Genomic DNA, 230,686 nt, shown 5'->3' with positions numbered 1-230,686 from the left:
CATCAAAAACACTACTAACCTCGATTTAAACCCATGTACCGGCATAGCCAATTAGCTGCCAGCTCATTTGCAAGAAGCAGGCATTTATACCTACTGATTGTTAAGGGAGAGATCAGTATTGGCGGCTACGAAAAAGGCAGAATTTACGGCTTGCTTACCTGCAAAAGCGGCATGCGTATGCTCACATTAAACCGGGTATTCTTTAAAGATGAAGAGGAAGCCCTGGCAATGGGCTACCGCCCTTGCGCAAACTGCTTTCCGGGTAAATATCAAGCTTGGAACGCCGCCTCGTTAAACACAAACTAAACCACAATGGATCTTTTTAATACCGAACATACAGCCAACCTGCTACCCTATGATGGCGAAGTAAATTACTATGGACCGGTACTTACTGTTGCCGAAGCCGATCATTACCTCAGCACCCTGCTTAATACCATTGCCTGGAAAAATGATGAAGCCATTATTTTTGGAAAGCATATCATTACCCAGCGCAAAGTGGCCTGGTATGCCGATCAAGAATTTGCTTACACCTACTCCAACACAACCAAACAGGCTTTGCGTTGGACGGACGAGTTAGTGGAATTAAAAACACTGGTTGAGAAACTTACGGCAACATCATTTAACTCCTGCCTGCTAAATTTATACTACAATGGCAACGAGGGTATGGGCTGGCACAGCGATGATGAAAAAGCCTTGGGTAAAAACACCTCCATTGCATCGCTAAGCTTAGGTGCCGAACGTAAGTTCGCACTGAAACACCGGGCAAGCAAACAGGGTACTTCGCTTATTTTACAGCATGGCAGCTTACTGGTGATGAAAGGAGCTACGCAAACCAACTGGTTGCATTCTTTGCCTAAATCTACCAAAATAACTACACCGCGCGTTAACCTGACTTTTCGTACCATGGTGATATGACACAGTTTGGTGCCAAGGCAAATTAAAAAAGCCGCCCAAAGGCAGCTCTTTTGTTGGTTGTTGTGTGTAACAGGTGCTTAGGTTTGAAAGGTCTTATTTTATAAATTCGGCATAGCTTTTTTTAATGTACATCACAAGTTCGTATTCCGTCATGTTTTTAGCCTCAGTTACAGATGGCCGATACTTAATAATGAAGTTCTGTAAAGAATCGCCTTTGAGCATAGTAACATTTTCTACTTTTTGCTTGCTGAATACCCGCTCTATATAGCTGCTTTCTTCATCTTTCAGCATCACTTTTTGCAGTTTATTAATGGAGTTTTTATTCTTGTTCAATAAGCCAATCAGCGAGAGCACATTAACCCCCATAAGTGATGTGGTGCTGTTTTGTACGTTTATTTGATTAGAAGGAATGTAAGCCAGTATAGCTTTTTGCGTTAACGCATCTTTGATGCCCGGAGCTTTGTAGTTATATACTGATGAGAACATGCGCCTGTTCCTGACCGAATCCTTTTTAAAATCGCGGCGGCTTGCCACTTTTACATCTTTCAGTAGTATGCTCACCTGCTGCAAGTAGATCTTTATGGTGTCGGCGCTTGCCTTAAACACCACATGATATGGCTTATAACCCATGTTGGTTACTAAAGCCGTGTCATTTACTGACCGTAAGTTAAAGCTGAACTTGCCGGCCATATCTGTGGCTATAACGTTATAGCCAGATTTTACAGTGGCTAAAGCGATAGGCTGGCTTGTTGAGCGGTCAAATACGATACCATTAACGCGCTGGGCAAACAGCGGCATCGATGCAAGCATCATCATTATCAGCATAGCAATTGGCCTCATTGGTAATAGCAATTGTTGTTGAGCTAATATAACGCTAAATTACAGCAGGTATAAATGTTTAACATAACTTAACACCTTATGCCCCATTATTTTGTATAATAAAGCAAATACTGTTTATTAACCATCTGAGTTTAAATACATGCCAAAGCAAAGTGCCGGAATATTACTTTACAGCATACAACAATCTATACTGGAAGTATTGTTGGTTCATCCCGGAGGGCCGTATTTCAAGAATAAGGATACAGGTGTTTGGAGTATCCCTAAAGGAGAATTCATGGAAGATGAAGATGGTATAATAGCTGCTCAGCGTGAATTTGAGGAAGAAACAGGACAACCTATTAGCGGCAAGTTTATACCACTGCAAAGCGTTAAGCAAAAAGGTGGGAAGGTAGTACACGCCTGGGCTGTAGAGGGTAATATTAATGCAAGCGCGATAGTAAGCAATACGTTCAAAATGGAATACCCTTATAAATCGGGAAAATGGATAGAGATACCCGAGATTGATGCAGCCGATTGGTTTGATGTAGCTACAGCCAAAATCAAGATCAACGCCGCACAAATAGCATTAGTTGAAGAGCTTGATCTGTTAATTTCCCAAAAAAGTAATTAATACTTCATTTTAATAATACAATTTATATTAAAACCCTTAACCAACTATCATAAAAACGGAGCTACCAACTGTTCGCTTATTTGCCACAGTTTATTACGCGCCGACACATTTTGAGCCGCTAAAGTTGGTTTAGCTACCTGTGAATTTTTAAAATATTGCCCGCTTAATTTGGGGTTAAGCTTTATTTCACCGGCCAAATAAATAGAAGTTTGAGCACCCTGGCGTGGTGTGATCATAAAGGGCGAAGCCAATATTTTCAGCACTTTTCCAAATCCACTCATACTGCCCCAAAAGTCAGACTGCACAATGCCGGGATGCAAGGCGTAAGCCGTTACACCCGTCTGTCCGTATTTTTCATTTAGTGCTTTGGCAAAGTATATATTACACAACTTAGCCAATCCATAAGCCTTCCATGCCGAATAATCCTGCTTATACTGAACATCCTTCAACAGTTCGGGCCGGGCCATTTTATGGGCTTCCGAACTTACGTTGATAACCCTGGCCTGGCCTTTTTGCAGTAGCGGCATCAAACTCATGGTCAGCAAAAAATGACCTAAATGGTTCATCGCAAACGTAAGTTCTATACCGTCTTTACTTTCCTCGCGTTTAAAATTGATACCACCGGCGTTGTTAATGAGTACGTTGATAGCAAACAACTTGCCCTTTAATTCATCAGCAGCCTGTTTAACGGTTTGCATATCGGCTAAATCGCAATGGATCACAAAAATGCTGCGGTTACCGGTTTGGCTAACTATCTCCTTTTTGAGTTCCTCGCCTTTTTGCACATTACGCACCAGCAAGTACAAAGCATGGTCTTTTTTAGCCAGCGCAAATGCGGTTTCTTTACCTATACCCGATGTAGCACCGGTAATAACTGTAGTTCTGAAAGGCATAATGAATAGTTAAGTTTGATTAGTTGATTGAGTTAAATAGTTAAGGCTGCTAAGTTAAAAGATAGCAACATTGTTTTGTTTGTAACAAGTCAACAAAAATTTAACAACTTAAACTAATCAACCACTCACCAATCAACTAAACTCTACTTCTGCATCACCATTACACCGTTCATTAAAAAGGTACTGCCGCCATCGGCTACCATGTTATACACTTTTTGAACGCCTCCGGCTTTTTCGGTTTTTAGCAGTACGGTAAAGGTCTCGTATTTACCTGTTTTTGCGTTCAGGCATAATACTTCCTGGCCTTCGGCCACCTCTCCTATTTTAAGGTTGCCCTGTTTGGTTAGCATAGGATGATTTGGTGTGGCTTGTAACAGCTTGCCGCTCAGTTTCACCTCGGTACCGGCTAACGTGTTCCAGGTTTGGGCCGATACTAAAGTAAGCTGGGTAATAGCATAATTTTTAGCCGCATGCACGGTCAGTTCTTTCACCTTAACTACAGCCGACTGGTGCGTGGCCGGATCAACCGTAACTACCTCATCGCCGCTTTTAATTTCCTTTAATAATTTTTTTGCACCATTCGCCATTTGCACTACCTCATCGCCCGGGAAGCAAATATCATTACCATAAGTAGCGCCTTCTTCTTTCATATCCTTACCGCCGTTCAGCACCTTGTACTGCTGAAAACTTAACTCTTTGGATAGGATGTATGATAATTTTAACACGAAGTTTTTCTCTTCCTTATTGATGTTATCTATATCCTGAAAATATTTTTCCCATACTTTACCATCGGCGGTAAAATCAGGTACTAATGCTTTGTAAACTTTACCTTTTTCGTTGGTATAAAAAACCATTGTACCAATTTCCTGCATACCTTCTTTGGCTATGAGCTTATAAAGGTCGATGCGTTTTTTGAGTCCGTCATCGCCGGTAATAAAGTAAGGCTTGCGGGCTTCATAGCGGTCTAATATGTAGGTGTTCTCAAATTTAATGTAGCTATCCTTATCCATATCGGCTATGGCAAAGGTTTTGGCTTTATCATACTCAGCCAGGGTAAGCGGCCTCGGGTTAACTTTAGTTTGCGCCTGTGCTAAATAGAACGACGAGGCAAACAGGAATATTAATGTTGTTTTACGCATTACAGATATTAAATGTAAAACTCGCCGTTGCACATTTTTCAGGCAACGACGAGTTGATCTATCGGGTCAGTTAATAGTTTTTAAGATAATTGTTTAAAGGCATCGGCAAAGGCCTGCATTTCATCCATGCGGCCAATGCTTACACGGCACCAGTCTTTATTATTAAATTTCCAAGTACGGATGCTCACGCCACGGTTGTTCATTTCCTGCGAAAATTTGGATCCTTCCATATTGATAGGGAACATTACAAAGTTGGCCGACGACGGGATATAAGTGTAGCCCTCCTTTTTGAGCAAGGCATATAAAAATTCTTTTGACGCCATGGTTTTCTTTAGGGCATCCTGTAAAAATTCTTTTTCCTGGTAAGCAACGGCGGCGGCGGCAACGGTGGTAGCTGCCAGACTCATCATACCGGTAGCATAACCCGATAAGTTTTTAACCGTATCGGGCAAGGCAATTATGTAACCGCAACGCAAACCGGCAAAGCCATAAAGCTTAGAAAAAGTACGCGCCACAATGATATTCTGACCAGCTTTTACTGAACTCATTACGCTGGAAGCCTGCGGATCGGGCATGTAATCAATATACGCTTCATCAACAAATACCACGGCTTTTTTACTTACACGTTCGCAAAATGCTTTAAGCTTAGCAGTATCAACCACGGTTGCGGTGGGGTTATTAGGGTTACAAATATAAACCAGGCCGGTGTTAGGGCCAACCTTAGCTTCCATGGCATCCAGGTCCAGTTTATAGTCGGCGGTTAAAGGCACTTTAATAATTTTACTGCCCAAATTAGCGGCAGAACTGGCAAGGTCATTGTAAGACGGATCGCCGGTAATGATCTCAGCACCGTTTTTACCATAAAACATAGCAGCGGCATGCAGTAACGGGCTCGAGCCGGCATCCATTAAAATGTTATTTTGCTTTACACCCTCAAACTCAGCAATCTTGCCCATCAGTTCACGAGTTTTCATGAACGGGTACTGGTAACAGGTTTCCATAGCTTCGGTCATGGCCTTTTTAGCCGCAGGTGAAGGGCCGAATGGGTTTTCGTTGGCCGAAAGACGGGCTTTCATTACCCCGGGTGCCTGCAAAATAACCTGCTCGTCGGTCACCAGATCGGTACTGGTGAACACGTTTTTAACTTTCATGGGCATAGCCGAAAGTTTGTTGAGCGCACCCGAAAAGAAGGTAACACTTCCGGCCATAAAGGCGCTTGTTTTGATCCAGTTTCTGCGGTTAATTGAGTTTGCCATGGTTTTGCTATTGTTGAGTGATTGCTGATCTATCCTTTAGTATGGGTATCGGGGTAAGCTATCCGGGCTTCGGTAACACGGCTATGCAGGGCAGCTACTACGCTCCTGGCCGATTCAAATGCCCCTGCCATCCAGGCATTTAAGTAGGTTAAATGCTCCCCGGCAAAATATACGTTCTTATCGGGTTTTAGTAATGCGGGGTAATAATCTTTACGAGTGGTATTGCTGTAAACGGCCCATCCGCCCATATTGTATTTAGTTTTATGCCAGCTCACCGAAAACGACTTTTCAAATTCCTGATCGTATTGCGGGTGAATGAGCCTGCCTTTTTGCAACGCCAGTTTTTCGCGGTCGGCATAACTTAATTCGCCTACATGCTTGGCTTTCTCGTTAAAGTTATAATAACCTATCAAAATACCTTTTTTGCTTTGATAATCGTACGATGGGTAAAATATCTGGGTAAGCTCGTTGTTGGTATGGGTAATACCGCCATAAATATTCTCGTCCTCTTCCCAAAAGCGGCGTTTAAACTGCAGTCCTATTTTACCAGTTTCGTTATAACTGATAAAATCAATTGCCCGGCTAACATCCGATGAAAAATTATTACTGATGTTGCTCAGCACCGGCAACGGAATAGTGCAAATGCACATATCTCCGGTAATGGCCTGCTCGCCTCTGGCATCTTTGTAAATGATCTTCACACCATCGGGCAGGTTGGTGATGTTTGTTACCTCTGCTCCCTTTTTAAGCATGGTGGCTACCTTTTTCTCTAATGCCTTGGCAATCTGGTCCATACCACCAACTGCCTGAAACATGGTCATTTGCAGCTCGTAAGTGTACTCGGCCACATTATAAAAGTCGGGGTCCATGAGGCCGGAGTGGATGAGGTCGGCCAATTTGTTGGGGTCAGCTATCTTGCCCGGGCGATCACCTGCGCCCGGTGATTCCAGGTAACCGCGCCGGGCTGAAGCTTTGTACAATTTATCTACATCAAGGCCCCCCTCGGCCATCAGGTATTCAATTACTTTTTGTGCATCTTCCTTGGTCAATGCCGCATCTAAACTACTGTGATCTATGCTTTTAGCTAACATTTCGGTCATGTAGCCGCGTATATCGTTATGTACCTCGCGGTTGCGGATCTTTTTATTAGATAAAGGACCTTTACCTTCAGCGTAATAATAAGTACTCTCGTTTACGTTATTATATACTTGCAACGGCACACCCAACTCCTTGCAATACTGCATAGTAAGCTGGTGATGGTGCGGTATGCGCGATGGCCCGGCATTAAAATATTGGCCCTCGTCGAAACTGGCGGTTGCCGTTGGTTTATCAACTTCCGTATTTTTACTTCCATTGCGGATGCTCCAGCAGCGCCCACCAGTACGCTCGCGGGCTTCAAGTATAGTACATTGATAGCCTAACTTGGTGAGTTCGTAAGCACAGGTCATTCCGGCTAAACCGGCACCTAAAATAATCACTTTTTTACTGTTTCCACTTCCTTCCAGGTTAAAAGCATGCGCCGGAGCCGATTTCAACAGGCCCAAAGCCATCATAGCAGGATAAGCAGCACCAGTTAGCATCGCTCCTCTACCTAAAAAGTTTCTTCTGGAAATATTTTTCAAATCAAAAATGATTATTTGCTTTAATATATGCTATAAAGATAAATTTTTATCTGTTTTATTTAAAAAAGTGTTAAAAATAATTAGATAATTAATAAATATTGAACTGTTTTTCTTGAATTTATGAAATTCAATTTCAATATAACCCTATTTTATCCGTTACCATTAAAGCAAGTTTCATATATACAAGCCGCAATAAATTTCATAAAATTTCATATTTACGCAAAATCACTTTAAAAAACCTCGTTGAACCGCATCTAAAAAAATAATAAAAAATAATTTTGTTTATTACGAAACATTCGTAGATTTACGAAGTTATCGTAGAAAATGGAAAAATTATCACAACAAGAAGAAGAAGCCATGCAAGCCATCTGGCAATTTGGCGAAGGTTTCATTAAAGATTTTCTAGACAGTATGGCCGAACCCAAACCACCCTACACTACCCTGGCATCAACCGTAAAAAATTTGGAGCGCAAGGGTTTTGTTAAAGGCGATAAACTGGGCAACAGTTATAAATACTCGGCCAGCATTAAAGAAGAAGATTACAAAAAGCGTTTTATGAACGGCTTTGTAAACAATTACTTTCAAAACTCTTATAAGGAGCTGGTCACCTTTTTTGCCCAAAATAAAAAGATAAGCACCGATGAGTTGCAAGAAATTATTAAAATGATTGAAAACCCTAAAAAATAATAGCCATGCCCGAAATACTGATATACCTGCTTAAAGTAAACATAGCCCTGCTGCTGTTTTGCCTGGGTTATTATTTAGTGCTGAAGCGTCTTACATTTTACACTCTTAACCGGGTGTATTTAATTACGGCAATCATATTCTCATCGGTGTACCCGGCTATTGATTTGACCGGCTTAATGCAGCGGCACGAAAAACTGGTAGAGCCCATACAGATTATAGTAATTAATTTAAACAACCAGGCAAGCCTGCTGGCAAAGCCTATAGCACAAACTAATTACTGGGAATGGCTGGTAGTTATATTTTGGATAGGCGTTACCTTAATGGCCATTAGGTTAGCCATACAGTTTATATCGTTGTTAAAAATTTACCGCCGCTCCAAACCGGCAAGCCTGCATAATTACAGCGTACGTGTTATTAACGAAGAAGCCAACCCGTTCTCGTTTTGGCAAAGCATTTACATTAATCCGCAGCAGCACGGCGCTGAAGAACTACGATCTATTATTGCGCACGAACAAGTACACGTAAGCCAGTGGCATACACTCGATATTTTATTAGCCGAACTAAGCCTTGTATTTTACTGGTTTAACCCGGGTGTTTGGCTCATGAAAAAAGCCGTTGCCGAAAACCTGGAATTTATTACCGACCGTAAAATACTGCAATTAGGCATAGATGCCAAAAGCTACCAGTATAGTTTATTATATGCCAGCTTTAATACCTCCCATAATGCCATGGTAAACCATTTCAATATTTCTACCATTAAAAAACGAATTATGATGATGAACTCCAAAAAATCTTCGGCTTACAGCCTTACCAGGTATAGCTTTATTGCACCGGCAGTGCTGGTGCTCCTGCTGGCTTTTGGCAGTTCAAGAGCGGCATTTATGAAAATACAAATCAAAAAAGTAAATGTAATAACCAACAAAGCAATGGCTACTATAGGGCTAACCATTTCGCCACAAAAAGCAGCTGATATATTGCCAACGAATATCGAAAACCGGCATGTTATTTTACAAAAACCAGCTATGCAGCTGCTGAATATGGCCTATAACGTTGATACTATAGCGCAAAGAATGCCGATAAATACCGATACTCCAAAAATACTCCTGTCTAAAACATTGGGGGGCGACTCGGCACTTTACTTAATAAATGGTAAACCGGTATCAAAAAATGAATTAGCTAAACTTAACACCAGTAACATTAGCAGTATTTATATACTAAAAGATGCATCTGCTGTAAATTTATTTGGAAAAACGGCAAGCAATGGTGCAGTACTTATTATCAACAAAAATGGTGAAAACATGGCTGAAGTAAAAGAGCTTTTACAAAAAGTTAAGCAATCTTATAATACAACCAATGGTGGGCAACAAATTAACAAAATCAGTATTAATGGTACAGCCAGGTTTGAAGCAGGCGGTGTTTCATCGGGTTACAACACACCTGCAAGTACAAATCAAAAACTTTCTGCTTACAGCATCCCCCAACAAATTATTGCAGTAGTTGGTTCAGCACACAAATTTAACAGTACAAAGGGTGATTCGATAAAGGAAATAAGAGTTAACGCTTATCCAGCTAAAGGTAAAATTAACGGTATAAATATTACACCAAGACCAGATAGTTTGCTAAAAGAAATTTCTGTTATTGGTTATGCAACCCGTAACGACACAACTAAAAAGGTAATATCTATCAGGTTGAACGGTTCGGTAAAACCCGGCATGGAAAAAATACTTTTTATTGTGGATGGCGAACCTGTTGAAACCAACGAAGTGCCTAATATTAACCCTAACAACATTGAAAGAATTGAAGTTTTAAAAGACAAATCGGCTACTACTTTATATGGCGAAAAGGCTAAAAATGGTGTGATACTAATTAAAACCAAACAAGGTATAAAGGCTAATAAAAAAGCCTATTAACTTATTAAAGCTCATTTTATAAGGGCGTTAAATATGTTGATTTCCAGGTAATACATGAAATTTTTCCATAATAAATATTAACGCAATATGCCATAAATGCAGTATGAAAGGTTCGCTTATTATCATTGGATATTAAACCTTTTTAAATGGAATTATATTATAAAACCTAAACCTTTCCGTTTAAGATCAGCTGGCTTCGGCCAGCTTTTCTTTGTCTAAAATTTCTAATAAGGCCCGCTCAGCCGTGCTTAGTTCTGATGCTTTAACATCCTTGTCCTCATCGAGCTGGGCTATGTATTTAAAAAGTGTACCTTCCTCGTAACTTTTTATTACGGTTGGGTGTACGTAGTATTTTTTACATACCGTACGGGTGTTACCAAGGGTTATGGCCACTTCATCGAGCACACTGATGATGTTCTTTTTGCATTGGGTTTGGTTTTCATACTCACCTGCTTCTTTAAAAGCATATAACGAACTTACACTGCCCGCCCAGGTGCGAAAATCTTTAGCGGTAAAATCCTCCCCTGTTATTTGCTTCAGGTAAGAATTCACATCGCCCGAATCTATCGTACAACGCTTGCCATCATCGTCATAATACTGAAAAAGTTCCTTGCCCGGTATGTCCCGGCATTGCTTAACCAATCGGGCCAGTCTCTTGCTTTGCAAGTCTATTTTATGGTAAACACCTTTTTTACCTTTAAATTCAAAGTTTATTTTAGAACCCTCTATGGTCACATGCTTATCCATCATGGTGGTTAAGCCGTATGAACCATATAATTTCTTGTACGATTCGTTGCCAATACGGATACTGGTCAACTCCATTAACCGTACTACCAGCGCTAATACCTTATCATGATCTAACCTGGAGCGCAGTAAATGCTCATCTACCTGTTTCCGTATAGCAGGCAGATGTGTAGCGAATGATTGCAGGCGATGGTATTTAGATTGGTTACGCAATTTATTCCAGTCGGCATGGTAGCGGTACTGCTTACGCCCGGCGGCATCGGTACCGGTAAATTGCAGGTGACTGTTTTCGTAAGGCGAGATCCATACGTTGGTGTAAGCCGGTGGAATAACCAGTTTAGTGAAGCGTTGCACCAGTTCTTTATCCTTAACCGGCTTTCCATCAGCATCTAAAAAAGCAAATCCCTTGCCCGATGTTTTGCGGGTATAACCGGGTGAAGCGTCGGTAACGTATCTTAATCCGGCAGCTTTGGCAGTGATCTTAGGGTCGCGGCCTATTTTTTCAAGTTTTTGGAGGAGGCGGTTCATTGTAATTTTTATTACAACATCAGCAAGATATATAAGTTTGTGAAACGCCCAGTTTAGTTTAGCTTTAGTGCAATGAAACTAACCGTTACTCTTTTAATACTGTTCATTAAAACTTTATGTATAGCTCAAACTATTGAAGATAAAAATTTGAGTGTCCAATACAAACACGCGCTTATGAAAGCGCCTCCTGTTGTTCAAAAGTTTATAGAGGAATCATATATGGGTTTAATTAGTCGTTACAAAATTGACACATTAAACAAAAAACAGTTTGATCCAAGCAAATATAATAGCATCCTAATTTTAGATGCAGATACTAATATTGAAACAAAATTCGAAAGTGACGCTATTGAATTACCTATGCCATGGAGTGCCCAAGGCTATATATCGGGTGATACATTGCTGATTAATACAGGAATATTAATGCCGGGCTCCACTACCAAAATTTACAAAGGAAAAACAGTAACTGTATGGCATGAGTATAGTAAGTACGACAAGTTTTTCCGTTTAAAGATAAATCACAAAAAAGTTAACGAAATTTTTGTACCCACACAAAAGTCTCGTCTTACATTAAGCAATTTGCACCCCAAAGTTGGACAAACCGTTTATGGAAAATTGGAACTTAAAACTGCTCCATATTTAATGGACGATTACTATTTCACCAATGGTTACATTCACCAACAAGTTGATATAACTTGTTATTTCCATTTTAAGCTTAGGAAGAAAGATTGGTAATTGACCCTTTATAAGGCAATTGATCAACTAACATTTTCCCATTCAACTTCCTATTCGGAGTTAGGTGCGGCTGGATGTGCTTTGGCAGGGAGCGGTTTAGCAAACCATATCGCTTGATAAACCCCTCCCTACCCTCCCCAGGGAGGGATTATAAAACACAACTCTTACACTCTTCTGAATCACGGACTAACGCACTTCCCCGACTTAAAGTCCCTTTAAAACCCCTACCGTGTACTCTACCTGATCGGGGTGTATATCTAAATGCGTTACAAAGCGGATGCGGTGTTTATCGGTAGCGCTGGCTTTAATGCCTTTTTCTAATAGCTTATTAACGATCACATCAGCCGGTTCAACGGTGTCAAACAATACGATATTGGTTTCAACCGCAACTACATCGGTTACCCAGCTGCAATGGGCCAGTTCATCGGCTAAAATACGGGCATGGCTATGGTCAATTTTTAAGCGTTGCACATGATGATCTAAAGCATAGATACCTGCCGCGGCTAAAAAGCCGGCCTGGCGCATACCGCCGCCAAAAACTTTGCGTAAACGGCGGGCATACTTTATGGTTTCTTTACTGCCCAGCAATACCGAACCCACCGGCGCGCCTAATCCTTTCGATAAGCAAACCGATATGCCGTCGAAATATCGGCCATAGTCGGCAGCATTATCGCCGGTGTACATCAGCGCGTTAAAAATACGGGCACCATCCAGGTGAAGTTTCAACTTGTACTTTTTACACAATTCCGCTATAGGCGCTATCTGCTCCAACGTATAACATTTACCACCACCTTTATTCACCGTATTTTCGAGCACTACTAAACTGGTATTGGGGTAATGTATGTTTTCGGCGTTAATTTCAGGCTCTATCATTTCGGGCGTAAGTATGCCACGCTCGCCGTTCAATAAACGCGTTGATACGGCCGAATTAAAAGCTATGCCACCACCTTCGTAACGGTAAACGTGGGCGGTTTGGTCGGCTATGAGTTCATCCAGTGGCTGGGTAAAGCATTTAATGGCAATTTGATTGGTCATGGTACCCGATGGGCAAAATATACCGGCCTCCGTTCCAAACATAACGGCGGCTTTGGCCTCCAGTTCATTTATGGTTTCATCTTCGCCAAAAACATCGTCGCCTACTTTGGCACTCCACATGGCTTCGAGCATGCCCGGGGTTGGTTTGGTTACGGTATCGCTGCGCAGATCAACAATCATCATATTTGTATTTATATTATATTAGCCCTCAAATATCTAAAATCTTATGCGTACAATTTTACTGGTTTTATGTATTTTGAGTGTTACACTCATTAATATTAGGCAGCATATAAGTAATTAAAGTTTGATACGTTTAACATCCACATGAAGCATCTAATTATATTAAGTTTTGTATTGGTAACGGCATCTGTAACCGCCTTTGCACAAAAATGGCAACCCGGCTACTTTTTAGATATTAAAGGAAACAAGGTACCCGGATTGATACAAACCGGCCAAACCGGCAAGGGGCCAATTAAGAATGAAGGCTTTATTATTTATAAGGACAACGCCAAATCGAACGAGATCAAACTAAGCGCCAGCGATATTAAATATTATGTGGCTGGTAAAGACAGCTTTATTATTGCCCACCCTCCCGCTTACGAAACCTGGCCCAAAGCCGAACTGGATTTTGTAAAGGTGGAACTGGATGAACCGCTTAAATTATACGTTTACAACGGAGGAAGTGGCAGCGGCGGAGGTGGCGGTTTCAGGGTTTCGCCCAGCTTTTCAGGCGGTATTGGCGGGGGCGGGTACGGCGGTGGCGGCGTAGGCATTAGTTTAGGTGGCGGAGGTGGTAACGGTGGTTATAATATACGCACCACTTATTATTTTGGTGCCGGTGTTGGCGAAATGAGCCAGGTAACCCCCATGAACTTTGCCGAAGTAATGAGCGATATAATGGCCGACGAACCACAGGCCGTAGAGGCGATACAAAAAGGCAAGTACAGCTTGAATAAGATGCAGAACCTCTTGACCTATTACCGTGAGCTTAAAGCCGCGCACACCAATTAACCGGCATGTTCTAAACCACTTTCTTCGGCTGGTATAAATACCAGCTCAAATACTTCGGTAGTTTTCGAGTTTTCGATACCGTAGTTGGTCAACAATAATTCATAAACCATTTTACCCCATAAAACAATATAAGGCCATACTTTCATAGCATAGCGGCTTAAATATGGTTTACGTATAAAGGCTGGTATAGCATCGGTAGATGCCAGGGCGGCAACCAGGCTAATCAATATTATAAAAGCAAGATTGCCCTGGCCGAAAGGCTTATCTTGCGATAGCAGGTAAATCATAGCACCTAAGGAAGCTATAATATAAGTTGGCGGCTCCGACCCGGTACTAAACAAAACCACAACCATTAACGATAACGCCAGTACATGAAGCCTGAATTTTAAGGATCGGTGCTGTTCTACACGAAATACGATAGCCCCAAGGGTTGCAGCACCCAAAGCTAAAAACGGAAGAGTGGGTACCGTGAGGTCGCTGGTGATACGGCGCATTACGCCCATCATAGAAAGATCCTGGGCCGAGTTAAGGCCTATATTGATCACATTCTTTTCGCTGAGAGAATGGTACCAATCTACATAGGATTGCATTATAAAATGCGGGCTGGAAATGAGCATGGGCAAGGTTATACCAACTACCGCCCATATTATACTCCATAAAACAAAAGCCCGTTTACGTTCGGAGAACAGGAAGAACACCAACCCAACTATAGGGTATAGCTTAATAAGCGTACCTATTACAATAAATAATGTGGCCCACTGCTCTTGCTTCCTTTCCACAAAGTAAAAGCTCAAAATTAACGAAGCGGCAATAACCGGGTTAAACTGTATAGAATGCTGTGTATTGGCAAATTCGATTGCACAAAATAGCAAGATCAGTATCTTCCGATTTTTAGCTAAAGGCAGCAGGGTAAGCGCCCATATCAGCACTCCGGCGTTCATCAGGTTCCATAATAAAAAACCAAAACCTGTAGGTAGCATAGCAAATGGTGCAACCACCAGGCTAAAAACCGGCCCGTAATGGTTGGTATCGAAATGCTCCGCAGGGTAATCCTTGTATAAATTAGTTTGCGCCAGCGTATGATGATACACTCCGGCAAAAATACTATAGTTATTATAGCGGTTATTAAAATATTTATACTGCCAGCAAAACATGCTTACAGCAATCCATAATAAACACACAGGCTTATAGATGGCAAAAAGGTTTAATCTCTTGGTCATTTGTAACAGGGGCGTTACAAATATATAGTTAAGAAAAGTATTTTACAAATATTAAAATACACTATATATTTTGTGCTATAACAAAACCACTGGCCCAGGCCCATTGAAAGTTATAACCACCCAGCCAGCCGGTAACATCTACACACTCACCGCCAAAAAACAACCCGGGTACTTTTTTAGCTTCCAGCGTTTTAGAGGATAGCTCCCCGGTATCTACCCCACCGCGCATCACTTCGGCTTTATCATACCCTTTATCGCCGGCAGGCTTTACTTTAAACTGATGAATAAGTGCATCTATCATTTCGAGCTCCGTTTTACTTAACGAAGCCAGGTTTTTTTGTACCGGCAGCTGACTGCTTAAAGCTTCGGCAAATTTGCGGGTATATAATCCGGCCAGTAGGTTAAGTAACATTTTTTTAGGATTAGTTAACCGCTCGGCCTCTATAACACCGGTAATATGCTGATGCGGCAGCATATTCATATAAAACTCCTCGCCTGCTTGCCAGTACGATGATAACTGCAATACGGCCGGCCCGCTTAAACCCCAATGTGTAAAGAGGATGTTCTCTTCGAAGCTTATCCTATCGTTCCAAACGCGGCAAAATATGCTATTGCCCGAAAGTTGCTGGTACCAGGGCTGATCTTTACCGGTTATGGTGAGCGGCACTAACGCGGGCATGGGTTTTATAATGTTTAAGCCAAATTGTTTAGCTACCCGTAAACCAAAATCGGTTGCGCCCAGTTTTTGCACGGGCAGGCCTCCGGTGGCCATTACCACATTTTGAGTAAAAATGCTGCTCGTTTTACCGTTGCGTTCGTAAATTACCGTAAAGCCACCATCGGTTTGCGTAACAGATTTCACATCGGTATTAAGCCAAATGGGCTGGTCCAAATCAAAACATAAACCGGTAAATACCTCTACCACATCCTTGGCCTTATTGGTAGTTGGAAAAAGCTGTCCCAAAGTTTTTTCCTGACCCGATATGCCGTAGGTTTCAAAAAACCCGATGGTATCATCAACCGTAAACTGGGCAAAGGCCGATTTACAAAAATGGGGGTTACCCGAAATAAACTGCTGGGCCGTGGTATGTAAATTAGTGTAATTGCAGCGCCCTCCCCCGCTTATCAATATCTTGGCACCTGCACGATCATTTTTTTCCATTACCAGCGTACGCTTACCCAAAAAGCCGGCCTGCACCGCACACATTAAGCCACAGGCACCGGCGCCAATTATTATGGCATCAAAATTTGTTTGTTTTGTTAGATTTGCACACATGAACGAGGTTTCACAAATATCGGAATTTGGCAAGATATTCATCTTTTTGATCGTGGGCTTTATTTCTGTTGGTATAACCTTGTTTTTGAGCAAGTTACTTTCCCCCAATAAGCCAAACCCCGAAAAACTCTCTTCGTACGAGTGTGGCGAAGAGCCCGTTGGCAGCGCATGGATGCCTTTTAATACCCGCTTTTATGTAATAGCACTTATTTTTTTGCTGTTTGATGTAGAGATGATATTTATATTTCCATGGGCTACCGTGTATGCCAATAAAGAGCTGATAGCGGCCGATAGCCGCTGGGGCGTATTTACGCTTATAGAAATGTTTATTTTTGCCGGGATTTTGATATTAGGGCTGGTGTATGTTTGGCGCAAAGGCGATTTAGAATGGATCAAACCTAAACCCATTACCCCGCAGGTAAATACATCCATACCTATGTTGCTTTACAACAAACTAAACGAGCAGCAGCAAGCGTTTAAAGTTAAAGGCTTTAGCTTACAAAACGAAGTGGCTGTAGTTAGCAAAACAGCAGTTACGCCCACTACAAATGTTATAGCAAAAAAGCCTATGTTTAAACCATCATTTAAAAAACCAGCGGCAGATGAATAAGGATATGAATGAAGAAGGTGGTGTGGTTATTACTAAATTAAACGACCTGATGAACTGGGCCCGTCTCTCATCAATATGGCCGTTAAGTTTCGGCATAGCCTGCTGCGCTATAGAAATGATGGGCATGTATGCATCAACCTATGATGTTGACCGATTGGGTGTATTTCCGCGCCCATCGGCTCGCCAGGCCGATGTTATAATTATTGCAGGCACCGTAACCTTTAAAATGGCCGAACGCATTAAACGCTTGTACGAGCAAATGCCCGAGCCGCGTTACGTAATTTCGATGGGATCGTGCTCTAACTGCGGCGGCCCTTACTGGCAGCACGGCTACCATGTAGTTAAGGGTGTAGACCGTATAATACCGGTAGATATATACGTACAAGGCTGCCCCCCACGCCCCGAAGCTCTCATTGGAGCCATATTAGAGTTGCAAAAGAAAATTGAAGGCGAAACCTTAATTAAAGTTTAACCCATATTAACCCATAATTAATTCAAAATTAAATTTGATAACTCTTAATATATGTTAAAAAAGTTTATATACCTTTATAAAACTAATTAATAATTTACGTAACTATTTGTAATCCAATTCCGTAAAAAGGTAAAAAAAACTACATATATGAAACTTAACTACAGAGGCCCCTTATTTTGCACAGTGTTGTTCGGCGCCATTACTTTATTCAATAGTGGCTGTAAAAGTTATGATGATGTTGCCTCACGCTACACATCAAAGCACATTAAGGCGAACACCAACCAGATCGCTGCTCAAATACCCGAAACAGGTGAGTTGGGCTACATTTTGTTAGCTTTAACCGATGTTGGTACTACCGATACCAGTTTAATTAATAAGGATACCCAATATTACAAAGAAGTAATTGCACATTTTAATGGTTTTAAAAATCATAAAATTGTTAAGCAACTTAATAAGGATCTTCAAGGTAATATTAACAATTTCACGCATTTCCGTAATGGTTTATATGCGTTTAAATTAAATGATCGTAACCGTATGGTATTAAAAACCGATTACCGTATCGATTTAAACCGGGTAGATTTCAGACGTTATACTACGGGCATGCAGGATTTTATTGCATCTACTAAATTCCGCGAGTTTTATGCCAAACACAAGGATCTTTATACTAAAATCATCCAAAATCAAAGTTCACAATTAACCATGAATGCTGCCTGGGCTACTATGGGTAAACAATATACCGAACCTTTCCAAAGCTATCAGGTAATTATGTCGCCTTTAATGCGTGGCAACTCAAGTACATTAGCTATTAGCGGCCGTGGTTTCCGTGAGTGTTTAATATTTGCCGAATCGGCTGATAAAGCTTTGTTATACACAGCGGCAAAACCTGCTGTTGGCAAAGGTTCTTTTAACGAATAAGTACAAATAATAAGTTATTAAATAATAGCCTTGCTTATACACCGGTATAAGCAAGGTTTTTTATTTTAAAACCCCATGACAGAGCCTATATATAGGCTCTGTCATGTAAAAATTGGTAACAAGCCTTATACTTTGCAATATCATGTATCTACCTTATCACAAAATGATGCATATCCTGTTACCCTACGGCTTGGCATCCACGGGTAGACTTCTTTTTCTGGCTGATTGCTGTCGAATTGCTAAAAGCAGTGAACTGGAGTTGTAACGTAGAGCTTTTTAAATTATGCGGCAAACCACATTGGTGATTACCGATTTGTCATCATTAACTCCTACCTCATATTTGATAATAAACTCCGTTTCTGGAAAGCATTGCTTATACAATTCTATTGTAATTTTAAAGATATAAGTATAACCGATGATGTGAATTACGGGCTTGACCGCAGCAATTTGATTACAGAAAAATACCCGTTGGTTTTCACCAACAGGCAGCCACTGAAATTGCATTGTGTTTAAAACATTTACTGTTCACCCTAAGCTTGGGCAACTTTAGGCCCGAAATGCAAGCAGCAACAAGCATCAGGAGGTTTGAGCTATTAGTTTGTTTCTTTTCTACTCATCTTCACCGGTATTAACCATTTTAGCAAGCACGAAGAAGGTTTTTTTAATTACGATTCTGGAGCCTGGTTTTAAACTCCGTACAGGGGTAATTTCGGTAAAACCAATATCGGTAACGCCTTTGGCTATAGGGATGCGCTCAAATAAGGTTTCTTTTTCGCCCTGTTTATTTACCACAAAAATGTAGTCCTTAACGCCGGTGCTCACAATGGCTTCGGTAGGTACAGCTGGCAAAACGGCATTGCCAATACTAATAATGGCCGTTACGTTCATCCCTTCTATCAATCCTGTTTTGTTACCCATTACAACAGCGTGTACCGGTATGGTTTTAGACTGGCTGGCAAAAGCTGTACCAATAGAATAGATCTGTGCATCATACTCTTTACCTGCACTGTTGGTGAGCGTAAAATGAATACGCTGTCCTGCTTCCACCTTCGGCAGATCTTTTTCAAACACAAACAGATCCAGGTGTAATTGCGAATTATTAACGATCTGCGCTATAGGGGTAGATGCGTCCACATTAGAGCCTATTTGTGCAGTAACTTCGCTCACCGTTCCACTGATGGGTGCCAGTACTGGTATGCTGGTGACTATGGTACCCGTACCGTATCTGATGCCTAACGCGGCTAACTGGAGGCGTTGCGATTGGGCTGTAGCTTTAATTGCCTTCAGTTCTGCTTCTGCGCGCTGCAGGTTTTTTAGCGGGGCCGCATTACCGGCAACCAATTCCTTTTGCCGCTCGTATTCCTGTTCGGCTAAAGTAAGCTGCGCTATAGTGGTTTGCGCCTGTTGCTGTAATTGTGCAATTTCGGGGTTGAGGATAGTTGCTATCAACTGCCCTTTTTTAACATAGTTACCCGGCTGCACGTTCAGCGTTTGGATAGTGCCGGTGGTAATGGAAGTAACCAATGCTTTATTTTGATTGGGTACGGATAACAAACCGTTAGCTTTAATAGCCGTAGCCAGGTTTTTCATTTCTATAGTTCCAATAACAATACCCGCGGTTTGTAGTTGATTGGCGGTAAGGCTTACCCTGTTAGGAGTTTCTGGAATTTGTTCTTCCTTGGCTTCTTCCCTTGGCTTTTCGGGCTGGTTACAGGCAACAAGGGCAACCGTGAATACGGCCAGCAGCGTATATGTATAATGTTTAAAATGCTTTTTCATGCTAAAGGTTATTTGCTGGTGTAATAATTTAGTTGAACGGCCGACTGGTTGTACTCATTAAGCACATCCAGGTAATTGCGTTTAATATCTATAGCCTGAGTAAAAAACTGCGACAGTTCTGCAAAGCTGATCTCGCCCGACTTATAGGCCAAATTAGCGGCTTTAATAATTGCATCCGCTTGTTTAAGGCCGGTTAATGTATAGTATTCCAACAGGTCATTGTTCTTCTGCAGGGTTTCCAGTTGCTGGTTGTAGGAAGTATAGAAAGCCAGTTGCTGATCGGTAAGTACCGATTGCTGATAAGTTTTTTCGAATTGTGCGGCTTTTACAGCATGTTTATACTGGCTTCTTCCAAATAAAGGAATACCTACCGTGACCGAAAACCCCGAAAACGGCGGGCTAACACCATACAGCCGCTGAGAGAAAAACCGCCCTTCAAACGATGGCATCTGACCCTGGCCCGCTACCTTTGCCTCGGCACCGGCAATGTTGATGTTTTGTTGTTGAAGTTTGAGCAGCGGATGTGCTGCGGTATCAATGGGTACACCTTCCAGTTTAATTTTTTCCAGACTGGAGCTGTCTGGCAGTAAAATAACATCGGTGTTTAAAAGCCGTTTAAGCGTTTGTTGCTGGCTGGCAATATCGTGCTTTACCAAACGCAACTGCAGTTTTGTTTCCTTAGCCTTAGCCTGTGCGGCAATACTGTCCAAGCCCGCGCTTTCCCCGGTTTTAACCCTTAATACCGCTGCTTTGGCCAAGGTAGAATATATGCTATCCAGCCGTTGCCATAACCGCTGCTTACTCTGGTAATACCACAGGTTATAATAAGTTACGGCAATATCCCTTTTAACCTCGGCTATTTGTGCCTGCCTGGCATATTCTGATGAAAGGGTTTGCTGGCTTAGCAGGTTTTTACGGGCCTGGTACAAACCGGGCCAATCCAAACTTTGAGAAAACCCTATTTTGAGAATGCCTTTTGCCGACTGCGGCAGGATGTCCTCATTTTCCGCAAAAATGCCGGTTTTGGGAATAGCAAATGCAGTTTTACCCAGTTCTTTGCGCTGTTCTGTTTTTAAACCGGCCGAACGCAGTTGCAGGTTATTTTGAAGGGCCAGCTCGTAAGCATCTTTTAAAGTGATCCTTTTAAGTACAGTACCGGTTTGTGCAAAAGATGGTATAGTAACGCCCACCACCAGCAGGGTGAGTATAGTTTTTTTTAATTTAACTGATGGTTGTTTACTGCTTTTGGTAAATAGGAGATACAACAAAGGCAGCACGATCAATGTAAGCAATGTTGCAGTAAGTAAACCGCCAATTACAACAGTTGCCAGTGGTTTTTGCACTTCGGCACCCGCGCTTGATGAAACCGCCATGGGCAGAAAACCCAGCGAGGCAACCGCGCCGGTCATTAACACCGGGCGCAAACGGTCTTTAGTGCCCTGCATAATGCGATCGAAAACATTCTCCATACCATCTTTTTCCAGTTGATTGAACGTGCCGATAAGCACAATACCGTTTAATACGGCTACACCAAACAAAGCGATAAAACCAACACCAGCCGATATGCTGAACGGCATGCCACGCGCAAGCAAAGCAAAAACGCCACCAATGGCCGACATGGGTATGGCAGTAAAAATGAGCGTTGCCTGTTTAAATGACCTGAAGGTAAAATATAGCAAAACAAATATGAGCAGCAATGCAGCCGGAACTGCGATCATGAGCCTGGCCGAAGCCTGGCGAAGGTTTTCAAAAGTTCCGCCGTAAGTGTAATAATATCCCGTAGGCAGCGGTACCCCGGCATTAAGCTTAGCCTCAACTTCCTTTACCACACTTTCCACATCGCGGCCGCTTACGTTAAAGCTCACTACTATACGCCGCCTTGCATTTTCTCGGCTTATTTGTGCGGGCCCTGTTTCATAGGTCACCGTGGCCACCTGCGATAAAGGGATTTGGTTTCCATCTGTTGTGGGGATGAACAGTTCGCTTACGTTTTCTATGGCGTTCCGGTGAGCCGAGTCTAATCTGACTACCAAATGAAACCGACGCTCATTTTCATAAATGTAGCCGGTGGTTTTACCGGCGAATGACGTACTTACCACCTGGTTTACATCTTCAATATTCAACCCGTAATTAGCCATACGCGCACGGTCATATTTAATAGTGATTTGAGGAAGGCCGCTTACCCGCTCTACCTGTGGTTGTGTAACGCCCGAAATTGGTTTAATGGCCTGTGCTACCTTCATAGCCAAGTTATTAAGTGTATCTAAATTTTCACCGAATATTTTAACGGCCACATCCTGCTTAACGCCGGTCATCAGTTCATTAAAACGCATTTGAATAGGCTGGCTGGGTTCTGCAATGGTACCCGGAATATTTGCCAGGGTGTTACGCATATCATCTGCCAGTTCATAAAACCCTTTACCCTCGGGCCAATCCGATTTATCTTTGAGGATTACAATCAGGTCGGAAGCTTCGGGTGGCATAGGGTCGGTAGCTACATCTGCACTGCCAGTTTTACCAACCACCATTTTAACCTCCGGGTATTTCCGCAGCATCCGTTCGGCCTGCATCATGGTTTCGGTAGTTTGTGAAAGGGAAGTTCCCTGCGGAAGAATAAACTCAATGGCATAATCCCCTTCTTCCAGTTGAGGGATAAACTCGCCCCCCATCCTGAAAAATATCACTCCGCTCACTATCAGCAAAGCGCCCGCTGCCCCAATAATTACGAATTTAAAACGGATAGCGCCTTTTAAAACCGGTTGGTACAGGCGTTGTAAATATGCGATCATCCGGTTTGAAAAGGTGTTTTGGGGTGCCGCGTTTTTAGATAAAAACAAAGCCGACATCATTGGAATGTAGGTTAGTGATAACAACAATGCACCCAGTATGGCAAAAGCTACCGTTTGCGCCATTGGCCGAAACATTTTTCCCTCGATGCCCACCAGGGTAAGGATGGGAATATACACCACTAATATAATGATTTCGCCAAATGCAGCGCTGTTACGGATACGAGAGGCAGATTCAAATACTTCTTCATCCATTTCGTGCTGAGTAAAGCGCCCGGTACTTTTGCGCATCAGCAAATGATGCATGGTAGCTTCTACAATAATTACCGCACCATCAACGATTAATCCAAAATCGATGGCACCTAAAGACATGAGGTTGGCGGATACCCCGAAAAGATTCATTAACGAGAGTGCGAACAATAATGCCAGTGGAATGGCGGAGGCCACAATAAGCCCGGCCCGCCAGTTACCCAAAAAAACAACCAGTACAAAGATCACAATCAAAGCTCCTTCAATAAGGTTTCGTTGTACGGTACCTATAGCGCGGTTAATGAGGTTGGTACGGTCAAGGAAAGGTTCGATGATCACATCATTAGGTAACGACTTTTGAACCAGTTTCATGCGCTCTTTCACCAGGCCAACCACTTCGGCGCTGTTGGCACCCTTAGTCATCAGTACAATACCGCCAACTACTTCTTTTTCACCATTGTAGGTTATAGCCCCGTAGCGGGGCGGCGATCCTAATTGTATTTTGGCAACGTTCTTCACCAGTATCGGCACACCGTTGGCCTGCCGTTTTATAATGGTGTTCTCTATATCGGGTATGCCCGACATTAAACCTACACCCCGTATAAAATAAGCGTTGGGTTTCCTGTCAATATAAGCACCACCTGTATTTTGGTTGTTCTTTTCAAGGGCGGTAAATATTTCGGGGATACTTACGTCCATGGCTTTAAGTTTGTAGGGGTTGAGCGCCACCTCATACTGCTTGGCTACCCCGCCAAAAGCCGTGACTTCGGCAACACCAGTAATGCCATAAAGCTGCCGTGTAACTATCCAGTCCTGCATCGTACGCAGGTCCATGGCAGAGTATTTATGTTCACTACCCTTTTTAGGGTGCAAAATGTATTGGTAAATTTCGCCTAAACCAGTGGTTACGGGTGCCATTTCAGGACGGCCAGTTCCGGCGGGTATCTGTTCCTGAACCTCGTTCAGCTTTTCGGCTATCAACTGTCGGGCAAAATAAACATCTACGGATTCCTTGAAAACAATTGTAATTACGCTCAATCCAAACCGCGACATCGAGCGCATTTCGGTAACATTGGGTAAGTTTGATAGTGAACGTTCTACCGGGTAAGTAATAAACTGTTCTACCTCCTGGGCAGCCAGCGTGGGTGCTTGGGTAATTACCTGCACCTGGTTGTTGGTAATATCGGGCAACGCATCAACGGGTATCTGCAATGTGCTCCAGATACCCCAGGCAATAAGCGCCAGGGTAAAAAAGCCAATTACCAGTTTATTGCGTATGCTGAACCGTATAATGGCATCTAACATAATATACGCTAAAATAAAAAACAGTAAAAATACAGCCCGCCGGGTTACGCAGGCATGTGAATTAGATCAAAGAGAAATAAATTAACCTAATTGAGGCGGCTGCCAAATATCCAGGCTCTGCTGTTGTGTAGCCGGAATTTTTTGTTCGGCAAAGCTTTGCGCACAAGGCTGTGTAAACAAAGTAAAAACCTGTTGTAACGGAATATGCCTTGGGGTAGAACAACAAGAGCAAATACAAAACGGTGCACATGCCTCCTGATGAGCATTATTTGCAGAAGACTGTTCTGTTTGAACGGAAGCCTGGTTTCTTAAAATAACCCCCATATCATCTTTATCCTGGCAAGGCATAACAGCCAGTAATATAAAGTAGAAACTAAATATGGCAGCAACGTATTTCATTATTTACAAAAATAGAAAATAAACAATGAACTTAAAGGATTTAATATTCAAGTGTAATTACAAGCCACCAAACTTTAACTTATTAAATATAGCTAAAGGAAGTAATAATAGCGCATGTGCTTTACTCCGCCGACGAATAGTGCGATAATTACACCAACTATAATCTGAATATTATAATTTTGTGGTTAGTATTCACCAGTTTACAAATAAGCATTATATTTCCCACTTTATAATAACTCCCTGATTTGAAATGCTTATAGTAATTGCTGCCCTGGTGTCGTTGAGCCTGATGATCCTATTTTTTCATGCCGTAATCCCTCAAAATATGCCTTTGGTTTTTTGGGGTAAAGTAGAATTATTTTGGGTGATGATTTCATTTTTGGGTGTGTTATACGGCACCATGGAGGTACTTAGCGTAGATAAGAGAATTGAGTACGAGGAGTTGCATAACGCTGCCAAAATTAACTTTGCGGAAGTACAGATATTAATTGGTGAACATTTGCCGGCACTTGACCTTAGTCATTCATCAGAAGGACAAAAGACAGGGTTGGAGTGGTTTCATACCATGGTTAATTTAATGGACGATGGTTATGATTCAAGAAAATGGGAGGGCTTTGTGAACTATACGGAAGGTTTTGTATTTAAAGCGAAGGAGTTCCCGGTAATGGGGTACGTACAGGCTTTAAAATATCATTGGCCAAAAGATCCGGGTATTAGCCTTGAAGATATTGAATTTAAACGCGAAATAAAATTAATTGCCGACAAGCTGGAAATTATTGAACAGGAAAAAGAGCGATTACTCAAGCTTGCACCAAGCAATAAACCTGTTACCTGGCCACGGTATCTTATTGCTTTTGTTTTTTTGATCGGTCTGTCTTTAAAGATCTTAAAAATCAGGCACGAATCATATCGTTAGTTTTTTAATTGACCTTTGCTAACTGTAGTTCTGCGTGGCTATAAACCAACAGCTTTTAAGCCTGTGGTTGGTAATACTAAAATAAATCAGAATGCGTACCAGCACGCACCAACTCTAAAAGACGTATTTGCTCATTCTCGTCCCAAATGAGTAATAAATTAGGTTTAACATGGCACTCCCAATACCCGTTGTATTTGCCACTAAGCTTATGAGCCTTATGTTTTTGGTCGAGTCCGTTGTGGCCCTTATTGGCAAGTATTGTAACTATCTCTTGCAACATCTGCAAATATTTTGCTGAACGTTTCTTAAGCAGTTTAAGATCTCTCAAGAATTTTGTAGAAGTAACAATTTCAAACATTGCTTAAATTCAGATAGCCTTAAAAAGTTCTTCCACATTTTTAAAATGCGTCCCTTTACCTGCTTTAAGTTCTTCCATAGCTGCTATAGTTTCTGCATTGGGCACATTGCTTTTCCTTTTTACCTTTATGGTTACACCCAACTCTTTTAAAAATTCTTTAACCAGTCGGGTTTTGTTGTCCGGTACAATAATTTCGAGTGTCTGCATATACAAAACTAAATATAAATTAGCGAAAAGAGTGTATTGGCAAGTGCAACGGTCGGATGCAATTTGCTACCGCTAAAATCTGTAATTGGGAATGTTATTAATAAAATATCGTCTTTAGTCATTATACGCTTACTTTATCTATATACAAATTAAAAAGACCTCCCGGGGAAGGTTTGAGAGTGGCTTACATATCCACCCCTAATTCGTTCTGAAATATCTTGCTGTATTTCCTGCGGTCGAACTTGTAAAGTTTTGCCGCCCTAAACGATACGTTTTTTTGCTTTTCGTCCAATTCCTTTAAAAAACCGTAGCTCAGCATTTTCTTTCTGAAATTGCGCTTGTCCAATTTCTTATTCAATATAGCTTCGTACAGTTGCTGTAACTGGGTAAGTGTAAATTTTTCGGGCAGCAGTTCGTAAGCTATAGGCTGATAGCTCAAGCGGCGGCGTAGTTTGTTAAAGCCGGTCCTGAAAATTTCGGAATGGTCAAATGCCAGTTTAGGTAAATCGGTTACGGTATGCCAGAAAGCCTTACGGGCCAGTTGACCGGGTATCAGTTCCTTTTGCGCGTCGATACGTATAAGGGCATAATAGGCCACGGTAATAATACGCCCACGCGGATGCCTGTTTACATCACCAAAAGTATGAAACTGCTCCATGTGCAAATCATCCAAACCAGTTAATTCGTGCAAAATACGCCCGGCTGCTTCTTCAATGCCTTCATCATTTTTAACCAGGTTACCCGGCAAAGCCAGCCAGCCTTCAAAGGGCTCATCGTTTCGTTCAATAAGCAACACTTTCAACTCACCGGCCTCAAACCCGAATATAACACAATCTATAGAAAATTCAGATTCAAACTTAACCAAACGTTCTTCCAAGGTTATTATAATTTAGTAAATGATGGCTTTAAATATAACGGTAATTTTTAAGCAGTTGAAATTTAATTCAAGTTTAGCAAATAACAAGCAAAGGTTATTTTTAAAATACCGTTATACAATTTTAATAAAATTGGGTTTACAAACAGGTATTAGTTACGTTAATAAAATCTTGGTGTAAATTTTACACATTACCCGTACAACTTTGAGCTAATTAGCCGTCAAAGTTATTATATTTGCCCGCCACATTGCTATACAAATACATGGTTGCAGTTATTTATAGCGGATCTAATTATGCAGACTGGCGTTTGGCCGATAAGGGCCGCACGGTAGCCTCGTTTAAAACCAGCAGTATAAATCCGTTTTTTAACGATGAAAAACATATACTGCAGTTATTAAATAAAAACATAAACCTGATCCATCATGCCGAAGAAATTAAACGGATCCACTTTTTTGGGGCCGGTGTACTAAACCAGGGATTGCAGGATGCGGTAAGTAATAGCTTTACATCGTTTTTTAAATACGCCCGTGTTACGGTTGACCATGATATGCTGGGTGCTGCCATTGCCTGTTGCAAAAACAAACCGGGCATAGTTTGCATTTGTGGCAGCGGCTCTAACGCGGCTTGGTTTGATGGTAAAAAAATTGAACCAAATAACTATGGCTTGGGTTATATTTTAGCCGATGAAGGATCGGGTAACTGGTTGGGCCGTCAGCTGATTAAGGCATACCTGAACGAAACACTGCCAAACAACCTGCGCAAAAAATTTATGAAGGAATATGATGCCGACAGAAAGATCTTGCTTGAAAAAATTTACCATCAACGGCAGCCGGTATTATTTCTGAGCCGTTTAGCCGAATTTTTTGTTGATAACCACGCCGACCCGTTTCTGCAAAGCATTATCATTAATGGGTTTAAGCTAATGATTAAAACCTACGTACTGCCTTTAAAAGCACAACACCCCGATGCCGAAGTACACTTTGCCGGATCGGTGGCTGCCGGTTTTAAACCATACCTGCAACAAGCGGCAAATGAAACAGGTGTACAAATAGCATACGTATTAAAAGAACCTATAAACAATCTATTAACATATTATTCTAATAAAAATTAAAAACAAAATGAAAATAGGAATTAACGGATTCGGCCGTATTGGTCGTTTAGCTTTCAGAGTAGCCATCACCCGTCCGGGTGTTGAAGTAGTGGGCATCAATGATTTAATTGAGCCAGACTATATGGCTTACATGTTAAAATACGATTCTACCCACGGCAAATTTGATGGCACCATTGAAGTTAAAGATGGCAACCTGGTTGTAAACGGTAAAACTATTCGTGTAACTGCCGAAAAAGATCCTGCCAACCTTAAATGGGGCGATGTAGGTGCCGAAGTTATTATTGAGTCTACCGGCTTATTTTTAACCCAGGAAACTGCTCAAAAACATATTGATGCTGGTGCAAAGAAAGTGGTAATGTCGGCCCCGGCCAAAGATGATACCCCTACCTTTGTAATGGGTGTAAACCACAAAAGCCTGACCGCCGAAAATACCATCGTGTCTAACGCGTCGTGTACAACCAACTGTTTGGCTCCGATTGCTAAAGTGCTGAACGATAAATTTGGCATTGAAGAAGGTTTAATGAGTACTGTACACGCGGTTACTGCTACCCAAAAAACAGTTGACGGCCCATCGGCTAAAGACTGGAGAGGCGGCCGTGGTGCTTACCAAAACATCATCCCTTCATCAACAGGTGCTGCTAAAGCAGTTACTTTGGTTATCCCTGAATTGAAAGGTAAATTAACCGGTATGGCTTTCCGCGTACCTGTTGCCGATGTATCGGTAGTTGACTTAACCGTAAAATTAAAAAACGGTGCCTCATACGAAACCATTAAAGCTGCTATGAAAGAAGCTTCTGAAGGCGAACTGAAAGGCATTTTAGGTTATACTGAAGATGAGGTTGTATCTGAAGACTTCAAAGGCGACGCACGTACTTCAATTTTTGATGCCAAAGCAGGTATAGCCTTGAATGACAACTTTGTTAAGGTTGTATCTTGGTACGATAACGAGTGGGGCTACTCCAACAAACTGATTGACCTGGTTGAAGAGTTAGGTAAATTTTAATTTTTTAAATTTATAATATGGAAGCCGGGCCTTGTGTCCGGCTTTTTTTATTGAGTCTAAATTTATGTCATCCCGTTATTATGGCTAAGCGGTATTCATAAGTTTCAGGTCTCTACACATGTATAAAAATCTGATCTATTGAATTTTTTACGAATTAGAATGAGGTTTTATACGCCGTAAAATACTTGGTTCTCTTTTTCTAACCGGCTCAAATCGGGCAACTTCTCAAATATCCCAAATACCGATGCCCCGCTCCCGCTCATGCTGGCATATAAAGCGCCGGCATTGTACAATTCGTCTTTAACTGCTGCAATTGCAGGATGCGCTTTAAATATGTGTCCCTCAAAATCATTATGAATATGAGCTTTCCATTCAGTTACCGGTAGCTTAATTAACCCCTTTAATGATGTTTGAGCTGGCACCGGCTTTATACCACCATAAGCTTCAGCAGTTGAAACATGTACCGGCGGCATAACTAACACCAATTTATAAGCCGAAAGATCTAAACTAACCGGCTCAAAATCATCGCCTTTTCCATAAGCATAAACAGGCTGGTTGTTAATAAAAAATGCACAATCGGCACCTAATTGCCGGGCATATTGCATCATGGCATCGGGTGTTAAACCTAAAGCGAACGTTTGATTGATCAGTTTAATAAAAAACGCAGCATCGGCCGAACCACCACCCAACCCTGCTCCAATGGGAATGTGCTTGTGCAAGTGTATATCAACAGGCTTTATATCAAAATCCTGTTTAAGCAAATAATAAGCTTTCAAACATAAATTTTGTTCACTACTGCCCGGAATAACTATGCCTGATGATTGAAAATTCAGCTCCTTACTTTCAATAACTTCCAGCGCATCTTTAATCATGAGCGGATAAAAAACGGTCTCCAGGTTATGGTAACCATCGGCGCGGCGTTCGGTAATATTTAAGCCGATATTAATTTTAGCGTTAGGAAAATCGATCATAAAAGCATTATATCCTTACCAACTTTTGCACATTAGTAGGAAAGCCAAAATAGATTAATTTTCTTTGTAACCGCAAGCGTTTAAACCGAGTTGTATAATTGCCTGCATAAAAACTATGAAACAATACCACCACCTGATGCGCCATGTACTGGAAAACGGCGCACAAAAGCATGACCGAACAGGAACCGGTACCATTAGCGTGTTTGGCTACCAAATGCGTTTTAACCTGCAGCATGGTTTCCCGCTGGTAACCACTAAAAAGCTACATTTAAAATCGATCATACACGAATTGATCTGGTTTTTAAGCGGTGATACCAATATTAAATATTTGAAAGAAAATGGTGTGCGTATATGGGATGAGTGGGCCGATGCCGATGGCAACCTGGGCCCTGTTTACGGCTACCAGTGGCGCTCGTGGCCTAAGCCCGATGGCGGACATATTGATCAGATTAGCCAGGTTATCAAACAGCTTAAAACTAACCCCGATTCGCGCCGCATCATGGTATCTGCCTGGAATGTGGCCGATGTAGAACAAATGGCTTTGCCACCTTGCCATAGCTTGTTCCAGTTTTATGTAGAACCCGCAAACCCGCAAAAGGGCGAAACTAAAGGTAAACTTTCCTGCCAGTTGTATCAGCGCAGTGCCGATATATTTTTAGGAGTACCATTCAATATAGCCTCATACGCCCTGCTTACCATGATGATGGCACAGGTATGCGATCTGGAATACGGCGATTTTATCCACACTTTTGGCGATGCACATATCTATAACAACCACATGGAGCAGGTTAATTTGCAATTAAGCCGCGAGCCACGGCCATTGCCAGTTATGAAGATCAACCCGGAAGTGAAAGATATTTTTGGCTTTAAATTTGAAGATTTCACACTGGAAAATTACGATCCCTGGCCGCATATTAAGGGCGCTGTGGCAGTGTAGGAATTGTTGATAATAATTAATTTAATTATATTTGTTTATGACTGCGGTTGAAATAAAGGCGGAGATACAAAAAGTATTAAATGACGTTCCGGATAGTGCTCTGAACGGTATATTGAATTATGTTAAACATTTACAGGTTCAATTTGAAGATGACGTTAGGGCAGATAAAAATATTCAGAAGATTTTAAAAGAAGATGCAGAACTTTTAAGAAGATTAGCACAATGATAACTGTTGCATTTGCAAAGCAGCTGCATAGTATATTAATTGATGAATATGGTGGTGCAAAAGGTTTAAGAGACATTGCAGCATTAGAAGCTGCCTTAGCCATACCCTTCGCAACTTTTGACCAGCAGGATCTTTATTTTACACCATTAGAGAAAGCTGCGGCTTTATTAGAGAGCCTTATCATTAATCATCCATTCATCGACGGTAACAAAAGAATCGCATATACATTAATGCGTTATTTACTTTTGGAAAATGGACAAGATATTAGTTCGGATGAACAAACTAAATATGATATGGTAATTGCCGCCAGTACCGGCGTTATGAGATACGATGATATTCTTAATTAGTTAAAACTAAATACTGTTCATACATAACCCATGAATATCAACATCGTTGTCGCCATAGCTTCAAACCACGCTATAGGCAAAAACAATAAACTACTTTGGCATTTGCCTAAAGACCTGAAACATTTTAAGAAATTAACTACCGGCCATACCGTAATTATGGGTCGTAAAACGTTCGATTCGGTGGGTAAGCCTTTACCTAATCGGCGTAATATTGTAGTAACCCGGCAAAATATCAAAATTGAAGGATGTGAAGTAGTTAATTCGTTACAGGCCGCGCTCGTATTAGCCGAAGGCGAGGCTGAAGTGGATATTGTAGGTGGTGCTGAAATTTATCATCGGGCTATGCCGCTTACCAATTACATTTACTTAACCATTGTACATCAAAGCTTTGAGGCCGATACCTTCTTTCCGGAAATCGATTATAACCAATGGGAGGAAATAAGCAGGGAAGACCATCAGCCCGACGAAATGAATGCATTACCCTTTTCTTTTATCACCCTAAAACGCCGCTAACACCCACCCAGTTTATTTTGTTTTAATTAAACTGTTTCGCTTACTAAATTTTATTAGATTTGCCGTCTTATTTTGAAAAGCTTATAAATTAATTTTACACATAGATTACACCATGCAAGGTAAAGGGGTTATTAAATTTTTTGCCGTTCTATTGGCGCTTGTTTGCTTATATCAGCTTTCATTTACTTGGGTTACCAAAAACGTGGAAGACGATGCCAGGGCATACGCTAAAGGCAGTCCTGAAAAAGAAAAATCTTACTTAGATTCTATTTCATCACAACCGGTTTATCCGTTGTTTAAACACAACTATCAATACTGTAAAGAAAGAGAACTGGCTTTAGGTCTCGATTTGAAAGGCGGCATGAACGTTACCATGCAAATTTCATTAAGTGAGCTTATCCGTACCCTGGCTAACAACAGCACCGATGTTACCTTTAACCAGGCTTTACGCAACGCCGATTTAGTAGCTCGTACCAGCCCGGACAACTATATTGACATTTTTATGCGCGAGTTTAAAAAAGTTAGCCCGAATGGTAAACTTGCCGCTATTTTCGCAAACCAGTCTAACCAAAAGAGCCTGAAATTTGATGCCAGTAACGGCGATGTAGAAAAATACCTGCGCGACCAGTCGAACATTGCGGTAACACAGTCTTTCAACATCTTGCGTAACCGTATAGATAAGTTTGGTGTTACCTCTCCAAACATTCAGCAGCAAGCCGGTAACCGTATCTTAATAGAGTTGCCTGGTGTATCTGAATCGAGCAAAGAGCGGGTACGTAAACTGTTACAAGGCTCTGCAAAATTAGAGTTCTATGCCACTTATGACAATGCCGAGGTTTATCCCATCTTAACCAACATCAACGGTATCCTGGCTGCAAAAAACAAATTAAACACCAAAAAAGATACTGCTTCTGCTTCTGCCACTACTGCTACCACCTCAGCCGATACTGCAAAAAAAGGTGGTTCGTTATTAAGTAAGGTTAAACAAAACGCTGCTAAAGATACTTCAGCGTCTGCCTTAAAGGGTAAAAATGCAATGGCCGAGAGCATGCCATTATTTTCTGTATTACCTCCGGCAATTGGCCAGGGCGCCAACGGTCAACAGCAGTTAGTACCAGGCCCTGTTGTAGGCTATGCCTTAATTAAAGATACTGCAAAAGTTAATTCTTATTTAAATAACGAAGATGTTAAGGCGGTGATGCCTAAAAACATGCGCCTTTTTTGGGGAGCTAAACCTGCTGATGGTAGCAAAGCCATTCAATTATATGCCATTAAACTAACTGGTGCCGAAAATAGCTCTGTTTTAAGTGGTGCTGTAATTACCGATGCCAAAAGCGATATTGACCAGGGCAGCGGTGGTTACGAAGTGACCATGGAAATGAATTCGGACGGTGCTAAAACCTGGAGACGCGCAACTGCAGAAGCTGCCGGTAACCCGGCCGATGAAAACGATAACCGTTGCATCGCCATTGTATTAGATGATAACGTAGTATCGGCTCCTCGTGTAAGTAACGAGATTACAGGTGGCCGATCATCTATCAGTGGTAGCTTTACCCAAGATGAAACTACCGATTTAGCCAATGTTTTAAAGGCTGGTCGTTTACCTGCCCCGGCACGTATCGTATCCGAAGATATTGTAGGCCCATCATTAGGTCAGGAAGCTATTACCAGTGGTTTAATATCATGCGGTGTAGGTTTAGTTGTGGTATTAATATTTATGGTATTTTATTATAACCGTGCCGGTACAGTTGCCGACGTTGCCGTGTTCATTAACGTGTTTTTCCTGATGGGTGTACTTACCAGTATTGGTGCGGTATTAACTCTTCCGGGTATAGCGGGTATCGTATTGATATTGGGTATATCGGTTGATGCCAACGTGCTCATCTATGAGCGTGTACGTGAAGAATTGGCTTTGGGCAAAACAAAACGTTTGGCAATAGCCGATGGTTTCAAACATGCATTGTCATCTATTCTCGATTCAAACATCAGTACTTTCTTAACCGGTTTAATATTATTTATTTTCGGTACAGGCCCTATCCAGGGTTTCGCTACTACTTTAATGATCGGTATTTTAACTTCCCTGTTTTGTTCCCTGTTAATTACCCGAGTAATATTCGAGTGGATGCTGGATAAGGAGATCGATATTAAGTTTTCAAATCCATGGAGCTCCAACCTGTTTAAAAATGCCAACTTCGCGTTCGTAAAAAACCGCTATAAATTCTATGCCTTCTCTGGTATATTCATACTTGCAGGTATCGTATCTATGGCTACCCGCGGCTTTAGTTATGGTGTGGATTTTCAAGGTGGCCGTAGTTATATCGTCCGTTTCGATAAGACCCTCACCACCCAAGACGTTCGCAGTTCAATTGATAACACATTGGGCAAAGGTAAATCTGAAGTGAAATCATTTGGTGGCGACAAGCAGGTGCGCATAACCACCAATTACTTAATTGAAGATAATACTACGGCTGCCGATAATAAAGTGGAGACTACTCTGCGTAAAGGTTTAAGCCAGGTATCGCCTACGTTTAAGATATTAAGTTCACAAAAAGTAGGCCCTACCATTGCCAACGATATTAAAACATCGGCCGTTTGGACGGTTATTTTTGCCATATTGGTTATATCGGGATATATCCTCATCCGTTTCCGCAGGTGGCAATTCAGTTTAGGTGCTATGGTGGCTACCGCGCATGACGCCTTGCTGGTTTTATCCTTTTTCTCGTTATTCAACGGTGTACTTCCATTCGCTTTAGATATCGATCAGGCTTTTATAGCAGCCATACTAACCGTTATTGGTTACTCTATTAATGACACCGTGGTAGTGTTTGACCGTATTCGCGAATTCCTTGGTTTGCACCATGCCAAAACCGATGATCCGGCGGTAGTTGTTAATCAGGCCATTAATAGTACGCTAAGTCGTACCATTATTACCGCATTAACTGTTATCTTTGTACTGATCGTATTATTCATATTCGGTGGTGATGTGATCCGCGGGTTCTCTTTTGCCCTTTTAGTGGGTGTGTGCTTCGGTACGTATTCATCCATTTGTGTGGCAACACCCGTTATGCTCGATTTTGGAGGTAAGAAGCTCAATTCTTAATAATTACATAATAATTTATTAAAAAGGCTTCAAAGAACATTTGAAGCCTTTTTTGTTAATACAACAAACTCAAAACCTTACACACAAACTTTTTGAACTAAATATGGATACTACACAAAATACAAAATTTCCACTCATAGTTATTGTAGGCGGAGGCTTTGGCGGTATAGAACTGGCAAAACAACTGGCTAAAGAACCAGTTGAAATTTTATTACTCGATAAACACAACTACCACTCATTTCCCCCTCTATTATACCAGGTTGCAACCGGTAGTTTAGAGTGTGAAGCCATAGCATTTTCGTTACGTAAAAATTTTGAAGGGCAAAAAAACCTTCGTTTCCGGGTTGCCGAGGTAACTGGTGTTAATACCCAAAACAATTACCTGGAAACTACTATTGGCGAAATAGCTTATGATTACCTGGTAATGGCCACCGGATCGACCACCAATTTTTTCGGTAACAAAGATATAGAGCATAATGCCATGCCTATGAAAACCATACCCGAGGCATTAAACCTGCGGTACATGTTTTTGCAAAACCTGGAACAAGCTGTTATAGCCCCTACCCGCGAAGAACGGGAACCATACCTTACGTTTGTAATGGTAGGTGCCGGCCCAACAGGCGTGGAACTGGCCGGATCATTTGCCGAGCTTAAGAACCATGTACTATCTAAAGACTATCCTGAACTAAAAAAAGAAGAAATGCAGGTTTACCTGGTAGATTTTTTACCAAAGGTATTAGGCCCTATGTCTGAAGATTCATCGGCCAAGGCTAAGGGTTACCTCGAAAAAATGGGTGTTAACCTCATGCTGGGTGTTAAAGTAGAAAGTTACGATGGTACCGAACTTAAATTTGAAGGAGGAAAAGTAATTCGTACCAAAAACGTAGTATGGTCTGCAGGCGTTATGGGTGTTGTGCCCGAGGGCATCTCTGAAGATCTGCTGGTTAAAGGTAATCGTATTAAAACAGACGAAATTTGCCGGGTAGTGGGCACCAGTAATATTTTTGCCATTGGCGATGTTGGGGCATCTGTTACGGAAGCTACACCTAATGGTCATCCGGGTGTGGCCCAGGTAGCCATACAGCAAGGTAAAAAGCTGGCCGAAAACCTGGTTCATTTAATTAAAGGTGAGCCAACCGAAGCCTTTAAATACAACGACCTTGGATCGATGGCAACTATTGGCCGTAACAAAGCCGTAGCCGATTTAGGGAAAATAAAACTCAGCGGTTTTATAGCATGGCTAACCTGGATGTTTATTCACTTAATCTCTTTATTAGGCTTTAAAAACAAGGTGATTACCTTTATTGCCTGGTTGGGTAGCTATATGACCTATAACGGTGGTACACGCTTAATTATACGCCGTTATGTACGTGAAGTTGCCCCAGAAGCTGCGGCCGCTGCACAGTTGCCGAAAACAGATTGATTTTTGAAGGTGAAAAGTTAAAGGTTAAGGGTGAACAGATTCTTTCCCGATTCCATTGCGGATAAAAAACAAAGGGTGAAAAGTTAAACTTTTCACCCTTTGTCTTTATCCTGATATAAGCGGTTCAATTCTAACTTTCAACATTATGCTTTAAACCTATATTCCTTCACTTCCTTTCAGCACCATTTTGTAATGCTGAATGCTGGCTTCTTCAAACTGAGGGCCTGTTTTTTCAAAATTAAATTTTTCGTACAAGGTTACAGCCTGTATTTGCGCATGCAGGTAAACGTAATTAGCATCAGCAGGTAAATCGTTCAGTACGGCTTGCACTAATGCCTGGCCTACGCCAAATCCTCTAAAAGATGTGAGCACTGCAAAACGCTCCAGCTTATATCCTTTATCGGTTTTACGCCAGCGGCAGGCTCCGGCAGGCACACCGTTAACCATGGCTATAAAGTGTGTCGATTCGTCTTCAAATTCCCATTCCAGTTCAGGAGGACAATTTTGTTCGTCTACAAAAACCTTGCGCCGTATGGCAAATACCTTGTCCAGGTCAGGCTGTTCCGTTACCTTGCTTATTTTTATTTTTTGATTCATTTACTTTTTGTGTAGTACTTAATGTTCTTTTTGCTTTTTCCTGATGATTGACATGGGCCGCATCATAAGTATGGGTGCAACCTAAGTTATCCTCGCTTTTAGCTAATTGAGATAGCTTTACATAAAACTTATGAATTTGCTCTAATTCCTGCTCGCTCAAATCTTCAATATTTACCATCCGGTTACTGGCACCTTCCATAGCAGCTATCAGTTCGTTCAGCTTTAAATGTACAGCCTTTGAATCCTTATTTTGCGCCTTTTGAATAAGGAACACCATTAAAAAAGTAATAATGGTAGTGCCGGTGTTAATAACCAGCTGCCAGGTTTCCGAGTAACGAAATACAGGGCCGCTGGCCGCCCATACCACTATTACCATAGCTGCTATGATAAACGCGCCCGAACTACCGGTAGCCATAGTTGCCCAATTGGCAAAACGTTCAAAAAAACCGGTATTCCTGCTCTTTGACATTGATGATCTGATTAAATATAATTAAGTATCCATAAAAAAAAGCGCCAATGCAAATGTGCATCGGCGCTTTCACAAAAATCTGATTAAAAAGTTACAATTTGCTATTCACATCCAAACAATTCAAATCGGCAAAGGCTTGGGTTAAACGCTTAACAAACGTTTCCTCACCTTTACGCAACCAAACGCGCGGATCATAGTATTTTTTATTAGGAGAGTCTTCACCATCAGGGCTACCAATTTGCGATTGCAGGTAACCTTCTTTCGATTTGTAAAAATCCTTAATACCTTCCCAGAACGCCCATTGCATATCCGTATCGATGTTCATTTTAATGGCACCGTAAGAAATGGCTTCACGAATCTCTTCCTGGCTCGAACCCGAACCACCATGAAACACGAAGTTGATCGGCTTTTCGGTAGTGATACCATGTTTGTTTTTAAGATACTCCTGTGAGTTATGCAAAATAACGGGTTGCAATTTTACATTACCCGGTTTGTAAACACCATGTACGTTACCAAAAGCAGCGGCAACAGTAAAACGCGGACTTACCGCCGATAAATGCTCATAAGCATACGCAACTTCTTCGGGCTGAGTATATAAACGTGAGCTATCTACATCACTGTTATCAACACCATCTTCTTCGCCACCGGTTACACCGAGCTCAATTTCAATGGTCATACCCATTTTAGCCATGCGTTGCAGGTATTTGGCCGATATTTCAATGTTCTCTTCAATAGGCTCTTCCGACAGATCGAGCATGTGCGAAGAGAACAGCGGTTTACCGGTTTCGGCAAAGTGCTTTTCGCCATGCTCTAATAAGCCGTCTATCCAGGGCAATAGTTTTTTAGCGGCATGGTCGGTATGCAAAATTACCGCAATACCATAATGTTCTGCTAATAAATGCACATGCTTAGCGGCCGATACCCCACCCAGAATACAAGCCTGAAGCGCGGAATTATCTAATGACTTACCCGCATAAAACTGCGCGCCACCGTTAGATAACTGAATGATTACCGGCGAATTAACCGCCTTGGCTGTTTCCATTACGGCATTAATGGAGTTGGTACCTATTACGTTAACGGCCGGTAAAGCAAACTGGTGCTTTTTGGCGGCTTCAAACATTTCCTGCACCTGATCGCCGTGCAAAACGCCTTTATAACTTTTTAAATCCATATACGAGATTAATTTATTGTACGAATGTATAATTTTTTATGTATTTCAAGTATAAAGTAATGCGGTAAATTATATCATCGACTATATATTTTAGTGCCGAACCTTTAAATCTATGCCTCCAGGCCAATAATTAAGTAAGATAATTTTTGTTTATTTGCAACTGATATTTATGAAAGAAATAGCAATGGCGTGGTTTAAGAGAGAATCAAAAGGTATCACTACCTCCACCGAAGATAAAAAGGAAGCCCCGGACGGTGTTTGGAACAAGTGCCCTAACTGTAAAAGACCCCTGCATTACTCCGAGCAGGTTGAAAATCAATATGTTTGTCATTATTGCGGTTTTCATTTACGCATTGGTTCTAAAGAATATTTTTCTGTATTATTTGATAAAAACGAATTTACCGAACTGTTTGCCAACTTGCGTTCGGGCGACCCGCTGGAGTTTGAAGACACTAAAAAATATAAAGACCGTTTAAAAGATACCATAGCCAAAACCGGCTTAAATGATGCAATACGTGCTGCCCATGGCCTGGTTGAAGGCCAGCCGTTAATGGTAGCTTGTATGGATTTTAGTTTTATAGGTGGCTCTATGGGCTCGGTAGTGGGCGAAAAAATAGCCCGTTCTATCGACTACAGTATTGAGCATAAGGTGCCTTTCCTGATGATTTCTAAATCGGGTGGTGCGCGTATGATGGAGGCCGCATTTTCGTTAATGCAAATGGCTAAAACATCGGCTAAACTGGCCTTACTGGCTAAGGCTAAAGTACCTTACATCTCTTTACTAACCGACCCAACCACAGGTGGCGTTACGGCATCGTACGCTATGCTGGGCGATATTAATATAGCCGAACCAGGTGCGCTGATAGGGTTTGCTGGTCCGCGGGTTATTAAGGAAACCATTAAAAAAGACTTGCCAAAAGGGTTTCAAACTTCAGAGTTTTTGCAGGAACACGGCTTTTTAGATTTTATAGTTGACCGCCGGGAAATGAAAGAAAAATTAGCATCGTTTTTAAAAATGATGGTAAACTAATACAGAGAGGCTCTTGATTACTCAAGAGCCTTATTGCTTCAAAAACATTACCGTCCGGTTATTCGTCAAACAATTTTCGGTACTATGAAATACAGGTGCTACCCGTAGTATATTAAGCAAAACCATTATACCATTACCAAGCTACCTAAAATGGCAAAAACATGACGTACTCTACCTGTTTGGTATATCTTTTAGTATAAAACTTTGCTTACATTTGTATTGTAATAAAACAGATATGAATCTTCCTATATATTTAGACAATAATGCCACCACTCCCATGGATCCACGGGTACTGGAAGCAATGATACCTTACTTCACTCAAAAATTTGGTAATGCGGCCAGCCGTAACCACCATTTTGGCTGGGTAGCCGAAGAGGGTGTTGATTATGCCCGCGAACAGGTAGCTAAATTGATCGGTTGCAGCGAAAAAGAGATCATCTTTACCTCGGGTGCTACCGAATCGGATAACCTGGCTATTAAGGGTGTGTTTGAAATGTATAAGGAAAAAGGCAATCATATTATTACTACCGTTACCGAACATAAAGCAGTTTTAGATGCCTGTAAACATGTTGAAAAATTAGGCGGTAGGGTTACTTACCTGCCCGTTAAAGAAGACGGACTGATTGACCTGGAGCAACTGGAAGCAGCCATGACCACCGAAACCATCCTGGTATCTATCATGTATGGTAATAATGAAATCGGTGTAATACAACCTGTTAGAGCCATTGCTGACATAGCCCATAAATACGGTGCTTTGTTTATGACCGATGCGGTTCAGGCTGTAGGCAAAATACCTGTTGACGTTAACCGTGATGGTATTGACCTGTTGGCATTTACCGCACATAAAATGTACGGTCCTAAAGGTGTTGGTGCTTTATACGTTCGCCGTAAAGGCCCAAGGGTTAAAGTTACCGCCCAAATGGATGGTGGCGGCCATGAACGCGGTATGCGTTCGGGCACGTTGAACGTACCTGGTATTGTAGGTTTTGGTAAAGCCTGTGAAATTGCCTATAACGAAATGGAGAGCGATGCTATCCGTTTATCTGCCCTGCGCGATAGGTTACAAGCTAAGTTAACCGTACTGGAAGAAAGTTATGTTAACGGCAATGTTAACCATCGCTTACCGCATGTAGCCAACATTTCCTTTAAATACGTAGAAGGCGAAGGTTTGATGATGGCTATGAAAGATTTGGCGGTATCGTCAGGTTCGGCCTGTACATCAGCTTCCTTAGAACCCTCTTACGTTTTGAAAAGCTTGGGTTTATCTGACGATCTGGCACACTCTTCTATCCGTTTCGGTTTGGGCCGTTTTACAACCGAAGAAGAAGTTGATTATGCCGTTGAGGTTACTTTAAAGGCCGTAACACACCTTCGCGAGCTTTCTCCGCTGTGGGAAATGTTTAAAGAAGGCATCGACCTTGACTCTATTGAGTGGGCAGAACATTAATTGATGGGCAAATAAGTGAATGTGCAGATATGCAGATTAACTTGGCACTAAATTAGAGATTATAATATATTAAGCGGAACATCAGGAAACTGACAACCGTCAACTAATAACTGACAACTAAATATAAAAAGCTATGGCTTATTCAGATAAAGTAATTGATCATTACACCAACCCACGCAACGTGGGTACATTAGATAAAAGTAGCCACAAAGTAGGTACCGGCTTAGTTGGTGCTCCTGAGTGCGGCGACGTGATGCGTTTACAAATTGAAGTAGACGAAAACAACATGATCACTGATGCTAAGTTTAAAACTTTCGGCTGTGGATCAGCTATAGCTTCGTCATCATTAGCCACCGAGTGGTTGAAAGGTAAAAGCATTGACGATGCTATGTCTATCGACAATATGGACATTGTGGAAGAACTGGCTTTACCACCGGTAAAAATCCACTGTTCAGTATTAGCCGAAGACGCCATCAAAGCTGCTATTAATGATTACCGCGTTAAAAACGGCATGGCTCCTATCGAGCTGGAAAAATCACACCATTAATAATTCAGAAACAAGATACAAGAAGTTAGAAACAAGTAAACAGGTTTCGTCTTGGCTCTTGGCTCTAATCTCTTGATTCTATTCTTATGGTTACCATAACAGATAAAGCAAAAAGTAAGATAGACCATCTGATGCAGGATGCCAGCCTGGATGCTTCGTATTTTTTACGGGTATCGGTACAAGGCGGCGGTTGCTCGGGCTTATCTTATAACATGGACTTTGACAACGAAGAAAAAAAGGGCGACCAGTTCTTTGAAGACAGAGGCATTCGTATTGCGCTGGATATGAAATCATTTTTATATCTGGCCGGTACCGAACTCGATTTTTCGGACGGGTTGAATGGTAAAGGTTTCAACTTTATTAACCCTAACGCCAGCCGTACCTGCGGTTGCGGCGAAAGTTTCTCGGTTTAAGGTTCAATTATTTAAATTATACAGGAGGCGCTTTACAGCGCCTTTTTTCATGGGTATAAATCTTTATCTATCGCAGGCAAACGCTTTCACCAAATGGAATGTTATATCCAACCTATCAGTTTAAATCTGTCCAAGAATTGTACGCTTTACCGAATTAACAAGCTCAAACTAACAGGTTGAAATGAGATTAATTAAGCCAAACACACAATTCCTACCCTCCCCTGTTATAGCACCTATGGATAACAGTACCATTGTTATATTAGCCAGCAACCGCAAAGAGTGCAACACCAAAAATTTTGTAGTTGATAGTTATGGTACTTTAACCGCTACCCTTATTTACCTCTTAAATTATACTATTACGTCTTAAAGCTATCAGGAAACTTAATCCCCCATTATGATAACTTTCAACATATCATTAACCAAATACTGGAGCATGATGTAATCGTATTGACAACAACAGTTTATTGGTTTATTACGAGCGGTTTGATGAAAACACTTTTTGATCGCCTTATCGATCTCGTCGTAGTAGATAAAGAAACCGGTCGTAAATTTAAAGGAAAAATTATTAAACTTTTAGTCACCAGTACGGGTGAACATTTACCCGTTGGTTATGAAGCTCCCTTCAGAAAAACTGCCGATTATTTTGACATAATCTATGACGGCTACCGGTATCAATTGTTTAGCGAATAGGCCTTTTTTTATATTGTATATACAAATAACTTAGCCTAAGTTTGTTTACTAATTATAAGCTAAATATTATAGATTCATGAACACGGTTAATAAGCCAAGCACTGTTCCTGCCCTCATACGCCATATTGTAGCCCATATTCACCCCGATACGCATACCTTTCTAACTCATAAAGTAAAGGATAAATGGGTTGATATATCGTACCGGGAAGCTATTGAAAAAATTGACGCCATATCGGCCTGGCTACTTAATATGGGCATTCAAAAAGGCGACCGCTTAGGCCTGGTGATCGAAAATAGTCCCGATTATATTTATTATGACCAGGCATTACAGCAAATCGGCGCCATTAACACCTCTATATACCCTACCCTTACCGAAGCCGAAACAGAATATATCCTGAACGATTCGGGATTGAAGATTTTGCTGGTAGGCAATCACTTTCTGCTAAAAAAAGTAATGAAGGTAGCCAACAACTGTCCTTCGCTATTACGTATGATCACCGCTTTTGATGATTTTGAAAAATATACCGAAAAGGTAAGCCTCAACGCCGGTGTAATTGGTTTTAATAAATTAATAAATGAAGGGCTGGGTTTGGTTAGCCAGTACGCAAGTGCCATTATTATAGCACGCGAAGCTATTCTGCCGTCCGATCTTTCCTGCCTCATCTATACATCGGGCACAACTGGTACGCCTAAAGGCGTAATGCTCATGCACAGCAATTTTGTTCAAACCGTTTGGGCTGGGTTAGAGCAAATTTCGGTAGTGGATAAAAATGATACTTTCCTGTCTTTTTTACCGCTATCTCATGTGTTTGAACGCGCTGCTACTTATTATATGTGCTTGGGTGGTGGTTGCCGTATTGCTTTTGCCCAAAGCCTTGAGCTGCTGGCCAAAAATATGATAGAGGTTAAACCAACCATCATGAACTGTGTGCCTCGCCTGCTCGAACGCATTCATGACAAGGCCATGAAAAATGGTGCCGATGCCGGCGGCATGAAAACCAGAATCTTCAATTGGGCTTTTAAAATTGGGAAGGAACGCCGTGAGGTTGTGGAAAGCGGTAAAAAGCCTGGCTTAATATTACGTAACCAACATGCGCTGGCCGAAAAATTAGTATTCAGCAAGATTAAGGAAAAAACCGGCGGACGGTTAAAGTTCCTAATTTCGGGTGGTGGTGCATTGCCCAAAAATGTGGGCGAATTTTTTGGTAACGTAGGCATACCGGTACTGGAAGGCTACGGTTTAACCGAAACCACGGGCCCGGTTTGTGTAACCGAATTTGACCGCCAGGTTTACGGTACAGCCGGCTTAGTACTGCCCAATTCGGAAATTGCCATTCAAAATATTGAAACGGGACAAATTTATACCGTGCAAACGCATACGTCGATGAACCCTAACCTGATTTCGGAAGAAGGCGAGATCATTATTAAAGGGATAGCCGTAATGAAAGGTTACTGGAACAAACCCGAGGAAACCAGCGTGGCTATTGATAAAGACGGCTGGTTCCACAGTGGCGATATTGGCCGTTTTTACAAGGGATATTTGCAAATAACCGACCGGTTAAAAAATATGTTGGTTAACGCCTACGGTAAAAACATATACCCAACCCCGGTAGAGAACACCTATTTAAAAAGTCCGAAAATTGAGCAGATATTTCTGATAGGTGATGCCCGCGAATACGTGACTGCCATTATAGTACCTCCAAAAGAGTTGTTACAGGAAACGTTTAGTTTAAATGAAGCCTGGTTTGAGCTGTCGGATAAATTTGTACATGACAAAGCAATAACTGATTGGCTAAATGAAGATATCCGTAAGTTAGGTAACGAGCTGGCTAAATTTGAACGCATCAAACACTTTCGTATTAAGCGCAATCCCTTTAGTATGGAAGAAGGTGAAATGACCGTTACACTGAAGGCTAAACGTAAGGTGATACAGCAAAAATACGCCGATGAAATTAACGAAATGTATTTGCAGAAGGCAGAGGATTAGCCCTCCGAACCCCCTGAAGAGAGAGCATGAACACAAAAATATTTTGTTTGTATGCTTGCGCTCATCTGCGATGAGTGCTTAACATGTGTGGACAATTGCATTACCCTAAAAAAAAATTCGCGTTAGCGAGTGCAGCGGATACCTGGCATTGTGGCCAAGGCATTGCGCAGTATGAGCGTAAGGCGCCGCCCGGAGGGAAACGCCATGATAATAAATAACAATGCAGCATAGATTTAATTATACATGCTTAGTAACGACGATATAAAATTTTACTTCAGCATATTTAAAGGCTTAAACTTAGCCGATATTACAGAGCTATTTAAGATGGCGCATACCCGTCATGTTCCGGCTAACGGTATTTATATCGAGGAAGGTTCATCGTCTAAAAAATTAGGACTGATACGCAAAGGCTTAATTAGGGCTTACAAAGTAAAAGAAAACGGTGACGATGTTACTTTAATTCTACGTTGGGAAAACCAATTTGTGGCATCGCATGATAGTGTGATCCTTGATCAACCGTCCCGCTTTATATACCAGGCCTTGGAAGACACCACGCTAATGGAACTGGATTATGGCAAAGTGGAGAACATTTTGGATAATAATCCTAAGCTTTCCTCTCATCGAAACATTTTCCTGTTACGTATGCTGGCCGAATCGCTGGAAAGAATGGAATCTTTTGTGCTGCTAACACCCGAAGAACGGTACCTGCAACTGATAAAAGATAAGCCTGATATTTTTAACCGTGTTCATAATAAATACCTGGCAACCCTACTGGGCATAACACCCGTTTCTTTAAGCCGTATTCGCAAAAGAATTTCCCAAGTGCCTAAACGATAATTATCCTTTGTTAATTTTTGGCTGATTGTACGAACATAGATTTGCATTAACAAATAGTAATGGTTATGCATTTTACATTCGAAACATTCATCAGGCTCTTTGGTGTATCGGCAATACGATATTTTGTAATAGCCGGTGTACCATTCATGCTGGTTTATAAAATACTAACTTCTTGGTTCAGCAAATCAAAAATTCAGAAAAAGGAAGCAAATATTAAAGACTTTGAACGCGAGATATTGCATTCCATGCAAACCACGGCTGTTTTGGTAATTGTAGGCTATATCGCGTTTTTCACTCCTTTCAAAAATCATAGTCAAATTTATACTAACATTAATGCCTATCCAATTTGGTGGATTGGCGTCAGCCTTATTTTAAGCCTTATTATACACGACACCTATTTCTATTGGATGCACCGCCTACTGCACCACAAAAAGCTCTTTAAGCTAACACACCTGGTGCACCATCAATCAACCAATCCTTCGCCCTGGGCATCTTATTCCTTTCATTTTATTGAGGCCTGGACCGAGGGCGCCGTTCTGTTTGTGATCGCACTGCTTATTCCGGTTCACCCGTTGACTATTATCGTGTTTACTATTATTGGTTTTATGATTAATGTGTACGGCCATTTAGGGTTCGAAGTAGCACCGCGGTGGTTCAGGCATACCGTTTTGTTCGAGTTTATAAACACTTCGGTACACCATAACATGCACCACAGTAAATTTAAAGGCAATTACGGCTTATACTTTAGAGTATGGGACCGTATGATGGCTACCGAGCATCCAGACTATGTACAGGATTATGACAGGGTGCAGCAAAATAGGTTTGATGATACTACAACACACAGCCACAAGCTTTACCAATTTAAACGAAATGTACGGCTTGGGGTAAAACACCATAATTAGTTGGTACTGTTAGTTAAAACCAACAACTTAATAATTCAATAACTCCCTAACATAACAACAAACCCCTATCTTTGCTCCCTTAAAAATACCGTTTTTTACTATGAGTATTGCAGATTTATCTGAACAGGAAATATTACGCCGCAAATCGTTACAGGAGTTACGAGCATTAGGGATAAACCCTTATCCAGCCGAAGCATATCCTGTAAATGCCTGGGCACAAGATATTACTATCAACTTTAACGCCAACCCCGATAATTATAAAGAGGTAAACGTAGCCGGCCGCATCATGTCGCGCCGTATTATGGGTAACGCCAGCTTTTTGGAATTGCAGGACGCCACAGGCCGCATTCAGGCCTACATTAAGCGCGATGAGATATGTACCGGCGAAGATAAAACACTGTATAATACTGTATTTAAAAAACTGTTGGACCTGGGCGATTATATAGGTGTAAAAGGCTATGTGTTTTTGACCCAAACCGGCGAAATTTCGATACATGTTAGCGAACTGGTTATTTTAGCGAAATCGTTAAAACCGCTACCGGTGGTTAAGCGCGACGATGATGGCAACATTTACGATGGTTTTACCGATCCCGAAATGCGTTACCGCCAGCGTTATGTGGATTTGACGGTTAACCCGGCTTACAAACAGATTTTCATTAACCGCTCGAAAGTGATTAGCACCATGCGTAATTACTTTAACGAGCAGGGCTGGATGGAAGTAGAAACCCCTATTTTACAAGCCGTACATGGCGGTGCAGCGGCTCGTCCGTTTAATACCCATCACAACACGCTGGATATGCCGCTTTACCTGCGTATAGCCAACGAATTGTATTTAAAGCGCCTTATAGTAGCTGGCTTCGACGGGGTATATGAGTTTGGTAAAATGTTCCGCAACGAAGGCATGGATCGCACGCACAACCCCGAGTTTACAGCTATGGAGATCTATGTAGCTTATAAGGACTACATTTGGATGATGGAAATGGTAGAGCATTGCCTGGAGAAAGTTGCCTTAGCTATTCATGGCCAGCCTTTGGTAAAAGTGGGTGAACAGGAAATAAATTTTGCCGGTCCGTACGAAAAACTATCGATGTACGATTCTATATTAAAGTACACCGATATTGATGTATCGGCCATGGATGAGGGGCAATTGCGCCAAACTTGCCGCAACCTGGCTATTGAAGTAGATGCCTCAATGGGCAAAGGAAAATTAATAGACGAGATTTTTAGTGCCAAGGTAGAAGCCAACCTAATACAGCCTACCTATATAACCGACTACCCTATTGAAATGACTCCATTAGCCAAAAAGCACCGTACAAAAGACGGATTGGTGGAACGTTTCGAGCTGTTTGTAAATGGTAAAGAGATAGCCAATGCCTATAGTGAGCTGAACGACCCGCTGGATCAACGGGAGCGTTTGGAAGATCAGCTATTACTGGCCGGTCGTGGTGATGAAGAAGCTATGGCTATGGACGAGGACTTTTTACGTGCCCTGGAATACGGTATGCCGCCAACATCGGGCTTAGGTATAGGTATTGATCGTTTGGTAATGCTGATGACTAACCAAAGCACCATACAGGAAGTACTGTTCTTCCCGCAAATGCGCCCCGAGAAAAAAGTTAAAGTAGTAACCGTACAAGATTTTGTAAACCTTGGCGTACCTGCCGGGTGGGTGCCGGTACTCAACAAAATGGGTTTTAATACGGTGGAAGAGTTAAAAGCCGCTAACCCAAATAAAGTTTATAACGATATGGGTGGCATGCGTAAAAAGTTAAAGCTCGATTTAGTTATGCCAACTAAGGAAGAAGTGATGGCTTGGTTTGCGTAAATTTTAAAGATTCAACTCATTTACGATGAACCCAAAAGTGTTCACAATGAAATAGTCCGTTATTATACATTAAACTTCAAAAAACTTCATTATTCTTCATTTAATTAGGTTTTTGAAATTAGTGAAATGCGATATTTTGTTTAAAAAGCGTTCAAAAGCGTTCACGTGTGAACGGTTTTTAAACGCTTTCATGAACACTTTTTCTACAATACTTAACCAAAACTTAAAACACAGCTAACTTTTGATTTATATTCCTATTCTACTTTTATAAAAATAGGATTTTATGAACTCAACGCTCGAAATTACAGATCGCGAATTTTTGATCAAGCTGGACCGCTCGAAGTTCAATGTATCTTTTGTACGGTCTTTATTAAAACTGGTAGAATTTTCTAACCCGTCTGAAGATGATTTTATTATCCCCGACCGTTATATTCAACCCAGTCAAAGCTATAATTCGGAACCAGATTACTTCGGTAATATTAGCGAAAAATAAAAGGCCTGGATGTTATCATCCAAGCCTTTTTATATTATTCTTTTACTATACCTGTGTCTGAGCTTGTCCAAGATTTGGCATGTAGTACAAGTCTTCGTCAAGCTCAAACTGAAACTACAATAGTTTATATCCGCTTTACAATCCCTAAAAGTTCCGGTACCCACCGCGCTGAACTTGTTGCTTGTCCATTTGCGCCATTTGCCCCTTCATCATTTTAATTTGCTCGGCCAGTAATTTGTTTTTATCTTCTTTAGCCGCTTCCGACAGATATTGCTGTGCTTCGCGTTTATTGCGTTTTGCCATGGCTATACCTGCCAAACTTAATTTTGCCAAGGCAATATTATGCGACATGGTCATGCCTAATTGCAACGCTTTCTTAAAAAACTTCTCTGATTTCAACGGGGCCTTGCGCGATTCTATTAAACCTATCAGCAAGTTATAATAACCGTGCTGCGCTTTAAAAAGTTGCTTTTCGTAATCGGTTATTTTTAACAACCATTTTTCGGCCTCGTCCGAGTTCTCTTTACGCAAGTAATATTGCGCTATCAGCATGTTTTCGTTATAAAAGAAAGTAAGTAGCACTAAACCTCCAATTAAAAACACTAAAATACCCCAGCCCCAAAAACCAAAGGCGCAAAGGGTAACACCTGCACCCATAACCACACAGGCTATAATTAACCGAACAATATTCGACATCATTTGTACATTTTGTATTATTGTGCAAATATCCGTTTATTTATACGCTTACGCAATTAACCGCACAAATATTTATATGGCTGTCGAAATAGAATCTTCCTGGTTAAAAATACTGTACAATGAATTTGAAAAACCTTACATGCTGCAACTTAAACAATTCTTAAAACAGGAGAAAGAAGCAGGGCATAAAGTGTATCCAAAAGGCAGCGACATTTTCAATGCCTTTAACCATACCCCATTTACCCATCTTAAAGCTGTTATTTTAGGGCAGGATCCTTACCATGGTGCTAACCAGGCTATGGGACTATCTTTTGCCGTACACAAAGGCATCCCGGTTCCGCGGTCATTGGCTAACATTTACAAAGAACTTAAAACCGATATACGCGGCTTTGAAACCCCCAACCATGGCGATCTTACCAAATGGGCCGATCAGGGTGTGCTCCTCCTCAACGCTACTCTAACGGTACAAGCCGGGCTGGCAGGTTCGCATCAAAAAAAGGGTTGGGAAACATTTACCGATACCGTAATCCGTAAAATCTCAGAAGAAAAAGAAGGGATCGTATTTTTATTATGGGGACGCTTCGCACAAGCCAAAGCCGAACTCATAGATCAAACCAGACACCACATCTTAAAGGCTGCTCACCCCTCCCCTTTCTCAGCAGAAAGCGGATTTTTCGGTTGCCACCACTTTAGCAAAACCAATGAGATTTTGAAGAAAGAAGGGAAAGAGGAGATTGATTGGCAAATAGTTTAGCGGAGTTAATATTATAGAATCAAGATAAAAAACTATTAATCTCTATATTCTTGATTCTATAATCTTGACTCTGAATTAGTATTCCAACGGCACCGTAGGTTCTTTTTTACTGGTAGACATGATCATCATGGTTTGGAAAGTTTTCACCACGGGGATACGGCTTATCTTATCCATGATCAGTTGTTCATACAATTTAATATCGCGCACGTACACTTTCAGCAAAAAATCGCACTGGCCGGTAACGTGATGACATTCCGTTATTTCCTTAATTTTTTGGATCTCTTTTAAAAAAATATCAATGGTATTGCTCTTATGAAAATCGAGCGACACCTGTATAAATGTTTTGATACCAAGCCCCAGCTTCTCTTCATCTACCAAAGCATGGTAACTCTTGATGTATTGCGCATTTTCCAATTTGCGTACGCGCTCTAAAGTAGGTGCGGGCGACAACCCAATTTCGTTGGACAGTTGGAGATTGGTAATACGCCCGTTCTCTTGAAGTATCTTTAATATTTGAAGATCAATTTTATCTAATTCAGCACCCATGTTTGCAAAGATATATCAGTACGCCACAAAATAAAATTTTTTATTGATATAGATAAACAAAAGTTAATTCTTTCTGTATTATAATTTAGACTTGTCTAAATTATATATTAGATTTGCATAAATGCACTCATTTACAGAAGAAAACTACCTTAAAGCAATCTACCATTTGTTATGTAGTGCACAAAACGCTACAACAAATGATATTGCGGCAGCTTTAGGAACCAAGGCTGCATCGGTTACCGATATGCTTAAAAAGCTTTCCGAAAAAAAGCTGATTAATTATGCACGTTACCAAGGTGTTACACTTACAGCTAATGGTGAAAAAATTGCCCTGCACATCGTACGCAAACATCGCCTATGGGAACATTTTTTAGTAGAAAAACTTAAATTTAAATGGGACGAGGTGCATGAAATGGCCGAAGAACTGGAGCATATATCATCGGTAGAACTGATTAACCGCCTGGATAAATTTATGGGATGCCCACAATTTGACCCTCATGGCGATCCCATACCCGATACGCATGGGCAAATGAAAAATCAGCTGTTGCAACCAGCATTAATGCTCTGCAAGAATCAAACGGGCACTATTGCCGGCGTGGCCGACCATTCTTCTACCTTTTTGCAATACCTCGAAAAAACGCAGCTTACTATTGGGCAAACGATAACTATAACCGATGTTACTGATTACGATCTATCGGTATTACTGCAAGCAAACAACAAACAATTGAACATAAGCCGCGAAGTGGCTAAAAACTTATTAATACTCGTATGAGCACGAATAGTGAATCATTAGGCAGTGTACACGGCTCAGTTGATACCGAAGGAAAAACCGGTTGGCGCAAAATTATGGCCTTTATTGGCCCAGCTTATTTAATTAGCGTAGGTTATATGGACCCGGGCAACTGGGCGACTGATTTACAGGCGGGCAGCCAATTTGGCTACCGTTTAATATGGGTTTTGCTCATGTCAAATATTATAGCTTTGCTGCTGCAATCGTTAAGTGCGCGATTAGGTATTGTACGCGGGCTTGATATTGCGCAGGCTTCTAAAAAAACCTATCCGCGTTTTGTAAACTTTTGTCTGTATATACTGGCACAAATTGCCATTATAGCCTGCGACCTGGCCGAAATTATCGGTATGGCTATAGGTTTACAGTTGCTGTTCGATCTGCCATTGATTTGGGGAGTATCCATTACCATGCTCGATACCCTGCTGCTGCTCTTCCTTTTAAATAAAGGCATGCGCAGGCTCGAAGGTTTCATCGTATCCCTTATTTTCATTGTAGGCTTATCATTCCTTATTGAAATGATTATCGTGAAACCCGACCTACCCGAACTGGCTAAAGGCTTTATACCAACCGCCTTAAACCACGATGCCTTATATATAGCTATTGGTATTATTGGTGCTACGGTAATGCCGCATAACCTATATTTACACTCTTCCCTGGTACAAACCCGTAAAATTGACCGCAGCGATTCGGGCATCAGGAGTGCCATTAAGTTTAACTTTTGGGATACCACCATCGCTTTAAACCTGGCCTTTTTTGTAAATGCCGCTATATTAATTTTGGCGGCCAGTGCTTTTTTCAGGAATGGTTATCACGAGATAGCCGAAATTGAAGATGCCCATAAATTACTCAGCAATATATTTGGTCCGCTGGCACCTAAATTGTTTGCCATAGCTTTAATAGCAGCCGGGCAAAGCTCTACCATTACCGGTACCCTTGCCGGGCAAATTATTATGGAAGGCCACTTAAACCTGCGTATAGCCCCGTGGCTGCGGCGTTTGCTTACCCGTATGCTTGCAATCATTCCTGCTTATTTAACCTTACTTTATGCCGGAGAGAATGGCTTGGGCCGCCTATTGGTATTAAGCCAGGTAGTATTAAGCTTACAGTTAGGTTTCGCGGTTGTCCCTCTTATCCACTTTACATCGGATAAGAAAACAATGGGCAAGTTTGCCAACAACACCCTGGTCAAAATCGGCGCCTGGACGTGCGCCTTATTAATTGTAGTTTTAAACGGCCGGCTGGTAATTGAGGAAATAAGTAAATGGAGTGCGGCTAACCCCGCTTCGGGTTTTTTAATACACTTTGTTATTTCGCCAATTGCAGCGGGTGTAGCTTTATTACTAATTTATGTTTTTATGAAACCATTTATTAGTAAGCCGGTAAGGGAAGTAGCTATACCACATGGCATGGCATCGGTTATTAACAATATTGACCTGGTGGCCTACAACCATATTGGTGTAACTATCGATTTTACCAACAACGACCAAACTGCTATCAGGCATGCGCTGATGCAGGGTGGCAAAAAAGCTGCTTACATACTTATACATGTGGTAGAAACTGCCGGAGCCCAGTATCATGGCACCCAGGTTATGGATCATGAAACGCAAAGTGATTTTGATAACATGGAGCAGTACGTTAACGCTTTGGCACAACTGGGCTACAATGCCATAGCACACATTGGTTATGGTAGCCGGGGCGATGCTATTGCCGGGATAGTAAATAAAGAAAAGGTTGATTTTCTGGTTATGGGATCGCACGGGCACAAAGCCATAAAAGATCTCATTTATGGCACTACTGTTGATACGGTAAGGCACTTGGTAAATGTACCGGTGCTTGTAGTTAAGGCTACCCCAAAATAATTTCGCATATTTGCAGGCTTGCCATGAACGATCAACTTTACATCAAAAATAAAAAAGCATACTTTGAATACTCGGTTTTAGACGAATATACCGCTGGTATAAAACTGCTGGGTACCGAAATCAAATCTATCCGCGAGGGCAAGGTTAACTTAGGTGATGCCTTTTGCACTTTTATTAACGAACAGCTTTACGTGCGCAACATGCACATATCCGAATACACGCACGGCTCATTTTATAACCATGAATATAAACGCGACCGTGTACTGCTTCTCAACAAAAAAGAACTTAAAAAACTAAAGGCTCGTACCGAAGAAAAAGGACTGACCATTATTCCCCTGGCCATGTTTATTAGCGAACGTGGGTTTGCTAAATTAAAAATCGGCCTTGCACAGGGTAAAAAAACCTTCGACAAACGCGAAACCATGAAAGAACGCGATACGAAGGTGGAGATGGATAGGGCAATGAAGAGATAGTTTTTTTGTTTTCGAATTTCGAATTTTCCAGTCACTCAAGCAGAAATATTATAAATAATTTTTATATTCTGTAATAATTCCTTTTTTCGGAATACTTATGTATTTAAATAAGTAAGCTGATGAAAATTACGCCCGCAAACTCCTCCCGGCCCGATTATTTGCCATTTAACCGGTATGCCTATGTGTTTATGCTGCTAACCGGTGGTGCATTTATATACATGAAAGATTGGGGACAGGCCGCTACATGGATAAACCTGAGTTTAGCTTTCGATCCTTTTAACCCGGCACAGCCCTGGGCGTTGAGGCCGTTTTGGCAACGTGTTTGGCTTATTTTGCATCTGGTTTTTGGTATTGGTGTACTCATACTCAATTTTAATACTAAATAATTGGAAGAAAGCGTATTTATACAACAGGTAAACCTGTGCCAGGGCATGATGATAAAGCTGATTGGCCTGTATGCTTATTCGGTTGAAGACCGTAATGACCTTTACCAGGAAATTTTACTGAATGCATGGAAAGGTGTTAACCATTTCAGACATGAGGCTAAATTTAGCACCTGGTTGTACCAGGTGGCGTTAAATACCTTGTTAACATTTAACCGCAAAAAAAAACCGCTGATATACCATGATGCTATGGAAGACTTTATTATTCCGGTAGCACCCCAAACCGATAGCCGCGAAGAGATACAGCAATTGTACACCGCCATAAGGCAGTTAACCAAAACCGACCGGGCCCTGATCATTTTACACCTCGAAGGTTATGATAACCAGGAAATTGCCGCTATGATAGGTATTAAACCTAATTATGTTGGTGTAAAGCTTTTCAGGATAAAGAACCAGTTACAAACACTTTTACAAACTGTATAATGGATTTACAAAAAATTTGGCAAAGCCATATACCCTCCACTCATATCCTGCACATTAATCACATTAGCGACCTACAAGTGAAAAACAGCCTAAACCCTTTAAAAAAAATAAAGGGACGGTTGAAAGTAAGCGCAATATGGTGCGCAACTATTGCAATAATATATATAGCTATAATGGTTTATTACCACATTTGGCAAATACAAGCTTTAATTGGTGTGGCACTATTATTTACGGTTTGGGCAGGCTCTTCGGCTTACAGGTTACATACTCAAATCAGCGAAAATGTAACAGCTAATAATTTACTGGCCGAATTGCGGCGTAACCGCGATGTGATGACAAAGTGGATAAGCCTGCAAAACCAGATTGCACTTTTTGTTTACCCATTTAGTGCCTGTGGCGGTTTTTTACTGGGTGGCTTTGTTGGTTCGGGCAAAAGTGTGGAATGGTTTTTAAGCAAACCCGGCGTAGTTTGGATATTGATTGCCACTATAACGATATTAACCCCTTTGTGTTATTACTTAGGCCGGTGGATGTGCAAGGTTGCCTATGGCAATCTCATCGACCAGCTTAACCGCTCTATTACTGAGCTATCCAGCACCCCAATTGAATAGACACAGCAGACAAGAAACAAGAGCCAAGACTTTAGCATATTTAGTATATAAAATATTTCTCTTATTTCCTGGCTGCTGTTGTTTCTTGTTTCTCGTCTCTTGTTTCTTGTTTCTTGCCTCTAACCTCACCACGCTTTATCGCCTACCAACGGTACAAACCTAAAAGTATCCAGTACTACTTTTTCGTAATCGTTTTCGGCTACCTTGAGTATGGTAACCATTTTTTGTTCCTTTTCGTCGCCCACGGGTATTACCAATAAGCCACCTACATTAAGTTGTCGCAATAATATTTCGGGTACGGTGGGGGCGCCGGCAGTAACAATAATTTTATCGTAAGGGGCATGGCTTTCAATACCCTTAGAGCCATCGCCTAAAAAAAAACGTGGAAGGTAGCCCATATAGGGCAATACCTGTATGGTACGTTCATAAAGTTTTTCCTGCCTTTCTATAGTGTACACCTGTGCGCCCAGTTCTAACAAAACGCAGGTTTGGTAACCGCAGCCGGTACCTATCTCCAATACCTTTTGTCCTTTATCGATATGCAGTAACTCGGATTGATAGGCTACCGTGTAAGGCTGCGAAATAGTTTGCCCCTCGCCTATAGGGAAAGCAATATCCTTATAAGCCTGGTTCCAAAAAGTTTCATCGAAAAAGAAATGACGGGGCACTTTATTTATGGCCTGGAGCACCTGCTCATCTTCAATCCCCTTTTTTTTGAGCAGTTCCACCAACCTTTTGCGGGCACCTTTTTCACGGTAATTATCTATAAATTTATACGCCATTTCTACTACAAATCTAACCTAAAAAGGCCATTTAGGCGTTAACAATTTAAACTTGTTATTCGCGCCGCATAGGAGTGGTTTGGCTGTTAGCCTCCCTGTATAACAGTTATTATACGCGGTATAAACTTTGTACTTACTGTAACGTATGGGTGCATAAGCACGTATGGTTTAAAATATTTTTTTTTAACATGAAAAACTTTATACTTCCTAAACTAATAGCTTTGTTGTGCATCTTAATTGCTACATCAGCTTGTAAAAAGGAAATTATTTACCAGGACAAAAAACCAGGCCAGTTAGAAGCAATTGCAACTGTTATTAATACCGGAAGCCCTGCACTGGATGGTTGTGGCTGGCTTATTAAAGTTGGCACGGTTAGCTACAGTCCCGATAATTTGCCTGAAAACTTTAAAGAAAGCGGCATTAACGTAAAAATTGAATACACTGTTTCGGATGCCGATTTTGTTTGTGGATGGGGACAAAAATTAAAATATATGCACCTGTATGATATTAAGCGGTAAATTTTAGTATGGGTCAACATCGGGCTGTATAATGCAGCCCTTACTTAATTTTGTGGTTTGAAACTGCAGGATCACCTCGCGAATGATGGCTTTCACCTTTACAATCGATACACCGTCCTTTTCAAACTTCAACATTATAGATTTGATGTAAAAGTTACGGATGCGGCTTACTAATGGGTATTCGGGGCCTATAACACGGTCGCCAAAGTGTTTGCGTAATTCCACTGCCAGGTATTCGGCCTGATGATAAAGCTTTTCGGCATCCTTGTGCTTAATATCCATTTGAATAATACGGTAAAAAGGCGGATACTTAAAACTTTTACGCTCATCTATCTCGGTTAAATATAGTTCCTTGTAATCGTTACGTATCACCTGGTCAATTACCCGGTGCTGCGGGTTATAGGTTTGTATCACTACCTTACCTTGTTTGCCTCTGCGCCCTGCCCTGCCGCTCACCTGGGCCAGCATTTGAAAACTACGCTCGTTGGCCCGGTAATCGGGGTATTTAAGCAGGCTATCGGCATTAATAATGCCGATAACGGTAACATCCGAAAAGTCGAGTCCTTTGGCTACCATTTGCGTACCTACTAAAATATCGATGCGCTTTTCTTCCAAGTCATTGAGTAGGGTTTGATAGGCGTTGCGGGCACGGGTAGAATCAAGGTCCATGCGGGCTATGCGGGCATCAGGTAATAATACTTGTAACTCGTCTTCAATTTTTTCGGTACCAAAACCTTTGTACTCTAAATGTGCCGAACCACAAGCCGGACAAGTGCTTAACGATTCTTCTTTATAGCCGCAGTAATGACAATGCAAATGGCTACTGCTTTTATGGTAAGTTAAACTTACATCGCAATTGATACAACGCGGCGTAAAAGCGCATACCCGGCATATTAATATCGGTGCATATCCCCGACGGTTTTGAAACAAGATCACCTGCTCTTTATTAGCCAAAGCCACTTCCGTATTGCGCATGAGCACACTGGTAAAGTGCGATTGCATACTTTTGCGCTTCATTTCTTCGGTAATGCTCACCACCTCTATTTCGGGCAGGCTCACACCGCCGTAACGTTCACTTAGTTCCACCAAACCAAACTTTTGCGTACGTGCATTGAAGTATGATTCGAAAGATGGCGTAGCCGAGCCCAGCAGTACTTTAGCCCGGTAACGGTTAGCCAGGTAAATGGCAGCATCGCGGGCATTATACCGCGGTGCGGGGTCAAACTGCTTGTAGGAAGTTTCGTGCTCTTCATCAACAATAACAAGCCCTAAATTATCGAACGGTAAAAATACCGATGAACGCGCACCCAGTACCACTTTGTACTCGTGGTTAAGCACCTTTTGCCAAACTTCTACCCGCTCATTATCGTTAAAACGAGAATGGTAAACGCCAATATCGTTACCAAAATATTTGCGCAGACGCTCAATAACGTGAGTGGTCAGGGCAATTTCGGGCAGCAGGTATAGCACTTGTTTGCCGGCCTGAATGGCTTCTTCTACCAGCCTGATGTAGATTTCCGTTTTGCCCGATGAGGTTACCCCGTGTAGCAGTATCACCTCCTTTTCTTTAAACTGCTGCTGTAGATCATCAAGCGCAACCTGCTGTGCATCACTCAGTTTAAACGTAGCCGACTCACTGAAATCTTCATAATATAAGCGGCTTACGTTTTTATCTTCTATATAAAAAATCTCTTTATCGGTTAATGCCTTAACTACGGTGGTACTGGCACCGCTGGCTTCCATTAAATCGTTTTTGGAGATTACTTTTTGCTCACGCGACAGCTTTATATAAGCCAGCAAGGTATCAGCCTGCTTAGGGGCACGGCGTTCCAGTTCGGCAAACAGCTCGCGACGCATATCGGCATCATCATACAACGGGTTAAGCCTGATGTAACTACGCTTACGGGGCTTATAACGTTCGCTTACTTCTTCAGATATATGAATGATATTTTTATCAAACATGGACTTCAGCACCGGCATCACTATTTTTTGGCCTAGCAGCTTTACAATATCGCTAACGCTTAATATGGGTTGAATATCCAGCGCGTCAACTATCAAAAACTCCTTATCATGCAAAACCGAACGATCTATTTCGCCATTGGGGTTGAGCATAATGCGGGTTTCGCTGGCCAGCTTTAAAGCCGATGGCAATGCGGCAGCCATTACTTCGCCTGTATTGCACAGGTAATAATCGGCCAGCCATTTCCAAAAATCCAGTTGCTGCTGGGTAACCACGGGCCGGTCGTCCAATACTTCCATCAGGTATTTGGCCTGATACTTTTCGGGGGCCACCTGGGTTATATCTTTAATAATTGCGGTGTAAAGCTTGCTTTTGCCAAACTGCACCACTACCCTTTTACCTACGGCCACAGCATCGTTCAACTCTAACGGTACGCGGTAGGTGTAGTTTTTAGAAATGGCTAAGGGTAATATAACTTCTGCAAACAGGGTTAATCGTCCGGTATATTGATGATCGGCAAATTCTAACATATTATTTCTCTTTGCGGGCTGCAAGGGCCAATGTAAGCCAGCCTGCAATAAACAGCAAACCACCTACAGGAGTTATGGGGCCCAAAACTTGCAACCACCTCCATTGCAAAATGCTGCTACAGGCCAGCAGGTACAACGAACCCGAAAAAAACACGATACCAAAAGTAAACAGCCAGTAACTGGCATAAGTAAGGCAGCTGTTTACCCTGTTAAGCGTTGCCAGAAATAATAACGCGAAAACATGATAAAAATGATACTGTACTGCCGTTCCCCACGTTTGTAATTGCAATGGAGAGAGTTTGACTTTGAGAGTGTGGGCACCAAAAGCACCGGTTATAACAGCCAGCATGCCCAATATTGCCGCGGTTGTAATTATTCTTTTATTCATGTAAACGTATAATTGGGCTAATTTAGCCAATTGCAAGTATTACTTTATTGGCACAAGGTAAAAATCTACATTAGCCCTATTCAAATTATTATGAAACAACTGATTATTATCACCTTACTTTTACTGGCGGCCACAGTGGTAATAACAGTTAAATATTTTAATAATCTTAATTCGCCGGGTAAGCGCACCAACAAGGCCATAAAAAATATCCCCTTATCGGCCGTATTTGTATTTGAGTTTAGTAACGATGGCAGCTTCTCTGACATGTATGCAAAAAGCGACCTGTTTACCGCAATTACAGGTAAGGCAAAAATGGACGAACTCCAAACATTGCATCATTCCCTTCTTAACAATACGGTATTAAAAACATACTTCGGCGATCAAAACATCTTCATATCCATTCATCCACAACCAAACGATAGTATCGATTACTTGATTACCCTTCCATCTAAAACTCAAATAAACCAGGAAGCCATAACGCAGTTTAAACAAAGCAAAACAAGTGTATCCGTCAAAAACATAAACATTGCTGGTAAAAACGGCTATGAAGTAACCATCGATTCATTAAAACGCCATTTTTTCCTGGCCGAAAAAGGCAAGGATATATGGATGGGTAGCTTTTCGATGCCCCTGCTGCAAAAAGGTTTAACCTATATTTCTGATGAGAAACCAAGCCTTGTATGGTTACCAGCACAACAAGGCGGCACACTCGGTAACCTGTATGTGAGTTATACACAGCTTAACCCGTTACTCAACCAGTTATACCAAACCGGCAATACCGATATATGGAAACTATTGAAACTAATGCCCGCTACTACAGCGTTAAGCTTAAACTATAAAAGCGATGCATTAATGTTCAACGGCTTTACTACGCTCGACAAGAAAGTATTTAGCTACATGAGCCTGTTTACCGGTATGAAACCGGTAAAGAATGATTTGAAGAATATTTTTCCGATTACTACTGCTTTTTCTAACGATTATGCTGTTGATAATGTAAAACGTTTTTTAAGCCTGATAAGTAACTGGCAAAAAAAAACGGGATTAAGCAAAGATGCCGTTAAGCTCTTTAACCAGATCAAAACAGAAACCGGTGTGCAGATTGATAAGGAATTTAACAACTTGGTTGATAATGAATTTGCAGTTGTAACTACCCGCTTTCAAGAAAGACTGGGCATAATTAAAGTGAAGAACGGTGCATTGCTAAAACCTCTTTTTAACAACATTAGTACTATGCTTGATGAGGAGACAGGCCAGTTTAACTACAACCAGGTACCTTTATTTTTATTGGGTGATGTTATGGCCCCGTTTCGTAAGCCGTACTATATGATATTAGATAATTATCTCATTTTGGCCAATACCCCGCGCGAACTAAGCAATTACAAGGAAAACTATCTGAACAACGCCTTTTTGAGTAAAGGCGATGAATATATTGAATTTAATAACCTGCTGGCACAACAAAGCAATATTTGCTTTTTTGTGCATTTTAAAAATGCGGGCAATGTATTTAAACGCGCCTTAAAACCTGCGTATGCTAAAATCTACCTGCAACAACCAGGTTTTAAGAGCTATTATGCCGCCGCTTATCAGCTATCGGGTTCCGACCAGGAATTTTACACTAACTTATGCCTCAAACTAAATATGCCCGACACTGTTTCCGTAAAGAAGTAATCAGCATTTATATATAAATGCTTGAATGTAATAATTCCATAAATATTAGGTCTATATCCATACTAATTATTTGCTACCCCTAATGAATAAATTACTGATTTGTATAGTGCTAATTTCCATTAGCTTACCGGGTTATGCTCAGCGTTTTGCCCAATACAATACCGGTACCTTGTACGATTCGTTCGAAAACCCGTCGCAGGCCGCCTTTATACCCGACTCCAGCAGGCAATTCGCCCTTAATATTATCCCTAACTTTACTTTAAACACATACCTGCAGGGTAATGCGCAATACACCTTAAAATCCCGGTTGTTTTTGGGCAGGTACGATAACGGTGCCGTTACCGTTGGCCAAAACCAATATAATAATGTTTTGGCTAACGTAAATGTATATGTTGGGATACTTAAAATGTTTACCAGTTTAAGTGGCAAACAGGAAGTAGGTTTATCTTACCAGATTAAAGCCAACGGGCGCGGACAGGTTACCGATGAAACGATTGCTTTATTGAACGGGCTTGGAAAATTCACGCAAAACAACTACAGTGACATTTTTAACAGTAAAGCATTTTATGAATCCTTTCATCAGTTTAGCATAACCTACCGCGAAAAGGTGACGCGCACACTCTCATTTGGTGTTAAGCTTAGCGCACTATCAGGTATAGCTTATCAAAAAATCAATATCGTACAATCGAACATTAATTTCGACCGGCAAAATGATGCTGCCAACCTGGCTATGCGTGGTGTATTTCAAAGTACATATGCTTTGGGTCAGCTCAGTAAACGCGACCTTCTCCCCTCCTTAGATCATCCTGGCGCGGCAATAAGTTTGGGTGCTACATTGATTGGCCCGGCCGGTATTATTATGCAGGGTAATATTAAAGATTTGGGGTTTATACGCTGGGGGGCCGATGCTACTACTTATTCTTTCGGCAATGGCGTACCTCCTGTGCGTATTGAGGGCTTATCAACCCCTCAACGCGAAACTAATGTAACCAATGCTTTAACTACGTTATTTGAAAGAAAGCCTCAAACCGGAGCCTTCGTAAAACCAATTGTGGGCCGTGCCGAGTTTTCGGCGGCTAAAAAGTTCATGTTCGGCTCCATTACTTATTTACCAACCGCTATAATATCCCAACAAATTTATGGTTCGGGTGCTGCCATGGCTTTGGTAAATCAATTAGACTTTGGCGGATTCGGAACCTCCATAAGTGGCTTATATAATGAGGATAAACTGTTTGATATGGGGTTGCAGCTCATGTACAAAAGCCCGAACTTTGAATTTTTTGTAGGTAGTGAACAATTAGGTAAAACACTTAATCTATACAATGCCTCCGGCAATGATGAGAGCGCAATAACTAAAAGCATGTCGCACTCGGGTGGAAATATTTACCTGGGCTTCTCTTTTAAATTTGGCAAGCGTATAGAACGCTGGAAAAACGAAAGTTACTATTATAACGGCTCAGAACAAGGCCCGCTTGGCCGTGCCTGGAATAGCGCGTTTAATAAATAAAAGGTAGCCACGCCTAAATTCTTCCCGGGTGGGAAAATTTTAATCACCGATACAATCAGTTAATTAATTGACCGCTGTAAGTATGAGCCTGCCGAATACATGTCTGCTTGTTAAGTCTCCTACAGGCTCATACTAACAGCAACTATAGTTATAACGTCCTTCAAACCTAATTTAACTTTATCAAAACTAAATTTCACCACTAAGCACCCGCCTTCTTCCCGGCAATAAAATCTTTCAAGTAAAACGGTTCGTAATACGCTACATCTTCAAACCGCTGTGCATCAAAACCCAAAGTGGCTCCTTTAGTAAGGTGTGTTGCCGAATTTTCAAAAACAGTATCAAAACAGGCGTTAGCATATTGGCTTAAAACTTCCTTACACTTGGCAGCCCCATCGCCAAAAAATAATATTTTTTGATTAATAAGCAGATCGCCGAAACTATGCTCGTCAATAATCTCGGCCGATGTTGGACGGATGCGTTTGCCTTTGCTATCGAACAAAGCGGTATAAACCTCCATTCTACGGGCATCTATCATGGGGCAAAGCAAAATGTTATCTTCTGTAATTTGTTGGGCCATACCATCGGCCATGGCCTGTAGGGTTTCTACGGATACCAGGGGTTTATCTAAACCAAAACATAAACCTTTAGCTGTTGATACACCAATACGCAAACCAGTGTACGAGCCTGGTCCACTGCTTACGGCAATAGCATCTACATTGGCGTAGGTTTTACCTGCCCGGGCAAATATCTCTTCAATAAAAACGGTAATTACCCCGGCGTGTATATTGCGTTGGTTCAACTCTTTTACAGCAAGTACATTACCGTGTTGCACCAAGGCAACCGAACAGGCTGTAGTAGCGGTTTCTATTTGCAGCAGTAAACTCATATCATTTATTTTATGGTACCGGATCGTGCCCGTGGCTACCCCAGGGATGGCAGCGGCCAATACGTTTTAAAGTTAACCATCCGCCTTTAAAAGGTCCATGCTTTTTAATAGCTTCCACACCATAATGCGAACAGGTGGGCGTAAAACGGCAAGAAGCGCCCAAAACCGGCGATAATACAACCTGGTAAATTTTAATAAGCGCCAAAAACAGCGCGCTCAACCCCGCATTAAATAGTTTTAAGATGGCTTGCATGGATCTGTTCACTTAATTGTGTCAACAATTTAACCATCTTTTTATCTATTAATGCAAAGTCGTTTATCTCTTTACCAATATAGTTAATTGATAGAATAACGTGTGTATTTTGCTCTTGCAAATGTTGATAAAGCAGTTCCTGCTTATGCAGGCGATAGGCTTCGCGGGTGCGGCGCTTAATCAGGTTGCGGTCTACCGCACGCTTATATCTCTTTTTTGTAACCGAAAAAACTACCTGTACAACAGCTGGCTGAGTATTAATATTTTTAACCCATGATACCCTGAACGGATAGCACAAAAAGGAAGAACCGCTACCAAAAAGCTGTTCTAAAAGCCTTTTGTTACATAGCCGTTCTTCCTTCTTAAAAGTGTACATGAATGCTTATACTGGCAAACCGATAAATTAAAATAACGGCACCAACCCCATTACCGGAGTAAGCAACCTGTATTATGCTTTATGACGACGCTCGTCAGAAACTGATAATCTTGATCTACCTTTAGCTCTTCTGGCAGCTAAGATTCTTCTGCCGTTAGCAGTAGACATGCGCTCACGGAAACCGTGTTTGTTTCTTCTTTTACGTTGAGACGGCTGAAACGTTCTTTTCATGATTGTTATATTGTAGTATTCGTTATTCCTTAAAAACGGGAGTGCAAATTTAGCGTTTATTTTTAAGATTTCAAATATAATAATTACTATTTACTTTTAAGAAGATTAGCGCGTATTTTAGTAGCGCAAGCCATTATATATGAAACTAATTACGCTCCTCTATTTCCTGTTGCTTCCGTTTTTGAGCACAGCACAAAACAATTATAAAATATATAACACCGCCACCCAAAAGCCGGCCACGCTCGATGATATTATAAACGACATGGTTAAAGCCGATGTGCTTTTTTACGGCGAAGAGCATAATGATTCGGTTGGACATGCTATTGAACTGGCCCTGTTTACCAAACTGGTTCAAAAGTATCAAACCAAAGCTGTGCTATCATTAGAAATGTTTGAAACCGATACTCAACCTATTGTTAATGAATACCTGGCCAACCTCATTAGAGAAAAAAACCTGGTTAGCGATGCCCGTGCCTGGAACAACTATAAAGATTACCGCCCTATGGTTGAACTGGCGAAGCAAATGCAATTGCCTGTTATTGCTGCTAATGCGCCCGCCCGCTATACCAACCGCGTTACCCGCCTTACGCTAAAAAGCCTGGATCAACTTGATGCTGTGGCTAAAACTTATCTCCCACCTTTGCCCATTGATACCGCCACAGGTGCCTACTACAACAAGTTTGTGAACCTTATGGGCGGCCACGCCAACATGGGGGGTATGAATATTTACCAATCGCAAAATTTATGGGATGCAACTATGGCCTGGTCAATTGCCAAACATTTTACGGCTCATCCGGGTAGCAAAATTATGCAGGTAAACGGCGGTTTTCATAGCGAAGACAAATTGGGCGCTGCTGCCCAGCTCCTAATATATGCCCCGGCCGCACGTGTTATTAACGTTGCTGCGTTTTCCAACGAAAAGTTCAACGACGTTGACTGGAGCAAATACAGCAAAAGCAATAACTATATTATTATAACCAACGGTACGCTGCGTAAAAGCTTTTAAGCCTTGCTGGCTAAAATATCGCGTATTTCGGTTAATAAAACTTCTTCCTTACTTGGTGCAGGTATTACTGTTGGTGCTACAGCTTCTTTTTTATTAAAACGATTAATGGCTTTGATCACTATAAATAGCGAAAATGCCACTATGACGAAAGAAATTATTTGAGAGAGAAAATTCCCGTATTTAATTGCTGTACCAGGTATTACCAATTGACTAAGATTGGATAAATTGGCTGCCTTTAAAGCCGGTGTTAGTATAGCTGGTGTGATTATATCTTCAACTAAGGAACCTATTATCTTATTGAAAGCAGCACCTATAACTACAGCAACGGCTAAATCTAACACATTGCCTTTTACGGCAAACTCTTTAAACTCTTTTAAGATAGACATGGTGTAAGTATATTGTTAATCATGCTAAATTAACAATTATGCCTGCGTATCAAAATTTTTGTTTCTAAAAAACAAATTTTGATACGCAGGTATTAACTATAAATCTAACTCATTTTACTTTTTGTTTAATAACGCTATTGATGTATTTTTGGCGTAGTCTACCGATATGTTAAAACAGAACCTTCAACAAAAACTTTTACAAAAGCTATCGCCCCAGCAAATTCAATTTATTAAGCTGTTACAGGTACCCACTGTATCGCTCGATACCCGTATAAAAGAAGAATTGGAGGAAAACCCTGCGCTTGAAGATCTGAGCTTAACCAACATGAGCGAGCCCGAGGAGCAATACCCCGACCGCGACCCGGAAGATGATTACTCAGCGAGCAGTGAAGAAAATAACGAATATGACGAATTTAATATAGACGATTACCTGCAAGACGACAACCTGAACGAGTATGGTTCGCGCTACGACCAAAACGGTGATGATGAGGAAGAGCGCAAGGAAATGCCTATAGCTATCCAGAGTTCGTTTTTTGAAAACCTGCAGGCCCAGCTTGATCTGCTGCCGCTGGATGATAAAGATTTTCGTATTGGTCAGCAAATTATAGGCAGTTTAGATGATGATGGTTATCTGCGCAGGCCCATTATGTCGTTAACTGATGACCTGGCTTTTTCACAAAATGTAATGGCCGAGGATGATGAGGTGGAAGAAATGCTGAAAATAATTCAGAGTTTTGACCCCCCAGGTGTAGGTGCCCGCACATTACAGGAGTGTTTACTGATCCAGCTACGCCGTAAAGATATACACGATCCTATTATTAAAAAAGCTACCCTTGTTGTAGAACATTACCTGGACGAGTTTACCCGTAAGCATTACGATAAGCTGGAAAAATCACTCAATATGAACTCTATAGAGTTGCGAGGTGTGGTGAACGAGATCTTGAAACTTAATCCTAAGCCAGGCGACTCTAACGAAGTTAATACCAAGCAGCATCAGGTTATACCCGATTTTCACATCAGCAATAACGATGGCGTGCTTATACTTACCCTTAACTCTAAAAACGCCCCCGAACTGCGTGTAAGCCGCTCCTACCAGGAAATGTTCGAGCATTATGATAAGGCATCGCAGCGCGATAAAAAAATGAAAGAAGCCGTACAGTTCGTTAAACAAAAACTCGATTCGGCTAAATGGTTTATTGATGCCATTAAGCAACGCCAGCAAACGTTGCTGAAGACCATGAATGCCATAATGCAATACCAATATGAGTTTTTTTTAACCGGCGATGAAAAAAACCTGCGCCCTATGATCCTGAAAGATATTGCCGACCGTATTGGTATGGATATTTCTACGGTATCGCGTGTGGCTAACTCTAAGTACGTGCAAACCGAGTTTGGTACTTTCCTGCTCAAATCATTCTTCTCAGAAGCCATTCAAACCGAAAGCGGTGAAGAAGTATCGAACAAAGAAGTTAAAAAGATACTGGAAGAGCATATTGGCGGCGAAGACAAACGCCACCCGCTGGCTGATGAAAAGCTAACGGATATCCTGAAAGAGCAAGGTTATAATATTGCCCGACGTACTGTAGCTAAATACCGCGAACAAATGAATATACCGGTTGCCCGTTTACGTAAGGAGTTGTAATTTTAGTTGAGGGAGCTTGAGATCTCGAGAAGCGATGAAAAGCTGAGTTGTCTTCGAATTATACTTTTTTAAACTGACCAGCCCTTGGAGAAGCAACTTGTATAGCGGCACCTACCCTTTTTACCGTTCTTCATCGAGGCTAATGTTTTGTTGTTCACAACAATCAGGATCTTTGCAGGTATGTACCCGTTTATATAGGTGTTGGTTATTAGTTACAACAAAACAAGTATCATTCAGGGTATAACCAGCATGTTAAATAAATCACTGGTGTCGTAAAAATCTACCCAATTTAAAAAGCTTCTTGGGCACTTTTCTGATTAAAATCCAAATCGTCAAAATTTGCTTCTTGCATAAATTTATTTACAATCATTATATGAGATGGTTTTAATTAGCAGTTAATCACACGTTTATTTTGCCAAAACAATTGCTATCACGCTTAATAATAACTTACTTTACTATATGAATTCTACCACAATGAACTCAGCCAGCCCCGAATTACTTAAAGAACATTTTGTTCATCACCTGAACAGAGTGTATTATGGTAAACAGTACCTTCACAAACATTTACCCGACCTTAACGAACTATCTTCCTTTAAAAAACTAAAGCAAGGCATGCAAGAAGTTTGGGAAGATGTAGGCAAACAAGTAAAGCGAATACAAAAAATTTATGAGCTATTAAATGCCAAGCCTGCTCCAGAAAATTGTGTGCCAATTATTGCCATGTTCAAGGATGCTTTTGAACCGCAGGAATATGAAGTAGAAACATGTTTACTGAACGATATAGATATTATACTGTACCTGCAGTTACTGGAGCATATTAACATTACTTCCTACCGTATGCTTAAAATTTTAGCCGGAACAATGGGCAACGCAGAGGTAGAACAATTGCTGTTAGAAAGCTTAGACGAATCGAGCGATAATGATAAGCTATTTGTAATGATAGCAGACGAATACGTAACACGGGAAAGCAAAAACGCAATATAATGTAAAAAGCCTTTAACAACAATGTGGCTGTTGCGCAACTAAGTCAAGGCTTTTAAACAACCCGATCAAACAATTTTCGATCGGGTTGTTTTTTTTATAAGTATTTGATATTTAGCTGCTTATTTTGTACATTAAGGGCATGCAAGGCAAAAAAGACTACCAGGAAAAGCTCTTTATCCGGTTTCAGCTTTCAGACCATGTTCCGGCTGACAACTTCTACAGGCGGTTGAAAGGCATACTTGATCTCAACTTTGTTTATGATACGACCGCCAAGTATTATGGCACAGAGGGTCAAAAAAGTATTGATCCGGTTGTGTTTTTCAAACTGATGTTGGTTGGTTATTTAGAGAACCTGAATAGCGACAGACGCATTGTAGCTACCTCCCGTATGCGTATGGATATCCTCTATTTTATCGGCTACGATTTGGATGAAGAGCTTCCCTGGCATTCAACCTTAAGCCGTACGCGCCAGCTTTATGGCGAGGAAGAGTTTACAGCCATCTTTAAACAAGTTCTTAAAAAGTGCATTGACAAAGGTTTGGTAGCTGGTAAAAGGCAGGCTATCGATAGTGTATTTGTCAAAGCCAATGCCGCTATGTCAAGTTTGGTCGAACGGGAGATCATGGATGATGCTTCAACTTACGGCAAGCAACTGGACGACCATAATGATGAAGTCCCGGCTCAGGATACAATAGATGAAAACATCACGCCTAAGCCAAGAAAGAACGCTAAGGTCGATAAAAAAGCAAATAGTAAGCGTTACAGCCCATCAGATCCCGATGCCCGTATTTCAGTAAAGCCCGGAAAAACAACCAGGCTAAACTACTCCGCCTATGCAAGCGTAGATACACAAAACCATGTTATTACGCATATTCAGGCCTTTCATGCAGATAAAGGGGACGCACCGTGCCTGCCTGAGATCCTCACCCATGTCGCTGATAACCTTAAAGATAATGGGATAGGGATAGAAGAAGTGCTTGCAGATACTGGTTATAGCGGTGAAGCAGCGCTCCTGTTTTTAACAAATAATAATATCAAAGGGTACATTCCCAATAAAGCAGGATACAGAAGTAGGGAGAGCCGGGAAGGCTTTAGTTATGAAAAGCAACAAGACCGGTATATTTGTCCTGAAGGCAAATACCTTACTTTTCATAATTTCAAAAAAGCAAAGAACGCAAACACACATAAGATCTACCGCACCAGTGTTAAAGATTGCAGGGACTGCCCTTTTAAAAGGACCTGTGCCAATCTGCAAGGCTTTAAAGTATTCAAAGATTCGGTAGCTAAAGACCTTTATATAGAAATGCAGGAACGCATGCAAACCGGGCAAGGAAGAAGAGCCAGAAAGCTGAGACAAAGTACAGTAGAACCTGTATTGGGTACACTGGTCAATTTTACAGGTATGAGACAGGTTAATACAAAGGGGATCAAGCTGGCAAACAAATGTATGATCATGGCCGCCACTGCCTATAATCTAAAAAAACTAGTTAATGGCATACCAACAAGGGCCAGAAAAAGAATTATAAAGCTTGCAGGTAACACTTCTGGCGGCTTTGAAAATACTTCTTTGGCTTGGATAGCAAAGATAAAAGCCATAATAAGCACTTTTAAAACTAACCTCAAAAGCAAATGGCTGAATAACCATTTGCCTTGCAAATTAAATTATTCAGCCATTTTAAGCCCTGTTGCGCAACGGCCACACAATGCTAAAGGCTTTTTACGTATATTAAAAATATTTATGAGTTTTGAATAGAGCTATTTAAATCATCGGCCTCACCTTTAAATTTTGATTTAGCCTGGTTATATGAATCATTTGCATAAGTTTTAGCTTCATCAAGCTTATCTTCAGCTTCTTCTTTATAGTCAGACAGGTTACCCAATACACCATTAAACTTGGTTTTGGCTTTATCAACTAACGTGCTGCTATATTCTTTTACATCGTCGGCAGTAACTTTAGCCTTGTCTTTGGTTTTTTCAACCAGGTCGTTCACGTAGTCAGCAATGTCTTCTCTTAATTCCGAACCACTTTCGGGTGCTAATAATAAACCTATTGCTGCACCAGCTGCAGCACCTACTAAAAGTGCTGCAATAATTTTAGTTTGATCTTTCATGTTTTGTTCTTTTTTTAGTAGATGATATATGCAATAACGTTTTTTTAGCGCTACTGTTTATTTTTTGTAAAAAAAGTTTGGGCGCGGTTATCACATTGTGCCAGGTCTTGTTTTTTTTATCGACACAAATAAATTGCAACTATGCCCTATAAACTATTGGTATGTATTGGTAAAGTAAAATAAAAGGCAGAGCCTTTATCTTTTTCACTTTCTACCCAAACATTACCATTGTGCCTTCTTACAATTTCGGCAGCCACGTACAAACCTATTCCAAAGCCCGAAAAAGTTTGCTCATTGCGGCCCTCAACACGGTAAAAACGGTTAAATATTTTAGGTTGCTCTTCAGGATTTATACCTATGCCATAATCCTGTACAGTAACCTTCACCTCATTATCAGTAGTGCTTACCATAACATCAACCCTGTCGCTCTCGGGAGAGTATTTTATGGCGTTGGTTAAAAAGTTAGTTATAACTTGCCCTATACGGTCGCGGTCGGCATATATTGTATAATGCTGGGCTGAAGGTATGTAAACAATATCGTGCTGGGTAGCGGTATGCTGTACCTCTTCAATGGTTTCTTTTAACAGGTCGTTCAGTAAAAACGGTTCACTGTTTAAACTCAAACGTCCGCTTTCCATTTTTGAAACATCCAGCAAATCCGTTATAAGCCTGGTAAGCTTGTTAATTTGCTTGTTTACAGTAGTTAACGATTTTGTTAAAAACTCATCTTCGGTTTTGTTTTTATATATAGTAAGCAATAGCTGAATATATGCTTTTATAGAAGTTATAGGTGTTTTTAACTCGTGGCTGGCCATGCCAATAAAATCATTTTTAACCTGCTCGTGCTCCTTCATTTCGGTTATATCCATACCCGAGCCTATATAGCCTTCAAATACACCATCGGCACTAATACGGGGTACGCCTTTCATGCCTATCCACCGGTAATAACCGTCGTAAGTTTTCATGCGGTATTCCAGGTAAAATTCCTGTCTATTGTCAAAAGCGCACAAGTAACGGTCTAAAACATCTTCCTGATCGTGTTCATGCACCAAATCGCACTGAAGATACCCTGTACCCGAAAGTAATTGCGAAACGTTGGCAAACTGCATCCAGCTTTTGTTCAGGAAGGTAGTGTGCTTATCTACCCCCGTCATCCATATTAATACCGGAGCCGAATCTGCAATGTTTCGAAAACGCTCCTCACTATCTTTTAATAACTGTTCCGATTTTTTTCGCTCGGTAATATCCATGCACGACCCTACATAGCCGGCAAAATCGCCGTTGGGCAGGTACCGGGGCTTACCCGTTGCAGCAACCCATTGTGTAAGGCCATCACTTCGCAAAACCCTGAAATCAACTTCATACTGCCTTTTGCGGTTTACATCTCTAATGTAACTGCTTATTACACGGTCGCGGTCTTCGGTCACTACATACTCTATCCAGCCCCGGCCCAAATGTGTTTCATAGGGCTGCCCGGTCCAATCTATCCAGGTATGATTTACAAAGGTGATGTTTCCTTTAGTATCTACGGTCCAAAGAGCTGTACTGGCCGCATCGGTAATGTCTTTAAACAACAGGTGATGCTCCGCTAACTCCCTGCGCGCCGTAACTTTGGCTGTAACGTTAAAACCTATAATCATTACCCCATCTATATCTCCCTGCTGGTTACAATAAGGAGAAAATAGAAAGTCGAAAAACGACTCGGCAGCTTCCTTCTCACTATCGGGATTGGTTACTACAGCGTACTCAAAGCATTGCACAGCTTGGTTAGTATCGTACACTTGTTCAACTTTTTCATAAAAACCATTACCTAATTCGGGCCATGCTACACGCATAGGTTTATTAAGCACCTCTCGTGGCCCCCAAAGGTTTTTAAATAACGGATTGATGAGTTCGCACACCCCTTCGCGCCAACGCAAAATAGCTATAAGGCTTTGTGCCTGCATAAACAAGCGCTTGAGCTGATTGTCGGTTTGGTAAAAACTACCGGCAGAGTAATCGGTTTCTTCTGTTTCTGATAACATAAGATAGATGCGTAAACTAATCTCACCATTAAATTACAGAATATCAAAATTTATTTCCAATTATTTGTTCAGTCCAGTAATGCTGAATTACCAGTAGTTGATAAAACCAATAAATCTTAAAAACCATATATATAAGTTAAGAAAAATGGTCGGTTACTAATGTATTTAATATTTTTACCTTTGAGTAATAACCAGCACAAGCACTGGCTATATAACAGTAAATAATTAATAAATTTAGAAGATATTATTTATAGGTAAGCATTTATTGATAGCCTGTGTTGCAACATCTTCGCTTCCAAAATACATTAAATGACTGATTATCAAGTAGACTTAACCAATTGCGACCTTGAGCCCATACATATACCAGGCAAGGTGCAATCACATGGCTTTTTGTTGGCTGTTGATAGCAACGCTATTATTACTTACGCAAGCGAGAGTGTTTCAGCTTACTTACCTATTGAAGTAAGCAGGTTATTAGGTAAAAATATAGCAGAAGTGGAAAGCCTGTTGCAAAAAGATGAAAGCTCGGGTTTTATTAATCAAATGCTGCAGTTGGGGCGCCATGCCAAAAGTTTCGACACTATTAACCCTATACGTTTAGATATTGGTGGAAGCAGCTTTAACCTCATTATGTCGCAAACGGGTAAATATTATTTGCTCGAGTTTGAACCAAACAACATCGGCTTAGAGGTTGATATTCAGAAAACCATAGGCCGGTCGGTATCAGAAATGCTGGCTGGCAAACAGCTAAAACAATTGCTTGATAATGCTGCCCAACAGATCAAAAACCTGATAGGATATGATCGGATCATGATCTATAAATTTGGAGAAGACGGGCATGGTGAAGTTATTTCAGAAGTAAAAGAAGACCATCTGGAACCTTTTTTGGGATTGCACTATCCTGCCAGCGATATTCCTAAACAGGCGCGGGATCTGTATAAAATAAACCTTACCCGTATTATAAGCGATGTTAATACAGATGCATCGCCCATATTTGCCCTGGCAACAAACGGGCAGGCCGAGCCTCTCGATCTTACCCATTCGGTATTGCGGGCGGTATCACCCATTCATATTCAGTATCTGAAAAACATGGGGGTGGTTTCCAGTTTTAGCATCTCCTTGCTCTACCGCGATCAGCTTTGGGGATTGGTTGCCTGCCATAATTACACGCCACGCTTTATCAATTTTAAAGCCCGCGAAGCAGCCAAATTAATCGGTCAGATCATCTCTTCGGCACTTGAGTACAAACAAGACGAAGAGAACATGGTTAAAAACTTTGATTACAAAGCGGCTTACGATTCCCTTTCGCTTATTTTACGCAATGGTGGAAATGTGGCTTATGCTATATCGGGGCATAATACTACCCTATTAGATGTGGCCGATGCCAGCGGGGCAGCCATTGTTTATGAAAATAAAATTACCACGATAGGTGCAACGCCTAACCAAGAGCAACTGCAGGAACTGGTAAATTGGTTGAAGCATAACATGAATGACCGAATGTACTATACCAATCAGTTACCCGAAGTTTACCAACCTGCCAAAGCTTACAGTGCCGTAGCCAGTGGTTTACTGGCTTGTACCCTATCTAAAGAACTGGGTGAAATAATGATGTGGTTTAAACCCGAACAAATATCTACTATTAACTGGGCCGGCAACCCCAATAAACCAGTGGAAACCACTGATGATGGTATAATGAACCTTTCGCCCCGGCGCTCTTTTGAGGTATGGTCGCAAACGGTTAAAAACACCTCATCACGTTGGACACAAGAGGAAATCTCCAATGTATTAAAGCTACGCGAAGAAGTAATGTTTGCTATTAACAGGCAAGCCAATGAGATACGTACACTTAACGAAAAACTAAAGCAAGCTTACGAAGAACTGGATACTTTTAGCTTCACCGTATCGCATGACCTCCGTACACCGCTATCTACCATTAAAAATTATTCGGAACTTTTGTTGGAATCTAATACCAGTTTAGACAGTGAAGCCCGGCGCATACTGCAAAAAGTAATTAATGGAGCCGATAAATTAAACTTTTTGATCAAAGAGGTATTAAATTATTCGAGAGTTGGCCGTGCGGATATGGAATGTACGCATATAGAAATGGGTAGCCTGATTCGGGAAATCAAAAACGACCTGATTGTAGCCTTCAATATCCATAATTTAGAGTTTGAAGTAGGTAGTACCCCAAGTGTTTATGGAGATAGAACCATGATTGGTCAGGTTATTGCAAATTTATTAAACAATGCCATTAAATATTCGAGTAAATCAATATCGCCAAAAGTAAAAATAGAAGGTAAAGAAACTGGTATCGAAATTATTTACTCCATAAGCGACAATGGCGTTGGTATTGATTTAAACTATTATGACCGTATATTTGATTTATTCAAACGTATGGACAATGTGCGTGGTTATGAGGGAACAGGTGTGGGTTTAGCTATTGTTAAACGTATAATAGATAAGCACAATGCCCGTATATGGGTAGAAAGCGAGTTAGGAATTGGCACGGTATTTTATATAGCATTTAAAAAAGACGCGTAATGGCAACACCAGATATATTATATGTTGAAGACAACGAAGATTTTATTGACGTTGTTGAGTGTGCTATGGTACAAATTGATGGCAAAACCATTATGCATACCATAGAAGACGGCGCATTGGCCTTAACCACTTTAGATAAAATGGTAGAAAATAAAGCTAAGCCGAGATTGATTTTAATAGATTTAAACCTGCCCGGCCTTTCGGGTTTAGACCTGCTGAGAAAAATAAGAGAAACTCAAGCATTACGTTACATCCCTACTGTAATTTTTTCAACCTCAGATAATCCTAAAGATATACGCACCTCATTGGAGTTCGGCGCTAATGCTTACGTTACCAAACCGTTGGGCTACAGTAATTTAGTTAAATGCCTTAGTTCCTTACACGAATTTTGGTTAAATACTACCTGTGTAGCTTAACTTATTAATGAGATATTACGATACAAGAGTTTTATACCTGGCTAACCTGCAAATCAATTTTTTATGGGTTAATACTAACAAAATCTGATCTGATATTTTTGGCACCGCTTTAACAGGCTACCTTTACATCGTAAAAAAATCATTCAACTATGGTTGAGTTACCCAGCCATCGATAAATAATAATCCATCATATCATCATTACCCGGTTTGCGCTGATAAGCGTTGCCCATTAACCGTACTTGTACCGGCTCTGTAATACCTCTAAGGCGTACCTTTTTGCTGGGTGTGCTTACGTTCATATTTTCTAAAAACCTATAAGCATCTTCCGATATCAGCAGATCATTATTCAACTCTTTGGTTTCGGCTTGCAAGCGGGCAGCAATGTTAACAGGTAAGCCCATAACGGTAAGGTGATTGTTGTAATCCATATCATACTCGCCTACCAAAACTTTACCCTGATGCAAACCAATGCCTATTTCAAAATTCAAATTAAAATAGGATTGCGCATAAGTAGTGTTAAACACTTCCAGATCGTGAAAGATAGCCAGCGAGGCATCCATTGATGACTGTACCGCTTTTTGCAGATCGCTCTCTAAACCAAACACGGCATAAATGCTATCGCCCATGGTTTCTATAATGCGGCCACCCACTTCGCGTATGGAATCATTAAACAGCACAAACAACTTACGAATTACATAAATAACATCGTAAGGCGCACGCTGCTCCATAAAGGAGGTAAAGTTGCGAATGTCTAAAAACAGCAGTGCCAGTTCCTTTTCATCGCCTAAAACAGTGCATTTCTGTACAAAATCGGTTACGTTGGTATTGGTGTGGTCTATCTGCATACCGGGTTCATCAACTTGCGAACTGCAAACTACTGTATCATCGGGCAAACGGGTGCACGATATGGCATGCGGCATAGTGGTATTAAAGTCGAATATTTCCTTTGCAGGTATGAGCTGATTGTGGCGTTTATTCAAACAAGGTATATTTAATTTCATGAGCTATGTGCTTTAATAATGATACAAATGTAGTGGGTAACTACAGGCCATGTTTGCAATATTCGAACGATTAATTACAATATTCAAATAATTAATGCTTTATGGGTTAACCATGACTTAGCTGGTGTGGTGTGACAATCAGTGGACATAAAAGAAGATATTGTTGTGTTTTAATTAGTTTATGCGCTGCAATTCACGTTCAAGAATTTCCTTGTAAATTGCCCCCCTATGATGCAATGGGAAAAGTTGATCTCGGCTAAACGCTGGGGTATAAAGGATGACGGCAAAACCGATCATGACAAGGACCGCTCACAGTTTCAAAAAGACTATGACCGGCTGATCTTCTCCTCTCCTTTTCGCCGGTTACAAAATAAAACCCAGGTTTTCCCTTTACCCGGCAGTGTGTTTGTACACAACCGCCTTACCCATAGTTTAGAGGTTGCCAGCGTAGGCCGCTCTTTAGGCACCATCTTTTATAATAACTTAAAGAAACTGGAACCCGGTTTAGATACCCGCCTACCGCTCATTAGCGAGGTAGGTAATATGGTGGCCGCCGCATGTTTAGCACACGATATGGGCAACCCGGCGTTCGGTCATTCGGGCGAATCGGCCTTGTCGCGCTATTTTACGGATGGTGACGGTAAGGTTTACCAAAACCTGTTAACCGAAAATCAGTGGCATGATCTCATCAATTTCGAAGGTAACGCCAATGCTTTCCGTTTATTAACCTACCCTTTCAGTGGCAAGGGCAACGGCGCTTTTGCTTTAACTTATACCACACTGGCGAGCATTGTTAAATATCCCTGCGTGGCTGTGGCAGGGCATGTTAAAGGAAATATCCATCAAAAAAAGTACGGCTTTTTCCAATCGGAACAGGCTACATTTCAGGCTATTGCCGATGAATTAGGTTTAATTAAATCGCAGGATGAGCCGCTAATCTACAAACGTCATCCGCTGGTTTACTTGGTAGAAGCTGCCGACGATATATGCTATAATATTATCGACCTGGAGGATGCGCATCGTTTGAAGATCTTATCCTACAATAAGATCAAGGAACTGCTGATGCCTATTTGCAACAGCGCCCGCATGGGCACCTGGCTGGAAACTGAGTTTGATGACGAAGATGCTAAGGTGAGCATTATGCGAGCCAAAGCCATTAATAACCTGGTTACCGAATGCTCCCGCATCTTTTTAGATAACCAGGAAGCCATACTAAGCGGCAATTTTAACCAGGGACTAACCGACGCTTTAGACGAACCATTTTTAACGCCCTGGAAAACGATAGGAACGATCTCGGTAGAAAAGATCTATAATTACCAGTCGGTAGTGCAAATTGAGGTTGCTGGTTACAAAGTAATGGCCGGCCTGCTGGAAGAGTTTATACCCGCCATGATCCATAACAATACGCCGTACTATAAAAAGCTGGTTCAGCTTATCCCTAAACAGTTTATCAACCCTAAGCCCGATCTGTATTCTAAAATTCAAAGTGTGCTGGATTTCGTGTCGGGCATGACGGACTTGTACGCTGTTGAACTGTATAGAAATATTAAGGGGATCTCGTTTCCAGCTATACATTAGGCCAGCCCCTCCCAAACCCTCCCCGGGAGGGAGAGCTTTTAATGAATATTTATTTCTTAAAGTCTCCCCTCCCGGGGGAGATTTAGAGGGGGCTTGTTTTACTTGCTGCTAAACAATAACGCCACCATAAAAAACACGCCTATAGCTCCAACTATGTAAGCCCAATATTGCATTTTAATAAAGAAGAAGGAGTGGCTGGGTTTCATGATAAATTCCTGACCGGTTAGTTTGTCTATCATCACGCGGTCTTTAGCCGGTGAATTAAAACTATTGCCCGCGAACCAAAGAGCTACTGCCGCGGCTAATGCGCCAATGGCTACCCCGTAAGGCTGCGTTGTTTTAAAGACGGCACTGAATAACACACTGATTACTCCAACAGCTACAATAGTAATTAACGGGACTAAAAAGCCGTATCCTTTCCAAATAAAAATCATAAAAAATTAGTTTTAAAGATGGAACTTAGTGTTATACACGTTTTTATTAATGATGGTAAGTGGATTTTCAGTGCTATTGTTTTAAATTATTGTTCGGTACATGTTACCAGTACTTATATACGCCAGTGTTCACATTTTGCTAAAAAAGCGGGACTGGCGTCGGCACCAATGCCTGGTGTGTCGTCAATGTTAAGGTGGTAGCCATTGTAAGTTACTCCGCCTATGCAGGGGTCTTCCAGGTGGCCCAGCATGCAAGTATCCATATCGTAAAACCGGATGTTGGGACAGGCATATACCAAATGCAGTTTGGCGCTTAGGGCCACGCGGCTTTCGAGCATCCCTCCCATCATACAGGGTATTTGATACTCAGCAGCCAAATCATGGATCTTTAAGGCCTCGTGGATCCCGCCTGATTTAGCCAGTTTAATGTTGATATAATCGCACGATTTAGTTTGGATTTGAACCCGGGCATCGTGGTGTGTGTACACGCTTTCATCGGCCATAATTTTCACGGGCGATAGCTGCATGAGTTCGGGCAGTTTATCATTATACCAGGTGCGCATGGGTTGTTCGCAAAACTGAACGTCCAAATCGCCCATGGCTTGCAGGGCATATACCGCATCCTCAAAGTTCCAACCCTGGTTGGCATCAATACGAATTTTCATTTCGGGCCCAACCGCCTGCCTGATCTGCCTTATGCGCTCTACATCCTGCCGGGCATCTTTACCTAACTTTACCTTTAGCACAGTTGCACCGGTTTGCTTAAAGTGAATAGCCTTTTGCGCCATCGCTTCGGGTTGAGCTATGCCGATGGTAATGTCGGTTTCAACCTCACGACGGGTGCCGCCTAAATATTTATACAAGGGCAGTCCGGCATTTTTAGCGGCTATATCATAAAGCGCCATATCAAAAGCTCCTTTAATGGTGTAGTTGCCAGCTGTAAAATCGTGTAACTGCTGCATGCGCGCGGGTATATCCAGCGCATCCTGGCTATCCCATAGCTGTGCGAAGTCTTTGGCCATGGCCAGGCAGGTTTCCTGCGTTTCGCCTACTATCATAGGGAAAGCCGAGCATTCTCCCACACCATAGTAGCCCGCATCGGTATAAATGCGGATCAGCACGTTTTGGGCGTAGTGCATGGTGCCGGTAGCTATGGTAAACGGTTCCATAGGTATGCTGAACCGGTAAATATCTATATGTTTAATGTAAACGCGCTGCTGCATTGCGAAGTTAAAATTAAATACCATACTGAGTTAACAAACTATTTGAGCGCAATGTGTAAAAAAATTACACATTTGTGCTTAATAATATAGCTGCAACAAACACAATTTAGTTTATATTTGCGTTACTCTGATATATTTTTGTATTAACTTATCAAATCTCTGCCGACTGCTTTACCTGCCATATATTAATTAAAGGTACAGTCGCTGCATAAAAATCTTATTAAATTACTACATGGCTCAAAAAGGAACGCCTGCCGATTTCGATTATAACTCAACCCGTAGCAAGCTTTTATTAACAGAATATGGCCGCAATGTGCAAAACATGGTCAAATATATAGTTGCCCTGCCCACTAAAGAAGAACGTAACCGTTACGCCAACGTGGTGATAGACCTGATGGGGTTTTTAAACCCGCACCTGCGCGATGTGGCCGATTTTAAGCACAAGCTTTGGGATCACCTGCACATTATATCCGACTATAAAATTGATGTGGATTCGCCTTACCCGCTTCCATCGCCCGAGGCTATTCATATTAAGCCCGAGCCGTTGGGTTACCCTAACAAGCGCATCAGGTTTAAGCATTATGGCAAAACCATTGAGCTGATGATTGCCAAGGCCAAGGCTATTGATGAACCTGCCCGCAAGCAACACATGGTGCAATCTATTGCCAATTTCATGAAAATGGCTTACGTACAATGGAACAAGGATTCGGTTACCGATGAAAGCATTTTATCGGATCTGCGCGAACTATCGAACGGTGAACTGAAACTGGAAGAAAACATTAACCTGGCCCGTGTGGAGTATCGTACACCGGTACAAAATACCCGCACCAATAACCAACGCACCAATAACAACCAAAACAATCGTGGTGGAAGCACCGGCGGTGGTCAGCAAAACCGTAGTGGTCAGCAAAATAACCGTCCGGGTGGTGGTCAGCAAAACCGCAACAATAATAACCAAAACCGCAGCAATAGCGGGCCGAGAAAATATTAAGGGACAGAGACAAGAGCCAAGATATAAGAGCCAAGAGCCAGGAAACCTTCTTAACCCGTTTGAAAGGAATCTTGTTTCTTGGCTCTTGTTTCTTGAATCTGTTTTAAACATCTTTGCAGAAACAAAACCGGCCATAGTGTCTGTTAAACACTATTGTAAATTATATGAAGAATGCTTTTGTAATTCAGGGTGGTAAACCTTTAAAGGGCGAAATAATACCACAGGGTGCTAAAAACGAGGCCCTTCAAATATTATCGGCCGTGCTGTTAACCAGCGAAAAGGTAACCATCAGCAATATACCCGATATTAAAGACGTCAATAAACTCATTGAACTTTTAGGCGATATGGGTGTAAAGGTTGAACGCCTCTCGGCCGATACCTATACTTTTGAAGCTGCTAATATCGACCTGGAATTTTTCCATTCGGATGAATTTAAATCGAAAGGAGGAAGTCTGCGTGGTTCTATCATGATCGTTGGTCCGCTGCTGGCCCGTTTTGGTAAGGCTTCTATTCCTAAACCCGGAGGCGATAAAATTGGCCGTCGTCGTTTAGATACCCACTTTTTGGGTTTCGAAAAATTAGGTGCCAAGTTTGACTATAACCCGGAGGATGGCTTCTTCAAAGTAGATGCATCGGACCTGAAAGGTACTTACATATTATTAGATGAAGCTTCGGTTACCGGTACAGCCAATATTGTGATGGCTGCCGTTTTAGCCAAAGGCATCACTACTATTTACAATGCCGCCTGTGAACCTTACCTGCAACAGCTTTGCAAAATGCTGAACCGTATGGGTGCAAAAATTACCGGCATTGGCTCTAACCTATTAACTATTGAAGGCGTAACCGTATTAAGTGGTACCGAGCACCGCATGCTGCCCGATATGATTGAGATAGGCTCGTTCATTGGCTTGGCGGCCATGACCGGTTCGGAGATCACCATTAAAAATGTACAGTATAAAGAATTAGGTATTATACCCGATACGTTCCGGCGTTTAGGCATTAAACTGGAACTACGTGGCGATGATATTTTTATCCCGGCGCAAGACCATTACGAAATTGAAAGCTTTATTGATGGCTCGATCATGACCATTGCCGATTCGCCTTGGCCGGGCTTTACGCCCGACCTCATCAGCATTGTATTGGTAGTGGCTACTCAAGCTAAAGGTTCGGTATTGATCCATCAAAAAATGTTTGAAAGCCGCTTGTTTTTTGTGGATAAACTGCTGGATATGGGTGCCCAAATCATTTTGTGCGATCCGCACCGTGCTACGGTAATTGGTTTGGATAAGCAGGTGCAACTGCGGGGTATTTCCATGACCTCGCCCGATATTCGTGCTGGGGTGTCGTTATTAATCGCAGCACTATCGGCTCAGGGCCAATCTACCATTTATAATATTGAGCAAATTGAGCGTGGCTATCAACACATCGACGAAAGACTAAAAGCATTAGGTGCCGACATAACCCGGATCTGATTTTCAGATACCATTAGGTAACAGAAACCACTGCTTGTTCGTCATAGCAGTGGTTTTTTTTATTTGATGAACTTACAGCAGTCATGCCGAATTTATTCTGGCATCCTACCAGAAGGTTAGCAGTGTGCAAACCAAATGGCAAACATATTACCAAGCAAGCGGGGTGCTGAAAAAAATTCAGCATAACATATAAGATTAAATACAATATCACCATGTTCGCATCCACAATTCAGCTTTATAAAAATGCTTATAGCGGCCTTACGCGCGAAAGTTGGTACTTGTCGCTGGTAATGCTGGTGAACAGGGCCGGTACTATGGTACTGCCTTTTATGAGTATATACTGTACCCAGCAGTTACATTTTACTATTGCGCAAGCAGGTATAGTGCTGTCTATGTTTGGTGTGGGTTCGTTAGTGGGCGCTTTTATAGGCGGGCGCATTACCGATAAGTTTGGCTTTTATTTTGTTCAATTTGGCGCCTTGCTTAGCGGTGGTATCCTGTTTTTAATATTGGGTTTTCAACAAAGTTTTACGGCGGTATGTGTGGTTACTTTTATATTGAGTGTATGTAATGATGCCTTCAGGCCGGCAAACTCAACTGCTGTAGCGCATTACAGTTCGCCCCAAAACCGCACCCGCTCCTACTCCCTTAACCGGCTGGCTATTAATTTAGGCTGGGCTTTTGGAGGTGCTTTGGGTGGTTTTTTAGCATCAGTAAATTACCACCTCCTCTTTTGGGTAGATGGTTTTACCAACATTTTATCGGCACTATTACTGGTTAAATTGATGCCGCATACCGGTGCTTTAAAACAGACTGCCCACAAAATGAAAGAAGCGGTCGGCGCGGCATCGGCCTATAAAGACGGTGTGTACCTCATGTTCCTGGTTTGTACGGTATTATTTGCGGCCTGCTTTTTCCAGTTGTTTACCATGCAACCGGTGTTCTATAAAACACAATGGCATTTCAACGAATCGTTTATAGGGTTATTAATGTCGCTCAACGGACTGATCATTGTAGCTGTTGAAATGGTACTCATCCACAAAATTGAAGGCCGGCGGCATCCACTAATCTATGTGGTTTGGGGGATATTGCTTATGGGTACTGGTTTTGTTTTATCAAACCTGCTGCCGGTTTCTGGGTGGGCGGCTGTCGTAATTATTTTGTTCATCACCTTTGGTGAAATCATGAGCATACCCTTTATGAACACCTTTTGGCTGGCCCGCACTAATACCAGTAACACCGGTCAATACGCGGCCCTGTACACTATGGCTTGGTCGGTAGCACAAATTTTGGCCCCCGTATTAGGCGGCGAAGCCATTGCCCGTAGCGGTTACACGCTGTTATGGTGGATGCTGGGTACCATTAGCATAGCCTCGGCATCAGGGTTTTGGTGCTTGTATAAATTTAAAATAAGTACCCTTGCTGGTACGAACCTTATGATACGCCATCAGCATTAAAACCGGCTTGTAATATCTTCACAGTTACCAACAATTGCCCCAAATGCCGCATGGTATGTTCGGCCGCATGCGTGTACAAGCCGGTTACTGTTGAGGGTACCTGCGCACGCCCTACGCCCCTTACCTGGGTTAGCGTTTGCTCGTCAGTTGTGCTTAACTGAGTCAAAGCTTTGTCAACCTCTTCATTGAAGTTTTTAGCCAGGCTTTTAATACTATAATCGCCAACCGGTGGCTTATCTTCTGTAGCTAAGTAAGCCAACTGATCATGGTTTAAAGATTCGGCACGGGCATAAGTAAATAGCCTGTTCAGCACCCCTGTTAAGTGTTGCAAATGAAAACCCGGCGATGCCAGCCCGGCCGGCCTTTGCCAAAGTAGCTCTTCAGGAAAACCCTCCATTAATTCATTTAACTCTTCACGGGCTTGCAATAATGCATGTGCTACAGGCTGCAATAAGGCGGGCATACTGGTTAGGGACCCGCGTAGCCATACTTCGGGTAGTTTGTTAGGCATGAGGTAAAGTTATGCTAAACTATACAAAATTTAGTAAACGTAATGCAACAAGCTATTTGCAAAACCTTTAAATAATGCTTTAAACAACTGTTTATGTTAAACAGCACACAATGGTACAGCTATTGCATATATGCATACAAACACTGTTTACCTATGATAAAATTTACTAATTTAAAACCCGCAGCCAAATGGCCTGCACTTATATTAACGCTGTGCGCCGCATTGTTACTTACGGTACAAAGCTGCAAAAATACCAAACGGTCGGACATGGCCCAAACTATTTACAAGATAAATAATAATAAGGCCTTTAACAGAGTTACCCCTGAAGGTTTTGCATCAGTATTTGAAAAAGTTTTGGCCGAAAAGAAAAAATCGTTACAAAACCCTATACAGATCACCGGTTTTTACGAAAAGAACGGACTTGACCCCGTACTGGTTTTAGACCACATGGCAGGAAACGATCTGAAAACTTTGGCCGCATATTTAAAAAATTCGGGTGAGCATGGTTTAGATCCTAAAATGTTCCAGGCTGAGCAGGTAAACAACCTGGTGAATAAATTTTACAGTAAAAACGCTATTAAAACAACCGAAGAGGCGTACCAAAACATGGCCGAGCTGGAAGTTATGCTGGCTAACTCTCTAATTAATTACACCAATGCCTTACAATATGGCGTAATTAGTCCGCGTAAAATATATGCCCGTTATTACACCGAAACCAAACGGCCCGATAGCGCTTCCATGAATAAGGTATTCGCCATTAGCGATCTGAAAACTTTTTTAGATAGCGTGCAACCAAAAAGCACCCCATATTTAGCACTGCAAAAGGCTTTGAAAGAAAACGTACAGGTTCCCGGTAAAACGCCGGAAGAAACCGATCGAATCCTTAAAGTGAACTTAGAGCGCCTACGCTGGAAAAACAAACCGGCTCAAAGTAAATATGTTATCGTTAATATTCCTGACTACCGCTTAGATGTTATGGACAATGGTAACTCAATTATGAATATGAAAGTGTGTGTGGGCGAGGGCCGCAACATTGACCGTGCCGATAACCTGATAGAGTATGATGAAAGTGATAAAAAAGACCGTCCTTTTTCGCGCGAAACGCCGCAGTTGAACAGCATGATTTATTCGGTACAGGTTAACCCTATCTGGAATATTCCTCAAAGTATAGCCACCAAAGAAATTATGGTTAAGGCGGCAGACGACCCTTATTATTTAGCCAACAACAACATTGATGCCTATAAAGGCGGCAAGGTTGTAGAAGATCCTGAAACAATTGATTGGGCATCGGCCGGTAAAGATGAATATGAATTTAAACAACGCCCGGGCGATGATAATGCTTTAGGCAAGATCAAGTTTTTATTTAAAAACAACAGTAGTGTGTATTTACACGATACGCCTGCTAAATTAGCTTTCAATAAGCCAATGCGGGCTGTTAGCCATGGTTGCGTACGGGTAGAACGCCCGCTTGATTTGGCACATGCATTATTTGGGGATGGCGATAAGTACCAAAAAATTGAAAAGTTTATGGGTATGGATAATCCTGATCCTTCAAACTTACAGGTACCTCAAAAAATGCCCGTATATCTTACTTACATCACCTGTTGGCCTGATGCAAATGGCAGGTTACAGTTCCGACCTGATGTGTACGGTTTAGACATTGTTTTATTTGCACATTTAAATAAGTTTTTAACCGTTTAATATTAAATTGTTTTATAAAAATAGCCAGGCCAATAATATGACCTGGCTATTTTATTATAAAAAATTGAAAGTTATTTTAGTTACAAGTAAAACAAATTTAAATGAAAATCTATATTAATGATGATATATATAATATTATCTAAATTAAAATAAAGTTTAAACAAAAAATATCAATCTATTTAGTAGATCATATAAAATATTCGATGTTAACAATTCTGTTTAATGCAACAAATTCCTATTCAAAATCACCAAACCCGTAAATATTACCCTGGAATAACCTTGTATAAACTTGTTGGTTGTTTACTGGTAGTTTTTACACATATTGGTTTACCGCAAATTTACACCCAGCTTAATAAAAGCATTATTGGTTTGCACAGTTTTGTAGCTGTTGTGGTACCCTGTTTTTACATCATATCGGGCTTTTTAGCATATCAGGGCTGGTCAAACGCAAAACATCCCCATCTATACGTGCGGCGTTACATTATGTGGATCACTTCTGTGTACTTGATATTTTTTATATTTTACCTGCTTGATAATGTGGTACCGCTTTTTGTGCATTACGGTTTTGTTCCACACCTTATTTTGAAACAAAGTATCATATTGCTTGATATATTATTTGTTACAGGGCCTAATGCAGCCTTATGGTTTGTACCACCGCTCATATTTGGTACTATAAGCTGTTATTATTTATACACCACAAAAAAACTCGCATTGGCCTCCAAATTAGCTTTAACAGGCTTTTTGCTAACTTTATGTATGTTCGGTACATTGCGTATTTTGATAGAAAGCATATTTGGCCCCATATCTTTTTTAAGTAATACCTATGTAAACATAGCAATGGCTATAATTTATAAATATGTAGGGTTTGGTTTTACATTTGTATTTGCAGGCACTTTGCTTGGTAAATACGACAACAAATTTTTACAGTTAAATGCGTGGACCTTAACACTACTTACCTCGGTAGTGGTAATGCTGGAAATTATACTGTTAAACTATATTGCTGTTGGCTACCATTCTTACTATTTTGTTTTTAGTATGATGCCTCTAAGCATACTGGCATTTTATGGTATTTTACACGTTAAGTTAAATGGTGTGCTTACCTATCATAAATTTATTAACGCATTTACCATCCTCACCTTTTTTTGCCACGTTTATTTTATTGATATTAACATGCGCATATTAGGCTATAAATTGCACCATACCACCATCAGGCAAACTGCTTTGTGTTTATTGCTGACCTTAATGGAAGGGTTGATCTTCACCTCCTTAGTATTGTACGCACAAAGGAGTTTTAAAATCCCCATAAAAAAACTTTTAAGCTTCAATTAGTTTATTTATAAGTCAGTTTTTTTTCATCGGTATCAATATTTCAATAACTTTTATATTTTTGAGTTTCACACGAAACCATTGATGCCTTACAAACCTGGTTTACACATTTTGGCCGAATTTACAACGGCTAAAACAGATTATCTTACATCGGCCTCACCTTGCAGAGACCTGTTCGATCAACTGGTTTCAGATTTTGAATTAACTAAAGTTGGGGAAGCTTACCACGAGTTTGAAAATGGCGGCTTCACTGGTATCATTTGCTTAACCGAATCGCACTTATCCATACATACCTGGCCCGAGTTCAACCTGGCTACTTTCGATATCTTTCTATCTAACTACCAAAAAGACAATACAGAAAAAGTAAAGCAATTTTATGCCGAGGTGTTCAGCTTTTTTGAAGGCGTTGAAATACAGAAAAACGAACTGGAACGATAAAGATGGCGACCCATAAACTAACCTCTTTTCCTAATACAGAAGTGGCTACCTGCCCCCAGTGCAACCAAAGCATTACGCTATATGACCCTGCAGGCAGCGAATTTTGTGTATGCCCCAACTGTCATTCTTTTATTAGGTTTATTGCCGATGACTATGCCAGAACTCAGAAACAGGCGCCGTTAATAAAATCTGATCCAATAATACCCATAGGAACCGAGGGCGTACTTAAAGGCATCCCTTATAAGGTTATTGCTTACATTGAAAAAAAGGAAAGTGCTACCGTATATGCCTGGCGCGAATACCTGCTTTATAACTACGAGAAAGGCTACGCTAACCTGGCAGAGTTCGATGGTCATTGGAACCTGGTAGCCGGTAAGGCATTTTATCCTGAACTGGAAGGCTTAGGTAATAACAGTTGGGGCTTTGTTCAATACCAGAATATTGAATACAAAATGTTTAATAAATATACTGCTGTTATAACCGGCTTAATAGGTGAATTCGATTGGGATCTGCTTAGTGAAAAAATTAAAGTCACCGAGTTTATAGCACCTCCTTTCATTATTTATAAAGAATTGGGGGAACCCGCCGCCAACAAGCCAGAACTTTATTTAGGCGAATATACCGAAGCATCAACTATTGCCGACGCGTTTAAGGTAGATTTGAACCGGTTTCCAGATAAAATAGGGATCGGAGCTAACCAGTTTTCTATGTATTATAGCCGCTGGTACACCGTATCGCGCGTTACAGTATTTTTAATTTTGGCAATGCTGGCCATACAGTTAGCCATTTTACTGCTTAAACCCGAAAAGGTTGTAATGGATCAGGACTTTGTTATTGGGTATGATAGCACTAAAGCAGGCGATGATTTTAAATCCTTTGCCACGCCTGCTTTTATGGTAAACGACGCTTCATCGGCCATGGAGATCAATTTAGGCTCGGCTATTGACAATAACTGGCTGGAAGCTACCGTAACTTTAGTGAACGAGAAAACCAACCAATCCTGGGAAGTTACCGAAGGCGTGGAATACTATCATGGTTACGAGGGGGGCGAAAACTGGAGCGAAGGATCGCAGCAAACTACGGTTTTGTTATCCTCAATTCCTGCAGGTAAGTACCACTTAAACGTGTACCCGGCATCGGGTAACAAAAGTTTAACCAATTTGCGCATGGCGGTTACCACTAATGTTACCTTATGGATGAACTTGTTTATAACCTGCTTACTACTGTGCTTATATCCTATTTACTGCTGGGTACGCATGCAAAACTTTGAAAAGCAACGCTGGGTGAACAGTGATTTTTCACCTTATGAAACCGATGAATAATGGACTATAAATTAATACGTATTTACCTGGTTGTAGTAGCACTCGTAGTGGGTTACTTTACTTATACCTGCTTTAACGGCGTGGCGTACTGGGAAAGCAAGGTTGAAAAAAACACCGATGCCCCGCGCAGCGGCCACCGCGGCGGCGGGATGAGATTTTATCATAAATAAACATTATAAAGATGACTTTAAACGAATTAATTAACATTAAGTACATTATAGCCTCGGTGCTATATTCCGTTATTGGCATTGTGATACTGCTGGTCGCTTTCTGGATCATTGAAAAGACCACGCCCGAAAACCTGTATAAAGAGATCCTCGAAAAACATAACGTGGCGTTGGCTATTGTTTGTGCCGCGTTTATGATCGCCGTAGCTATTATTATAAGTTCGGCCATTCACGGGTAAGCATGAATAAAAAGCTTCATGCGCTTTTGCTCATTTCGGTATTTGTTGTAGCCACCTGCGGGCTCATTTACGAACTAATAGCCGGTACGCTTGCCAGCTATTTACTGGGCGATTCGGTCACCCAGTTCTCTACCATAATAGGCGTGTACCTGTTCTCTATGGGTATAGGTTCATGGGTATCCAAATACTTTGAAAAAAACATTATTTACTGGTTTATTCAGTTAGAAATTTTGGTAGGCATTGTAGGCGGTACCAGTTCTACCATCCTTTTCCTCGTTTTTGAAAGCGTAGCATCCTTCCGCATTATATTATATAGCCTTGTTGGCTTAACGGGCATCTTAGTAGGATTAGAGATCCCTCTACTCATGCGCATATTGAAAGACCGGTACGAGTTTAAAGACCTCGTTTCTCGAGTATTTACGTTCGATTATATTGGCGCGCTATTGGCCTCCCTGGTGTTCCCGCTATTGCTTATCCCCTACCTGGGCTTAGTGAAAACTTCCTATCTTGTAGGTATTTTAAATATAAGCGTAGCTTTAATGGTATGCCTTAACTTTAAAAAGGAAATTAAGGCGGCAACATATCTGCAAACCAGTGCTATCATCAGCATAATTGGTTTGCTTGTGGGCTTTGTGTACGCTAATAATATTACCAGTTATGCCGAAAGCCTCACCTATACCGATACCATTATCTATTCTAAAAGTACGCCTTATCAACGCATTATCCTAACTAAGAAAGGCAAAGTACTACGCTTGTTTTTAAATGGCAACCTTCAATTCAGTTCAGATGATGAATACCGTTACCATGAGGCACTGGTACACCCTGCCCTGCAAGCATTGCCTTATGCCAAAAATGTACTGATTATGGGTGGTGGTGATGGTTTAGCCGTGCGGGAGATATTGCGCTATCCTCAGATCAGATCGGTTACACTGGTAGATCTGGATAAGGGTATGACGACTTTATTTAAATCGAATAGTATATTGCTGAGCCTAAACAAACGCTCCCTTCTATCGCCCAAGGTAACGGTTATTAATGCCGATGCTTTTACCTGGATACGTGCGCAAAAGCGCAAATACGATTTCATTGTGGTCGATTTTCCCGATCCATCCAACTATTCGGTAGGAAAGCTTTATACCAATGCCTTTTATAAACTGGCTAAGGGCGTTTTATCTCCAAATGGAATTATGGTGGTGCAATCTACCTCACCTTATGTAGCGCCAAAATCTTTTTGGACGGTTGATAAAACCCTGCGTTCTGTAGGTTTGCATACCATACCCTATCATAATTTCGTCCCTTCGTTTGGCGAATGGGGCTACATTATGGCTACCCAAGGGCAGCCTTACGTTAAACCTAAGTACTTTTTACCCGGCATGAAATTTATTTCAACAGGCAGCCTCAACCAAATGCTATACTTTCCGCCCGATATGGCCAAAGTGGAAACTGAAGTAAATAAACTAAATAACCAGGCCTTGGTCAAATATTTTGAAGATGAGTGGGCAGCCGTTTTATAAGCAGCAGAACCTGTTGAACAGCGGTAGCCGTCGCGCATTTTTGTTAAAAGCCGGTTTGATCACTTCGGGCATATTTTTAAGCGGCTGCATTAAAAAATTAAAATCAGCTACATATAAAAATATTAAAGGTGGCCTGAGAGGCCCTAATGTCAAAGCTGGGCACATCCTCAGGGACCAAACACTCTTGCCAGCGCCAACTTCAACCCGTAACCTAAAAACGCTAATTATTGGCAGCGGTATATCCGGCCTCGCCGCTGCATGGCGCATGAAAAGGCAAGGTCACCATGATTTTGAACTACTGGAACTGGAAGACCAGTTGGGTGGTAATGCACATTCGGGTAGCAACGCAGTTTCTGATTACCCATTAGGGGCACATTACATCACTATTGCCAATAATGAAGACCAAATACTCATTGACTTTTTAACGGAATGCGGTGTGATCACAGGCTTTGAAAATGGCCTGCCGGTTTACAACGAATATTACCTATGTTTCGACCCTGAAGAACGCCTGCTCATTAATGGCCAATGGCAAGAAGGTTTAGTCCCCGAGTTTGGCATTACCCCTGCTGACCGCGCTCAGATTAAACGGTTTTTTAAACTGATAGAAGAATTAAAAACCGCCAAAGGAACAGACGATAAATATGCGTTCGCTATCCCGCTCGACAATAGCTCCGCAGATGAACGATACCGTCGGCTCGACAGCTTGTCATTCAAAAATTATTTAATAACTGAAGGTTATACATCCCCTTACCTGCTTTGGTACCTGGACTACTGTTGCAAAGATGATTATGGCCAAACCACCGATAAAATATCGGCCTGGGCAGGGCTACATTACTTTGCCGCCCGCAAAGGTAAAGCCGCCAATGCCGAAAGCAACGCCGTGCTCACCTGGCCTAATGGAAACGGCTGGTTGATGAAACAGTTAGCAAGCAGCGTTAAAGAGCATACGCGCACCGGTTCCATGTGCTATGGTGTTTCTGTATTAGCGCAAGGAAACGTACAAGTTGATGTTATGGATATAAAAAGCGGAACCACCTCCACCATTATAGCCGAACGGGTAATTATGGCTACGCCGCAGTTTGTGAACCAAAAGATTATCAAAAGTCCTATTAATCGTCATTTTAATATACATAGCTTTAATTACTCGCCATGGTTTGTTGCCAATATTACCGTTAATAACCTGCCGCAAACCAACGGTAGAGGTTTAAGTTGGGATAATGTGGCTTACAACACCGCCTCAGTTGGGTATGTAAACGCCAATCAGCAAAGCCTGAACACCGGTGATAATAAAAAAGTGCTCACCTACTATTTACCACTATGCGACAGGGAACCGCGGGTAGCCCGGCTGGCAGCATACACCCGTACTTACCAACAATGGCTGGATATTGTGATACCCGAACTGGAGTTTATGCACCCCGGCATTACAGCGCATATTGAGCAGGTAGACGGCTGGATTTGGGGCCATGGCATGATTGCCCCAACATTAAATTACATTTGGGGCAGTGAGCGTAAAAATGCGCAAGCTCCTGTTAACGAGGTTTTATTTTTTGCACACACCGATTTGAGCGGGATCTCTATATTTGAGGAAGCCTTTCACCAGGGTATAAAAGCGGCAAACGATGTATTAGCATCCTATGAACCAAAGCACAACATATAAGCAACCATGGCTTCACTCGCTGGCTACCGATAGTGTTTTCATACTATTGCCACCGTTTTTGGCCTTGTTGCTGGTCGTGGCTTTTCCAGTGGTATTTCAATCGTCATCGGCTATACCGGTAATGTATTGGTTAATATTAGTGGTGTTCATTGATGTGGCGCATGTGTACAGTACACTTTACCGCACCTACTTCAACTATAGTAGTTATCGGCAAAATTCATTACTAATCGTTATTCCAATGGCTTGTTATGTGGTAGGTGTGCTGCTGCATAGTGTTGATGCGATACTTTTCTGGCGTATATTAGCTTACCTGGCAGTGTTCCATTTCATTAGGCAGCAATATGGTTTTATGCGGTTGTATTCGCGCAAAGAAACTTACCATAAATTTTATATGCTTATAGATACCATTGCCATATATACAGCCACCATCTACCCTATCTTTTACTGGCACTTTGAAGGTAACCGGCATTTTAATTGGTTTACAGACAATGATTTCATCATGGTATCTACTTCAACAACTTTAATTAATGTTGGCTTAATCATTTATTTGGTTGTGATATCAGTTTACATCATTAAAGAAATATTATTGATCAAGAAAATCCGGCAATTTAATATTCCCCGCAATCTGCTGGTTATCGGCACCTTCGTGTCGTGGTATTTTGGCATTGTGTATTTCAACGGCGATTTTGCATTCACTATGCTCAATGTAATTTCGCACGGCATACCCTATATGGCACTCATTTGGATAGCAGAAAAGAAAAAGTATCCGGGCAAATCTGATAGCTTTATGCTTAACGCTTCTTTTAGCAAATACGGTATCATTCTATTCGTAATCACCTTAATTGTATTTGCTTATTTGGAAGAAGGTATATGGGATGGCCTTATCTGGCGTGAACATGCCTCCATATTCGGCGCGTTTACCAAGCTTCCAAAAATACAAAACACGCAACTGCTATCCTTATTAGTCCCCCTGCTGGCCTTACCGCAAGCTACCCATTATGTGTTAGACGGCTATATTTGGAAGGTTCAAAAGCAGGAGCTGAGTTAATTTGATTAATAGGTTTTTATTCATTCGGATATCAGGTTATGGGCTTGTTGCTGCCAATTGGTTTTTTTTCAGCCTACCTAATAATAGCTTTACAACTTTTAAAATCAAGCTTATTTAAAACTGACTTATTCGATTAATTTAAAATCAACTTATAGATTACATATTGTATTATACTAAATGTTCAATAATATTTTAAACACAAAAGCCACCTTTATATAAGTGGCTTTTGTTATAATATATAGCATTGTATAAACAATCATACTGTCGGATTTAACATTAAATATGGCTGTATTACTTTATTTTAAACCAAAATATGTTCTGTATCCTGTAATTGTCATATCTATCTGTAGCGGTATTTTTACGAGTTTATCCTCAAATACCTTGTAGCGCCACCTGCACAATTCAGGGGCTGTTACGGTTTCAAAACTACCTTAACACAATCGTCTTGTTTTTTGCTGAATATTTCATACCCTTTGGCGGCTTCACTTAATGGCAAGGTGTGGGTAATAATATCATCCAAAACAACCTTCTCTTCTTTCACCAGGTCAATCAAATGATCAATGTAATTCAACACCGGAGCTTGTCCTTGTTTAATGGTAAGGCCTTTATCAAAAATACGGTGCATCGGAAAGTTATCGTATGGCGAACCATAAACACCTACAATAGTAACCGTTCCGCTACGGCGAACCGCTCTAAAAGCCAGGTCGAGTACTTTCATGCTACCTACCTCAAAGTTCACGGCCGATTTCACCCTATCCAAAATGCCGCGCTCAGGCTCAAAACCTACAGCATCCACACATACATCGGCACCACGGCCACCAGTCATTTGCCTTATAGCCTCAACTACATCAACCTTATTAGGGTTAAGTGTTTCCACTTTATTTACCGTTCGGGCTTTATCTAAGCGGTAATCTAATACATCAATTGCTATTACCCTGCTTGCACCCATAATCCAGGCAGCTTTTTGTGCCATTAACCCCACAGGCCCTGATCCGAATATGGCCACTACTTCGCCGCCTTTGAGCTGCGCCCAATCTATAGCCGACCACCCGGTAGGGAAAATATCTGTTAAAAATAGTACCTGCTCATCAGTCATGTTGTCGGGCACAATGCGCGGACTAATATCTGCGTAAGGAACACGTACATATTCAGCCTGGCCGCCCGAGTATCCTCCATAAAGGTCGGTATAGCCAAATAAAGCCGCTCCTTTTTCGTCCGCCAGTCCACCATCAGGTCCGTAATGTTCATAATTTGAATTCTCGCATGATGGCGAAGCACCATGTTGACAAAAAAAGCAATGCCCGCAAGCAATAGGGAACGGAACTACCACCCGGTCGCCTTTTTTTAGTTTGGTAACCGATGGGCCAACCTCTTCTACAATGCCCATAAACTCATGTCCCAAAATCATGTCTTTAGGCTGTGGAACACCTCCGCTTAATATATGAAGATCAGAACCGCAAATAGCTGTAGAAGTAACCCTCAGGATCACATCGCCACCCTCTTCAATACGTGGATCATCAACAGTATCCACGCTTATATCACCCGGTTTGTGAAAAACTGCTGCTTTCATAAATAAATTTTTTAAATTTTAATTTTATTATTTAACTTAAACATTATTTAATAGTCGCTGGTTTTAATTAATTATAAAACACCATTGCTTAATTTCCTTTGAAGCAACAACTTATAGCAGCATATATGTTTGTATTCTATAGAGAGACAAATCACTATTTTATGTAACTATTATATCATAATTATCCCTACAGGTACTAAATCAACATATATACTGCTTATTGTATGTAAAATTTATAATAATATAGTCAACTTAATGTTTGATATATTATATTTGGAGCCATTGATGAAATCTGTTTATTTAATTGGTATAATCCTGTGCTTCCTTCTGATTGGAGGTATAAAGCATAGCTATGCCGGTCACTACAAGCAAACAGATTGTTCGGCACAACTAAAAACTGCACAGCCCCCACATCTTCAACTTGCCATACCAGATAAAGAGCATGCCGTTATTAAAAATAGAGCATCGGCCGATGTTTATGAATATGTAATAACCATCGACGATAATGAGGAAGATGACCATACAATATCGGCCAGGAAATATGTGCTCTTGGTCAGCTGTTTTTTTGCCCTCTCCTACGCGTTTATTCTAAGCTCGTTATTCAGCTCTATTAAAGACCGCCTTCCTTATTGCGGCCATTTAGCTAATGCCAGTTCCTGCAAGTATATAACTCAAAGAGTTTTAAGACTCTGATAACCCTTTTTCATCAGTTCACCGCGGTATAATTATTATACCCTGTTTCTACTTGTGCATTACTTTTACTTCACCCATACTGTGTAATGTCCTGTAAACTGATGTGTCCATTCGTCTAAAGGAATTTTATTCCAGGCATTCAATCGCTAAAAATTCATATAAAATCATGAAAAAAATTGTCATGTACACGGGCTTATTGGCCTTGCTGTACCAAGTTAGCTGTACTCCTAAACAAGAGAAAAAGGAAGAAGCTGCTACCTACACCATTACCAGTCCTTTAAAAATCGACACTTCTTTTACCAAAGAATATGTGTCGCAAATCAAATCGGTGCGGAACATCGAACTCCGGGCACAGGAAAAAGGGTACCTGCAAAACATTTATGTTGATGAAGGCCGGACAGTAAAAACCGGTCAGTTGCTGTTTAAAATAATGCCCAAAGTTTATGAGGCCGAACTGCTGAAAGCACAGGCCGAAACCAAGGCAGCACAAATAGAGTTGCAAAATACCAGGCTGCTGTCTGATAAAAACATCGTTTCTAAAAATGAGCTGGCTATGGCGCAGGCCAAACTCGACCAGGCCAAAGCCGAAACATCACTTGCCAGGCTCCATCTCTCATTTACCGAAATACGGGCACCATTCGATGGAACCATTGACCGGATCCCTAAGAAACTGGGAAGCCTTATTGATGAAGGCGAGTTATTGACCAGCCTTTCGGATAATAGCCAGATGTTCGCTTATTTCAACGTATCCGAACCAGAGTACCTGGATTATGAGAGCAATGTTAAAGGTCGGGGCGACCGTAAGGTAAGCCTGCTTTTGGCCAATAACCAACCCTTGAAATACAAAGGCGATGTGGAAACTATAGAAAGCGAGTTCAACAACGAAACCGGAAACATCGCTTTCCGGGCACGTTTCCCCAACCCCGATAAGCTCTTGAAAAACGGCGAAACCGGTAAAGTGCAAATGACCGTTCCGCTTCGCGGCGCGCTTGTAATACCACAAAAGGCTACATACGAAATACAGGATAAAACCTATGTTTTTGTAGTAGATACTAAAGGAGTGGTACGCTCGCGGGTGATAACCATAACCGGCGAAATGCCCGACCTGTATGTGGTTGCAAGCGGCCTTGCCGAAAGCGACAGGATACTGCTGGAAGGTGTACAAAAGGTAAAGGATGATGACAAGATCAAGTTTGAATACATAAAGCCTAAAGAGGCTATGTCCAATTTGCGCTTAAAGGCAGAATAGTGGTTCAATACCTAAATAAGTAAATCAAATGTTTAATAAGTTTATACAAAGGCCGGTACTCTCTATAGTAATATCGCTCATTATAGTGTTTTTGGGAGTATTGGCTATTACCCACTTACCGGTAACACAGTTTCCTTCTATTTCTCCCCCAAAGGTGAATATTACAGCTGAGTACCCTGGTGCTAATGGTGAGCTGCTCATCAAATCGGTAGTAATTCCGCTCGAAAGGGCCATTAACGGTGTGCCCGGCATGAAGTATATGGCATCCGATGCCGGTAACGACGGCGAGGCAACCATTCAGGTGGTATTTAACCTGGGTACCGATCCTAACCAGGCATCCATCAATATTCAAAACCGGGTGGCTTCCGTAGTTAACAAACTGCCGCCGCTGGTAGTGCGCGAGGGCGTAAAGGTTACACGCGAAGAATCGAATATGCTGATGTACATTAACTTGTATAGTAAAGATCCGCATACCGATCAAAAATTCCTCTTCAACTTTGCCGATATCAACGTATTGTCGGAATTGAAACGTGTGGATGGCGTGGGTGTGGCCGATATTTTAGGTAACCGCGAATATGCCATGCGGATATGGTTAAAACCCGACCGTATGCTGGCCTATAAAATTTCGGCTGAGGAAGTAATGAAAGCGCTTGGTGAACAAAGCATGGAAGCCTCGCCGGGTAAAACCGGTGAAAGCTCCGGTAAAAGATCGCAGGCGTTCGAATACGTTTTAAAATATCCCGGTAGGTTTACCACCAAGGAAGGATATGAAAACATTATCCTAAAATCAAGTTCCGATGGCGAAATCCTGCGTTTAAAAGACGTTGCCGAAATTGAATTTGGAAGCTCCATGTATGATATTTACTCCAACCTTAACGGGCGCTCTTCGGCCGCTATTACGGTAAAACAATCATACGGTAGTAACGCCAGCCAGGTAATTAAGGATATTAAGGCTAAAATGGCGGAGCTGAAAAAAACATCTTTTCCTAAAGGAATGGACTACGAAATCAGCTATGACGTTTCCAAGTTTCTGGATGCTTCTATTGAAAAGGTTATCCATACGCTGGTTGAAGCCTTTATTTTGGTGGGCATAGTGGTGTTCTTGTTTCTGGGCGATTGGCGTTCTACTTTAATACCGGCCATTGCGGTACCGGTATCGTTAATTGGTACGTTCGTATTTATGCAGTTCTTTGGCATAACGCTAAACCTTATTACGCTCTTTGCGTTGGTGCTTGCTATTGGTGTGGTGGTAGATGATGCCATTGTGGTAATTGAAGCGGTGCATGCTAACATGGAAGAACACCATCTTTCGCCACTAAAAGCTACCAAAAAGGCCATGCACGAAATTAGCGGAGCCATCATTGCTATTACGTTCCTAATGGCAGCGGTATTTGTGCCAGTCGCGTTCATGTCGGGCCCGGTAGGGATATTTTACCGGCAGTTTTCCATCACCATGGCAACGGCCATTATACTATCAGGAATAGTAGCGCTTACGCTTACGCCAGCACTCTGCGCCATGATGCTGCGAAATAATCATGGAAAAATTAAAAAAGCGAATATACTCGATAAGTTTTTAGCCGGCTTTAACAACGGGTTCAACAGTTTGGCAGGCAAGTATCAGAAAGTGCTGGGCTTAATTATTACTCGCAGGGCGGTAACTTTCATGATGCTGATTGCGTTTTGTATTGGCATATATTTCCTGAATAATAACCTTCCATCAGGCTTTATCCCTAACGAGGATCAAGGGATGTTTTACGCCATTATTCAAACGCCTCCGGGTTCATCATTGGAAAGAACTAACCAGATAGCCGAAAGATTACAGAAAGTTGCCGAAGGAATTGAAGGCGTTCAATCTGTATCATCATTGGCCGGTTACGAAATACTTACCGAGGGAACTGGTGCCAACTCGGGAACTTGCTTAATTAACTTGAAAAGCTGGGAAGACCGTAAAAATTCGGTGCAGGACGTAATTAAAGAACTGGAGGAAAAATCGACCGAGATCACTGGTGCTACCATCGAATTCTTTCAACCACCCGCTGTACCGGGCTACGGAGCTGCAGGTGGTTTCGAGCTGCGTTTGCTGGATAAAGCCGGTTCGGGCGACTTCAAGAAGATGGAAACCGTGAGCCGCGACTTTGTGAAAGACCTGAGCAAACGCCCGGAGCTATCGTCGGTATTTACCTTTTACAGTGCCAGCTTTCCGCAATATATGTTAAGGATTGACAATGATATTGCCCAGCAAAAAGGTGTGACCATTGATAATGCCATGAACACGCTCTCTACCCTGGTAGGTAGTAACTACGAAACCAACTTTATTAAATACGATCGTCAGTATAAGGTAATGGTACAGGCCCTGCCCCAATACCGTGCCCTGCCCGAGGATATTTTAAAGCTGTATGTAAAGAACGATAAGGATGAAATGGTACCCTTTTCGGCATTCATGAAAATGCAAAAGGTTTACGGTCTATCGGAGATCACCCGCCATAATATGTACAATGCATCAGAAATTAGTGGTGCCGCCGCACCCGGTTACAGCAGTGGTGCCGCTATTAGTGCCATTGCCGAGGTTGCCCAAAAAACCTTGCCTCGCGGTTTCGGTATCGATTGGGCCGGGATCTCCAAAGATGAGGTGGCCCGTGGTAACGAGGCTATTTATATTTTCATGATCTGTCTGGCTTTTGTTTACCTAATTCTGGCTGCACAGTATGAAAGCTTTATTTTGCCTTTAGCGGTGATCCTTTCTTTACCGGCAGGTATTTTCGGTGCCTTTTTAATGCTCAAATTATTAGGCCTCGAAAACAACATTTACGCGCAGGTAGCCATGGTAATGTTGATTGGTTTGCTGGGTAAAAACGCGGTGTTAATAGTAGAATTTGCCGTTCAAAAACACAAAAACGGCGCAACAGTGCTTAAAGCTGCCATGGAAGGTTCGGCGGTAAGGTTCCGTCCAATTTTGATGACCTCATTCGCTTTTATTGCCGGCTTAATTCCATTGGTGTTCGCATCTGGTCCGGGTGCTATTGGTAACCGTACCATAGGCACTGCCGCTGCCGGGGGGATGTTGTTCGGTACTATATTCGGGGTACTCATTATACCTGGCCTATACTACATATTTGGCACCATCGCCGCAAAATTCGTTTTGATACAAGACGAGGAAGAAAATCCGTTAACCGAAGAAATTGATCATAATGTATAAATATAGCAAACACAAAGGCATTACCCTGCTGGGTATATGCCTGGCTATTGCAAGTTGTAAGGTGCCTGATGCATTGCAGATAACCGAAAACAGGTCGGTTCCCGAAGCCTTCGATAATAATGGTAACCGGGATACCACTAACATGTCTGCCATGCAATGGCGAAACTTTTTTACAGACAAAAACCTGGTTAGCCTTATAGATACCGCCCTTAAAAACAACCAGGAATTGCAAATAACCTTACAGGATATCGGTATAGCTCAAAACGATATTCGTATAAAGCAAGGACAACTTTTGCCAACTGTAAACGCAAGGCTTGGCGTAGGTGTTGAAAAAGTAGGTAGATACACCAGCCAGGGTGCCGGTGATGCTACGACCGAAATTGCTCCGGGCCGTGAGTTTCCCGATCCGCTTGGAGATTATACCGCTGCCATTTCGGCCAATTGGGAGGTAGATATCTGGAAAAAATTGCGCAACGCAAAAAAGGCAGCCATAACACGTTACCTCTCCACAGTGGAAGGCAAAAATTTTGTACTCACCAACTTAATTGCCGAGGTTGCCACTTCGTATTACGAGCTGGTTGCGTTTGATAATCAGCTGGAAATTGTGCAGCAAAACATTGCCCTGCAAAAAAACGCGCTGGAGATTATAAAGGTGCAAAAACAAGCTACTAGGGTAACCGAGCTGGCTGTTCAAAAGTTTCAGGCCGAAGTGTTGAAATCACAAAGCCTGGAATTCGATATTTTGCAGAAGATCAAGGAGTCTGAAAACAGGATTAACTTTTTATTAGGCCGTTACCCAACGCCGATTTTGAGAGATAAGAGTAGTTTTTTAGCATTGATGCCGATGGCCGTTAGTTCGGGGGTGCCATCGCAATTATTGGCGAACCGCCCCGATATCAAACAGGCCGAACTTGACCTGGTTGCCGCCAAGTTGGATGTTAAAGTTGCGCGTGCGGAGTTTTATCCCTCGTTCGCTATATCGGCAGCTTTAGGCTTTCAGGCATTTAAGCCTTCGTATTTGGTTAAGTTCCCCGAATCGGTACTTTACTCATTGGCCGGTGACCTGGCAGGACCGTTAATTAACCGTAATGCTATTAAAGCGGAGTTTTACACGGCCAATGCAAGGCAATTGCAGGCTATTTACAACTACGAAAAAACCATTCTCAACGCTTATATGGAAGTCAGCACACAGCTATCCAATATTAGCAACCTGAGCAAAAGCTACGAGTTAAAATCTAAACAAGTGGCCGCGCTTACCAAGTCTATTGATATCTCCAATGACCTGTTCAAATCTGCCCGGGCCGATTATTTGGAAGTATTACTTACTCAACGCGATGCGCTGGAATCAAAGCTCGAACTGATAGACACGAAGAAAGAACAGTTAAACGCTATAGTGAACATTTACAAATACCTTGGTGGAGGTTGGAAATAAATTATTCCATAACAATAAGAGTTGATCAAAACACGATCGGCTCTTATTGTTTTAGTGTTATTTTAGCTTAATTCTTATTCTGTAACTACCCTTACCGGGCCAAGCAAGCCCGATGAAACCAAGGGTGAATCTTTCTTAAAATAGTTCCAGGTAGTAAAGCAGTAACGACCTTTCGATGGGCGTGGCTGATTGTTTAAAAACCAGCTGGGGAACTCTTTTAAAAAATCCCCGCTGTTCATGTGGCCCGGCATCCACTCCATGTCAGCAGGTTCTTGCTCATCACCAATAAGCCGGTTGGCCCAAACATTCGTTACAGCTATTTCTATTTTATTTCCTTTGCTTTTTAGTAATTGTGCCGGAATTTTTATTCTCCAGGGAGCTGTCCAAACTACCCCTATATCTATGTTATTGATTTTAACTTTTGCTATGTGGTTCACCACACCTAAATCAATATATAGCGGCATTTTGTTGCCCGTTATTTTTGTATTTGCAATGTTAAAGGAGTTTGTATAAACGGCAGTTCCACTATAATATTTAATACCAGGTTCGCTGTTCAATGTCCAATCCTCAAGGGCATTAAATTTTACCGCTTGTGCCGGCCCTCCCCAGGTGGCATCAAATTTCACATTCCAAAAACCATCAATTACTGCAATTGGCACAACTGGCATAAAATTAGGTTTGGCCGATGTTTTTAGTACTTTATTTCTGAATACTATAAAATAACTTTGAGAATTATCAAAATCAAGTGGTATTAATGTATGTCCGTTACTTTCTTTAAAATCTGAAAGATTGCGCATATCACCTGTAACAGGATCCCAAAGCTCGGGTTGTTTACCGGTAATTTTAAAGCTGCAATTTACCGAACCGGCAGAACGGTTTACATTGGCTACAAAATATATGTCGGTATTATCGGCATTACGATGAATAGCTTTAACATCCGTGCTTTTATCTGCTACACTTGCTGTAAAATCATCGGCCGGAGATACGATATGCCCCCATTGCAGTAAAGCCTGGCAGCGTTGCCAGTATTTAACCAATGCTTTACCCGGTTCCCACCAGGTTTGTGTACGGTCGAAATGTGTTCCCCACTGACCCATGGTTGCGCCGGGTTTGTATTTATCATCCCAGGGTTGCTGCACAAAGCGGTGCAATATAAAACGGTTTACACCGGCACAAAATGCAGCATCACCCATTGATTTAAGCCATGCCGGTGTCTCGTTCCATTTGCTGTCTTTTGGATCGCCGGTGAATGCCTCGGCTTCAATAATGTTTTGCCCCGATTTTCTAAGTGCAGCCACCGTTGGATCTAACTCGTATGGTGCATATTTACCTTTATGTGTCCAAAATTCTGTCATTACATTTTGTACCAAGGGCATAATTTCATCTTGCCGCCAAGGCCCCCCGTAAGGTTCACATAAAAAAGTGAGGTTAGCAGCCTTCAGCTTTTTAGCAATAGTTTTAAAATAAACATCCCGGTAAAGATCTTTGATGGTAGCACTAAAGTCCGCTCTGAACTTTGCCGAATCCTGTTTACTTCCAACAGTACGTTTTGCAAATGAGGCCAGGTAGGGCAGCAAATCGTACCCCCTGCGCGATCGAAATTCTTCTCTCATCCTGGGTGTCCAGGTTGGATCCCCGGCTTCGTAGCTGTCAAAATGTACATGAGTAAATCCCGTTCCTATCAAATCGCCCAAATGCTTTTTAATTTCGCCAACTACATGGTCCATGTGAAAATCTACGGCCTGCTGGCTCATTTTGTCACATTCTAAACCGGTTGCTTTCCATTGCGCCGGTTGTATCAGTGTACCGGTTGTGGTATGGCCAAACCTGTATATGATCCAGTCGCCTGCAGGTGCATCCCACTCTAATTGCCCGTTCGCCTGCATTTTAGCGGTTAAGTCGATAACGCTTTTTTCAGGAACAACACCACCCGCGGGGAGGGCTATAACCGCAATATCTTTATAATAAGTTTTACGGGCAGCAATTTCGGGCCTTTCTACTAAACCTGTTTCGGGATTATAAATAGGCCAGGGCGTATGCCCGCGCGGGTTTACTTGCGGCCGGCTCAGGTTAACGCTGATATGCTTGTTGCCAGATAGTTTTGTTTCTCCCCAGCAAATTTCCTGCATAGAAAGTTCAGGACTTATCCATGGACCTCCGCTCGATTCATAAGACGGCCCGTTATACATCCCAAAATCCATCCCCAGCCGTTTTGATTCTAAAGCAGCATGCCTTACGAGTTTCCACCAGGGCTCGGTCCAGGATACCAGTTCAGGCGTCGGGCTTTTCTTAATCTCGCCCGCCCAGGGCGTAGTTATATCGGCCAGGCTAAACATGGTAGTACGGTTAAAACCCTCTTTCTTTAAAGCTTCCAGGTCGCGTGTGATGCCGCTTTTGCTTAAATTAGATCCCATCCACATCCATAACACGCCTGGTTTCGCACTCTCTGGCGGATTTAAAAAAACCTTAGCCGGATCGGTTTGTACCCTGCTTTGCGCCAAACATACGTTTGTACACACCAATAACAGCACAAAGAAGAGCATAGAAAATTGATAGTTTTTCATATTTATGATGTTATTCTGGCCCATATAATTGCCATTCTAAAAGGGTTGGCTCCGCCAACTTATTTTCTACCTTCAGCCTAAAATATTGCGCTTTAATAACCTTGAAGTTTTGCACACTGCCTACGCCTGCGGTGGTTACTTTAACCAAAGGCAACCATTCATTACCGGCTTTATATTCCATCGTAACATCCTGGTGTTTATTTTCCCATGGATGCCATGGTTCATCAACTATCATAGTAGATATGTCAACCGGCTTTTGCAGGTCGAGCTCCAATGTTGCGCTCCGGCTGCCTTTGGCTGCCTCCCATTTGGTTAACCTGCTGCCATCTAACAGATTTTTACCAGCCAGCTCTTCCGACTTTTGAGAAGAAACTGTAATTTTCTTATCGGCAACCGGCGACGCTGCCACCTTTGGTTCGCCGGTAAATTCAACCACCACAACAGTATTCAGGCTATCGGGCAGTTGCTTTGGCAATACAATTTGTGATTTAGCAGCTAATTTGGTAACCTTTAACGCTTTACCAGGACTGGCCAACAGGTATGCACGGCTTATTTTGTTTAACATAGGCACACCCAGCACGCCATTGGCCGGGTTATTAAAAACATGCAAGTATAATTTTTGCCCTTTACGGGTAGCACGGCCCCATGACAGGTAGGGAAAAGGACTTGCTGTGGTGCCATATATGGATTCTTTATTAACTTTTATCCATTTACCTATTTCGGCAAGCCTTTCAATACTCACACCGGGTATTTCGCCGCGCGAGGTTGGGCCTACGTTCAACAACATGTTACCGCCTTTGCTTACCACATCGGTTAGGTCGCGTACCATTGTTTTGGTGCTTTTCCAATTTTCATCATATAATTTAAAGCCCCAGGTATCATTCATAGTCATACATGATTCCCAGTTACGCCCAGGGAAACCTGTTGCAGGTACAAATTGTTCGGGGGTTTCGGTATCGCCCTCATAACCTCCGCCTAAACGGTTGTTGGTAATTAACCCAGGATGCTCTTTAACTATGGCTGCAAACTTCGCCGCACGTGCGGGTGTCATGTTTTGAGGCGTATCCCACCATAAAATATCGGGTTCGCCATAGTTAGACAGGATTTCCTTTACTTGCGGTATGGCTATTTTATCCAAATAAGCATCAAAGTCACCCTTTTGGGCTTCATCCCATGACCCACCGCTTGCGGCACCGCCCGGGTGGGTCCAGTCCTGCGCCTGTGAGTAATAAAATCCTATTTTAATACCGGCCTTGCGGCAAGCATCAACCAATGGCTTTAACACATCTTTACCATAAGGCGACGAATCTTTTATATCCCAGTTGGTCACCTTCGAATCAAACATGGCAAATCCATCGTGATGTTTGGAAGTGATCACAATATATTTCATACCGGCATCCTTAGCCATTTTAACCCAGGCCTCGGGGTTGTAGCGGTCGGGGTTAAATTCTTTAGCGTAAGTTTTATATTCGGCAACCGGGATTTTTGCGGTGTTCATAATCCATTCGCCAATACCTTTAACCCGCTCATTTTTGTACATACCGGCAGGTACCGAATAAACTCCCCAATGAATGAACATACCAAATTTGGCATCCTTCCACCATTCCATTTTTTTGTTTTCCGTTTCGGCAGGCTTTGTAGTTTGAGCTATTCCCTGGCTTAAACACCCGGTTAACAGCATAGCTGATAGCAGTTTTTTCATCATATAAATAGTTGGTAATAATAAGTTAGTTTGGCGGCAAAGCTTTGGTGCCCCACGCAGATGCTTTATCACTCATTTGCAGCACCAGTTCGCCGCCCTTAACTATATCTTTATGATTGATCCAAGCTTGTGTAAACGGTTTTCCATTTAATGTTGCCGAGCTGATATATTGATTTTTATCAGATAAATTGAGTGCTGTAATTTTAAAATCCTTCCCGTTTTCCTGGTGTAATATGCTTTGTTTTAGCAGTGGAGCATGCAACAAATAGTAAGGCTGGCCTGCATTAGGATAAAAACCCATCATGTGAAAAATTAACCATGACGACATGGCCCCCGAATCATCATTACCGGGAATGCCCGCTGCCGATACATTGAAGTTTTTATTAATGATTTGCTTAACCCGCAGTCCGCTTAAATCGGGCCTGCCCGCCCAATGGTAAAGGCAAGGTGTTAAAAACGACGGCTCGTTGGCCACATCGTAGTAGTTGCGGGTAAACAGCGTATCCAGCCGGTTAATAAAAGCTGCATTACCGCCCGATTTTTTAATCACCTCCGAAATATCGTGAGGTATGCTTAATGAATACTCCCAGGAAGTACCTTCATAAAAAAAGCAGCACCACCAGCATATTTTTGGATATTCGTTAGTTAGCGGTGTGTATTTTAAATAAGCGGTTTTGCCTTCGGCAGCAGCATAGGCAATGCTATCGATCCATTTGCCGGCAGCATCCTTAGGCATAATAAAACCCTTAGCACCATGATCTTTATAGGTTGCACGCCATAGGTTTTGCCAATTGCCAGCTTGCTTTTTATACCGTTTGTACAGGTCCAAATAGTTTAATCCTTTAGCTACGGTAGCTATACAATAATCATCGTAAGCATAATCAACAGTACGGTTACCGGCCCTTACATAATTTGATGATACATATCCCAGGGTATTATAGTCGGGTAAACCACCCCGGCCCTCTTTTTCTTCATTGCCTCCCGGCGGTACGGTGGCATCCTTAATCATGGCGGTTAAAGCATACTCGTAATTTATACCGGTTAATCCTTTTACGTAAGCATCGGCTATCATCACTTCGGCATGGGAACCTCCTTGTGTGCGGCCATTGTAATTACCGCTGCGGGCATCGGGCATATAACCATCGTGCTGGTAAATATTGAGCAATGAGTTCACAATATCTACCTGCCTGGATGGGGTTACCAAGGTTATAAGCGGGCTTGAGGAGCGGAATGTATCCCAAATAGCATAAAAATCATCGTAATAGGGTTGATACGAAGTCCATAAAGGATTTTCGCCTGTGCGGTCAACAGGCATAAGCATGGTATGGTACATTGCCGTATAAAACATTGTTTTTTGAGCAGCTGTAGCGGCTGCATCAATTTCAAGTTTTTTAAAAAGTACTTCCCAGTTCTTCTCATTCTCATTCAGTACGTTTTCAAAGTTCCAGTGTGGTATTTCGGTATTTATATTTTGCTTAGCTTTTAACGTACTTATAAAAGAAATACCAATTTTAACCTTTACCGTATCTGCGGTGGCATCGCCAAAATATAGCAGGATACCGGTTTTTTCGCCCGTATCGGGTTGAGTGTTTTGACCAGGATATATCCGGTCACCTTTCCAGGTTGTATAGTGTTGAACCGGCTGGTTAAAAACTGCATAAAAATACACCGTGTAGGCAGCACCGTTATTCCAGCCACCACGTATGCGGCTATAGCCGCGCACTTCGGTCGGCGATACAACCTCTACTTCCGAACCTACAAACTGTTGTGCTTCGCGTGCATCGGGTACAGATTTTTCGCCTAAAAAGAAACCGGCATCCAGCTTAACGGCCTTTTTACTTTTAGCCGGATAAATATACTGATGAAAAGCCGCCCGGGCAGTTGTGGTTAATTCGGCTTTGATATTGTGCTTTTTAAGCAGCACACCGTAATACCCTAATTTAGCTACTTCTTTATCGCGAAGCGAACGCTGGTCTATCACATCACTATCACCAACAAAAGGCATTAACTGGATGTTGCCATACTTTGGTCCGCCTCCGGTACCACTAACATGTAACTGACTAAAGCCAATAACTGGTTCATTTATACCGGGTTGATAGCCGCTGTTAGAGCCGCCGCTACCACAATCGGGACCGGGCTTAACCATACCAAAAGGAGCAGAAGGGCCTACAAAAATATGCCCTTGCCCCTGCGAACCTATCATTGGGTCAACATAGGTATGATAAGGCTGTTGTGCCCATGCAGCCAATGGCAACAGCATAGCCATTAGTATAACTACCGGTTTCCAACGTATAATATTTTGGCTTATATCCATACTAATACGCCTTTACAGCTTCAAATTTTTGGGGGAAAGCCGCCCCGCCTTCCAAAGCGGTGATTTTAAGATTGACCACACCATGGTTCTCAACGGCATGCGCATAATACGCCGGTAAGTTAGCGCCCCAATTAACCGAGCAGTTACGTATAAATATATTAGTAGCCTGGTCAAAGTAAAAAGCCGATGTGCTGCCTTTTACCATACCTTCAACATTGCTTGGCCTGCGGTCGTACACGCCTCCGGGCAAATTAGTAGTTTTGTTGATGCGGATATCAACGTTATCGAAATAGATATTGGAAATCTTATCTGCCGATTCGCCGCTGATATAAGCACCGTTTTCGCTCTGGCATTTAATGTTACTGAAATAAATGTTTTTCACCCCGCCTACACGGCCTTCGGTTCGCCCTTTAGGTAAACGCCAGCCGGCATCTTTATTATTGGTGTTTGCACGACGGTAAGCGGTTATATAAATGGGTTCGGCCTTACCCCACCATACATCCGAAAACAAATGAGCATCGATAATAATATTAGAGAAAACCACATCGCTAACCGTGCCCTCGTCCCTGTTTTGAATACCCAGGCCCCTGTTGCTATTCCTGATGATGCAATTATTGATCACTACATGGCTAATGCGGTCCATATTTTCTGATCCTATCTTTATAGCGCATGAACTGGATGTCATGGTGCAATTATTCACCACAATATTTTCGCAAGCACCAAACTCTTCATATTCGCGCCTGTTTTTTAAGCAGATGCAATCATCGCCCGATTCAATATAGCAATTAGAGATACGTACATTTTTGCTATGATCCAGGTCTATTCCGTCACTGTTACGCACTTTAACACTGTTTAAAAGTGTCATATCCGAAATTACCACATCATTACAACCAACCAGGTGTATAGTCCAATAAGCCGAATTACGAATAGTTATATGATGGATTTGCACGTTTTTACAGCCAATTAGTGTTAACAAGTGCGGCCGCGGGTCGAGCACGTTAAAGGGTTTCAACTCGTACGAATCATCCAGTTCTTTCCCCATAAATGAAGTTCCGTTACCGTCAATTATACCACCGCCACAAATAGTAACTTCTTCCAGGTTATTACCGCCGATCCATATCGTACCCTCCCCTTTATTTTCGCGAAAGGCACTTTCTGTATAAAGTTTTTCATCGGGGCTTGCCAAAAGTTTGGCACCTGCTTCAACGTACAGCTCCACATGCGATTTAAGCTTAAAAGGACCTGCGACGAACGTATTACCGGCAGGTACAAGCACTCTGCCTCCACCCGCGGCTGCACAGGCATCAATAGTTTTTTGAATAGCAACCGCGTTATTTATCTTATCTCCTGCCTTTGCACCATATTGGGTTATATCAAATACATGCTCAACGGTATTACCATAAGCTGCCGGGATGGGCAAAAAGCCAATGATTAACAAGGCAGCCAACAGGGTTACGAGGCAATTTGAAAATTTGTTCCGGTTAAAATAGCTCATTTCATAATAGGTGTTAATCCTGAAGGCTGATTTGCAGGTTTTGCACCCCAGTTTGTATCAGGATTATCTTGTAAATAGATCTCCATTTTTCCTCCCTGCATAATGCCGGTATAACTTATAAAGTTTTTACTGTAAGGCTTCCCGTTCCATTTAACCGCATGTATGTAGCTTGCTTTGGGAGATGATTTATGGCAAACGACCTCGAATTTTTTACCTGATTGTAGAGATATCGCTACCCTATCGAACAATGGTGCGCATAACAAATACTCGCCCGATACCGGGTTTAACGGATAAAAGCCCATGGCAGCAAACATGTACCAGGCCGACATTTGCCCGGCATCGTCATTTCCCCCCAAACCACCAGGACCGTCACTGTATTCGGCAGCTAATATCGTTCTTACTTCCTTTTGTGTTTTCCAGCTGCTTACGGTGTAGTTATACATAAACGGGATTTGGTGACCTGGCTCGTTACCATGCCAGTATTCATTTTTCAGGAAAAGACTATCAAGCGCTGATTCCAGATTTTTGCGACCGCCCATGAGGTTGGCCAAACCGGTAACATCATGAGGCACATAAAAGGTGTATTGCCTTGGTGTACCCTCGGTAATATAGCTTTGCTTAATATCTGCATTGAACGGTTTTACCCAATTGCCGTTTTGCATACGGCCCCTTACCAACCCAACTGATGGATCAAACACGTTTACGTAATAGCCAGCCCTTTTTATCAGCACTTTATAATCTGACGCCTTATTAAGCTTTTTTGACATTTGCGCCAATGCATAATCATCATAAGCATACTCCAGTGTACGGCTAACCTGCTCCATTTTGTGAAAAGCATCTTTTACGCTATCCTCTAAAGGAATATAGCCGTGTTTTAAATAAGATGTTAATGCACGCCTGCCTTTTCCTTCCTGATAATCTTCCATAGTAGCTGGTTGTTCAAATGCATTTTTTCGCATTAACCGATAAGCTTTTTGCGTGTTTTGGGTACTTATACCTTTTAAATAAGCCGATGTGATAACCGATGTAGTGTGATCGCCGATCATTTCAGACGTATAACTGTTCCAGCAGGGAAAAATAGACAACCAGCCACCTTGCTCGCCTTTTAACATCAGCGATTGCACCAAGTTATTAATGAGTTTGGGGTTAAGAATTTCAAACAGGGGTAGTTGCGCCCTGTAAATATCCCAAAGCGAAAAATCATCATAATAATTACCATTAACAACTTTGGTTAGCTGGTAATTTGAAGCGAACACAGGATAGGTTCCATCCGTATCATTATATAAACGCGGATGCTGCATGGCATGGTAAAAGGAAGTATAAAAAATACGTTTATCAACTTCATTTGAGGTAGATACCACTACTTGTGATAATGCTTGCTGCCATACATTTTTGCATTGCTTTACCACACTTTCAAAACTTTGACCATTTAACTCGGCCAACAAACTTTTACGTGCGCCATCCAGGCTACTAAAGGAGGTGCCAATGCTAACCTGTATTTTTTCGCCCTTTTGCACCTTAAAACCTACATAAGCCCCTATATTTTTTTGTGCTATTATACTATCTGTCAAACTTACTTTTTCGCCAGAAAAAGTTCCTTTAGTGCCAAATGCTTTGGTTATTTTTATAACAAAATATCCGCTAAAACCGGCTGGCTTACCCCAACCCTGGTAAATGCGGTGTACCGGGTTATAACCGTAAATTTCTCCCCTTTTACTATCTATTTTAATGTAGCCCTCACCATAATCGCTGTTAGGTGTAATTAACAGGTACAGGCTATCAGCAGCACCGGCGGTAAACTCCATAAGGCCGCAACGCGGCGTGGCCGTAACTGCCGCGTGTAATTTATTTGCCGGTAAATTCAGCTTATACAAATACGGGGTCGACAGTTCATCATCATGTGTAAATTTGACAGCATAATTCACCGTTTTTAATTTGCCCAGTACCGGCATTACGGTTACACTGCCGTAATCCTGCATGCAGGAACCACTTATCCAGTGTGACCCTCTGAAACCTGTAAATTGGTCATCTTTGTAATAATATGGCGGGATGCATTTGCTTTCAGACACTTGGGTTTGCGGTGTCCACTGCGTCATGGCAAAAGGCGTGCATACCGATGGTATGGTATTAGCGAAATTTGCCAGTACCGAACCATGCTTTAACGCCGATGGGGTAGTACTGGTTGCCGTACCCGCCAACGGATTGACATACTTAACCAGGTCTGGCGTTTGTGCCATAACCTTAGCACCCGTAAAACAACATAAAACAATAAAGTATAGCCGCTTAATTAGCATTATAATATATAGGTTTTATAATTTTACGGTTGCCGGTAAATATTTAGCTATCAGATCCTCATAAAACGGTTTAAGCTCGGCTACAACCGGAGGTACAGGGCTTTTGGAGTACAAATCATAAGGATTAAACTTATCTACCCATTTAAACATTTCTTGGTCATGGCCGCTTAGCAAATGATCGTAAGCGTTTTCACGATGCTGGGAATAGAATGAATGGTAACGAATCATATACAAAGCCGGCTCAGGCAGGTGATTTTTGGTAAGATGATACAGATATTCATCGTGCCCCCATGACATGTGCACCTGATCTAACCCGCATTGATGTGTATATACACCATATTTAGTATTGTAACGTTCATCATTGGTATCAGGGTTATCGGCAAAAAATTCGGGGTAAACAATTTTATCCGAAAACTTACATCCTACAGGAAATGAGTCACCTACCACATTCCATTGCGGCTCGCCAAACAAGCATAGCACTTTGCCAAGGTCGTGTATAAAACCAGTTAATACAAACCAATCGGGGTGACCATCAGCGCGTATAGCTTCGGCAGTTTGCAGCAGGTGCTGTAACTGGTCAAGCGAAGTATCGGGGTCAGAATCATCAATTAATGTGTTCAGATACTCCATAGCCGCCCACCATGGCATTTCCATTTTATCGAACTTTAAAAAATTAGCTTTTTTGGCCAATACATTATCATAAGTTTGATATTGATGATTTAACCGGTAAAACTCGCGAACACTGTCTTTTTTAGGATCATTATAGTTTCTAAACTCTTCTTTAGATTTTGCCGTTCCCGGTTCCGGGTATCTCGACAAAACATCATCCTCCCAATCTTCTATACTTGACAATGGAGACATCTCTTGTTTGCTCAAATTTTCCATGTGTAATATTTTAATTTTTATTAATTTTTACCAAAACACGATGTACAAGGCGGCTAAAATGCCGCATATAATTACTGATGAAACCGCAAACGGGGTGCTTAACCTAAACATTTGGCTATTGACCTTAACCATACTGTTTTCACCTTTAGGTGCAGTAAGTGTTATGCCTACCATTACGGCCATGGTAATCACAAAAACCCACATCATACGGTTTAAAAAAGGGATAGGCTCCACCATACCTGCTGTAAGCTGAGGTAAAAATTTCAATATTATCGATAGTGGTATAGTAATTAAAGCTGCCACTAAAGCAGCGGTTGAAGTTGTTCTTTTCCAAAATAAGCCTAATAAAAAAATGGCCAGCACACCCGGAGATATAAACCCAACATACTCTTGTATAAACTGATAAATTTGATCGAAGGTGCGTAAAGCAGGTGCTATTATAATGGCAATTAATGAAGATATAATTACGGCCCAGCGCCCTATAATTACCATTTTACGTTCCGAAGCATTTTTGTTAATATATTTTTTATAAATATCTAACGTAAAAATAGTAGCGATACTATTGCTTTTGCCCGCGAGCGAGGCTACAATAGCAGCAGTTAAAGCTGCAAATGCCAACCCTTTTAATCCCGACGGCAGCAGGTTCATTAGTACGGGGTAAGCATGATCGGGTTTGATATGACCGGCGGCATCAGCCATTTCCTGCTGAAAAAAGCCTTGCTGGTATAAAACATAGGCCGCAATACCCGGTATTACCACAATAACAGGTATCAGCAGTTTTAAAAATGCGGCAAACAGTAATCCGTTGCGCCCGGTATTTATATTGGCGCCTAATGCCCGTTGTACAATATATTGGTTACAGCCCCAATAGTTAAGGTTGTTAACCCACATGCCCCCTGCCAGCAGCGATATGCCCGGCAGTTCATCATAAAACTTATTATCTTTTGTGAAAATCATGTGAAAATGATCGTCGGCATGTGTTCTTAGTATGGAGAAAGCATCTAAAACGCCAGTTCCATGTAATTTATCCGACACAAGACTCATGGCCAAATAACAGGTAACTAAGCCGCCGGCTATTAATATAAACACCTGCACAACATCGGTGTAACCAATAACTTTCATTCCTCCTAACGTAATAAACAGGGCAAATACCGCCAGCCCGATAATACAGGTATTAAATGATACGCCCGAAATGGTTTCGATAGCGCTGGCGCCCAAAAAGAAAATAGAAGTAAGATTGACCAGCACATAAGTGAGCAGCCAAAACACCGTCATAATTGAGCTTACTGTACCGTTATACCTGTTTGCCAAAAACTGAGGCATAGTATATATTTTATTTTTAACATAAACCGGTAAAAAAAATATGGCTACAATAATTAAGGTTGCAGCGGCTATCCATTCATAACTGGCAATAGCCAACCCCATAGCAAAACCCGAACCAGACATGCCTATAAAGTGCTCGGCAGATATGTTGGAGGCAATGATAGAAGCACCAATGGCCCACCAGGTAAGCGAACCTTCGGCTAAAAAAAAGTCTTTTACGTTTTTATCAACAGATTTTTTACGCTGATACACCCAATAGCCATAACCAGATACTATAATAAAGTATATGCAAAAAACAATATAATCGTTTACAGACAAATGATTCATTTTTACAGGTTATAACTGGTTAATTAAAAATGGATAAAATATATTAACTAAAGCTTATTAAGCTATTATTTATTTACGAAAACGGTTACGTTATTCGCCTATTGCGTTTTAACAGCGTTTTGGTTTTCCCCGGGCAGGTTTATGCTTTTTAAAGATGGACTGGTTACTTTGTTTAATATAACCGTTGGTAACACCTTTGCATTAGGCAGGTTCAACCCTTGAACATCAAGCCCGTTTACATCATCAAAAACCATCGACGGCCTGAAATCATTTTCCAGTAATTTGAGGGTAACGTTTTTAAGTTTAATGCCCTTGGCATGCCTTACATAAAGGCCCCATGCCGGTAATTCGCCAAACATGGTAAACTCAGGATAATTAGGTATTTGTTCGGGTACAGTACTTAACAAATCGGTGCTTATATATGCTTTTTCTTTATTGGCACCACCTCCGTAGGTAATTTCTATATTCTCCAATATTACATCCTCTATCGCATGGCCCGGAATACCGGTTATGGAAGCAGGTAGCAAATTATGTGGCGGTACTTTAGGCGGCGGCCCTTCAACCGGGTAACCAATATCGGGTTTAGCCGATGGAATTTCGGCTTTTACATTACCAATGTAAACATGTTTTATGGTACTGTATTTATCATCACTGTTGCGGTGCCCCAGGCGTATCAATATGGCATTACCCGTATTTTTAGCCTGTACATTGCTCACGTTAATGTTTTCCATATCGGCCCCGTCAACAGTTTCCAACGCTACAGCCGACCGGTAGGTATCGTAAACAGTTAAGTTTTTTACCGTAATATTCTTAAAGGTACCCAATGACCCCGTACCTAACTTAAAGGCGCTGGCACTTGACCGTACTGTGCAATTTTCAACATATATATTTTCACAGCGCCCGCTTCGCTCTTCCGACTTTAAGCAGATCCCGTCATCAGCGGCATTTACAAAGCAATTAGTAATCCTTACGTCTTTCGAATCTACTATATCTATACCATCATTGTTCCAATAGGCAGTACTTATTACCCTGATATGGTTAATAACTACCTGGCTACATTTTTTATAGTTTTGAACCCAGCAGGCTGCATTTTTTATAGTTACACCGGTTACTTTAACATTGGTACAATCATAAAAGTGAAGTACTCCAGGCCTGTTGCTTTCGGTAGGCCGCTTTAACAGCCACTCCTTGTCTTTAATTATTCCTTGCCGTAATAATACAAACACGTTCTCTACAAGTTCTCTTCCCTGCCCATCTATAATACCGTTACCTGTTATGGCAATATTTTGCTGCGAAACAGCCGATATAACAGCCATTTTATCTTTCGGATAGTCCATTCTGTTGGTGCTGCCCATAAGTAAAGCATCATCATCCAAATGCAGCTCCACACCAGTTTTTAGTACCAGCGGACCGGTTATATAAGTTCCTGCAGGTACCAGAACCATCCCACCGCCATGCGAGGCCGCGTCGTCAATGGCCTTTTGTATGCTTTTGCCATTGTTTAACCGCAGGCTGGGCTTGGCACCGTAAGCTGTAATATTATATGTTTTTTGTTGTGCAAATACCAATACGGGCAGTATATTTACTACCATGGCAATTACCAGGTGTTTTATTATCCTCATTCAATAATATATCTATCGGGTTTGTAATGCAGCTGCGGCAGAAATTTTAAAAAATCTCTTCTATCAACAGCCGTTTTGTACTTGTATTATTACAATTAATTGATCCGGTTTAATTTTATAAAAAAGGTTTCATTTTGTTTAAGCTCAAACGCAGATGTCCATTTGCCGTTACGGATATCGATATTCAGTTCTTTATCGGGTGCGCCGTTGGCTATAGCCTTTAAACTGTTTTCTTGTTGCTGTGACATATAAGAAGGCGAACCCATTTTTAAATAAGATGTGTACGGATCATTTTTCATATATCCTACACGATAGATCTGTAGTTTATATTTCCCATTGGTTAAATGATCAACAGATAATTTAACTGTACCTACTGCTTTAGAAGGCAACAGCTTGCTGTAAAATTGTTGATTGTAAGAGCTATCGGGAGATAGTAGACGGTAATCCCAAAACAATACCTGTATATTGCCTTTGCTGTCTTTACATATCCATGAACTACGATCTGTATTTACTAACTCTCTTTCTCCCAGTTCATTAATAAATTTATAGGCAAAATACGAAGGTTTTTTAATGGATTGCAAATTGAGCAAGCCAAAACCACCATGAAATGGCTTTAGCGGGGGCCCTGCCTCCTCAAATATATCGGTAAACGTCCAGTATGACATGGAGTTAACCAAGTGCTCCGTTTTCTTTAACACATTAAGCACGTAGGCTGCGTTTTGATAAGTATCGTGCAACGGATCGAGCGGGTTAGGCGATGAATTCCACTCGGTAATATGAATTTCTCTTTTGCTCAGGGCCGATGCATTAACATCCTGCCTTACTTTGTTTACGGCTATAGGTATTCCGTCGGCTTCCCGCATTTGCGTACGCCTTTTACCAAACTCGTCAAATACGGAGCGGGTGCCGTAGGCATGGGTAGAAATAAAATCTACCAGTTGCGGGTAAGTGGCAAACTCTTCTAAAGCCTCCTTGATCCACGTACTGCCCGATGTGGCCGGACCGCCCACCCTATAGGTAGTTGAAACAATTTTAACTGCCTTTGCAGTTGCTACATACAATTTAAAATATTCTTTAATATCACCGCCGAAAAACTCTTTTAAATTAGGTTCGTTCCACACTTCAAAGTACCATTGCTCTACTTCCTTTTTACCGTAGCGCTCCTCAAAATGCTTAACCATGGCAGTAATAAAAGCCGACCATTTTTCGTATGATTTAGGCGGGGTGATATTACCTTTCCACCAAAATACCGTTTTTTCGCCGCTGGCTAAAGCCGGTGGCATAAAACCAAATTCTACAAAGGGGCGTACTTTTATACGTAATAAAAAATCATATAACTTATCAACATACTGCCAGTTATATACCGGGTTACCTTTGGCATCTTCGGTATAGGCATGCATATCATCATTAAGCAAGCCATGAAAACGGATATATTTAAACCCTACTTCTTTTTTTATTAAGGTAAGCTGCTCCTGCCAATCGGCCCGTAACCCCTCGCTGGCTCTGCCTGCACCTACACATTCCTGGTAAACATGGCTCCGGGTTCCTGCTACCTTGGTAATATCGATTTTAATAACACGTGTACTATCGGTATCGGCAGCTTTGCAATTGAAAATGAATAATAACAGAACAGCTAAAAAACAAGTTATGGCAGTATATTTCATAAGGTAGTGAAATTATAAAAACCAATCCTCTGGTATAGCCAGGGGATTGGTTGGATTTTTGGATAATATTTGATTAATATCCAGGGTTTTGAGGGAAAGCACCTCTGTTTAAATCAATTTGTTGCTGAGGTATTGGGCGAAGCAAGAATTTTGCATCTAAAACTGTTTTACCAGTTTGTGCTGCTTTAAGTTCTTCATTATACAATAATGAGCGCGTAAGTAATTTATTGGTACTCACATTACCTACGGTTTCATACATTCTTTTTAGTTCATACCATCTAAACTCTTCGCCAACTAATTCCCTGGCACGTTCTTCCAATATTACGTCGAGTGTTACTATACCTGAGTACTGTAATTCGGCAGCATAGGTTAGTCCGCTAACAGGATTAGTACCCGTTTTGGCCGCCCTTGTTCTTAAAGTGTTTAAATAAGTTAAAGCTTTTGACTGGTTACCTAATTTAACATAAGCTTCAGCAGCCATCAGGTATGTTTCGGCCAACCTGAAAATATAAGTATCCCGTGCACCGCCGTTATCAACATAACCGGCAACGAATGGATCACGGAACTTTTTAAACTGTGGATAATTGCGTACTGAAGCCAAAAACGGAGAAGTACGATATTCATCGGGGTTAATAACAATGTATTTGCGGAGTGCTTTTTGTGCAGGAGTAAATGCTACGTTAGGATAATAAATCAAGGTATCGCCAACAGCAAAACTTTTGCCACTATAAGTGCCTGCAATCTGTGTGATTATAGCATCATATACAGTTGCCAAATAACGACTATCACTTGTTTTGTTAAACAGACTAAAAAAATAAGGAACAGGAGCTATAGCATTGTTAGTTTTACCATAAAAAACACTTCTTCCAAGCAGTGCTGTGTTTTGAACATCCCACATAAACCATTGGTGAAGGGTATTACCGCCACCATTAAAAAGTGTATTTGTACTATATTGAACCGAAAATATCACTTCGTTATTAGCCTGATAATTAGCAACATTAGGATCAAACAAATCAGAAAATCTCGGCTTTAAAGCGTAAGTACCTGAATTGATTACCGTTTCGGCTAAGGTTGCCGCCTGTGTAAAGTCGGTATTACCGGCACCATATGACTTATACCCGCGGGTTAAGTAGACCTTTGATAATAAATGTTGGGCAAAGCCCTTGGTTACACGGCCAAAATCGGTAGTGGTGGCAGGTAAAGCAGCAATGGCATCATTCAAATCCTGAATTATTTGTGTATAAATATCCTTTTCGGGCGTACGAACAAATGCTAATGTTATATCACCTGTAGTACGGGTTAAAACCAAAGGCACATCCCCAAAAGTCTCTGCCAGATAAAAATAATAATAAGCACGCAACGCTTTTGCTTCTGCAACTCTAATATTTATAGTTGTGGCATTACCACCAGTTACCCTTGTGCTCCAATATAAAGTGTTGTTAGCAATGTTTATTGCTGCATATAACTGTGTATAAAAATTTTGTACATCACCATTAAAGGAGTTGAAGTTTATATTGTACAAGTTTTCGCCATTGTTATCTGTAATATTTTGTGTGCTGTAGGTGTCGGTGCCTAAATTAAAGAAACCCGGAAAGTTTACTATGCCACGTAAAGTAGCATAATTTGCTTTAACCAAATCTTCAAAACCTGATGGTGTATCGTAATAACCTTCGGCAACACGGTTTGCAGGATTGTATTCGTCTGTAAACTTTTTACAGCCTGTAATACCGATCAGTAGTGCAAATGTGCTGATCAGTAAATATTTTTTATTGATATATTTCATCATAAAATTTTTAATAATTATATCCAATTATAAAGTAAGCGTTAAACCCATCATAATAGTACGGGTGCGGAAGTCCTGATTAAGGAATGAATTACCGCTGGGATTTTCAGGGTCCCATCCAATAAATTTGCTGAATATAAAAGGGTTAAAGGCATTGGCATAAACCCTGAGGCCCTGAATACCAACTTTACTAAGAACCTTTTTAGGAATAGTATAGCCTAAAGTTATATTACTGATTTTAGTGTACGAACTGTTTTGAAACTGTGCTACAGTTCTGGCTTCACCATCCTGCTCAATAGCCGTATTGGCCCAGGTATTACTTGGATTTGTGGGAGTCCAGTAATCGCGGTCAAATGCGCCAAAACGCGCACGGGTTTGATCGCCGTTCATTGCCTGTTCTAAAAACACACTATTTTCAAAAGTACCTTGTCTGGTGTATAAGGTAACGCTAAAATCGAAATTAGCATAATTCATAGTACTGGTTAAACCACCAAACCATTTAGGCATATCGCTACCAACAATTTGCCTGTCGACCGAAGAGATTTGCCCGTCAGGTACGCCATTAGGACCACTGATATCTTCAATTTTGTATTGCCCGGGTATTCTTCCAAAGCTTTTAGCTGCAGCAAGTTCCTCATTTTGCCATACGCCTATTATTTTATAGCGATAAACAACTCTTGATTGCTTGCCGATAAATAGCCCATTACCTATATCATCCTTACCATCGCCATATAACTCCAGTATTTTATTTCTATTGATGGCAAAATTAAAATTGGTATTCCATGTAAATTTAGATGAGCGAACATTAACCGTATTAATACCTACCTCAATACCCTGGTTACGAATTGTACCCAAATTATTAGGTATAAAGCTATAGCCATTTCCATCTGGAATTCTTTGGTTTAAAAGAGTTCCCTTAGTTGTTTTTCGGTACAAATCCAGTTGCAAACCAATTCTATTATTCAACATTTGCATATCCAGACCAGCATTATATTCATCTGTTTTTTCCCAGGTTAAATTTTGGTTACCAAGTGCCGGCAATAAACCGTTTGCTCCCACTCCGTTAAAATCATACAGGGTTTGTCCCAATCTTTCTTGTGTAACATAGGGTTGCAGGTAATTACTTAATGCAGCATTTCCTGATTTACCGTAGCTTAACCTGAATTTTAACAGATCAATTGCTTTTATATCCTTTAAAAAATCTTCCTGGCTGGCTATCCATGCAAATGCTCCAGATGGAAAATAGCCCCATTTTTGCCCAGGTGCGAATATAGAGTTACCATCGGCCCGTATAGTAGCTGTAAATAAGTAACGGTCATTATAAGTATAATTAGCCCTTCCGTAATACGACGTAATATTTTGCTTGCTATAACCACTAATTACGCCTACTACCGGTGCTATACCATTAACAGTTGTAGCTGATTGTAAATTATACCATAATGAATTGAACGGAAGACCTGCTGCTGAGCTCGAGCTAAAATCCTGTTGGTGATACTCAAAGCTGTTACCTAAAGTAACATCAAATTTATTTCTTCCAATTTCGTTACTATATACCAACAGATTGTCCCAGGTATAATTAACCCACTGATTGGAACTGCTTGATGCGCTGTTTGGCAGAGTACCTAAACGGGTCTTTGAAAAAGTATCATTAAACTGCCCTTGGCGTTGAAAAGTAACATCGGGGCTAAATGAAGTACGTAATCTTAAACCTTTAAATAAAGTGGCTTCGGCATATATATTAGGTAAAACGTGGATGTATTGCTGTTGCCTGATTTCGTTCCTGAAATCAAATAGCGGATTGGTGATTTGCGCTTCAGTTTCATAAGCAAAAAACCTTTCCGATCCATCGGCATTATAAGCGCTACCTGTAGGACGAAGGCGGTAAGCGCTACGAAAAGCTTCAGAACTGCTTGGGTGGATATCAGCAAATGTGGTGTAAATAGAACCACCTGCTTTAAAGATACTGCTTAAAGTTTTGTCTATACCGGCTTTTAAAGTATATTTTTTAGTGACTTCAGCCTTCATAGTACCTTGATAAGATTGAAAACCGGCAGCTAAAAAGTAATTAGTTTTTTCGTCTCCGCCTGTTATAGAAAGGTTTTGATTGGTTGATACTCCGTTACGTTTGATCAAGTCTACCCAATCGGTATAAGTACCATTGGCGATGTTAGTTAACTCAGTAGCTGAAAATATATTATTATCTGATATAGGTGTAGTCGGTATCGGCTGATTGTTCCTGATAGCTGCCGCCCTTGGCAATTCATAAAAATAATCGCGGACGTAATCCACAAACTTAGGGCCATCCATTACCGGAGGTATGTGATATGGATTGACAATACCCACATAAGCGTCATAAATGATTTTTGCTCCACCTTTACTTCCTCTTTTGGTAGTAACTAATACTACACCATTTGAACCACGAGATCCATATATAGCTGTGGAAGACGCATCTTTTAACACATCTATTCTCTCAATATCCGCAGGGTTTATATCGTTAACCGGGTTAGTTGCACCACCATTTTGACCCACCGGTATGCCATCAATTACATATAAAGGCTGTGTATTTCCGGTAATTGAGTTGGCACCTCTAATCTCGATACTGAAATCAGATCCGGGTTTGCCCGAACCACGTTTAATATCCACACCCGGCAAACGACCCTGCATAGCTTCTTGTGTACCTGTAGCGCGAGCACGGGTAATTTCTTCTGATTGCAGCGAGTTAACCGTACCGGTAAGGTCGATCTTCTTTTTAGTGCCGTAGCCAATAACCACCACATCTTCTAACGCCTGGCGGTTTTCGGTGAGGGTTATCGAAATATCGGTTTGGCTACCTACAGTAACTTCCTTACTATCGAAACCAATATAGTTTAAAACCAAAACCGAGCCGGTGGGCACATTAATGTTAAACTTTCCGTTTACATCGGTAGATGTGGCCTGCAGGCCTCCTTTAACTTTTACGGTAACTCCGGGAAGTGTACCACCCTTGCTATCCACAACTGTTCCTTTTACGGCGGTTTGTGCAAAAGCATAATTAAAGGAAATAAGCATAAGTAGCAAAATTGTTACTACAGATTTATTATGCTTAAATAATTTAAGTCTAATTTTAATCATATAATTTAGTTTAATTGATAATGAGAATTATTGGCACCCAGTATTTCAAGCTTGGTTATAACTTTACTATGCAATAATTCAATTGGTTTATTTATCGAAGGTGTAAAAAAATATTAAATGTCAACTATACATTTATGCTATTTATTTACGCAAACGTTTACGTAAAATTGCGCTTTTTGTACTATTAAACGCACATTTATGAGCAAATAATATTAATTACCCAATACCTGCCGACTTAAATTTGAAACTATTTTTATTAGTTTTATTATCAAATTCGGTCATTATTTATTAGATAAATAATGCACACAGGTTTACATTGTTATTAATACAATATTTTGCACGTTAATTTTTATGAAAATTGTGCGTTTTTTTTAATGTTGAAACAATGCTTTGCAGCATAACTTTTTCAATAATTTCCTGTTGACGCCCTTTTAATAAGTATAGATTTCAGTTCCTGATCTTCTGTTTCAAACATTTTTTTTTGTAGTTTTTTAAAAAGTATATCTGCTGCCCGCTGCCCCATTTCAAACGCCGGTTGCGTAATGGTTGTGAGCGGTGGGTTTAAAAGAGAGGCACTTTCCAAATTTGAAAAACTTATGATCTTAATATCTTCTGGAATTCTTAAATTCAGTTCATTGCAGGCCATGTAACATGGGAAAGCCATTTCTTCTACCGATGACAGTATTCCATCCGGCTTAAAGCTGGTTAAATGGCTTTTAATAAGTTGCTTATTAGTTAACTTGTTATTACCAACGTTTACCATCAGGTTTTCATCAGGTAAAAGGCCATTGGCCTGTAGCGCATCTATATATCCACGTAACCTATTTTGCCCTGCAGCTATCTTGTTTAGAGCCTTACAATACAAAATTCTTTTGCAACCGCAGTTTATTAAATATTGAGTTGCATTAAAAGAACTTTCATAATCATTGGTAATTACACCGGCTACGTCAATGTTTTCGTACACCCTATCAAAGAAAACAATGGGTATTTTTTTTGATAAATCGGAAAAGTGCCCGCTGTTGTTCGATTCGTTTGAAACAGATATCAATATACCCTCTACACGGCCATTGAGCATGCGGTTTGTAAAAGATATCTCCATTTCACTATCCTCATGCGATTGATAAATCAGCACATGAAAATCGTGTTTACGGGCAATATCTTCTATTCCATTAACAGCTAATGAAAAAAAATGGTTATTTATTTCGGGGATGATTACGGCAATGGTTTTACTTTGAGGATGGCGTAAATTACTGGCAAATGGGTTAGGTTCATAATTGAGCTTTTTAGCTAAAGCCAAAACTTTTTCTTTTGTAGAGGTACTTATTTCATGACTGTCTCGCAGTGCCCTCGATACACTTGCCGCCGAAAGATTTAGCTCATGTGCAAGTTGTTTAATATTTATACCACTCATACAAAATGATTTTACTGTACTATAATTAAGGGTTATTGAGTTGATATATGCTAACCTAAATAATTTACAAAATTTTAATTAGAATGCACTGTTAAATGCTGTGTAAATAATCTGCTGATTTTTGATTGAGAAATAGGCTGATTTTTGTTTTAAAAAGTGTTTAAGGTAGCGGCATCAGCTCATATACTTTACCCTTATCTGTTTTAATTGTTAACTCATAAACATCATTAATTTTCACCGGTTTAATACCAATATTGCCAATTATTAAAGGGTATTTGGAAATTACCTTGCAAATACCGCCATTTTTTGATAATAGAACGGCATGAGTTAGCTTATTGCCTGCCCAGTTGATATTCACTACAAAACCGCCCCTGGCCACAAGGCCCTTTACCACCCCGCTATTCCAGGCATCGGGCAGGGCTGGCAATAAATAGATATTACCATTCTGGCTTTGCATCAGCATTTCTGCTACGCCAGATGCACCGCCGAAATTACCATCTATTTGAAAAGGGGGGTGTGCATCAAACAGGTTAGGATAAGCACCTCCACCTTTACTGTAATCATATCCACTTTCGCGTGTAATTCGCAAAAGATCGCGGTAAAGTTTATAAGCATGATTACCATCCTGCAAACGTGCCCACAAATTAACTTTCCAGGCAAGGCTCCAGCCGGTACTTTCATCCCCTCTTAATTCTAACGATCTTTTAGCTGCTGCTGCCAATTGGGGCGTTTTTGCTATAGATATTTCATTTGAAGGATATACCGGGTATAAATGTGATACATGACGGTGATGCGGGTCGGGCGATTCATAGTCTTTAAACCATTCCTGCAACTGGCCCTCGCTGCCTATTTGGTATGGTATAAGTTTGCTCTTTATATTAATTAACGTATCCCTAAATGTGGCATCGGTAGCTAATACTTTACTTGCTGTTATTAAATTATCAAACAGGTCCCTGATAATAGCCATATCCATAGTGGTAGATACAGATACACCGCTAACCTTACCGGGGGCATAAATAAAATCATTTTCGGGCGACATGGAAGGCGCTGTTACCAAATGCCCGCTGCTATCGGCAACTAACCAGTCCTGAACAAATTTTGCTGCCCCTTTCATTAATGGGTAAGCCGTATTCTTTAAAAATTGCTTATCGCCTGTGTATAAATAATGTTCCCAAAGATGCCGTGTAAGCCAATTGCCGCCCATAGGCCAGTTAGCCCACTTAGGATCGCCGTATCCAAAATCACCTACCGGGTTTGCCAGGGCCCATATATCCGTGTTATGATGCGTAACCCACCCCCTTGCATGATAATATTCTTTTGCAGCAGTTGCCCCTGTTACTGATAGCTCCTGTATAAGATCAAACAAAGGTTGATGCATTTCTGATAAATTACAACTTTCGGCCATCCAGTAATTCATCTGTACGTTAATGTTACTGGTGTAATTTGAACTCCATGGAGCCCGAAGTTCTTTGTTCCATATTCCTTGCAAATTAGCAGGTACACCAGCGGTACGCGAGCTACTGATAAGCAAATAGCGGCCATATTGAAAATATAAAGTTTCGATGCCGGGGTCTTTAGCACCCTTTGTATAAGCAGCCAACCTTTCATCTACAGGTAAACTACTTTTTGTGCTACTGCTATTATTAAGCGTTAAATACATCCGGTTAAAATAATATTGAAAATCAGCTAAATGCGCACTTAACAACTTTGTGTACGATTTTTGCAATGCCTTATTTAAATTGTTGAGCGCTATACTGTTTTCATCCCTATCGGGGCATTGATTAAAGCCGTTGAAACTGGTTGCCGCCGATAGGTAAAGGGTAACTGCTGAAGCATCTTTTATAGTAATATCACTATTATGGCCGGTAATTTTACCATCATTGCTTACAGCTTTTACCAGTAATGTGTAACGCATACCTTTACAATGGTCATTATCGTCATAAACTATCGGGTCTTTTTTGTAGTTTACATAGCTGGGTTCAACATGGGCAGGTGCCTTACCGCTGAGTGCCAGCACATTGTTTTTTAACAACTGATTTGCAAAACGCAGTTGACTGCTGGTGTTTATTTTTAAATTTAACTGCTTAGGTTTACTACTGGTAATACGTACAATTATAACCTGGTCAGGCGCCGATGAAAATACTTCACGGGTATAGCTTGTACCGTTAACGGTGTACTTTGTGGTAGCTACCGCATTTTGAATATTAAGGTCCCTGTAATATTTTTCTGATTTTTGTGCGGTATTAAAAACTTGCTGAATATGTAAATCGCCAAGGGGCAAATAGCTTTGTGTATAAGGCCCCTGTATTTTTTTATCCAGTTCCTGCGCTTTTTTATAATCGCCTTTAAATAGTGCGTTTCTAACCTGCGATAGGTAAGAAAAGGCATCAGGATTGAGGTTTTTTTTCATAGGCCCCCCCGACCATAAGGTAGCTTCGTTCAACTGGATCAATTCATCATCAATTTTGCCAAAAACCATTGCTCCTAACCTGCCGTTACCTACCGGTAAGGCTTCTGTCCATACGGCAGCCGGCTGTTTATACCATAAGGTATTATCCTGCGCTTGAGCATTGTATGTTATAAATTGCACCAGCAATAATAAAACACAATTCAGGAATTTAATTAGCCTGTTTTTCATGAATGGAAGCGTAATATTTATTAAAGAAATGATGTGTTGTTAACGTAATTTATGTTTTATACTTTACCTATTAAGGTTACTATAATTTTCAGTTAGGAAATATGTTATAAAACCAATGATTAACCATTGGCAATTTTAAACGCACACCCGTATTTGCCTTGCAAATGGTCGGGAATATTTATAATCAGACCATCGGCAGTTTGCAAAAAGTTTAAGGGCTGATTGCTTCCTGGCAATGCTACCGAAGAGATACGTTCTTTGTAATATAAGCTTTGGGTTGATAAGGATTTTACCGTTACTTTGTTCTTGCTTATAGTTCCCAGTACAATAGCATAAAGCGCATTACCTTTAGCTGTAAATCTAATATCCTCATCGGTAAAAGGTTTACCTTTTCCTTCGTTAAAACCCTGGGCAGTAAGTGGTGCTGATGATGTTAAAGCAGGCCCTTCACCCAAAATTTTCCATGGGCGGGTACCATAAATACTTTCTTTATTTATATCCATCCATAAAGCAACTTCTTCCAATACAGCCCTTTCTTGTTCGTCAATGGTACCATCTCCCCTAACCGGCACATTCAATAGTAAATTACCGTTTTTACTCACCACATCAACCAACGTTTGTATAACGGTTTTTGCAGTTTTATACCCTTTTTTATCGTAAATTCTTCGGTCGTAATGCCAATCGCCCAGGCAGGTATCAGTTTGCCATGGCAAACTTTCTATCCGGTTGCTCTGTCCGCGTTCAATATCCCAAACCATACATTTGAGTTGCTGTTCGTTCAATATTTTGCCAAAAACCACAGCCTCTAATTGTCCGTGTTTCTTAATACTTTTATTATATAAATGCGCTGCAATACGTAAACCTGCATCATTAACCGGCCACAGCGGCAGTGCTGTATCATCAAAATAAACCAAGTCGGGTTCGTACTTGTTAATTAGTGTTAGCGTACGGTTATAAAACTTTTCAAAGTATGCTTTACTGGGCAAATTCACTCCTTTTTGCCATTCCCAAACCTTAATTACAGAATATGTTGTGTTTTCGGTAGTGCTTAGCGGATGTTTTTGTGCATATAATTCTTGCGGATCGGTACCCTCCCACCAGGTACCTGCACCGGCCGAAAGGTCTATATTACCATCATAGGGTACACCTGCATAAGCTCCGGTTTTATCAGCATGCTGTGCAGCTTCATACCACGTATGTGCATGTGAAGCATGTACACTTACACCAAAACGCATACCTTGGGCTTTTGCTGCCTTTGCCCATCCGCCTATTAAGTCTTTTTTAGGTCCAAAACGGGTTGAGTTCCAAGACTGGTATTTATTAGGAAACAGATCAAAATTATCATGATGGTTAGCCAGGGCGAAAAAGTACTCGGCACCCGCCCGTTTATACAAGTTTAGTAAATCATCAGGGTTCCAGTTTTCCGCTTTCCACTCATTTATAACATCTTTAAAGCCAAACCTGGAAGGATGGCCATACTTTTGTACATGGTATTTATAGGCATCACTGCCTTCAATATACATTTTGCGGGCATACCAGTCACCAAACTCAGGCTGGCACTGAGGGCCCCAATGTGCCCATATACCAAACTTGGCATCGCGAAACCAATTGGGAACCTGGTACTGGCTCAACGACTCCCAACTTGGTTTATAAGGGCCTTTAACGGTTATTGGTGGAGTATTGGCCAAACCGTTCCAAAAGGTGTTTGCTTTTAGTAAATTGGGGAATCCTAAAGCTGGCAACGCCCCTACAGCAGTTTTTATCAGCGTTCTTCTTTTCATTACCGGTTTACAAAGTGATTACTTTACTTGAAAATTATAGCTGCCCGATCCTGTTGTGATCACCTTCCGACCGTTTTGATAACCTTCGTACTTTAAAATTTTCACAGAGGCAATACTCCTACCGCTTTCGGTAACTACAGATGTTGAGGTTGATGGCAAGTAGATGGTAGCTTTGGTATTGGCTGGTATTTTAACCGAAAGATTAAACACCCCCTTATTTTTTTTCCATTCTACATGGATTGGTCCATATGGTGATATATGATCGGCTTTTACATACGTAACATCTCCAACCGGCTCGGGGCGTATCTCCATATCGTGAAATGCCACGCTGTTTTCTGCAGATTTAATACCGCCTAAGCCACTATAGAACCATTCCATTAAGTGTCCCAGCATAAAATGGTTATTTGATGAAATACGGTTACCCTGCCACGACTCGGTAAGTGAAGTTGCACCTTGAGCTAACTGATAACCATAGCCCGGTACATCCGAGCGGCTGTTCATATCAAAAATAACATCAGAACGACCTGCATCATCAAGTGCCCTTAGCAAGTACCTGTATCCTATATCTCCTGCAGTGAGGCTGTTGTTGCGGTTACGCAGATCTTTAACAAGGTTATCAACCACGGCCTGCCTGCTTCCCGGCTCGGTTAAACCCATATAAATGGCCATAGCATTAGCCGTTTGGCTGCCTGTAGCGTATTGATTAGTTTCTTTATTAAAAAATTTATTGTTAAAAGCCGTTTTAACTTCTTTGCTAAGTTGGATATATTTTTGTTCGTCGCTGCTTTTTCCTAAAATAGCGGCTATCTTACTTAAAATAGTTAAATCGTAATAATAAATAGCGGTTGATGTAACCCCACCCGGGGTAAGCTGAGATACGCCGGGCTCTTTAGGCCCGATGTCGTACCAATCACCTAAGCCGAAATAAAGAATATGGTTTTTTGCTTTCTTTTCCAAATAAGCGGCATAGCGTGTCATCATCGTATAACTATCTGTTAATACCTGCTTATCACCATACCATTGATACACGTACCAAGGCATAATAATCCCGTTACTTCCCCACTCTGGCGAGTCTCGAAATCCCCCTCCAAACTGCACATATTCGGGAGCAATATCGGGTATAAGCCCATCTTCTGTTTGCGAGAGCTTCATATCGGTGATTACTTTATTGCACAGGGTGGCGATGTCATAATTATAACGGATCGAGCTTCCAACCAAGTGTGCTTCTTCCAGCCATCCCAGTTTTTCGCGGTGCGGACAATCGGTAAAAATGCTGACCGTATTACTGCGTATAGCCCAATCAATAAGCTTAAAAGTTTTGTTGAACAAATTGTTAGAGCAGGAAAAACTCCCGATTTGGGTAGCCGAATTACGGGTATGCAATAGTTTGGCTTGTGTTATAACCGGCAACTGATCTGTATTAGTTTCATTAACCGGTACTGCCCCATTTATTTGTACATACCTAAAGCCATAGTACATAAATTGGGGTTGCCAGGTTTCTGCGCTGCCGCCCTTTAAGGTATAATTAAAATAAACAGGGCTGCCTATTGCATTTTGGGTAACCGTGCCATCGGCTGCTAAAAGTTCGCCCGGAATGATCTTGATTGTTTCCCCCTTTTTACCTTTTACTCCTATAAAAGGAATACCTGAGGCATTTTGGCCAAAATCATAAACCCATACGCCTGGTTTTGGCTGGGTTATTTTTGCTGTAAAGTTTTCAAATACTTTTAAAGGCTGCTGGGCCTGGCTGTTTAACTGAGGAGGGCCATTAACAACTACGGCTTGTTTCCAGGTTTTATCATTGTAGTTACCCTTTTTCCAACCTGTTTGCTCTAAATTGGCATCATAATCTTCTCCACCGTATATGCTCGAAAAAGTAACGGGGCCTGGTGCTGCTTTCCACGAATCGTCACTAATTACATCATCTCCCGAGCCATCCTTGTACTGCAATACCAAACGGCAAATCATTTGCGGGTAACCGAAAGCACCGGTAATTTTACGGTATCGTTCGCCGGGTATGTAGTAAAACCCATTACCCAGCATTATGCCAAGCGCATTATTGCCTTGTTTAATTTGCTTGGTTACATCAAAGGTTACATACAACGCCTGTTTATCATACTTTGTCCAGCCAGGGTCTAAAAAGTGGTCGCCTATTTTATTACCGTTCATGTAAAGCTCAAACTGTCCTAAACCACAAATAAACATTGTAGCTTTTTTAACCGCTTTTTTAATGAATACCTCTTTACGTATTAAGGGTAATATATCTTTTCGCTTACCAAACTTAGGGTCGCCGTTATCGGCCTGTGCAGGTACTATACGCAACGAATCGGGTAGCTTTTCGTACCCTATCCACAGGGCACCTTTCCAATCCAGCTGGTTTAAAAGGCCCATTTGCCAGAATGCCTTTTTACTCCAAGCCGATACGTTTTTGTTATTGTCCCAAACCATAACTTTCCAGTAATAGGTTTTTACCGGCTGTAAACTTTTACCGTTATACACAACCTGAATTGACTGGCTGGAATTGATCTTGCCCGAATCCCATACATTACCTTTGTTATTATTCAACGAAACAGTATCGTTGGCAACCAAAACACGGTAAGCGGTTTGAACAATATTATTTTGCTGGGTTTGCAGTTGCCAGTTAAACTTTGGCTTTAAACTTTCAACCCCAATAGGATTAGTTTGATATTCGCATAATAAATGGGTGGCCTGTAAACGTTGCGCTTGTGCTTTAATGGTAAATAATAGCATTAAAGCCAATAAAAACCTGTTTTTATTTTTCATGATTTATAGCTAATTGTTGATTTTTGCAATAAAACCGCCCGAACCGTTCATTACAATTTTCAGCGACTGTTTAGCCGATAGCTTTGCACTATCCGGCAACACATTAGCTTGTTTTGCCGGATCATCTTTGAGGATAGAAAAATTATAAAGCCCCTTCTTTAAAAAGGATAAATTTACGTTTATCGTTTTACTGTCAACACTTCCATTAAGGGCGGCTATATACCAGGTACTGCCTTTGCGCCTGGCAAACAGCGCTAATTCGCCAATTTTACTTTGAGGCAAAACAATGGTTTCGTCCCAAACGGGAGGTATGCTTTGGATCATTTGCTTACAAGGGTTATCCAACACGCTTTGAGGATCGGCTCCTATACATAAAAAGGGTGAAGTATGGGTTACCATGGTGGCTACGTGATGTGCCCAGCTCACTTCTCCCAAACGATCTCCAAAATGCACGGGAGTAAAATCGGCGGGGCCAGCCAGGTAACGTGTAAAGGGGAGGGTTGTATTGCCGGGTGCCCATGGCGAACGGTTTTCCAAACCTCTTATGCCCTCTCTGGTTAATTCGTTTGGCCAGGTACGGTTCTCTCCTGTTGGCTTATTAGCTCCATGAAAATTAATCATGAGTTGATATGCCGCGGCATCTCTCAATGCATCCTGGTAAAAATCTATTATTTCCTGGGATTCAGAATCAAAAAAATCTATTTTCAACCCGGCAATACCTAATTCTTTACATTTTTTAAAGAAATCTTTGCGTTTTTCTACGGTATTTATTCCGGGTATCCCGTTTCTATCAGGATAAGCTTTCCACACCCAAATTTTAACCCCTTTAGTAGCTGAATAATCTACCAGTTCCTTCATCATATCCCATTGGTCGCGTTCTCCGTCTTTCCAATCGCTCCAGCCTTCATCTACCAGGTTATACTCAAACCCTAACTGCGAGGCTAAATCTGAAAAATGCTTCATATTTTCCAGCTTTATCTCTCTGCTTTTTGCCAACCACGACCATACGCTCCTGCCGGGTTTAACCCATTTTGTATTGCTGCCTTGCGGAAATAATTTAGGATCGGCTGCAGGAGAAACATTGGTGACAATATCGCAGTTAACCAAGGTATTCAAATCTTTTCCTACCTCAATAATTCTCCAGGGCGATTGTACAACTCCTGTTTTTTGGGTAGTGCCTGTTAAGTTTGCCGTAAAGCCGTTATTACCATTAGCCATTAAAGACATGCCCGCAAAATCAACCAAGCCGCCTTCGGTTATAGCTGCATAACCGGCGTTACCCGGCAATTCGAGTGTAAGAGGAGGGCCGGCCAGCTCTCCTGCTTTAAAGTCTTGTATATTCCGTTTTTTATAAGAGCCTTCATAATATTTGATATTTGACTGCGCCCAAACTGTGGTACCAACGGGTATGTTAAACTCGGTAGTTTCTTTTTCAATAATTGCATTACCTTGGTTACCAATTATATACCTGAAAGCTACCCCATCATTATAAACCCTTGCATCAAGTACTAATGATAACCCACCCGATTTGATATTAAACTTTTTTCCGTTAGCGTTATTATGTGCCATATTGTGAACACCTAACGTTTTATAGGTTTCGTTAATGATGTACGCTTTCACGCTACTAATTGCTGTGATGTTTACAAACGGTTGTCCGTTAATAATTACACCTATTGCCGATGGCGTAATAACGCTTGACTTTTTAAAATCAACAGCGTAAGTTAATTTACCCTCCTTTATGTTTACTGTAAAACGTACATTACCATCGGGACTTGTTACAAAATCGGTGCTACTTGCAAAAGCCCACGAAGAAGAAATACAGTAACAGCAAATGCATAAGAATATTTTTTGCATGCTGCTTAAATAAAAATGCTTTTTAGAACGATAATATGTTATATACATTTCTTGTAAATTATTGACTATTAAAACGGGTTGATTATTTTTAAGTTCACCCTTCACTTTGTTACTTAATTACAATGAAACTCCTCTTTTCCAGGGAATAAAATCATCTTGGCCTAACTTTACTGCTTTAGGTTGTGTAAGGCCGCTGGCCACACTAATTACATATTGTAATATACGCTCTGCGGCCTGGGGTATGGTTTCCTCCCCTTCAATAATGGTCCCACAGTCAATATCAATAATATCAGGCATTTTGTTGTAGAGTTTAGTATTGGTTGATAGTTTGATGACCGGCGTTATGGGGTTACCGGTGGGTGTACCCAAGCCCGTGGTAAACAGCACGATGTTAGCGCCCGCTGCTACCTCGGCTGTAGTACTTTCTACATCGCTACCTGGTGTGCATAACAGGTTGAGGCCTGGTTTAGTCACCTTTTCAGGATAGTCGAGCACTGCTGTAACAGGCGAAGTACCACCTTTTTTAGCCGCACCTGCCGATTTTATGGCATCGGTTATTAAACCGTCTTTAATATTACCCGGAGATGGGTTGGCATAAAAACCCGAACCATCGGCCTCGGCCCTTGCATTGTAAGTACGCATGAGGTGCATAAATTTTTGGGCGGTGGCTTCGTTTACACAACGGTCGCTTATATCCTGTTCTACTCCACAAAGCTCCGGAAACTCGGCCAAGATCACACTACCACCTATACTTACCAGTATATCTGACAGGTAGCCCAACGCCGGGTTTGCAGATATGCCTGAAAAACCATCAGATCCACCACATTCCAAACCGATACATAACTTAGATAAGGGTGCTGGTTTACGCTCCTGTATATTCACCTGCATTAGGCCGGCGAAGGTTTGCTTTAAAGCTTCGTGCAACAGTCTGCTTTCGGTACCCAACTGTTGTTGCTCAAGTATGACCAACGGCTTGCTAAAAGCGGTGTCGCGCATGGCAATTTCAGCCTGCAATATTTGCGCCTGTGCATGCTGACAGCCTAAACTCAAAACTGTAGCACCAGCTACGTTTGGGTGGGTTATATAACCGGCCAGCAAACCGCACAAGGCGTCCGAATCGGCTCTTGTGCCGCCGCAACCCAATTCGTGGTTCAAAAACTTGATACCATCAATATTAGAAAATAATTTTTTAGATGGTTGCTTGTCTGGCGTTAGCCGCAAGTCGGCATTCAATATTTCTTCAACCGATTTTCCGGTTTGGTACATCTCAACCAAGCTGTCCACTTCGTTTTCATAACCACGCGGTTCAGCAAACCCAAGCTTAGCCGAAAGAGCTTCTTTAAGCACATTAATGTTGCGGTTCTCACAAAACACCAATGGTATAACCAGCCAGTAGTTGGCTGTTCCCACTGATCCGTCGGGCCGGTGATAACCCATAAATTCTTTATTCTGGTGAGCCGTTACGTTAGGTTGGCTCCAAGCCGTTTTACGATCAGATAAATGAAAATCTTCTGAAGCATGTTTGATATTATTTACTGTAACGCCTCCTCCCTTCGGTATAAAAGCACTGGCCCTGCCCACCAAAACGCCGTACATAATAATCTCATCACCAGGGTTTAGTTGCTGTAAGGCAAACTTATGTTTGGCAGCTATATTATTGACCAATATTAGTTCGGTTCCCTTGTAATTTACTACTGAGCCTTGCAAAAGATCGGTAAGGGCCACCAGCACGTTATCGCCCGGGTGTATTTGTATATACGTATGCCTGTTATTTAGCATAATTTGTTGTTGCATTAAAGTTTAAAAATACGATCGAGCAATAACCACTTTTCGCCAGGCTTAGCCTGCGGTAATGATTTTTGGTATTTCCACATCAGTGTTTCCCACTCCTGCACTTTAGCATTAGCTGCATCGGCATTATTTTTACTGTTAAAGCTGAACGTTTCATTTACCTCCATAATCATAAAAAGCCTGTCGGCAAAGCGGTATATTTCCATATCATCGATACCAGCCCCGGTAATACTTTCTAAAATTTCGGGCCAAACAGCGCGGTGCCATTCCTCATATTCAGCTATGAGCTTCGGATCGTTTTGCAGATCGAGTGTTAAGCAGTATCTTTTCATAAAACACGATTTAAGGTTACGTTGGTTTTAACTTGATGACCTTTTAAGCCATAATAAAGTACGATGACAAAGCACACCAGAGGCACCCAGTACGCAATTTGTATGTTGCCTGTTTTATCAGAAATTAGCCCCATTAACAATGGAGAGAACGCACCTCCTATAATAGACATGACTAAAAAAGATGCGGCTATCTTGGTTTCTTCGCCCAGGCCTTTAATACCTAATGCAAAAATGGTTGGATACATGATAGACATGAAGAAGGGTACGCCTATTACCGCGTACAAAGCCGTATTTCCTTTGGTATTTAATGCAATAAGTAAAAGCACGATATTGATTACCGCATAAAAAGATAATAACCTTGAGGGGTTAATATAGCGCATTAAAAAAGTACCTATGAAACGGCCTGCCATAAAACCTACCATAGCTACAGCACCCCATAAAAAGGCAGCATCTTTTTCGCTTACGCCAGCTACATATTTAGCATAACGGATAAAAAAACTACCCACACCAACCTGTGCGCCCACATAAAAAAACTGGGCTATAACCGACCACCGCAAATGCGAATATCGCAATACACGGATAGAAAAATTGGTGCCTACTGAATGCGTGTCGGCTTCACTATCATCTGATTTAACATCGGGGATATGTGTGAACAGGAATAAACTAATAAGAACAATTACTCCGATACCTATAACCAGGTAAGGTATTTTAACCGTATTTGCTTCCGATTGCAGATAGTTATTCATTTGTAAAGGCGACATGGATTTAAGTTCTTGTGCAGAATGCTCAATACCCGAAAGAATGAACCGGCCGCCAATAATAGGTGCCACAAAAGATCCTAAGCCATTAAACGATTGTGCAAAATTTAGCCGCTGTGCAGATGTTTCTTTATCGCCCAATACAGCCACATAAGGATTGGCCACAGCCTCCAGAAAAGTAGCTCCGCTGGCTATAACAAATAAAGCAAACAAAAAGAAAGTATAACTGCGTTCTGATGCTGCTGGAATAAACAGGAACGCACCGGCCGCATACAGCACCAGCCCAATTATAATGCCTTTTTTATAGCCAAATTTATGCATAAACAAACCAGCCGGAATGGCCACCATAAAATAGGCGAGATAAACCGACAAATCGATAAATGAGGATTGTGTGTCGCTCAGGTTACAAGCCTTTTTTAAGTGTGGTATTAATATGGGGTTAATATTGTGCAGAAAAGCCCATAAAAAAAACAGGGATGTAACCAGAATGAGCGGAAACAGGTATTTATTTTTTGACATGAAATTACTTAAAATGACTTGCGGTTTATACTAAACTAATTGGTACACAAATAAAGTTAATACAGGGCGAACAAAAATTTCTTTAATTGTCCATTTATTAAGCATAATTGTATTAAATACTAAATACAAGCAACAATTATCTCAAAAACGCTGATTTTTGAGCTTAACATATTCAAAAAAATGAAACCACAATTGTTAAAAGTATCTAAAGACCTGGTTAACTCCTTTAGTGCCCGGCGTGATATTTCGCCTGATATAAATAACCGGTGGCATTACCATCAAGAAGTAGAACTGATCTATTTCAAGAAAGGTCACGGTACACAATTTGTTGGAGACAACATAAGCCAGTTTAATACAACAGACATTATTTTGGTTGGCCCCAACTTACCCCACTACTGGCTCTTTGATGAGCGTTATTTTGATAAAAAGGAAGGCATAGAAGCCGATGTAAGCGTTATACACTTTAATGAGCTTTTTTGGGGAGAGGTATTTTTAACGCTGCCCGAAAACAAGGAAATCCACTCAATTTTACAGCAATCCAGGCGCGGTGTACGTATTAATGGTTATCATACCGAACATATTGGCCAATTAATGGAGGAGATTATAGTAGCTGAAGGTGCCCGAAAGATTATTTTACTTATAGAAGTTTTACTTGCCTTTGCAAAATGTAACCCTCAGGCGCTATTAGCTTCCATAGGATTTCAGCACAACTTTCAACAAACTGAAAAAGAAAAAATAGATGCTGTGTATAATCACTCCATCGCTAACTTTAAAAATAAAATTACGTTGAAAGAAATTGCAGGAGTTGCAAACGTCAGTCCTAATTCTTTCTGTAAATATTTTAAATCCCGCAGCCGTAAAACATATACTCAATTTTTAAATGAAATTAGAGTTGGGCATGCTTGTAAGCTATTAATTAATGATAAGCTTAACGTTAAAGAGATTTGTTTTGAAAGCGGATTCTATAATTTTGCAACCTTTCACAAATGCTTCAAACAAATTACCGGTAAAAGTCCGCTGAATTATCAAAAGAGCTTTACTGTTAGCAAGTAAGGGTTGATTTGGTTTTATAAATTGTTGGTATATGTATTGAAAAAATTAGGTTGTGGGGCCGTTCCGATAGTTTTACAGCTTCTTTGTAGCAGAGCAAACTAAAATTAGTATTCATATTTTCTTATTAAGTTAACAATGAGTTGGTGTAGACATTTCAATAGGAAAGTCTATATTACGAGTATTTTTATTTATTCCAGTTGAACGTAGTGAATATTCGATCACTTTATGCTTTAAGGTTTCGGGCAGCCCAAAATATGGATCGCTTTATTTACTTTACTTTTGCTTAAATTATTTTATTATAACACAAGTGTAGATATTGCGTAAATAAGATTACAAAATCGTATATTTCCTACCTAAACTCTTGATATTTAATGGTTCATCGCACTGTAACACTATTTTCCATAATATTTGCTTTAGCTTTTTCGGTAAAAGCTCAAAATATTTTGCCCGATAGTAACATTACCGATAACCGGATTGATAAAGCTGTCAGCTATTTTTATCAAAACATTGGTGAGCAAGCTGAGATATATAACGGCATAGAATATTTATTTGCACCAAGGGCATACCGGGGCAATCCGTATTACCGCGATACTATACAGTTTACACCAGCCATGATAAAATTTAATGATACCTGGTATAAAAACATACCGGTACTTTACGATGATTATCGTGGATTGTTAGTAGCAAGCCGCCCAGTTAACCATGCCATCTTCATATTAAAGAGCACGCAAATAGCAGAATTTTATATAGAAGATCATCATTTCATACACATTACCCAACCCGACTCGGCTAATGGGTTTCTTAAACCAGGCTATTACGAAAGTTTGTATAATAATAAAACTACAGTACTTGCCCGTCATTACAAAGAACGCAGCGAACGCGTGGTGCAACCCGCCGTAGAAGTTACGTTTACTCCACAGATTGCCTATTATATTAAAAAAAACAATATCATTTATAACGTAAATAGTAAAAATTCGGTACTCAAGGCTTTTAAGGATAAAAAGACCGAACTTGCTGCGTACCTAAAAAAAAACAATATAGTTTTTAATGATAATAAAGCTTTGGCTTTAATCAAGTTAGCTGCCTACTACGACCAGATAAGCCAATAATTTACATGAATAAACTATATCTATTTCTGTATATATTAATTGGCATGCCATTGCTGGGTTTAGCTCAACAGAGCGATAATAAGTTAATTGATGTTAATTTTCAGCAGGCAACCATTAGCCAGTTAGTTACCAATCTTGAGAGCAAAACCGGCTATTATTTCTATTACGACCCCTCCAAATTCGATAGCTTGCGGGTAACCCTGCAACTAAATCAGGTTACCTTAAATGCCGTGCTTGATGCTGCTTTCAAAGGAACTCCATACAATTTCACAATAACTCCGCAGTTACAAATATTTTTAACTAAAGATGTGGTAATTCGAACCCAGCTGGCGCCAGGGTTCTTCGATCAAAAAACCACTTCTCCTGTTACCAAACAAATTAGCGGAGCTACCGATTACACCAGCACACTTACCGAGAAAAAAGTGGTAGAAGCTACCTCAGAAAACAAAACCTACGAAATAGGAATACGTACCAATACGGTAAAAGCCGGACAAGTTACCCTTGCAGGCTACGTGCGTGATAGTAAGAGTGGCGAGCCCGTTATTGGAGCCAGTATATACATACCCGCCACTAAAACTGGTGTAGCCACCGATCAGTTTGGTTATTATTCGCTTACGTTGCCACGAGGGTCACATACATTTATAATAAGGGGTTTAGGTATGCGCGATACACGTCGCCAGGTAATACTTTATAGTAATGGCAGGCTTAATATTGACATGCAAGAGCAAATTACATCGCTCAGAGAAGTAAAAATATTGGCCGAAAAAATAGCCAACGTCCGCAGCGTTGAAATGGGTGTTAATAAAATAGACATTACCAGTATAAGGCAGGTTCCTGCTGTGTTTGGCGAGGCCGATGTTCTACGGGTAGTATTGACGCTGCCAGGTGTACAAACTGTTGGCGAGGCCAGTACAGGTTTTAACGTACGTGGTGGCTCGGCCGACCAAAATTTGATTTTACTTAACGATGCCACCATTTATAATCCATCGCATTTTTTCGGCTTCTTCTCAGCGTTCGACCCTGATATTGTGAAGGATATTGAGCTTTATAAAAGTAGTATCCCTGAAAAGTTTGGCGGCCGCTTATCCTCTATACTCGACGTAAATAACCGCGAAGGCAATAAGAAAAAATATACCGGATCGGCAGGCATAGGTTTACTTACCAGCCGCTTTAACATCGAAGGCCCTATCGATTCAAATAAAACATCGTTTATTTTTGGCGGCCGCACCACCTATGCTAATTGGCTGCTTAAAACACTGCCCGATCAATATAAAAACAGCCGGGCTAACTTCTACGATTTGAGTCTTAACGTGAGTCATCAAATTAACGAAAGAAACAACCTTTACTTTAGCGGCTATTATAGTAATGATGGTTTCAGGCTCAACAGCGATACCTCTTACAAATATGGCAACCGCAACTTTTCGGCAAAATGGAAACACAGCTTCAACAATAAATTGTACAGTGTAATTACAGGTGGTTTTGATAGGTACCAATATAGCGTAGGTGCCGATGCAAACCCGGTTAATGCTTATAAGTTCGATTTCAATATTAACCAAATTAACTTTAAAGCTGATTTTAGTTATTTTATTAACCCTAAGCATACACTTTCGTTTGGCGTAAATTCGCAGCGTTACAAGCTTAACCCGGGCACTAATCTCCCGGTTGGAAACGAATCATTAACATTAGCCGAAACAGTACCTGCCGAGCAGGCATTGGAAAGCGCCCTATACCTTGGCGATAAGTATAACGTAACCAGTAACCTTACGGTTAGCGCGGGTGTACGTTTCTCACTTTATAACTATTTGGGTCCGCAAACGGTAAATAACTATGCGGCAGGACTTCCTAAAACCACTGTTAATTTGTTGGATAGTACAACCTATAGTGGAGGTAAATTTATTAAGACCTATGGCGGCCCCGAAATCAGGGTATCGGCCAGGTACATTATAACCGATAATTTTTCTGTTAAAGCCGGTTATAATACGTTGCGCCAATACATACACCTGCTCTCAAACACCACGGCAATTTCACCAACCGATGTTTGGAAACTTAGCGACCCTAACATTAAACCACAGTTTGGTGATCAGATATCTTTAGGTTTGTATAAAAACTTTCAATCAAACACCATCGAAACGTCGGTAGAGGTGTACTACAAACGCCTGAAAAATTACCTGGATTACCGCAGCGGAGCTGTTTTGATACTTAATCAAAATATTGAAACCGACGTACTATCTACCCGAGGTAAGGCCTATGGTGCTGAGTTTTTGTTAAAGAAAAATGCCGGCAAATTAAACGGATGGGTGAGTTATACTTACTCGCGCACCTTTCTTAAACAAGATGACCTCAACGCCGGCGAATTAATTAACGGTGGCGCATACTACCCGGCCAATTATGATAAGCCACACAGTTTTAATTTTATAGGCAATTATCGCTTTACACACCGTTACAGCGTATCGTTAAACACGGTTTACAGTACCGGCAGGCCGTTAACATTACCTATTGGCCGCTTTTATTACGCGGGCGGGGAACGTGTGGTGTACTCCGATCGTAACCAATACCGTATATCAGATATATTCCGCACCGATTTTTCGGTTATTATTGATGGTAATCACCGTTTAAAGCAGCGCTTTCATAACTCGTTTACGTTTGGTGTGTACAACATTACCGGTCGCAATAACGCCTACTCTACCTATTTTACGCAAGAAGGTGGCCGCATAAATGGTTACAGCCTGTCAATTTTTGCTAATCCAATACCGTTTGTAAATTACAATATCAGGTTTTAAGGTTATGAAGAACAGGAACATATTATTTGTCTTTATATTCATTGCAATTTCGGCTGTAAACTGTAAACAAGTTTATAACCCACCCGAAGTTAACAACAGTATTAATTGGCTGGTGGTAGAAGGCACAATTAATACCGGTGCCGATTCTACTATATTTAAGCTGAGCCGCACAGTAAAAATAGACCAACTTAACAACGCTTTTTGGCAATATTAAATGTTAACTGATATGAAAAAATTTAAGATTTATATTACTTTTCTTATGGCAGCCATGTTTATGGTAAACTGCAAGGAAGTGTATAGTCCTCCCGAGGTTAACGTGAACACCAACTGGTTGGTGGTTGAAGGTATCATTAATACCGGTGCCGATTCTACCATATTTAAATTGAGTCGAACCGTAAAACTTACCAGTGCATCTACACTAAAGCCAGAATTAAAGGCAATAGTTACTGTAGAAAGTAACGCGAATAATATTTACACACTTACTGAAAAAGGTGGCGGTGTTTATTTTGCTTTGCCTTTAGGCTTAGATCCGGCTAAACAATACCGCGTGCGTATCAAAACAACCGATAATAAGCAATACCTGTCGGATTTTGTGGAAACAAAATTAACGCCTGCTATTGACGACATTACCTTTAAAGCCGATGACAGCAACTTGAAAATATATAACAGCACGCACGATGATAGTAATAAGGCACGCTATTATAAGTTTGATTATACGGAAACTTACGAGTTCCATTCCCCTATTCCTACCTATTTGAAATCGGACGGTAAAGACATTGTACCAAGGGTTGGTGCTGCCGAAAATATTACAATATGCTGGAGAACAATTGAATCCACAAGCGTTGGTTTGGCATCTACAGTAAAGCTAACCAAAGATGTAGTTAACGATAATTTGCTTACCACTATACCGTCGGCATCTGAAAGAGTAAGTGTTATGTACAGCGTTTTACTTAAACAATACGCCTTAACCAAAGATGCTTTTGAATTTTGGCAAACGCTGAAAAAAAACACAGAGCAGGTGGGTTCTATATTTGATGCGCAGCCATCGGCCTTAAAAAGCAATATCCACCCTGTAAATAATAGTACCGAAGTGGTTATAGGCTATATTTCGGCCTGTAATGTAACAACCAAACGCATCTTTATATCTACGGCCCAGCTACCTGCAATATACAGCAAATCCAGGCTCATTTGTGCTCCAGACACCTTCCGTTTTGTAAACCCGGTCACTAAAGTAAACGAAGTTAGTACATTTTTAATACCTAAACTGGCAATTCCAAGTTTTGAGCTTACAAATCCTTTCACAGGCACTTTAATAGGTTATTTGGGCAGCAGTGGTAATTGTATAGATTGTACCCTGAGAGGATCAAACCGTAAACCATCATTTTGGCCGTAGTAATTATGATGAATGTTTTAAAATTTTCTGTTCTTAAAAGCGCTATTGTGGTAGTTTGCCTGCTAAGTAGTACTTATGCACAATCGCAGGTATTAAACCAGGTGCAAAACCAATTTAACAGTTATCTGCTCAGTGCCCCAACAGAAAAAATTTATGTGCATACCAACAAAGATTTTTACCTCAGCGGTGAAATTCTTTGGTTTAAGTTGTACAATGTTGATGGCAACCACAACAAGCCCGTTAACCTAAGCAAAGTTGCCTATGTAGAAGTGTTGGCTGCCGATAATACACCCATTATACAAACTAAAATAGCCTTACGTAACGGTACCGGCAGTGGCTCAATTTACATGCCGGCCTCCATAACAAACGGTAATTACCGTTTGCGGGCCTATACCAGCTGGATGAAAAATTTTGCTCCTGAGTACTTTTTTGAAAAAGTACTGCATATAGTAAATGCTCAAAAATCTCCTGAGCAGCTCAACGAAAATACCATAGCTTTATACGATGTGCAGTTTTTTCCAGAGGGTGGGCACCTGGTTAAAGGTTTAGAATCTAAAGTTGCCTTTAAGGTTACCGGTAATGATGGCAAAGGAATTAATGCCTTTAAAGGTGCAATTATTGACCAGAAAAATGATACTGTTACCCGTTTTTCACCATATAAATTTGGCATGGGCAGCTTTATTTTTACTCCTACTACAGGCAGTACCTATAAGGCTGTGGTTAAAATTAATAAGCAAGCCGTAAGTAAAGAACTACCTGCAATTAACGAAAAAGGTTACGTAATGCAAGCGGTGGATAAAGGCCCCAGTTGGGAAATAACCGTTAAAACGGCCGGCCTGGCTGATGAAAACATTTACCTATTTGCTCATACCCGCAATGTAGTAATACAGGCAGTTAACGCTACGCTAAAAAATGGCACAGCCAGCTTTAGTATTAGCAAAAGCCGGTTGCGCGAGGGTTTAAGCCATATTACGCTTTTTAATAGTGATATGCGCCCTGTATGCGAAAGGTTGATATTTAAAATTCCTGCTAACAACCTTACCATTGCTGCCCAAACAAACGTTGCACAATATGGCATGCGTCAAAAAATAAACCTGGATATTGCCACGCATACGCTGCAAAAACCAATGGCGGCAAATCTGTCGGTATCGGTATTTAAGTCCGACTCCTTACACCAGCCCGACCAGCAGAATATTGCCAGCTACATTTGGCTAAGCTCAGAACTTAGAGGAACTATAGAAAACGCAGGTTATTATTTTAATAACACCGCAGAATCGGCCTTAGCAGTAGATAATTTATTACTTACGCAAGGTTGGCGCCTATTTGAATGGAATACAATATTGACCGGCAAACCTGATATAAAATTTATGCCAGAGTACACCGGACACATTGTTACAGGCAAAATACTGGATGCTAATGGAATGCCTGCTAATAATATAAATACTTATTTAGCCATACCAGGAAAACGTGTGCAAATGTTTAACGCCCGCAGCGATTTGGTTGGAAGATTGTTTTTTAATACTAAAGATTTTTATGGCCTGAGCGAAGTTGTACTGCAAAATAATTATAACATAGATAGCACTTATAAAGTGGAGCTACTAAATCCGTTTGCCGAGCAGTACACAAATGCCACATTGCCTGCCTTTAAATTGACTAACGGAATGCAGGAAGCTTTAAACAATAATAACCTGAACATGCAGGTGCTTAACATCTATAATGCACCAAAACTTCGCCAATATTATAATCCGGGCGTTGATAGTGCTGCATTTTTTGGTAAACCCAATAAAACTTACCTTTTAGATGCTTATGTACGGTTTACAACAGTTGAGGAGGTTTTCCGTGAATATACTTCATGGTTATTTGTGGCTAAACGCCGTGGTAAATTTAAGGTAACTATGTTTAACGAACAAGAACTACTGGATAATGACCCGCTAATTTTATACAACGGCATCCCTGTTTTTGATATGAACCGTGCATTTGCTATCGACCCTATGAAGATTAAACAGCTTGACGTAGTAAATTCCCGTTACTTTTACGGTTCGGCAAGTTTTGATGGTATTTTGAGTATGACCGGTTATAAAGATGATCTTGCCGGTTTTGAAATTGATCCACGCGCCGTAGTTTTAGATTATGAAGGACTACAATTAGAGCGCAAGTTTTATTCACCACTTTACGATACCGAACAGCAGCGCAATACTCGCATACCCGATTTCAGGAACGCTTTGTACTGGCAACCAGATACCTATACTACAACCGAAGGTAAAAACAATTTATCGTTCTACTCATCAGATCAACCAGGCAAATACATTGGCATTATACAAGGTATTACAGTCACTGGCGAATGCGGCAGCCAGGTATTTACTTTTGAAGTTAAGTAATTAACTCAGGTTGTAAATTAGGTATGATTTTATGTAAATGCAAAGATGAATAAAGTGATTTTTAGCAGCCATCCTTTAAAAGTCACAGCGTGGAGCTTTCTAAAAAAACAGCCCTTTTATCTCACTGATTGTTGTTTCTACTCTTTTACGTATATGATTCTTGATAAAGGCAACACTAAGGCTATCCTTTTTTTTTGCATTTGATTTACGATGCACCTTCAATGCAATCTGATCATTTTCCATTAGCAAGTCTTCGATCTCATAGTTGGTATAAGCTGAATCAGCAAAAACTTCACTTTCCGCAGGTAACTCCAGTGGTAGTTTCTTTAAGGCTAATGAATCATGCTCACTACCAAGAACAAAGCCGAACTCTACCAGAGTGCCATTTTTAGTGATGAGTAATTGAACCTTTACACCATAAAAGTGCCTGCGCATACTCGTCTGCTTACCATGCTATTGTTTACCATTTACCATTTTGGCATTCATAATGCGAATGTTATCACATACAGCCACAGGAAATCAATCCAACACATAGCTCATTTCACAACTGACGTACTTAAAGTAATGTCCGATCTGCATGAATAAGCTGTAAACTAATTCTGCCACTGCAGGTAACCGGCGGTTAAACCGGCTCTTATCTAACATCCCGGGTATCATGCTGGTCATCCTCAAACTGCTTGGCTTTATCTTGATGGCCCCCGAAATATAAAGATTAGCTCACAGTCAATTGTTATGTCAACCATTGCAAGCAGGTAGATATGTTGATAGTGCCTAAACAACGATTATGGCTACTGATATTTGTCCGGATTGCGTAAATAGTACGCTGCCCATCATAGATAATCATCACATAAACCGGAATTTTTTCTTCTTTAGAATTCGTTCTCTTTTTTAAGTAAAAAAAAAAGCTACATGGTTAATCATAAAAAGCTGTTAAAAAGTTAAACAAATTTACCTTTACAGCATAATTCAAACAAGATGTTCACTCGCTGAAGGTCAAATAGTTAAACCCATTATGGTTAGCACCTTTTCTGAAAAAGCCTGCTAACCGAAATGCTCACCAAAATAGGCATTCAACGCTTAGCAAACGGCACCAAACTAAAACAAAAAACCCATCATACGTAGCGTATGAGGGGTTTTAGTGCTTTTTGATACTGCTTTAGTGGAGCCGGAGGGGATGTGAACTTTCTTCGATTCTGGCGTTTTGAGCGTGTTTTTTGCATGCTTTTTAAACACTGCCACTAAATTGCCACTAATCGATCCCTGTATTTTTAAAAGCTTCCTACAGGAAGCTGACTTGATTTAAAGAACGATGCAATCCGATTGATTATTAGTACAAAAGTAACAAAAATGTAAATTCCTTAAGTAATAAATAGAGGCATTTTGTTATAATCAATTAAAGGATTAGCTTTTGATTCTGAAAGAAATATTTTATTTTGAGCATCGGCTTCGGTGCCGCATCATTAGCTGGTGTAACTGTAAAATTTTATTCGGCTGTCTTAATGCCCTGCCAATCATTTGTAATTTTCGACCATTCAACCTCTCTTTTTTCTTTATCAGTCCAACATCCCAAAAATTGTGGTAATTTGATTATGGTCTATGTGAAAAAATGAATTATTTCAGTTCAACCCTTATAGGGTTATCACTGGAAACTGGCTAAATCAACCTTCGCTGATTCAAAATGCGAGAAGCATCATTGAAAGATTTATGGTTTACCGTAATCATTTTTACGAATGTTTTATTTTAACATTCCTATTCAAAATGCTTGCTTTCGTTGACCGTGATTTTAAGTCTATTAGAGGTCGAAAAATTATAAACTATTCCACTTCTCCATTTCTCTTTCTTTGACGCTATCGACAATTTTAGCATACACCTGCGTTGTTTTTAAATTTGTGTGTCCTAGCAGTTTACTGACAACTTCAATTGGTATTCCAAGTGTAATGGATACCGTTGCGAAAGTGTGCCTAGCAACGTGGCAAGTTACCTTCTTTTGAATGCCATGCTGATTACCCAACTCCTTTAAAACTCGGTTAGTTACTTTGTTACAATAAACTCGAAATACAGGTTGTGAATCAATTGCCGTTTTTATTGGTAAAAGTTGGAGCGCTTTTTGGGACAATGGAATCATTACTAAATATCCAGTTTTATGCATTCGTACTTGAATAGAGTTAGTTTCAAGTGAAGACATTTTTAGATCCTTTAAATCGGAATACCTTAGTCCAGTATAGCAGGAAAATAAAAAATATCGCAAAATTTCCTTCTCTAACGAATTTTTGAATTTTCCGGTAAAGTAAGCTTGCGATAGTATATTCAATTCTTCGGTGGTAAGAAAGTCGCGCTTTCCATCCACTTTTTTAATTATTATAAATTTAAAGGGGTTATGTTTAATGAACCCATATCGTAGCGAGATATTCACAAAAGTTCGTAACGACCGTAAGCTCTTGCTTGCCGTATTCTCATTGTTCCCAAGCTTATGAATCATATAATGATGGTAGTCATTAATGAATTTTTCCGTTATGTCGGCAAATAAAACTTTCTTTTTAAACTTCAACAACTTCGTAATTTGCGATTTATAACTCCACCAGGATTCCAATCTCAGTCTTGGCTTATTATCCTCTAAATATTTAAGGATATAATCAGTAAAACTACCTTCCGCTTGCCCTGCGGAAGTTATATGATCTTTAAACTGCCTTAACGTCAACGGGGTCTCATCATTTATAAAGTTATTTACGAGTAATTTTAACGCTTTTTTGTCGTACGCATCTAGAATGATATTGTATCGCTCATGTAACTTATTTCGTTTTTTAACACGTTGATAGCGTGAGGACCAGTCTTGTTCACAAAGTGCAACAGATGTTGCTATTTCTATTTTTTTGCCACCCTGAAATGCTCGTAGGTAAACGGGGTTTTGTCCATTTTTATTTGTTTCAGGTTTTAGCAGAAAACTGTAAGTGATTTTTTTATTCATTTATGTGTGAAGTATTAGTGAAGTGAGAAATAAGTTTTTTGTTTGCAAATTTAATCCTATGACTTTTTGATTCAGTTAATTAAGATATAAAATCCTGGCCATCCTCGGTTATAGGAAATCCATTTCCTCTGAAGGCTAATGCAAAGAAGAGTTTTCAAGGGAGCATAGTATTAGGCAAAGGTTTTATCATTACTTCTAAAGAAGCTTCTGCACTCATTACCAAAGATCCACGTAACAAGAACGTATTGTTCCCTTATCTGAACGGTGACGACCTGAACAATGATCCAAAACAAAAACCCTCGCGCTGGGTAATTAATTTCTTTGACTGGACCGAAGAGGAAGCTAGGACCTATCCTCAATGCTTCGAGATTGTTGAACAGCTAGTAAAACCAGAACGAATGCTACAGAACGATAAAGGAGGAAAAGAAAAGTGGTGGCAATTTTTAAGACCAAGGAGTGAATTGTATGAGACTATATCTCAGTTAGACCAGGCCATGGTAGTGTCGTTAGTAAGTAAGTATTCGGCTTTCGAATTCGCACCGAACAATATTGTGTATATGCACAAATTGGGCGTCATCGTTCTGAACGATTTTCGAAGCTTTGCTATATTATCTAGTACACTACATAATATCTGGTGTTGGAAAAATTCATCAACCTTGGGAGCGGGAACATTAAATTATTCAACTACCGCTTGTTTTGAAACATTTCCATTTCCTGTATCCAAATTACCGAATGATTTAAGCTCTTGTGGGGAAGAATACTATACTTTAAGGCAATCAATAATGAAGATTTTGCAAATAGGCTTAACTAAATTATACAATCTTTTTCATGACAAACTATATGACGGCGACGCAGCAATATCAATTAAAGAATTACGTGATCTGCATGTAAAAATCGATTTAGCTGTTCTTAATTCATATGGATGGAGCGATATTTTACCTAGGCATGACTTCTACGAGTTGGAATATCTTCCGGAAAAAGATAGAATACGCTTTACTTTACACCCGGAAGCACGCAAGGAAGTACTTTTACGGATACTTGAACTCAATCACAGTCTTTATGTAGTTGATCAAAGAAGTGGAAACTCAATTCGAAAATCCTCAATTAATCAAGAAACATTTCCAACACTTTTTGATCATTCTTGATTTGTAAATAGATCAATTAGGGACGGCTCGTTATTGATCTTATTAGTCTTTTTGACCTCAGCAACTTCCATATATGTTTTATGATTTAACTGTAACAGGCGTGTCAATATTTCTTTTCGCGCTTCTGGGTGGATTGTGAAACGAACACGATCATTCTCCGGCAACTGGTCCATTTCATAGAAACCGTGTCTCAATTGGATATCATCCCATTCGTAGGATTTCATTACAGCTTTGTCAATTGCAATTTGGATATTGCGAATATGAATTAAAGAATTGTCCCATTCGACAGATGGCATTTGGGTATGTACTAAATTATACAAATCTGTTAAGCCCATTTGATTATTAGCTGTTAAAGATTTTCTACTATTATTTAAATTCTGGCCTAACTTCTCAAGTTCTACATTCCTATTATTAATTGGAAAAGGGAATGCCTCAAAAGCTTTGCCTCCTGAATATCTCAACGTTGCAGAACCCTTAGTTGAGCTATGTTTCCAAGCCCATACCTCATGAATTGAAGAGGATAATACAGCAAAATCACAATATGAATCCAAGGCTATAACAACAATTGAATCTGTAAATACAATATCTCGGCTATTTTGAAAATCCAATAGCAAATATTTGGTATTTCGATTGATTACCATGACCTGGTCTAACTGAGATATGGTCTCATACAATGCAGGTCGTTTTTCGCCATAAATCCACCATTTTTGAGGTAGAGGTTTTCGTAAGGCATAGGTTCCGATAATTTCGTTTTCATTTTCATCTAATTTCCAACGTTGTCTTTCAGGTTTTACGTGCTTTTCGACGATTTCAAAACAGTCAGGATAAGTTCTTGCCTTTTCTTCGCTCCAGTCAAAGAAATTGATAACCCATCTGCTTGGTCGTTGCTCTGGGTCGTTATTCAAATCATCCCCATTTAAGTAAGGGTATAAAACACTCTTATTTCTTGGATTATTTTTAATAAGCGCTTCGGCTTCTTGTGGCGATAGCACAAAACCTTTGCCTAATACTATGCTCCCTTGAAAACTCTTCTTTGCATTAGCCTTCAGAGGAAATGGATTTCCTATCACCTGGGAATCATCTAAATATGGGGTTATTCTTTCAACTGATTTACCGTCTAATATGATGTCCTTGTTCCAATCTCCTTTATGAATAGTAACCAAAACGTAATCAACATTAGCAGTCCCTGGCCATCGTTTAGAACGGACAGCATGATTAATAATTCCTTTTTCAGAACAGATGAAATCTAATCCTCCTTCACGAGCGGAACCTTGCGCAATGGTGTTTGTGGATATCAGTGATTGAAACCCACCCAATCTGAGTATATTAAAAATACGTCTAAAAAAATAGGTTACCAAATCAACCGCCCCAATCGGTTGATAAGCGTATTTTATCCATTCAAGAAAAGGATTACCAAATGCACCACTTAATTTTTGTCCGCCCAAAAAAGGTGGATTCCCTAAAATACAATCGAAGCCACCGTTGTTAAATACTTCAGGAAACTCAATAAACCAATGAAAGAAACGTTGTTCTAATGCTACCGCAGTGGCCTTTGCCACTTTTATATCCTGCCAGCCTTTATACCCGCTTAGTATAAGCCGGAAATCTCCATCAGTCACGAGATAATCTTTGTTGGCTTCTGTTTTAGGGATAAAAAATTGGGCTACTTGGGTGTCGGCCATTGCTTTTAAAAATGTAAAACCTTTGCCATCAATAAATTTTTTATAGGCTTTTGCCTTACTATCTATTTCTTCTGGAGTTGTTTCGGGCAAGTGATTAAAGGTCTTGTATTCCGCCATTGATTCCTGCACCGTATTTACCAATTGCTGCTCAATGGTTAACTGTTGCCCTGCACCAACAGAGCTTAATTTTTTCCTTTCTGATCTATTACGTTTCAAGAAGGCAGATGCAATAGATTTATCATCTACCGGGAGGGTTTTAAAGGCTTCATCGGCAATTCCTTTTTCTAATTCACTGCGGTATGCGAGGCCCACAATAGAATCGCCACATTTAATGTGATGGTCCAGAAAATTAAGCGGTTCACCCGGGTTGTATGCTTCTAACCATAAAGCAATTTTACAAAGCTCTACGGCTAATGGATTCTTGTCTACACCAAAAATACAGTTCCTAACGACCTCTTTCATGGCTTTGCGTACAGCCAAAGGGTTAGGCTGCTCTTCTTCAGTTTGCACCCTTGCGACTTCTAATGCCAACCTACGGGCTGCACTTAACAATATGTGACCGGAACCACAAGCTACATCAACAACTTTTAAATTTAGTAGTGATTGGATTGTATTTTCTTTCGTTAACTTCTTTTGTTGAAAAGTTTTGATACGATCTTCAATCAAATTTTCAAGTGAATACTTAATCAGCGGTTGTACCAGTTCTTCAGGCGTATAATGGCTTCCGCTTTTTCCCCGTTCGCTACTGCTGTCAAAACCGAAACTGTATTCTTCGCTGCCTTCGATCTTTCTGACGTTTAATTTTAATTCCAGCAATCCTTCGTAAACCGAACCGAACTCCTCAACATCAAGTCCTCCGTAATTTACGGATATTAGAACACCATTGCCGTTTTCAAAATAGCTGAGTGATTTGATGATATTTAACAACACGGCATTATTAAGTTTACATTGATGTAAATCATATTGGTTGCTGCTAATAGCATCATATCCAAATAAATCACCCTGCAACGCCATTATGCCGAGTTTTTTTCCAATTTCTTTTTTTTCGAATAAAGAGAACGTACTCACCAAGCTTTGCCATAAATCGCTATGGCGGTGGGCCTCGGGCGACAGTAGCTTTCGTGCCACTTTTCGTAAACGCAGCAGGCTGTAACAATTATAATAGATGTAATTAAAGCGTTTTGTTTCTGGTGTTTTGTTATCAGCATATACGAGATTTCGCTCTTCAATTACAAACAAGAAAAGCAAACGGTAAATAACACGTAATTGATGGCGGTAATATTCATCTATATTAAATGCTCCTGATGTGACTGTTTCACGCAATTGTATATTATCAGGATGATTGACAAACCCGTTGGCTAAATTCTTAATAGCTTCTTTAACTGCATTTCCTAATTTATTACGGATGGTGCTGCCTGCTTCTAAGCCTTCCTGATGGTATTTTTCAATAATACTTTCTGCACCCGTATCCATCTTTTTCGGCATACGGCTTGCATGAAGTACCCTGTAGAGAATAACGAAGTCGGAATACAGATCCTCTTCCATCATTTTTTCCAGGTTAAATTCTGCATAACTCAAACGGGTAATGCGGCTGGCATCCCGTAATAAGCGCAACAGTCGGCCATTGGTTACCAACCCATACAAATGTTCGCTGTAATTTAAGTATTCCTGCACCATTGCATGAGGAGAAACACGGAGTTGTTTGTTATCCGGTCGTTTGTCTAACGATTCGTTATAACCACCTACGTATACCGGAAAGTTATCCAAGCTACTATCACGGTAGCCAATGGGAAATGATTTCCCATTGAGTTCTTCAGATGTTCTATTGAAAGTAAGATTATAGCCTAAGTTCGTAAGCAAGGGTGAAATCCAGAAGTTACGTGTTTCTGTTGTTGCCGTTTCACCTTCCTTTAAACGGGCAAGTTTGCTTTTATAAATTGTCCATTGCCCTTTGACTTCCTGCCAGGCAAGACTTATTTCATCCTTCAGTTTGGCATTGTTGAAATCAGGATTAAAATCTTTTCCTATCTGAAAGTTTGCTTGTTCGCCTCGGATTTTGGCTAGTAAGTCTATTGAGAGAATAGAGCCTTGTATATCTATAGATGGAAAATTCATACTGATCGTCAGATTTTAGGATTAGGAATTAATACATATACCCCTAAAATGTCAGGAGGCAAAACAGGTGTAACTGCTTCAAACCGTTTAGCGCCAATGTACTTTGCGAAACGGGTATGAGCATTTACCAATTCATGAGACCGCTTCTCTACTACAGCAATAAAGTCAGGATGCAATTCTTCAAAATGTTGCAGTTCCTTTTCAAAAATAATTTTCTGCCTTTCAATACTAATGTCTAACGCACTTGATGTGTTCAATAGTGTTTTGCATTGGTCTATATCCAATGCATGTATACCATCAGTTGTTTGCTCATAGCCCCAAAGGAACATTTCCTCTGAAACCATTTCGTGTTGTTTGCTTACTTCACGAATAACATTGCGAACACGGAATTGGATTAAAGTGGTTTGTGTATTAACAGCATCTGTGCGGAATACGGATGCCCTTGCTGCTTTATTCCCTTTTCTTTCTTTATCAAGAGAGTTGGCAATAATGCGATGGCATATCTGTTCTACAAAACGGTGGTTGCGGCCTATATAACGGAATCCTTGTGGAGTAGGTGACTGGAATGAAATATGAATTTTGTCGCCCTGCCCCAGTGCAGATGCCATCCAATCATCCATATTCAGCTTCTTGAAAATATAACCGCCTCTTGTTTTCTCAAAATTAGCACCCAATAGTTTTGCGGCTGCCAACACAAATGCTTCTAAAGTGGCCACATCGCCAATGGCTTCATCTACCTCATGCAAGTCCTTTTTTACTTCATCTGGCATAATGCTTTCATGTGCAAAAATGGAACGGATTTTTTCGGCCTTTGCCCTTGCTGCTTCAATTTCGTTGGTAATTTCAACATCCAATTCGTCTAACTCAGGGCTTGCTCCGAAATCAATTCGTATTTGTTTTGAAAACCTATTTTGTGCTTTATCAGGATTTAATAATACCTCTTTCAAAACCTTATCCATCACCGAACGGTTATCATCGGCTAATGCAATACTTACGCCTGACGTGTTTTGTATGCGTTGTATTTTTTCAATGATGATTTTAAGCACCACCACATCCATAGGGTTGTCTTCGCCAAACAGTATCTTTACATTAATTGTATTTTGATGGTTGCCGTTTTTATCAATCCATCCCGGTTGGCCATAACGGTCAACACGGCCTTCTCTTTGTTCCAAACGGTTAGGATTCCAAGGTAAGTCATAATGCAGGATGGCATTGAATTTATCTTGTAGGTTAATACCCTCACTTAAACAGTCAGTGGCAACTAAAACCCGTTTAGTGCTTTTAGCCATTTCATCAATCTTCTCCCTGCGTTCTTCATCGCTCAGTTCGCTGGTGATGGCTCGAACATCTACATCTTTAGGTAAATATTCTTTTAGAATTGTAGCCACATATTGTGCAGTGCCAATAAAGCGACAGAAAACAATGGGGCTTTGCCCTTTATTAATCCAAAGCTTGATTTGTTCTGCACCAAGTTTTACCTTTTGATCTTTCTCAATTTTGGTTAACTCAGCAGCCTTTTGGGCAAGCCTATGCAATATATTCCATTCGCTTTCAGAAAGACCGGCACGGTCAATGATTTCAATCTGCTCTGAATCGCTTTGCTCATCCCACCTTTCTACAATCGGATTGTCTTTCACTTCATCTGCTGTAATCTCATCAGGCTCTGCAATTTTGGATTTACGCTTTTGTAACATTTCAAACCCTGCTGCCGGGCTGCTCATTACACCTCTTAATAATGACAGGGCAGCGAAGTATTTTATTCTTGCTTTGTTTTCTGTAACACCTTCGGTGCTTATACCTCTTGCAAATTTTAATACATCCTGATACAACTTGTAGTAATCAGAGGATGCAGAAAGGGTATAGGGTAATTCTTCTGTTGTTCGCTTTGGAAAAGGTGTTTCTTCATCCAACCACTTTTCAATATTCTTTCTTTTACGTTGTATGAAGTGGGCTGCTACCTTTCTTTTTTCTGATGTTTCTAAATCGGCAAAATCGTAGGTTTCAAATTCAGGATTAACTAACCCTAACAACGATTTAAATTCTCCATCTTTTCCGCTGTGTGGCGTTGCAGTTAGTAAAAGCAAATGTTGTTGATTGTTCTTAGCAATCTTCTCCAATAATTCATATCGTTGCTGGCTTTGTCCGGCTTTTTTAAAATCAAGATTTTTAGTGCAAGTATGAGCTTCATCTACAATCACTAAATCTGGCACATCTTTTAGAAAGGCAGGCATTTTAGCTGAACCATTTTTTACATAGTCAATAGATACCACTTGGTACGGATAATAGTTGAATACATTCAGTGTATCATCACCTACAATCTTTTTCTCCAAACCAGCGACTGTACTTGAACGAATGATTACAGCATCAATATCTAATTTATCTGCTAATTCCTTTTGCCACTGTTCGCATAAATGTGGAGGACATAAAACAGCAAAGGATTTTATAGTACCCCGTTCCGACAATTCGCGTAAAATCAAGATGGCTTCAATAGTTTTACCAACTCCAACATCATCTGCCACTAATAACCGGGTAACAGATTGCTTCAAAGCCATGATAAGAGGAACTAATTGATACGATCTTGGACGAAACGACAGTTTACCCATGCAACGAAATGGGCCGCTTACCTGGCGAAAAGAAAGCCTTGCTGCATCGTACAAAAGTTTTGCTGTAAGAAAACTGTCTAAGTCCGATTTATCGGGCAATTCAAACTGGTCGTCTTCTAATTTATCAAAGGCATGCAATACGGGTTCAAATACTGAAATCATTTCATCATCAGAACCACCAAGCGGTTTGAGCAAAATTATTTCATTATCAGAAGATGGCTGTACAACACACCTTCTTCCTCTGAATTTCACGAGTTTCCCCGGCTTTTTTAATTTACTGTCTATCATATTGCTTAGCGTACTTTTCTAAAAATGTCTTGTCTCCTTGTTACGAATGATGCAGCTGGTTCTGAGGTATAATCCCAAATCAACACATCAAAACCGGCTAACTCAATTGTTTTGCGTTTTTTTTCATCATCAGCTTTCGTGATGGCTTTCTTATGAATCCCACCGTCAACAAATACTAAAGCCTTGTCTTTTTCATACACAAAATCAGGTTGCACATAAAACTGCTCCATATTGTGGTTGGTAAAATCTGGCAATCTATATCCATTTTCAAACAGGTAATCTAACATTACTCTTTCCCCTGGACTACGATGGTGTAATCCTTTTTTTAGTTCCTCGTATTTCTCTTCATAAGTGCTGCCCACCGTATCATCAGGATTGGAAACGATTAATAATTCTAAGGCATTAATGATGGAATGACGATCTATCTTGGTATGATCCATTTGATTGTAATAAGACAACAAATCATCATAGCTTGCTTTAGGCCTTGTAGGAAATAGGTCTTCCTTTGTAGCATAGTCATAGCCACATATTTCATAGGCCCTTAAAAATATTCCTCGAAGTTTTGCCGGATTACGGGCAATATCTTTTAATACACCTATACTTCCTTCAGCTGATTCATACAACATGATGTTTTTATATTCGTCACTGCCCATCAATCGGGCATCAATTTCAACAGGCTCGATATTGTATAACTGCTCAATCGATTTCTCTAAAGCATATTGCATTGTTACAACCCCTTCTTCTGTTAAACCCAGCGATTTTATTGGCTGCACATATAATATATCAGAAGTATCATAAGTGTACAACATGATGTTTTGAATTGGATCTTCCGGATTAGGTTTCTCCAATTGTTTTTTTGTTTTGAAAAATCCTGTCTTAGTACCAATATCAAAACCATTATCACGGCCTCGCTTCCATTTTTTGTTTAGCAAAATCAGCTTTGCTGCCGGTGCGTAGAACAGTTTCATCAATTCATCGCCATCAACTGTTAGTTTAATTTTTGTGGCATCAAGCAAACTATCTGCTGAGTTTAAATAGAGTTCTGTTACATATCCTTCGGAGGTTCGCACTTCTTCCATGCAAGAAATACGTTCAGAATTTTCAGACTGGGCCTCTTCCAATTCGAGCAGGTTTTGATGTAGCTCAATATTGCTGGCAGTGAATTGTGTACCGGTAATGGGGTCTTGATTTTTGCCCTTCCCTTCATCTTTACCAAGAAAAGCATAATTGGTTTCTTTTGATATTTTAATTTCCATCAAGTCCAACGAAACATCATTTGGTGTAATTCGGTTTACCTTATACTTGCCACCATTGTGATAAATTAGATTATTAGGGCCAAACTCTTTCAACCCAATAAAACGAGGTCTTGAAATAGATTCATTTCTATCCTTGCCACCTAAGAAAACACGAATTGGCAAACGTGTAAAATTGTATCCCGGCAGAAAACCTTCAGAAGCCAAATAACGGAAAGTGTAAAACTCCGATAAGGTTGAATTTTTGTTTTTATCCGATTGGTTTTCCAATAGGCTTTTTCTATCCTTTGCCCTCATGTAAGAAATGTTGGCCAGTTTTTTTAGGTCTGCATCTTTTATTACAGGACTGATATGCGTTTCATGTGCCTCATTCATTTGACGCAAGGCATCTAAATACATTTTACGCCAACGTAGTAAGGCATGTTCTAATTTATCAGGAACCATTCTGATTTGCGTTTCTAACCATGCGTCATTAAACCATCGGATGCCTTTAAAATCAATGCTAGCAACTACTCTTAAAACCAAATTCTTTATATCATTAAATCTGGAATCAATTACATCCTGATATTTAGCCTTTATATCGCTTTTTAATTTATAAGTGCCCCCAGCAATATCAATTAGGTCAATCAATGAAGGTTTAAATTCTTCTGCATTTAAAAATGATAGTACCGTTGCATTTATATGAGAACGTATCAGTTCTTCATTGGTGAGGTCAATTCTTGGAGCCTGTACAATACCAGCTACCATTTTTACAGGATTTGCAAAATAGTGTTTGTCGTGCGGTGAAACTTTGGAAGCATAAGTGAATACCAATGCAGATTGCCCACTACGACCCGCGCGACCACTACGCTGTGCATAGTTAGCCGGACTTGGTGGAACGTTACGCATGTGAACAATGTTTAAAGAAGAAATATCAATTCCTAATTCCATTGTAGGCGAACAATACAATGCACTTAATTCAATTGCTTCATTGAACTTATCTTCTCTTTCAATTTTTTCCTCATTCTTAATTTGGCCGGTATGCTCAGCAGCTATGTATGATTTTGGTAGTTTAGAAAAATCTTCCTGATATAAATATTGAAAGTATAGATGTGGTTTGATTTTGATTTCCTCATCCAGAGTAATATATGATGTTTTATCTGTGGCAACATTTATCTTATCACCCTTTTCCCAAAGTACCTCGCCAAGATTTAATTGAAAAGTTATTTTATCACCTTTCTCTGCATGAATCAGTTGAGATTTTAAATAACTCATATCAGATAACAGATTCAATAAAGAACTCATAAAATCCAAATACTCCTGTGTGTTAGGTTGTGCGCCTGTTGATTTTCTAAATTCATGTTTAACAAACCTCGCTAAGCGACTCATAGGCCCAATACTTTGAATAAAGACTTCTCTTATGGCCTTGTCTGCACCTTCTAATGAAAGTGAGTTGGGGGCATCTATTTTTTCTCCCTTATCAAGCGACCAAAGTTTATTCTTATTTAATGCATTATTTAACTCATCCTGAGTTCGTAGTCGGTTTTCATAGCGTAGCATTTCAATATCAACTGCGTAAGCATTTCGAAAGTAGTCTAGTACTTGAAGTATAAAAGACTTTCTATATTCTCCAGAAGACCCACTTAGTAAATTGATATTGGTCCAGAGTGCTTCATTGTTAACATACTCATCCAATTTTTGATATGATATTTTAAGTAATGCTGTTTGCTCTAAATTCGGCAATATATAACGCCACCCTCTTTTTAGATCTTGTATAATTCGATACGAAATATAATTTCGAAGCGCCTTTTTATTTGTTTCACTAGGTATTAATGGATTGTTAGCAGGATATTCAGCATAATCCCTTTCAGGAAGTTTTAATTCTTCTTCAACTTTATAAACTAATTGAAATAACGTTAATGGTTCCGAGGCATAACTCAAAACTTTTTCAATTGCCGAACGTAAGTGAACTACTTGAATAAAATCATTAAAATGACCTGCCTGTAAGGATGCATCCTGCCTGTTATCAGTAAAGCTCATTAACTTTTGTTCTCTGAGATTTTCAAAGCCATATTTTTTATAAAGAGCTAACAAAGTTTGAAGCGTTATTAATGTAGTGGATGTGGATCGACCTTCATTACCCAAAGAAATAAGTTTTGATTTTTCGCTTAGCTTGGGTTCTAAATAAATTAAGCCACAGGTTGGATCGTAAATCAAAGGTGCAGGTATGAACCACGCCTTTTCTCCTTCACTTCGTGCATCTGAAAATGAGCCATCCTTTGATACATAAATTTCTTTGGGAAGAAGAAACTCTTTGGAAGGGTCAATTTTATCACCTGCTTTATTTTTCCATGCAGCTGGAAGTAATTCAAGAAGTCCGTTAATATCTAGTTGATATCCTTGATCAAACAATATATAACCGTCTGTATAATGATCTTGTGAACGCTTTAAAAGTTTCTTATCGTTAATTTTTAAATCATCTCCATTTTTAGGATTTTTATTTTCATTGAAATCTCGAAATACTAATTTTGATTCACCGAAATCTTTTCTGACGCAAATAAATTCTACGCCGCTAACCCGGCTAAATACCGTTTGGAAAACAGGAACTTCTGGTTCACTCTCAGAAAGTTTTACAAAAGGATTGGGCTCTAAGGTTACGTAACGTTTATCGGTATCTTCCATGGTTACATATACATACCCAGTCTGTGAAATAAACTGATGCAATTTGAAAGGGAGAATAGTATCCTTTTTCTTTTCTTTTGCACTTTCAATGTTTAATGATTCTGCCCAAATCAAAATTTCAACGATTTTTTTCTCGGCCTCTGCTTCGCTGATTCCCGTTTCATGTGAGAACTCAGTTGCAATTGTTTTTAACGATTTAGGTTCATTCCTTCTTTTGTGCTCACCTTCATTTCTAACAGCGATTGTTCTTTCAAGCCAAATTGCAATTGGGTTTTCAAGTATTGCTTTTTTTGAGAAGTCTTTTATGTCTGCTTTAAAAGCTGATATTAATGCCTCTTTTGATGGAATTACCTCATTTGTTGAATATGTGAGTGACTCTACAATTACGTTTTCTGGAAAGAAATCAGTGTCAAAAAATCTTGCTGCAACTTTTGCAACTTCATTTTTCTGTACATCAATTGTACCTGTAGCCATTGTTGCAGATGTGCCTATGCAAATTATTTTTTTATTTTTTGCTGCTGATTTAATTCTCCGGTTTAGCAAAGATACATCTGCTCCTTGTCTGCCTTTGTAAACATGCAATTCGTCATAAACTAAATATTCAATATTATCCAAAAAAGATTTTCTTAAACTTTCATCTGTCTTACGCACCATCAAGAGTTCTAACATCATGTAATTGGTGAGCAGAATATCGGGAGGATTTGCAGCTACCTTATTTCTGTCGTCCTGCTTTTCCTGTCCGGTATATTTTGCGAAAGTAAAGGGTAAACTACTGCCTGTTCGTTTTCTGTAGTTCTCTTCAAAGCCTGTTAATGCAGCTTCCTGTGAATTAATTAAGGCGTTTAAAGGATAAACAATAATTGCCTTAATACCTGGCTTATTTGAATTTTTAAAAAGATAGTTGAAAATTGTTGAGATGTAAGTCAAACTCTTACCGGATCCAGTACCAGATGTGACAATAAAACCTTTACCCTCATTGCCTTTAATAATTGCCTCAGTTTGATGTTTATATATTGACCATGAATTATTTTCACTATCATAGAAAATATCTTTAAAATCTTTTAACAATACACCATTATTAACCAAATCTTCAACACTGCCGCCAGATTCAAAAGAGGGGTTGAATTGAACTAATGGCTCAGGATATAAATTACCAGAATCAAAATCCTTTTTAACAGTCGCAAGTATTTTATCATCAGCAATATTGATAAAGCTGTCAATGTATAGTTTATAATCAGTCAGAATATCTTTATGTAAATCGAATATGTTTTTCATTTCTATGTTTACGCTTTTTAAGGTTTACATTTCCCAGCCACCTACATTTTATATTTTTCAACAATTCTATTTTTACAAATTCGTTGGCTTCGATAATCTTATAAGATAGACCAGGCCTTAATAGTCCTACCATATCTCCTAAAAAATCTTGATCTAATATTTTCTTTTCCATGTTTTCCAGAAACTGGAAACATAGTAAAATAAGGGCATATAATGTTAAGCCTTACTTTAGGATGTGTTTTTATTATTAAGTATAAGTTCTTTCTTCATTGACCTGATAGGTTCATATACTTGAAATACAGCTAAAAATAATGGAGGTGGTATATATCGACTTTGAATGATTCAACTATCCATTACAGCGGGAAGTTAGTTTACGAAGTGATTTGTACAAGTGGCTATCTCCATCATGCTGTACTAATTAAACTCATAAATTGTTATTGGTTAGGTAATATAAACTTAAAAAAGTTTTTGTAATTCACATGATTTTTTTATGATTTAATGAGCTGTTTACTAATAATTACGCTTTAAAGCTTCAATCATACCCAAAAACTTTCTGTTGTAAGAATCTTTGTATTGGCTTTCAAATGCCTGAATATGTATAGAATCATTTAAGCTCCAATAATAGTACAAATGATTATGACCTTTCCGCAGAAGAAATTGATTGGTCATCAATTCTGCAATTTGATCCTCTTCAATTCCTTGTAAAAGGATTCTACATTGGCCCGGTTCAATTTTAGGCTTGCCATTAGCGTTATCTAAATATGCATTTAAATATGCATCTCCATAAATTGGATTCTTATCAATTCCCTGAAATTCTAATTTACTTGTATAACTGAAATGACCATAACAGATAGATGTCGTAAGCATTATGTCGTGCGTAAGCATTCTTCTATTAATTTGCTTAATTGCGATAAGAAGTTCGTCCATTTGGATAGTCGAATCATGGTGATCGCTAAATAAAATACCGCAGTCGGATACAAAAAAACCTTGAACTGAACCATTTTCATCTAAAGCATCATAGCCAGCTTGATAAAATTGCGTAAGCGCTCGCAAAGCAATGTTATTATTGTTCATCATTAATTTGAATCCTGATATATCGATGAAAGCAACAAAAGTGTTTCCAGAGAAAGGTCGTATAGGCATGTTGAGGATAAGTTAGGTTACGTGAGTAAAAATAATGTTTAATTAGATATTAAATTCGGTTATATATCATTATTTATAACCATCAACGGCTATGATTAAAGTTTTACATCCGGCATCCCTTGGTGCCGCCTGATATTTTGAAAAGATTGCTCCATCCATGTCATCATTTATTTTAACTGAATAAAATCTACAAAAACTTCATCTTGGTTTATATTACCATCATCGGAACTACACTCATGAGTACATCCTACCGTCAAAAACACTTCGTTCAAACAATTCAGTCAAATGGATGATCCCAAAGAATCTTATCCATGGTCGATGGGTAGTATAAATCTTCCATTTGAGATACTCTTTCCTGGCTACTATAATAAAAGTACTCACATAGATTGTCAATATAAATTTGGTCAGATGATCAAAGAACCCTTTCAAGTAATTTGCTTTTTTGGAGCTCAAAAAAAAGGTTGGAACAATGAGATGATGTGGGCTCATTATGCAGATAACCAACGTGGTGTATGTTTAGAATTTGATGGTGAGGTTTTGGTAACAGTAGAAAATGAAAAATTTCCAAAAACTGAATGTATGTTGCAAAATGTCAACTTTACTAAAAGCAGCAAGAAAAAGCCTTGGATTAATTGGGATGTAAGGCTTACAGTTGACGAAAATTCAAGTAACTATTTGCCTGTCTTATCCCACGAAGTTGTTTTTCATAAATCGCACTTTTGGGAGAAAGAGGATGAAATGCGTTTACTATTTCTGAATCATAAAGAAAACTTGTATTTGCCATATGGTACCTCTTTAAAAGCAATTCACCTTGGACTGGGTTTTCCCCGCCATTACATTCCTGCAATAGAAACGTTAATCAAAGATACGCCGATCAAGCTTTATACATTAATTTATGAGAATGATGAATATAACAGATGGCGATTAAGTCGGAAAGATGGAAAACTTTGGACATCAAACGAAGATTATTAGTAAGCACTATAGTTAGGTTTGGCAGCGAAACCAGCCAATTTTTTTTTGATAACTATATTGAAATTATTCAGGTTAACATGTTATATCTGATGAATTAGTGGCAGTTTTTAAACCTGAAAAAAACTGCCACTATTCTGCCACAAAAAATTTGAGCGCTTTTGAAAGATTTGTTAACGTCTGTAAACCAAAAACTGTTAAAACTCGCTAACTACCAAAAGTTTAGATCTAATTATAGACAAGGATAAGTGCAATTTTAGAAAAGATGGATTCGAACCCTCGAGTACTGCTTATAATATATAAGCATCTAAAAATCAATGAATTATAATGTTTTAATAGCATAAGAAAACCGAACTTTAGGTTCGGTTTTCTTTCAGTGGAGCCGGAGGGATTCGAACCCTCGTCCAAACATGGTATAAGGTAAGCTTTCTACATGCTTAGCTCTGTTAAATTGTTAGGAAGGGGAAGGTCAGTAGCTCACCTATACCTTCTTCCTTAGGTGCTTTATCTTACCTGCTTATCACACCGCTAAGCTGGCCAGTTTCATCTTTCGATGCCCCATATACCGATCCGATGAAACGGAAAACCGGCGGGACAAAAGCTATGCTAATTCTAAATTAGGCAGCTAAGGCGTAGTTGTTTTCGCCATTTGAAGGTTTGAGCGTTCTGATTATAGCGCTAATTCGCCCAACGCGCTGCATGCTTACTTACTTATCTCCATCCTGTCAATTCCGGTCGACCCCATTTTTTATAGTAGTCCTAATTTGCAGTAGCAGTTAAGTATTGACAAATATACAAAATTTAGGCCAGTATTAGTGAATTCAAGATATTGATTGGATACTAACCGATCAGCCACCTTAAAGTTTTTAAGCAAAGTGTTCACGCATAAAGTGTTCGTATATACTCGCTAAACTTCAAAAAACTTCATTTTTCTTCATTTTATTACAATTTCTCACTTACTCATGAGAACTATTTTGTGCAATTATTGACCAAAAAGTGTTCACACGTGAACGGTTTCTAAACTGTTTCATGAACACTTTTCTCTAAAGATTTTGCTAACTATCCTACCCTACCCGGATAAACTTTCAACGCTTCTTCCAAACAAACCAATGCCGCTTGCAGGTCGGTGCTGTTTAACACGTAGGCCATGCGTACCTCGTTTTGGCCGGCACCCGGTGTGCTGTAAAAACCTGTAGCCGGAGCCATCATCACTGTGGCATTGTTATGGCTGAAATCTTCCAGCATCCACTGGCAAAACTTATCCGAATTATCAATCGGAAATTTGGCTACTACATAGAATGCACCGCCCGGGTTAGGGCAAAACACACCTTCCATTTTGTTTAAGGCACTAACCAATATATTACGGCGGTGCGTGTATTCCTGATTCACAGTTTCAAAATAGCTGTCCGGGGTATCAACGGCGGCCTCCCCTGCTATTTGCTCAACCAAACCCGGACTCAAGCGTGCCTGGGCAAATTTTAAACCGGCTTGTAATACGGCTTTATTCTTGGTAATTAAGCAGCCTAAACGGGCGCCGCAGGCACTGTAACGCTTGCTAACGGTATCCATTACAATTACGTTTTCTTCCAATCCGCTCAGGTGCATGGGCGATATAAACTCGCGTCCATCATAGCAAAACTCCCGATAGGCTTCGTCCGAAAACAGGTACAGATCATATTTCAATACCAGTTCCTTTAAAGCCTGCATTTCCTCGTTAGAGTACAGGTAACCAGTTGGATTATTGGGATTACAAATAATAATGGCCTTGGTACGATCGGTGATCAGCTTTTCAAACTCGCTGATAGCAGGCAACGCGAAACCATTATCAATAAACGACAGGATGGGCTTCACCACAATATCGCTCTGGCAGGCAAAGCCATTATAGTTGGCGTAAAATGGTTCGGGTATAATTACTTCATCGCCCGGGTTTAGGCAGGTCATCATGGCTATAGTGATAGCTTCTGAGCCACCGGTGGTTACAATGAAGTTCTCGGGCGATAAATTATAATGGAGCTTGTTATAATATTCGGTCAGTTTTTTACGGTACGATAATGTACCCTCTGATGCCGTGTACGCCCAAACCTTAAAGTCGATGTTCTTAACGGCGTTCAGCATGCCTTCGGGCGTTTCAATATCGGGCTGACCAATGTTCAGGTGATATACTTTTTTACCTTCCAGCTTGGCTTTTTCGGCAAAGGGAGTTAACTTACGTATGGGCGAGGCGGGCATGTACTCACCTTTTTGAGAGATTTTTGGCATACGGCAAAACTACAAAAAAGCAGGTAAACAAAGAGAGGCGCAAAAATTTGCGCCTCTCATAAATATCGTTTAAAATGGTATTCTTATTTACTGGTACGTGCCGGCGATTCTACTACTTCACCCAAGATGATCAGGTTTTTAACTGGTGTTTTAGCGTTTGATGTTACTACAATAGTTTTGCTGAACGGAGAAGCTACGGCAGCATTGTAAGTGATCGAAATAGTACCTTTAGCACCTTTTAATACCGGTGTTTTGGTATAATCGGCAATAGTACAGCCGCAAGTTGGTCTTACTTCAGTTATAATAAGAGGCTCCACCCCTACATTGGTATATTCAAAAATAGTGGTAACAGGCTTACCCTTGGCTATTTTACCAAAATCGTGTTTTTCCTCGTTAAATTTAAACTCAGGTTTATTGTCCTGTGCAGATGCTGTAATAGTGAAACCCATAATTACAGCAAATAGTACGATCAGCTTTTTCATATTCATTGTAGTTTGACACAAATATAATTTAATAGTTTAACTTACAACAAAAATCATGCATACTATTTAATGTTACAATGCATAAACGTTTTTACAACAGATTTCAATACAGAATTTTTTATTTTTACCGCCTAAACGAATAATATATGCCAGAAAGCACATTACCGGCTACGGGCAATTTTACGGAGCACGAATTGAGTTTTAATGATTTCAGACAAATTATTATAAACGATTATCGCATTGGCTTTGAAAGCCGGCAGGCCAGCTTACTGGGCCGCCGCGAGGTGCTTACCGGTAAAGCCAAGTTTGGGATATTTGGAGATGGAAAGGAAGTAGCCCAGCTGGCTATGGCTAAGGCTTTTAAAAAAGGCGACTGGCGAGCCGGATATTACCGCGACCAAACCTTTATGTTTGCCACCGGCATGAGCACGCTCAAAGAGTTTTTTGCGCAGCTTTACGCCCACCCCGATATTGAAAAAGACCCGGCATCGGCAGGCCGTCAAATGAACTGTCATTACGCTACACGCTTTGCCAACCCCGATGGCTCCTGGGTAAACCAGGCCGAAACCATGAACTGCTCGGCGGATATATCTACCACCGGCGGGCACATGCCGCGTTTACTGGGTTTGGCTTATGCTTCAAAACTATATCGTCAAAACAAGGAGCTCGAAAGCTTAAAACAGTTTTCGGTGAACGGTAATGAGGTAGCTTTTGGTACAATCGGCAACGGTTCCACCTCCGAAGGTATTTTTTTAGAGACCTTTAACGCTGCCGGTGTATTGCAGGTACCAATGGCTATTTCCATTTGGGATGATGCCTACGCCATATCGGTTCCGGCAAGTTTACAAACCACTAAAGAAGATATATCTGAAGCTTTAAAAGGCTTTCAACGGGAAGAAGGCACCAACGGCTACGAAATATTTAAGGTGCGCGGATGGGACTATGTTGCCCTTTGCGAAACCTACGCCATAGCTATTGAGCTTTGCCGCACGCAACATGTACCGGTATTAATACACGTTACCGAAATTACCCAGCCGCAAGGCCACTCCACCTCGGGCTCGCACGAGCGCTATAAACCGGCCGACCGCCTTGCCTGGGAACTTGAACACGATTGCCTGTTGCAAATGCGCAACTGGATGATCAACTCGGCCATTATGACCGAGCAGGATTTGGATGAACTGGAAGAAACTGCTAAAAAGCACGTGCGCAACAGCCAGCGCGAAGCCTGGAACGAACTATCGACCGAAATTAAGACTGAACTCGAAGAAGCCGCCGCTTTAATTGAGCAACTGGCGCAGCATTCATCGGTCGACGAGCTTTCAACCGTAGCTTCTACCCTGCGCGCAACGGTTGATCCGGGTCGACGCGAAATTATTAGCTCGGTGCGTAAAGCCCTGCGATTAACGAATAAGGAAGATAAGCCCGAGCGTAAAAACCTGACGGACTGGTTAGCCAGCGAGCTGAAAGAAAACGCCGAACGTTTTAACTCTAAATTATTCAGCGATACACCGCAATCGCCGTTATTGGTACCGGTTGTACCTGCTCAATATAATAGCGATGCCAAACTACTGGACGGCCGCGAAATTTTAAACGCCGCCTTTGATGCCGCCTTTGAACGCGACGAACGCATTGTAGCCTTTGGCGAAGATGTGGGCGCCATAGGCGATGTGAACCAAGGCTTTGCCGGCTTACAGGCCAAGTACGGCGATCTTCGGATTACCGATACCGGCATCCGCGAAAACACCATTATAGGGCAAGGAATGGGTTTGGCCATGCGCGGCCTGAAACCTATTGCCGAGATACAATATTTAGATTACTGGATTTGGGCCATTACCGTATTAAGCGATGATTTGGCCAGCCTGAGCTACCGCACCCGCGGCGGACAAAAAGCACCATTAATTGTGCGTACCCGTGGTCACCGCTTAGAAGGTATCTGGCATTCGGGGTCGCCTATGGCATCGTTATTAGCAAACCTACGTGGTATGCACATTTGTGTGCCTCGTAACATGACACAGGCTGCCGGTATGTATAACACACTTTTGCTGGGCGATGAACCCGCTATTGTAATAGAAAGCCTGAACGGTTATCGTTTAAAAGAAAAATTGCCATCGAACATTGGTGAGTTCACCGTACAATTAGGCAAAGCCGAGGTAATGTTGCAGGGAAATGATGTAACCGTTATTTCATACGGTTCTACCCTGCGCATTGTACAGGAAGCTGCCGGAGAACTGACGGCTATGGGCATCAGCATCGAAATTATTGATCCGCAAACCCTCTACCCTTTCGATCTGGATAAAGATTGTGTACATTCATTGCAAAAAACCAACAAGCTGTTGGTAGTTGATGAAGATGTACCGGGCGGTGGTTCGGCATATATATTGCAAAACATACTGGAAGTTCAGGGTGGTTATGCCTATTTGGATTCGGCCCCTAAAACATTGTGTGCAAAAGCTCACCGCCCGCCTTACGGCTCAGATGGCGATTACTTTACAAAACCTTCTATAGATGATATTATAGAAGCCGTTTACGCTATGATGCACGAAAGCAACCCGGCTAAGTTTCCAGCAATTTATTAACAAATTACTCAGGTCTTCCCAAAACGGAGGACCTTTTTTACAATACGTATGTTTACCCTAAACTCATGAAGAGTATTTACATATTATGCCTTGTAATGATGATTGGCAAATATGCCCGAAGCCAGGACACCGTTCGACGCACTTATACAAAAACCACTCAACTAAGCTTGCGATTAGATACTAATGCGGTTGTGTATGACGAGCAAGGTAAAAGTTTGCGTTATTATCAATACCAGCAGCTGCTCAACTCGGGCGATTATACCATAAGTTACAAAGGCGGCATGCCCGGCGACCCGGCTGCTAAAAGGTTTCTCAAACGCCTAACCGTGCAGGAACAGAACGATAGGTATTTAACCATAAAGCAGTTTACGCTCATTAAAAGTCCGCTGCTACAAGAAGGTATGCAACTGGATGTAAAGCCATTATTAGCGGCAATGAAACCTGAAGAGTTATACAATAAGGTAGTCGTTCTTATTTTCTGGTCTGCCGGTTGCCCGCCCTGCACCGAAAGTTTTGCCGACATTAATAACTTTTTAAAACAAATACACAACCCCGAAGAGTTGGTGGTTTTGGCGATAAGCAGAGACAGCAAGCAAGTTGCACAAGCCAAGCTACAAGAAAAGCCGCTTTTATATGCGCAGTTTTTAAACCAGGCACATTCGGTTTACAATGCCTACCAGCTTAACCACATGCCATCTTACGTGGTTACCGATAAGAGCCACATTATCCGATATTCGACCACTGGCGCCGGGCAAACTACTCTGCCATCTTTTAAAAGCACTATCAAAGCTGTATTACAGCAATAATAAATATTATGGCGTTTCCCTCCGGGCCGGGTCATCCGCTCATACGCCTGCAGGCCTTACGCACATGGCTGGTATCCGCTTCTGCCCCTAACGCAAACACCTGATATTCGAGTCATGCCGATGGCTATCGGCATCCCACATACTAAGTAAGTGGGCGCAGTGACCATCATTCACCTTTCCGCAGAGATGCCGATATTCATCGGCCTCGACTTTAAAACACAAAACGCGTGTGGAATACTTTACCATCCACCTTTAACTTAAATACCCTACTTTTGCCGCAATAAAAGCAAAACTTTATAACTGAATGGATAGTCAAACTTTCACCACCATAGCCGAAAACATCAAGAACCGTCGTACCATTAAACCCGGTACCATGAACGGTCAAAAAATACCTAACGGCCACGTAGCCGCTTTATTAGAACTGGCCGATTGGGCTCCCACCCACGCCTTTACAGAGCCCTGGCGCTTTGTAGTGTACGAAAACCCGCTAACCTTTACCCAGCAACATGCCGAGTTATACCAAGAAGCGGCCGAAGCAGCAGGTAACTTTAATCCGGCTACTTACACCAACCTGGTTAACTTGGGTAACAATACATCGCACGTTGTAATAGCTATTATGCACCGCAGCGAACTCTCCAAATTACCTGTGGTAGAAGAGATCGCCGCTGCATCGTGCGCTATACAAAACTTACTATTGGGAGCCGCTGCATTAAATATCGGTTCGTTTTGGAGTACTGGCGGTGCAACCTTGAAACCTATTATGAAAGAGTTTTTAGGCTTAGGCGCCGAAGATCAGGTTTTGGGCGTATTGTACCTGGGTTACAGCGATGTTCATCCCGAAGGTGTGCGCAAAACACCGCTGGAAGAAAAAATTAAATGGGTGCAGTAAAACGCTCTACCATTAATAGTTAACTTATAACAAACAGGCTTACCAATACGTAAAAGCACTGGCAACCAGCATTGGTTACCAGTGCTTTTTTTTACCATACGTATCACCACCTAAAAGTTACACCATTAACCCTTTTAAAGTTAATATTGTATGGCCTGTAGTTATAATTTTTAACAATAGTGAAATATTTGTAAGAATTTAAAAACCATTTGCGCTATACACACCTTATATATGAGAATTAAGTGACCGTAAAAATTAGGTATTAAGTATATTTGTGATAGAGTGTCATAATTATTATAGCCGGATATATTGTAAACCTTTTAATTGAGGATGATAAAAACCATAAAAACACCTATGAAAAGAAGAATCTGGTTAGCAGTTACTCTACTTGTAATATTCAGTTTTGCCATTATCAGTTCCAGGTCGGCAACGGTTAAGAAAGCTACTTCGGCCATTAAGGTAGAAGATAAAGCCAAAAACGTAAACTCGGCGTTCTCCAGCTATGTAACAGATATTTACCAATCGGCAGATCTTAAAATGCATGGCTTGGATTACGATGTATTTCAAAAAGCGGTTACCGGTTATTTCAATTTAAAGCAAAATAAAAAGCTATCTAAAAAAAGTGAAGTTATTACCGTTATAGATTTTAATAAAGCCAGTACTGTTAAACGGATGTGGATTGTTGATTTGCTGAAAAAAGAGTTGGTGCTAAACACCTGGGTTGCCCACGGCCAGGGTAGCGGCGATAACATAGCCACGCAATTTTCCGACGATAATAACTCGCACCAGAGCAGCCTTGGGTTTTATGTTACCAACGAAGTTTATTATGGCAAACATGGCCGTTCGTTAAAGCTGGACGGTATGGATGCCGGTTTTAACACCCATGCCCGCGAACGCGCTGTGGTTTTGCATGCCGCTAATTATGTATGCGAAAATACGATTAAGCAATTAGGCCGCCTGGGCCGTAGCCATGGTTGCCCTGCAGTATCTCCCGAGGTTTCTAACAAAATCATCGACCTGGTTAAAGGAAAGAATATGATTTACGTAAATGCCAACGTAAGCAATTATAATTCAAAATATTTAAATCAGGATTTTTTACCCAATTTTGCCTCACAGCCCGATAGTGCGGTACAACTAACCAAAGCCAGCTTTTAAACTGTTTATAAAATATTTTTTGCAACCCATGTATAACCTACATGGGTTTTTCATTTTAAGAGCGGCTAATAGCTTTAGTAACCAAACAATGTGAATTACTAAACCGAAACCTACGGCCCTATTGTTACTTACTCCACCATAAACTTTTGAAACGGTAAATAGCAGTACAAAAACAAACTCCACATGTGAAATGTACCGCCCCCGGTGGATATACTATTTACCCAAGAAACAGGCGATTGTAAATAGGAACCGGGTTATAAAGTGAAAGAATTAGCTCTCCGGCTTCCTAAAAAAGGATATTTAATTTCATTGTAACAGTTCACTATTGATGTGCTTACACATAATTTTAACGTAGCTGCAAGTTAAATATTTATACCCTTGACATAGGGCTGTCTTTTACGACTCATAGTTTTGCTTCATAAAAAAATTATGAAAACAAAAACTGAAGAAGTGGCCAATCGCTATTACGAGTTGGCACAACGGGGACAAATTGATGTAATTAAGAAAGAGTTATATGCTACAGACATTGTAAGTATAGAACCAGAAAACAATTCGAGTCTGGAACTAATTGTTAAAGGCACCGAGGCTTATGAAAAAAAGGAAGCGCAATTTTTTACCATGTATAATGATATGTATGGAGGTTTTTGCAGTAAGCCTTTAATTTCTACTTTTCACTTTACCTGCGCCATGGGTTTTAGCTTTACATTAAACGGCGAAGAAAAAACAAAAGAGGAGATTGCGGTATTTGAAGTTAAAAATGGAAAAATAGTTAAAGAACAGTTTTTCTATAACGATTTTGAGTTTTAATTCTCTAATAATTTAATTTTAAAGATGGCATAAATAGTGTACTGTTTTTGCCATCTTTATTTACCATAAGCTTGTTTTCTATATGCAGCGAAAGTTATGGAATGAGGATCAAAACTTTCGTCAGCCAAAGAAAGTTTCTGTATCCCTGTTAACGAAAATGTGCGAAATTCTTTTCTTAACCGGCAATAAGCCACAAGTACCCACTCATCATTTTGATTACTGTAAACTGCAAATGGTTCAACATCCCTTACCGATAAATTATGCGCTGCATTAATGTAATTAATTGTAATCACTTGATGTTCTGTCAAAGCCTTTTGAATACTTAACAAGTACTTGCTTTTCGGACCAACATCTGTATAGGTTTTGGTGACCCCAATTTTTTGCTCAAGTATTTCGATTTGAGCTTTTAAAGCATTTGGAATAACTGCCTTAATTTTCTCAATGGCTGAAGAAAATTCCTTAATAAGTGATTCATCCTTACACGCTCTGATAATAAATTCTGCCGTAATTAATGCATTAGCCTCATTAATTGTAAACATAACAGGTGGTATCCTGTAACCTTCCATCAAACTGTAACCCCGGCCCTCCTCACAAACTATAGGTACACCCGATGTTTCCAATGCTTTCATGTCCCTGTAAATAGTGCGTGGCGTTACGCCATATTTAGCAGCAAGTTTAGGCGCTGTAACTAACCTTTTAGATTGCAATTGAATCAAGATCGAAGTTAACCGTGAAAGCCTGTTTATTTCATTATGTTCCATCTTAATTATAATTACATCATGGTAACGTATAAATTATAAAAATACGGTTCATTAAATTAATATGTAATGTATTTAGCGATAAGTATTTTTATAATTCAGCATACTTATCAATCAATATTATAACATAATAACGCCCCACCCTTGTTTCCACAACATAAGTGTTGTAACTTGTAAAGATTTCAACACATAATTCGGGTTTAAGGGATAAATACTACTTTTAGAAAATTTTTTAATTTTATATATGGTTAAAGATATAGTTACCGACGAATACGTAAAACCCCGATACCCCAAAAGTATTCCCTTCATTATTGGTAATGAAGCGGCCGAGCGTTTCAGCTTTTACGGCATGCGCTCTATCCTGGTAACTTTTTTAGTGGCCCAGTTTTTTAACCCCACCGGCAGTGCCGCCCTCAAAACAGTTGCCAATGCCCAAGCCAACGAAATATCGCACATTTTTGTAGCTTTAGCCTACGCCATGCCTTTTGTTGGTGCCCTGGCGGCCGATTGGTTTTTCGGCAAGTATAAAGTAATTCTGTATGTATCTATCCTATACTGCTTCGGCCACTTGTGCCTGGCCGTTTTTGATACCGACTTAACCGGTTTCCGTTATGGTTTAATCTTGATTGCCATGGGTGCGGGTGGTATTAAATCGTGCGTATCGGCCAACGTGGGCGATCAGTTCGACCGTACCAATCAAAGTCTGCTCTCCAAGGTTTACGGCTGGTTTTATTTTGCTATTAACGCGGGTTCTGTTTTATCAACCTTGGCTATACCCTACTTATACGAGCATTACGGCGCAAAATGGGCATTTGGTGTACCGGGTATTTTAATGGCCATTGCTACCCTGATCTTCTTTTCAGGTCGTAAACGGTATGTAAAAGTTCCACCTGCTGGTATCAACAAAAACAATTTTGTATTTATATCCCTATATGCCCTGTTCAACATCGGCAAAAAGCAAAAAGGACAAGCCCTGTTGGATGTAGCCAAGGGAAAATATGACGCCGAAAAAGTAGAAGGCATTAAAGCCGTATGGCGTGTAATGGCCGTATTCGCTTTCGTACCCATTTTTTGGGCCATGTGGGATCAAAGCCTATCCGAATGGGTTTTACAAGCTAAAGAACTTGATCTAAACATGTTCGGTTATAAAGTATTGGCTGAGCAAGTGCAAACCGCTAATCCTGTTTTCCTATTATCGTTTATCCCTATCTTCAATTATTGGATATATCCTTTTTTAGATAAAATAGGGCTCAAAACTACGCCATTACGTCGTTTAGGCGTTGGTTTAGCCTTAACCGGTCTATCATTCGTAATTATCGCTTTAATACAAACCCGGGTAGATGCGGGTCAGCATCCATCGGTTTGGTGGCAAATATTGGCTTACATGGTACTATCTGCGGGTGAAGTACTGGTATCAATTACCGGTTTGGAGTATGCATACACGCAATCGCCAAAATCTATGAAGAGCACCATGTCGGCCATTTGGCTGCTTACGGTGGCTATAGGTAATTTATTTGTGGCCTATGTAAACAACAGCATTTCTAACAAAGGCTTTTTCGCCCAGTTAGAAGGTGCCAATTACTTTTGGTTTTTTGTTGGCTTAATGGCCGTTTTTTTACTGTTATACGTATTTGTATCGCCCCGCTTAAAGGAACGTAACTATGTAACCGAGGACGAGAACAAAGTAGCTGCCGAAACCACTAATTTATAAATTTAACATAATTTAACCGGAGGCAGAAAGGCATTAGCTTTTCTGCCTTTGTTATTTTAAGCGTTAAATACTTACTTTTGCCAACTGTACCCTTACTTAACACCGCGTGCCCGATAGCATAGTCATCATACCTACTTATAACGAAAAGGAAAATATTGAGCGTATGATACGCAAAGTGCTTTCGCTTGCGCACGATTTTCATTTGCTCATTATTGACGACGGTTCACCCGATGGTACCGGTGCTATTGTAAAAGGTTTACAGCCGGAGTTCCCTGAGCGATTGTTTATTGAAGAACGCGCCGGCAAACAGGGTTTGGGTACGGCTTACATTCATGGTTTCAAATGGTCTATTGCTCACAAGTACGACTATATATTTGAAATGGATGCCGATTTTTCGCACAACCCTAACGACCTGTTGCGCCTGCGCGAAACCTGCGCCGAGGGTGCCGATATGGCCATAGGATCGCGCTACGTAAAAGGTGTGAACGTAGTTAACTGGCCCATGAACCGGGTACTCATGAGCTACTATGCTTCGGCCTACGTACGTTTAATAACCGGCATTAAAATACATGATTCTACAGCCGGTTTTGTATGCTACAAGCGTAAAGTACTGGAAACTATTGAGCTACATAAGATCAAGTTCGTAGGTTACGCATTCCAGATAGAAATGAAGTACACCACTATTAAGCACGGCTTTAAAGTGGTAGAGATCCCCATTATTTTTACCGACCGTACCGAGGGCGTCTCTAAAATGTCGACCCATATTTTCCGCGAAGCTTTTTTAGGAGTAATTCAAATGAAGCTCAACAGCGTTTTCAGGAAGTACCCGGAGGGGTGAAAAAAGCCTTTAATTACTAAAGTATAAAATCAAATTCGGATAATTTAGAAATAGGTTTTGAAAGTATTTGTAACTTTAAAAAAGTTGAGTTGTAAACCAACTTTAAACCTATTATACCTAAAAATATGAACCGTGTCCCTACAGGCAAGTTCCGCTGTATGCGTATCTGCGTTCTGTTATTAATTTCCGTATTGCTTTTTGCAGCAAAAGCATTCGCTCAAACTACTATATCGGGTATCATAATAGATAGTTTAACAAAGGAGCCGCTTGGTGCGGCAAGTGTTTTTTTGGCCAATGAGTCTAAGAGTACAAGTTCACTTTCTGATGGCACCTTCAAAATAAACGCTGTAGCACCGGGGAAACATATCGTGATTATTTCTTACATAGGATATCAAAAATATGCGAGGACGGTACTTATTGAAGTTTCCTCACCGGCTACTATTACAGCACCGCTTCAACCGGCAGCACAATCGCTTCATGATGTTACGGTAGGTAAACCGCTGAGCGCAAAAAACAAGGCAAGTTTAGTTGCGAAACTCGAAAATGCCCTATTTGGAAACTCAGAGAATGCTTCTAAATGTAAGATACTTAATCCTGCTGTTCTCAACATCCGGTTCAATAAAAAGAAAAATATTTTAACGGCATCCTGCGATAGTTTTCTCCTGGTGAGGAACAACGCATTGGGCTATAACATCAATATCCTGCTTGATGAATTTGAGTATGATTACAATACCGGCACAAGATCTTATCTGGGTAAGGTTTACTTTTCCGAAATAAGCGCCTCCAATGCTGAACACAAAAGGTGGGAACGAAAGCGGGCAGAAACCTATTTGGGTTCGATACGACATTTCTTGAAAAGCGCTATTAGCGAAACCTGGAAACAGGAAGGGTTTGTTGTTCATCCCATTATTTCAGAATTGGATACAAGTGCTTTGCGTGATGCACTCATTGCTAATAAAGTTAAGCAGTTTGAAAGTGGAAACCCCGATTCGCTGAAGTACTGGCAAAATTTACAACAGTTTTCTATTAAGCATTATATTGTAAATAATAAATTTTTATCGGAAAAAGAGCTGGTAAAAGAATCGGACAAACCTGGGCTTTACGAACTGAAATTTGGAAAAAATATTTATGTCATATCCTCCCGCAAACGAGTTTTAGCAGCAAACGGCACCTACCAGTTAGCAAACAGTGTTTTAACACTTAACACACCAAAAACCATTTTTGATGTCAACGGCGTACTATTGAGCCCCGGTCACCTCATCTCCCAGGGCGAAAACACGGAGACCATTGCTGATTTGCTACCTTTTGATTATACTTTATCTAAGAAAGATGAGATGCTTTTTTTGGCTGGCAACAACCCTGATAGTATTGTAAAAAGTAATATAAACCATGAATACGTTGAAAAAGTGTATCTACGAACCAATCGCAACTTATATCATAGCGGAGACACGGTTTGGCTTAGCAGCTACCTGGTTAACGCCCGAAACAATCAGTTATCAGATCATAGCAGCATCCTTTATACTGAGCTTATTGGCAGTGATTATACGCTTCTGAGCAGAAGGATGCTGAAATTGCAAAGCGGAATTGCCGCCGGTGATTTTTTCCTGGACGATACCCTGCCTACAGGGGTTTACCGTATTCGTGCTTATACCAACTGGATGAGGAATTATGGACATGACCTGGTTTTTGAAAAGGAGATTGAGGTTATCGGTAAAACACAGACAGCTATTTCCACAGCCGGTAAAAAGGGGCTGATCAAAGCTGAAGAACTCAATGCCACCGTTACATCAAAGTACTCAAAGCCCCTGATACATTTTTATCCTGAAAGCGGCTCGTTAGTTACCGATGTTTTTTCGCGCGTAGCCTTTACGGCTACAGATAGTATTGGAACTCCATTGAAGGTAAAGGGTAAGATTGTTAACGCTGCCGGAGACAGCATCTGTACTGCCGAAACCAACACCGACGGGATGGGAGACTTTTTGATTAAACCACGGCCGGGCTTAAGCTATTATTTTGTAGCCCATGATGCCCAGGCAGCTCTTTCGCAGGTATTGAGCGAAGGTTTTTCGCTGTTTGTTCAGGAAAAGGAAAGTACTTTCAACATACTGATCTCCACAAATGCCGTCAGCTTAAAAAAAGATTCGGGTAAAAAATTCAGACTTTTAATTAAACACGCCGGCATTAATATAGCAGCACTTACAATCCCTATCAAATTGCTTCAACACACTATAAAAGTGCCCAAAAAAGTGCTTTTTCCGGGAGTTAATGTTGTGTTACTTGAAGATGCTGATAATAAGCCTCTTGCAGAGCGATTGATATTTTGCGAAACCCAACAAAAGCCGAATATTTCTCTGCAAAAAGAATTTCCTGTAAATAATACAGAAAAAAAAGTTAACGTATCTATAGCGGTAACAGATTCATCCGGGCTTCCGGTTAAAGGCCACATGTCTGTAAGTGTTTTTCCGCGTGAGTTGCATCATGCTCATACCAATCATATAGTAAGCTACCTGATGCTCAGTTCAGAAATTAAAGGGGGCATCTATAACCCTTCAATATACTTTGATGAAAACAATCCCGAAAGGAAAAATCAGCTGGACCTTCTTTTGCTTACACAAGGCTGGAGAGATTACCTTTGGAAATACCATAACACCCCTACTTCTGTTCAAACTAATTATAAAGCGGAGGTCGCTTTTAAACTACAAGGTTCAATTGTTAAAATAAATGGAGGCCCGGCAACCAATGTTCCGGTCAGCCTGTATGTTCCAGGTGCCCAAAAGCAGAAATTATACACCACCCAAACAGATACGGCAGGCTTATATAACTTTACGGTGGATGATGTGTACGGTAAACAAAGTTACACCATATCCGCAATGGATAGCAAAGGCCAGGCATTGGGTGAGGTGCAAGCCAGGCTAATAACTACGGATACCCTGAATTTGCTGCCTGATAGTACGATAAAGGAATATAACTATGCAAATACACGTAAACTACCACTTTTAGCACGCAACCAAGCCCGGTTACCAACAGAGACCATAGCAAACACCGTACAGAAACTAAAAGCCGTAAAGGTTGTGAGCCGGGCAAATACACAACTGCTGGAAGGTAATTTTACAACGTTTGGGTACCGGGAGGAAAACTTTGAAATAACTCCTGCAGATTATAGTTACAATAATTTAAAGCACTACCTGCTGGCCAGGTCGGGTTATGCAACACAGGACCGGTCTTCTAACATATATGCTTGTAATGGTGAGCACGAGCAATCTGTGCCTGTATGCAGGCACGAACCAATAATAAGTAAAAGGCCTGGTAAATGCTCATGCGGATTTGATTTGGTACAGACTATAACAGAGGCCACAGACAGGGTTATGTTTGCGGGAGACGATTCATTGATTACCCCCCAGTTATTCGTTAATGGTAGGCAGTTAAACATCCGCGGTACAAACAGCTATACAGAAAATAACGCTATTTATCAGCAGTACCTTAATCTTTCCATGAAGGAGGTTGGGCTGGTTAAAATTCGTAAAGTATTGATAAATAATACCGGAGTAAATAAAACAGGGTATTTGTTGTATATTGATCTTAAGCAAGGTTTGCCAGCAAAGGAGGCTAAATTTAACGGAGCTTTTGAAGGATATTATCAGGCCAAAATATTTTATACACCAGGTACTCAAGAACTACCTACTGCTTTGGTACACAAAACCAAGGAGCTATATTGGGCTCCAGATATATTAACAGGATTAAAAGATTCACATTTATTCACATTTTTTACCCGCGGCTATAAAGGCGAATATCTTATCATTGTAGAAGGGCTAACCGATAGTGCAGTACCATTTTACAAAATATTTGAATGCAACATACCATAACCTGTATATTCCAAATCTGATTTATTTCAAATAATTTTGTAAAAATGCCGTACATCATTTTCATTATTTTGTTGAAGGACTTAGTTTCTATTTCTTGTTGATTTACCCAATTTCCCCCGGTATAATAAAATGAGAAATTATAAGGTTTTTTGCGGAAATTCGGTCAAATATTCAATAAAAGCGATCAACTTAATCCACATTACAACTACTCACTATTCAAAGATATTGCTAAATTTGTTGGTAAATGAACGAGAATTTAGACCCTAACCAGGAACGCCTCACCTCTACCGAACGCGACATTGAAAAGGTACTTCGTCCGCAGGTATTTGAGGATTTTACCGGTCAGCATAAAATATTAGCCAACCTGCGCGTGTTTGTACAGGCGGCCCGTCAGCGCGGCGAATCCTTGGATCATGTGCTGCTGCACGGCCCCCCCGGTTTAGGTAAAACTACCCTCTCGCACATTATAGCCAACGAAATGGGTGTGGGCATCAAGATCACTTCAGGACCAGTGTTAGACAGACCAGGCGATTTGGCCGGTCTCCTAACCAACCTCGAACCTGGCGATATCCTTTTTATTGACGAAATTCACCGTTTAAGTCCGCTGGTAGAAGAGTACCTATACTCGGCCATGGAGGATTTTAAAATAGATATTATGCTGGAAAGCGGCCCCAATGCCCGTTCGGTACAATTGTCGTTAAACCCGTTCACACTGGTAGGCGCTACCACACGTTCGGGTTTGTTAACCGCACCTTTAAGGGCACGTTTCGGTATTAATTCGAGGCTGGAGTATTACGATGCCAAGCTACTCACCACCATTGTGTTAAGATCATCATCCATCCTTAAAACCCCTATTACCGATGAGGGGGCTTATGAAATTGCCCGTCGCAGCCGTGGCACACCACGTATTGCCAATGCTCTGCTACGCCGCACGCGCGATTTTGCCCAAATTAAAGGCGATGGTAACATAGATACCGCCATTGCTAAGTACGCCCTTACTATGCTTAACGTAGATGAGCACGGTTTGGACGAAATGGATAACAAGATACTGCTTACCATTATAGAGAAATTTAAAGGCGGCCCTGTAGGTTTAAAAACCATTGCCACAGCCGTAGGCGAAGACGAAGGAACCATTGAAGAGGTGTACGAGCCTTTCCTGATACAAGAAGGTTACCTTATGCGTACCTCCCGCGGCCGCGAGGCTACCGATAATGCTTATAAACATTTAGGCTTAATACGCGCCGGGCAGGCACCGCGTTTATTTTAAAAAAACGGTTACTTAACCGCTTTCAATATTGCTTTGGCCCAAAATTCGCCCAGGGCCTTGTCTCCTTTGGCATTGGGGTGCAAGTAAAAGGTTCCGTCAGGGCCGGTTTCGGGTTTAAAGTCGGTTAGGTAATTCTTTTCAAAATATGCGTAGGCATTTTTGTCGCCTTTAAATACCTGGTTATGCTTGGTGCTTTTGTATGATTGTACCAATTCATCTATTTCTATCCAATATGCCTTTACCCTATCCTGGCCTTCCTGCAGGTAGGTAGCACCACGGTTATGGGTATTATTGCTATACCATATAGGATAGTTGAATACTATTTTACAACCGGGATAAGCTGCTAACAAACTATCGGCAATGGTTTTTAAGTTAGCACGGTAATCTCCTGGCGCTACAGGGGCACCTAATGGGCCTTTAATTGCACTATCATTAGTTCCCAGCATAACCGAGAACAAGAGCACAGCCTGCTTATCCACGTAAAACTTATCGGCTGCGGCCTTTACTTTCTTAAATTCGGTATTTGTGGCAGGTAAAAAGTTAACCGTAGTACGGCCGCTTACTCCGCAATTGGCTACCTGAACACCACCTGTATTTTTGGGGGATATTAAATATTCACCTGCATAATCTGGCGGAGTTTGTCCGAGCACTTTAGAGCCTTGTGTAATGCTATCACCTATAAATACCACGTTTATACGGGGTTTATCTCCAGTTATAAACGAACAAAAAATTGCCAAGCATAAAATAATTGGTGTAACGAAATGCTTTCTCATAAGGGAAGCAATATAAGTACATCTCCTCATAATAAAAACACTTAGTAAGAGTTGATTATGGTAATCAACCTTTTAACTCCAGCAATTATGAAAACCCGGTTTAAGATCATCTTGTTCTGTTTAACTTCTTCCTCCCTTATCAGTTGCGATCAGCTAACCAAAGGCCTGGCCAAACAACACTTAATGAGCCGGGAACCCAGTTCCTACTTTCATGACCTGTTCCGGCTACAGTATGCGGAGAACACAGGAGCTGCATTAAGCCTGGGCGACAATTTACCCCAACCCTATAGCTTTTTGTTGCTCAGCTTAGTTCCCTTATTAGTTTTAACTGGTTTGTTAATTTATACTTTCACGCAAATCAAAGAATTTAATACGGTTAGGATAATATGCTACGCGTTAGTTTTTGCAGGTGGAATTGGAAATATCATCGACCGGGTTTTTAGAGACCGACATGTTACCGATTTTATGAATGTTGGCATAAGTCAGCTTCGTACCGGAATATTTAATGTGGCTGACCTTTGCATAACCGCAGGGATTACAGGACTGTTATTTTCTTACTATAAAGCTGATAAAAATCCCAAATCAGTCAATCAAACTATATAACCCTGCGGCTCTTTATCCATTATTGCCTTCATACATTAAACAATACTATATTTGCCGGTATTAACATATCCAGGATGAAAAGTTTGCTGCTATCAATACTACTTATAGCTGCTGTTCCTGTATTGGCACAGCAGGTAAACAAGGTAGCCGACCCGGCCAATTGGGTAAACCCGCTTATGGGTACCGACTCCAAACCCGACCTATCCAACGGTAATACCTACCCTGCCGTAGGTGTCCCCTGGGGCATGAACTACTGGTCGGCGCAAACGGGTACTATGGGCAACGGCTGGATGTACCAATACGCTGCCGATAAAATTCGTGGTTTCAAACAAACGCACCAGCCATCGCCCTGGATGAATGATTACGGGCAATTTGCTATTATGCCGGTTACCGGTAAAATGAAGTTCGATCAGGATGCGCGGGCAAGCTGGTTTAGCCATAAATCGGAGATCTCCAAGCCGTATTATTATAGCGTTTACCTGGCCGATCATGATGTAATGGCCGAAATGACCACTACCGAACGCGCTGCCTATTTTCAGTTTAGTTATCCTGAAAGTGATAGCTCTTTTATAGTAGTTGATGCTTTAGACCGTGGTTCCTATATCAAAATCATCCCCAAAGAAAACAAAATTATAGGTTACACCACCCGTAATGCGCGTAGTAAACCTGTTAATTTCAGGAACTACTTTGTTATTTACACCGATAAACCCTTCACCATTGCCAAAGCATGGCATGGCAAAACGCTGGCCGGAGCCGATTCGCTCGAAATAACCGCTAACCATACCGGTGCCATTATTGGCTTTAAAACCACCAAAGGCGAAAAGGTACACCTGCGTGTGGCATCATCATTTATTAGCTTTGAACAAGCCGAATTAAATTTGGCCCGCGAAGTAGGTAAAGATAGTTTTGAAACCACCAAAGAAAAAGCACACCAGACCTGGAATAAAGTATTAGGCCGTTTGCAGCCTGAAGGAGGCAGTGTTGACCAAACACGCACCTTTTATTCGTGCCTGTACCGTACGGTGATGTTTCCTAATAAACTGTACGAGGTAAATGCACAAAATAAGGTTGTTCATTACAGCCCATACAACGGCAAGACCATGCCGGGTTATAAATTTGCAGGAACGGGGTTTTGGGATACATTCCGTGCCTTGTATCCTTTCTTAAACCTCATGTACCCTTCCATTAACAAAGAAATGCAGCAGGGCTTAATAAGCGATTATGTAGAAGGCGGCTGGCTGCCCGAGTGGAGCAGCCCGGGCTATGCCGATATTATGGTGGGCAATAACTCCGCATCGGTTGTGGCCGAAGCTTACATAAAAGGTTTGCGTGGTTACGACATTAACAAATTGTACGAAGCCCTATTACATGGTGCTAACAACGAAGGCCCGGTAACTGCTACAGGCCGTTACGGTGTTAAATATTACAATGAACTGGGCTATGTACCGTATGATGTAAAAATTAACGAAAATGCAGCCCGCACGCTGGAATATGCTTATGACGACTTTGCCATTTACCAGTTAGCTACAGTATTAAAACGCCCGCAGGCCGAAATTGACCTGTATAAAAAACGCTCGCAAAACTACCGTAACCTGTTCGACCCGGCCACAGGACTAATGCGTGGCAAGAACAAGGATGGTAGCTTTCAATTGCCGTTTAACCCGTTTAAATGGGGTGATGCCTTTACCGAGGGCAACAGCTGGCATTATTCCTGGTCGGTTTTTCATGATATGCAGGGATTGATTAACCTGATGGGCGGCGAAAACAAGTTTGTAACCAAACTCGATTCGGTGTTTAGCCTCCCTCCTGTTTTCGACGACACTTATTATGGCGGAGTGATACATGAGATCCGTGAAATGCAGATCATGAACATGGGCCAGTATGCGCATGGAAATCAGCCCATTCAGCACATGATATACCTGTATAACTTTGCGGGCCAACCTTGGAAAACCCAATATTGGGCCCGCGAGGCCATGAACCGCTTGTACAAAGCCACACCCGATGGGTACTGCGGAGATGAGGATAACGGGCAAACATCGGCTTGGTACGTGTTTTCGGCCATGGGCTTTTACCCGGTTTGCCCGGTATCCGATCAATATGTTATTGGAGCCCCTTTATTCAAAAAAATGACCCTCCATTTAGAGAATGGTAAAACTGTGATTATTAAAGCACCGTTAAATAGTTTCAATAATAAATATGTTGGAAATTTAAATTATGGTGGTAAGTTGTATAATCTCAATTGGTTGAGCCATAAGGCATTGTTAAAAGGGGGCATATTAGATTTCAAAATGCAGGCCGTTCCAAATAAAACGAGAGGTATTAAGCAAACAGAATACCCTTTTTCAATGTCGGTTAAGCCATAATTTCCGAATAGCATCCAATTGGTTGAAATGCTCTGATTAACGCGTATTTCACGAAAATTATAATTGTATTTCAATCAATATTTATTTTACTTTCGTTGATCAATCAGTATATATATTTTCAAGATGCTTAATTTAATTTCGGTGGCGGCTGCGGTCTGCACCCTCACCCTAGTGGCCTGCAATTCGGGCAAAACCCAGAAAAAAACCACGGATTCAACAATAACCAGTACCAGTATTACCACAACCACTGAAGTAATTAAGAAGCCCGGTAAATTAGCTACATCTGCCGAAATAATTGCCCGTAAACAAGTGCCTATTTTGTGCTATCACCAAATTCGCGATTGGCGCGCCAAGGATTCAAAAACGGCCAAAGATTACATCGTACCCATAGCCAGTTTTAAAGAAAAGATCAAGATGCTGGCCGACAGCGGTTACCATACCATATTACCTAACCAGTTGTATGATTACCTTACCACAGGTGCTGCCATGCCCAGTAAGCCTATTATGCTTACGTTTGATGATACCGACCTCGACCAGTTCACCATTGCCAACCCGGAACTTAAAAAATATGGCTTTAAGGCCGTTTATTTTATCATGACGGTATCAATCGGTCGTCCTAATTACATGAATAAGGATCAAATTAAACAGCTGAGTGACGAAGGTAACGTGATAGCAAGCCATACCTGGGACCACCATAACTTTAAGAAATTTACAGGTAAAGACTGGGAAACCCAAATAGACAAGCCTACTAAAAAACTGGAGGATATAACCGGTAAAAAAATAGAATATTTTGCTTACCCTTTTGGCTTATGGAATGCGCAGGGCCTGCCCGAATTAAAAAGCCGTGGTTTTAAAGCAGCCTTTCAACTGTCTGAAAAACGCGATCCTAATGACCCCGTGCTTACCATCCGCCGTATTTTGGATAGCGGTTACTGGAGCGCAAAAACTTTAAGCAACAGTATTAGAAATAGCTTTTAATTACCTCATATGTCATTTCAGCGTTGCTCTGAGAAGCTATACAAAACGTCAATTTCCTCTCGAACAGTTAGGAGAGATCTTGTTCAAGATGCAAAGTAGGCAACCTATTCCTACTAACAAGATTTCTCGTTATCTCTCGAAATGACAGTTTATTACGTTTAAAATAGTTTATAAGTAGCAAAAATTAAAGTTTTTCACCTAATGATAAAGCCCCTTCCAAATCAGGAAAGGGCTTTGTTATTTTATAAGTTTTCTTCCGATGGGCCGCCATCTTTATTAGAAGAATCTTCTTCTTTTGGCGGGCCAGGTGCGCCGCTGTCGTTGTCAGGAACAACCGTGTCTACAAGGGTTTCATCCTCCTTGGTATGCTCTGTAGGAGTCGAACCTTTTGAAAGTTCGCTATCACCTGCGTTTTCGCCTAATTGATCGTCGTTTTTAGGGGTGTTATCAGTTGCCATAGGTAATTGTTTTATGTGTAATATTAGTCTTCTGAAATCCATTTAACCGCATCTTCCAGTTTATCTAACGAAAAGCCTTGCGCTTTGCCCGGTATTAAGTATTTAAATATGTGGTTGGTAAACCACTCCACGCTTTTTTGGTCGGTAGCTACGGCTACCTTTTTCCATTTAGTAAAATGTTTCAGGCCTACCTTCACGTCATTAAACCAAGCACCTGCAGTAAAGTTTTGCGCATCGGTTTCCAGTACCAACAGGTAATTGATCTCTCCCTGACGTTTAACCAGGTCATCAAGGCGTGGGATCAATACTGTATCAATATCCTCTTTGGTTACCTCCCCCACGGCATGTATGCCTACTATATTTTCGGGCAAATCGTTTATAAATTGCAGCATATCAGGTTAAAGTTTGTTGTTATACAACGCAGTCGAAGCCATAGTGTTTGCGGGATACGCACGGTAATTGGCTACTAAGTATAGTTTCTATTTTTTGACTTTCTAACTTTCAACTCTCCACTTTAAACTTTCGACTGTGGGGGCGTTGCCTGCGGCCCGGGCTCTGTACGCTCATACGCCTGCAAGCCTTACGGCATGGGCCGGTATCCGTTTTCATCCCTAACTCAATTTGTCTGAATCTGAATTAACAGGATTTTTGACTTAACAGAATTTAGGAAATCATGCTATTTCGTAGCATCCAATCTCATCTTTTAAACCATTAGGCTCTTCTGACTCACCTGACTAACGGACTCTCCCGACTAATTGCTTACCTTTACACATCATGAATCCAAATTTGCTTAAATACAGCCAGTTAATTAAAGCTGAGGCCCTGCGCCTGGGTTTTATGTTTTGCGGTATTGCACAAGCGAATTTTTTGGAGGAAGAAGCTCCACGGCTGGAAAACTGGCTTAAACAAGGCAACCATGGCGAAATGCAGTACATGGAAAACCATTTTGATAAACGCCTGGATCCGCGCTTGCTGGTGGATAGTGCCCGCTCGGTAATATCCCTGGCATTAAATTATTATACCAACCAGCAACAAATGGATCCTTTAGCACCTAAAATTTCCAAGTATGCCTATGGTATGGATTACCACGAGGTGATCAAAGATAAGCTAAAAGAACTGCTGTACTTTATTCAGGAAAACATAGGCGATGTGGGCGGCCGGGCATTTGTAGATTCGGCACCGGTGCTGGATAAAGCCTGGGCTAAGCGAGCAGGGTTAGGCTGGGTGGGTAAAAACGCCAATCTCATTAACAAAAAAAGCGGCTCCTTCTTTTTTTTAGCGGAGTTGATAGTAGATGCCGAACTGGCTTATGATGTTGCCCCTACTACCGACCATTGCGGAACCTGTACCCGCTGTATTGATGCCTGCCCTACCGATGCCATTGTAGGCCCTTACATTGTGGATGGCAGTCGTTGTATCTCTTACCTCACCATTGAACTCAAGAACAACATACCTGAAGAGTTTAAAGGCAAAACCGATAACTGGATGTTTGGCTGTGATGTGTGCCAAAACGTTTGCCCCTGGAACAAGTTTTCGATAACCCACACCGAACAAGCCTTTACACCCAACCCCGATTTGTTGGGCATGACCCAACGCGACTGGCAGGAAATTACCCAGGAAACCTTTCAGCAAGTATTTAAAAAATCGCCTGTGAAGCGGACTAAGTTTACCGGCTTAAAGAGAAATATAGAGTTTTTAATAGGCGATAACTTAGACAACTAAACTCTGTTTGTCCTCGCCGCCGCTTGGCTCCAGCCAAGTGGCAACTATTACCCGGCCTCCGGCCGTCCCACCTACCACTAATCTTCAGCTAAAACATACTTATTAAACGTCATTAAGTTTTGCACGGCACCTCCCATGGTATTGTTAAAATAGGCATAAACGGTTTTACCGTCCTGCATCCACTCTTTTACATAGCTGGCATATTCGGATAAAAACTCATCCTCATAACTACCGCGGTAACCGCCGTTTGGTCCGTGAAAGCGCAGGTACATAAAGTTGGCCTCCCCTACTTGCACAGGCGCTGCCGAGGCAGGCAGATCGTGCAATACCATACAGGCCTCATGCTGGTCGAGCAGCTCGTAGATTGCGTCCTGGTACCAGGATCTGTGTCTAAACTCTACCGCCACTTGCCAGGGCTCATCTACGCTACCCAAACTAATCTCGCTTAACAGTTCGTGCAGCAAAACCGGGTTAAGCACCACACTTGGCGGAAACTGCACCAGCAGACATCCTCTTTGGCTACCCGCCTGGTTAATAATATGCATAAACCGGGCAACATGCTCGGTATTAAAACGCTGGCCTTTGAGGTGGGTTACCTCCTGCCAAAGCTTAAAGGTGAACCGGAAGCCGTTGGGTACATCGGCAGCCCATTTGGCTACGGTTTTAGGTAAGGGCAGTTTATAAAAAGTATTGTTGATCTCTACGCTGCTAAACAAGGAGGCATAATAAGCCAACCGGCTTTTCTCCTGATACTCGGGCGGAAAGGCCAGCTTGTTGCGTACGGGCAATTCTATATTGCTGGTACCGGAGTAAAATTGGCCTTTTGCTGGTGCGGTCATGCTTTAGTGATGTGCTGTTTAAACAGCCGAAGCATGGATAGGTTTTCGTTACCATTACACTCAAAGTGTTCACGATGAAAGTGCCCGCTTTATTACAAAAAAGTTCAAAAAGTTACATTTTTCTTCATTTAATTAGGTTTTTGCAGTGAAACGAATTTTGATTTAAGACAAAAAAACCGCTCAAAAGTGTTCACGGGTGAACGCTTTTGAACGGTTTTTGAACACTTTCGTGAACGCTTTTCTGCTTATTATTGGGACGGACTGAAGTCTGTGAGCATAGTGGTTCGTAGTCAGAGACTACGGACAGCGTGGGGTATTAGCAAATACAACAGTTATAATCTTGAGAACTTATCCCAATTACTATAGACTTCCATTAATGCAGCTTTACCTACATCGTTTGATGCCTTTAAAGTATTACCGTAAGGATTATTGATAAGAATCAATTCACCTTTATTTATAATTAGAGTTACAAACTTTGATTCAGGCCCGTTAACCCGCTTAGTTATAGTTGCACTAAAATACTTTTCCAACAACATAACAATGTCTTCGAAATCATCCCACTTATCTAAAAGGTTGAAGTCCATCACTATTAAATCTCGCTCCGATTTAATATCTGTTTCTTTCATCGCGTTTCTAAGATCTAATTAGCAGATAACCTTCACAGCCTATGGTCAGTGTTATCACCGTACCACTCACTAACGTATTGCCTGACTTAGCGCCGTGCGGTTGCCACGTCGCTATCGCTCGCAATGACATTTTCACTACTCACAACCAATCAACTACTCAACCACTCACCATTCAACTACTCACCAACCTACACCTTCCCTTTCTTAAACTTATCGGCCAGCATTTGCAGCATGTCTTCGTTTACAGGCTGTGCAGGTTCGTCGGGTTTCCTGACCGGCTTTGGCGCTTGTTGCTGTTGCGGATATTGCGGCTTTACGTATGGTTTATTAAACTGCTTTTTAGGCTCGGTTTGAGCTGGCTGACCTTGCTGGGCAGGCTTGGGCTGCGCCGGACGCGGCGGACGGGCCTGGTTCCAGCGGTCGTGGATCTCTTTGACCTTATGTTTAGTGTACAGCGGAAAATCGCCTTGCATAATCCAGGCAAAATAGCTGGGTTCCACGTCAAACACATCGGTAACGCGTTTGCCTTTGTGTTTGCCAAAATTAAATAGCTCTTCACCGGCTTCATTATACACCATACGGCCAACAAAATCAACCGCGCGCTGCATGTTGGTAAACTCGTGCAGGGCAGCTACCTCGTTTTGTACCGGGATAGAGGTAACGCCTTTTTTGTCGATAAATTCGGTGTCTTTATATTTTTCTACCTGGGCCAGCAACACTTCCATAGTGGCACGGGTATCGGCTTCGGCCGAGTGCGCGTTTACAATATCTTTATTGCAATAAAACTGGTAAGCAGCCTTTAAGGTACGCTGTTCCATTTGGTGAAATATATTCTGCACGTCCACAAAGTGGCGGCCGTTTAAGTCAAAAGGGATGCCCGCGCGCAAGAATTCCTCCATCAGCATGGGTATATCAAACTTGTTAGAGTTATAACCGGCCAGGTCGGCATCACCTAAAAATTCGGCAATTTCGGCACCTATTGTTTTAAATGCAGGTTTATCGGCCACATGCTCATCATAAAAACCATGTATAAGTGAGGTTTCGAGCGGTATAGGCATTTCGGGATTAACTACCCATGTTTTACTGGCTTCACTCCCGTCGGGCAGCATTTTAATGATGGCAATTTCGATGATCCTATCGGCACCAATATTAATACCGGTGGCTTCTATGTCGAAAAATGCAAGCGGACGTTTTAAATTTAATTTCATTATGGGCGTTTTGGCAAAGGTCGTAAAAACCTTTAGAAAGATTGTGCATAAGTTTTTATATTTATGGCTTAACAATAAACTTAACCCACTCAATTATCACAGGTATGAAATTACGCTTACTCTGGCTTTTCACTATCGCGTTACTATGTAAATTTTCTTATGCTCAGGATTTTCGTTACGGTGTGTATAGCCTTAACGAAATGGGAATGAAATCTTACGATAAAGACCCTACCGCACATGCTGTGGTTTTACAGGAGTACGGCAAAACCTGGATCAGCAGTAACGATGGCTTACCATTGATACATGAATACCATGTAAAAATCAAAATATTTGACAGCAAGGGCTTTGACGAAGGCAATGTGGAAATCCCTGTTTACAAGAACGACAACAACAGCTTTGAAAAAGTAAGGGATGTAGAGGCCACTACCTTTTACACCGATGACCAGGGTCAAATACAGCAGAGTGTATTGGATAATAAAAAGGTTTTTACCGAAAACAAGAACAAGTACTGGAACATGGTTAAGTTTGCGATGCCAAACCTGCGTAACGGTTGTGTAATAGAATATAAATATACGCTCGAATCGCCCCGTACACTTCATTTTAAAGACTGGGAATTTCAAAGTGGGATACCGAAGATTTATTCGGAATACGAGGCACGCATACCTGCCTACTTCAATTTTAAAGCCTCGCTAAAAGGGCCGTACAAACTCACTAAAAATGTGGCGGAGATAGACCGCGACTGTTTTCAGGTGAGGGGAAACAAATGTGATTGCTCGAAAATGGTATATGGCATGAGCGATATTCCAGCCTTTGTAGAAGAAGATTACATGACCGCGCCTAAAAACTTCATGTCGGCCATAAATTACGAATTGAATGATTACATAGATCCGTACGATGGCACTAAACATGTATCGACACAAACCTGGGCAGATATTGACCGGACTTTAAAACAGAACGAGGAGTTTGGCGGTCAATTAAAAAGGACCGGCTTATTTAAAGACCGCTTACCGGCCATGCTTGCCGGTGCAACCGATGAACTGAGCAAGGCAAAAGCCATATACTACTACCTGCAAAAAAACCTGAAACGTAACCAGTTTTACGGCATGTACACCGATAATGGTATCCGCAAACGCATAGCGGCAACGTGGCCGATATTAACCTGGCCCTGGTAGCTGCCTTAAACGCGGCGGGTATCAATACAGAGGCCGTAGTACTATCTACCCGTAACAACGGTGTTATTAACAAGCTTTACCCGGTGGCCAGTGATTTTAATTACGTGGTTGCCAAAGCTAACATTGGCGAAAAATATTACCTGCTCGACGCTACCGATACCCAGTTGCCTTTTGGCCTGCTGCCCGAGCACTGCATTAACGACCAGGGGCGCGTAATGAGCTTAAATAAGCCCTCCTACTGGATAGACCTGGTTGCATCACAAAAAAAGGGACGGACTTATATTATGAACCTAACCCTGCAAACCAACGGCAAACTTACCGGTAAAATGAACCATTATTCTACCGGTTACGAAGCCTTGGAACAACGCAGAAACATCAGAAAATTTAATAGCATTGAAGAATATGTGGAGAATTTAGATGAGGCGATGCCTAAGATCAAGATTCTGAACCACCAAATAATTAATGTGGATAGCCTGGATAAAACGCTAAGTGAAAGCTACGATATTGAGATTAACCTGTATGATAATATGGATGCGCAACGAATAGCCTTTAACCCATACTTTTTTAACAGAATAACCGAAAACCCCTTTAAAATGGCCGATCGTACTTACCCGGTTGACTGGGGGGCACCAACTGATACCAAAGTGGTTTTAACAGTACACTTACCGGCCAACTATGTGGTAGAAACGCCGCCGCAAAATTTAGGACTGGTTATGCCTAACAACGGCGGCCGTTTTGTAACCGATTACATTGCTCAGGACGATAGCTTCAGCTTCTCTCATATTATCCAGTTAAACAATTCCATTTATTCTTCTGAAGAGTACCCTTACCTGAAAGAGTTATTCAACAAGATCATTCAGAGCGAAAAGGCCGACATCATTTTCAAGAAAAAATCATGATCAGGTATATTTTACTACTTAGCCTCTTTTGGCTTACTTCAAAAGCAGGTGCTCAAACCTTTTACGATGCCGCTACCATTCCTAAAGAACTGCTGCCTTATGCCAGCGCTGTAGTGCGCAAAATGGAGGTAACTACCGAGGTTAAAGATTTGAACAATACCATTAACCATTTTAAAGAGGTGGTTACCATTTTAAATAAAAACGGTGAAAGCAACGCCGATATAGCGGTTTGGTATAATAAGAGCAACCGCGTTAAATATATTAAAGGCATTGTTTATGATGAATTTGGCAAACCGGTAAGTAAGTTTACCGACAAGAACTTCAGCGACCACAGCGCAGGCGACGATGCCTCGCTGTTTATAGATTCGAGGGTAAAGCATTACCATCCGGCTATGGTTAATTATCCTTATACCATTGAATATGAATACGAGGTTCTATCGAAACAAACGCTCAATTTTAACGATTGGATACCTAACAACGTCGGGGCTACTGCTGTTGAACACAGCACTTTCCAGTTTATTTGTAAGCCCAATTTTAACATCCGTTATAAAGAGTTGAACTATGCCGGTAAAGCTATACCCGGCATTAATGCCGTTGGTTTTAAAACTTATAGCTGGGAGGTTAACCATATTAAGGCATTTCGTAGCGAACCTTACAGCCCCGACCCGGAGCAATACCAAACCATTATCAAAATAGCTCCCGAAAAATTTATTTATGAGGGTTACGATGGTTCGTTCACTAACTGGCAGGAGTTAGGTAAATGGGTGTACGACAGGCTATTGTTGGGGCGAACCACCCTTTAGCCCGAAACTGTAGCCTACATGCACAGCCTAACCGATAGTATTAAAAGCCCTAAAATGAAGGCCAAAGCTATTTACGAATACATGCAGCGCAAAAACCGTTACGTAAGCGTACAAATAGGCATCGGCGGTTTTCAGCCTATATATGCATCTGATGTTGACCGGGTAAGTTCTGGTGACTGTAAGGCCCTGGTGAATTATACCCAGGCATTACTGAAAGCAATTAATATTGATTCGTACTACTGTGTTGTGCAGGCTGGCGACTTTAAAAAGAGCCTGATGCCCGATTTTGCCAGCATGGCACAAGGTAACCACATTATTTTATGCCTGCCTTTTAAAAATGATACCACCTGGCTGGAATGTACCAGTAAAGATACCCCTTTTGGTTATTTAGGCAACTTTACCGACGACCGCTTAGTACTGGCCTGTACTGCCGACGGCGGCAAACTGTTACACACACCTACATATACGGCCGAGCAAAGCCTCCAATACCGTAAAGCTTTGGTTACCATTAAACCCGATGGCGAATTGGCCGGTAACATGACCACCACTTTTAAGGGCTGGCAGTTTGAAAACCGTCCTACTTTTCCTGGCGAAATTAGCGATGAGATCAAAAAAGCCAAAGAACGTTACAGCATAAACAACCTCGAAATTGAAACTTTAAAATTAAACATAGCTAATAACCTGCAGCCTGTTAATAATGAGGAGATGAAGTTTACAGCGGGCGATTATGCAGCGGTATCGTCCAACGGTTTTGTATTTATGGTAAACATGGCCAACCGGCATACCTCCGTACCGCGTGAGGTACGCAACCGAAGCACCGATGTTTACATAAACCGGGGATATACCGATGTAGATGAGATAACTTATACCGTGCCGGCCGGTTACCGTTTAGATAGTAACCCCTTGCAGGTTAATATTAGTAAAACCTTTGGTAAATTTACGGCAAGCGCTACCATGAACGGCAAAAATCAAATTGTTTATAAAAGAAAGCTGCAGATGATTGACGGTACTTATCATAAAGATAAATACCAGGAGCTGGTTGATTTTTACCAGCAGGTTGCCGATGCTGATAATTATAAGGCCACGTTAGTAAAAGCTAACTAAACAATATGATGCCTAATATTATGCCAACAATCATGATTACATACAGCAGGATCTCGTTGCCGGCAAACTTTTTATACTTGGTCCAAAACGAGTAGTCTTCTTTAGGTTTTAACATTGCCCTGCAAAGGTAACGAATTTATAATGCAGCCAGCGTAGTATGATATTCAGCAAAAAGCCCCGAACAATAAGAATAAGTCCGGGGCTTTTAAATGCGGTCGTGATGCTAAGCATCGCTTTACAGGTATATTAACACTGAGCTTACGCGCTCTTTTTCCATTTTATTGAGCAGCCAATAGCTTTAGTGGCGGTTACTTCGGGTTTTTTGCCCTTAATCAGCGCGTTAACAGCGTTCTCAACGTATTTAACCTTATCGGTGTTGGTGTTTTGAGTATCGTCATCAATGGCGCCAATATATTTCACTACATTTCCCGATGCGGTTTTTTGCAGCACATACACATGCGGGGTGGCTTTAGCGCCGTAAGCACGCGTGATGTCCTGAGTTTCATCTATCAGGTACGGAAAGCTATAGCCTTTTTGAGCGGCCAGCTTTTGCATGTTCTCAAACGAATCGGCTGGTTCGGCAACCGGGTCGTTAGGACTTATGGCAATTACAGGGTAACCTTTAGCGGCGTACTGCTTATCCAGGTCCATAATGCGGCTTTCGTAAGCTTTTGCATACGGACAATGGTTGCAGGTGAACACTACGATGTAGCCTTTGGCAGCTTTATAATCGGCCAGTGCTACGGTTTTGCCATTCACGTTCTTCAGTTTAAAATCAGTAGCAGTATCACCTACCTTGTATCCCTCATCGGCAGCTTTAAAGGCCATACCTGCTACCGCAATCAGCATTAGTGCAATTAATTTTTTCATGGTAATCAATTATTTATTGGTTTGATAGAGTTTGTTTAGTTCCTCGTAAGTAAATTCCTGTTCCTGAAACTTACGGATGCCTTTTTTACCGTTTACAATGAGCGTACCGGGCAACGCGCCGCTCCACTCTTTTGCTATACCGTCAATGAGTTCCTGGTCGCTTTTACGGGTGGCCAACATCACTTCAGATGTTAGCTTACGGCTCCGGGCAAATGTTTTTACAGCCGGCAGCTTCGATTCAAAATCCATACTCACCAGCAGCACTTTAAGCGGTTGGTTTTTATAAGTGGCCTGCAACTTTTCAAAGCACGGCAGTTCTTCAATACAGGGTTTACACCAGGTGGCCCAAAAGTTAACTACATATACGGTATCGGGGTTACTGATGCGTTTTTGCAGCTGCGGCAGGCTGATGGTTTTTACCTGTGCTAAGGTGACGCAACAGAACATCAAACACACAGCCGTTAATAAAACAAGTTGTTTCATAGGTATATAACGTTGCTTATGATACAAAGTTATTTATTTAGAGCAATACCAGCAGTATTAATTATTGAGCCCGCGCGTGAAAAATACTTATACATGGATGGATCGCGCAGTTTAACAATCATTACCCCTCTGCGGGTACTGGCATGCACCAGGTAACCGTTTTGCAGGTACACCCCAACATGGCTAAACTTTTTACCATCAAAATCAAAAAACACCAGGTCGCCTTCCTGTAGCTCTTCCTCGTATTTGCGTTTAATGACATTGATCTGCTTACCGGTATTACGGGGCAAAGTGATGTCGAATACCTGCTGTTCCAACAAATAGGTCAAACCCGAGCAATCCACACCGTTACGATCTAAACCTGCATATTTATAGGGTGTACCGTACCATTGCTCAATAAAGTTATACAACCGACCGTTAGTGATGTCTTTATTTCTTACACCCATTATTTCGGCGTATTTATCGGCTATAAAACCTTGCGGTTTAACTACATCGCCCGGCGAGCCTTTCATGACCGCTTTTTTCGACTTGCAGGAAGCCAGCAACGCGCACATCACTGTCAACAGCAATATTAACCTGGTGAAACGATTAACTACCATAACCTAAAGGTAAACGGTTTGAATATGTGATGCAAATAATAAGCGGCATAAAGAAAAAGCCGGTTATTCACTTATCTGAATAACCGGCCTATAGCTTAATCGTATTAATAAATGCTTGATTACTTAACCGAAAACTTATAGATGGTAGTGGTTTTATAAGTTTCCCCCGGTTTTAAAACGGTTGACGGGAACGCCGGTTTGTTTGGCGAATCGGGGAAATGCTGAGTTTCCAGGGCAAGGGCGGTACGGTTATCGTCTTTAATATCGCCTTTAAACTTAAACTCGCCTTTCATAAAGTTACCGCTGTAGAATTGAATACCCGGCTCTTCGGTAAATATCTCCATTACAATGCCGGTATTATCACCCTGTACGGTAGCAATAGGCGTTTTCAGGTCATGCTTATTCAGCACAAAGTTATGATCGTAACCCAAACCGAATTTCAATTGCTGATCGCCTTCGGCAATGCGCGAACCGATAGTGGCAGGCTTTCTAAAATCGAACGGTGTATTTTCTACTTTATCAATTTTACCAGTCGGTATCAATAAACTATCAACCGGCGTATAACCATCGGCATTCAACTGCAACGTATGTTTTAAAATAGAACCGCTGCCGTTACCATTTAAGTTGTAATAGGTATGGCTGGTTAAGTTAACCACAGTTGTTTTATCAGTGGTTGCAGCATAATAAATTTCTACCGCGTTATCGTCGGTTAATTTGTAAGTAACCGTAGTTTTTAACGTACCTGGAAAGCCTTGCTCATCATCAGCCGATATATACGACAATTCTAAAGTGTGGTCATCAACCTGCTTGGCATCCCATACTTTAATATCGAAACCATCCTTACCGCCGTGCAGCGTGTTTGGCCCATTGTTAGCCGGCAACTTATATTCCTTACCTTCTAATGTAAATTTAGCACCACCAATGCGGTTACCGTAACGGCCAATTAAAGCGCCGTAATAGTTACCTTTTGCAGCTTCGTAATTGTCTACACTACCGGGTCCGGCCACTACATCAACCATTTTACCACTTTTATCGGGTACTAAGAGGCTCACCATACGGCCGCCATAATTGGTAATGGCTAATTGTACACCTTTACTGTTTTTCAATGTGTAAAGTTTGGTTTGTTTGCCATCAATGGCTTTTTCGAAACCCGATGCTGCCGGCAGTTGCCCTACTGTGGTACTGTCTGTCATGTTGGTTGATTGTTTGTTAGTGGATTGATTGCAGGCCGATAGCGACAATAAGCCGGCTGCCAGCATAGCTGCATAGAAAGATTTGCTTTTCATATTCATCATAACAGGTGTTTTGGTTTTTAATTATTGTGGACGTAGCAAACGCTCATCGTGCGGACTAAATTCTGTAAAATATTCATCATTCGCAATAATTGTTTGTTTAACAATTATTATGGACTTGCCGTACGGTTATAACGCAGTAAATGCCTTGGCCCGTATATGGCAAGCGGTGTTAACCTGTTTTGAAACATTACATTGCTTTTTTGAAAGAACTGCTTAAAGTTTTCGGCACTGGCGTGGCCCGGGTATGGGGTATAAAAATGTTCGGGACCATTGTTACGCCATATAAATACGTACGATAGTGTGTTAAATTGCGCTAAAAGAGGTGCTAAGGTTTCGGTCCAGAAGTTAGGGTCGGGTACACGCTCCGAGCCGGTTTCGGCAATGCAGGAAAGTTTATGGTGTTCGTTAGCCACCCGTTGCAAAATTTCTAACTGCTGTTGCATGTTCTCTTTGTAAACCTTCACACTATCAAAACAGTAGCGGTCGAAACCCATAAAGTCGGTGTACTCATCGCCGGGGTAGCGTTCCAGCAGTTCAAACTCGTCGGCATAATCGGCAGTGGAATATACCATTAACAGGTTGTGCAATTTTTTAGTGTTGCGTAAATAGTTAACCGTTAAACGCCAGATGTCTTTAAATTCTTCGGGGGTGCTGGTCCTAAATCCCCACCAAAACCAATCGCCGGTAAGCTCATGAAACGGGCGAAATAAAATAGGAATCGGCTCACCGTCGGCCCCTCTCAAAGTGCTCAGGTATTTGGCTGCCTTATCTAAAATATTTAGATATACCTGGTGATGGGTACCCCCGGGAAGCAGTTCTTTAATAGTGAGACCAGAATTATCCCACGATGTTTTACCGTTAACAGGGTTGTTCATGTGCCAGCAAAAGGTATTGATACCTCCACGTTCATAAGCCTCACGCACCAGGCGACTTTGTGTTATAAAGGGTATGCCGTTAATATCGTAGGTGCTATCCAGCTCTATCCCCGAAAGGTCCCATCCATAAATAGCAGGATAGCTACCGGTTACATTTTTCACGTCCGAACTATCTTTTAAGCGCCAGTTAACCCCATAAGCCGTATCATCATGATGACCGAACATTACCCCTGCCCCTACCAGCCGCTGCATGCTGCTGAGCAACCAACGTGTTTCGGTAGTGGCCAGGGTATCGGCCGGAAGCTGAACTTGCGCATTGGCCATTTGTACAAGGCCAAAAAATAATGTGTAAAACAAAGAGTACAGCTTCAGGTTCATTACATCAAATATGGTCATAAAACTAATTAAGCCCTAATCAATTTAGTTTTTACAAAGCGCTTACATAGATTGGGTATAAGTTTTGGCGATTGTAGCCGTTAGTTAAAAATATGCTGTAATTTTACTGCCTCATAAATGGATACACAAAACAGTACATCATCGCCCGATACGAAGGAGGGGCCAACTTTTTTTGGACGCATCTCCGACTTTTTTGTAAGTGTTTATGATGTTTACAGCTTTATATTACGCTTTTTTAAAGAAGCCTTTATCCCACCCTATGAGTTTAGGGAACTGGTTAAACAGTGCTGGGAAGTGGGCGTACGTTCGCTGATGTTGATTACGGTTACCGGCTTCATTGTTGGTTTGATCTTTACCAAGCAATCCAGACCGTCTTTGGTTCAGTTTGGGGCTACTTCGTGGATTCCCTCATTAGTATCTATAGCTATTATGCGCGCGCTGGCCCCTTTGGTTACCGCTTTAATTAGCGCAGGCCGGGTTGGATCGAGCATTGGCGCCGAAATTGGCTCTATGCGGGTTACCGAGCAAATTGATGCCATGGAGGTATCGGGCACACATCCCTTTAAATATTTGGTTTGCATACGTACGCTGGCTACCACTATTAGTATTCCCATTCTATCTATATATGCCGGTTTTGTAGCCTTACTGGGTGGTTACTTAAACGTAGCCGTTAATGAGGGCACCAGCTTTGCCACCTATATGCAGCAGGTTTTTCAACCGCTTAGCTATATAGATTTCGAAGCCTCGATTATCAAATCTACTGTATTTGGTTTTACTATAGGTATTGTAGGTAGCTACCAGGGCTGGAATTCATCGAGCGGTACGGCAGGTGTAGGTAAAGCGGCCAATTCGGCGGTAGTAATTGCCATGTTCCTGGTGTTTATTGAAGAGGTGATCATTGTACAAATAACCGGCTGGTTCCGCTAACCGATCATAATATGGAAGAAGATAAAAAAGCCATAGATTATAACGATAAGGTGATCAGCATTAAAGGTTTGAAAAAATCCTTTGGCAATTATCACGTACTGCGCGGTATAGACCTGGATTTGTATAAGAAAGAAAACCTGGTGGTGCTGGGACGCTCGGGTACCGGTAAATCGGTGCTCATTAAGATCATATCGGGTTTACTTAAAGCTGATGAAGGCGAAGTAAACGTGTTGGGAAACGAAGTAACCAATATTACCAACCGCAATTTGGAGGAACTACGTCGCCGTATAGGATTTTCGTTTCAGAACAGTGCTTTGTACGATAGTATGACGGTGCGTAAAAACCTGGAGTTTCCCCTGGTTCGTAATCAAACAAAACTACGCCGTAAAGAAATTGATGGCATGGTGGAACGGGTTTTAGATGCGGTTGGCTTAAAGCAAACCATCAATCAAATGCCGTCGGAACTATCGGGCGGTCAGCGTAAACGTATAGGTATAGCCCGTACATTGATTTTGCGGCCCGAAATTATGCTGTACGATGAGCCTACCGCCGGTTTAGATCCTATTACCTCTATGGAGATCAATAACCTGATTAACCGAGTGCGCGAAAACTTTAATACTTCATCCATCATTATAACCCACGACCTTACCTGCGCCAAAGCCACCGGCGACCGTATAGCCATGCTGCTCGAAGGTCAGTTCCAGCGTCAGGGTACTTTTCAGGAGGTTTTTGAAAGTAATGATGAACGGGTAAAACAATTTTACGACTATAACTTTATCAATTAATATGAGTTTTAAAGAAAATAAATATGCGTTTTGGGTAGGCCTGTTTATAGCTATTGGTTTGGTTATTTTTATTGTGGGCATATTCACATTAGGCAATCAGCAAAAAAGCTTTTCAAACGGCTTGCATTTAAAAGCACGTTTCGATAATGTTTCGGGCTTAATGAAGGGTAACAACGTTTGGTTTTCGGGCGTTAAGGTAGGCACCATAAAAAGTATTGTATTCACCGGTATTAACCAGGTAGATGTGGAGTTTAATGTAGATCCTAAAGTACAACAGTTCATTCATAAAAACGCAGTTGCATCCATCAGTTCCGAAGGTTTTATCGGTAATAAAATTATCGCTATTGACGGCGGCACGCCGAATTCCCCAATAATAGAAACCGGCGACATGGTTAATTCTAAAGGCATGATGTCGACAGATGAGATTATGAAAACCTTTCAAAAAAATAACGAAAATTTGCTGGTTATAACCAACGATTTTAAATCGTTAAGTAAAAAAATGGTAGAAGGTAAAGGCCTTGCCGGCACCCTGCTTACTGATACCGCCTTGGCTATGCGCTTTAAAGGTATTGTTGCAAACCTTCAAAGCACTACTAACCAAACCGCCGTAATGGCCAATGAACTAAGCCGGTTTGGTTACAAAATGAACACCAAAGGCGGACTTGCCGATAAAATGCTGACCGATACCGCTTTATTTGCCAAACTACAGCAATCGGCCAATCAGTTGCAGGAGGCTACTGCTAAGGCTGGCACACTAACCGATAACCTGAACAAGGCCAGTAACAAGTTGAATACTAATGATAACGCTATTGGTGTGTTACTAAACGACCAGCCAACTGCCAATCAATTAAAGAGCACTTTAGATCAGCTGCACGAAAGTTCTATTAAGCTGAATGATAACCTTGAAGCGGTTCAGCATAACTTTTTGTTACGCGGATTCTTTAAAAAAAGAGAGAAAGAAAAAGCTAAGGCAGCAGAGGCTCCTAATAAGCAATAATTCTTAAATAATAACCTTCTGTTAATTTAAAATTAAAACCTATAGTTTTAAAAATTATGCCTTTTGTCGTTTTTCGGTAACATTCTATTTTCCTTTTGCGTACAAGGAAATATAATCTTAAACCACACGATAAATTTGCGTAAGTTATGTTACTTGACTATACCGGCAAAACAGTTTTAATAACCGGCGGCTCACGCGGCATAGGTAAAGCATGCGCTAAACTATTCGCATCGCTTAATGCCGATGTGATTATTACCTTTAATACCGACCAGGACGAAGCTGAGCGAACGTTACTGGAGTTAGAACATAAAGGCAATCACGGTTTATACCAGCTCGACCAAAGTCAGCCTAAAAATGTAGAGCGTTTCTTCAACAAGGTACTGCAGCATTACCCGCATGTAGATGTACTGGTGAACAATGCAGGGGTGTATATTGAGCATAAAATAACTGAAGTTAGCTACGAGGAATGGCAGCAAAGCTGGGAACAAACCATTGGAACTAACTTAAATGGCGTAGCCAATTTATGTTACTTTGCATCCCGCCACATGATACAACAGGGCGGCGGTAAAATCATTAATATCTCTTCGCGTGGTGCCTTCCGTGGCGAACCCGACCATCCGGCTTATGCGGCCAGTAAGGCCGGTTTAAACGCCATGAGCCAATCATTGGCGGTAAGTTTAGCACCGCACCACATTAGCGTTCATATTATTGCCCCCGGTTTTGTAGATACCGATATGACCAGCGCATTGCTTAATAGCGAAGCCGGTGAGTTTATTAAAAAGCAAAGCCCGCTTAACAGGGTAGCTACTGCCAACGAAGTGGCACAAATAGCAGTTACCTATGCTTCGCCTGGTTTTGAGTTTACTACCGGAGGGATCATTGATTTGAACGGTGCTTCGTACCTGCGTACTTAAAGCTATTTCAACACCTTTTGCAGAAAATGCCTAACCGCATAGGTTGACAACTGCCCACCCGGCCCGTTCAGGTGATGATCGAAACCATGTGTAGCCCAGGGCAATTGTAGCCAATAATAAGGCACATGATGTTTTTGGAGCGTATCGCTCAATCTCCGGCTATGTTCGTAAGCCACCAATACATCTTTTTCGCCATGAATGATAAGGGTTGGCACCGTTTGATGATTTACATACCTAATGGGTGAGCTTGCAGCATAATTTTGAGGTACCTTAGGGTAACTACCGCCTAAATAATTAGCCATTACCCGCCTCGAATCCATTACCAGTTTAGGTGCTGGTATGGAGTAGCCCCAAACCATATCGGCCGGACCATAGAAATCAATTACACCTTTAATGCCTCGTTTTTTAATGGTGTATGCCGCCAGCAAAGCTATCTGTGCTCCTGCCGATCGGCCAAGCAACACAAACCTGCTGGTATCAATATGCAACTCATCGGCATGTTGGTGCAGGTAGTTTAACGCTGTTTCCACATCTTGTACAGGAGCCGGGCTTTTCCAACGGGGTGCCAGCCGGTAATTGATGCTGGCAACCTGGTAACCTGCCTTAGCCAATACACCGTTCAACTCTGGTAGTTGACGGCTATCGCCGCTACTCCACGATCCACCATGAATAACCATCACACACGGCCGTTTGCCTTTTAATGAAGTTCGGTAAAAGTCGAGCTTTAGCGTTGTATCGGGGTAGGTAACGTATTCAATGGTTTTATAAGAAGCCTGGGGATCTTTCTTAAACAACTTTATAATACTGAAGGGATGATTGTTTGGCAAAGAATCAACTGAACCAAAATCCTGATCCATATCGGCCTGTAAATGTGTACCCATATTATAGGCCGTTACAATTGGTGATAAAAATAACAGCAGCGCTATCACTCCGGTAACAGTACCAACCTTGCCATATTTAGCTACACAGCAACCGCTTAGTAAAATTATAAATGTAATGCCAATAAATATCAAGCCATACTCGCCTACCAACACAGCCAATAGCCATATATAATAAGCAGGTGCCTTTACAACTGTAAACACCGATACTATAAAAAGAAGAATGAGCAATATGAGCCTTAATAACCCCATATTAAATTAAGCCGTTTCTTTACCCAATTTGCTGTTTTTGTAACCATAGGTAAAGTAAATAACCAAACCAATGAGCAGCCATATTAAAAAGCGCAGCCAATTGGTGTAACCCAATTCGGTCATCAAATAAAAGCAGCTTAGCAAGCCGAGTACAGGTATCAGCGATAAATTTTTAACGAATGAAAGTACCGCTATAGCTGCTGTTAAAAGAATAAATAACATAAACGGGAATTTTTCGTGACTGTTTTCTTCGGCAAACATACCCGTCATAGGTTTCCAGAAAAAGGCCATACCTGCAACAAACAACACAGGTACTATCCATTTGGCATTAATGTATGGGATACTGAACTTACCTTTTACAGCCACGGTTTTAGGCAGCAATAATACACCTCCGCAAACCAGCACAAAGGCAAATAAGGTACCAATACTGGTTAAGTCGGTAACCTCGGTAAGGTTCATAAATAAGGCTGGTATGGCCACCACAAAGCCGGTAACAATAGTGGCAAACGATGGCGTTTGGTATTTGGGGTGGATGCGTGAAAATGCTTTAGGCAGCAATCCGTCGCGGCTCATACTCATCCATATACGGGGCTGCCCCATCTGGAATATGAGCAGTACACTGGCCGTAGCAATTACCGCACTAATAGAAATCACATAACTTATATTGGTTAAACCTACCCTGGCAAACACAAAGGCCAGCGGATCGCCCACCTGCAGCTCTTTATAATTTACCATACCTGTAAGCACCAGCGCTATCAATATATAAAGCACCGTACAAATAATGAGCGAATAGATCATTCCCTTAGGCAGATCGCGTTGCGGGTTCTCGCATTCCTCGGCCGTGGTAGATATGGCATCAAAGCCTATGTAGGCAAAAAACACACCCGATACCCCTTTCATAACACCGCTAAAGCCGTTTGGCATAAACGGGTGCCAGTTGGCAGGTGTTACATAAAAAAAGCCTAAGGCTATCACCGCTATTACCACCCCCACTTTAAGCAACACCATAGCATTGGTTACCTTTTTAGTTTCACGGATACCAATGTAAACCAGGTAGGTAATAAGTACTACAATAACAAGGGCAGGAAGATTAGCTATCAACTTAATACCGCCAATTCCAGGTGCCGTGTTCCAGGCTAAAGCTTCGGCTTTCATCCTTTCCGTGATCTCAACAAGTTTACCCGATGCGGTTAATTGCTGAACAGCCTCACTTCCTTTAAAAGCCGAAAAGTAATCCATAGTTAAATACCGGGGCATGTGGATATGAAAACCCTCGAGCAGGTTTACAAAATACTCGCTCCAGGATATAGCCACTGCAATATTACCTATGGCATATTCCATTAAAAGGTCCCAGCCAATAATCCAGGCTATTAGTTCGCCAAACGAAGCGTAGGCATAAGTGTAAGCGCTGCCGGCAACCGGTATGCGTGAGGCAAATTCGGCATAACACAAGGCCGAAAACCCGCAGGTAATAGCCGTTAATATAAATAATATGGTAACACCCGGTCCGCCGTTGAATGAGGCCGTACCAATGGTGGAGAAGATCCCCGCGCCTACTACTGCGGCAATACCCATGAGGGTAAGGTCTTTAACGCGTAATTCTTTTTTAAGATGGGTACCCGAATGTTCGCTGTCACTAAAACCGCTTTGCACATCGGCTAAAATTTTAACGAGTGATTTTCTTCGAAATAAACTTTTCGACATGGATAATTAATAGTTTAGCAGTACCAAACATAACCATTTTTTAATTCATTAGATATATTCTGCTTAATTTGTAACATGAATACCCGAATTACTGATGTATTACACCACATCCGAATGCTTTTTATACCGTATCTTATTATATTAATTACCTGTTTAATATTAAAGCTTTCTTTCACCCGCGAATCTCTCTACTTTGCCGTTAATGCCAAACATTCGGACCTTGGCGACACTATTTTTCCTTATGTAACCGATTTGGGCGAAGGGTTTATGGTAATTACCTTAACGCTTATTATGCTGTGTTTTAGTTACCGCAAAACTATTTTGCTAATTACCAGCTTTGCCGTGAGCGGTATTTTAGTACAACTGGTTAAACACTGGTTTAAAGCCCCCCGGCCTGTTGTTTATTTTGAAAAAGAGCTGAGTACTATACATTTTGTAAAAAATATAGCTTTAATGCATACCAACAGCTTTCCATCGGGGCATACGGTAACCGCGTTTTCTGCAGCTGTAGTATTATCGTACTTAGCGGTTAATAAGCGTTTGGGCTTCATTTATTTATTGCTGGCCATATCGGTAGCTTATTCGAGAATGTACTTGAGTCAGCATTTTTTTGAAGATGTTACCGCAGGATCGATTTTAGGCACCATTAGCACCATTATGTGGATCACCTGGATGGATGGCCGTCCTTTTATGCGTTCGGAACGCTGGAACAGGGGCTTGTTAAAGAGGAAGTAACCTCACCCCAACCCTCTCCAAAGGAGAGGGGGTTATTATTATAAAAGAGGTTATATCACCCTATTAATTACCACTTTCTCGGGGTCGGTTAGCATTAGCGGTACTTTCTCCACCGTAACAAAGCTCAGGTCTAAACCAAAACCACGTTCTTCAGAAATACTTACTTTTTTCAACTGTGTATGAACAGCCATAATAATGCGTTCGTACAACGAAAGGCTATGCGAGCGCGACAATACTTTCTCAATAACTACAAACCTGAAATCGCCTACAATTTTGCGTTGATTTAAAGATTTATACTTACTGGTAATGTCTACTTCGCCTTTCTTAACCAAATCTTCAACCACCTTACGGAACAACAGGTTAATTTGCTGCTCAACCCTAAACCCTAATTTAAAATCGATACGGATCAATTTATTAGGCACCAGGAAATCCACCTCGTAATCGCGGGTATAAGGCTCATCCATTACATCAACGTGTACCAGCCAATATACGTCGGCCCGTTTAGGTTGCTTTTGTAATATAGAGTATATAATCTTGGATTCTATTTCTGAGTTAAAATTGGCACTTGTTAAATAAACCAATTGCGAGGCATATTTAGGCACCGTTTCGTCATCGCTCAATTCTTTAAGTACATCATAGTAATCTTCAATTTCCACAAACTTCACGTAGCGGTTACGGATGCGGCGGGCAGTATGCCAGCTCCACATTACACCGAACAGCAGGGCGCCTATGCTCAGGGTAAACCAGCCACCATCAACAAATTTCCCAAGGTTACCTGATAGGAATATACCTTCTACTAACAGGTAAATAACCAGGAACAGGTTAATAAGGTACGATGGCACTTTACGTCGTTTCAAGAATTTAGATACCAGGATGGTTGTCATTAACATGGCCACGGTAATACTTAAACCGTAAGCAGCTTCCATTTTGGCCGATTCGCGGAACAAGCAAACTACACCAATACAACCTGCACACATAATCCAGTTGATACTGGGTACGTAAAGTTGTCCTTTTTGCTCAGATGGATAATTGATTTTAACTTTTGGCCATAAATTTAACCGTACAGCTTCGGCAATTAACGTATAAGAACCAGAGATTAACGCCTGGCTGGCAATAACCGCGGCCACAGTAGCTATACCAATACCGAAGATCAGGAACCAGGACGGCATGATCTGGTAAAATGGATTCAGCTTATTCAGGTCTAAAACCTGTCCCTGATGTTGTAATAGCCACACGGCCTGCCCAAGATAGTTCAGGATCAAACAGGTTTTCACAAATATCCAGCTGATACGAATATTAGAGCGACCGCAATGCCCTAAATCTGAATACAAAGCCTCTGCTCCTGTGGTACATAAAAATACCGCACCCAAAACGCCGAAGGCAGCATGAAGATCATGACTAACCAACAAATCGTAAGCGTAATAAGGGTTGAGTGCTTTAATAATACCCGGCATTTGTACTATAAAGCCTATACCCAAAACACCCATCATGCTAAACCACAAAAACATAATAGGGCCAAATGCCTTACCTACTAACGATGTACCGAACTGCTGTATAAAAAACAACCCTAAAATAATAGCTATTACCACATACATAGTAGGCACTGCCGGGTAAATGGTATGCAAGCCCTCAATGGCCGACGAAATAGTAATAGGTGGCGTAATTATACCATCGGCCAGCAAGGCGCAACCCCCTACTATTGCCGGAATAATGAGCCATTTGGCTCGCCGGCGTACCAACGAAAAAAGCGAAAAAATACCACCCTCACCTTTGTTATCGGCTTGCAGCGTTATAATTACATATTTAATGGTGGTTTGCAGCGTAAGTGTCCAAAATATTAAGGAAACACCGCCCAATACAACGGCTTCAGATATAGCGTTTCCTTCGCCGATGATAGCCTTGAAAACGTATAATGGAGAGGTACCTATATCGCCATAGATAATTCCTAAACTGATAAGAAGCCCGGCAGCTGTCAGTTTTTGCAGATCTTTATTGTGTGATGACACTTTAATTGTAAAATTTGATCAAAAATAAACGTACGGTTTTAAGCGCTTACCAAGCTGTGCAGTTGTTTTAAAGCCCACTGATTATTAGCATAACCAGTAAAATCAATTTTTGTTAAAATTTGTTAAAATAATTGAATGTACTTTTTACACCGTAAAGTTTAGCTTGTTTTATTACTACCTTTGTAACTAAATTTAATATGGGGCAAAGATATACTTTTAATTATTTATGGGTAATAATAATTGCAGCAGCAATATCCATAAACTTTGCCTTTAATTATGGGCCAGGCAAAGGTATAACCCGCGATACCATTTACCTGCGCAAAACCAAGCCTAATCAAAAGCAGTCTTATTTAAAAAACGGGTTAAGTACCGGTACGCTGCCCCCACTCAAACCCTCGCCTTACGCCAACATTAAACCAACCATACCGGTTGCCACCGATAAGTTGCTGACCAACGTACAAATTTACCCTAACCCGATAACCGATCAGATAAACATTAAGTACACCGTATCGCGTAACAGCAATGTGACCATTAAAATTATGGACGTGCTTGGCAATAATGTAGCAACATTACTATCGGAAAGAGTGGACTCGGGAGAGCAGAAATTTGCCCGTTTATTATCGAGCAATAAACTGACCAGTGGATTTTATTTTTTAAGGGTAACGGTTGGCACCGAATCTATCATTAAGCGTATAACTATTTTATAACCTTAGTTACTCATACCGCATCAGGCCGATACACCGTCTTGCCTGTTATAAATGCTTTCCCTTAAATATACGTACCGCTTGGTAAAGCATGTGTTGCAAAAATAACGGCGTAAGGGTAAAAAAAACAATACAAGTTTTATCAGTTTAGCTCTCGGCACGCGATAGCTAAACTGTTTTTTACACTTGGGGCAGTATGGTAAATTTTCTTCCATGATTCTGAGAATGCTTTCTCAAATAAGGAAATAATTAGTTTTGCCAAGATAAAAAAATATATGCATCGTTTGGTTAAACACATATATTATATTTTTGATTATTACCTTGCCCGATACATAGCAATCTGCTTACTTTATAAGTAACATTTTATAGCTCAAAGGAACATTTAGTAAATAATTTTTAGATTTGGCCTTGTAATTTAACTGCTTAATTTATTTAACAAGCCTTGTTTATTAGAAATGACGGCATAGGCTTCATAATTTAATACTACCTCCTGAATGAAAATAATTGCCATTGGCCGCAACTACGCCGAACATGCGAAAGAATTGAATAACCCTGTGCCCACTACACCGGTAATTTTCATGAAACCCGATACGGCTCTTTTGAAAGATAATAAACCGTTTTACTACCCTGAATTTTCGCAGGATGTACATTACGAAATAGAACTGGTGTTGAAAGTGAGTAAGGAAGGCAAACACATCAGCGAAAAATTTGCGGCCGACTACTTTGATGAAATAGGTTTGGGTATTGATTTTACCGCCCGCGATATTCAAGCCCGTCATAAAGAAAAAGGCTTGCCCTGGGAATTGGCCAAAGGGTTTGACCACTCGGCCCCGATTAGTAACTTTGTGCCCAAAACACAGTTTACCGACCTGTATAACTTAAATTTGAAATTAAACCTGAATGGCGAAACCCGCCAGGATGGTAATACTAAAGACCTGCTCTTTTCTTTTGAAAAGCTAATCGCTTTTGTATCGCAGTACATTACCCTAAAAAAAGGCGACCTGATATTTACCGGTACTCCCGAAGGTGTTGGCGCCGTAAAACAAGGAGACCGGCTGGAAGGCTATTTACAAGGTGAAAAAATGCTTGATTTTTACGTTAAATAGTCCTGATGCTAAAAAAAATAATTTGCTTACTGGGATGCTTATGCACTTTAGTGAGCGCAAATGCGCAGGGAATTACACCGAGTAGAACTTACCCCATAGGCGTATTTCAGTACCCGCTCAATCTGCCGCCAAGTACCGCCGGTTCTTTTGGTGAATTGCGGGGCAATCATTTTCATTCGGGATTGGATTTTAGAACCAACCGGCAAATAGGCTACCCTGTACATGCGGCCATGTATGGCTATGTATCGCGCCTGCGGGTACAGTTAGGTGGCTTTGGTAATGCGGTTTACGTAACACACCCTAATGGCTACACTACGGTGTACGGCCACTTAGATCATTTGATACCCGAACTGGCACAAATAGTTCGTAAATACCAGTATGACCATCAAAGTGCTGAAATTGATTTCAAACTGCAACAGTTCGATTTTCCGGTAACAAAGGGGCAACTGATCGCTATTTCGGGCAATACAGGTGCTTCGGGTGGCCCGCACCTGCATTTCGAGATCAGGGATTCGCTTACCGAAGAAACCATTAACCCGCAATTGTTTGGCTTAACTATACCCGATAATATTACACCTGCTATTGCTGGTGTAGCTATTTACCATTTAAACGGCCACCCGTTTAGCGAGAATACACCGCGCGATTATCTACTGGTATCGGGAACGGCAGGCAACTACCATTTAACCAAACCGCAAACACTGTTTTTAAGCGGCGATATTGGTTTTGGCATTACGGCTAACGATATGAACAACTCATCGGCCAACCGTAACGGCATATATTCGTTAGAACTGAAGGTTGATGACCGTACAGTTTACACCTTCGCCGTTGAACGTTTCGCTTTCGACCAAACACATGCTATCAATGCCTATATCGATTATCCGCTGTATCTTAAAACTCATCGCTGGATCCAGAAATGCTTTATATTGCCGGGAAGTTATATAGCCCTGTATCCTAAATCTGAGAACCGGGGCATCATCAGTTTTAAAGACACCCTGCTGCATAATATAGAATACGTTGTTAAAGACATTGCAGGTAACACTTCTACAGTGAAATTCAAGGTACAATCAAGTATTCCTAAAGACCGCCCTGTAGTAAATTATAGCGGCACTAAATTCAGTTACGATAAGCGTAATGAGTTCAACAAAGGCCCGGTTAAAGTAGTAGTAGAAACAGGTAATTTATATGACGACCTGGACTTTACCTATGCCGTACTGCCGCAAAAACCAGGAACATTTTCGGCCACGCACCAAATTCATAACCGCCTTACCCCTATCCATACCAGCTTCGACCTATGGATAAAACCCGATGCCAGCATTGGCGCCTTAGCTAACAAAGCCGTTATAGTGAATACGTTAGCCGGTTGTGTTGGCGGTATTTATCAGGATGGTTATGTAAAGGCTAAACCGGCTGCCTTCGGCGATTTTTTTATTAAACTGGACACCGTGGCACCTGTAATAACGCCCATTAATATCCGTAACGGTAGCAACCTGGGTGCCGTTCGCAGCCTTGCTTTAAAAATCAGCGATAATTTATCGGGCATTAAATCTTACTCGGCTAAAATAGACGGTAAGTGGATTTTGCTGCAGCAGGACTATAAAACGCGAATTTTTAGATATATATTTGACCAAAGCATTGCAGCAGGTAAACATGCTTTTGAGCTAACTGCTACCGATAATAAAGACAACACATCGCAATATACGGCACAATTCAACCGATAAAACACTTTATATTATGGCAACATTACAACAAGGCGATAAAGCCCCCGAGTTTATAGCTAACGATCAAAACGGCAATCCCGTTTCGTTAAGCAATTTTAAAGGTAAAACCGTTGTACTATACTTTTATCCGAAGGATGATACCCCGGGCTGCACCGCCGAAGCCTGCGATTTCAGGGATAACTATCAGTTTCTTTCGTCGCAAGGTTATGAGGTTATTGGTGTAAGTACCGATGACGAAAAATCGCACAAAAAGTTTGAAACCAAATACAGCCTGCCTTTCACACTAATTGCCGACGCCGAACAGGAAATTGTGAACAGCTACGGCGTTTGGGTAGAAAAAAACATGTATGGTAAAAAGTATATGGGCACACAGCGCACTACTTTTATTATTGATGCCGAAGGTACCATAAGCCATATTATTGGTAAGGTTGACACTAAAAATCCGTCGCAGCAAGTATTAAACCTGTTAAAGGGTTAAACAAAAAAATCTAAAAACAAATAATTACTTTAGCTTAATTTAATACGTTAAACCTATTAAACCTCTAAGCATTAAATTCATCCAATAGATAGATATTAATAAATGTCAGCATCCGTTAGTGATACCGAGATACTCAGCAAGTTTCAGGACGAAAAAACCCGGAACGAAGCTTTTAATCTTTTACTGAAAAAATACCAGCAAAAGATTTACTGGCATGTACGCCGAATGGTAGTAAACCATGACGATGCCGACGATTTGGTGCAGGACGTTTTTATTAAAATATGGAAAAACCTGCCCGGTTTCAGGAGCGACGCCCAGCTTTATACCTGGATGTACCGTATTGCTACCAATGAGTGTATTACGTTTTTAAACAAAAAGAAACAAAAGAACAATATACCGCTGGACGATGTATCGTACGAACTGGCCGAATCACTGGCCGATTCAACTTACCTCAGTGGCGATAAGGTACAGTTAAAGCTACAACAGGCTTTACTTACCCTACCTGATAAGCAGCGACTGGTGTTTAATATGAAGTATTATGATGATATGAAATACGAAGAAATGTCGGAAGTGCTGGGAACCAGTGTAGGGGCTTTAAAGGCATCCTTTCACCTGGCGGTAAAAAAGATTGAAGCGCATTTGTTATCGCACGATTAATTTTCATTTTTACATTAAACCTTATAGTTTTAATAACATCTAACGTAGGATATGGAAATCGATATAGAACATAAAGAATGGCCGGAGGATGACTCCTGGCGCCAGAAGTTACCACCAGGTAACCCCTTTGGCGTACCTGCGGGCTACTTTGATGATTTAAGCGAGCGGATTATATCGGGCGTACATTTGGAAGAATTAATACAGGCCGATGCCTTAAGTGGCTTCACCGTTCCTGAAAACTACTTTACAGAACTAAGCAACAACATACAAAGCCGTATTGTTATTGAAGAAGCCTTGGCTTCGGAAACTGAAGGCTTTACCGTTCCTGAAAATTATTTTGAGCAACTAAGCAGTAATCTACAAAGCCGTATTGTTATTGAAGAAGCTTTGGCTAATGAAGCCGGAAATTTTACAGTGCCGCAGGGTTACTTTGAAGAACTGAGCAGCAACATACAAAGCCGCGTTGCTATTGAAGAAGCACTGGCTAATGAAGCCGAAAGCTTTACAGTTCCTGAAGGTTATTTTGAAGATTTAGCCGCTAATATTCAAGGCCGCGTTGCTTTAGAAGAAGCTATTAATGCAAAGCATAACATTTTTGAGGTGCCCGAAGGGTATTTTGATCAGTTACAGCAAAACATTTTAAGCCAAACTGCTGAACAGGAAGCTAAAGTGGTGCAAATGCCATCGAGAGGTGGTGTGGTTAGAAAATTAATTTCTACCGCGGCCTTTAAATATGCTTCGGCAGCTTGTGTGGCTATTATTGTTGGCGTGGCCATTTATGTTAATCAAGCTCCAGCAGGTTCAAACCATAGCTATTTGCATAAAGAACTGGCCGATATTTCAACCAACGACTTGAGGACTTACCTGGAAAGCCAATCGGATGCTACACAAACCGAGCGCAAAGTGATTGCTGATGATGTGCAGTTGGATAATGAATCGTTAAGGGATGCCCTACAGGATTATGTTGACGCACAATAACAATCAAAAAATGAATAATTTAATAAGATATATAATAGTTATTGTACTGGTACTTACAGGTATTGAGGTGTTTAGCCAACCCCCTGCTTTTAGAAATAATAGTAACCGTCAAGGCTTTTCGCCCTACAAAAAGGTGGAAGCCGCCAAGGAAAAATATGTGGACCGTCAAATGGACCTGAATGATGATGAATCAGCCAAATTTTGGCCTATGTATCGTCAGTACACCCAGGAAATGAGCAAGATTCGCCGCATGAAACGTCAGAATATGTTAAGCAACCGTTCATCTGACCAAACCGAGAAGGATATTTATTACGAACAGCAATTAGTTGACATTAAACGCCGCTACAACCAAGAATTTTTAAAGATCCTTCCTCCCGAAAAGGTAAGCAAGATCTACCGCAGCGAACGCGAGTTTACCGACGAGCTGATCAAGATCTACGGCGAACGCGGAACACCGGAGAATTAGTCAGTAGTCAGTAGTCAGTAGTCAGTAGTCAGTAGTCAGTAAGGGGAAGTTGCCTGATGCAAGGGTTGTTTCATTAAATTATAGAAATTGAAGGTTGTTATTTATAACAGCCTTTTTATTTTCCTACCGATAGGTTCCGACTCAGAACTACAAAACTCCCGACTAATTCACTAATTTTGCCTCATGCTTACCCTCCGCCAGCTTTTTTTAGCCAATAATGCCCAAACTACCGATTTCCCTTTGATGCTGGAGTTTGAGCGGGCACAAGGCGTGTACATGTATAACGCCGAAGGCAAAGGCTGGCTCGATCTCATTTCGGGGATTGGCGTGAGTAACATAGGGCATGGCAACCCGGAGGTTATTGAGGCTGTTAAACAACAAGTTGATAGATATATGCACCTGATGGTGTACGGCGAATACGTACAAACGCCGCAGGTACGCTTTGCCCAAAAGCTGGCCTCGCTTCTGCCTTCAACGCTACAATCGGTTTACTTTACCAACTCTGGTTCGGAGGCTATTGAAGGTGCCATGAAATTAGCTAAACGCTATACTGGCCGCAACCAAATTATTGCCTGCCACAATGCCTACCATGGCAGCACCCAGGGTGCGTTAAGCGTAATGGGTAATGAAGATTTTAAGCAAGCCTACCGTCCGCTGTTGCCGGGGATTCAATTTATAAACTTTAACGAGCCGACTGATCTTCAATATATTACGGAAGAAACGGCCTGTGTTATCATGGAAACGGTACAAGGTGAAGCAGGGGTACGCGTGCCCAATTTGGCTTACCTACAAGCTCTGCGTAAGCGCTGCACCCAAACCGGTACAATGCTGGTGTTAGATGAAAATCAAACTGCTTTTGGACGTACCGGTAAACTGTTCGCGTTTGAACATTTTGGTATTGTACCCGATATTTTAGTGTTGGGTAAAGCATTGGGTGGCGGCATGCCGCTGGGGGCTTTCATAGCATCTGTAGAAATAATGGGTACTTTAAAGAACAATCCAATTTTGGGGCATATTACCACATTCGGCGGCCACCCTGTTTGCTGCGCGTCGGGGTTAGCATCGTTAGAAGTGTTGACACGCAAAAACCTCATTAGTCAGGTTGAAGAAAAAGAAGCTTTATTTAAAAAACTCTTGGTTCACCCGGCTATTAAGCAAGTGCGCGGCAAAGGCCTTATGCTTGCTGCCGAAATGGAAAGCTTTGAAGTGCTGAAAAAAGTCATCGATCATAGTATTGAGCAAGGCATCATAATCGATTGGTTTTTGCATTGCAGCAATTCCATGCGTATTGCACCGCCGCTCATTATTACCCATGAACAAATTGAACAAGCTTGTGCCGTTATCTTACAGGCAGTAGATATCTATGCGTAATAACAAGTGCTGGTTTACAATATATCTTCCACCTTATACACCTTACCGTTCAAACTAAACTCCTCTCCCGGTCTGCATCCTTTCATCTTTAAACCAATAGGCGAACCGGGTGAAATGGCGAAGTAGGTTTCATTATGTAAGGTTAGCGTTCCAGCGCTTATACTCAAATAAAATTTACCGTTATTGGTTATCACTACGCTCCCTGCTTCTGCCGCACCCGCTTGTCCGGCAGTACTGATCTGGTTAAGTGCAACTATTAATTTATTGGCTTCGTTCAGTTGGGTGAGGTTGCGGTTGGTTTCCTGCTGCATCATTTCGCGGCCGGTTTCGTATTTATCGCCGGCACTGCTTTTGGTATCGTCGTTAGTGGCTTGCTGTGCTTCGTTTATAGCAAACTGAGCAGCATTCATCCGGTCGTTCACGTAGGCTATGCAAAGCGCATGTAATTGTTTCTTTAAGTCGTTCATATTTAACAATAAAGCCCTGCTTGAGTTACCAAACAGGGCTTGCTGTAAAATTAGCTGAAATTAATTCAATTCCAAAGCCACAATTGATTTGGCAGGAAGGGTAACCATTAGCTTATCACCATCTTTACGGGCACCGGTAAAAGTTTTTGGTGCAATGGTAAGCGGCTTGGCAAAGGTGTTAATATCGGCAACACCGGCCGAAGTAAGTACTTGCCCGCTAACAGCTTTCCAAACTATATCTTTAAACTCGGTGGTTACTGAAATACTATTCTTCGCATCTAAATTAACCAGCGTAATGTGCACCTTACCGGCTTTATCTTTGGAGGCCGATACATTTACCGCCGGAATTTTATTTCCGTTATATTCATAATCGGGCGTGGTTAACTTAAATGGCAGGTATTGAGCATCCTGATGCACTTTATACATATCAAATACATAGTACGTTGGCGTAAGCAGCATTTTTTCCTTATCGGTTAAAATCAGTGCTTGTAAAACGTTTACGCATTGTGCCAGTTCGGCCATTTTAATACGATCACAATGGTTATTAAAAATGTTTAGCGTAGTACCGGCTACCAGGGCATCGCGCAAACTGTTTTGCTGGTATAAAAACCCGGGGTTGGTTCCAGGTTCCACATCGGTCCATACCCCCCACTCGTCTACTACCAGAGCAACCTTTTTCTTAGGATCGTATTTATCCATAATAGCCGAATGCTTGGTAACCAGGTCTTCCATTACCAAGCTGTTTTTCAGCGTGCTGAAGTATTGCTCTTCGGCAAAACCAGTTGCTGGTCCTTTAACTTTCCAGTTGTTGGTTGGCAGGGTATAATAGTGTAGTGATAAACCCCACATACGGCCCGGACCTACGTTCTTCATTAAAACTTCAGTCCAGTTTAAATCGCCACCGTTGGAGCCACTGGCTATGCGTTTCAACTTAGCGGTAGGATAATCACGCGCGTAGGTAGCGTAACGGCGGTACTCGTTCGAATAATACTCAGGCGTCATGTTACCACCACATCCCCAGCTTTCGTTACCCACGCCGAAAAATTCTACATTATAGGGTTTAAGATGACCATTACCTGCACGCTCTTTAGTAAGCGGACTTGCGCCATCGAAATTTAAATACTCCACCCATTTCGACATTTCTTCAACCGTGCCGCTACCCACATTGGCCGATATGTAAGGTGCGGTGCCTAATAACTGGCAAAGCTCTAAAAACTCGTGCGTACCAAAGCTATTATCCTCTACCACTCCACCCCAGTTGGTATTAATCATTTTAGGACGTTGCGTACGCGGACCAACACCATCGCGCCAGTGATACTCATCGGCAAAACAGCCACCCGGCCAGCGCAGGTTAGGAATTTTGATCTTTTTCAACGCGTTCACCACATCCAGGCGTATGCGGTCTTGTTTAGGCACAGGCAGAGTTTTATCTACCCAAAAACCACCATAAATACCCCGGCCCAAATGCTCGGCAAACTGCCCGTAAATATGCCGGCTAATGGTATCTTTCGAATCGTTACTCAAGGTAACGCTCGCTGTTTTTTGGGCATAGCTATTGTAGCTTATCCCGGCTAATAGGAGTAAAATGTATTTTTTCAAAATATAGGAATTGGTTTAATTGTCAGTTTTACAATTATACGATTTCCATTTCCAATTATCCACTATAGTATTTAAAATATTGAAGAATATTATCTAAATTTTCCAGTATCTTATCGTAACGCGTACACCCAACACACCACTTCACCCAAAACTAAAAAACACAATTACCCTATTTAAAGTTATAGGTGTTACAAAGGCTTTTCACAATAATTATGGTAAGCCGCTAACCGGTTACTAAAAATTAAAATGAAAATTAACGAAGACGAAGCGGCTATTGCTTTTTATCAGGAAGCGCTCGACCATTTAAAGGACAGCGGAATAAATTTTATGTTGGGCGGAGCTTTTGCCATATTTCATTACAGCGGCATATACCGGGACACTAAGGATATTGACGTGTATTGCAAATCGACCGATTGTTTGCGTATATTAAAATACTTTGGCAACCTGGGTTATGAAACCCAGTTTACCGATGCACGTTGGCTGGCCAAGATCTTTAAAGGCGAATATTTTATAGACCTGATATTTGATAGCGTAAATAACATTTGCAAGGTAGACGATACCTGGTTCGGGCGTTCGGTTGATGCCAGTTTTTTTGACAGAGATTTAAAACTGTTAGGCCCCGAAGAATTGATATGGAGTAAAATATATGTGCAAAACCGGGAGCGTTATGATGGTGCCGACATCAATCACCTATTGGTACAATATGGTACCGAACTGGATTGGAAACACTTATTGTTCAGGATGGATCAGCACTGGCAACTGCTGCTATCGCAACTGGTTATATTCCAGTTTGTGTACCCGGCCGATTATCAGACCATCGTTCCAAGGTGGTTGTATGATGAGTTGTTACGTCGTGCGGCCGAGCAATTCGATCTGCCATCGCCCGAGGAAAGGGTTTGCCGCGGCCCCATGATTGATCAAACCCAGTACAGCGTTGACATTAAGGACTGGGATTACAAATCGTACACCATAAAAACTGTTTAGCCTTATGGAAGAGAAAAAGATAACCCGTATTGCAGCCGTTGGCGATATACATGTTAAGGAAACCGACCAGGGGAAATGGATAAACTATTTCAAGGAAGTATCGGCCAATGCCGATGTACTGCTTCTGTGCGGCGACCTTACCGATACGGGCGATGAAGATGAAGCCGAAATTTTGGCTAATGAATTACGCGCTTGCACTATACCGGTAATTTGTGTATTGGGTAATCATGATTACGAAAAGGGAAGGCATAAATTAATCAGGCAAACTATACAGAATGCAAACGTACACGTACTGGATGGAGAAGCTATTGTAATAGGCGATGTAGGTTTTGCCGGTGTTAAAGGATTTGGTGGTGGTTTTGACCGTTACCTGCTTACCATGTTTGGCGAAGATGCTAATAAAGCTTATGTGCAAGAGGCTGTAGATGAAGCTTTACACCTGGAGCGTGCGCTAAACAAATTAAACGGTGAACACCAGGTGGATAAAAAAATAGCCATACTGCATTACTCCCCCATCAAAGCTACAGTGGTGGGTGAACCGGAAGAAATTTTCCCTTTCCTGGGTTCATCACGCCTGGCCGAACCGTTGATCCGTAATAACGTATTAGCAGCTTTTCATGGCCACGCACATGCAGGTACTTTGCAAGGCGCCATCAATAACAGTAATGTTAAGGTTTTTAATGTAGCCAAACCCGTGCTAATAAAAGCCGGTTACCAATGTCCTTATTACTTATTTGAAGTATAATTTAAAAAATGGAAAAGCCCCAATGTACACTCATAAACAACAATGGGAAATGATACTGTTGCACAACATACCAATAATGGGTAGTTTGCCCGGTGTAATGCAGCAAACTGAAGCTTTGGGCAGGTGTTTAGCTTTTTACGTTAACAATTATACAACCTAAACAATGCATACAAAAACTGTCATGCTATTGCAACACTACTTTTTATTTCGTTACTTACAAATGTATTTGTTGAGGTGATTTGTGAGGAACTTTTGTTATGACGACATTTTTTTATCGAAAAAAACGACCAACTCAAGTAGTGCTATTATGGCTATTAGGTGTACAAAATGATTAAGAAGTTAATTGTTTCCTTAATGTTAAGTGTAATTGTGCCAGGCATACTCCTGGCCCAGGATAGTACCATGGTATCTACCTTTAAACAAATGCATAACGACACTGCGGGCCAAAATGACCTGATAGATGTTTTCAAGTCTATCTTTAAACCTAAAGCCAAATTACAAGCACCTTTAGAACAAGTAGAAGGCAGGGTATATCTGTCGTTTTTACCCACAGCATCTACCTTGCCCGATGGGGGCGGAAAAATGTTTTTAACCTCTACTACCGCAGGTTTTTACTTAGGCAATAAAGAAACTACTAATTTATCGAGCGTTACCTTTACCCCTTATTTTAATTTGAAAGGCAGGTTTGGATTGCCCTTGCGTTCTAATATCTGGTTCAATAACAACAAATGGTTTTTAGCCGGCGATACCCGCATGATGATCTATCCGCAAGATACCTGGGGCTTGGGTGGTAACACGCCCGATGAGGCACGTACCCGGGTAGATTATAAATATGTACGGTTTTACCAAAGTTTATTACGCCGTATCCGGTCTTATTTATTTGCGGGCATTGGCTATAATTTAGATTATCACATGCGTATTAAAGCTAATCAAGATGATGGTGATCTGCAGGATCTGTCGGGTTACGTTTTTGGTACGGAGTACGGCCAAAACTCTTTATCATCGGGCTTAACCCTCAATTTACTTTACGATACCCGGAACAACTCTATTAATCCCCTACCCGGATGCTATGCAAACATGGTTTATCGCATCAATTCCCCTGTTTTAGGTAGTAACCGGGTATGGCATTCCGTATATGCCGATGTACGTAAGTATATATCACTTAGTCCGCTAAATACAACCCGCCAAAATACCCTGGCCTTATGGACCTATTTCTGGAGCACTTTAGACCGGGGTACCCCCTATTTAAGTTTGCCCAGTATTGGCTGGGATTTTTACAACCGTTCGGGCAGGGGCGTTGAGCAAAACCGCTATCGCGGGCAAAGCCTTTGGTACTCAGAAGCCGAATACCGAAGGAGTATAACACGTAATGGCATATTAGGCTTTGTTTTATTTGCCAATGTAACTACCGTAAGTGAACCTATTACCCGCCAGTTCACTTATTTTCACCCGGCCGGAGGCGGCGGACTACGTATTAAATTTAACAAAGTCACTAATACCAACATCGCTATCGATTACGGCTTTAGTAAAGGCTACTCCTCTATACGGTTAAATTTAGGTGAGGTTTTTTAATAAATCATACATACCTGTTTTACTTGCAATCGCATTTTCATACTTATAGCTCATAAAGCAATATATAGGCTACTTTACAATAATTCTGTTGTATCGGTAAAGTCCCCTGCGTTTTCAAAGGCTCTATTTTGGCTATTCTTGTTACAGAGGCTAAAAGCTGGAATTGCCGCCTAACTGTTTGTCAACCTTTATTTAACTATACAAATTCTTATATTAAAGCAGATGCCTGATAAATAGTTGCATCAAATGAGATTACTTTTATATTTGCAATCGATTGCATTTACCACACAATCTGCCACAAACTTTTATATTATGAGAAGAACGTTATTAGCCTTACTTATTGGGAGCACCCTTATGCTGCGCATTACAGTAGCACAAACTGTTGATACAGCCAAAGGACTTAAAGATTACTATAAAAAGTATTTTAGCATGGGTGTGGCAGTTGCGCCTCGCCATTTGGCTGGTCCTCAGGCCAATTTGATTATTAAACAGTTTAGCAGCCTTACGCCCGAAAATGCCATGAAGATGGGGCCAATCCACCCAAGGGAGAATACCTACAATTGGCGAGATGCCGATTCGATTGTAAATTTTGCACAAAAACATGGTTTAAAAGTGCGCGGACATAACTTGTGCTGGCACGAGCAAACACCGAACTGGTTTTTTAAAGACAGTACTGGTAAACAGATAACCAAAGAAGTACTTTTAAAACGATTGCACGATCACATCTTTACGGTAATGAACCGTTATAAAGGAAAGATCTACGCCTGGGATGTAGTGAACGAAGCCATTGATGATAACCCAGCAAATTTTTTGCGCAACTCATTATGGTACCAGATCTGTGGCGAAGACTTTATTGTAAAGGCATTTGAATATGCGCATGAGGCCGACCCTAAAGCGGTGCTGTTTTATAACGATTATAATACCGAGCGTCCCGAAAAAATGGAGCGTGTTTACAAACTGCTTAAAAAACTGCGCGATGCAAAGGTACCCGTACATGCGGTAGGTTTACAAGCACACTGGTCGTTAGAAGAACCTTCGGCTACAGAGCTGCGCAACACCATTGAAAAGTTTGCTTCTTTAGGGCTTAAAGTACAAATCACCGAACTCGATATATCTATTTATCCCTGGGAAAAAGAACGCCGTGCCCTGCGCCCCGGCGAAAAAGGTGAATACACGCCCGAACTGGAACAAAGGCAGATCGCTAAATACAAAGAAGTATTTGATATAATGCGTGCTTATAAAAAGGTTATTACCGGCGTAACCTTCTGGAACATATCTGACCAATACACCTGGCTGGATGAATACCCGGTACGTGGCCGCAAAAATTATCCACTACTGTTCGATACCAACCTGCAACCCAAAAAAGCTTATTACGAAGTCATCAATTTTAAAAAATAATTTGTTTACCCTATTTGTGATGAGGAAAATATTTTACGCTTTAGCCCTGCTATTGGCCGGCAGTGAGCAAACCCGGGCTACCGATAATCATTCTTATATAACAGCTAAAGCCGGCACTAATACCTTTGCCTTATCGGCCAATGGCAAGTCTACGCCCTTATGGGTGAGCGAACAGGATTATCCGGGTGTGGTCCGCGCGGCAAAAGATCTGCAAACCGATATTAATGCGGTTACGCACAGCAAGCCCGAACTTTTAAACGGTTCGGGTACCGGAAAAACAATGGTAATTATAGGCACCATCGGCAAAAGCCCGGTTATAGACCAGTTAATTAAAGATAAAAAGCTGAACGTTACGGGTATTACCGGTAAATGGGAAACCTTTTTGCTGCAAACTGTGAGCAAGCCCATGCCGGGTGTTGACCAAGCCTTGGTTATTGTCGGCAGCGATAAACGCGGTACTATATATGGCATTTACGACCTATCGGCCCAAATTGGGGTATCGCCATGGTATTGGTGGGCCGATGTCCCTGTGAAAGAACAAAAGAACTTATATGTAATGCCCGGTCGTCATACTTTGGGCGAACCTGCCGTAAAATACCGGGGAATTTTTATTAACGACGAAGCGCCTGCCCTGTCGGGTTGGTCTAAAGAAAAATTCGGCGGATTGAATAGCAAAATGTACTCTAAAATGTTCGAGCTTATTTTGCGGATGAAAGGTAATTACCTGTGGCCTGCCATGTGGGGCAATGCCTTTAATTTAGATGATCCGGCTAACCGTGCCACGGCCGATTTGTATGGCATTGTAATGGGCACATCGCACCACGAGCCTATGGACCGCGCACAGCAGGAATGGAAACAACAGGGCACAGGCGAATGGGATTATAATAAGAATGGTGATGTATTGCGCGATTTTTGGAGAAAAGGCATCGAAAATATGGGCAGCGCCGAAACCATTGTAACCGTAGGTATGCGTGGCGATGGTGATATGGCTATGGAGCAAGGCACCAATATTTCACTACTCGAAAAAATTGTTAACGATCAACGACAAATTATTGCTGATGTAACCAAGAAACCAGCCGACCAAACCCCACAAATGTGGGCCTTATATAAGGAGGTACAGGATTACTACGATAAAGGCATGACCGTACCCGATGATGTTACCCTGCTGTTATGCGACGACAACTGGGGCAACATTCGCAAACTGCCTAAACTGGGCGAAAAGCCTCGTAAAGGCGGTTATGGCATTTATTACCACTATGATTATGTGGGCGGTCCGCGTAATTATAAATGGCTTAACACCAATCCTATTACCAAAGTTAGGGAGCAAATGAACCTGGCCTATGAGCACAATGCCCGCCAGGTATGGATTGTAAATGTGGGCGATTTGAAACCTATGGAATTTCCTATCGAATTTTTCCTGGATTATGCCTGGAACCCTAATAAGTGGCCGGCCAGCAGCATGCAGGAATATACCCGTTTGTGGGCACAACAGCAATTTGGACCGCAGCATGCCTCGGCAATTGCAAGCATCATCTCAAAATATACCAAGTACAACGGTCGTCGTAAACCGGAGCTAATTGACCAAAACACTTACAGCTTAACTAATTATAGCGAGTTTGAAACTGTGGTGGCCGATTATAACCTTTTAAAAAACGAGGCCGAGGCGCTATATAAAAACATACCGGCAAATTACAAAGATGCCTATTACCAGTTGGTATTGCACCCGGTACAAGCTTGCGCTAATTTAAACGAAATGTACTACCATGCTGCCCTTAACAAATGGTATGCGGCGCAAGGCCGTGCGGCAACTAATGATAAGGCAGCCAAAGTGAAAGCGCTTTTTGCCAATGATGCTGAGATCTCTAAATATTACAACACGCAGTTAGCCGGTGGCAAATGGAACCACATGATGGATCAAACCCACATTGGTTATACCTACTGGCAACAACCCCCGGTTGATAAGATGCCTGAGGTAAAAACTATCGATCTACCGGCAACTGCCGCTATGGGCGTAGCTGTAGAAGGTGCTACCGATTGGTGGCCTCAGGCAGAAACAGCCGCTACTTTACCTGCATATAACGCTAACCAAAAGCAAGCGCATTATATAGAGGTGTTTAACCGCGGACAAGCACGTTTAAGCTACACAGCTACCAGTACATCTCCATGGGTTACTGTTACACCAGCCAGCGGTATCATCAATCAGCAGCAAAGGCTTTTGGTAAATGTGAACTGGACTAAAGTACCAACTGGTGCAAAAGAATCATCAGTAATTATAACAGGATCAGATGGCAGAAAAGTATCGGTGAAAGTTCCGCTGAACAAGTCTGCCATCAAGCCGGTTAAAGGCTTTGTTCAAAGCGATGGCTATATTGCTATGGAAGCCATACACTACACTAAAGCGGTAGTATCGGCTAATGTAAAATGGCTTACCCTGCCCGATTATGGCCGCACCTTGTCCGCTATTACCCCCTACCCTGCTACTGCACCAATGCAAACGCCGGGCGGTAATAGTCCGCGTTTAGAGTACCAGGTAACTACTAACGATACCGGGATGGTTGATTTGCACATTTACTTATCTCCTACTATTGATTTTACCGGCACCAAGAGTTTGCAATACGCGGTATCTATTGATAACGAGAAGCCGCAGATGTTCCAGGTAAACGCCGAAGCAAACCCACGTTTGTGGAATAAAGTGGTGGCCGATCAAATCAACATACAACAATCGCAACACCGCCTTGCTAAACCGGGCTTGCACACCGTGAAATTCTGGATGATTAGTCCGGCTGTGGTGTTGCAAAAACTGGTGCTTGATTTTAATAAAAGCTTAAAGCCAAGCTATTTGGGTCCGCCCGAAAGTTTTTATACTACAATAAGTAAATAGTTACAGTAAGTTGTATCATACAAATAATAATAAACAAAGGTGTGATGAACAATAATACCCTTGTTTAATAATATCCATTTTACAAATATTTTCAACGGCATATACATAATTCATATTAAAACTTTATAATTGTACAATTGACAGTTAATTTATTACAATCGATTGCGAAAATATATTAGGTTACGTTTAAAATAAATCGCATTTTTACCGGACGGTATAAAAATATGTCATTCGGCTATTTATATTTAGATATCAATCTTATCTCACACAGACAATTAAATAATTATGAAATTCTTCATCGACACGGCTAACCTGTCACAAATTCGCGAAGCTCATGATATGGGCATTTTAGATGGTGTAACCACCAACCCTTCCTTAATGGCTAAAGAAGGCATTACCGGTCAGGACAATGTTATCGCTCATTACAAAGCTATTTGCGAAATTACCGACGGCGATGTAAGTGCCGAAGTTATTGCCACTACCTATGATGAAATGGTTACCGAAGGTTTAGCCTTGGCTAAACTGCACGAACGCATTGTGGTAAAGGTACCCATGATTAAAGATGGTGTTAAAGCCATAAAATATTTCACCGGTCAGGGTATTAAAACCAACTGTACGCTGGTATTTTCTGCCGGTCAGGCTTTGTTAGCGGCCAAAGCTGGTGCAACTTACGTATCGCCGTTTATTGGCCGCTTAGATGATATTTCTACAGATGGTTTGCAACTGATTGAAGACATCCGTTTAATTTACGATAACTACGGTTACGAAACTCAAATTTTAGCTGCATCGGTTCGTCATGCTATGCACATTATCAACTGCGCTAAATTAGGTTCCGATGTAATTACCGGTCCGTTAAGCGCCATTACTTCTTTATTAAAACACCCATTAACCGATAACGGCCTGGCCCAGTTCCTGGCCGATCATGCTAAAGCTGCAGAAGCTGGCGTAACTCCGGTGAAATAGTGAATAGTGAGTGGTTGAATAGTTGATTGGTTGAAAACGTTTGTTTATCAGACCTATCTTCCATTCAACTACTCACCCAATCAACTTAATCAACAAATCAACCAACAATCAATGACACAAAATATTGCAGAACTTCAGGGCATTGCCTCACAGGTACGCCGTGATGTGGTGCGCATGGTGCATGGCTGCCAAAGCGGCCACCCGGGCGGCTCATTAGGCTGTACCGATTATTTAGTAGCTTTATATTTCGCCATCATGAAACATGATCCATCATTTAATATGGATGGTGAAGGCGAAGATCTTTTCTTTTTATCTAACGGACACATTTCACCTGTTTTTTATTCCGTGTTATCCCGTTCGGGCTACTTTGATAAAGCCGAAATGGCTACTTTTCGTAAACTGAATACCCGCTTACAGGGCCACCCTACTACACACGAAGGTTTACCAGGCGTGCGTATTGCTTCGGGCTCATTAGGCCAGGGCTTATCGGTAGCTATTGGTGCAGCTTTAAGCAAAAAACTAAATGGCGACGGCCGTTTGGTATTTACCCTGCACGGTGATGGTGAGTTACAGGAAGGCCAGATTTGGGAAGCAGCCATGTTTGCACCGCACAACCGGGTTGATAACCTGATCTCTTGTGTGGATGTGAACGGTCAGCAAATTGACGGCCCTACTAAAGTGGTACTTTCTTTAGGTGATCTTCACGCTAAATGGACCGCCTTTGGCTGGGAAGTTATGGAAATGAAAGGCAACGATATGGCCGCTGTTGTGGAAGGCTTGCATAAAGCCATTGGCCTGAGCGGTAAAGGCAAACCGGTAATGATACTCATGCAAACCGAAATGGGTGCAGGTGTTGACTTTATGATGGGCAGCCACAAATGGCACGGCGTTGCCCCTAACGATGCACAATTGCAGGAAGCCTTAAATCAACTGGAAGAATCACTGGGAGACTATTAAGGAAAGAAGCAAGAGATAAGAATCAAGATACAAGACTTGACTCATCTCTTGAAACTTGCTGACAACTGAAAACCCACAACTGACAACTGAATAATGACCAAGTACACATATACAGAAAAAAAAGATACCCGTTCGGGCTTTGGGGCAGGTTTGCTGGAAGCCGGTAAACGCAACCCTAAGGTAGTAGCATTGTGCGCCGACCTGGTAGGTTCACTTAAAATGCAGGATTTCATTAATGCCTTCCCTGAGCGTTTTGTGCAGGTAGGTATAGCCGAAGCCAACATGATTGGTATTGCTGCCGGTTTAACCATTGGTGGTCATGTACCTTTTACCGGTACATTTGCCAACTTTTCTACCGGCCGTGTTTACGATCAAATACGCCAGTCGGTAGCTTACTCGGATAAAAACGTGAAGATTTGTGCTTCACATGCCGGTTTAACTTTGGGCGAAGATGGTGCTACTCACCAGATACTGGAGGATTTGGGCATGATGAAAATGCTGCCCGGAATGACCGTGATCAATCCTTGCGATTATAACCAAACCAAAGCTGCAACCTTAGCCATTGCCGAACACCACGGACCGGTTTACCTGCGTTTTGGAAGGCCGGTGGTACCTATCTTCACCCCTGCCGATCAGGTTTTTGAAATTGGTAAAGCCTGGATGGTAAGCGAAGGTACCGATGTAACCATTATTGCCACCGGTCACCTGGTATGGGAAGCCATACAAGCTTGCGAGCAATTGGAAGCTATGGGTATTTCGGCAGAAATTATTAACATCCACACCATTAAACCGTTGGATGAAGAAGCCATTTTAAAATCGGTAGCCAAAACCGGTTGCGTGGTTACCGCCGAAGAACATAACCGTTTAGGCGGCCTGGGCGATTCGGTAGCACAGGTGTTGATCAAAAACAGACCTGCTCCGCAAGAGTACGTAGCTGTTGACGATTCTTTCGGTGAATCGGGCACACCAGAGCAACTGATGGAAAAATACAAGCTGAACGCACCTGCTATTGTTGCAGCGGCTCAAAAAGTAATTCAACGTAAAGCATAGTATCCTTTACATTTACTACAAACACAGAAGCCGCTTCATAAAAGCGGCTTCTGTGTTTGTATAGAATCAGTAAAAGCTTATTCGCTTATTTGAAACACAATAGGGATGGTATATTTCACACGTACCGGTTTACCGTTTTGCAAACCTGGGTTCCAGGCCGGTGCCAGTTTCAATACGCGCATAGCTTCACGGTCCAACTCGGTTGCTACACCTTTAATTACTTTTAAATCGGTGAGGTGACCGTCTTTTTCAATAATAAAACTGATGATCACACGGCCTTGTACTTCGGTATCAGGGTAATGCAGGTTCTTTTGCAAAAACTTAGCCCATGCAGCGTTACCGCCAACTGGTTCAGGCATTACGTCAACACCTTCGTAAATTGTTTTATCTTCACCTGTGCTTGCAGGTGGGCCTACGGTCGCTTCACCTGTACCACCTTGAACGCCGGGTACTGCGTTCACAGCAGATTTATCACTCAAACCTTTACTATCTACGTTACTAATAGCTTTGTCGGGATCAAGTGGTTTAAAATCAGTTTTAACCAGTTCATCGGGCATTACCACTGGCGGAACGTGGCGTTGTGTAGCAGCGTCACTTTTTGGAGCTGCAGCGGCAGGTTGTTGAGGTTTTGCTTCAACCAGCTTATCCCTTTTTATTGGTTCTACAGGCTTCTCAATAGGTGGTAGCTTGTACTCTGGAATATTAACTGTAGTGGTTCTGGTTTCCACCACATCATGCTTAAAAGCAATGGTTAATGCTCCGGCTGCCAGCGTAAAGCCTACCACGGTTATAGCTAATGCCTTCAGCATATTATCGCCATAATGGATCCTCAGATCATAAGCACCATAAGTTTTGTTGCGGTCGGCAAATACAAGATCGAGCCACTCGGTCTTGTACAAATCAAATTTTGAGTTTAGCATATCAATTGAAATTATATTTTAAATATAACATCAGCGCATAGCTATTATTTGTCTGTATTGTATTATTTCAAAAAAAATATTTATAAACAGGCGTTGTAACAACTTTATTATTTTAACAGCCTGTTTTTTAAAAAAACTATCAGTTTTTTATGCCATTTAACATCTCTTAACACTTTGGTTTTCAGTGCCTGTAAGTGCTTTTTCTACCAGTTTTTGGTGTCAATCTTCTTAAGTCCGGCCGGGTTGGCCATTATAGCCGCCGGGTTGGTTAAATAATCACTTACTTGCTGACTAAATTTGGCGCCGTAGCTTACTAATTTATCCAGGTAACTATTCAGTTGTTTAGCACTTAATTTATCTCCCATTTTTTCAAGAGGAATGCCTGAATTGTTCACCAGGGCAAATACGCCATAACGGTTGCGCTGGTATGGCGAAAACATAAAGTCTGTTAAAATGAGCCGATACTTATTGTCTTTAAAATCAATCTTCACATTGTAAGCTAACTGTCCTTCTTCCTGCCCGGTAATTAAACCTTGCTTGTACACCAGCACTATACCTCTACCTGCAACTCCACCTAAGTTTGTAGCTTCTAAAAATTCCACACCGGTTACTGCTTTTTTTACATAAGCGGCTAAAGCTTGAGCATTGGGTTGGGCCGGAGCAGGTTTCACTACAAAGTAAGTGTACTGATTTTGTTCATTTAATGATAGTAAAGTCTTTTGTCCGTAGCTTAATGAACCGGCGCACAAGGCTACGATTAAAAAAATGATCTTTTTCATATAAAAAAAGGGCCGTCAGTTTTAATGATGACGGCCCTCAAAGTTATTTTAGTTTTGCTTAAAATGCATACACCGCAGCGAATAAAAACTGACCCGCCGATTTGCT

Annotated in this window: 192 protein-coding genes, 1 other RNA gene and 2 pseudogenes (1 of these 195 cut by a window edge); 110 read left to right on the top strand and 85 right to left on the bottom strand. The window is 41.2% G+C overall.

Annotated features, from left to right (window positions below):
- The 3 genes in view from ACFQ3S_RS00975 to ACFQ3S_RS00965 are tightly spaced (at most 6 nt apart) and all read left to right on the top strand, a layout consistent with a single transcriptional unit that may run on beyond the window.
- Positions 1-29: the final stretch of a methylated-DNA--[protein]-cysteine S-methyltransferase gene (locus tag ACFQ3S_RS00975; RefSeq protein WP_377160271.1), read on the top strand. 826 nt of this gene lie to the left of the window's left edge; only the last 29 of its 855 coding nucleotides appear in the window; its start codon lies beyond the left edge, outside the window; the stop codon is at positions 27-29.
- 4 nt (positions 30-33) lie between these two features.
- Positions 34-306: an Ada metal-binding domain-containing protein gene (locus ACFQ3S_RS00970; RefSeq protein WP_377160269.1), complete on the top strand. Its 273-nt coding sequence runs from the start codon at positions 34-36 to the stop codon at positions 304-306.
- A gap of 6 nt (positions 307-312) precedes the next feature.
- Positions 313-915, top strand: a complete 603-nt coding sequence (locus tag ACFQ3S_RS00965; protein WP_377160267.1) for an alpha-ketoglutarate-dependent dioxygenase AlkB family protein — start codon at positions 313-315, stop codon at positions 913-915.
- 93 nt (positions 916-1,008) lie between these two features.
- Here ACFQ3S_RS00965 and ACFQ3S_RS00960 read toward each other — a convergent pair whose 3' ends face one another.
- Positions 1,009-1,755: a hypothetical protein gene (locus ACFQ3S_RS00960; RefSeq protein ID WP_377160265.1), complete on the bottom strand. Its 747-nt coding sequence runs from the start codon at positions 1,753-1,755 to the stop codon at positions 1,009-1,011.
- A gap of 139 nt (positions 1,756-1,894) precedes the next feature.
- On the opposite strand from ACFQ3S_RS00960, the gene ACFQ3S_RS00955 reads away from it, so the two are divergent.
- Entirely contained in the window at positions 1,895-2,365 is a 471-nt protein-coding gene (locus ACFQ3S_RS00955; protein WP_377160263.1) for an NUDIX domain-containing protein, read from the top strand.
- 47 nt (positions 2,366-2,412) lie between these two features.
- Here ACFQ3S_RS00955 and ACFQ3S_RS00950 read toward each other — a convergent pair whose 3' ends face one another.
- From ACFQ3S_RS00950 to ACFQ3S_RS00935, 4 genes are all read right to left on the bottom strand, one after another.
- Positions 2,413-3,258, bottom strand: coding sequence for an SDR family oxidoreductase (locus ACFQ3S_RS00950; protein ID WP_377160261.1), 846 nt, complete (start codon positions 3,256-3,258; stop codon positions 2,413-2,415).
- A 143-nt stretch (positions 3,259-3,401) separates the two neighbouring features.
- Entirely contained in the window at positions 3,402-4,397 is a 996-nt protein-coding gene (locus ACFQ3S_RS00945; protein WP_377160259.1) for a Hint domain-containing protein, read from the bottom strand.
- 80 nt (positions 4,398-4,477) lie between these two features.
- Positions 4,478-5,653 (bottom strand): pyridoxal phosphate-dependent aminotransferase, encoded by a 1,176-nt coding sequence (locus ACFQ3S_RS00940; protein WP_377160257.1) that lies wholly within the window; start codon positions 5,651-5,653, stop codon positions 4,478-4,480.
- A gap of 29 nt (positions 5,654-5,682) precedes the next feature.
- Entirely contained in the window at positions 5,683-7,275 is a 1,593-nt protein-coding gene (locus tag ACFQ3S_RS00935; protein WP_377160255.1) for a flavin monoamine oxidase family protein, read from the bottom strand.
- Between the two features lie 324 nt (positions 7,276-7,599).
- Here ACFQ3S_RS00935 and ACFQ3S_RS00930 point away from each other — a divergent pair, with 324 nt between their 5' ends.
- Together ACFQ3S_RS00930 and ACFQ3S_RS00925 are read left to right on the top strand one after the other, a co-directional pair.
- The gene (locus tag ACFQ3S_RS00930; protein ID WP_377160253.1) at positions 7,600-7,962 is read left to right on the top strand and encodes a BlaI/MecI/CopY family transcriptional regulator; all 363 of its coding nucleotides are present in this window, start codon (positions 7,600-7,602) and stop codon (positions 7,960-7,962) included.
- Between the two features lie 5 nt (positions 7,963-7,967).
- On the top strand, positions 7,968-9,872 hold the full coding sequence (locus ACFQ3S_RS00925; protein ID WP_377160251.1) for a M56 family metallopeptidase: 1,905 nt from the start codon (positions 7,968-7,970) through the stop codon (positions 9,870-9,872).
- A 186-nt stretch (positions 9,873-10,058) separates the two neighbouring features.
- On the opposite strand, the gene ACFQ3S_RS00920 is transcribed toward ACFQ3S_RS00925, so the two are convergent.
- Entirely contained in the window at positions 10,059-11,144 is a 1,086-nt protein-coding gene (locus ACFQ3S_RS00920; protein ID WP_377160249.1) for a DNA topoisomerase IB, read from the bottom strand.
- 72 nt (positions 11,145-11,216) lie between these two features.
- On the opposite strand from ACFQ3S_RS00920, the gene ACFQ3S_RS00915 reads away from it, so the two are divergent.
- Entirely contained in the window at positions 11,217-11,876 is a 660-nt protein-coding gene (locus ACFQ3S_RS00915) for a hypothetical protein (RefSeq protein ID WP_377160248.1), read from the top strand.
- Positions 11,877-12,080: 204 nt separating this feature from the next.
- On the opposite strand, the gene ACFQ3S_RS00910 is transcribed toward ACFQ3S_RS00915, so the two are convergent.
- Positions 12,081-13,094, bottom strand: a complete 1,014-nt coding sequence (locus tag ACFQ3S_RS00910) for a threonine aldolase family protein (RefSeq protein WP_377160247.1) — start codon at positions 13,092-13,094, stop codon at positions 12,081-12,083.
- Between the two features lie 141 nt (positions 13,095-13,235).
- Between ACFQ3S_RS00910 and ACFQ3S_RS00905 the strand changes: the two genes are divergently transcribed.
- Positions 13,236-13,922, top strand: a complete 687-nt coding sequence (locus ACFQ3S_RS00905; RefSeq protein ID WP_377160245.1) for a hypothetical protein — start codon at positions 13,236-13,238, stop codon at positions 13,920-13,922.
- On the opposite strand, the gene ACFQ3S_RS00900 is transcribed toward ACFQ3S_RS00905, so the two are convergent.
- Both ACFQ3S_RS00900 and ACFQ3S_RS00895 read right to left on the bottom strand, forming a co-directional pair.
- Positions 13,919-15,142 carry a glycosyltransferase family 87 protein gene (locus tag ACFQ3S_RS00900; protein WP_377160243.1) on the bottom strand — a complete coding sequence of 408 codons (1,224 nt, stop codon included), beginning with the start codon at positions 15,140-15,142 and terminating at the stop codon, positions 13,919-13,921. The genes ACFQ3S_RS00905 and ACFQ3S_RS00900 overlap by 4 nt on opposite strands.
- A gap of 61 nt (positions 15,143-15,203) precedes the next feature.
- A complete protein-coding gene (locus ACFQ3S_RS00895) occupies positions 15,204-16,418 on the bottom strand; it encodes a BaiN/RdsA family NAD(P)/FAD-dependent oxidoreductase (protein ID WP_377160241.1) in 1,215 nt (404 codons plus the stop codon).
- On the opposite strand from ACFQ3S_RS00895, the gene ACFQ3S_RS00890 reads away from it, so the two are divergent.
- The 3 genes from ACFQ3S_RS00890 (at position 16,417) to ACFQ3S_RS00880 (ending at position 18,415) form a co-directional block, all read left to right on the top strand.
- Positions 16,417-17,028, top strand: a complete 612-nt coding sequence (locus tag ACFQ3S_RS00890) for an NADH-quinone oxidoreductase subunit A (RefSeq protein ID WP_377160239.1) — start codon at positions 16,417-16,419, stop codon at positions 17,026-17,028. The two genes, ACFQ3S_RS00895 and ACFQ3S_RS00890, sit on opposite strands and share 2 nt — an antisense overlap.
- Positions 17,021-17,500, top strand: a complete 480-nt coding sequence (locus tag ACFQ3S_RS00885; RefSeq protein WP_377160237.1) for an NADH-quinone oxidoreductase subunit B — start codon at positions 17,021-17,023, stop codon at positions 17,498-17,500. The genes ACFQ3S_RS00890 and ACFQ3S_RS00885 overlap by 8 nt, the downstream gene beginning before the upstream one ends.
- Positions 17,501-17,647: 147 nt before the next feature.
- Entirely contained in the window at positions 17,648-18,415 is a 768-nt protein-coding gene (locus ACFQ3S_RS00880) for a DUF4932 domain-containing protein (protein ID WP_377160235.1), read from the top strand.
- Between the two features lie 609 nt (positions 18,416-19,024).
- Here the strand turns inward: ACFQ3S_RS00880 and ACFQ3S_RS00875 are convergent.
- The 3 genes from ACFQ3S_RS00875 to ACFQ3S_RS00865 all read right to left on the bottom strand — a co-directional run bounded on the left by ACFQ3S_RS00875 (position 19,025) and on the right by ACFQ3S_RS00865 (position 24,933).
- Positions 19,025-20,194 (bottom strand): efflux RND transporter periplasmic adaptor subunit, encoded by a 1,170-nt coding sequence (locus ACFQ3S_RS00875; RefSeq protein ID WP_377160233.1) that lies wholly within the window; start codon positions 20,192-20,194, stop codon positions 19,025-19,027.
- Between the two features lie 8 nt (positions 20,195-20,202).
- On the bottom strand, positions 20,203-24,534 hold the full coding sequence (locus tag ACFQ3S_RS00870; protein ID WP_377160231.1) for a CusA/CzcA family heavy metal efflux RND transporter: 4,332 nt from the start codon (positions 24,532-24,534) through the stop codon (positions 20,203-20,205).
- An 81-nt stretch (positions 24,535-24,615) separates the two neighbouring features.
- A complete protein-coding gene (locus tag ACFQ3S_RS00865) occupies positions 24,616-24,933 on the bottom strand; it encodes a DUF6660 family protein (protein ID WP_377160230.1) in 318 nt (105 codons plus the stop codon).
- Positions 24,934-25,183: 250 nt separating this feature from the next.
- Between ACFQ3S_RS00865 and ACFQ3S_RS00860 the strand changes: the two genes are divergently transcribed.
- Complete coding sequence (locus ACFQ3S_RS00860; protein WP_377160228.1) at positions 25,184-25,849, top strand: hypothetical protein; 666 nt, start codon at positions 25,184-25,186, stop codon at positions 25,847-25,849.
- A 76-nt stretch (positions 25,850-25,925) separates the two neighbouring features.
- On the opposite strand, the gene ACFQ3S_RS00855 is transcribed toward ACFQ3S_RS00860, so the two are convergent.
- The 3 genes from ACFQ3S_RS00855 to ACFQ3S_RS00845 form a co-directional block, all read right to left on the bottom strand.
- Positions 25,926-26,207 (bottom strand): type II toxin-antitoxin system RelE/ParE family toxin, encoded by a 282-nt coding sequence (locus ACFQ3S_RS00855; RefSeq protein ID WP_377160226.1) that lies wholly within the window; start codon positions 26,205-26,207, stop codon positions 25,926-25,928.
- A gap of 9 nt (positions 26,208-26,216) precedes the next feature.
- Positions 26,217-26,414: a hypothetical protein gene (locus tag ACFQ3S_RS00850; protein ID WP_377160224.1), complete on the bottom strand. Its 198-nt coding sequence runs from the start codon at positions 26,412-26,414 to the stop codon at positions 26,217-26,219.
- A gap of 184 nt (positions 26,415-26,598) precedes the next feature.
- Positions 26,599-27,291 (bottom strand): NUDIX hydrolase, encoded by a 693-nt coding sequence (locus ACFQ3S_RS00845; protein ID WP_377160222.1) that lies wholly within the window; start codon positions 27,289-27,291, stop codon positions 26,599-26,601.
- Positions 27,292-27,551: 260 nt separating this feature from the next.
- On the opposite strand from ACFQ3S_RS00845, the gene ACFQ3S_RS00840 reads away from it, so the two are divergent.
- Together ACFQ3S_RS00840 and gap are read left to right on the top strand one after the other, a co-directional pair.
- A complete protein-coding gene (locus tag ACFQ3S_RS00840; RefSeq protein ID WP_377160220.1) occupies positions 27,552-28,400 on the top strand; it encodes a hypothetical protein in 849 nt (282 codons plus the stop codon).
- 7 nt (positions 28,401-28,407) lie between these two features.
- On the top strand, positions 28,408-29,403 hold the full coding sequence (gap, locus tag ACFQ3S_RS00835) for a type I glyceraldehyde-3-phosphate dehydrogenase (protein ID WP_377160218.1): 996 nt from the start codon (positions 28,408-28,410) through the stop codon (positions 29,401-29,403).
- A 167-nt stretch (positions 29,404-29,570) separates the two neighbouring features.
- Here the strand turns inward: gap and ispE are convergent, their stop codons facing one another.
- Positions 29,571-30,374 carry a 4-(cytidine 5'-diphospho)-2-C-methyl-D-erythritol kinase gene (ispE, locus tag ACFQ3S_RS00830; RefSeq protein WP_377160216.1) on the bottom strand — a complete coding sequence of 268 codons (804 nt, stop codon included), beginning with the start codon at positions 30,372-30,374 and terminating at the stop codon, positions 29,571-29,573.
- A 115-nt stretch (positions 30,375-30,489) separates the two neighbouring features.
- On the opposite strand from ispE, the gene ACFQ3S_RS00825 reads away from it, so the two are divergent.
- From ACFQ3S_RS00825 to ACFQ3S_RS00800, 6 genes are all read left to right on the top strand, one after another.
- Positions 30,490-31,311 (top strand): thymidylate synthase, encoded by an 822-nt coding sequence (locus tag ACFQ3S_RS00825; protein ID WP_377160214.1) that lies wholly within the window; start codon positions 30,490-30,492, stop codon positions 31,309-31,311.
- A gap of 37 nt (positions 31,312-31,348) precedes the next feature.
- Positions 31,349-31,537, top strand: a complete 189-nt coding sequence (locus ACFQ3S_RS00820; protein ID WP_377160212.1) for a hypothetical protein — start codon at positions 31,349-31,351, stop codon at positions 31,535-31,537.
- Positions 31,534-31,884 carry a type II toxin-antitoxin system death-on-curing family toxin gene (locus ACFQ3S_RS00815; protein WP_377160210.1) on the top strand — a complete coding sequence of 117 codons (351 nt, stop codon included), beginning with the start codon at positions 31,534-31,536 and terminating at the stop codon, positions 31,882-31,884. Before ACFQ3S_RS00820 ends, ACFQ3S_RS00815 begins: the two co-directional genes overlap by 4 nt.
- A 30-nt stretch (positions 31,885-31,914) precedes the next feature.
- Complete coding sequence (locus tag ACFQ3S_RS00810) at positions 31,915-32,397, top strand: dihydrofolate reductase (RefSeq protein ID WP_377160209.1); 483 nt, start codon at positions 31,915-31,917, stop codon at positions 32,395-32,397.
- 112 nt (positions 32,398-32,509) lie between these two features.
- Positions 32,510-35,497 carry a protein translocase subunit SecDF gene (gene secDF, locus ACFQ3S_RS00805; protein WP_377160207.1) on the top strand — a complete coding sequence of 996 codons (2,988 nt, stop codon included), beginning with the start codon at positions 32,510-32,512 and terminating at the stop codon, positions 35,495-35,497.
- 103 nt (positions 35,498-35,600) lie between these two features.
- Positions 35,601-36,920, top strand: coding sequence for an NAD(P)/FAD-dependent oxidoreductase (locus ACFQ3S_RS00800; RefSeq protein ID WP_377160205.1), 1,320 nt, complete (start codon positions 35,601-35,603; stop codon positions 36,918-36,920).
- A 156-nt stretch (positions 36,921-37,076) separates the two neighbouring features.
- Here ACFQ3S_RS00800 and ACFQ3S_RS00795 read toward each other — a convergent pair whose 3' ends face one another.
- The 3 genes from ACFQ3S_RS00795 to fbaA all read right to left on the bottom strand — a co-directional run bounded on the left by ACFQ3S_RS00795 (position 37,077) and on the right by fbaA (position 39,157).
- Positions 37,077-37,517, bottom strand: coding sequence for a GNAT family N-acetyltransferase (locus ACFQ3S_RS00795; RefSeq protein WP_377160203.1), 441 nt, complete (start codon positions 37,515-37,517; stop codon positions 37,077-37,079).
- The gene (locus tag ACFQ3S_RS00790; RefSeq protein ID WP_377160201.1) at positions 37,474-37,986 is read right to left on the bottom strand and encodes a low affinity iron permease family protein; all 513 of its coding nucleotides are present in this window, start codon (positions 37,984-37,986) and stop codon (positions 37,474-37,476) included. Before ACFQ3S_RS00790 ends, ACFQ3S_RS00795 begins: the two co-directional genes overlap by 44 nt.
- 91 nt (positions 37,987-38,077) lie before the next feature.
- Complete coding sequence (fbaA, locus tag ACFQ3S_RS00785) at positions 38,078-39,157, bottom strand: class II fructose-bisphosphate aldolase (protein ID WP_377160199.1); 1,080 nt, start codon at positions 39,155-39,157, stop codon at positions 38,078-38,080.
- Positions 39,158-39,341: 184 nt separating this feature from the next.
- Here fbaA and accD point away from each other — a divergent pair, with 184 nt between their 5' ends.
- From accD to ACFQ3S_RS00730, 11 genes and pseudogenes are all read left to right on the top strand, one after another.
- Positions 39,342-40,187 (top strand): acetyl-CoA carboxylase, carboxyltransferase subunit beta, encoded by an 846-nt coding sequence (accD, locus tag ACFQ3S_RS00780; protein ID WP_377160652.1) that lies wholly within the window; start codon positions 39,342-39,344, stop codon positions 40,185-40,187.
- 235 nt (positions 40,188-40,422) lie between these two features.
- On the top strand, positions 40,423-41,634 hold the full coding sequence (locus ACFQ3S_RS00775) for an IscS subfamily cysteine desulfurase (RefSeq protein ID WP_377160197.1): 1,212 nt from the start codon (positions 40,423-40,425) through the stop codon (positions 41,632-41,634).
- Positions 41,635-41,767: 133 nt separating this feature from the next.
- Positions 41,768-42,181: a Fe-S cluster assembly scaffold IscU gene (gene iscU, locus ACFQ3S_RS00770; protein ID WP_377160195.1), complete on the top strand. Its 414-nt coding sequence runs from the start codon at positions 41,768-41,770 to the stop codon at positions 42,179-42,181.
- Positions 42,182-42,267: 86 nt separating this feature from the next.
- Positions 42,268-42,594: a HesB/IscA family protein gene (locus ACFQ3S_RS00765; RefSeq protein WP_377160193.1), complete on the top strand. Its 327-nt coding sequence runs from the start codon at positions 42,268-42,270 to the stop codon at positions 42,592-42,594.
- A gap of 235 nt (positions 42,595-42,829) precedes the next feature.
- The gene (locus ACFQ3S_RS00760) at positions 42,830-42,961 is read left to right on the top strand and encodes a hypothetical protein (RefSeq protein WP_377160191.1); all 132 of its coding nucleotides are present in this window, start codon (positions 42,830-42,832) and stop codon (positions 42,959-42,961) included.
- A gap of 11 nt (positions 42,962-42,972) precedes the next feature.
- A pseudogene (locus ACFQ3S_RS00755) lies at positions 42,973-43,284 on the top strand (NAD(P)H-dependent oxidoreductase); the annotation flags it as partial.
- A 76-nt stretch (positions 43,285-43,360) separates the two neighbouring features.
- Complete coding sequence (locus ACFQ3S_RS00750; protein ID WP_377160189.1) at positions 43,361-45,271, top strand: AMP-dependent synthetase/ligase; 1,911 nt, start codon at positions 43,361-43,363, stop codon at positions 45,269-45,271.
- Positions 45,272-45,514: 243 nt separating this feature from the next.
- Positions 45,515-46,108, top strand: a complete 594-nt coding sequence (locus ACFQ3S_RS00745) for a Crp/Fnr family transcriptional regulator (protein ID WP_377160187.1) — start codon at positions 45,515-45,517, stop codon at positions 46,106-46,108.
- Between the two features lie 65 nt (positions 46,109-46,173).
- A complete protein-coding gene (locus ACFQ3S_RS00740; protein WP_377160185.1) occupies positions 46,174-47,010 on the top strand; it encodes a sterol desaturase family protein in 837 nt (278 codons plus the stop codon).
- A gap of 100 nt (positions 47,011-47,110) precedes the next feature.
- The gene (gene lysS, locus ACFQ3S_RS00735) at positions 47,111-48,835 is read left to right on the top strand and encodes a lysine--tRNA ligase (RefSeq protein WP_377160183.1); all 1,725 of its coding nucleotides are present in this window, start codon (positions 47,111-47,113) and stop codon (positions 48,833-48,835) included.
- A 283-nt stretch (positions 48,836-49,118) separates the two neighbouring features.
- Entirely contained in the window at positions 49,119-49,328 is a 210-nt protein-coding gene (locus ACFQ3S_RS00730) for a hypothetical protein (protein WP_377160181.1), read from the top strand.
- 144 nt (positions 49,329-49,472) lie between these two features.
- On the opposite strand, the gene ACFQ3S_RS00725 is transcribed toward ACFQ3S_RS00730, so the two are convergent.
- Positions 49,473-50,024 (bottom strand): DUF2892 domain-containing protein, encoded by a 552-nt coding sequence (locus ACFQ3S_RS00725; RefSeq protein ID WP_377160650.1) that lies wholly within the window; start codon positions 50,022-50,024, stop codon positions 49,473-49,475.
- A 76-nt stretch (positions 50,025-50,100) separates the two neighbouring features.
- Between ACFQ3S_RS00725 and ung the strand changes: the two genes are divergently transcribed.
- Positions 50,101-50,778: a uracil-DNA glycosylase gene (gene ung / locus ACFQ3S_RS00720; protein WP_377160179.1), complete on the top strand. Its 678-nt coding sequence runs from the start codon at positions 50,101-50,103 to the stop codon at positions 50,776-50,778.
- 75 nt (positions 50,779-50,853) lie between these two features.
- Here ung and ACFQ3S_RS00715 read toward each other — a convergent pair whose 3' ends face one another.
- Positions 50,854-51,324: an Lrp/AsnC family transcriptional regulator gene (locus ACFQ3S_RS00715; protein ID WP_377160177.1), complete on the bottom strand. Its 471-nt coding sequence runs from the start codon at positions 51,322-51,324 to the stop codon at positions 50,854-50,856.
- A gap of 121 nt (positions 51,325-51,445) precedes the next feature.
- Here ACFQ3S_RS00715 and ACFQ3S_RS00710 point away from each other — a divergent pair, with 121 nt between their 5' ends.
- From ACFQ3S_RS00710 to ACFQ3S_RS00685, 6 genes are all read left to right on the top strand, one after another.
- The gene (locus ACFQ3S_RS00710; RefSeq protein ID WP_377160175.1) at positions 51,446-52,096 is read left to right on the top strand and encodes a metal-dependent transcriptional regulator; all 651 of its coding nucleotides are present in this window, start codon (positions 51,446-51,448) and stop codon (positions 52,094-52,096) included.
- On the top strand, positions 52,093-53,973 hold the full coding sequence (locus ACFQ3S_RS00705; protein ID WP_377160173.1) for an Nramp family divalent metal transporter: 1,881 nt from the start codon (positions 52,093-52,095) through the stop codon (positions 53,971-53,973). Before ACFQ3S_RS00710 ends, ACFQ3S_RS00705 begins: the two co-directional genes overlap by 4 nt.
- A 23-nt stretch (positions 53,974-53,996) precedes the next feature.
- On the top strand, positions 53,997-54,446 hold the full coding sequence (gene smpB, locus ACFQ3S_RS00700) for an SsrA-binding protein SmpB (protein ID WP_377160171.1): 450 nt from the start codon (positions 53,997-53,999) through the stop codon (positions 54,444-54,446).
- Positions 54,447-54,565: 119 nt separating this feature from the next.
- Positions 54,566-54,832 (top strand): hypothetical protein, encoded by a 267-nt coding sequence (locus ACFQ3S_RS00695; RefSeq protein WP_377160169.1) that lies wholly within the window; start codon positions 54,566-54,568, stop codon positions 54,830-54,832.
- The gene (locus tag ACFQ3S_RS00690) at positions 54,833-55,312 is read left to right on the top strand and encodes an RNA polymerase sigma factor (RefSeq protein ID WP_377160167.1); all 480 of its coding nucleotides are present in this window, start codon (positions 54,833-54,835) and stop codon (positions 55,310-55,312) included.
- Positions 55,312-55,923 carry a hypothetical protein gene (locus ACFQ3S_RS00685; protein WP_377160165.1) on the top strand — a complete coding sequence of 204 codons (612 nt, stop codon included), beginning with the start codon at positions 55,312-55,314 and terminating at the stop codon, positions 55,921-55,923. The genes ACFQ3S_RS00690 and ACFQ3S_RS00685 overlap by 1 nt, the downstream gene beginning before the upstream one ends.
- A gap of 125 nt (positions 55,924-56,048) precedes the next feature.
- On the opposite strand, the gene ACFQ3S_RS00680 is transcribed toward ACFQ3S_RS00685, so the two are convergent.
- A complete protein-coding gene (locus tag ACFQ3S_RS00680) occupies positions 56,049-56,705 on the bottom strand; it encodes a protein-L-isoaspartate(D-aspartate) O-methyltransferase (protein ID WP_377160163.1) in 657 nt (218 codons plus the stop codon).
- A gap of 188 nt (positions 56,706-56,893) precedes the next feature.
- Here ACFQ3S_RS00680 and ACFQ3S_RS00675 point away from each other — a divergent pair, with 188 nt between their 5' ends.
- Positions 56,894-57,223, top strand: coding sequence for a hypothetical protein (locus ACFQ3S_RS00675; protein ID WP_377160161.1), 330 nt, complete (start codon positions 56,894-56,896; stop codon positions 57,221-57,223).
- A 3-nt stretch (positions 57,224-57,226) separates the two neighbouring features.
- Here the strand turns inward: ACFQ3S_RS00675 and priA are convergent, their stop codons facing one another.
- Positions 57,227-59,713 (bottom strand): replication restart helicase PriA, encoded by a 2,487-nt coding sequence (gene priA / locus ACFQ3S_RS00670; RefSeq protein ID WP_377160159.1) that lies wholly within the window; start codon positions 59,711-59,713, stop codon positions 57,227-57,229.
- A 1-nt stretch (position 59,714) separates the two neighbouring features.
- A complete protein-coding gene (locus ACFQ3S_RS00665) occupies positions 59,715-60,101 on the bottom strand; it encodes a DUF423 domain-containing protein (protein WP_377160157.1) in 387 nt (128 codons plus the stop codon).
- 90 nt (positions 60,102-60,191) lie between these two features.
- On the opposite strand from ACFQ3S_RS00665, the gene ACFQ3S_RS00660 reads away from it, so the two are divergent.
- On the top strand, positions 60,192-61,769 hold the full coding sequence (locus ACFQ3S_RS00660; protein ID WP_377160155.1) for a hypothetical protein: 1,578 nt from the start codon (positions 60,192-60,194) through the stop codon (positions 61,767-61,769).
- Between the two features lie 82 nt (positions 61,770-61,851).
- Positions 61,852-63,276 (top strand): DUF5723 family protein, encoded by a 1,425-nt coding sequence (locus ACFQ3S_RS00655; RefSeq protein ID WP_377160153.1) that lies wholly within the window; start codon positions 61,852-61,854, stop codon positions 63,274-63,276.
- A 199-nt stretch (positions 63,277-63,475) separates the two neighbouring features.
- On the opposite strand, the gene tsaB is transcribed toward ACFQ3S_RS00655, so the two are convergent.
- The 4 genes from tsaB to rpmH form a co-directional block, all read right to left on the bottom strand.
- Positions 63,476-64,162, bottom strand: a complete 687-nt coding sequence (tsaB, locus tag ACFQ3S_RS00650) for a tRNA (adenosine(37)-N6)-threonylcarbamoyltransferase complex dimerization subunit type 1 TsaB (protein ID WP_377160152.1) — start codon at positions 64,160-64,162, stop codon at positions 63,476-63,478.
- 10 nt (positions 64,163-64,172) lie between these two features.
- Positions 64,173-64,415 (bottom strand): membrane protein insertion efficiency factor YidD, encoded by a 243-nt coding sequence (gene yidD / locus ACFQ3S_RS00645; RefSeq protein ID WP_377160150.1) that lies wholly within the window; start codon positions 64,413-64,415, stop codon positions 64,173-64,175.
- Positions 64,390-64,791 carry a ribonuclease P protein component gene (locus tag ACFQ3S_RS00640; protein ID WP_377160148.1) on the bottom strand — a complete coding sequence of 134 codons (402 nt, stop codon included), beginning with the start codon at positions 64,789-64,791 and terminating at the stop codon, positions 64,390-64,392. The genes yidD and ACFQ3S_RS00640 overlap by 26 nt, the downstream gene beginning before the upstream one ends.
- Positions 64,792-64,863: 72 nt before the next feature.
- Complete coding sequence (rpmH, locus tag ACFQ3S_RS00635) at positions 64,864-65,022, bottom strand: 50S ribosomal protein L34 (RefSeq protein ID WP_188415801.1); 159 nt, start codon at positions 65,020-65,022, stop codon at positions 64,864-64,866.
- A gap of 139 nt (positions 65,023-65,161) precedes the next feature.
- Here rpmH and ACFQ3S_RS00630 point away from each other — a divergent pair, with 139 nt between their 5' ends.
- A complete protein-coding gene (locus ACFQ3S_RS00630) occupies positions 65,162-66,028 on the top strand; it encodes a ChaN family lipoprotein (protein ID WP_377160146.1) in 867 nt (288 codons plus the stop codon).
- On the opposite strand, the gene mscL is transcribed toward ACFQ3S_RS00630, so the two are convergent.
- On the bottom strand, positions 66,025-66,414 hold the full coding sequence (gene mscL, locus ACFQ3S_RS00625) for a large conductance mechanosensitive channel protein MscL (RefSeq protein WP_377160144.1): 390 nt from the start codon (positions 66,412-66,414) through the stop codon (positions 66,025-66,027). The two genes, ACFQ3S_RS00630 and mscL, sit on opposite strands and share 4 nt — an antisense overlap.
- Before the next feature lie 166 nt (positions 66,415-66,580).
- Here mscL and rpoN point away from each other — a divergent pair, with 166 nt between their 5' ends.
- The 3 genes from rpoN (at position 66,581) to ACFQ3S_RS00610 (ending at position 70,793) form a co-directional block, all read left to right on the top strand.
- Positions 66,581-68,056 carry an RNA polymerase factor sigma-54 gene (gene rpoN / locus ACFQ3S_RS00620; RefSeq protein ID WP_377160142.1) on the top strand — a complete coding sequence of 492 codons (1,476 nt, stop codon included), beginning with the start codon at positions 66,581-66,583 and terminating at the stop codon, positions 68,054-68,056.
- A 459-nt stretch (positions 68,057-68,515) separates the two neighbouring features.
- Positions 68,516-69,040 carry a DUF892 family protein gene (locus ACFQ3S_RS00615; protein WP_377160140.1) on the top strand — a complete coding sequence of 175 codons (525 nt, stop codon included), beginning with the start codon at positions 68,516-68,518 and terminating at the stop codon, positions 69,038-69,040.
- Positions 69,041-69,179: 139 nt separating this feature from the next.
- Entirely contained in the window at positions 69,180-70,793 is a 1,614-nt protein-coding gene (locus tag ACFQ3S_RS00610; RefSeq protein WP_377160138.1) for an IS1182 family transposase, read from the top strand.
- On the opposite strand, the gene ACFQ3S_RS00605 is transcribed toward ACFQ3S_RS00610, so the two are convergent.
- Together ACFQ3S_RS00605 and ACFQ3S_RS00600 are read right to left on the bottom strand one after the other, a co-directional pair.
- The gene (locus ACFQ3S_RS00605; RefSeq protein WP_377160136.1) at positions 70,777-71,151 is read right to left on the bottom strand and encodes a YtxH domain-containing protein; all 375 of its coding nucleotides are present in this window, start codon (positions 71,149-71,151) and stop codon (positions 70,777-70,779) included. The two genes, ACFQ3S_RS00610 and ACFQ3S_RS00605, sit on opposite strands and share 17 nt — an antisense overlap.
- Positions 71,152-71,297: 146 nt before the next feature.
- Complete coding sequence (locus tag ACFQ3S_RS00600; protein ID WP_377160134.1) at positions 71,298-73,175, bottom strand: PAS domain S-box protein; 1,878 nt, start codon at positions 73,173-73,175, stop codon at positions 71,298-71,300.
- A gap of 309 nt (positions 73,176-73,484) precedes the next feature.
- Here ACFQ3S_RS00600 and ACFQ3S_RS00595 point away from each other — a divergent pair, with 309 nt between their 5' ends.
- Positions 73,485-75,716, top strand: coding sequence for an ATP-binding protein (locus ACFQ3S_RS00595; RefSeq protein WP_377160132.1), 2,232 nt, complete (start codon positions 73,485-73,487; stop codon positions 75,714-75,716).
- Positions 75,716-76,132 (top strand): response regulator, encoded by a 417-nt coding sequence (locus ACFQ3S_RS00590; RefSeq protein ID WP_377160130.1) that lies wholly within the window; start codon positions 75,716-75,718, stop codon positions 76,130-76,132. The genes ACFQ3S_RS00595 and ACFQ3S_RS00590 overlap by 1 nt, the downstream gene beginning before the upstream one ends.
- Positions 76,133-76,290: 158 nt before the next feature.
- Here ACFQ3S_RS00590 and ACFQ3S_RS00585 read toward each other — a convergent pair whose 3' ends face one another.
- Positions 76,291-77,133, bottom strand: coding sequence for an adenylate/guanylate cyclase domain-containing protein (locus ACFQ3S_RS00585; RefSeq protein WP_377160128.1), 843 nt, complete (start codon positions 77,131-77,133; stop codon positions 76,291-76,293).
- Positions 77,134-77,364: 231 nt separating this feature from the next.
- On the opposite strand from ACFQ3S_RS00585, the gene dgt reads away from it, so the two are divergent.
- Positions 77,365-78,711, top strand: a complete 1,347-nt coding sequence (gene dgt, locus ACFQ3S_RS00580; RefSeq protein WP_377160648.1) for a dGTP triphosphohydrolase — start codon at positions 77,365-77,367, stop codon at positions 78,709-78,711.
- A gap of 98 nt (positions 78,712-78,809) precedes the next feature.
- Here dgt and ACFQ3S_RS00575 read toward each other — a convergent pair whose 3' ends face one another.
- Both ACFQ3S_RS00575 and ACFQ3S_RS00570 read right to left on the bottom strand, forming a co-directional pair.
- Entirely contained in the window at positions 78,810-79,145 is a 336-nt protein-coding gene (locus tag ACFQ3S_RS00575; protein ID WP_377160126.1) for a hypothetical protein, read from the bottom strand.
- A gap of 113 nt (positions 79,146-79,258) precedes the next feature.
- Positions 79,259-80,392 carry a mandelate racemase/muconate lactonizing enzyme family protein gene (locus tag ACFQ3S_RS00570; protein ID WP_377160124.1) on the bottom strand — a complete coding sequence of 378 codons (1,134 nt, stop codon included), beginning with the start codon at positions 80,390-80,392 and terminating at the stop codon, positions 79,259-79,261.
- A 208-nt stretch (positions 80,393-80,600) separates the two neighbouring features.
- On the opposite strand from ACFQ3S_RS00570, the gene ACFQ3S_RS00565 reads away from it, so the two are divergent.
- From ACFQ3S_RS00565 to ACFQ3S_RS00555, 3 genes are all read left to right on the top strand, one after another.
- Positions 80,601-81,359, top strand: coding sequence for a DUF4290 domain-containing protein (locus ACFQ3S_RS00565; RefSeq protein ID WP_377160122.1), 759 nt, complete (start codon positions 80,601-80,603; stop codon positions 81,357-81,359).
- 164 nt (positions 81,360-81,523) lie between these two features.
- Complete coding sequence (gene murA, locus ACFQ3S_RS00560; protein ID WP_377160120.1) at positions 81,524-82,831, top strand: UDP-N-acetylglucosamine 1-carboxyvinyltransferase; 1,308 nt, start codon at positions 81,524-81,526, stop codon at positions 82,829-82,831.
- A gap of 212 nt (positions 82,832-83,043) precedes the next feature.
- Complete coding sequence (locus ACFQ3S_RS00555) at positions 83,044-84,288, top strand: MDR family MFS transporter (protein ID WP_377160118.1); 1,245 nt, start codon at positions 83,044-83,046, stop codon at positions 84,286-84,288.
- On the opposite strand, the gene ACFQ3S_RS00550 is transcribed toward ACFQ3S_RS00555, so the two are convergent.
- Positions 84,266-84,799, bottom strand: a complete 534-nt coding sequence (locus ACFQ3S_RS00550; RefSeq protein WP_377160116.1) for a DinB family protein — start codon at positions 84,797-84,799, stop codon at positions 84,266-84,268. The two genes, ACFQ3S_RS00555 and ACFQ3S_RS00550, sit on opposite strands and share 23 nt — an antisense overlap.
- A gap of 153 nt (positions 84,800-84,952) precedes the next feature.
- On the opposite strand from ACFQ3S_RS00550, the gene ACFQ3S_RS00545 reads away from it, so the two are divergent.
- The 9 genes from ACFQ3S_RS00545 (at position 84,953) to ACFQ3S_RS00505 (ending at position 94,208) form a co-directional block, all read left to right on the top strand.
- A complete protein-coding gene (locus ACFQ3S_RS00545) occupies positions 84,953-86,500 on the top strand; it encodes a L,D-transpeptidase family protein (RefSeq protein WP_377160114.1) in 1,548 nt (515 codons plus the stop codon).
- A gap of 222 nt (positions 86,501-86,722) precedes the next feature.
- A complete protein-coding gene (locus tag ACFQ3S_RS00540) occupies positions 86,723-87,829 on the top strand; it encodes an acyltransferase family protein (protein WP_377160112.1) in 1,107 nt (368 codons plus the stop codon).
- Positions 87,830-87,910: 81 nt separating this feature from the next.
- Positions 87,911-88,264, top strand: coding sequence for an S-adenosylmethionine decarboxylase family protein (locus tag ACFQ3S_RS00535; protein WP_377160110.1), 354 nt, complete (start codon positions 87,911-87,913; stop codon positions 88,262-88,264).
- A 2-nt stretch (positions 88,265-88,266) separates the two neighbouring features.
- On the top strand, positions 88,267-89,586 hold the full coding sequence (locus ACFQ3S_RS00530; RefSeq protein WP_377160108.1) for a DUF4178 domain-containing protein: 1,320 nt from the start codon (positions 88,267-88,269) through the stop codon (positions 89,584-89,586).
- Entirely contained in the window at positions 89,586-89,756 is a 171-nt protein-coding gene (locus ACFQ3S_RS00525) for a hypothetical protein (protein ID WP_377160106.1), read from the top strand. The genes ACFQ3S_RS00530 and ACFQ3S_RS00525 overlap by 1 nt, the downstream gene beginning before the upstream one ends.
- Before the next feature lie 11 nt (positions 89,757-89,767).
- Positions 89,768-89,992 (top strand): DUF350 domain-containing protein, encoded by a 225-nt coding sequence (locus ACFQ3S_RS00520; RefSeq protein WP_377160104.1) that lies wholly within the window; start codon positions 89,768-89,770, stop codon positions 89,990-89,992.
- Positions 89,993-89,994: 2 nt separating this feature from the next.
- Entirely contained in the window at positions 89,995-91,503 is a 1,509-nt protein-coding gene (locus ACFQ3S_RS00515; RefSeq protein ID WP_377160102.1) for a polyamine aminopropyltransferase, read from the top strand.
- Positions 91,481-93,160: an NAD(P)-binding protein gene (locus tag ACFQ3S_RS00510; RefSeq protein WP_377160100.1), complete on the top strand. Its 1,680-nt coding sequence runs from the start codon at positions 91,481-91,483 to the stop codon at positions 93,158-93,160. Before ACFQ3S_RS00515 ends, ACFQ3S_RS00510 begins: the two co-directional genes overlap by 23 nt.
- Positions 93,138-94,208 carry a hypothetical protein gene (locus tag ACFQ3S_RS00505; protein ID WP_377160098.1) on the top strand — a complete coding sequence of 357 codons (1,071 nt, stop codon included), beginning with the start codon at positions 93,138-93,140 and terminating at the stop codon, positions 94,206-94,208. The genes ACFQ3S_RS00510 and ACFQ3S_RS00505 overlap by 23 nt, the downstream gene beginning before the upstream one ends.
- A 412-nt stretch (positions 94,209-94,620) precedes the next feature.
- On the opposite strand, the gene ACFQ3S_RS00500 is transcribed toward ACFQ3S_RS00505, so the two are convergent.
- Complete coding sequence (locus tag ACFQ3S_RS00500) at positions 94,621-95,778, bottom strand: zinc-dependent alcohol dehydrogenase (protein WP_377160096.1); 1,158 nt, start codon at positions 95,776-95,778, stop codon at positions 94,621-94,623.
- 255 nt (positions 95,779-96,033) lie between these two features.
- Between ACFQ3S_RS00500 and ACFQ3S_RS00495 the strand changes: the two genes are divergently transcribed.
- The 4 genes from ACFQ3S_RS00495 (at position 96,034) to ACFQ3S_RS00480 (ending at position 102,348) form a co-directional block, all read left to right on the top strand.
- A complete protein-coding gene (locus tag ACFQ3S_RS00495; RefSeq protein ID WP_377160094.1) occupies positions 96,034-96,471 on the top strand; it encodes a hypothetical protein in 438 nt (145 codons plus the stop codon).
- A 166-nt stretch (positions 96,472-96,637) separates the two neighbouring features.
- Positions 96,638-97,720 carry an efflux RND transporter periplasmic adaptor subunit gene (locus tag ACFQ3S_RS00490; protein ID WP_377160092.1) on the top strand — a complete coding sequence of 361 codons (1,083 nt, stop codon included), beginning with the start codon at positions 96,638-96,640 and terminating at the stop codon, positions 97,718-97,720.
- Between the two features lie 28 nt (positions 97,721-97,748).
- Positions 97,749-100,916 carry an efflux RND transporter permease subunit gene (locus ACFQ3S_RS00485; RefSeq protein WP_377160090.1) on the top strand — a complete coding sequence of 1,056 codons (3,168 nt, stop codon included), beginning with the start codon at positions 97,749-97,751 and terminating at the stop codon, positions 100,914-100,916.
- Positions 100,909-102,348, top strand: coding sequence for a TolC family protein (locus ACFQ3S_RS00480; protein ID WP_377160088.1), 1,440 nt, complete (start codon positions 100,909-100,911; stop codon positions 102,346-102,348). The genes ACFQ3S_RS00485 and ACFQ3S_RS00480 overlap by 8 nt, the downstream gene beginning before the upstream one ends.
- Before the next feature lie 74 nt (positions 102,349-102,422).
- Here ACFQ3S_RS00480 and ACFQ3S_RS00475 read toward each other — a convergent pair whose 3' ends face one another.
- From ACFQ3S_RS00475 to fucP, 19 genes are all read right to left on the bottom strand, one after another.
- The gene (locus ACFQ3S_RS00475) at positions 102,423-104,912 is read right to left on the bottom strand and encodes a glycosyl hydrolase (RefSeq protein WP_377160086.1); all 2,490 of its coding nucleotides are present in this window, start codon (positions 104,910-104,912) and stop codon (positions 102,423-102,425) included.
- A gap of 10 nt (positions 104,913-104,922) precedes the next feature.
- On the bottom strand, positions 104,923-106,617 hold the full coding sequence (locus ACFQ3S_RS00470; RefSeq protein ID WP_377160084.1) for an alpha-L-fucosidase: 1,695 nt from the start codon (positions 106,615-106,617) through the stop codon (positions 104,923-104,925).
- Between the two features lie 22 nt (positions 106,618-106,639).
- On the bottom strand, positions 106,640-108,928 hold the full coding sequence (locus tag ACFQ3S_RS00465; RefSeq protein WP_377160083.1) for a GH92 family glycosyl hydrolase: 2,289 nt from the start codon (positions 108,926-108,928) through the stop codon (positions 106,640-106,642).
- A gap of 1 nt (position 108,929) precedes the next feature.
- Positions 108,930-110,375 (bottom strand): glycoside hydrolase family 28 protein, encoded by a 1,446-nt coding sequence (locus ACFQ3S_RS00460; RefSeq protein ID WP_377160081.1) that lies wholly within the window; start codon positions 110,373-110,375, stop codon positions 108,930-108,932.
- A gap of 44 nt (positions 110,376-110,419) precedes the next feature.
- Entirely contained in the window at positions 110,420-112,717 is a 2,298-nt protein-coding gene (locus ACFQ3S_RS00455) for a GH92 family glycosyl hydrolase (RefSeq protein WP_377160079.1), read from the bottom strand.
- Between the two features lie 15 nt (positions 112,718-112,732).
- The gene (locus ACFQ3S_RS00450; protein ID WP_377160077.1) at positions 112,733-113,602 is read right to left on the bottom strand and encodes an inositol oxygenase family protein; all 870 of its coding nucleotides are present in this window, start codon (positions 113,600-113,602) and stop codon (positions 112,733-112,735) included.
- 27 nt (positions 113,603-113,629) lie between these two features.
- Positions 113,630-115,252 carry a sodium:solute symporter family transporter gene (locus tag ACFQ3S_RS00445; RefSeq protein WP_377160075.1) on the bottom strand — a complete coding sequence of 541 codons (1,623 nt, stop codon included), beginning with the start codon at positions 115,250-115,252 and terminating at the stop codon, positions 113,630-113,632.
- A 98-nt stretch (positions 115,253-115,350) separates the two neighbouring features.
- A complete protein-coding gene (locus tag ACFQ3S_RS00440) occupies positions 115,351-116,874 on the bottom strand; it encodes a glycoside hydrolase family 28 protein (RefSeq protein WP_377160073.1) in 1,524 nt (507 codons plus the stop codon).
- Positions 116,875-116,969: 95 nt separating this feature from the next.
- A complete protein-coding gene (locus ACFQ3S_RS00435; protein WP_377160071.1) occupies positions 116,970-118,538 on the bottom strand; it encodes a GH39 family glycosyl hydrolase in 1,569 nt (522 codons plus the stop codon).
- A gap of 73 nt (positions 118,539-118,611) precedes the next feature.
- Complete coding sequence (locus ACFQ3S_RS00430; RefSeq protein ID WP_377160069.1) at positions 118,612-120,324, bottom strand: RagB/SusD family nutrient uptake outer membrane protein; 1,713 nt, start codon at positions 120,322-120,324, stop codon at positions 118,612-118,614.
- Between the two features lie 24 nt (positions 120,325-120,348).
- Entirely contained in the window at positions 120,349-123,369 is a 3,021-nt protein-coding gene (locus tag ACFQ3S_RS00425) for a SusC/RagA family TonB-linked outer membrane protein (RefSeq protein ID WP_377160067.1), read from the bottom strand.
- Positions 123,370-123,838: 469 nt separating this feature from the next.
- The gene (locus tag ACFQ3S_RS00420) at positions 123,839-124,843 is read right to left on the bottom strand and encodes a LacI family DNA-binding transcriptional regulator (protein ID WP_377160065.1); all 1,005 of its coding nucleotides are present in this window, start codon (positions 124,841-124,843) and stop codon (positions 123,839-123,841) included.
- A gap of 160 nt (positions 124,844-125,003) precedes the next feature.
- A complete protein-coding gene (locus ACFQ3S_RS00415; RefSeq protein ID WP_377160063.1) occupies positions 125,004-127,481 on the bottom strand; it encodes a glycoside hydrolase family 95 protein in 2,478 nt (825 codons plus the stop codon).
- Between the two features lie 119 nt (positions 127,482-127,600).
- Positions 127,601-129,262, bottom strand: coding sequence for an alpha-L-fucosidase (locus ACFQ3S_RS00410; protein WP_377160061.1), 1,662 nt, complete (start codon positions 129,260-129,262; stop codon positions 127,601-127,603).
- Between the two features lie 18 nt (positions 129,263-129,280).
- Positions 129,281-132,046, bottom strand: coding sequence for a family 78 glycoside hydrolase catalytic domain (locus tag ACFQ3S_RS00405; protein WP_377160059.1), 2,766 nt, complete (start codon positions 132,044-132,046; stop codon positions 129,281-129,283).
- A 9-nt stretch (positions 132,047-132,055) separates the two neighbouring features.
- Positions 132,056-133,900 carry a glycoside hydrolase family 97 protein gene (locus ACFQ3S_RS00400; RefSeq protein ID WP_377160057.1) on the bottom strand — a complete coding sequence of 615 codons (1,845 nt, stop codon included), beginning with the start codon at positions 133,898-133,900 and terminating at the stop codon, positions 132,056-132,058.
- 117 nt (positions 133,901-134,017) lie between these two features.
- On the bottom strand, positions 134,018-135,694 hold the full coding sequence (locus ACFQ3S_RS00395; RefSeq protein ID WP_377160055.1) for a UxaA family hydrolase: 1,677 nt from the start codon (positions 135,692-135,694) through the stop codon (positions 134,018-134,020).
- A complete protein-coding gene (locus ACFQ3S_RS00390; protein ID WP_377160053.1) occupies positions 135,694-136,023 on the bottom strand; it encodes an L-rhamnose mutarotase in 330 nt (109 codons plus the stop codon). Before ACFQ3S_RS00390 ends, ACFQ3S_RS00395 begins: the two co-directional genes overlap by 1 nt.
- Positions 136,020-137,300: an L-fucose:H+ symporter permease gene (fucP, locus tag ACFQ3S_RS00385; RefSeq protein WP_377160051.1), complete on the bottom strand. Its 1,281-nt coding sequence runs from the start codon at positions 137,298-137,300 to the stop codon at positions 136,020-136,022. Before fucP ends, ACFQ3S_RS00390 begins: the two co-directional genes overlap by 4 nt.
- A gap of 180 nt (positions 137,301-137,480) precedes the next feature.
- Here fucP and ACFQ3S_RS00380 point away from each other — a divergent pair, with 180 nt between their 5' ends.
- From ACFQ3S_RS00380 to ACFQ3S_RS00355, 6 genes are all read left to right on the top strand, one after another.
- A complete protein-coding gene (locus tag ACFQ3S_RS00380) occupies positions 137,481-138,353 on the top strand; it encodes an AraC family transcriptional regulator (RefSeq protein WP_377160049.1) in 873 nt (290 codons plus the stop codon).
- 371 nt (positions 138,354-138,724) lie between these two features.
- Positions 138,725-139,462, top strand: a complete 738-nt coding sequence (locus ACFQ3S_RS00375) for a hypothetical protein (RefSeq protein WP_377160047.1) — start codon at positions 138,725-138,727, stop codon at positions 139,460-139,462.
- A gap of 5 nt (positions 139,463-139,467) precedes the next feature.
- Positions 139,468-142,242, top strand: a complete 2,775-nt coding sequence (locus ACFQ3S_RS00370; protein WP_377160045.1) for a TonB-dependent receptor — start codon at positions 139,468-139,470, stop codon at positions 142,240-142,242.
- A 4-nt stretch (positions 142,243-142,246) separates the two neighbouring features.
- Positions 142,247-142,456, top strand: coding sequence for a hypothetical protein (locus tag ACFQ3S_RS00365; protein ID WP_377160043.1), 210 nt, complete (start codon positions 142,247-142,249; stop codon positions 142,454-142,456).
- 12 nt (positions 142,457-142,468) lie between these two features.
- Positions 142,469-143,635 (top strand): DUF4249 domain-containing protein, encoded by a 1,167-nt coding sequence (locus ACFQ3S_RS00360; RefSeq protein WP_377160041.1) that lies wholly within the window; start codon positions 142,469-142,471, stop codon positions 143,633-143,635.
- 5 nt (positions 143,636-143,640) lie between these two features.
- Positions 143,641-146,013, top strand: coding sequence for a hypothetical protein (locus ACFQ3S_RS00355; protein ID WP_377160039.1), 2,373 nt, complete (start codon positions 143,641-143,643; stop codon positions 146,011-146,013).
- A 29-nt stretch (positions 146,014-146,042) separates the two neighbouring features.
- On the opposite strand, the pseudogene ACFQ3S_RS19665 reads toward ACFQ3S_RS00355, so the two are convergent.
- Together ACFQ3S_RS19665 and ACFQ3S_RS00345 are read right to left on the bottom strand one after the other, a co-directional pair.
- A pseudogene (locus ACFQ3S_RS19665) lies at positions 146,043-146,725 on the bottom strand (IS982 family transposase); the annotation flags it as partial.
- Between the two features lie 1,095 nt (positions 146,726-147,820).
- The gene (locus ACFQ3S_RS00345) at positions 147,821-148,978 is read right to left on the bottom strand and encodes a tyrosine-type recombinase/integrase (protein WP_377160035.1); all 1,158 of its coding nucleotides are present in this window, start codon (positions 148,976-148,978) and stop codon (positions 147,821-147,823) included.
- A gap of 86 nt (positions 148,979-149,064) precedes the next feature.
- On the opposite strand from ACFQ3S_RS00345, the gene ACFQ3S_RS00340 reads away from it, so the two are divergent.
- On the top strand, positions 149,065-150,123 hold the full coding sequence (locus ACFQ3S_RS00340; RefSeq protein ID WP_377160646.1) for a type IIL restriction-modification enzyme MmeI: 1,059 nt from the start codon (positions 149,065-149,067) through the stop codon (positions 150,121-150,123).
- Here ACFQ3S_RS00340 and ACFQ3S_RS00335 read toward each other — a convergent pair.
- The 5 genes from ACFQ3S_RS00335 to ACFQ3S_RS00315 all read right to left on the bottom strand — a co-directional run bounded on the left by ACFQ3S_RS00335 (position 150,114) and on the right by ACFQ3S_RS00315 (position 163,143).
- Entirely contained in the window at positions 150,114-153,920 is a 3,807-nt protein-coding gene (locus ACFQ3S_RS00335) for an Eco57I restriction-modification methylase domain-containing protein (protein ID WP_377160034.1), read from the bottom strand. The genes ACFQ3S_RS00340 and ACFQ3S_RS00335 overlap by 10 nt on opposite strands.
- 8 nt (positions 153,921-153,928) lie before the next feature.
- On the bottom strand, positions 153,929-156,811 hold the full coding sequence (locus ACFQ3S_RS00330; protein WP_377160032.1) for a helicase-related protein: 2,883 nt from the start codon (positions 156,809-156,811) through the stop codon (positions 153,929-153,931).
- Positions 156,812-156,816: 5 nt separating this feature from the next.
- On the bottom strand, positions 156,817-162,000 hold the full coding sequence (locus ACFQ3S_RS00325; RefSeq protein ID WP_377160030.1) for a DEAD/DEAH box helicase: 5,184 nt from the start codon (positions 161,998-162,000) through the stop codon (positions 156,817-156,819).
- Positions 161,975-162,172 (bottom strand): hypothetical protein, encoded by a 198-nt coding sequence (locus tag ACFQ3S_RS00320; protein WP_377160028.1) that lies wholly within the window; start codon positions 162,170-162,172, stop codon positions 161,975-161,977. Before ACFQ3S_RS00320 ends, ACFQ3S_RS00325 begins: the two co-directional genes overlap by 26 nt.
- Positions 162,173-162,510: 338 nt before the next feature.
- Positions 162,511-163,143, bottom strand: coding sequence for a hypothetical protein (locus tag ACFQ3S_RS00315; RefSeq protein ID WP_377160026.1), 633 nt, complete (start codon positions 163,141-163,143; stop codon positions 162,511-162,513).
- A 285-nt stretch (positions 163,144-163,428) separates the two neighbouring features.
- Between ACFQ3S_RS00315 and ACFQ3S_RS00310 the strand changes: the two genes are divergently transcribed.
- A complete protein-coding gene (locus tag ACFQ3S_RS00310) occupies positions 163,429-164,115 on the top strand; it encodes a DUF2971 domain-containing protein (protein ID WP_377160024.1) in 687 nt (228 codons plus the stop codon).
- 371 nt (positions 164,116-164,486) lie between these two features.
- On the opposite strand, the gene ssrA is transcribed toward ACFQ3S_RS00310, so the two are convergent.
- From ssrA to ACFQ3S_RS00295, 3 genes are all read right to left on the bottom strand, one after another.
- Positions 164,487-164,855, bottom strand: a transfer-messenger RNA (tmRNA) gene (gene ssrA, locus ACFQ3S_RS00305).
- Positions 164,856-165,171: 316 nt separating this feature from the next.
- On the bottom strand, positions 165,172-166,371 hold the full coding sequence (locus ACFQ3S_RS00300; RefSeq protein WP_377160022.1) for a pyridoxal phosphate-dependent aminotransferase: 1,200 nt from the start codon (positions 166,369-166,371) through the stop codon (positions 165,172-165,174).
- Positions 166,372-166,454: 83 nt separating this feature from the next.
- Complete coding sequence (locus ACFQ3S_RS00295; RefSeq protein ID WP_377160020.1) at positions 166,455-166,853, bottom strand: DUF1573 domain-containing protein; 399 nt, start codon at positions 166,851-166,853, stop codon at positions 166,455-166,457.
- A gap of 146 nt (positions 166,854-166,999) precedes the next feature.
- Here ACFQ3S_RS00295 and ACFQ3S_RS00290 point away from each other — a divergent pair, with 146 nt between their 5' ends.
- The 5 genes from ACFQ3S_RS00290 to ACFQ3S_RS00270 all read left to right on the top strand — a co-directional run bounded on the left by ACFQ3S_RS00290 (position 167,000) and on the right by ACFQ3S_RS00270 (position 173,086).
- Positions 167,000-169,429, top strand: coding sequence for an alpha-ketoacid dehydrogenase subunit alpha/beta (locus ACFQ3S_RS00290; protein ID WP_377160018.1), 2,430 nt, complete (start codon positions 167,000-167,002; stop codon positions 169,427-169,429).
- Positions 169,430-169,494: 65 nt separating this feature from the next.
- A complete protein-coding gene (locus ACFQ3S_RS00285; RefSeq protein ID WP_377160016.1) occupies positions 169,495-170,235 on the top strand; it encodes a peroxiredoxin family protein in 741 nt (246 codons plus the stop codon).
- 304 nt (positions 170,236-170,539) lie between these two features.
- Entirely contained in the window at positions 170,540-171,124 is a 585-nt protein-coding gene (locus tag ACFQ3S_RS00280; protein ID WP_377160014.1) for a nitroreductase family protein, read from the top strand.
- A gap of 354 nt (positions 171,125-171,478) precedes the next feature.
- Positions 171,479-172,279, top strand: a complete 801-nt coding sequence (locus tag ACFQ3S_RS00275) for a murein L,D-transpeptidase catalytic domain family protein (protein ID WP_377160012.1) — start codon at positions 171,479-171,481, stop codon at positions 172,277-172,279.
- Between the two features lie 429 nt (positions 172,280-172,708).
- Positions 172,709-173,086 (top strand): SnoaL-like domain-containing protein, encoded by a 378-nt coding sequence (locus ACFQ3S_RS00270; RefSeq protein WP_377160010.1) that lies wholly within the window; start codon positions 172,709-172,711, stop codon positions 173,084-173,086.
- Positions 173,087-173,142: 56 nt separating this feature from the next.
- Here ACFQ3S_RS00270 and ACFQ3S_RS00265 read toward each other — a convergent pair whose 3' ends face one another.
- Positions 173,143-173,847 carry a helix-turn-helix transcriptional regulator gene (locus ACFQ3S_RS00265; RefSeq protein ID WP_377160008.1) on the bottom strand — a complete coding sequence of 235 codons (705 nt, stop codon included), beginning with the start codon at positions 173,845-173,847 and terminating at the stop codon, positions 173,143-173,145.
- 241 nt (positions 173,848-174,088) lie between these two features.
- On the opposite strand from ACFQ3S_RS00265, the gene ACFQ3S_RS00260 reads away from it, so the two are divergent.
- The 4 genes from ACFQ3S_RS00260 (at position 174,089) to ruvB (ending at position 181,523) form a co-directional block, all read left to right on the top strand.
- On the top strand, positions 174,089-175,555 hold the full coding sequence (locus ACFQ3S_RS00260; RefSeq protein ID WP_377160006.1) for a POT family MFS transporter: 1,467 nt from the start codon (positions 174,089-174,091) through the stop codon (positions 175,553-175,555).
- Positions 175,556-175,661: 106 nt separating this feature from the next.
- The gene (locus ACFQ3S_RS00255) at positions 175,662-176,393 is read left to right on the top strand and encodes a polyprenol monophosphomannose synthase (RefSeq protein WP_377160004.1); all 732 of its coding nucleotides are present in this window, start codon (positions 175,662-175,664) and stop codon (positions 176,391-176,393) included.
- Between the two features lie 125 nt (positions 176,394-176,518).
- On the top strand, positions 176,519-180,256 hold the full coding sequence (locus tag ACFQ3S_RS00250) for a carboxypeptidase-like regulatory domain-containing protein (protein WP_377160003.1): 3,738 nt from the start codon (positions 176,519-176,521) through the stop codon (positions 180,254-180,256).
- Positions 180,257-180,500: 244 nt separating this feature from the next.
- The gene (ruvB, locus tag ACFQ3S_RS00245) at positions 180,501-181,523 is read left to right on the top strand and encodes a Holliday junction branch migration DNA helicase RuvB (protein ID WP_377160001.1); all 1,023 of its coding nucleotides are present in this window, start codon (positions 180,501-180,503) and stop codon (positions 181,521-181,523) included.
- Between the two features lie 8 nt (positions 181,524-181,531).
- Here the strand turns inward: ruvB and ACFQ3S_RS00240 are convergent, their stop codons facing one another.
- Positions 181,532-182,212 carry an SGNH/GDSL hydrolase family protein gene (locus tag ACFQ3S_RS00240; protein ID WP_377159999.1) on the bottom strand — a complete coding sequence of 227 codons (681 nt, stop codon included), beginning with the start codon at positions 182,210-182,212 and terminating at the stop codon, positions 181,532-181,534.
- A 171-nt stretch (positions 182,213-182,383) separates the two neighbouring features.
- Here ACFQ3S_RS00240 and lspA point away from each other — a divergent pair, with 171 nt between their 5' ends.
- The 3 genes from lspA (at position 182,384) to ACFQ3S_RS00225 (ending at position 186,240) form a co-directional block, all read left to right on the top strand.
- Entirely contained in the window at positions 182,384-182,899 is a 516-nt protein-coding gene (lspA, locus tag ACFQ3S_RS00235) for a signal peptidase II (RefSeq protein WP_377159997.1), read from the top strand.
- A gap of 74 nt (positions 182,900-182,973) precedes the next feature.
- On the top strand, positions 182,974-185,262 hold the full coding sequence (locus tag ACFQ3S_RS00230; RefSeq protein WP_377159995.1) for a GH92 family glycosyl hydrolase: 2,289 nt from the start codon (positions 182,974-182,976) through the stop codon (positions 185,260-185,262).
- A gap of 123 nt (positions 185,263-185,385) precedes the next feature.
- Positions 185,386-186,240: a polysaccharide deacetylase family protein gene (locus tag ACFQ3S_RS00225; RefSeq protein ID WP_377159993.1), complete on the top strand. Its 855-nt coding sequence runs from the start codon at positions 185,386-185,388 to the stop codon at positions 186,238-186,240.
- Positions 186,241-186,482: 242 nt separating this feature from the next.
- On the opposite strand, the gene ACFQ3S_RS00220 is transcribed toward ACFQ3S_RS00225, so the two are convergent.
- Both ACFQ3S_RS00220 and ACFQ3S_RS00215 read right to left on the bottom strand, forming a co-directional pair.
- A complete protein-coding gene (locus tag ACFQ3S_RS00220; RefSeq protein WP_377159990.1) occupies positions 186,483-186,698 on the bottom strand; it encodes a hypothetical protein in 216 nt (71 codons plus the stop codon).
- A 23-nt stretch (positions 186,699-186,721) separates the two neighbouring features.
- Complete coding sequence (locus ACFQ3S_RS00215; RefSeq protein ID WP_377159988.1) at positions 186,722-187,090, bottom strand: SpoIIAA family protein; 369 nt, start codon at positions 187,088-187,090, stop codon at positions 186,722-186,724.
- Between the two features lie 382 nt (positions 187,091-187,472).
- Here ACFQ3S_RS00215 and queG point away from each other — a divergent pair, with 382 nt between their 5' ends.
- Positions 187,473-188,420 carry a tRNA epoxyqueuosine(34) reductase QueG gene (queG, locus tag ACFQ3S_RS00210; protein ID WP_377159986.1) on the top strand — a complete coding sequence of 316 codons (948 nt, stop codon included), beginning with the start codon at positions 187,473-187,475 and terminating at the stop codon, positions 188,418-188,420.
- A 77-nt stretch (positions 188,421-188,497) separates the two neighbouring features.
- On the opposite strand, the gene ACFQ3S_RS00205 is transcribed toward queG, so the two are convergent.
- From ACFQ3S_RS00205 to ACFQ3S_RS00195, 3 genes are all read right to left on the bottom strand, one after another.
- Positions 188,498-189,259 carry a DUF72 domain-containing protein gene (locus tag ACFQ3S_RS00205; protein WP_377159984.1) on the bottom strand — a complete coding sequence of 254 codons (762 nt, stop codon included), beginning with the start codon at positions 189,257-189,259 and terminating at the stop codon, positions 188,498-188,500.
- A 332-nt stretch (positions 189,260-189,591) separates the two neighbouring features.
- Positions 189,592-189,885 (bottom strand): hypothetical protein, encoded by a 294-nt coding sequence (locus tag ACFQ3S_RS00200; protein WP_377159982.1) that lies wholly within the window; start codon positions 189,883-189,885, stop codon positions 189,592-189,594.
- Between the two features lie 188 nt (positions 189,886-190,073).
- The gene (locus tag ACFQ3S_RS00195) at positions 190,074-191,093 is read right to left on the bottom strand and encodes an exonuclease domain-containing protein (RefSeq protein ID WP_377159980.1); all 1,020 of its coding nucleotides are present in this window, start codon (positions 191,091-191,093) and stop codon (positions 190,074-190,076) included.
- Positions 191,094-191,197: 104 nt separating this feature from the next.
- On the opposite strand from ACFQ3S_RS00195, the gene ACFQ3S_RS00190 reads away from it, so the two are divergent.
- The 4 genes from ACFQ3S_RS00190 to ACFQ3S_RS00175 are packed head-to-tail and all read left to right on the top strand — an operon-like array spanning position 191,198 to position 195,071.
- Positions 191,198-192,265 carry a hypothetical protein gene (locus tag ACFQ3S_RS00190; RefSeq protein WP_377159978.1) on the top strand — a complete coding sequence of 356 codons (1,068 nt, stop codon included), beginning with the start codon at positions 191,198-191,200 and terminating at the stop codon, positions 192,263-192,265.
- Positions 192,238-193,164 carry a hypothetical protein gene (locus ACFQ3S_RS00185; protein ID WP_377159976.1) on the top strand — a complete coding sequence of 309 codons (927 nt, stop codon included), beginning with the start codon at positions 192,238-192,240 and terminating at the stop codon, positions 193,162-193,164. The genes ACFQ3S_RS00190 and ACFQ3S_RS00185 overlap by 28 nt, the downstream gene beginning before the upstream one ends.
- Positions 193,161-193,967 (top strand): DUF3857 domain-containing protein, encoded by an 807-nt coding sequence (locus ACFQ3S_RS00180; RefSeq protein ID WP_377159974.1) that lies wholly within the window; start codon positions 193,161-193,163, stop codon positions 193,965-193,967. The genes ACFQ3S_RS00185 and ACFQ3S_RS00180 overlap by 4 nt, the downstream gene beginning before the upstream one ends.
- Positions 193,968-193,985: 18 nt before the next feature.
- Complete coding sequence (locus tag ACFQ3S_RS00175; RefSeq protein ID WP_377159972.1) at positions 193,986-195,071, top strand: hypothetical protein; 1,086 nt, start codon at positions 193,986-193,988, stop codon at positions 195,069-195,071.
- Here the strand turns inward: ACFQ3S_RS00175 and ACFQ3S_RS00170 are convergent.
- The 6 genes from ACFQ3S_RS00170 to ACFQ3S_RS00145 all read right to left on the bottom strand — a co-directional run bounded on the left by ACFQ3S_RS00170 (position 195,064) and on the right by ACFQ3S_RS00145 (position 199,589).
- The gene (locus ACFQ3S_RS00170) at positions 195,064-195,186 is read right to left on the bottom strand and encodes a hypothetical protein (protein WP_377159970.1); all 123 of its coding nucleotides are present in this window, start codon (positions 195,184-195,186) and stop codon (positions 195,064-195,066) included. The genes ACFQ3S_RS00175 and ACFQ3S_RS00170 overlap by 8 nt on opposite strands.
- Positions 195,187-195,329: 143 nt before the next feature.
- The gene (locus tag ACFQ3S_RS00165; RefSeq protein ID WP_377159968.1) at positions 195,330-195,941 is read right to left on the bottom strand and encodes a thioredoxin family protein; all 612 of its coding nucleotides are present in this window, start codon (positions 195,939-195,941) and stop codon (positions 195,330-195,332) included.
- A gap of 9 nt (positions 195,942-195,950) precedes the next feature.
- Positions 195,951-196,424, bottom strand: a complete 474-nt coding sequence (locus tag ACFQ3S_RS00160) for a TlpA disulfide reductase family protein (protein WP_377159966.1) — start codon at positions 196,422-196,424, stop codon at positions 195,951-195,953.
- A 29-nt stretch (positions 196,425-196,453) separates the two neighbouring features.
- Positions 196,454-197,023, bottom strand: coding sequence for a C40 family peptidase (locus ACFQ3S_RS00155; protein ID WP_377159964.1), 570 nt, complete (start codon positions 197,021-197,023; stop codon positions 196,454-196,456).
- 119 nt (positions 197,024-197,142) lie between these two features.
- Positions 197,143-198,318, bottom strand: a complete 1,176-nt coding sequence (locus ACFQ3S_RS00150; RefSeq protein WP_377159962.1) for an aldose epimerase family protein — start codon at positions 198,316-198,318, stop codon at positions 197,143-197,145.
- Positions 198,319-198,425: 107 nt separating this feature from the next.
- A complete protein-coding gene (locus tag ACFQ3S_RS00145; RefSeq protein WP_377159960.1) occupies positions 198,426-199,589 on the bottom strand; it encodes a glycoside hydrolase family 26 protein in 1,164 nt (387 codons plus the stop codon).
- Positions 199,590-199,706: 117 nt separating this feature from the next.
- Here ACFQ3S_RS00145 and ACFQ3S_RS00140 point away from each other — a divergent pair, with 117 nt between their 5' ends.
- The 4 genes from ACFQ3S_RS00140 to ACFQ3S_RS00125 all read left to right on the top strand — a co-directional run bounded on the left by ACFQ3S_RS00140 (position 199,707) and on the right by ACFQ3S_RS00125 (position 203,212).
- Positions 199,707-200,516: an MlaE family ABC transporter permease gene (locus tag ACFQ3S_RS00140; RefSeq protein ID WP_377159958.1), complete on the top strand. Its 810-nt coding sequence runs from the start codon at positions 199,707-199,709 to the stop codon at positions 200,514-200,516.
- 11 nt (positions 200,517-200,527) lie between these two features.
- The gene (locus ACFQ3S_RS00135; RefSeq protein WP_377159955.1) at positions 200,528-201,301 is read left to right on the top strand and encodes an ABC transporter ATP-binding protein; all 774 of its coding nucleotides are present in this window, start codon (positions 200,528-200,530) and stop codon (positions 201,299-201,301) included.
- A gap of 1 nt (position 201,302) precedes the next feature.
- Positions 201,303-202,298 carry an MlaD family protein gene (locus ACFQ3S_RS00130; RefSeq protein ID WP_377159952.1) on the top strand — a complete coding sequence of 332 codons (996 nt, stop codon included), beginning with the start codon at positions 201,303-201,305 and terminating at the stop codon, positions 202,296-202,298.
- A gap of 146 nt (positions 202,299-202,444) precedes the next feature.
- Positions 202,445-203,212: an SDR family NAD(P)-dependent oxidoreductase gene (locus ACFQ3S_RS00125; RefSeq protein WP_377159949.1), complete on the top strand. Its 768-nt coding sequence runs from the start codon at positions 202,445-202,447 to the stop codon at positions 203,210-203,212.
- A gap of 2 nt (positions 203,213-203,214) precedes the next feature.
- Here ACFQ3S_RS00125 and ACFQ3S_RS00120 read toward each other — a convergent pair whose 3' ends face one another.
- Both ACFQ3S_RS00120 and ACFQ3S_RS00115 read right to left on the bottom strand, forming a co-directional pair.
- Positions 203,215-204,342 (bottom strand): alpha/beta hydrolase fold domain-containing protein, encoded by a 1,128-nt coding sequence (locus tag ACFQ3S_RS00120; protein WP_377159946.1) that lies wholly within the window; start codon positions 204,340-204,342, stop codon positions 203,215-203,217.
- Between the two features lie 6 nt (positions 204,343-204,348).
- Positions 204,349-206,046: an amino acid permease gene (locus tag ACFQ3S_RS00115; protein WP_377159943.1), complete on the bottom strand. Its 1,698-nt coding sequence runs from the start codon at positions 206,044-206,046 to the stop codon at positions 204,349-204,351.
- Between the two features lie 75 nt (positions 206,047-206,121).
- Between ACFQ3S_RS00115 and ACFQ3S_RS00110 the strand changes: the two genes are divergently transcribed.
- Positions 206,122-206,781 (top strand): phosphatase PAP2 family protein, encoded by a 660-nt coding sequence (locus tag ACFQ3S_RS00110; RefSeq protein ID WP_377159941.1) that lies wholly within the window; start codon positions 206,122-206,124, stop codon positions 206,779-206,781.
- 50 nt (positions 206,782-206,831) lie between these two features.
- Here the strand turns inward: ACFQ3S_RS00110 and ACFQ3S_RS00105 are convergent, their stop codons facing one another.
- Positions 206,832-208,787 carry a KUP/HAK/KT family potassium transporter gene (locus tag ACFQ3S_RS00105; protein WP_377159938.1) on the bottom strand — a complete coding sequence of 652 codons (1,956 nt, stop codon included), beginning with the start codon at positions 208,785-208,787 and terminating at the stop codon, positions 206,832-206,834.
- A 197-nt stretch (positions 208,788-208,984) separates the two neighbouring features.
- Between ACFQ3S_RS00105 and ACFQ3S_RS00100 the strand changes: the two genes are divergently transcribed.
- From ACFQ3S_RS00100 to ACFQ3S_RS00065, 8 genes are all read left to right on the top strand, one after another.
- A complete protein-coding gene (locus ACFQ3S_RS00100; protein WP_377159935.1) occupies positions 208,985-209,494 on the top strand; it encodes a T9SS type A sorting domain-containing protein in 510 nt (169 codons plus the stop codon).
- A 491-nt stretch (positions 209,495-209,985) separates the two neighbouring features.
- Positions 209,986-210,597: a fumarylacetoacetate hydrolase family protein gene (locus tag ACFQ3S_RS00095; protein WP_377159932.1), complete on the top strand. Its 612-nt coding sequence runs from the start codon at positions 209,986-209,988 to the stop codon at positions 210,595-210,597.
- A 5-nt stretch (positions 210,598-210,602) separates the two neighbouring features.
- On the top strand, positions 210,603-212,315 hold the full coding sequence (locus ACFQ3S_RS00090; protein ID WP_377159929.1) for a M23 family metallopeptidase: 1,713 nt from the start codon (positions 210,603-210,605) through the stop codon (positions 212,313-212,315).
- 13 nt (positions 212,316-212,328) lie between these two features.
- The gene (gene bcp, locus ACFQ3S_RS00085; RefSeq protein ID WP_377159927.1) at positions 212,329-212,793 is read left to right on the top strand and encodes a thioredoxin-dependent thiol peroxidase; all 465 of its coding nucleotides are present in this window, start codon (positions 212,329-212,331) and stop codon (positions 212,791-212,793) included.
- A gap of 102 nt (positions 212,794-212,895) precedes the next feature.
- On the top strand, positions 212,896-213,450 hold the full coding sequence (locus ACFQ3S_RS00080) for an RNA polymerase sigma factor (RefSeq protein WP_377159925.1): 555 nt from the start codon (positions 212,896-212,898) through the stop codon (positions 213,448-213,450).
- Positions 213,451-213,501: 51 nt separating this feature from the next.
- Positions 213,502-214,428 carry a hypothetical protein gene (locus ACFQ3S_RS00075; protein ID WP_377159923.1) on the top strand — a complete coding sequence of 309 codons (927 nt, stop codon included), beginning with the start codon at positions 213,502-213,504 and terminating at the stop codon, positions 214,426-214,428.
- Between the two features lie 10 nt (positions 214,429-214,438).
- The gene (locus ACFQ3S_RS00070) at positions 214,439-214,894 is read left to right on the top strand and encodes a hypothetical protein (protein WP_377159921.1); all 456 of its coding nucleotides are present in this window, start codon (positions 214,439-214,441) and stop codon (positions 214,892-214,894) included.
- Between the two features lie 183 nt (positions 214,895-215,077).
- Positions 215,078-216,265 carry an aspartate aminotransferase family protein gene (locus ACFQ3S_RS00065; protein WP_377159919.1) on the top strand — a complete coding sequence of 396 codons (1,188 nt, stop codon included), beginning with the start codon at positions 215,078-215,080 and terminating at the stop codon, positions 216,263-216,265.
- Between the two features lie 14 nt (positions 216,266-216,279).
- Here the strand turns inward: ACFQ3S_RS00065 and ACFQ3S_RS00060 are convergent, their stop codons facing one another.
- Complete coding sequence (locus ACFQ3S_RS00060) at positions 216,280-216,732, bottom strand: 3-oxoacyl-ACP synthase (protein ID WP_377159917.1); 453 nt, start codon at positions 216,730-216,732, stop codon at positions 216,280-216,282.
- Positions 216,733-216,792: 60 nt separating this feature from the next.
- Entirely contained in the window at positions 216,793-218,331 is a 1,539-nt protein-coding gene (locus ACFQ3S_RS00055) for an alpha-N-arabinofuranosidase (RefSeq protein WP_377159915.1), read from the bottom strand.
- 246 nt (positions 218,332-218,577) lie between these two features.
- Between ACFQ3S_RS00055 and ACFQ3S_RS00050 the strand changes: the two genes are divergently transcribed.
- The 8 genes from ACFQ3S_RS00050 (at position 218,578) to ACFQ3S_RS00015 (ending at position 228,881) form a co-directional block, all read left to right on the top strand.
- Positions 218,578-219,315 carry a nucleotidyltransferase gene (locus ACFQ3S_RS00050; RefSeq protein WP_377159913.1) on the top strand — a complete coding sequence of 246 codons (738 nt, stop codon included), beginning with the start codon at positions 218,578-218,580 and terminating at the stop codon, positions 219,313-219,315.
- Positions 219,316-219,319: 4 nt separating this feature from the next.
- Positions 219,320-220,060, top strand: a complete 741-nt coding sequence (locus ACFQ3S_RS00045) for a metallophosphoesterase family protein (protein ID WP_377159911.1) — start codon at positions 219,320-219,322, stop codon at positions 220,058-220,060.
- Between the two features lie 327 nt (positions 220,061-220,387).
- Complete coding sequence (locus tag ACFQ3S_RS00040; protein ID WP_377159909.1) at positions 220,388-221,632, top strand: BamA/TamA family outer membrane protein; 1,245 nt, start codon at positions 220,388-220,390, stop codon at positions 221,630-221,632.
- Between the two features lie 312 nt (positions 221,633-221,944).
- Positions 221,945-223,030, top strand: coding sequence for an endo-1,4-beta-xylanase (locus ACFQ3S_RS00035; protein WP_377159906.1), 1,086 nt, complete (start codon positions 221,945-221,947; stop codon positions 223,028-223,030).
- Between the two features lie 19 nt (positions 223,031-223,049).
- Complete coding sequence (locus ACFQ3S_RS00030; RefSeq protein WP_377159903.1) at positions 223,050-225,911, top strand: glycosyl hydrolase 115 family protein; 2,862 nt, start codon at positions 223,050-223,052, stop codon at positions 225,909-225,911.
- Positions 225,912-226,196: 285 nt separating this feature from the next.
- Positions 226,197-226,874: a fructose-6-phosphate aldolase gene (gene fsa / locus ACFQ3S_RS00025; RefSeq protein ID WP_377159900.1), complete on the top strand. Its 678-nt coding sequence runs from the start codon at positions 226,197-226,199 to the stop codon at positions 226,872-226,874.
- A gap of 111 nt (positions 226,875-226,985) precedes the next feature.
- On the top strand, positions 226,986-227,831 hold the full coding sequence (locus ACFQ3S_RS00020; protein ID WP_377159897.1) for a transketolase: 846 nt from the start codon (positions 226,986-226,988) through the stop codon (positions 227,829-227,831).
- Positions 227,832-227,924: 93 nt separating this feature from the next.
- Positions 227,925-228,881 (top strand): transketolase family protein, encoded by a 957-nt coding sequence (locus ACFQ3S_RS00015; protein ID WP_377159894.1) that lies wholly within the window; start codon positions 227,925-227,927, stop codon positions 228,879-228,881.
- A 77-nt stretch (positions 228,882-228,958) separates the two neighbouring features.
- Here the strand turns inward: ACFQ3S_RS00015 and ACFQ3S_RS00010 are convergent, their stop codons facing one another.
- Both ACFQ3S_RS00010 and ACFQ3S_RS00005 read right to left on the bottom strand, forming a co-directional pair.
- Positions 228,959-229,801, bottom strand: a complete 843-nt coding sequence (locus tag ACFQ3S_RS00010) for an energy transducer TonB (RefSeq protein ID WP_377159891.1) — start codon at positions 229,799-229,801, stop codon at positions 228,959-228,961.
- Positions 229,802-230,004: 203 nt separating this feature from the next.
- A complete protein-coding gene (locus ACFQ3S_RS00005) occupies positions 230,005-230,580 on the bottom strand; it encodes a hypothetical protein (protein ID WP_377159888.1) in 576 nt (191 codons plus the stop codon).
- Between the last annotated feature and the right edge of the window lie 106 nt (positions 230,581-230,686).

It is taken from the genome of Mucilaginibacter terrae, from assembly GCF_042679325.1.
Taxonomy (GTDB): Bacteria; Bacteroidota; Bacteroidia; order Sphingobacteriales; family Sphingobacteriaceae; genus Mucilaginibacter; species Mucilaginibacter terrae.
Note: the sequence above shows the minus strand (reverse complement) of the source record. Positions and strands in the feature narration are given on the sequence as shown.

Excerpts from the sequence above, each read along its gene's own strand:
- gap (WP_377160218.1), top strand. The coding sequence starts at position 28,408 with ATGAAAATAGGAATTAACGGATTCGGCCGTATTGGTCGTTTAGCTTTC.
- ACFQ3S_RS00730 (WP_377160181.1), top strand. The coding sequence starts at position 49,119 with ATGAACTCAACGCTCGAAATTACAGATCGCGAATTTTTGATCAAGCTG.
- ACFQ3S_RS00815 (WP_377160210.1), top strand. The coding sequence starts at position 31,534 with ATGATAACTGTTGCATTTGCAAAGCAGCTGCATAGTATATTAATTGAT.
- ACFQ3S_RS00515 (WP_377160102.1), top strand. The coding sequence starts at position 89,995 with ATGAATAAAAAGCTTCATGCGCTTTTGCTCATTTCGGTATTTGTTGTA.
- ACFQ3S_RS00500 (WP_377160096.1), bottom strand. The coding sequence starts at position 95,778 with ATGAAAGCAGCAGTTTTTCACAAACCGGGTGATATAAGCGTGGATACT.
- ACFQ3S_RS00265 (WP_377160008.1), bottom strand. The coding sequence starts at position 173,847 with ATGGAACATAATGAAATAAACAGGCTTTCACGGTTAACTTCGATCTTG.
- ACFQ3S_RS00465 (WP_377160083.1), bottom strand. The coding sequence starts at position 108,928 with ATGGATATAAGCCAAAATATTATACGTTGGAAACCGGTAGTTATACTA.
- ACFQ3S_RS00080 (WP_377159925.1), top strand. The coding sequence starts at position 212,896 with ATGTCAGCATCCGTTAGTGATACCGAGATACTCAGCAAGTTTCAGGAC.
- ACFQ3S_RS00535 (WP_377160110.1), top strand. The coding sequence starts at position 87,911 with ATGCCTTACAAACCTGGTTTACACATTTTGGCCGAATTTACAACGGCT.
- ACFQ3S_RS00310 (WP_377160024.1), top strand. The coding sequence starts at position 163,429 with ATGGATGATCCCAAAGAATCTTATCCATGGTCGATGGGTAGTATAAAT.
- ACFQ3S_RS00285 (WP_377160016.1), top strand. The coding sequence starts at position 169,495 with ATGAAGAGTATTTACATATTATGCCTTGTAATGATGATTGGCAAATAT.
- ACFQ3S_RS00220 (WP_377159990.1), bottom strand. The coding sequence starts at position 186,698 with ATGGCAACTGATAACACCCCTAAAAACGACGATCAATTAGGCGAAAAC.
- ACFQ3S_RS00915 (WP_377160248.1), top strand. The coding sequence starts at position 11,217 with ATGAAACTAACCGTTACTCTTTTAATACTGTTCATTAAAACTTTATGT.
- ACFQ3S_RS00440 (WP_377160073.1), bottom strand. The coding sequence starts at position 116,874 with ATGAGGATAATAAAACACCTGGTAATTGCCATGGTAGTAAATATACTG.
- ACFQ3S_RS00370 (WP_377160045.1), top strand. The coding sequence starts at position 139,468 with ATGAATAAACTATATCTATTTCTGTATATATTAATTGGCATGCCATTG.
- ACFQ3S_RS00430 (WP_377160069.1), bottom strand. The coding sequence starts at position 120,324 with ATGATGAAATATATCAATAAAAAATATTTACTGATCAGCACATTTGCA.
- rpmH (WP_188415801.1), bottom strand. The coding sequence starts at position 65,022 with ATGAAAAGAACGTTTCAGCCGTCTCAACGTAAAAGAAGAAACAAACAC.
- ACFQ3S_RS00745 (WP_377160187.1), top strand. The coding sequence starts at position 45,515 with ATGCTTAGTAACGACGATATAAAATTTTACTTCAGCATATTTAAAGGC.
- ACFQ3S_RS00075 (WP_377159923.1), top strand. The coding sequence starts at position 213,502 with ATGGAAATCGATATAGAACATAAAGAATGGCCGGAGGATGACTCCTGG.
- ACFQ3S_RS00725 (WP_377160650.1), bottom strand. The coding sequence starts at position 50,024 with ATGTCGAATATTGTTCGGTTAATTATAGCCTGTGTGGTTATGGGTGCA.
- ACFQ3S_RS00610 (WP_377160138.1), top strand. The coding sequence starts at position 69,180 with ATGCAAGGCAAAAAAGACTACCAGGAAAAGCTCTTTATCCGGTTTCAG.
- secDF (WP_377160207.1), top strand. The coding sequence starts at position 32,510 with ATGCAAGGTAAAGGGGTTATTAAATTTTTTGCCGTTCTATTGGCGCTT.
- ACFQ3S_RS00875 (WP_377160233.1), bottom strand. The coding sequence starts at position 20,194 with ATGAAAAAGCATTTTAAACATTATACATATACGCTGCTGGCCGTATTC.
- ACFQ3S_RS00865 (WP_377160230.1), bottom strand. The coding sequence starts at position 24,933 with ATGAAATACGTTGCTGCCATATTTAGTTTCTACTTTATATTACTGGCT.
- ACFQ3S_RS00400 (WP_377160057.1), bottom strand. The coding sequence starts at position 133,900 with ATGCAAAAAATATTCTTATGCATTTGCTGTTACTGTATTTCTTCTTCG.
- ACFQ3S_RS00710 (WP_377160175.1), top strand. The coding sequence starts at position 51,446 with ATGCACTCATTTACAGAAGAAAACTACCTTAAAGCAATCTACCATTTG.
- ACFQ3S_RS00470 (WP_377160084.1), bottom strand. The coding sequence starts at position 106,617 with ATGATGAAAAAACTGCTATCAGCTATGCTGTTAACCGGGTGTTTAAGC.
- ACFQ3S_RS00150 (WP_377159962.1), bottom strand. The coding sequence starts at position 198,318 with ATGATGAATATGAAAAGCAAATCTTTCTATGCAGCTATGCTGGCAGCC.
- ACFQ3S_RS00405 (WP_377160059.1), bottom strand. The coding sequence starts at position 132,046 with ATGAAAAATAAAAACAGGTTTTTATTGGCTTTAATGCTATTATTTACC.
- ACFQ3S_RS00445 (WP_377160075.1), bottom strand. The coding sequence starts at position 115,252 with ATGAATCATTTGTCTGTAAACGATTATATTGTTTTTTGCATATACTTT.
- ACFQ3S_RS00325 (WP_377160030.1), bottom strand. The coding sequence starts at position 162,000 with ATGAAAAACATATTCGATTTACATAAAGATATTCTGACTGATTATAAA.
- ACFQ3S_RS00450 (WP_377160077.1), bottom strand. The coding sequence starts at position 113,602 with ATGGAAAATTTGAGCAAACAAGAGATGTCTCCATTGTCAAGTATAGAA.
- ACFQ3S_RS00050 (WP_377159913.1), top strand. The coding sequence starts at position 218,578 with ATGAAAATTAACGAAGACGAAGCGGCTATTGCTTTTTATCAGGAAGCG.
- ACFQ3S_RS00565 (WP_377160122.1), top strand. The coding sequence starts at position 80,601 with ATGGCTCAAAAAGGAACGCCTGCCGATTTCGATTATAACTCAACCCGT.
- ACFQ3S_RS00010 (WP_377159891.1), bottom strand. The coding sequence starts at position 229,801 with ATGCTAAACTCAAAATTTGATTTGTACAAGACCGAGTGGCTCGATCTT.
- ACFQ3S_RS00930 (WP_377160253.1), top strand. The coding sequence starts at position 7,600 with ATGGAAAAATTATCACAACAAGAAGAAGAAGCCATGCAAGCCATCTGG.
- mscL (WP_377160144.1), bottom strand. The coding sequence starts at position 66,414 with ATGTCTATCTTAAAAGAGTTTAAAGAGTTTGCCGTAAAAGGCAATGTG.
- ACFQ3S_RS00820 (WP_377160212.1), top strand. The coding sequence starts at position 31,349 with ATGACTGCGGTTGAAATAAAGGCGGAGATACAAAAAGTATTAAATGAC.
- ACFQ3S_RS00365 (WP_377160043.1), top strand. The coding sequence starts at position 142,247 with ATGAAGAACAGGAACATATTATTTGTCTTTATATTCATTGCAATTTCG.
- ACFQ3S_RS00395 (WP_377160055.1), bottom strand. The coding sequence starts at position 135,694 with ATGCAACAACAAATTATGCTAAATAACAGGCATACGTATATACAAATA.
- ACFQ3S_RS00355 (WP_377160039.1), top strand. The coding sequence starts at position 143,641 with ATGATGAATGTTTTAAAATTTTCTGTTCTTAAAAGCGCTATTGTGGTA.
- ACFQ3S_RS00825 (WP_377160214.1), top strand. The coding sequence starts at position 30,490 with ATGAAACAATACCACCACCTGATGCGCCATGTACTGGAAAACGGCGCA.
- ACFQ3S_RS00250 (WP_377160003.1), top strand. The coding sequence starts at position 176,519 with ATGAACCGTGTCCCTACAGGCAAGTTCCGCTGTATGCGTATCTGCGTT.
- iscU (WP_377160195.1), top strand. The coding sequence starts at position 41,768 with ATGGCTTATTCAGATAAAGTAATTGATCATTACACCAACCCACGCAAC.
- rpoN (WP_377160142.1), top strand. The coding sequence starts at position 66,581 with ATGTTAAAACAGAACCTTCAACAAAAACTTTTACAAAAGCTATCGCCC.
- ACFQ3S_RS00630 (WP_377160146.1), top strand. The coding sequence starts at position 65,162 with ATGAAACTAATTACGCTCCTCTATTTCCTGTTGCTTCCGTTTTTGAGC.
- ACFQ3S_RS00885 (WP_377160237.1), top strand. The coding sequence starts at position 17,021 with ATGAATAAGGATATGAATGAAGAAGGTGGTGTGGTTATTACTAAATTA.
- ACFQ3S_RS00900 (WP_377160243.1), bottom strand. The coding sequence starts at position 15,142 with ATGACCAAGAGATTAAACCTTTTTGCCATCTATAAGCCTGTGTGTTTA.
- ACFQ3S_RS00095 (WP_377159932.1), top strand. The coding sequence starts at position 209,986 with ATGAAAATAATTGCCATTGGCCGCAACTACGCCGAACATGCGAAAGAA.
- ACFQ3S_RS00960 (WP_377160265.1), bottom strand. The coding sequence starts at position 1,755 with ATGAGGCCAATTGCTATGCTGATAATGATGATGCTTGCATCGATGCCG.
- yidD (WP_377160150.1), bottom strand. The coding sequence starts at position 64,415 with ATGCAAGCCATCTTAAAACTATTTAATGCGGGGTTGAGCGCGCTGTTT.
- ACFQ3S_RS00175 (WP_377159972.1), top strand. The coding sequence starts at position 193,986 with ATGCACAGCCTAACCGATAGTATTAAAAGCCCTAAAATGAAGGCCAAA.
- smpB (WP_377160171.1), top strand. The coding sequence starts at position 53,997 with ATGAACGATCAACTTTACATCAAAAATAAAAAAGCATACTTTGAATAC.
- ACFQ3S_RS00100 (WP_377159935.1), top strand. The coding sequence starts at position 208,985 with ATGGGGCAAAGATATACTTTTAATTATTTATGGGTAATAATAATTGCA.
- ACFQ3S_RS00530 (WP_377160108.1), top strand. The coding sequence starts at position 88,267 with ATGGCGACCCATAAACTAACCTCTTTTCCTAATACAGAAGTGGCTACC.
- ACFQ3S_RS00555 (WP_377160118.1), top strand. The coding sequence starts at position 83,044 with ATGTTCGCATCCACAATTCAGCTTTATAAAAATGCTTATAGCGGCCTT.
- ACFQ3S_RS00420 (WP_377160065.1), bottom strand. The coding sequence starts at position 124,843 with ATGAGTGGTATAAATATTAAACAACTTGCACATGAGCTAAATCTTTCG.
- ACFQ3S_RS00160 (WP_377159966.1), bottom strand. The coding sequence starts at position 196,424 with ATGAAACAACTTGTTTTATTAACGGCTGTGTGTTTGATGTTCTGTTGC.
- ACFQ3S_RS00040 (WP_377159909.1), top strand. The coding sequence starts at position 220,388 with ATGATTAAGAAGTTAATTGTTTCCTTAATGTTAAGTGTAATTGTGCCA.
- ACFQ3S_RS00170 (WP_377159970.1), bottom strand. The coding sequence starts at position 195,186 with ATGTTAAAACCTAAAGAAGACTACTCGTTTTGGACCAAGTATAAAAAG.
- ACFQ3S_RS00640 (WP_377160148.1), bottom strand. The coding sequence starts at position 64,791 with ATGTACACTTTTAAGAAGGAAGAACGGCTATGTAACAAAAGGCTTTTA.
- ACFQ3S_RS00540 (WP_377160112.1), top strand. The coding sequence starts at position 86,723 with ATGCAACAAATTCCTATTCAAAATCACCAAACCCGTAAATATTACCCT.
- ACFQ3S_RS00360 (WP_377160041.1), top strand. The coding sequence starts at position 142,469 with ATGAAAAAATTTAAGATTTATATTACTTTTCTTATGGCAGCCATGTTT.
- ACFQ3S_RS00190 (WP_377159978.1), top strand. The coding sequence starts at position 191,198 with ATGAAATTACGCTTACTCTGGCTTTTCACTATCGCGTTACTATGTAAA.
- ACFQ3S_RS00490 (WP_377160092.1), top strand. The coding sequence starts at position 96,638 with ATGAAAAAAATTGTCATGTACACGGGCTTATTGGCCTTGCTGTACCAA.
- ACFQ3S_RS00060 (WP_377159917.1), bottom strand. The coding sequence starts at position 216,732 with ATGAACGACTTAAAGAAACAATTACATGCGCTTTGCATAGCCTACGTG.
- ACFQ3S_RS00955 (WP_377160263.1), top strand. The coding sequence starts at position 1,895 with ATGCCAAAGCAAAGTGCCGGAATATTACTTTACAGCATACAACAATCT.
- ACFQ3S_RS00855 (WP_377160226.1), bottom strand. The coding sequence starts at position 26,207 with ATGTTTGAAATTGTTACTTCTACAAAATTCTTGAGAGATCTTAAACTG.
- ACFQ3S_RS00260 (WP_377160006.1), top strand. The coding sequence starts at position 174,089 with ATGGTTAAAGATATAGTTACCGACGAATACGTAAAACCCCGATACCCC.
- ACFQ3S_RS00330 (WP_377160032.1), bottom strand. The coding sequence starts at position 156,811 with ATGATAGACAGTAAATTAAAAAAGCCGGGGAAACTCGTGAAATTCAGA.
- bcp (WP_377159927.1), top strand. The coding sequence starts at position 212,329 with ATGGCAACATTACAACAAGGCGATAAAGCCCCCGAGTTTATAGCTAAC.
- ACFQ3S_RS00605 (WP_377160136.1), bottom strand. The coding sequence starts at position 71,151 with ATGAAAGATCAAACTAAAATTATTGCAGCACTTTTAGTAGGTGCTGCA.
- ACFQ3S_RS00870 (WP_377160231.1), bottom strand. The coding sequence starts at position 24,534 with ATGTTAGATGCCATTATACGGTTCAGCATACGCAATAAACTGGTAATT.
- ACFQ3S_RS00945 (WP_377160259.1), bottom strand. The coding sequence starts at position 4,397 with ATGCGTAAAACAACATTAATATTCCTGTTTGCCTCGTCGTTCTATTTA.
- ACFQ3S_RS00280 (WP_377160014.1), top strand. The coding sequence starts at position 170,540 with ATGGATAGTCAAACTTTCACCACCATAGCCGAAAACATCAAGAACCGT.
- murA (WP_377160120.1), top strand. The coding sequence starts at position 81,524 with ATGAAGAATGCTTTTGTAATTCAGGGTGGTAAACCTTTAAAGGGCGAA.
- ACFQ3S_RS00880 (WP_377160235.1), top strand. The coding sequence starts at position 17,648 with ATGAAACTTAACTACAGAGGCCCCTTATTTTGCACAGTGTTGTTCGGC.
- priA (WP_377160159.1), bottom strand. The coding sequence starts at position 59,713 with ATGTTAGAATTTGCCGATCATCAATATACCGGACGATTAACCCTGTTT.
- ACFQ3S_RS00800 (WP_377160205.1), top strand. The coding sequence starts at position 35,601 with ATGGATACTACACAAAATACAAAATTTCCACTCATAGTTATTGTAGGC.
- ACFQ3S_RS00615 (WP_377160140.1), top strand. The coding sequence starts at position 68,516 with ATGAATTCTACCACAATGAACTCAGCCAGCCCCGAATTACTTAAAGAA.
- ACFQ3S_RS00510 (WP_377160100.1), top strand. The coding sequence starts at position 91,481 with ATGAGTGGGCAGCCGTTTTATAAGCAGCAGAACCTGTTGAACAGCGGT.
- ACFQ3S_RS00765 (WP_377160193.1), top strand. The coding sequence starts at position 42,268 with ATGGTTACCATAACAGATAAAGCAAAAAGTAAGATAGACCATCTGATG.
- ACFQ3S_RS00425 (WP_377160067.1), bottom strand. The coding sequence starts at position 123,369 with ATGCTTATTTCCTTTAATTATGCTTTTGCACAAACCGCCGTAAAAGGA.
- ACFQ3S_RS00390 (WP_377160053.1), bottom strand. The coding sequence starts at position 136,023 with ATGAAAAGATACTGCTTAACACTCGATCTGCAAAACGATCCGAAGCTC.
- ACFQ3S_RS00135 (WP_377159955.1), top strand. The coding sequence starts at position 200,528 with ATGGAAGAAGATAAAAAAGCCATAGATTATAACGATAAGGTGATCAGC.
- ACFQ3S_RS00270 (WP_377160010.1), top strand. The coding sequence starts at position 172,709 with ATGAAAACAAAAACTGAAGAAGTGGCCAATCGCTATTACGAGTTGGCA.
- ACFQ3S_RS00970 (WP_377160269.1), top strand. The coding sequence starts at position 34 with ATGTACCGGCATAGCCAATTAGCTGCCAGCTCATTTGCAAGAAGCAGG.
- tsaB (WP_377160152.1), bottom strand. The coding sequence starts at position 64,162 with ATGAGTTTACTGCTGCAAATAGAAACCGCTACTACAGCCTGTTCGGTT.
- ACFQ3S_RS00005 (WP_377159888.1), bottom strand. The coding sequence starts at position 230,580 with ATGAAAAAGATCATTTTTTTAATCGTAGCCTTGTGCGCCGGTTCATTA.
- ACFQ3S_RS00695 (WP_377160169.1), top strand. The coding sequence starts at position 54,566 with ATGAAAATTACGCCCGCAAACTCCTCCCGGCCCGATTATTTGCCATTT.
- ung (WP_377160179.1), top strand. The coding sequence starts at position 50,101 with ATGGCTGTCGAAATAGAATCTTCCTGGTTAAAAATACTGTACAATGAA.
- ACFQ3S_RS00910 (WP_377160247.1), bottom strand. The coding sequence starts at position 13,094 with ATGATGATTGTTGATCTGCGCAGCGATACCGTAACCAAACCAACCCCG.
- ACFQ3S_RS00225 (WP_377159993.1), top strand. The coding sequence starts at position 185,386 with ATGCTTAATTTAATTTCGGTGGCGGCTGCGGTCTGCACCCTCACCCTA.
- ACFQ3S_RS00230 (WP_377159995.1), top strand. The coding sequence starts at position 182,974 with ATGAAAAGTTTGCTGCTATCAATACTACTTATAGCTGCTGTTCCTGTA.
- fsa (WP_377159900.1), top strand. The coding sequence starts at position 226,197 with ATGAAATTCTTCATCGACACGGCTAACCTGTCACAAATTCGCGAAGCT.
- lspA (WP_377159997.1), top strand. The coding sequence starts at position 182,384 with ATGAAAACCCGGTTTAAGATCATCTTGTTCTGTTTAACTTCTTCCTCC.
- ispE (WP_377160216.1), bottom strand. The coding sequence starts at position 30,374 with ATGATCGATTTTCCTAACGCTAAAATTAATATCGGCTTAAATATTACC.
- ACFQ3S_RS00415 (WP_377160063.1), bottom strand. The coding sequence starts at position 127,481 with ATGAAAAACAGGCTAATTAAATTCCTGAATTGTGTTTTATTATTGCTG.
- ACFQ3S_RS00110 (WP_377159941.1), top strand. The coding sequence starts at position 206,122 with ATGAATACCCGAATTACTGATGTATTACACCACATCCGAATGCTTTTT.
- ACFQ3S_RS00215 (WP_377159988.1), bottom strand. The coding sequence starts at position 187,090 with ATGCTGCAATTTATAAACGATTTGCCCGAAAATATAGTAGGCATACAT.
- ACFQ3S_RS00790 (WP_377160201.1), bottom strand. The coding sequence starts at position 37,986 with ATGTCAAAGAGCAGGAATACCGGTTTTTTTGAACGTTTTGCCAATTGG.
- ACFQ3S_RS00550 (WP_377160116.1), bottom strand. The coding sequence starts at position 84,799 with ATGCCTAACAAACTACCCGAAGTATGGCTACGCGGGTCCCTAACCAGT.
- ACFQ3S_RS00030 (WP_377159903.1), top strand. The coding sequence starts at position 223,050 with ATGAGGAAAATATTTTACGCTTTAGCCCTGCTATTGGCCGGCAGTGAG.
- ACFQ3S_RS00145 (WP_377159960.1), bottom strand. The coding sequence starts at position 199,589 with ATGACCATATTTGATGTAATGAACCTGAAGCTGTACTCTTTGTTTTAC.
- fbaA (WP_377160199.1), bottom strand. The coding sequence starts at position 39,157 with ATGGATTTAAAAAGTTATAAAGGCGTTTTGCACGGCGATCAGGTGCAG.
- ACFQ3S_RS00715 (WP_377160177.1), bottom strand. The coding sequence starts at position 51,324 with ATGGGTGCTGAATTAGATAAAATTGATCTTCAAATATTAAAGATACTT.
- ACFQ3S_RS00090 (WP_377159929.1), top strand. The coding sequence starts at position 210,603 with ATGCTAAAAAAAATAATTTGCTTACTGGGATGCTTATGCACTTTAGTG.
- ACFQ3S_RS00895 (WP_377160241.1), bottom strand. The coding sequence starts at position 16,418 with ATGTGTGCAAATCTAACAAAACAAACAAATTTTGATGCCATAATAATT.
- ACFQ3S_RS00600 (WP_377160134.1), bottom strand. The coding sequence starts at position 73,175 with ATGTTATCAGAAACAGAAGAAACCGATTACTCTGCCGGTAGTTTTTAC.
- ACFQ3S_RS00495 (WP_377160094.1), top strand. The coding sequence starts at position 96,034 with ATGTTTGATATATTATATTTGGAGCCATTGATGAAATCTGTTTATTTA.
- ACFQ3S_RS00045 (WP_377159911.1), top strand. The coding sequence starts at position 219,320 with ATGGAAGAGAAAAAGATAACCCGTATTGCAGCCGTTGGCGATATACAT.
- fucP (WP_377160051.1), bottom strand. The coding sequence starts at position 137,300 with ATGTCAAAAAATAAATACCTGTTTCCGCTCATTCTGGTTACATCCCTG.
- ACFQ3S_RS00295 (WP_377160020.1), bottom strand. The coding sequence starts at position 166,853 with ATGAAAAAGCTGATCGTACTATTTGCTGTAATTATGGGTTTCACTATT.
- ACFQ3S_RS00570 (WP_377160124.1), bottom strand. The coding sequence starts at position 80,392 with ATGGTATTTAATTTTAACTTCGCAATGCAGCAGCGCGTTTACATTAAA.
- ACFQ3S_RS00740 (WP_377160185.1), top strand. The coding sequence starts at position 46,174 with ATGCATTTTACATTCGAAACATTCATCAGGCTCTTTGGTGTATCGGCA.
- accD (WP_377160652.1), top strand. The coding sequence starts at position 39,342 with ATGGCGTGGTTTAAGAGAGAATCAAAAGGTATCACTACCTCCACCGAA.
- ACFQ3S_RS00705 (WP_377160173.1), top strand. The coding sequence starts at position 52,093 with ATGAGCACGAATAGTGAATCATTAGGCAGTGTACACGGCTCAGTTGAT.
- ACFQ3S_RS00120 (WP_377159946.1), bottom strand. The coding sequence starts at position 204,342 with ATGGGGTTATTAAGGCTCATATTGCTCATTCTTCTTTTTATAGTATCG.
- ACFQ3S_RS00585 (WP_377160128.1), bottom strand. The coding sequence starts at position 77,133 with ATGAAATTAAATATACCTTGTTTGAATAAACGCCACAATCAGCTCATA.
- ACFQ3S_RS00125 (WP_377159949.1), top strand. The coding sequence starts at position 202,445 with ATGTTACTTGACTATACCGGCAAAACAGTTTTAATAACCGGCGGCTCA.
- ACFQ3S_RS00065 (WP_377159919.1), top strand. The coding sequence starts at position 215,078 with ATGCTTACCCTCCGCCAGCTTTTTTTAGCCAATAATGCCCAAACTACC.
- ACFQ3S_RS00290 (WP_377160018.1), top strand. The coding sequence starts at position 167,000 with ATGCCAGAAAGCACATTACCGGCTACGGGCAATTTTACGGAGCACGAA.
- ACFQ3S_RS00775 (WP_377160197.1), top strand. The coding sequence starts at position 40,423 with ATGAATCTTCCTATATATTTAGACAATAATGCCACCACTCCCATGGAT.
- ACFQ3S_RS00180 (WP_377159974.1), top strand. The coding sequence starts at position 193,161 with ATGATCAGGTATATTTTACTACTTAGCCTCTTTTGGCTTACTTCAAAA.
- ACFQ3S_RS00890 (WP_377160239.1), top strand. The coding sequence starts at position 16,417 with ATGAACGAGGTTTCACAAATATCGGAATTTGGCAAGATATTCATCTTT.
- ACFQ3S_RS00950 (WP_377160261.1), bottom strand. The coding sequence starts at position 3,258 with ATGCCTTTCAGAACTACAGTTATTACCGGTGCTACATCGGGTATAGGT.
- ACFQ3S_RS00925 (WP_377160251.1), top strand. The coding sequence starts at position 7,968 with ATGCCCGAAATACTGATATACCTGCTTAAAGTAAACATAGCCCTGCTG.
- ACFQ3S_RS00795 (WP_377160203.1), bottom strand. The coding sequence starts at position 37,517 with ATGAATCAAAAAATAAAAATAAGCAAGGTAACGGAACAGCCTGACCTG.
- ACFQ3S_RS00155 (WP_377159964.1), bottom strand. The coding sequence starts at position 197,023 with ATGGTAGTTAATCGTTTCACCAGGTTAATATTGCTGTTGACAGTGATG.
- ACFQ3S_RS00375 (WP_377160047.1), top strand. The coding sequence starts at position 138,725 with ATGGTTCATCGCACTGTAACACTATTTTCCATAATATTTGCTTTAGCT.
- ACFQ3S_RS00850 (WP_377160224.1), bottom strand. The coding sequence starts at position 26,414 with ATGCAGACACTCGAAATTATTGTACCGGACAACAAAACCCGACTGGTT.
- ACFQ3S_RS00195 (WP_377159980.1), bottom strand. The coding sequence starts at position 191,093 with ATGAAATTAAATTTAAAACGTCCGCTTGCATTTTTCGACATAGAAGCC.
- ACFQ3S_RS00665 (WP_377160157.1), bottom strand. The coding sequence starts at position 60,101 with ATGAATAAAAGAATAATTACAACCGCGGCAATATTGGGCATGCTGGCT.
- ACFQ3S_RS00655 (WP_377160153.1), top strand. The coding sequence starts at position 61,852 with ATGAATAAATTACTGATTTGTATAGTGCTAATTTCCATTAGCTTACCG.
- ACFQ3S_RS00760 (WP_377160191.1), top strand. The coding sequence starts at position 42,830 with ATGGATAACAGTACCATTGTTATATTAGCCAGCAACCGCAAAGAGTGC.
- ACFQ3S_RS00275 (WP_377160012.1), top strand. The coding sequence starts at position 171,479 with ATGAAAAGAAGAATCTGGTTAGCAGTTACTCTACTTGTAATATTCAGT.
- ruvB (WP_377160001.1), top strand. The coding sequence starts at position 180,501 with ATGAACGAGAATTTAGACCCTAACCAGGAACGCCTCACCTCTACCGAA.
- ACFQ3S_RS00435 (WP_377160071.1), bottom strand. The coding sequence starts at position 118,538 with ATGAAATATACTGCCATAACTTGTTTTTTAGCTGTTCTGTTATTATTC.
- ACFQ3S_RS00455 (WP_377160079.1), bottom strand. The coding sequence starts at position 112,717 with ATGCTAATTAAGCGGCTATACTTTATTGTTTTATGTTGTTTTACGGGT.
- ACFQ3S_RS00020 (WP_377159897.1), top strand. The coding sequence starts at position 226,986 with ATGACACAAAATATTGCAGAACTTCAGGGCATTGCCTCACAGGTACGC.
- ACFQ3S_RS00320 (WP_377160028.1), bottom strand. The coding sequence starts at position 162,172 with ATGGAAAAGAAAATATTAGATCAAGATTTTTTAGGAGATATGGTAGGA.
- ACFQ3S_RS00920 (WP_377160249.1), bottom strand. The coding sequence starts at position 11,144 with ATGAACCGCCTCCTCCAAAAACTTGAAAAAATAGGCCGCGACCCTAAG.
- ACFQ3S_RS00660 (WP_377160155.1), top strand. The coding sequence starts at position 60,192 with ATGAAACAACTGATTATTATCACCTTACTTTTACTGGCGGCCACAGTG.
- ACFQ3S_RS00485 (WP_377160090.1), top strand. The coding sequence starts at position 97,749 with ATGTTTAATAAGTTTATACAAAGGCCGGTACTCTCTATAGTAATATCG.
- ACFQ3S_RS00035 (WP_377159906.1), top strand. The coding sequence starts at position 221,945 with ATGAGAAGAACGTTATTAGCCTTACTTATTGGGAGCACCCTTATGCTG.
- ACFQ3S_RS00905 (WP_377160245.1), top strand. The coding sequence starts at position 13,236 with ATGAAGCATCTAATTATATTAAGTTTTGTATTGGTAACGGCATCTGTA.
- ACFQ3S_RS00165 (WP_377159968.1), bottom strand. The coding sequence starts at position 195,941 with ATGAAAAAATTAATTGCACTAATGCTGATTGCGGTAGCAGGTATGGCC.
- ACFQ3S_RS00015 (WP_377159894.1), top strand. The coding sequence starts at position 227,925 with ATGACCAAGTACACATATACAGAAAAAAAAGATACCCGTTCGGGCTTT.
- ACFQ3S_RS00675 (WP_377160161.1), top strand. The coding sequence starts at position 56,894 with ATGAAAAACTTTATACTTCCTAAACTAATAGCTTTGTTGTGCATCTTA.
- ACFQ3S_RS00335 (WP_377160034.1), bottom strand. The coding sequence starts at position 153,920 with ATGAATTTTCCATCTATAGATATACAAGGCTCTATTCTCTCAATAGAC.
- ACFQ3S_RS00525 (WP_377160106.1), top strand. The coding sequence starts at position 89,586 with ATGGACTATAAATTAATACGTATTTACCTGGTTGTAGTAGCACTCGTA.
- ACFQ3S_RS00840 (WP_377160220.1), top strand. The coding sequence starts at position 27,552 with ATGGTTGCAGTTATTTATAGCGGATCTAATTATGCAGACTGGCGTTTG.
- ACFQ3S_RS00070 (WP_377159921.1), top strand. The coding sequence starts at position 214,439 with ATGAATAATTTAATAAGATATATAATAGTTATTGTACTGGTACTTACA.
- ACFQ3S_RS00345 (WP_377160035.1), bottom strand. The coding sequence starts at position 148,978 with ATGAATAAAAAAATCACTTACAGTTTTCTGCTAAAACCTGAAACAAAT.
- ACFQ3S_RS00810 (WP_377160209.1), top strand. The coding sequence starts at position 31,915 with ATGAATATCAACATCGTTGTCGCCATAGCTTCAAACCACGCTATAGGC.
- ACFQ3S_RS00315 (WP_377160026.1), bottom strand. The coding sequence starts at position 163,143 with ATGCCTATACGACCTTTCTCTGGAAACACTTTTGTTGCTTTCATCGAT.
- ACFQ3S_RS00965 (WP_377160267.1), top strand. The coding sequence starts at position 313 with ATGGATCTTTTTAATACCGAACATACAGCCAACCTGCTACCCTATGAT.
- ACFQ3S_RS00140 (WP_377159958.1), top strand. The coding sequence starts at position 199,707 with ATGGATACACAAAACAGTACATCATCGCCCGATACGAAGGAGGGGCCA.
- ACFQ3S_RS00205 (WP_377159984.1), bottom strand. The coding sequence starts at position 189,259 with ATGACCGCACCAGCAAAAGGCCAATTTTACTCCGGTACCAGCAATATA.
- dgt (WP_377160648.1), top strand. The coding sequence starts at position 77,365 with ATGCAATGGGAAAAGTTGATCTCGGCTAAACGCTGGGGTATAAAGGAT.
- ACFQ3S_RS00480 (WP_377160088.1), top strand. The coding sequence starts at position 100,909 with ATGTATAAATATAGCAAACACAAAGGCATTACCCTGCTGGGTATATGC.
- ACFQ3S_RS00575 (WP_377160126.1), bottom strand. The coding sequence starts at position 79,145 with ATGATTTTTATTTGGAAAGGATACGGCTTTTTAGTCCCGTTAATTACT.
- ACFQ3S_RS00300 (WP_377160022.1), bottom strand. The coding sequence starts at position 166,371 with ATGCCAAAAATCTCTCAAAAAGGTGAGTACATGCCCGCCTCGCCCATA.
- ACFQ3S_RS00595 (WP_377160132.1), top strand. The coding sequence starts at position 73,485 with ATGACTGATTATCAAGTAGACTTAACCAATTGCGACCTTGAGCCCATA.
- ACFQ3S_RS00410 (WP_377160061.1), bottom strand. The coding sequence starts at position 129,262 with ATGAAAAGAAGAACGCTGATAAAAACTGCTGTAGGGGCGTTGCCAGCT.
- ACFQ3S_RS00115 (WP_377159943.1), bottom strand. The coding sequence starts at position 206,046 with ATGTCGAAAAGTTTATTTCGAAGAAAATCACTCGTTAAAATTTTAGCC.
- ACFQ3S_RS00685 (WP_377160165.1), top strand. The coding sequence starts at position 55,312 with ATGGATTTACAAAAAATTTGGCAAAGCCATATACCCTCCACTCATATC.
- ACFQ3S_RS00590 (WP_377160130.1), top strand. The coding sequence starts at position 75,716 with ATGGCAACACCAGATATATTATATGTTGAAGACAACGAAGATTTTATT.
- lysS (WP_377160183.1), top strand. The coding sequence starts at position 47,111 with ATGAGTATTGCAGATTTATCTGAACAGGAAATATTACGCCGCAAATCG.
- queG (WP_377159986.1), top strand. The coding sequence starts at position 187,473 with ATGAATCCAAATTTGCTTAAATACAGCCAGTTAATTAAAGCTGAGGCC.
- ACFQ3S_RS00750 (WP_377160189.1), top strand. The coding sequence starts at position 43,361 with ATGAACACGGTTAATAAGCCAAGCACTGTTCCTGCCCTCATACGCCAT.
- ACFQ3S_RS00860 (WP_377160228.1), top strand. The coding sequence starts at position 25,184 with ATGCTTATAGTAATTGCTGCCCTGGTGTCGTTGAGCCTGATGATCCTA.
- ACFQ3S_RS00520 (WP_377160104.1), top strand. The coding sequence starts at position 89,768 with ATGACTTTAAACGAATTAATTAACATTAAGTACATTATAGCCTCGGTG.
- ACFQ3S_RS00680 (WP_377160163.1), bottom strand. The coding sequence starts at position 56,705 with ATGGCGTATAAATTTATAGATAATTACCGTGAAAAAGGTGCCCGCAAA.
- ACFQ3S_RS00545 (WP_377160114.1), top strand. The coding sequence starts at position 84,953 with ATGATAAAATTTACTAATTTAAAACCCGCAGCCAAATGGCCTGCACTT.
- ACFQ3S_RS00475 (WP_377160086.1), bottom strand. The coding sequence starts at position 104,912 with ATGAAAAACTATCAATTTTCTATGCTCTTCTTTGTGCTGTTATTGGTG.
- ACFQ3S_RS00505 (WP_377160098.1), top strand. The coding sequence starts at position 93,138 with ATGAACCAAAGCACAACATATAAGCAACCATGGCTTCACTCGCTGGCT.
- ACFQ3S_RS00130 (WP_377159952.1), top strand. The coding sequence starts at position 201,303 with ATGAGTTTTAAAGAAAATAAATATGCGTTTTGGGTAGGCCTGTTTATA.
- ACFQ3S_RS00940 (WP_377160257.1), bottom strand. The coding sequence starts at position 5,653 with ATGGCAAACTCAATTAACCGCAGAAACTGGATCAAAACAAGCGCCTTT.
- ACFQ3S_RS00380 (WP_377160049.1), top strand. The coding sequence starts at position 137,481 with ATGAAACCACAATTGTTAAAAGTATCTAAAGACCTGGTTAACTCCTTT.
- ACFQ3S_RS00200 (WP_377159982.1), bottom strand. The coding sequence starts at position 189,885 with ATGAAAGAAACAGATATTAAATCGGAGCGAGATTTAATAGTGATGGAC.